Genomic DNA, 224834 nt, shown 5'->3' with positions numbered 1-224834 from the left:
GGGGGGCGATGCGATTGACCGCCGCCATCCCCAGATCGCGGGCCAACCGCACCGGCGACAGATCATTGGAGAACAACCGCACGAAGCCGTCGAAGCCCGCCGCAAGGGCCGCATTGTCGAAGCGGCGCCAGCGGGCGTAGCGTTCCAGCACCAGCTCCGAACCGATGTCCTCGCCGATGCGCACGGCGTCGGTCAGGACCTCGGCCAGGGCGGCGGCGTCCTTCAAGCCCATGTTGAGCCCCTGCCCCGCCACCGGATGCACCCCGTGGGCGGCGTCGCCGAGGATGGCGATGCGCGGCGCGGTCAGCTTCTCGGCCAGTTGCAGCGACAGCGGATAGACGAAGCGGGGGCCGACCACTTCCACGCCATCGAGGAACTCGCCGAAGCGGCGCATCAGGTGGGCGTGGAAGGCCTCGTCCGAGGCGACCTTGAGCGCCTCGGCCCGGCGCGTGCTCTCGGTCCAGACCAGGCTGGCGCGCTGCTCGGTCAGGGGCAGGATGGCGAAGGGGCCGTCGGGCAGGAAGTATTCGTGGGCGACATTGCCGTGGTCGCGGCCCAGCTTGACCGTCGCCACGACGCCGCTCTGACCATAGGTCCAGCCGAAGGTGTCGATGCCCGCCGCCCGGCGCACGGTCGAGCCGCGCCCCTCGGCGCCCACGACCAGAGGCGCCTGGAGGGCGCCGCCGTCCTTCAACATCACGCTTGCCAGCCCCGGCCCGACCTCGACCCCGTCCACGCTGGCGGGCGCCCGCACCTCGATCCCGGCGGCGGTCACGGCCTCGGCCAGAGCGGTGCGGATGCGGCGGTTCTCCAGCATATAGCCGAGGGGCTCGCCGCCGTTGCGGTCGCCGATCTCGTCGGCGTCGAAGCGGATATAGGCCGGCGACGGCGGGCGGCTGGCGGCGCCCGGCCGCTTGCCGTCCGTGACCAGAATCCGGTCCATGCGGCAGGCGTGCGGCCGCAGGCTCTCGCCCAGACCGAGCGCGTCCAGCATGCGGAAGGTGGAATAGGCGATGGCCGTGGAGCGCCCGTCAAAGGTCGGCGCCAGCTGGGCGTCGAAGGGCTGGGGATCGACCAGCACCGGCTTCAACCCGCCCTGCGCCGCCGCGAGCGCAAAGGTCGCCCCCGCCAGTCCCGCGCCCGCGATGATGATGTCGTAGTCCGTCTGAGCCATGCCGCCTGTGTCGCGCCGATGGCCGCCCGCGTCCAGAGGCGAGAGGTCGCGGGCGCCGGATCGTCGCCTGGTAAACAGCCCCTTAACCCTGTCGCGCGACAAGGGAGACCTAGTCTTCTGAGGTTCGCCTTCATGTCCGTCGCCCTCGCGCTCGGCCAACGCGCCTGGTCCACCGCCCGCATCGTGTGGGCGGCCCCTTTCGCCGTGCGGTTCCGCGGCGTCCTGCAAGCCCTGCTGGCCAGCCTGCTGCTGGTCGCCATGATCTCGTGGAACCCGGCCGACCCCAGCCTCAACGCCGCCTCGACGCAAGGGCCGACCAACTGGCTGGGCGGAGCCGGCGCGACCTTCGCCGACCTGATGATGCAGTCCCTGGGGCTGGCGGCCTGGCCCGCCGTCCTGCTGCTGATCGCCTTCGGGCTGGCGGTCGCCATCGGCGAAGCCCTGCAGCACCGGCTGCAGCCCACAGCCTTCAAGATCTTTTGCGCGATCGCCGGCGTCCTGCTGCTGTCCGCCGCCCTGTCGGCCCTGGCCGCGCCCGCCAAATGGCCGCTGGCCGCGGGCCTCGGCGGTCTGTGGGGCGACGGCGTGACCGGCCTGTCGGCGCAGGGCCTCGGCGCCCTGCACATCCCGGCCGGGCGCTGGATCGCCGGGGGCCTGTTCCTGATCCTGGGTCTGTGGAGCCTGGGCTACGCCGTGGGCCTGCGCCTGCGCGACTTCACTGACACGGCCGGCTGGGCCGCCGAACAGCACGCCGCCCATCGCGCGGACCGCCCCGCCAAGGTCAAGACGCCGTCCAGGGCCGGGCTCAAGGGCGACGCGCGGATCGTGGCCGAAGCCGCCGCTCCGGCCCGCAAGCCGCGCCACCGCCTGCCTGAAGCCGAGCCAGATTTCGAACCGGAAGCCATGCCCGCCGCCGGCCCGGCGGCCGACGACAACCCCTATGCAGCCGATCCCTACGCCGACGACGAGCCTGCCGCCTATGCTCCGCCGTGGGAGGACGCCGCCCCCGCCGCGCCGATCGCGCCGCCCTCGGCCCGCGCGCCGAAAGCGGTCGAGCCGCGCGTGGCGGCGGTCAAGGCGCCCAAGCCGCGCGACACCGCCGATCAGCAGACCTTCGACTTCGAGCCCGGCGAAGGCTTCGACCTGCCCTCGCTCGGCATCCTGGCCAAGCCCGGTCAGCGCGGCGGCGCCGTGGACGAGGAGTCGCTGAAACAGAACGCCAAGATGCTGGAGGGCGTGCTGCAAGAGTTCGGCGTGCGCGGCGTGATCGACCAGATCCGCCCCGGCCCCGTCGTCACCCTCTATGAGCTTGTGCCCGCCCCCGGCGTGAAGCACGGTCGCGTCGTGGCCCTGGCCGACGACATCGCCCGCTCCATGTCGGCCCGCGCCTGCCGCATCTCGGTCGTGCAGGGTCGCAACGCCATCGGCATCGAACTGCCCAACGCCAAGCGTGAGACCGTCTTCCTGCGCGACCTGCTGGCCAGCGGCGAATACGACAAGAAGAGCCACCTGCTGCCCCTGGCCCTGGGCGAAACCATCGGCGGCGAACCCTATGTGGCCGACCTGGCGCGCATGCCCCACCTGCTGATCGCGGGCACCACCGGCTCGGGCAAGTCGGTCGGGGTCAACGCCATGATCCTGTCGATCCTGTATCGCCACACGCCGGCCGAGTGCCGCTTCATCATGATCGACCCCAAGATGCTGGAGCTGTCGGTCTATGACGGCATTCCGCACCTGCTGGCGCCGGTCGTGACCGATCCCAAGAAGGCGGTCGTGGCCCTGAAGTGGACCGTGCGCGAGATGGAGGACCGCTATCGCCGCATGTCCAAGCTCGGCGTCCGCAACGTCGCCAGCTACAACGAGCGCGCCCGCGAGGCCCAGGAAAAGGGCGAGCATTTCGAACGCACCGTCCAGACCGGCTTCGACGAGCAGGGCCGCCCGGTCTATGAAAGCGAGAAGATCCGTCCCGAGCCCATGCCCTATCTGGTCGTGGTCATGGACGAGATGGCCGACCTGATGCTGGTCGCCGGCAAGGACGTCGAAGGCGCGGTTCAGCGCCTGGCCCAGATGGCCCGCGCGGCCGGCATCCACCTGATCATGGCCACCCAGCGCCCGTCGGTGGACGTCATCACCGGCACCATCAAGGCCAACTTCCCGACCCGCATCTCCTTCCAGGTCACCTCCAAGATCGACAGCCGCACCATCCTGGGCGAACAGGGCGGCGAGCAGCTGCTGGGTCAGGGAGACATGCTCTACATGGCCGGCGGCGGCCGGATCACCCGCCTGCACGGCCCCTTCGTCGGCGACAACGAGGTCGAGGAGGTGTGCAAGCATCTGCGCCTGCAGGCCGAGCCGGACTACCTGGACCTGATCACCGACGAGCCAGACGGCGACGGCGACAACGCCATGGGCGGCGACGGCGACGGCATGTCGGGCGACGATCTCTATGACCGGGCCGTGGCCGTGGTCACGCGCGACCGCAAGGCCTCGACCTCCTACATCCAGCGCCGTCTGCAGATCGGCTACAACCGCGCCGCCACCCTGATCGAGCGCATGGAGCAAGAAGGCGTCGTCAGCCCCGCCAACCACGCCGGCAAGCGCGACATCCTGGCCGGTCCGCCGCCTATGTAGTTTCGGCTGCGCCGAGGCGGCGGCTTCGCCGCCGGGCGCTATCGCTCGGCTCGCGGAGCCTCGCTGCTTCAGTGCCGAAAGCCGGTCACAAACGGAACCGCGCCCCCTCTGCACCCGTTGGAACGCCTCACGTCCTCAAGCAGCGAGCCGCCGCGCGGCGAGCGTTAGGACCCCAAAAACAATGAACACCGCTTCATCGGACCGCCGAAATATGGTCAGGCTGGCGTCATGGGGTCGCCGTCTGCCTGCGGCTTGATGACCATCCGAACATCGTCCCGAACGGGAGAAGAAAAGACATGACCCTTTCACGCCGCGCTTTCGGCTTCAGCGCCGCCGCCTTGGCGATCATCGCCGCCGCGCCCGCCTTGGCCCAGTCCAACCTGTCCGCCGAGGACCAGGCCACCCTCCGTCAGGCCCAGGCCTATCTGACCGGCCTGACAGCGGCGCAGGGCAACTTCGTCGAGACCGGCCCCGGCGGCCAGCAACGCTCCGGCAGGTTCTGGCTGCAGCGCCCCGGCAAGATGCGTTTCGAATACACCGAGCCGGCGGGCCTGCTGGTGGTGGCCGACGGCAGCAACGTCAAACGCTATGATCCGCGTCTGAACGTCTTCCGCCAGGTGCCGCTGCGGGCCACCCCGCTGTCGACCTTCCTGGCCCGCGAGGTCCGCCTGGATCAGGGCGTGCGCGTCGATCGCGTCACCCGCATGGCGTCCGGCGCTTTCGCCATCACCGCCCGCGACGCGTCCAAGCCCAACGAGGGCTCGGTCATCCTGGCCTTCGCCGGCTCGCCGCTGCGCCTGCAGGAATGGACCATCACCGACGCACAAGGGTCGCGCACCCGCATCCAGCTGACCTCGCTGCAGCCCGCCTCGGGTCTGGCCGCCAGCCTCTTCCAGTTGCGCGATCCGACGCGTCGTCCCAGCCGCAATTAGAGCGAGGCGTCGCAATAGCGGCACAACCTTGACTCATTTTGTTGATTTGACTTTTTTCGCTCGTGTGACATTCTGAGCACAGAACGGCGGCGGCCGTTCTGTCCGCCATGGAATCATCCCCTCCCGGCGGCGAGAGAGACGAACTGAACAGCGCCCGGACCCGTTCCGGGCGCTTTTTTCACGTCGCGACCATGCTAAGGCCGGAGCATGACCCTTCGCATCGTCACCTGGAACATCAACTCGGTCCGCCTGCGCGTCGATCAGATCGCCCGCTTTGTCGCCGAATACGCACCCGACGTCCTGTGCCTGCAGGAGATCAAATGCACCGAGGACCAGTTCCCTCGAGAAGCCTTTGAGCAGATGGGCCTGCCCTATCTGAAGATCCGCGGCCAAAAGGGCTGGCACGGCGTGGCCATAGCCAGCAAGCTGCCCATTCTCGACGGAGAAGGCCCTGCCCTCGACGTCTGCCGCGAGGGCCACGGCCGCTGCGTCTCGGGCCTGATCAACGGGGTCGAGGTGCAGAACTTCTACATCCCCGCCGGCGGCGACATTCCCGACCGCCAGCTGAACCCGAAGTTCGATCACAAGATGGACTTCTATGAGCGCCTGACCGCCGAGATGAAGACCCGCGACCAGCAGCGGCCGCTGGTCCTGGCCGGCGACTTCAACATCGCGCCGGGCGACAACGACGTCTTCAATCACAAGTTCATGTTGAAGGTGGTCAGCCACACGCCGGGCGAGATCGAGACCCTGCGCCGGCTTCAGGATGCCGGGGGCTTTGCGGACGTGGTCCGCGACCAGATCCCGGACCCGGTCAAGCTGGCCAGCTGGTGGAGCTATCGCGCCAAGGACTTCCGGGTCTCGAACCGGGGCCTGCGGCTGGACCACCTATGGACCTCGCCCGGCCTGACGCCCGCCGTGGTCAAGGGCAGCGCCCGTATCCTCGACACGGTGCGCGAATGGGAACGGCCCAGCGACCACGCGCCCGTGGTGATGGACCTAGACGTCTAGAAACTTCAGATGAGCAGAAGACAGGCGGTCGGGGGAGCGACCGCCTGTCCTTAGAGCCTGGCGCGAAGATCTGAGTTCAGATGCGATCGCATCTGAACCGATTTCGCTATGCGTCTCAGGCGGCGCCGAGCAGCTTGGCGCCGGCCAGAACGCCCAGCAGGATCAGGGTGACGCTGCCGGTGAAGACGACGACGGCTTCGAACGAGGTGTCGGCGCGGGGATGCACGAGTTTCATGTCTGGGTCCTTTCGGCGGGGAGATCCGAATGCGCCAAACATGGTCCATCGCAGCGCTATGGACAAACCACGGTTAGGCTAGGTCGGGTGAGTTTCAATCACTCGACGGGATCGGCGTGGGCCTCAGCCTCGATCCAGTTGAGGAAGCGCCGCAGCTTGGGCTCGTCGGCGCGTTCCGGCAGGACCACGGCCCAGTAGGCCAGGTTGTTGGTCAGGGCGTGATCGACCGGCTGGATCAACCGCCCTTCCTTCAGGTCGTCGGCAGCCAGCGGCGCGGACGTCAGCGCCACGCCGCGGCCCGACAGGGCGGCCTCCAGAGCCAGATGGCTGTGGCTGAAGACCGGGCCGCGCAGGTTCTGAGCGCGCGGATCGACGACGCCCGCGCTCTCGAACCAGGCCTTCCAGCCCATGCGGTCAGCGAAGGGCAGGTCATGCCAGGATTCGTGGATCAGGACGGCGTCCAGCAAATCCGCCGGCGTGCGCATCGACCGCGCCGCCGCCAGCGACGGGGCGCAGACCGGGATCAGGCGCTCGCTCATCAACCGACGCGCCGTCTGGCCGGGATAGGGTCCCTCGCCGTAACGCAGGGCCACGTCGGCCTCGCCGTTCGACAGGTCGGCGATGCGGTCCTCGGCGAAGACGATCAGGTCGAGGTCGGGATTGTCCTCGCTGAAGCGATGCAGGCGCGGCGACAGCCACTTGCCCGCCAGCGACGGCAGGGCCGAGATGCGCAGCTGCCGGCTGCGGCCGGGCCGCACGGCCTCCAGCGCGCTTTCCAGCCGCTCGAAGGCGTCGGCCACGCCTTGCGCCAGACGGCGGCCGTCGGCGGTCAGGACCACCGAGCGGTTGAAGCGATCAAACAGACGCAGGCCCAGCCGCATCTCCAGCGCCTTGATGTGGCGGCTGACGGCGCCGGGGGTGACGCCCAGCTCCTCGGCGGCCTCGCGGAAGCTGCCTAGGCGGGCGGCGGCGTCGAACGCCCGAAGCGCCACCAGGGGCGGGGTCGGACGCCGCTCGCTCATCGTCCGGTCAAGGCTGCAAGCGGTAGCCGCCCGCGTCGGTCAGCAGCAGGCGCGCCTGACCGGGCTCGGGTTCGATCTTCTGGCGCAGGCGATAGATGTGGGTTTCCAGGGTGTGGGTGGTGACCCCGGCGTTGTAGCCCCAGACCTCGGTCAGCAGCTCCTCGCGCGACACGGGCTTGGCCCCGGCGCGATAGAGGTACTTGAGGATGTTGGTCTCTTTTTCCGTCAGCCGGACCTTCTTGCCCTTGTCGTCCAGCATCATCTTCGACGCGGGACGGAACTCGTAGGGGCCGATCTGGAAGACCGCGTCCTCGGACTGCTCGTGACTGCGCAGATGGGCGCGGATGCGGGCCAGCAGGACCGCAAAGCGGAAGGGCTTGGTGACGTAGTCGTTGGCCCCCGAGTCGAGGCCGAGGATGGCGTCGGAATCCGACGACTGGGCCGTCAGCATGATGACCGGGGTCGAGACCCCCGCCTTGCGGATCAGTCGGCAGGCCTCGCGGCCGTCCATGTCGGGCAGGTCGACGTCCAGCAGGATCAGGTCGGCGCGAACCTCGCGCGCCTGACGCACCCCGTCGGTGGCGGTGGAGGCCTGGACGGGACGAAACTCCTCGTGCAGGGCCAACTGCTCGGCCAAGGCCTCGCGCAGGTCGTCGTCGTCGTCGATGATGAGGATCGTCTTGGGGGTCGCCATGACTAGAGAATGGCGAGGCTTGAGGGGTTCGCCAAGGGTGCTCCGCTATTTCATCGCTTTAAGAGGGCTTTAGAGGCGTATTTCGTTCCCCGAACAGGGCCGAACCGACCCGAACATGGGTCGCGCCGCAGCCAATGGCGGCTTCATAATCGCCGCTCATGCCCATCGACAGCACCGACAGGCCGCTGCGAGCGGCGATTTCGGCCAGAAGTTTGAAGTGCGGCCCAGGCTCCTCGTTCGCCGGGGGGATGCACATCAAGCCCTCGACGCTGAGGCCGTGCACGTCGCGCGCAGCGGCGATGAGAGCGTCGGCGTCGGCGGGCAGGACCCCGGCCTTCTGCGGCTCGGCGCCGGTGTTGACCTGGACCAGGACGCGGGGGCGGCGGCCCGTCTTCTGCATCGCCGCGGCCAGAGCGGCCGCCAGCTTCTCGCGGTCCAGGGTCTCGATGACATCGAATAGTTCGACCGCCTCGACCGCCTTGTTGGTCTGTAGCGGGCCGATCAGGCGCAGTTCCAGATCGGGCAAGGCGGCGCGCCGGTCGGCCCAGTGGCCTTGCGCCTCCTGCACCCGGTTCTCGCCGAAGACACGCTGACCGGACGCCAGGGCTGCCTCCAGCGCCGCGTCGCCTTGCGTCTTGGACACGGCGGTCAGGATTACAGAGGCCGGGTCGCGACCCGCCTCAACACAGGCCCGGTCGATACGCTCACGCACGGCGGCGAAGCGATCATGGATGGACGGAACGGCGGAAGCGGGATTAGAGGCGGTCATGACCCTGTCCGAGGACGCGCGCACGCTGTGGCAGACGGCGACGGCTCTAGCCCGTGCGGCGACGGCTGTCAGCCCGCCGAAACACCCCCTGCCCCCGCTGCTCTTCTTCACCGACCCGGCGCGCACGCCCCGACCGTGGGAGACGGCGGCCCGCCTGCCCGCCGGCGCCGGCGTGGTCTTCCGTCATTTCGGCGCCCCTGATGCCTTCGAAACAGGCCTGTGGCTGCGAACGGCGACCAGGGATGCGGGGGTGCGCCTGCTGGTCGGGCTGGACGCCGACCTGGCCGAGCGGATCGAAGCGGACGGCGTGCATCTGCCGGAACGGGCGCTGTCCGCGGCCTACGCCCTGTCGGGTCGGCGACCCGACTGGCTGCTGACCGGGGCGGCGCATTCGCTTGAAACGGTGAAGGGCGCGCGCGATCTGGACGCCCTTGTGCTGTCGCCGGTCTTCCCGGCGGGCGGCGCCTCGGCGGTCAAGACCGCCCTTGGGATCGAAGGTTTCAAGACCATGGCGGCGCTCGCCCCCTGCCCCGTCTATGCTCTGGGCGGAATCAGCCCGGCCAACGCCGAGACCCTGATCGGATCAGGCGCGTGCGGAATCGCCGGCGTGGACGCCATGCAGGCGGCCTTCCTCGCCTGAAAGCCTAATCAGTCGATCAGAATTTGAAGATGGTTTCCAGACGCACGCGCGGCGCGGCGCGTCGGTCGGCGGCGCTTTCAGGGGCGCGAGCCGGGTCGACCTCGGGTGAAGCCAGGTTGGCGGCGGCGCCGACGCGCAGACGGGGGCTGAGGCGGTAATAGGCCCCCGCCTCGACGTCGCCCCAGTCGGTTTCGCGGCCGACAGGCTGGTTCAGATTGAAGTTCAGGCCCCAGCGGCCGCTGTCGTTCCAGCGCAGGCCGCGGCGTTGCGGCGCGGGCGTCGAATGCGAAGCCTGGGCGGCTTCGGTCAGGGAGACGGCGGGGGCGCGGCGGGCCTGGGCCGAGGCGTCATGAGCCGTCCCGGCGATAGCCAGGATGCTTACAGTCGCAGCGATGATCGCGACGAAACGCATCTTCCAACCCTTGAGCCCGGCATCCAAACGCCGACGCTTGTTTCTACTTGGCGATTAGACACCGTCGTCACGCCCGGTCAACGCAACCTAGTCATCCACAGGCCCTTCCGCTGCATTTTCACGCGACTCTGACGAGTCCTGTGGCGCTGACACCACGCCATTTGTTCAGCTTCGGCGTTGCGAACAGCGGTTCGCCTTGTCACGGCCCCTTTTCGCCGTGTTATAGAGCGTGACTGCGGCGCAGACGTGCGCGGATCGATGGGCGCAAGCGCTCAGGGGTCGGCTCCACGCTTCGACCTCGAACCTTTACGGAGACCTCGGAATGGCATTTGTTCGCGGCGCTGCGGTCGCCCTTATCGCGTCGGGACTGCTGCTGGGCGGCTGCTCCAGCCTGCCCTTCGTCGGCAGCAAGGATAAGGCCCCCAAGGCCGACGCCCAACTGGGCATCGGCGTGAACGCCTATCTGTGGCGCGCGACGCTGGACACCCTGGCCTTCATGCCCCTGACCAGCGCCGATCCGTGGGGCGGCGTGGTCAACTATGACTGGTACGTCAATCCGCAAGCGCCGAACGAGCGCTTCAAGGCCACCGTCTTCATCCTGGATCGCCGCCTGCGCGCCGACGCCCTGAACGTCTCGGTGACCAAGGAAGTCAAGGACGCCGCGGGCGCCTGGACCGCCGCCCCGGTCGCGGCCCAGACCGAAACCGATCTGGAAAACGCCATCCTGACGCGCGCGCGCCAACTTAATCTCGCCAACGCGGCTCGCTAAGAGCCGCCTCTCCGCTTTTGCTTCCCAACGCAGATCCTCAGGGCCGCCTCAAGCTTCGCGCCTGAGGCGATACCTCAGGATACGCCGTGGCCACTCGTTACGAGTCCAAGACCGCCGAACCCCGCCAGCAAGCCCGCTGGGCGGCCGCTGACGCCTTTTCCGTGTCCAACGAAGACACCGGTCGACCCAAATACTATGTGCTTGAGATGTTCCCCTATCCGTCGGGCAACATCCATATGGGCCACGCCCGCAACTATGTGATGGGCGACGTGGTGGCGCGTCACAAGCGCGCCCAGGGCTTCGATGTCCTGCATCCGATGGGCTGGGACGCCTTCGGGATGCCGGCCGAGAACGCCGCCATGGAGCGCGGCGTCCATCCCGGCGACTGGACCTGGTCCAACATCGCGACCATGCGCGACCAGCTGAAGCTGCTGGGCCTGTCGTTGGATTGGAGCCGCGAGTTCGCCACCTGCGACCCGGCCTACTACGGCAAGCAGCAAGGCTGGTTCCTGGAGCTGTACAAGCGCGGTCTGGTCCATCGCAAGGACGGCGTGGTCAACTGGGATCCGGTCGACAACACCGTCCTGGCCAATGAACAGGTCATCGACGGGCGTGGCTGGCGCTCGGGCGCCCTGGTCGAGAAGCGCAAGCTGAACCAGTGGTTCCTGCGCATTACTCAGTATGCGGATGATCTCATCGACGGTCTGGCGACGCTGGAAGGCCGCTGGCCTGACAAGGTCCGCCTGATGCAGGAAAACTGGATCGGCCGATCCAAAGGTCTGCAGATGAAGTGGACCTTCGCGCCCGGTGCGGCCCCGGCCGGCCATGATGCGGTCGAGGTCTATACGACCCGTCCCGACACCCTGTTCGGCGCCAGCTTCGTCGGCCTGGCCCCCGACCATCCGATCTCGAAGCAACTGGCCGAGGCGAATCCAGAGATCGCCGCCTTCGTCGCTGAGTGCCGCAAGGGCGGCGCTTCGCAAGCCGAGATCGAGCAGGCCGAAAAGATCGGCTGGGACACGGGCCTGAAGGTCGTCCATCCCTTCACCGGCGCCGAGATCCCGGTCTGGATCGCGAACTTCATCCTGTCGGAATACGGCACGGGCGCCGTCTTCGCCTGCCCGGCCCACGACCAGCGCGACCTCGACTTCGCCCGAAAATACGACCTGCCGGTGATCCCGGTCGTCCGGCCCGAGGGCGCAGGCGATGACTTCGCCGTGGGCGACGAGGCCTATACCGGCCCCGGCTCAATCTTCCATTCGGACTTCCTGAACGGTCTGGGCATCGAGGCCGCCAAGGCCGAGGCCATCGCCCGCATCGAGGCGGCGGCCACCGGCGAGGCCAAGACCATCTATCGCCTGCGAGACTGGGGCGTCAGCCGCCAGCGCTACTGGGGCTGCCCCATCCCCATTATCCACTGCGAGGCCTGCGGTCCCGTGGCGGTGCCGGCCGAGCAACTGCCGGTCGAGCTGCCCAAGGACGTCAGCTTCGACGTGCCCGGCAACCCGCTGGATCGCCACCCAACGTGGAAACACGTCAACTGCCCCAGCTGCGGCGGCGAAGCCCGTCGCGAAACCGACACGCTCGACACCTTCGTCGATTCCAGTTGGTACTTCGCCCGCTTCGCCGACCCCAAGGCGGACACCCCGATCAACAAGGCCGCCGCGTCCAAGTGGTTGCCGGTCGACCAGTACATCGGCGGCGTCGAACACGCGGTCCTGCACCTGCTCTACGCCCGCTTCATCACCCGCGCCCTGTCAGACGCTGGCCTGATGGACGTGAAGGAGCCCTTCGCTGGCCTGTTCACCCAGGGCATGGTGGTCCACGAGACCTATTACGAAGGCCATGAAGCCAGCGGCAAACCCCGCTGGGTCGAGCCCTCGGACGTGCGCATCGAGACCGTGGACGGCCAGCGCGTCGCCACCCGCCTGTCCAACGGCGCGGCGCTGACGATCGGCGACATCGAGAAGATGTCCAAGTCGAAGAAGAACGTGGTGGCGCCCCAGGACATCATCGCCGCCTATGGGGTCGACGCCGGCCGCCTGTTCATCCTGTCGGACAGCCCGCCCGAGCGCGACATCCAGTGGTCGACCGGCGGCGTCGAAGGCGCCGCCCGCTTCGTCCAGCGTGTCTGGGCGGAGTTCGACGGCTTCGACGCCGCAGCGCCCGCCAACGCCGATGTCGACGCCAGCCTGATCCGCGAGACGCACAAGGCCATCAAGGCCGTGTCGGAGGGCGTCGAACACTTCCGCTTCAACTCGGCCGTGGCCAAGCTCTACGCCTTCCTGGCGACCATCCGTCAGCACGAAAAGGCCGGCGCTGAGGCCAAGAAGGCCGCACTCAGCACCCTGGCCCGCCTGATCGCCCCCTTCACGCCTCACCTGGCCGAGGAAGCCTGGGCACGCCTGGGTGAAGACGGCATGGTTCTGGACGCGCCCTGGCCCGTCTTCGACGCCGCCCTGGCCGCTGACGATGAGGTCACACTGCCCATCCAGATCGGCGGCAAGCGTCGCGGCGAGGTCGTCCTGCCGCGTGGATCGGACAATGCGACGGTCGAGGCCGCCGCTCTCGCCAATCCGACGGTTCAGGCCTACCTTGCCACCAACAACCTCAGCGTCCGCAAGGTGATCGTGGTGCCCGACCGTATCGTCAATCTGGTGGCCGGCTGATGCGCCGCGCCCTCGCCCTGATCGCCTTGGCCGGCGCGACCCTGCTGGCCGGCTGCGGCTTCACGCCCCTGTACGGCGAGACGGGCGTGGGCGCAGGGCTCTCGCGCATCGCCGTCACCACACCGGACAACCGCCTGGGCTACCGGCTGCGCGAGCAGCTGGAAGACGCCTTCGGCCGTGACGGCTCAGTCCAGCCCCTCTACCGCCTGACGACCGAGGTGACCCAGGAACGGCGCCCCTTGGGCAGGCGCATCGACGACACGGCCAGCCGCTATGAACTGACGGTCAAGGCCGACTGGATTCTGTCTCCGGTCAGCGGCGGCGAGCCGATCAAGGGCTCGCAGACCACCACCACCACCTACGCCGCCGCCGACCAGCCCTATGCCGCCATCGCCGCCCAGCAGGACGGCGAGGACCGAGCCGCCGCCGATCTGGCGCGCCTGATCCGGCTGGACATGATGCGCGCCCTGGCGGGCCAGTGAGGCCCATTCTGAGGGGGATGTCCGCGTGATCCTGGCCAAGCGGCCCGAGGTCGACCGCTTCCTCAAGGCGCCGGATGCGAACATCCGCGCCGCCGTCATCCACGGCAAGGATCGCTCGGGCGTGTCCGAGCGCGCCCTGACCCTATGCAAAGCGATCACGCCCGACCTGAACGACCCCTTCAACGTCACCTTCCTGACCGAGGCCGACATCGACGGCGACGCGGTCAGGCTGGAGGAGGCGCTAACGGCCCTGTCCATGATCGGCGGGCGGCGGCTGGTGCGCATCCGCCTGTCAGACGGCAAGGCCAGCGTTGACAAGGCCATCGCCGCCGCTCTGACCGTCCACGCCGAGGGCGGCTACAACCCGGACGCCATGCTGGTCATCGAGGCCGGGGCGCTCGGTCGTGAATCCGCCCTGAGGAAGGCCGCCGAGAAGGCCGCCGGGGCCGTCGGCATCGCCTGCTACGAGGACGAGGTCGGCGACGTGGCCCGGATGACGCGCGAAGCCCTGGGCGCTGACAAGGTGGGCCTGACCGCCGACGCCCTGGAGCGCTTCGTCGGCCGCCTGCCGCGCGAACGCGGCCTGATGCGTCAGGAGATCGAGCGGCTGGTGCTCTACATCGGCCCCGGCTCCGGCCGGACCATCGACACCCCCGAACTGGAAGAGCATCTGGGGGTCGAGCCCGACGCCTCCCTGTCCGACGCCGTGCTGCAGGCCTTCGGCGGGCGCCCCGCCCCGGCCCAGTCCGGTCTGCGTCGCGCCCTGGCCGAGGGCGAAAGCGCCGTCATGGCCGTGCGCATGGCGGCCATCCATCTGGGCAAGCTGCGCCGCATCAACGTGCTTCAGGCCTCGGGCGCGGGCCCCAAGGAGGCCGCCAAGGCCGCCGGGGTGTTCTGGAAGCAGGAGGCCGAGATCCTGCGTCAGGCCCGCGCCTGGAGGCTGGAACTGCTCGATGAGGTGCAGGACAGCGTCAACACCGCCGACGTCGCCACCAAGACCACGGGCCTGCCCGAGGCCCTGATCGCCGAACGTCTGCTGCTGGAAATCGCCGCCCGCGCACGGCGCATCGGGCTTTAAAGCCCGAGCCTATCGCGCTTCGCGCTATTTGAGGCCCGAGGAATCAGCCCCGCTTCGACATCCGGCGATAGGCGGGCTTGTTCGCCGCCGCCGCCTGCCTCTGCATCGCCCGCTCGGCCCCGCGTGCGCCGCCCTTTTCGCCGGCCGGTCCGGCTTGCGAGCCCGCCTTCTTGGCCGCGAGGGCGCGTTTAAGGGCTTCGGTCGCGCTGGTCTTGTCAGTCTGGTCAGTCATGGCCGCACCTTAGCACGGCCTGACCGGAAAGGCCCGTCAGCCCCGCATCAGGCGACGGCACAGGTCATCGAGCTGTTCCAGGGTGCCGTATTTGATGGTCAGCTCGCCCTTGCCGCCCTTGTCGGTCAGCAGGACCTTGAGGCCCAGGGCGTCGGCCAGATCCTGCTCCAGGGCGGCGACGTCGGCGGCGCCCTCGCCGCTCAGGACCGGCTTGGCCTTGGAGGGTCGGGGTCCGTCAGCGGCGCGACGCGCCAGCGCCTCGGTCTGACGCACGTTCAGGCCCTTGGACAGGACCTGTTCGGCCAGGGCCTCGGGATTGGGGGCGGTGATCAGGGCGCGCGCGTGACCGGCCGAGAGCCGGTTCTCCATGACGTGATTCAGCACGCTGTCGGGCAGTTGCAGCAGGCGCAGGGTGTTGGCGACGTGGCTGCGGCTCTTGCCGACCACGCCGGCCAGGGCGTCCTGGGTGCGGCCGAAGCGCGAGATCAGCGAGCCATAGGCCATGGCCTCTTCGACCGGGTTCAGGTCGGCGCGCTGGACGTTCTCGATGATGGCCACCTCCATCACCTCGACATCGTCCATCGGGCGCTCGATGATCGGCACGTTGCGCAGACGGGCGGCCTGGGCAGCGCGCCAGCGGCGCTCGCCGGCGATGATCTGCCACATGCCGTCCTGGCCCGGCTGGGCGCGCACCAGGATGGGCTGCAGCACCCCCTTGTCGCGGATCGAGGCGGTCAGCTCCTCCAGGTTCTCGGCGCTGAACTGTTTGCGCGGCTGATCGGGATTGGGCTTCAGGCTCTCGATCGGCACGGAGCGGACGCCCGTCGGCTGAGGCCCGCCGTCCACCGGCGCGCTCTCGGCGACGTTTTCTCCCAGAAGGGCCGACAGGCCGCGACCCAGACCACGTTGACGTTCGGACAAGATGCTGATTCCGTTCTACTTAATCGGGAAAGCCGCCGATCAGGCGGCGAGCGCCTGACGACGCTGGCGTTCACGCGCCACAAGCTCGCGCGCCAGCTTCAGATAGGCCTGGCTGCCGGTGCATTTCAGATCATAGATCAGCACCGGCTTGCCGAAGGACGGCGCCTCGGACACCCGCACATTACGGGGAATGACGCTGTCATAGACCTTGTCGCCGAAGTGGGCGCGCACGTCGGCCGCCACCTGGCCCGACAGGGCGTTGCGGCGGTCGTACATGGTCAGAACCAGACCCTGGATCTCCAGCGCCGGATTGAGGCTCTGCTTGACCATGTCGATGGTCCGCATCAGCTGGGTCAGGCCTTCCAGGGCGAAGAACTCGCACTGCAGCGGCACCAGCACCGCGTCGGCGGCGGCCATGGCGTTCAGCGTCAGCAGGTTCAGAGACGGCGGGCAGTCGATCAGAACATAGTCATACCGGGAATGCCCCTCCCCTCCCTGCGCCGCCAGGGCGTCACGCAGACGATAGGAGCGTCGATCCGATTGGCTCAGCTCGATCTCGACGCCCGACATGTCGGCGTCGGCGGGCACGATGAAAAGGCCGGGCACGGCGGTCTCGACCGCCGACTGGTCGATCGGACGACCGTCGACGATAACGTCATAGATCGTCGCTCGGCGTGTTTCACGTGGAACACCCAGCCCCGTGGAGGCGTTGCCCTGCGGGTCCATGTCGACGATCAGCACCTTTTCGCCGATGGCGGCCAGGGCGGTGCCCAGGTTGATGGCGGTCGTGGTCTTGCCCACCCCGCCCTTCTGGTTGGAGACGGCCAGGACTCGGGTCTGTTTCTCGCGATCAGCGGACACGGCGAAGGCTCCGGACAGAAACAATGCGGCCGCGCGGGTCGCTGCGCGAGACGGAGAGGTCGCTCTTAAACTGCCAGACCTTGGCCGCCTCTTTCAACTCAGCTTCGGCCTTCTCCCCCTTCAGGAACAGACCTTGTGCACCGTGCTGGAAGTAAGGCTGTGCATAAGCCAGCAGTTTCTCCATCGGCGCCACGGCGCGGGCGGTGACGATCTCGACCTCGACGTCCTGCTCCTCGGCCCGGCCGTTGAGGACGGTCGCGGGCAGATCAAGCGCATCGACCACCTGCTGCAGGAACCGGCAGCGCTTGCCCAGGCTGTCGATCAGCCAGACATGAGCCTCCGGCCGGTCCTTCAGCATGATGGCCAGAACCACGCCGGGGAAGCCGGCGCCGGCGCCCAGATCGGCCCAGGTCAGGGCCTCGGGCGCCAGGGCCAGCAACTGGGCGCTGTCCCAGGCATGGCGGTTCCAGAAGTCGGGAATGCTATCCGGCCCGACCAGGTTCATCACCTCATTGGCCTCGGTCAGCATGGCGAGGAAGGCGGTCAGATCGGCGATCTGGGTTTCACTGGCGCCGGTGTGGGCGCGGAAGGCGGCGACGGGATCCAGGCTCACGCGACAATGGTCTCGACTTCTGCGGCGAGCGACGTCGCCTTCTTCACATGGGCCAGCAGCGCCGTCAGGGCGCCCGGCGTCATGCCCTCGATGCGACCCGCCTGCCCCAGGGTGCGGGGCTGGACCAGGACCAGCTTCTCACGGACCTCGTTCGACAGGCCGCCGATGGCGGCGTAGTCGAGGCCTTCGGGCAGGGACAGGCCCTCCTCCCGACGCAGGGCCTCGGCCTCCGACGCCTGACGGTCCAGATAGCCGGCATAGACGGCGTCGATCTCGACCTGCTCGCGCACGGCGGTCGACCAGTCGGCGATCTCGGGCCGCACGGCGACGAACTGATCCAGGCTCACATTGGGGAAGGAGAGCAGGTCGCGTATCGAGCGGCGCTGGCCGTCGGCGTTGACGCTGATGCCCAGGGCGCCGGCCTCCTTGGGGGTGAACTGGGTTTCACGTGAAACACGGTTCGCCCGGTCCAACTGCGCGGCCTTATCCAGCCATACTTTCGCGCGCTCGGACCCGACGACGCCGGCGGCGACGCCCAGATCCGTCAGGCGAACATCGGCGTTGTCGGCGCGCAGGGTCAGGCGGTACTCGGCCCGGCTGGTGAACATGCGATAGGGCTCGGTGACGCCGCGCGTCACCAGGTCGTCGATCATGACGCCGATATAGGCCTGGTCGCGACCGAGGATGATCGGATCCGAACCAGCGGCGGCGCGGGCGGCGTTGAGCCCGGCGATCAGGCCTTGCGCCCCAGCCTCCTCATAACCGGTCGTGCCGTTGATCTGTCCCGCCAGATAGAGGCCGGGCCGCTTCTTGACCTCCAGCGCCGGGGTCAGTTCGCGCGGGTCGACATAGTCGTATTCGATGGCGTAGCCGAAGCGGAAGACCTCGACGGCTTCCAGACCGGGCATCGTCTTCAGGAATGCAAGTTGCGTCGCGTCAGACACCGAGGTCGAAATGCCGTTGGGATAGACGGTCGGGTCGTCCAGACCTTCGGGTTCCAGGAAGACCTGATGGCTGGTCTTGTCCGCGAAGCGGACCACCTTGTCCTCGATCGAGGGGCAGTAACGCGGGCCGCGACCCGACAGCTTGCCGCCATAGACGGCGCTTTCACCCAGGTTCTCGGCGATGATGCGGTGGGTGTCTTCGGTCGTATGGGTGATGCCGCAGGCGATCTGCGGCACTTCGATCTTGTCGGTCAGGAAGCTGAACGGCACGGGCTCGTCGTCTGCCGCCTGCATCTCAAGACGATCCCAGGCGATGGTGCGGCCGTCCAGACGCGCGGGCGTGCCGGTCTTCAGACGGCCCATCATCAGACCCGAGCCATAAAGGTCGGCGGCCAGACCGACCGACGGCGCCTCCCCGAAGCGACCTGCCGCGATGCGCTCCTCGCCGCGATGGATGACCCCGTTGAGGAAGGTGCCGGTCGTCAGGACCACGGCCCCGGCGCGGAGTTCCGCCCCCTCGCCCGTCGTGACACCGACCACGCGGTCGCCGTTCAGGATCAGGGCCTCGGCGGTTCCGGCCATCAGGGTCAGGTTCGGCGTCTGGGCCAGTTCGGCCTGCATGGCTTCTCGGTAGAGACGACGGTCGATCTGGCTACGTGGACCGCGCACAGCGGCGCCCTTGGAGCGGTTCAGCAGGCGAAACTGGATGCCGGAGACATCGGCCAGACGGCCCATGACGCCGTCTAGGGCGTCGATCTCGCGCACCAGATGGCCCTTGCCCAGGCCGCCGATGGCCGGGTTGCAGCTCATCTCGCCGACGGTTTCCAGCTTCTGGGTCAGCAGCAGGGTGCGAGCGCCGGCGCGCGCCGAGGCGGCGGCGGCCTCGCAGCCCGCATGGCCGCCGCCGATGACGATGACGTCGAAAGTGTTTGAGGGGGAGGAACTCATGGCCGAGGACATAGTCTATCCCGACCGAAATCGCCACTGGAACGACACCGGTGTTTCACGTGAAACACCGAAGTTCTGTGGCTACTTGCCGATGCAGAAGGTCGAGAAGACCTCGCCCAGGATATCCTCGACGCCGATGGCGCCGGTGACCCGGGCCAGAGCGTCAGCCGCGCGGCGCAGATCGTCGCCCGCCATCTCCGGCGCCAGATCGAGCGCGCGGCGCCCCCCCTCGACCGCGGCCAGGGCCTCGACCAAACGACGCCGATGGCGCTCGCGCGTCACCGCCGGGAAGTCAGCGCCCGACAGGTCGCGGGCCAGACGAGCGGCGATCCAGTCGTGCAGTTCAGCCAGCCCCTGCCCGCTGGCTGTGCTGAGGCTCAGGGCCTCCATTCCCTCAGCCGCCACGACGGCGCCGAGGTCGGCTTTGTTGAGGATCTGCAGGTCGTCGGCTAGCGCAAAGGCTGATGCAGGATCTTCTCCCTGCCCCACGCCCGGCGCGCGGACCCAGAGGCGCAGGTCCGCGCCTTCCGCCCGCTGGCGCGCGCGGCGGATGCCCTCCGCCTCGACCAGGTCGTCGCTGTCGCGCAAACCGGCGGTGTCAGACAGGGTCACGGCATATCCGCCGATCATCAGTTCGGCGTCCAGAACGTCGCGGGTGGTGCCGGCGATGGGGGTGACGATGGCCGCCTCGCGCGCCGTCAGGGCGTTGAACAGCGACGACTTGCCGGCGTTGGTCTCGCCGATCAGGACGATGCGATAGCCCTCGCGCACCCGCCGCCCGCGGTCGGAATCGGCCAGGGCGGCGCGCAAATCGGCAGCCAGCTGGTCCAGAACCGGACCGGCGGTGCGGGCCAGGTTGTCGGGCACTTCCTCATCGGGGAAGTCGATCTCGGCCTCGACCAGGGACAGGGCCTTCAGCAGGTCCCGGCGGAAACCGGCGTAGGCGGCGCTGAGGGCTCCGTCCAGTTGGCCCAGGGCCTGGGACTTTTGCGCGCTCGTTTCGGCGTCGATCAGGTCGGCCACGGCCTCGGCCTGGGCCAGGTCCATGCGGCCGTTCTGAAAGGCGCGACGGGTGAACTCGCCTGGCTCGGCAGGGCGGACATCCAACGCGATCAGAGCGCGGCAGGCGGCTTCGACCACGGCGCGGCCGCCATGCAGATGCAGCTCCGCCGAGTCCTCACCAGTGTAGGAATTGGGTCCGGGGAAGCGCAGGACCAGGGCCTGATCCACCATCTCGCCGTCGTGGTGAAGGGTGCGAAGCGAGGCTAGACGCGGGGTCAGCCCCCCTGCTCCCAGCGCGGTCAGAGCGCCGTCCACGCCCGGGCCGGACAGACGCAGGATGGCGATGGCCGCCCGCCCCGGCGGGGTAGCCAGGGCGAAGATGGTGTCGGTGTTGGAACTCAAGTCGTCAGCCCTTGGGCGCGCCCGTGACGGCGGCTTCCATCAGGCGGCGGAACTGGTCCTGGGCCTGAACCCCAAAAGACGTCCAGGTCTTCATCAGCTCATCGGGCTGTATGGCCGCCATGTTGGCGTCCATTCGCTTCTGCATCTCGGCGACCAGATGGTCGTTGAGGACGGTCACGTCAGGCAGGCCCAGGAAGGCGCGGGCCTCGGCCGGGGTGCAGTCGATCTCGATGTTCAGCTTCATAGCGCCCTCGCCTGTTTCACGTGAAACATGCCCTCTAGAAGCCGCCCGCCGCGCGGGCGGCGCCAGGGCCGGAATTATGTATTCATGGACTGGAAGAAGTCGCCGTTGTTCTTGGACTGGCGCAGCTTGTCGAGCAGGAACTCGATCGCGTCCTGCGGGCCCATCGGGTTGAGGATGCGGCGCAGGACATAGGTCTTGGCCAGTTGATCCTTCGGCGTGATGAGATCTTCCTTGCGGGTGCCGGACTTGAGCACGTCGATGGCCGGGAAGATGCGCTTGTCGGCGACCTTGCGGTCCAGGACGATTTCCGAGTTACCCGTGCCCTTGAACTCTTCGAAGATGACCTCGTCCATGCGGCTGCCGGTGTCGATCAGCGCCGTGGCGATGATGGTCAGTGACCCGCCCTGCTCCACATTGCGCGCGGCGCCGAAGAAGCGCTTGGGCCGCTGCAGGGCGTTGGCGTCGACGCCGCCGGTCAGGACCTTGCCCGACGACGGAACGGTGGCGTTGTAGGCGCGGCCTAGGCGGGTGATGGAGTCCAGCAGGATGACGACATCCTTCTTGTGCTCGACCAGACGCTTGGCCTTTTCGATGACCATTTCGGCCACAGCGACGTGGCGGGTGGCCGGCTCGTCGAAGGTGGAGGCGACGACCTCGCCCTTCACCGTGCGCTGCATGTCGGTGACTTCTTCGGGGCGTTCGTCGATCAGCAGGACGATGAGGAAGACCTCCGGGTGGTTTTTCTCGATCGACTTGGCGATGTTCTGCAGCATGACCGTCTTACCCACGCGCGGCGGGGCGACGATCAGGCAGCGCTGGCCCTTGCCGAGCGGGGCGACGATGTCGATGACCCGACCCGAGCGGTCCTTCAGCGTCGGGTCCTGGATTTCCATGTGCAGACGCTCTTCGGGATAGAGCGGCGTCAGGTTGTCGAACAGGACCTTGGTCTTGACCATCTCCGGATCTTCGAAGTTGATCGTGTCGACCTTGAGCAGTGCGAAGTAGCGCTCGCCCTCTCGCGGACCGCGCACGGCGCCGTGCACCGTATCGCCCGAGCGCAGGCCGAAGCGGCGGATCTGCGACGGCGAGACATAGACGTCGTCCGGACCCGGCAGATAGTTGGCGTCAGGGCTGCGCAGGAAGCCGAAGCCGTCCGGCAGGATCTCCAGCACGCCCGAGGCGATGATCTCGACCTCTTCGTCGGCCAGGGTCTTCAGGATGGCGAACAGCAGGTCCTGCTTGCGCAGATTGCCCGCGTTCTCGATGTCCAGGCCCTCGGCGAAGGCGACCAGATCTTCTGGCGTCTTTTCGTTCAGTTCCTGCAGGGTGATGCGGCCGTTGGGGACGATCGGCTCGCCGTCCTCGTCCTCGTCGTCGGCCGTGGTGTCGACGCCGGCGTCGTCGTTGACGATTTCCGCGACCGCTTCGATCTCGACTTCCGATTCCGGCGCGGCCTCGACCGCAGCGCGCGAGCCGCCCAGGGTCAGCGTCTTGCGCGGACGTTCCGTAACAGTTTCAACAACTTCCGTGGACTGATCGTTGTTTTCGGGCGTATCGGTCATGGCGTGCTCGCTCACGCACTCGGACGCGAAGGACGTCGAGGGCGGTTCGTCTGTCGATGTCGCGGCCTTGCGGCCAGAGGGAGGGCGACGGGCTCCCGCAGGATCAAACCGGCAGGCGTCGCAAGAAGAGAGGGACCGCCCTGCGGATCGCAATGGGATCACGCCGAACGGTTCACCATGAGCGGAACCACGAAACCCGTGGCGTCGTCAAGCAAGGCGGTATCAGAAGGTCCATTCCAGGGTGACCGACAGCACCATGACAATGGCCAAAAGGAAGGGAATCTCGTTGGTCATGCGCCAGAAACGACCCGAATATTTCGACGTCCCGGCAGCGATCTTCTTGCGCTGTCCGGCGAGGAAGCCGTGCCAGGCGGCCAGCAGGAAGACGCCGGTCAGCTTGGTCAGCATCCAGGGCTGATGCGCGAAGGACCAGTCAGCGCCGTCGCCGCTGCGCAGCCACAGCAGCCAGCCGCCGAAGATGAAGGCCAGGATCATGGCCGGGTTGATGATGATGCGCAGCAGACGCGTCTGCCACAGGCGCAGCAGGGCCTGCATCTCGCCGCGCAGCGGCTCGGGCTTGGCGTTCTGCTCGGCGTCATAGGCGAACAGGCGCGGCAGGAAGAGCATGCCAGCCATCCAGGCGATCACCGCCAGGATGTGAAGCCCGCGGGCCAGATTGTAATAGTCCATGAGGCTCCCCCTCGGCCGATCAAGCCGCCTTTGAACAACCGCTGGGACAGGCTTTCAAGTGGGCGCATGGTCCACCCCTGGAGGCGCCCTGCGGCGCCACGCCCGCGGTTTGAAGCGCCGCCTCCACCGCCTGGGCCAGAGCCGCGATGAAGGCGGGTTCCACGCCCACGGCCGGCGCCCGCAGATAGGGGGCGCAACCGACCTGTTCGGCCAATTCGGCGTATTCGTGATCCAGCTCGACCAGGGTCTCAATGTGTTCGGAGACGAAGGCGATAGGCACGACCACGGCGCCGACCCCGTCCCGTCCCGCCTGTTCGATGGCCTCGGGCGTCGACGGCCCCAGCCATTTCAACGGCCCGACCCGGCTTTGATAGCAGATGGCCCAGTCGCTCAGACCCATGCGGGCGACGACAGCCGCCACGGTGGCCTCGATCTGGGCCTGATAGGGATCGCCGGCGGCGACCAGCTTTTCCGGAATGCCGTGGGCCGAAAACAGCACGCGCACCGGTCGGCCCTCGGCCTTGTCCATCGTCTCGCGGATCAGGCGGACCTGGGCATCGATCAAGCCCTCGGCGTCGGGATAGCAGCAGACGGCGTGGACCTCGCCCGACCCCTTGTAGGCCTCGCGCCAGGCCTTCAGCGACGAGGCCGTCGTGGTGGTCGAAAACTGCGGATAGAGGGGCAACAGGACCACATGATCGGGCTGGAACTCAGCCACCGCCTTCGCCGTATCCTCGGTCAGAGGATGCCAGTAGCGCATGGCGATGAAGACCTCGGTCTCATCTCCCGGCGCCGCGTCGGCCAAGGCTTCGGACAGAGCCGCCGCCTGTTCCAGCGTCTCGGGCAGCAAGGGCGAGCCCCCGCCCATGCGCGCATAGTTGGCCTGGGCCGACTTCTCGCGGCGCGAGGAGATCAGCCGGGCCAAAGGCGTGCGAACGATTCCCGGCAAACCGATGATGGCCGGGTCATTGAACAGGTTGAACAGGAAGGGTTTAACCGCGTCAGGCCCGTCCGGGCCACCGAGATTGGTCAGCACGACGGCCACGCGCCGGTTCGGACGACGGGTCTCGGCAGTCATGTTCACTGGGCTCCGATCCGACGCAGGACCTGCTCGACGTGGGCGATCGGCACGTCCGGCAGGATGCCGTGACCCAGGTTGAAGATCCACGGCCCCTGGCCCCAGGCCTCGAGCAGTTGATCGACGCGGCGGTCCAGCGCCTCGCCGCCGGCGCGCAGCAACAGGGGATCGAGCGCGCCCTGGATGGGCTTGATGGCCTGCACCCGCTTGCCGACGTCCAGAGGACAGGCGGTGTCCAGCGCTACGGCCTGAACATCGCACTGGGTCGCATAACGCTCCGCAAGCGCCGCAGAGCCCCTTGGGAAGCCGATGAGCGGCACGGTGACCCCGAGGGCCCGGGCACGCGCCACAAGCGCCTGGTGAGGCTTCAGGACCAGGGTTTCGAACAGATCGTCCGGCAGGCCCTCGGCCCAGCTCTCGAAGATCTTCAGCACCTGGGCGCCGGCGTCCTGCTGCATCTTCAGATAATGGGCGGTGGACTCGACCAGGACGTCCAGCAGGGCCGCGACCTTTTCCGGTTCGGCATAGGCGTAGGTGCGAGCCGCGGCGCGCTCGCCCTTCATGATGGTGCGGGCTTCGCCGTCCAGCATATAGGTGGCCACGGTCCAGGGCGCGCCGGCGAAACCGATCAGGGCCTTGGACGGGTCCAGTTCAGCGCGCACCAGGCTGAGGGTCTGGCCCACCGACTTCAGGACCTCCCCCGCTCCGGAGGCCAGCTCCCGCATCGACTCCACCGACGGCAGGGCGCCGAGGCGCGGACCTTCGCCGGCTTCAAACCAGACCTTCTGTCCCAGCGCGCCCGGGATCAGCAGGATGTCGGCGAAAACGATGGCCGCATCAAAGCCGAAGCGACGCATTGGCTGAAGCGTCGCTTCCGCCGCCATTTCGGGGTTGTGGCAGAAGGCGATGAAGTCCGGCGCCTTGGCCCGCAGCTCGCGGTACTCGGGCAGGTAGCGCCCCGCCTGACGCATGAACCACACGGGCGGACGGGACGTAGTCTGGCCCTGGAGAGCCTGGATCAGAAGAGGAGTGCTCATGGTCTGGGCTTTAGGATGCACACCCCCAAGCCTCAATCCCTATTCAAGAATAAGAATTTGAAAGAATTGGAGGATGGAAGCAGGGCGCTGGACAGCGGGGATAGAATTCGGAACTCCCTTCGATCGACAGGTTTCTCCCCGTTTTCGAGAGAACGAATCCCGGGTCCTCGCCCATGGTGTGTTGATTATGGGGATAACCGGTTCTGAGTCCGCTGTGACAGGAGTCCGATCTGGGCGCCGTTGTGGGAAAGGCGCCGGGCGCCAAATTTGGATAAGGCGCCTTATCCCCTGGTGAGGATAATAATTCGGCGCCTGTATGAACGACTCCAGGCGCCGTTCGGCCATCGGCGCCCGCGATCCCCGCTCGCGACCCGCGTCTGAGCTTGCTAGAGGATTCGGCGCCCAATCGGCGCCCAGTCGGCGCCCAGGCGATATCGAACGGCGCCCCGGCTTTTGCACAGGCTTGGGGGAAAGAGTCCGGCGATACCCGGGCGCGAAGGATGAGGAGACGATCAGAGCCATGAGCCCCGCCCGCCCGTCGCGTCTGGCCACCTATTTCCATGTCCATCTGGTCTCGGACTCGACCGGCGAGACCCTGAACGCCATGGCCAAGGCCGTGATCGCTCGTTTCGACGGCGTCATTCCCATCGAGCATATCTACGCCCTCGTCCGCTCGCCCAAGCAGATGGAGCGGGTGCTGGAGGAAGTCGCCGGGGCGCCCGGCGTGGTGCTTCACACCTTGGTGGACCGGGAGCTTCGAGAACAGCTGGAAGAAGGCTGTCGCCGTTTGAAGACGCCGCAAATCGGGGCGCTGGACCCTCTGGTCGGGGCGCTGTCCGGCTATTTAGGGACCAATATCTCGACCCGCGTTGGGGCCCAGCATGCTCTGGACCATGGCTATTTCAATCGCATCGGCGCCCTGGACTTCGCCATCGCCCACGACGACGGCCAGGGCACGCTGGAACAACTGGAGCACGCTGACGTGGTTTTGTGCGGCGTCAGCCGGACGTCCAAGACCCCAACCTGCATCTATCTGGCCAATCGCGGCATTCGCGCCGCCAACGTGCCCCTGGTGCCGGGTCAGGAAGACGGCGAGCGGTTGACCCGGCTGAAGCACCCGCTGGTCGTCGGTCTGACCGTCTCGCCTGATCGTCTGGTGCAGATCCGCCGTAACCGGCTGGAGGGGCTGAACGCCGCGCGCGCCTCCGACTATGTCGATCACGACGCGGTGCGCGACGAGACGGTCAAGGCGCGTCGCGCCTTCGAACGGCGCGGTTGGCCGACCATCGATGTGACCCGCCGCTCGGTCGAGGAGACCGCGGCCGCCATCATCAACCTGCTGAGCGAGCGGCGCAGCCGTCGCCAGGACACCCCTGGAGCCCCCTCGTGATGACGACCGACGGCGAACGCCTGATTCTGGCCTCCAAGAGCGCGGCGCGCCGCGCGGTTCTGACCGATGCGGGCGTGCCCTTCACGGTTCACGTCGCCGACGTGGACGAGGACGCGCTGAAGACGCCTGGCGTCGATCCGGTCGCCCTGGCGGTTGAGCTGGCCCGGGCCAAGGCCCTGGCCGTGTCGCGCCACGACGCCGACGCCTGGGTCCTGGGCGCCGACCAGACCCTGGCCTTCGACGGCGGTCTGGTCTCCAAGGCCCCGACGTTGGCGGCGGTGCGCGAACGCCTGACCGCCATGCGTGGCCACACCCATCAACTGCATTCCGGCGCAGCTCTCGCCCGCAATGGTCAAATAGTGTGGTCCGGCGTGGACACGGTCGAGATGAAGATGCGCGACTTTTCCAACGCCTTCCTCGACGCCTATCTGGCGGCGGAGGGCGAAGCCCTGTTGGCCTGCGTCGGCTCCTACAGGCTGGAAGGAATAGGGTCGCAGTTGTTCGAGGCGGTGGAGGGCGACTATTTCACCGTCCTGGGCCTGCCGCTGTGGCCGGTTCTGGCCGAACTGCGCCGCGCCGGCGTGATCCTGTCGTGAGCTTGTCCCCTTCCCTCGGCAAGAACCGCATCACCGGCGCCGCCGTTCTGGCGGGCATCGCCGGTCAGCCGGTGGCGCATTCGCTCAGTCCGGTGATCCACAATGCCTGGCTGGAAGCCGACGATATCGACGGCGCCTATATGCCGTTCGCGCCGAAAGACGCGGCCGGGTTCGCCATCCTGGTCGCCGCCGGGCGCGCGGGTCTGGTTCAGGGTCTGAACGTCACCGCTCCCTTCAAGGAACAGGCCTTCGCATTGGCCGATGAGGCGAGCGCCGCGGCGCAGGCGACCGGGTCGGCCAATATTCTGGTCTTTCAGGACGGCCGCGTGCTGGCGGACAGTTCCGACGGCGTCGGCGTTCTCTACGCCCTGTCTGAACAGGCTCCGGCGCTCAATTTGAAGGGCGCCGTCGTGGTCATGCTGGGCGCTGGCGGAGCTGCACGCGCGAGTGCAGGCGCCCTGATCGAGGCGGGGGCTAGCATCCGCATCCTCAACCGCTCGCGCGACCGGGCCGAGGCCTTGGCCGCCGATCTGGGACCAGCCGTCAGCGTCGCTGGCGAAATCGCCCTGGCCGAGGCCGATCTGGTCATCAACGCCCTGAGCGTGCGGCCTGACATCGATCTGTCGGTGCTGAAGCCGACCGCCGTCGTCATGGACATGACTTACAAGCCCGTCGTCACCCCCTTTCTGGCCGCGGCGCGGGCGCGGGGTCTGACCACGGTGGACGGCCTGGCCATGCTGATCGGTCAGGCGGCGCCTTTGTTCATGGCCCTGTTCCGTCGCCCGCCGCCGTCTTTGGATCTGCGCACCCTGCTGCTGGCTCATCTGGGAGAAGCCGCGTGATTATCCTGGGCCTGACGGGCTCGATCGGCATGGGCAAGTCGACGACATCGCGGATGTTCGCCGACGAAGGCGCACTGGTTTGGGACGCCGACGCCGCCGTGCATCGCCTCTATGCGCGTGGCGGGGCGGCGGTCGAACCCCTGGGTCAGGCCTTCCCCGGCGTGGTCGTCGACGGCGCCGTCGACCGCACGCGTCTCGCCGAGGCCTTGGGCCGCGACGAAGGCGCCTTCAAGCGTCTGGAAGCCATCGTCCATCCTCTGGTAGCGCAGGATCGGGCGCAGGATCTGGCGGCGGCCCGGGCCGAGGGCGTGCGGCTGGCCGTGCTCGACATCCCCCTGCTGTTCGAAACCGGCGGGGATGCCTTCGTCGACGCCGTGGTCGTGGTCGCCGCCGATCCCGCGGTCCAGGCCGCGCGTGTCCTGGCCCGGCCCGGCATGACCCGCGACCGCTTCGAGGCCATTTTGGCCCGACAACTGCCCGACGCTGAGAAACGCCGCCGCGCCGATTTTCTGATCGATACGGGCCGAGGGCTGGACGCCGCGCGCGATCAGGTGCGCCAGGTCGTCGAGACGGTTCTATCGCCGGGCTGGACCAAGCCCGTCCGCATTGAGCCATGACGCCGCCAGACCTGCCGACGGCCTGGGGCGTCGTTGTGACGACGCCTCTCGCCGAGGGCATTGGCGGCCAGGTCTGGCGGGCGCGTCGTTTGGACGGCGACGCGGTCGTGATCAAACGCGTCAGCGCCCTGGCGGCGTCGGAGGCCGCCCATGCTACGGCCTATCTCGGTTGGCGCGAGGGCCTGGGCGCCGTGCGATTGCTGGCCGTCGATGGCGTCTGGCAGATGCTGGAGGACGCGGGCGAACGAACCCTGACCCAGGTGCTGGATCAGGAAGGGGACGCCGCCGCGACCCTGATCGCCGCCGAGGTGCTGCGCCGCCTGCACGCCCCTTCGACCCGTCGCGCCGGGGGCCTGCAAACCATGACGGATCGGTTCGCCGCCCTGACCACGGCGGTCGAACGCGAAGGCGGTCTCTTCGCCATGGCCGGCGCCTGTTTACGGCCCTGGCGGGCGGGCCGGTTCAGCCGCTGCACGGCGACCTGCACCACGACAACATCCTGTTCGGGCGACGCGGCTGGCTGGCCATCGATCCGCACGGCCTCATCGGCGACCCAGCCTATGACGCGGCCAATCTGCTCTACAATCCGCTGGAGCGTCAGGACCTGCGCACGGACCCAGCCCGCGCGCACCGTCTGGCCGAGGTTCTGGCGCCGGCGGTGCAGCGGCCCGTCGCGGCCGTGCTCGGCTACGGCTTCTGTCACGCCTGTCTGTCGGCGGCCTGGCATCTGGAGGACGGCGACGTCGCCGAGGCGGAGCGCAGCCTGGCCGCAGCGCAAGCCATTCAGGCGGCCCTGAACGCCGCCTCGGACGCGGCTTGAGCCTTTCGCAAAGGATCGAAGACCGGCATTAAGGGGCATGGCCCGCGAAATCGTTCTCGACACCGAAACCACAGGCTTCGATCCCAAGACGGGCGACCGTCTGATCGAGGTCGGCTGCATCGAGATTTATGACCTTCTGCCCACGGGTCGGACCTTTCACCGACTGGTCAATCCCGAGCGCCTGATCCCGCCGGACGCGATCCGTGTGCACGGCATCACTGACGACCACGTCAAGGACGCGCCCAAGTTCCACGAGATCGCAGCCGACCTGCTGGAGTTCATCGGCGACGCGCCCCTGATCGCGCACAACGCCAACTTCGACCGCAACTTCATCGACTTCGAGTATAGCCGCATCGGCCAGAAGCCGCCGCCGCAGGAGCGGTGGATCGACACCCTTCAGCTGGCGCAGAAGCGGTTTCCGGGCATGCCCAACTCGCTGGACGCCCTGTGCAAGCGCTTCAAGATCTCGCTGGTCGATCGCACCCTGCACGGGGCCCTGATCGACTCCCGCCTGCTGGCCGAGGTCTACCTCGAACTTCGCGGCGGCAAGGAAAGGGCCCTGGACCTGACCTCGGCCCGCAGCCCCCAGGCCGTGGCGGCGGCCGCCTCGGTCAGCCACGGGGCGCGGCCCAATCCCCTGCCCTTCCGCTCGACCGAGACGGAGCAGGCGGCGCATCTGGCCTTCCTGAAATCCACGCTGAAGGACCACAGCCTGTGGGCCGGTTACGGCGTGACGGTCGAGGTCGATGCCAAGGACGAAGCGGCGGCCTAAACCGCCGGGTCCATCAGGATGTAGGTCCCGGGCTTGTCCTGATAGGCGTCGATCTGCGGCACCAGGCGGCGGAAATGCTCGCTGGCGCAATGGGCGTCCAGCGCCGCCTGATCGGGCCATTCCTCGATAAAGACGAAGTGGCCGGGCTGGCGCTGATCCGTGAACAGATCATAGGCGACGCATAGCGGCTCGGCGCGCGTCATCCGCACCAGTTCGCGGTAGAGCGGCATGACCGTCTCGACATGCTCGGGCTTGATGAAGTCCTCGGCGATGACCTTCAGCACCACAGTCTCCCTGCATAGAAAAGGGGACGCCCCCAAGGACGCCCCCCAATCTTCCGCTCAAGCAGCGAGGCGCCGCGCGCCTCGCGTTAGCGGTCTTTCTTATGAATTATGCCTGGCCGGTTTCGGCCGGGCCGCTGGCGATCTGCTGCTGGCGGGCGACGTAGATGGCGGCGAAGTCGATCGGGTCGACCATGAAGGGCGGGTAGAAACCGCCGTCCGAGGTGGCCTGGGCGATGATCTGGCGCGCGAAGGGGAAGAGGTAGCGCGGGCACTCGATCAGCAGCAGGGGCTCGATGTCCTGGGGCGAGACGCCGCTCAGGGCGAACAGGCCGCCGTAGACGAGTTCCACGTGAAACACTGCGTTCTTGTCGTCGCCGGTCGCCTTGACCGACAGCTTCAGGTCGACTTCGAACAGGCCGTCGGGACGACCGGCGGCGTTCATTTCCACGCCCATGTCGATGGCGGGCTTGCCTTCGATGCGCAGGCTTTCCGGCGCGCGCGGGTTCTCGAAGGACAGGTCGCGGACGTACTGCGCCATGATGCGGAAGCCGGGACCGGCGGGTTGGCCCTGCGTCGGCTCGGTCTGGCCGTTGGCGGCGGTGTCGGCGGGGGCGGTGGCGTCGGTCATGAAGTATAAGCCGTCAGTCTGAAATCGAGGGACGCCGGACCGCTCCGGGCCCGGGATGAAGGGTCCGCGACTACCACGGCGAGGCTATTGGCCGCAACGGCGAGACCGGCGTTCTGAGCCCCCCTCGCCTTGCGCCCGGCGGGAACGCCCCCTAATCCTCACAGCAACAGATGCGCGCCCGTCGATCCCCCTTTGGGCGCGCGCCAATCAGGTGAAGCCCGTGCCCATCCAATTCCAGATCGTCATGTTCGCCATCGTCGCCGCGGTGCTGCTGTTCATGCTCTACAACGTCCTGGGCAAGAAGGTCGGGCGCCAGCCGCAGGAAGACGCCCGTCTGCCGCAGACCGCCCCCTTGGGCGGCCCGGCGCCGACCGCGGCTGCGCCGGGGCTGGACGCGGCCACCGCCGCCGCTGTCGCCGGGCTGAAGGCGCGCGATCCCGGCTTCGATCCGGCCCGTTTCCTCGAGGGCGCGCGTCAGGCCTATGAGACCATCGTGCGGGGCTACGCCTCCGGCGACCGCGAGGCCCTGCGCCCCTTGCTGACGCCGTCGGTCATGACCTCGTTCGAGGCCGGCATCGCCGCCCGAGAGGCGCGCGGCGAACGCGAACAGGCCGAGTTCCTGCACACGCCCCGCGCCGACCTGGAACTGGCCACGGTCCGCGACGACCGCGCCGTCGCCAAGGTCCGCTTCCTGGCCGAGATGCGCAGCACCGTCACCCCCGCCGAGGGCGAGGCGACGACCGACGAGCGCCGCACCGCCGAGCTGTGGACCTTCGAGCGCGCCCTCGGCGCCGCCGATCCCAACTGGGCCCTAGCCCGCGTCGAGCCGGCCAGCGCCTGATGCGCGCCGTCGCCGTGGCGCCCGTCTCGCAAATGGGGCGGTCGGGCGTGACGAAACTCGGCGTCCTGTCGCTTCTGCTGTTCGCGGCGGCCTGCGCCTCGACCCCGCCGGTCGTGCCGCCGCCGGGACCCGGCCCGGGACCGATCACGCCGCCGGTCCCGGTCGAGGGGCTGAGCCTGACCGCCCTGCCCGGCTGGGCCGAGGAAGATCATCTGGCCGCCTTCAACGCCTATGTCGCCGGCTGCGTCCGCGCCCGGGGCGGGGCAGCCGAGGCCGTCTGCGCCCGCGCCCGCGACCTGGCCGCGCGCCGGGCCAGCCCCAGCGACGCCCGCGCCTTCCTAGAGACGAATTTCGTCGCGACCGAAGCCCGCACCGACGACGGCCGCGCCGGTCTGCTGACGGCCTATTTTGCGCCCGAGTACGCCGCCCGCCGCACGCCGGACGCCGAGTTCGACGCCCCGGTCCTCAGCCGCCCGTCCAACCTGTCCGAGGTCGGCGACCGCGCCGCCATCGAGGCGGGCTCGGCCCAGTCCTCGGCCCTGGCCTGGATGCGGGCCGAGGACCTCTTCTTCCTGCAGATTCAGGGCTCGGGAACCCTGACCTTCCCGGACGGCGCCCGCCTGCGCGCCGCCTACGCCGCCGACAACGGCAAGCCCTTCGTCGGCATCGCCCGGCCGATGGCCGAGCGCGGCCTGCTGCCCCAGAACGGAACCTCGGGCGACGCCATTCGCGGCTGGCTGTCGGCCCATCGCGGGGCCGAGGCGCGCGCGGTCATGGCCCTGAACCCGCGCTATATCTTCTTCGGGGTCAGCCCCGACGACGGCAATGAGGCCACCGGCGCCGCCGGCGTCCCCCTGCCCGCCCGCCGCTCGGTGGCCGTGGACCCCTCGCGCTGGACCTATGGCGAGGCCGTGTGGATCGAGGCCGACGGCGGCAATCTGATCGGCGCCCGCGCCAGCTATCGCGGCCTGGTCATGGCCCTGGACACCGGCTCGGCCATCCGCGGCCCCGTCCGCGCCGACCTCTACATCGGCCGCGGCGACGCGGCGGGGGCCGAAGCCGGCGCGGTGCGCCATCCGCTCAGGATGTGGCGACTGACGCCGAAGGGGTAAGGCGGGGAGGTCGGAGCCTGTCTTTGACCCATAGCGAACCTAATGGCCGCGCCTTTTTAGTGCGGCTGATCCATACCGTCGCAGAAGCTCGAAAACGATCAAACCTGCGCCGCTGGCGCTCATGTGAAGAGCTAGGAAATGCCAAGCGACTCGTTCGCACCCCTCAGGCGGACAAGAGCTCAAGACGATTAATGGCGCGGCAATGAGCATCACTGTGCAGATGAGCATGCCGGTGCAACCAAGCCCTTCAAAGTAGCGAAGTCGTTGGGTCTGCTTTTCGTCAGAGCTCATCGCGTGACTTTGCAAATGGAATGGCCGCTACGCACTAGTCCGCTTCCCACCCTTTGTTGACTGCCCCTACCGCCGCTTCAGACTGCCCAGGACCCCGCGCAGCAGTTCGCGGGTGATGGTCGAGCCGGCCGTGCGCAGGACGGACTTGGTCAGGGCCTCCATCGGGGTCTGGCGGCTGGAGGTCCGGGCCCGCGGAGCGGCGCGTTCGCGCGCCGGTGCGGGGGCCGATCGGGCGGCCTTCTCCGCGGCCTTGGCCTGGGCCGAGGCGGCGGCGGTTTCGGCCTCGATGCGGTCGGCCTGGGCGCGGCGGGCCTTCAGAACCTCTTCGGCGGACTCGCGGTTGACCGCCGTGTCATAGGTCCCGCGCACCGGGCTGGCGGCCATGACGGCGGCGCGTTCGGCCTCGGTCGCCGGGCCCAGGCGCGAATCCGGCGGGCGGATCTTGGTCTGGGCCACCACGGTCGGCGCCCCCTTATCGTCCAGGGTCGAGACCAGGGCCTCGCCCACACCCAGGGCCTGGATGGCCTCTGCCGTGTCGAAAGCGGGGTTGGTGCGGAAGCTCTGGGCCGCGGCGCGCAGGCCCTTCTGTTCGGCGGGGGTATAGGCGCGAAGCGCGTGCTGCACCCGGTTGCCTAGCTGGGCCAGGACGGTGTCGGGAATATCGGCCGGGTTCTGGGTGACGAAATAGACCCCGACCCCCTTGGAGCGGATCAGGCGCACCACCTGCTCGACCTTTTCCAGCAGGCCCTTGGGCGCGTCGTTGAACAACAGGTGAGCCTCGTCGAAGAAGAAGACCAGGCGCGGCTTCTCCGGGTCGCCGATCTCGGGCAGCTGTTCGAACAGCTCCGACAGCAGCCACAGGAGGAAGGCCGCATACAGGCGCGGGCTGTTCATCAGCCGGGTGGAGTCCAGCACATTGACCTGGCCTCGCCCGTCCAGCGAGGTGCGCATCATGTCCTCCAGCCGCAGGGCCGGCTCGCCGAAAAAGGCGTCGCCGCCCTGTTGCTCCAGTTGCAGCAGGGCGCGCTGGATGGCGGCGATGGAGGTGGGCGAGACATTGCCGACCTCGCGGCCGATGGTCTGGGCGTTCTCGCCGACATAGGCCAGCAGGGCGCGCAGGTCCTCGAGGTCCAGCAGCAGCAGGCCCTCCTTGTCGGCGACGTGGAAGGCGACCGTCAGGACTCCTTCCTGCACGTCGTTCAGCTCCAGCATCCGGGCCAGCAGCACCGGGCCGACATCGGACACGGTGGCGCGGATCGGATGGCCCTTGACGCCGTACAGGTCCCAGAAGACGACCGGCGCCGCCTTGCCGGTCAGGCTCAGCCCCATCTTTTCGGCGCGCTCAGCGAACTTCTGGATGTCGCCCGGCTGGCTGATGCCCGACAGGTCGCCCTTCACGTCGGCGCAGAAGACCGGGACGCCGGCGTTGGAAAAGCCCTGGGCCATGATCTGCAGGGTCACCGTCTTGCCGGTGCCGGTGGCGCCGGCCACTACGCCGTGGCGGTTGGCGCGCTTGAACAGCAGGTTTTCAGCGGCGCCTTCGAAGGACTGGCCGAGGAAGAGGGCGGCGGGGCTGTCGGTCATGCGGGTCTCCTGCGTCTGGGCGCATGGTTATCCGACCGCGTCGGGCCTGCAAGGCGGAACCGTGCGGCTTTACAGCGATTGACGCTCTCCCCGACGCCGCAGACAGTCCCGCTCATGAAACTGCCCATTACGGTTCCGACCTCCTCGGTCGCGCGCAACGCTCTGGTCCTGATCGCCGTCGTGGCGGGCGGGGCGGCGCTCTACTGGCTGAGGGACATCCTGACCCCCTTGGCCATGGCCATCTTCCTGCTGATCATGATCGACGGGGTGAAGCGGGCCATCGAACATCGCACCCCCGTGCCCTCGCGCTTCGCCGGGGCGGCGGCCTTGATCGTCGTGGTGCTGGGCTTCCTGTTGTCGATCTGGATCATCGTCGACGGAGCGGCGGGCTTCTTCACCGACGCCTCGGGGGTGTCGGCCAGCATCGGCCCGCGTCTGGACCACATTATCGCCGACGTCAGCGGCCTGGTCGGGGTCAAGGATCCGCCGACCCTGCAGGACCTGTTGGCCGGGATCGATATGCGCGGCTGGCTGACCAGCGCCGCCTTCCAGGCCCAGGGCGTGGCCTCGGGCGCCTTCTTCGTCATGGTCTATCTGGGCTTCCTGCTGGCCTCGCAGGCGGGCTTCCGCAAGAAGATCGTCGCCATGTTCCCCGACCGGGGCGCCCGTAACGAGGCGCTGGAGGTGTTCAACCGGGTGCGCGGCGGGGTCGAGGGCTATCTGTGGGTCCAGGCCGTCACCGGCGCCATGATCTGTTTCGTGGCCTGGATTCTGATGCGGGCCGTGGGGCTTCAGAACGCCGAGTTCTGGACCTTCGTCATCTTCATCGTCGGCTTTATTCCAGTGCTGGGCGGCGCGATCGCGGGCTGCGCCCCGCCGCTGTTCGCCCTGGTCCAGTTCGAGAGCTATTGGCCAGCCCTGATCCTGCTGGTGGGGCTGCAGACCCTGCTTTTCATTGTCGGCAACATGATCCAGCCGCGGATGCAGGGCGACAACCAGAACATCGACCCGGTGGTGGTCCTGCTGGCCCTGGCCCTGTGGGGCAAGATGTGGGGCGTGCCGGGCATGTTCCTGTCGACGCCGCTGGCGGTCATGGCCATGGCCATCCTGGCTGAGTTCAAGGGCTCGCGCTGGATGGCGGTCCTGCTGTCCGGCGACGGCGAGCCCTATGCGCCGCGCAAGGCCGAGGCGCGCAAGGAGGGCGAGGATGGTTGGTTCAAGCGCCTGTGGGGGCGCGGCAAGGCGCCGCATGAAAAAGATCGGAATGAAGGCTGATCCTGCCCTTGATCCGCCATATCTGCCGACTATCTCTCCAATCAGACGACGCGGCCTCCCCTCCCCCTCCGGCCGCGAAGTCCAGAGGACCGGCGCTCCCTCCCCCTCCTGCGCCGGACCCGAGCAGGCCGTCGAGCGTTTACGTTCGACGGCCTTGTTCGTTTTAGGGCCCTATGTTCAGCCGCGCTGCCCGGATCAGGGCGGAATTGGGGCTGTTGTTGTCGTCAATGTGGCCTTGTTGAGGAGGAAACACTCCGCAGTGGGCCTCTCGCGCAACATGGTGCGCTGCACACAGGAATTCAGGGTCTTAGTCGCCTTTGGCGGCCTAGCCAGTTTCGCCAGCCGCGCTAAGGTGACGCGGTCAAAACCCCTGCGGCCGCTGGCCGTGCTGTCCGAGACCTCACCATGTCCGCCGCTTCGCGCACTGTTTCCGCCACGCCAGCCACACTGGAGGCGCTGGAGGCGGCTTACGCGCGCATTGTCGACGGCCCGCCGGGCGCTGCCGAAAAGTCCTTCCTTGCTCAGGCCTTCGACGACTACGCCGCCGACGAGACGCCGGAACTGGGCGGCGACGATCTGGCCGCCTTGCTGGCCTCGGTCTGGCGCTCGGCCAAGACGCGTCAGGCCGGCGAACCGGCCCGTGTCACCGTCGGATCCCTGATCGGCGCCGACGGCGCCCCGACCGGCTATGACAGCGTCCTGATCCTGCAGGACGACGCCCCCTTCCTGGTCGACAGCGTGCTGGGCGAACTGGCCGACGCCGGCGTCACCGTCCGCGCCCTCTTCCACCCCATCGCCGAGATCGAGGCCGGTCGTCGCGACTCGCTGATCATCGTCGTCGTCGACCCCCTGCCCCAGGAACGTCGCGATGTCCTGGGCGAAGGCCTGGCCCAGGCCATGGCCGACGTGCGCGCCGCCGTGGGGGACCACGCCGCCATGGTCCAGTCGATGCGCGACGCGGTCGAACAACTGGAGGCCGCGCCGCCCGCCGCTGTCGACCCCGCCGTTCTGGAAGAAAACATCGCCTTCCTGCGCTGGGCCAAGAGCGACCATTTTGTCTTCCTGGGCGCTCGTGACTACGCCTATCCGCGCAACGCTGACGGCGGCTACGCCCCCGAGGCCCCGCTGGAGGTTTCCGACCAAGGCCTCGGTGTTCTCGGCGACCCCGAGCGCCGCGTGCTGCGCCGCGCATCGGAACCCGCCGTCCTGACCGCCGCCATGCAGCGTCAGCTGGACCTCAGCGATCCCGTGACGGTGGCCAAGGCCAACATCCGCTCGCGCGTCCATCGCCGGGCCTACATGGATTATGTCGGCGTCAAGCGTTACGGCGCGGACGGTAAGGCCTCGGGCGAGACCCGTTTCGTCGGCCTGTTCACCGCTGAAGCCTATGACAAGATGGCCAAGGAAGTGCCGCTGATCCGGCGCAAGGTGGCCAATGCCCTGGAGCGCGCCGGCAAGGCCCCGGGCAGCCACAACTACAAGCGCCTGAAGAACATCCTCGAGAACTACCCGCGCGACGAACTCTTCCAGATCAGCGAGGACGAGCTGCTGGAGACGGCGCTGGGCATCCTGCACCTCTACGACCGCCCGCGCATCCGCCTGTTCTCGCGTCAGGATCCGTTCGATCGCTTCGTCTCCGTGCTCTGCTTCATCCCGCGCGAACGCTTTGACGCCGGCCTGCGCCAGCGCATCGGCGGCATCCTGGCCAGGGCCTGGGGCGGTCGGGTCTCGGCCTGGTATCCGCAACTGACGGACCAGCCGCTGACGCGCGTCCACTACATTATCGGCGTCGAGCCGGGCGCTCACCTGAACCCCGATCTCAAGGCTCTCGAGGCCGAGGTTGCCGAGGCCGGACGCAGCTGGATCGACCGCTTTGAAACCGCCCTGCGCGCCGCCGACGTGGACGAAGTCGCCGTCGGTCCGACCAGCGCCAAATGGGCCGAGAGCTTTGGCGTCTCCTACCGCGACCGCTATGACGCCGCCGAGGCCGTGGCCGATCTGGAGCAGTTCGACCGCCTGAACGACGGCTCGGCCGGCGACGGCGTCCACGCCGAGCCGGTGGCCGTCCGCGCCTTCCGCACGGCGGACGAGACCTCGCTGCAGTTCCGCTTCAAGCTCTATCGCCGCGGCTCGGCAGTGCCGCTGTCGGACGTCCTGCCGATCCTGGCCGACATGGGCCTGAAGACGCTGGAAGAGTCGGACCACGTGGTTCGTCCCGTCGGCGACGCCCCCATCTTCGTCCACGACTTCCTGCTGGAAGATCCGCGCGGCGAGGCCCTGACCTTCGCCGACATCAAGGCCCCGTTCGAGGCCGCCTTCTCGGCGGTCTGGACCGGCCGCACCGAAAGCGACGGTTTCAACCGTCTGGTGCTGGAGCTGGGCGTCGACTGGCGCGAGGCGGCCCTGATCCGCACCCTGGCCCGCTATCGGCAGCAGACCGGTCTCGACCCGTCGCAGCCGGTGCAGGAAGCCGCCCTGCGCGAATACCCTGACGTGGCGCGCGCCATCCTGTCGCTGTTCAAGGCCAAGTTCGACCCGTCCCATGGCGGCAGCGTCGTCGAGCGCGAAGGCTTGGTCGCCGAGCTGAACGACAAGATCATCGCCCTGCTGCAGGACGTGAAGAGCCTGGATCACGACCGGGTGCTGCGTCGCCTCACCCTGCTGATCGGCGCCATCAAGCGCACCAACTTCTATCAGCTCGACGCCGAAGGCCGGTCCAAGTCCTACATCTCGATCAAGATCGCCGCGACTGAGCTGGAAGACCTGCCTCTGCCCAAGCCCTTCCGCGAGATCTTCGTCTGGGCCCCGCACATCGAGGGCGTTCACCTGCGCTTCGGCCCGGTCGCGCGCGGCGGTCTGCGCTGGTCGGACCGTCGCGACGACTTCCGCACCGAAGTCCTGGGTCTGGTGAAGGCCCAGCAGGTCAAGAATTCGGTCATCGTGCCGGTCGGCTCCAAGGGCGGCTTCTATCCGAAGCAATTGCCGGTGGGCGGCGATCGTGACGCCCTGCAGGCCGAAGCCATCCGCGCCTACAAGACCTTCCTGTCCGGCCTGCTGGACATCACCGACAACATCGTCGGCGAAGGCGCCCCGGTGCGGCCGGCCAATGTCGTGGCCTGGGAAGGCGACGATCCCTATCTGGTCGTGGCCGCTGACAAGGGCACGGCGACCTTCTCGGACATCGCCAACGGCGTGAGCCAGTCCTACGGCTTCTGGCTGGACGACGCCTTCGCCTCGGGCGGTTCCGCCGGTTACGACCACAAGGAGATGGGCATTACGGCGCGCGGCGCGTGGGAAGCCGTCAAGCGCCACTTCCGCGAGATGGGCAAGGACATCCAGTCCGAGCCCTTCACCGTGGTCGGCGTGGGCGACATGTCCGGCGACGTCTTCGGCAACGGCATGCTGCTGTCCAAGGCGACCCAGGTCGTGGCCGCCTTCGATCACCGCGACATCTTCATCGACCCGACCCCGGATCCGGCCCGGTCGTGGGAAGAGCGCAAGCGCCTGTTCGAAACCCCGCGCACCAGCTGGCAGGACTATGACAAGAGCCTGATCTCGGAAGGCGGCGGCGTCTTTTCGCGCTCGGCCAAGACCATCGCCCTGACCCCGCAGATCAAGGCCCTGCTGGACATCGAGGCCGACACCGTCGACCCGACCACCCTGATGCAGGCCATCCTCAAGGCCCGCGCCGAGCTGCTCTACTTCGGCGGCATCGGCACCTACATCAAGGGCGCGGGCGAAACCAACGCCCAGGCCGGCGACAAGGCCAACGACGCCATCCGCATCAACGGCGGCGAAGTTCGGGCGCTGGTCCTCGGCGAGGGCGCCAACCTGGGCATGACCCAGTTGGGCCGCATCGAGGCGGGCCGTGCGGGCGCGCGTCTGAACACCGACGCCATCGACAACTCGGCGGGCGTGGATTCGTCCGACCATGAGGTGAACATCAAGATCCTCACGGGCGGCGCCATCGCCTCGGGCCACCTCAAGGCCGAGGACCGCAACGCCCTGCTGAAGTCGATGACCGACGAGGTCGCGGACAAGGTGCTGGCCCACAACTACGACCAGACCCTGGCCCTGACCCTGCAACAGGCCGAAGGCGCCGAGGCCCTGGACGCCCAGCAGGCCTTCATGCAGCACCTGACGGCCATCGGTAAGCTGAACCGCGCGGTGGAATACCTGCCCGACGACGCCCGCATGGCCGAGATGAAGCTGCAGGGCGCGGCTCTGACCCGTCCGGAACTGGCGGTGCTGACGGCCTATTCCAAGCTGGAGCTGTTCGACGAGATCGTCGGCTCCTCGGCGCCAGACGACGCCTTCTTCGAGCGCCTGCTGGTCCACTACTTCCCGGCCCCGCTGGCGAAGTTCGAAGAGGACATGAAGGGCCACCGCCTGCGCCGCGACATCATCGCCACGGTGCTGTCGAACGAGATCGTCAACATGGCGGGCGCGACCTTCCCCGACCGTCTGCGCGCGGCGGCGGAATGCGACACGGCGGCCATGGTCACGGCCTTCGAGACGGCCCGTCAGGTCTTCCGTCTGGACCAGGCCTGGAAGGCGGTGTCGGCGCTGGACCTGAAGATCCCGGCCGAGGCCCAGACGGCCCTCTATCGCGAGATCGCCCTGGTCCTGCGTCGTCAGACCTACTGGCTGGCGCGTCGCGCGGCCCGCACCGAGACGACGGTCGGCGGCATGATCGCAGCCTATCAGCCGGCCGCCGATGCCCTGCGCGCCGCCGGGCCGCAGGTGCTGTCGCGCTTCGAACAGCGTCAGTACGAGGCCCGCGTCGCGACCTTCGTCGGCCTGGGCGCGCCGGAAGACCTGGCCCGCGACATCGCCCTGCTGCAGCCCATGGTGGCCACGGCCGACATCGGCGATCTGGCCGCGGAACTGGGCTGGAGCGCGCCGGCCATGGCCCGCCTCTATCACCAGGTCGGCGCCGCCTTCGACTTCGACCGCCTGCGCGTGGCGGCCGGCTCGATCCCGTCGGGCGACCACTTCGACCGTCTGGCCGTGCGTCGCCTGATCCAGGACCTGATGGCCGAGCAGCAACAACTGACCCGCGCCGTGGCCCAGGCTTCGGCCGAGGCGGCGGGCGCCGGCGAAGCTGTCGCCGAACAGGCCGTCGACGCCTGGATCGGGGCCCGCATCGGTCAGGTCGAATCCCTGCGCGCTGCGGTGGACGAGATCGAAACCTCGGGCGCTGGCTGGACCTTCGCCAAGCTGACCATCGCCAACGGGGCCATTCGCGAGGTCTTGGGAAGCTAGGAGCTTCCCAAGAGCGCCACGCTCGTGACGCGGTCGCTCGCTCTCTTTAGGGCGCTATCGCTCGCCGCGCGGCGGCTCGCTTCTTGAGCGCAGTCGCGTGACATCTACCTAAAGAGGCCCGCTCGTTTCGTCGTTCGCGACGAGACGGGCGGGCCTTGGCGTTTGCGGCGGCATGGCGTTAGGTGGTCGCCGCTGTTCAGAGATCCGCAAGGCCGGAAAGACCCATGCCCAGGAAGTTCCTTGTCGTCGTCGACGACAGCCCCGAGTTCGGCGCCGCCCTGGGCTACGCTGCGCGTCGAGCCAAATCGACCGGGGGACGCGTGGTCCTGTTGCGCGCCCTGCCCGGCGGCTCCGACGAGCACTGGTCCGGCGTCCGCGACGAAATCCGCCGCCAGCAGCGCGAGGAGGCCGAGGCGCTGCTGACCCGCATCGGCGAGGAGGCCGCCGCCAAGTCCGGCTCCGCCCCTGTCTTCATTATTGAGGAGGGCGACCCCCAGGGCGCCATCCGCAAGACCGTGGGCGCAGACCCCGACATCAAGATCCTGGTGCTGGCGGCCGGTTCCGGCTCGCGCGGTCCGGGGCCCCTGGTCTCGGCGGTGTTGAAGCAGGGCGGCGCCTTCACCGGGCGCAAGCTGCCCGTGACCATCGTCCCCGGCGAACTGACCGAGGCAGACATCGAGGACCTGGCGTAATCCTCAGGGTCGCTATCGCAAGCCGCGCGGCGGCTTCCTGTTTCTATAGGTCGCTACGCTTGGCTCGCGGAGCCTCGCTGCTGGAGCGAGGATTGCACTTCATGGGCTGGATGCGACATCTGGGGTCTTGAAGACGGCGCTGTGGGGGCGCATCTCCCGGCCATGTTCATCCAGACCGAACCCACGCCGAACCCCAATGTCCTGAAATTCCTGCCGGGCCGCGACGTGGCGCCGGAAGGCGTGTTGGAATATCGCACCATCGACGAGGCCGTGGCCTCGCCCTTGGCCGAGGCTCTGTTCCAGCTTGAGGGCGTCGAGGGCGTCTTCTTCGGCGCCGACTATGTCTCGGTGACGCGCGGTCTTCAGGCTCCGGACTGGAGCGCGCTGAAGGCGCCCATTCTGTCGGTCATCATGGATCACTTCGTCTCAGGCGCGCCGCTGACGCGCGGCGTCGAGGCCTCAAACGAAGACGCCGGCGAGGACACTGAGATCGTCGCCGAGATCAAGGGCCTGCTGGACAGCCGCATCCGCCCGGCCGTGGCCCAGGACGGCGGCGATATCCTGTTCGATCATTTCGACGAAGAGACCGGCGTCCTGCGCCTGCGCATGCGCGGCGCCTGCTCAGGCTGCCCCTCCTCGTCGGCCACCCTGAAGGCGGGCGTGGAACAGATGATGCGCCACTACATCCCCGAGGTGACCAGCGTCGAGCAGGTCATTTAAGCTAAGGGCGCTATCGCTCGTCGCGCGGCGGCTCGCTACTTGAGCGCAGGTGAGGCGCGCGCGAAGCGCCAGGCCGCGTCGGGTCGGGAGGTCCCGGAGGGCCGACGACCGCGGCCCACAAGAAAGCCGCGTCGGGTCGAGAAGGCGGAGCCTTCTGACCGCGGCTCCACAAAGATGTTGTTTCACATGAAACACTATCGTCCGAACGGGCCGTGGGGCATGATCGCCGCATGGCTCGTTTCACATCCGATGATGACGCCGGCGCCGAGGGCCGCGCTCTCGGTGAGGCCCTGTCCGCCCTGCGCCGTGAGCGAGGGCTGAGCCAGGCCGAGGCCGGCACGAGGATCGGCATGACCAGCCAGGGCTGGGGTCTGTACGAAGCCGGCAAGCGCCCGGGCCTGTTTCGCCCCGACGTCCAGCGCCGCCTGACCGGCGCCCTGGACGCCACGCCCGAGGATCTGGCGCTTCTGGTCGGCGCCGCCCCCGCCCCCCAGCAGCCGCGGTCGCCTTCAGTCGGCCTCGAGGCGCGCGGTCGCGCCTTTGAGGCGGCGACGACGCGCGAACGGCGGCGGCTTCAGCTGTCCACCGACGACCTGGCGCCCTGGGCGGCGGCGGGCACGGTGCTGGAATATGTGCCGGGGCGTTGGCCGCGTCGCGATCAGGGCTGCGTCATCGAGATGGCGGACGGCTCGCTGCGGGCGCGGCTCTATGTGCGCTCGGACGAGGCCGAACTGGTGGTGCGCGGCGCCGGCGCTCTGTTGACGATCGAGCGGATCCCGCGCGCCCAGGCTCGCGCGGTCGGCGCGGTCGTCGCCCGGCTGGACGATTGATGAAACGAAACAGTTGTGTTTCATTGGATCCTGTGAAACTCTCCCTCCATCATCAGGGAGACGACGCCCATGAACCGCCGCACTCAGGATATCGACGCCGTCGTGGGCGGACGGATGGCGGCGCGCCGATCCGCGCTCGGTCTGTCGCAGACGGCGCTGGCCGTCCAGCTGGGCGTCAGCTTTCAGCAGGTTCAGAAATACGAAAAGGGCGCCAACCGGGTCTCGGCCTCGCGCCTGCATCAGGTGGCGACGGCCCTGGGCTGTTCCGTGGCCGACTTCTTTCCGGCGCGGCCAGACGCGGTCGACCCGGTCGCGGGTTTGCGGGACCTGACGGCGACGGCGGACGGCCGCGCCCTGGCCGAGGCCTTTCCGCGCATCGCCGACCCGGCGGTGCGTCAGGCGGTGACGCGAGTGGTCGAGGCGCTGGCCTCGGCCTGACGGCGGCGATAGGAAGGCCGCGATGAGAGTTCTGATCGTGGATACGGCGCTGGGCGCCTGTTCGGCCGCAGTGGTCGAGGACGGGCGCCTGCTGGGCCTGCGCACCGAACTGATGACCAAGGGCCATCAGGAGCGGCTGGCCGGCATGACCCGCGACGCTGTAGCGGATGCGGGTGGCGGCTTCGGCGCGCTGGACCGGATCGGCGTCACTGTGGGGCCGGGCTCCTTCACCGGCCTGCGCGTCGGTATGGCTTTTGCCCAGGGTCTGGGCGCGGCGCTGGATCGTCCGGTCGTCGGCGTCTCGACGCTGGACGCCCTCGTCGCCTCGGTCGAGGCCGGGGGGCTGGTCGCCGCCGTCATCGACGCCCGCCGGGGCCAGGTCTATGCGCGCCTGTTCCGCGACGGCGTCGCCCTGGGCGTGGCCGAGGCCCTGCCGCTGGACGTCGCCCTTGAACGCATTCTCGAGGCGGCGGCGGGGGCCGCACCGACCCTGGTCGGATCGGGCGTCCAGATCCTGAGAGAGACCTTCCCTGATCGGCTCGGAGATGCCGTGCTGGAGCCGCTGGCGGCGCCGACGCCTGAGGCCCTGGCCGGGCTGACCGCCGCCGCCGATCCGGCGAACGCCCTGCCCCGTCCCCTCTATCTGCGCGCGCCCGACGCCACCCCGCCTAGCCGCCTGCCGGGCCAGCCGCGCCCGCCCGCCGCATCGTGACCGACACCCTCGCCGCCCTCCACGCCGAGGCCTTCGAGACCCCGTGGGACGCCGCCAGCCTGTCGGCTCTGCTGGCCTCGCCAGGGGTCTTCGCGGTGGCGGAAGATGACGGCTTCATCCTGATCCGCGTCGTGGCTGACGAGGCCGAGATCCTGACCCTGGCCGTGCGGACGTCCGCCCGGCGCGGCGGGCTGGGCCGACGCCTGGTCGAGGCCGCCGTGGTCCGAGCGGCGGCGCTGGGGGCCGAGCGCATGTTCCTGGAAGTGGCCGAGGACAATGCCGCCGCCCGCGCCCTCTACGCCCGCACAGGGTTCACCGAGGCGGGGCGTCGTCGCGGATATTATGCGCGTCCGGATGGATGCCGCGAGGACGCTCTGGTGCTGGCGCTGAACTTTTCTCGATAGCTTCCATAAGGCGACGGCTCAGCCTATCTTCCGGCGCATGGAACGGATCGAGAAACTTTGCGCCGACCGCGGCATGCGTATGACTGAGCAGCGGCGCGTGATCGCCCGCGTGCTGTCGCAGGCCGAGGATCACCCTGACGTCGAGGAGCTGTATCGCCGCGCCTCCGCCATCGATCCGCATATCTCGATCGCCACCGTCTATCGCACCGTGCGCCTGTTCGAAGAGGCGGGCGTGGTCGAGAAGCACGACTTCGGCGACGGTCGCAGCCGCTACGAAGAAGCCGGCGACGACCACCACGATCACCTGATCGACACCAAGACCGGCGAGGTCATCGAGTTCTTCGACGCCGAGATCGAGCGCCTGAAGACCGAGATCGCCAAGCGCCTGGGTTTCGAACTGGTCGGCCACAAGCTGGAGCTTTACGGCCACTCGATCGAGGGCGTCGAGCCGGGCGAGCGCGAAGGCCTGATCTACAAGCGTCACGCCGCGCGCGTGGAGCCCACGGACAGCTGAGCCTGCGTCCGCTCGCCTTGCCGTCGTCGGCTTCGGCGATCATAAGCCGGGCATGACCGATACGCTCGAAAAGCCCGTAGAGACGGCGGACGGCGTGGCCCAGATGGCTGCGCCCAAACGCCTTTTCATCAAGACCTACGGCTGTCAGATGAATGTCTATGACAGCGAGCGCATGGCCGACGTCCTGCGCCCGCTGGGCTATGCCACGACGGACGCGCCGGAAGGCGCCGATTTCGTCATCCTCAACACCTGCCACATCCGCGAACGGGCCGCCGAGAAGGTCTATTCCGAGCTCGGCAAGCTGAAGCAGATGCGTGAGCGCAAGGTGGCGCGTGGCGACGGCGGCATGACCATCGCCGTGGCCGGCTGCGTTGCCCAGGCCGAGGGCGAGGAGATCATGAAGCGCCAGCCGGCGGTCGATCTGGTGGTCGGACCCCAGGCCTACCACCAGCTTCCGGAACTGCTGACCCGCACGGCGCGGGCGCGCGGCGAGCGCATCGGCGCCGACTTCGCCCCGCATGAGAAGTTCGACGCCCTGCCCGCTGCACGCGGCGGCGACGGTCCGACCGCCTTCCTGACGGTGCAGGAGGGTTGCGACAAGTTCTGCACCTTCTGCGTCGTCCCCTATACGCGCGGCGCCGAGTGGTCGCGTCCGGTCGCGGCGGTGCTGGCCGAGGCCCGCGCCCTGGCCGATCGGGGCGTGCGCGAGGTCACCCTGCTGGGCCAGAACGTCAACGCCTATGACGGCGAGGGACCGGACGGAAAGCCGTATACCCTGGCGCGTCTGGCCTATGCCCTGGCCGAGATCCCGGGTCTGGATCGCATCCGCTACACCACCAGCCACGCCAACGACATGAGCGACGACCTGATCGCCGCCCACGCCGATCTGGACGCCCTGATGCCCTATCTCCATCTGCCGGTTCAGGCCGGGTCTGACCGGGTATTGCGGCTGATGAACCGCAAGCACGGGCGTCAGAAGTACATCGACCTGATCGCCCGCATCCGCGCGGCGCGGCCCGACATGGCCATCGCCGGCGACTTCATCGTCGGCTTCCCCGGGGAGACGGATCGCGACTTCGAGGACACCCTCGATCTGGTGCGTCAGGTGAATTATGCGGGCGCCTTCAGCTTCGTCTATTCGCCGCGACCTGGCACGCCCGCCGCCACCATGCCGGGCCAGATCGAGGAGAAGGTCGGACTGGAACGTCTGCAGCGTCTGCAGGCCCTTTTGTTCGAACAGCAGACCGCCTTCAACGCCGCCCAGGCGGGCAAGACCCTGAACGTCCTGTTCGAGAAGAAGGGCCGCTACGCCGGTCAGGCCATCGGCCGTTCGCCCTATCTGCAGTCGGTTCACGTCGAGGGCGCCGATCACCTGCTGGGTCAGATCGTGCAGGTCGAGATCCTCAGCGGCGCCCAGAACAGCCTGAACGGGCGTTTGGCCGATCCACGCACTATCTAACTCGACACGCCGCCGCCGAGGCGGATTACTGGCACTGTGTCCCTCAAGCAGTCTCGCCCCGCGGGCGAGACGATAGGGACCCTAAAAAGGATACCTATGGCGCGAGAGTCCGAATTCCTGTCCCTGAGCGATCAGGCGTTGCGAGCCGTGATCGGTCCCAACAGCCGTCACGTCGCCTTGATCGAGGACGCCTTCAAGGTGCTGGTCGAGGCGCCCGGCGGCGGCGTCTCCATCAACGGCTCGGCGCGGGATCGGGCCCAGGCCAAGCGGGTCGTTGTCGTTCTGGCGACGCGGGCGGATACGGGCGCCGAGATCACCGAGGCCGACGTGCGCATGGCCCTGGGCGCTGCCGTGTCGCAGCCACGGCCGGACCACGGCCGGGTCGTGCCGGACGCCGTAGCCCTGCCCGTCGGTCGGCGCGGCGCCATCGCCCCCAAGACGGCGGCCCAGGCCCGGTATCTGGACCTGCTCAGCCGTTGCGAACTGACCTTCGGCGTCGGGCCGGCGGGCACGGGCAAGACCTTCCTGGCGGCGGCCTATGGGGCCTCCCTGCTGCGGCGCGGACAGGTGGACCGACTGGTCATCACCCGTCCGGCGGTCGAGGCGGGCGAGAAGCTGGGCTTTCTGCCGGGCGATCTGAACGAGAAGGTCGATCCCTATCTGGCCCCGATCTGGGAGGCCCTGAACGACATTCTCGGCGTCGAGGACGTGCGTCGCCGCCGCGAGAAGGGCGAGATCGAAGCCGCCCCCATCGCCTTCATGCGCGGTCGCACCCTGAGCCACGCCTTCATCATCGTCGACGAGGCGCAGAACACCTCGCGGCTGCAGATGAAGATGGTCCTGACCCGTCTGGGCGAGGGCGCGCGCATGGTGGTCACCGGCGACCCGTCGCAGATCGACCTTTTGAACCCACGTGATTCCGGGCTCAGCCACGCCCTGCGTATCCTGAAAGACGTGAAGGGCGTGGGGGTTCAGGCCTTCAAGGCCGAGGACGTGGTGCGCCACGCCATGGTCGAGCGCATCGTGCGCGCCTATGACGCTGATTCCGCGCGCAACCGCCCCCTGCCCGACCTCGAGGACGAAGACTGATGATCGAGATCGAAGTCGAGGACGCGGCCTGGATGGCTGCGCTGCCGGACGCGGAAGACCTGGTCCTGCGCGCGGCGACGGCGACGCTGGGGACAGTCGAGGGCGATGTGGTCCTGCTGCTGACCGACGACGCGGGGGTTCAGGATCTGAACCAGCGTTTTCGCGACAAGGACCGGCCGACCAACGTCCTGTCCTTCCCCGCCGCCGAGAGCGCCTTCCCGCACCTGGGCGACGTGGTGCTGGGCTACGCCTATTGCGCCGCGGAGGCGCAGACCCAGGGCAAGAGCCTGTCGGACCATCTGAGCCATCTGGTCGTCCACGGCGTGCTGCACCTGCTGGGGCGCGACCATGAGGACGACGCCGAGGCCGAGGAGATGGAGGCCGAGGAGCGCGAGATCCTGGCGTCGCTCGGCGTCGCCGATCCCTACCAAGCCGAACATGAGGCGACTGCATGAACCAGCGTGTGTCGGCCCTTTGGGGAGGCGTGCTGACGAACCGCTGGGGCCGCATCGCCCTGGCCCTGCTGGCGGGCGCGGGCGCCGCTCTGGCCCATCCGCCGTTCGGGATCCTGCCGGGCCTGCTCGGCTACCCCCTGCTGATGTTGCTGGCTGAGCGCTCGCGCACGGTGAAGGGCGGTTTCTGGGTCGGTTGGCTGGCCGGTTTCGCCTACTTCTTTATCGGCTGCTGGTGGGTGGCCGAGGCCTTTCTGGTCAACAAGGACCAGGCCTGGATGGCGCCCTTCGCCGCCAGCCTGCTGCCCATGGGGCTGGGGCTGTTCTTCGGCGCGGCCACGGCTCTCTATCGTCGCTTTTCATCGCAGGATGCCCGGCGCGTCCTGCTGTTCGCGTCCCTGTTCGCCCTGCTGGAATGGCTGCGCGGCCATGTCCTGACGGGCTTTCCGTGGAACCCGACCGGCGCCGCCTGGCAGGCGGGATCGGCCATGTCGCAGTTCGCCTCCGTGGCGGGGGTCTATGGTCTCGGGCTGGTGACGCTGGCGGCGGTTTCGGCGCTGGGGCTGCTGGTTGACACGGGACCGCGTCGTTCGCGCCTGATCGCGGCCGGTCTGGGCGTCGCGGTTCTAGCAGGCCTGTTCGCCTTCGGCGCCCTGCGCCTGTCGTCGGCCGAGCGCGTCGACGGACCGACCCTGGTGCGTCTGGTCCAGGCCGACATTCCGCAGGAATCCAAATGGAGCCCTGAGGCCTATCAGGCCATCGTCGACCGTTATGTGGCGCTGACAGCCCAGCCGGGCGCGGCGATTCCTGACGTGGTGGTCTGGCCCGAGGGCGCCCTGCCCGCCACCGCCAACGACGTCTTCAACTCGCCCGACGCCCAGGCCATCGCCGGCGCCCTGCAGACAGGCCAGACCCTGCTGATGGGCATCAGCCGTGGCGAGGCCGACCCGCGCGCCGAGGGCGGCGCGCGCTACTACAACAGCCTGTTCGCCTTGAACGACGAGGGCGTCGCGGGGCTGCGGATCGGCGCCATCTACGACAAGCACCGTCTGGTGCCGTTCGGCGAATACCTGCCGATGGGGCGTCTGATGAGTCGGATCGGCGTGCGCAGCCTGGTCCATGTTCCGTCCGACTTCAGCGCCGGCCCCAAGCCCGCGCCGATCAGCCTGGTCAATGCGCCCAGCGTGCAGCCGCTGATCTGCTACGAAAGCCTTTATCCGGGCTTCACTCCGGCCAATGCTGCGGGCCGTCCGGCCTGGATCGTCAACGTCTCCAACGACGCCTGGTTCGGCGCCACCTCCGGCCCGCGCCAGCACCTGAACCTGGCCAGCTATCGCGCCATCGAGACGGGCCTGCCCATTGCTCGGGCCACTCCGACCGGGGTCTCGGCCATGATCGATCCCTGGGGCCGGGTGATCGACGGTAAGCGGCTGGACCCGGGCCACGCCGGCGTCATCGACGTGCGCCTGCCCGAACCGGCGCCGCCGACCCCTTACGGGCGCTGGGGCGACGGCCTGTTCGGCCTGTTGCTGGTCTCGATGCTGGCGGGCGGCCTGTCGTGGGGAAGGCGCAAGAAGCGAGCATGACTGCTAGAGAAGACGATGATCCACTGAGCACACGTCATATCGACGTTCCGCTGGGCGCCCGCCTGCGCTCTATTCGTGAGAACCATGGCCTGACCCAGGCCGAGATGGCGCGTAGGCTAGGGATCTCTACGAACCAATGGGGGCGTCATGAAAGCGGGGCGAATCGTCTGCCCGCCGCACGGCTTTGGCAGTTTTGCGAGGCCATGAAGATCGAGGTTGAGGCGATGTTCCGGGACCAGCCCTTTGCGCCGGCCAAGCCTGCTTCAGCCTTTGTTCCCCTCCCCGAACCGCAACGTCCCTACAGCGCTCACGATCCCTCTCAACGGCACGATCCTGCCGATCCGGCGCCGCTCGAAAGCTCGGGCGTTCTGGTGCAGAGGATCGGCGCCGTAGCACGGCAATTGCCGGAAGCGCGCCAACGCACCGCCCTCGCCGTGCTTCGCGCCTTGAAGCTTGAGGATGAGAACTGAGGAACTGTTGCCGGGACCCGAGCACGCCCGTTACGCGAATTGTCGTGACACCGCTGGCTATCCGTCGCATTTCGAGACAATTGAGTAATCGAGTTCGGCGTATTTTTTGACGAGAACGCATGATGGTCAGAGGCTCTGCAGAGGACGGTCCTCATCCGGTCGATCGTCATGTGGGACGGCGGGTTTGCGAGAAGCGGATCGCCCTGGGCTATAATCAGAGCGATCTGGGCCGGGCGCTCGGCCTGACCTTCCAGCAGATCCAGAAGTACGAGAAGGGCGCCAACCGCATCTCGGCCTCCAAGCTCTGGGACATCGCCCGCTTCTTCAAGGTGGATATCGGCTATTTCTTCGAAGGGCTGACGACGCCTCAACCGGGCATGGCCGAAGGCGAGGGCGAAGCCTTTGTCCATGACTTCCCCACGACGCGGCAGAGCATCGAGATCGGCCGGCTGGCCCCGCAGTTGTCGGTGCGTCAGCAGAAGCTGATCCTGGACATGATGCGCGAGATGGCCGGTCACGAGAGCCCCGCCGACAAGGGCTGAAGATCGGGTCAGACCGGAATTGAAAAAGGCGCGGAACGCTCCGCGCCTTTTTGCTGTCTGGTGGCGCCTGCGGATCAGCTCGCCAGGGCGGATTCCGAGGCGACGATGCGGCTGGCGGCGTGAACCACGGCGCCGATACGCAGGGCGGCCTGGACCTGCACGTTCGGCACGCCGTGCTTGCGCAGTTCGCCCTCGTGGGCGTCGAGGCAGGCGCCGCAGCCGTTGATGGCCGAGACGGCGGTCGACCACAGCTCGAAGTCCAGCTTCTCGACGCCCGGATTGGCGATGACGTTCATGCGCAGCTTGGCCGGCAGGGTCGTGTACTCGTTGTTCTTCATCAGGTGCAGCGAGCGATAGTAGATGTTGTTCATGCCCATGATGGCGGCGGCGGCCTTGGCGGCGTTCATCGCTTCGGGGGTCAGGACGGCGGCGGCGGCAGCCTCGATGGCCTTGACGGCCGGGGCGACGCCGATGGCGTGGGCGGAGGCCAGGAAGCAGCCCCACTTCTGCTGGTCGTTCAGCACGGTCTCGTTGGCGAGCGACGACAGGTTCAGCGAGATGTCCTTGCCATAGGCCGGGATGAGGTCGCGCAGGGCGTCGATGGACATGGGGACTTCCTTCTGCTCAACGGCGCCGCTTGCGCCGGATACAATATAGGGGTTGCCGACGCGCCCTGTCAGGGCTGGGCGTCGGGCATGAAAAAGGCGGCGACAGTCGCCCGCCGCCGCCTCTTCGAGAGGGGCGGCCCGAACCATACGAACGCGGTCCGGGCCTTCCTTGGCCAGTACTTAGGCGGCCAGGGTCTCGCCGCCGACCGGGCGGTTGCAGGCGCACAGCTCGTCGGTCTGCAGGGCGTCGACGACGCGCAGGGTATCTTCCGGCGAACGGCCGACGTTCAGGTTGGTGACGTAGACGTGCTGGACGACGTTGTGCGGGTCCACGACGAAGGTGGCGCGCAGGGCGACGCCGTTTTCTTCGTCCAGGATGCCCAGCTCACGGGCGAACTTGCCGCCGCAGTCGGCGAACTGCCAGATCGGCAGCTTGTCGAGGTCGGCGTGGTCACGGCGCCAGGCCAGCTTGGTGAACTCGTTGTCGGTCGAACCGCCGAGCACGACGGTGTCGCGGTCTTCGAAATCCTTGCCCAGCTTGGCGAAGGCGGCGATTTCCGTCGGGCAGACGAAGGTGAAGTCCTTCGGGTAGAAGAAGATGACCTTCCACTTGCCCTCGAAGCTGTCCTGCGTGACGGTTTCGAAGGCCGAAACGCCGTTTTCTTCATGGCTATTGAAGCCCGGCTTCACGCCAGTGATCTTGAATTCAGGCAGTTTTTGACCGACGCCCAGCATAGTGGAGCTCCATTCTGACAATGTAAGACTTCCGGCGCCGCAGGGAGGTGCATCGCCGATGGACCTCAGATGGGACGTGGGGCGACGGAAGTCAAATCGATGATTTCACAAAGACGAATAGATTTTTGTTATGGATGGGCGGCTGCAGGCTAGGCTCGGTTGTCGAGCCTAGCCATAAGTTTTCTTGCTGGTGATCCCAAAGTTAATCGATTTTCCTTCGGTGCGGAACCGGGCGTAGGCTCGAGCATAATCTGCCGAACAGGAGGAAAGTCATGGACGGACAAGCAGGCGGCCCCACCCCTCTCCACGATCCGAACAAGGAGCCGGGCGCGCTGCGTTCGCTTCTGGGACGCACCAACCGCGACTGGTGGCCCAATCAGCTGTCGATGGACATCCTGCATCAGCAGGGCAAGACGGGCGACCCGATGGGCGACGACTTCGACTACGCCGCGGCCTTCCAGTCCCTGGACCTGGCGGCGGTGAAGCGCGACCTGACCGCCCTGATGACCGACAGTCAGCCCTGGTGGCCGGCGGACTACGGCCACTACGGCCCCTTCTTCATCCGCATGGCCTGGCACTCGGCCGGCACATATCGCACCGGCGACGGGCGTGGCGGCGCCGGCGCGGGGCAGCAGCGTTTCGCCCCGCTCAACTCCTGGCCGGACAACGGCAACCTGGACAAGGCGCGCCGCCTGCTGTGGCCGATCAAGCAGAAGTACGGCGCCAAGCTGTCCTGGGCCGACCTGATGATCCTGGCCGGCAATGTCGCCATTGAAAGCATGGGTGGGCCGATCTTCGGCTTCGGCGGCGGTCGCGCCGACGTCTGGGAACCCGAGAAGGACGTCTACTGGGGCACGGAGGAAAGCTGGGTCAACGAAGAGGGGAACCAGACCCGCATCCAGCCTGACAAGGGCATGGTGCTGGAAGACCCGCTGGCCGCCATCCAGATGGGCCTGATCTATGTGAACCCGGAAGGCCCCGGCGGCGTCCCCGAAGCCCTGGCCTCGGCCCGCGACATCCGCGAGACCTTCGCCCGCATGGGCATGAACGACGAGGAGACGGCCGCCCTGACCGCCGGGGGACACACCTTCGGCAAGGCCCATGGCGCCGGCGACGCCTCCAAGGTGGGCGTCGCTCCGGAAGGCGCGGACATCGCCCAGCAGGGTCTCGGCTGGATCTCGGGCCACGAGAGCGGCATCGGCGACCACACCATCACCTCGGGCATCGAAGGGGCCTGGACGCCCACGCCGATCACCTGGGACATGACCTATTTCGACATGCTGCTGGACCACGACTATGAGCTGGTCCGCAGTCCGGCGGGCGCCAAGCAGTGGCAGCCGGTGGGCAATCCGCCGGAGACCCTGGCCCCCGCCGCCCACACCCCGGGCAAGCGCGTGCCGACGATGATGACCACCGCCGACATGGCCTTCAAGGTCGACCCGATCTATCGCCCGATCATGGAGCGGTTCCGCGCCGATCCGGCCTATTTCGGCGACCAGTTCGCTCGGGCCTGGTTCAAGCTGACCCACCGCGACATGGGGCCCAAGGCCCGCTACCTGGGCCCGGACGTTCCGGCCGAGGACCTGATCTGGCAGGACCCGATCCCGGCGCACACGGGGCCGCAATTGTCGGACGCCGACGTCAGCGCTCTGAAGGACGGCATCAAGGCCTCGGGTCTGTCGGTCGCTGATCTGGCCGCGACGGCCTGGGCCGCGGCCGTCACCTATCGCGGCTCGGACTATCGCGGCGGCGCCAACGGCGGACGCCTGCGCCTGGCCCCGCAGAAGGACTGGGACGTCAACGAACCCGCCAGGCTGGCCCGGATCCTCAAGGTCTATGAGGACATCAAGGCGGCGTCCGGCCTGAACGTCTCCATGGCCGACCTGATCGTCCTGGGCGGCGTGGTTGGCGTCGAGCAGGCGGCCCGGGCCGGCGGTCACGATGTGGCCGTTCCCTTCACGCCGGGCCGCACCGACGCCTCGCAGGAGCAGACCGACGTCGACGGCTTCAAGGTGCTGGAGCCCCGCGCCGACGGCTTCCGCAACTATCTGCAGGTCCGTTTCAACGTCCCGACCGAGGAACTGCTGATCGACCGGGCCCAGCTGCTGGACCTGACCGCGCCGGAAATGACGGTGCTGGTCGGCGGTCTGCGGGTGATGGGCGCCAACCACGGCGGCTCGACCCACGGCGTCCTGACCAACCGGCCGGGCGTGTTGTCGAACGACTTCTTCGTCAATCTGCTGGACATGAAGACCGGCTGGAAACAGGTCAACGACAGCGCCGACGAGGTCTTCACCGGCAATGACCGCGCAACCGGCGAGGAGCTGTGGACCGCCACCCGCACCGATCTGGTGTTCGGCTCCAACGCCCAGCTGCGCGCCCTGTCCGAGGTCTACGCCTCGGCCGATGCGGGCGCGAAGTTTGTTCGGGACTTCGTCGCGGCCTGGACCAAGGTCATGAACGCCGACCGGTTCGATCTGAACTAGCGCGAGAAGCGCCGCGGGCCGGTTGGCTCGCGGCGCCTTTCCTCATCAATGGTTTCGATTGTCTTTGAAAACACCATAGGGCGCGCCTATGTGGGGCGAATGCTCCCCACCCTGCGACAGCTCCACTATCTCAAGCTCCTGGCCGAGCACGCCTCCTTCAGCCGTGCGGCCGAGGCCGCCCATGTCAGCCAGCCGGCTTTGTCGGCGGGGGTTCAGGAACTGGAGAAGATCCTGGGCGCGCCGGTGGTGGAGCGCACGCGCGGCGCGGTCCAGCTGACCGCCGTCGGCGCCGAGGCGGTCAAGCGCGCCGAGGACGTCCTGGCCCGCACCGAGGATCTGGTCGAGGCGGCCAGGAATGCGGGCAAGCCCCTGTCGGGTCGGTTCCGCCTGGGGATCATTCCTACCGTCGCCCCCTTTCTGCTGCCGCGCGCCCTGCCCGGTCTGCGCGACCGCTTTCCGGCCCTGCGCCTCTTCATCCGCGAGGACCTGACCCCGCGCCTGATCGCCGGGCTGAAGGCAGGCCAGCTGGACGCCGCCGTCATCGCCCTGCCCTATGAGGCGCCGGGCATCGATCACGCCCGCATCGGCGACGACGAGATTCTGGCCGCCGCCCCGGTCGGCCATCCGCTGGCGGGCGCCGGCCCCATCCCCGAGGGGATGCTCAAGGCCGACGACCTGATCCTGCTGGAGGACGGCCACTGCCTGCGCGATCAGGCCCTGGCCGCCGTCAACATCGAGGCTCCGCGCGGCGAGGACGTCTTCGCCGCCACCTCCCTGCACACCTTGGTGCAGATGGTGTCCTCAGGGCTCGGCGTCAGCTTCCTGCCGCAGATGGCGGTGCAGGCGGGTCTGGCCGACAACCCCGGCGTCGTTGTCCGCCCCATCTCCGCCGACGCCCCCCGCCGCGAGATCGTCGTCGCCTGGCGCGCCGGCTCCAGCCGCGCCGCCGAGGCCCGCCTGCTGGCCGAGGCGCTCAAGCTGGACTGAAGTGGCGAGGCGCCGGGGCCTTCTAGCGCCGCTCTCATTGGCCAGGCTGGTCAGCGCCCCCTACGACGGAGGTCGAAGGCCGAACCGGCCCCCTTCCCTTGCGACCCTGATCCTTATGTGGGAAAGGCCACCCGCGGTTTTGGCGGGCCGACGGGCCAGTCATGTCGCGACTGGACCAAGGAAGGCCGCTCATGCTCGAAACCTATCGTCTTCACGTCGCCGAACGCGCGGCCCTGGGCATTCCGCCGCTGCCGCTGTCGGCCGAGCAGACCGCCGACCTGATCGAGCTGATCAAGGCGCCGCCCGCCGGCGTCGCCGAGCAGGAGCTGCTGGACCTGCTGACCCATCGCGTGCCGCCCGGCGTGGACGACGCGGCCAAGGTCAAGGCCTCCTTCCTGTCCGCCGTGGCCCATGGCGACTTCGCCGTGCCGTCGCTGTCGCGCGAACGCGCCACCGAGCTGCTGGGCACCATGGTGGGCGGCTATAACGTCAAGCCGCTGATCGACCTGCTGAACGACGCGGTGGTCGGCGCCGTCGCCGCCGAGGGTCTGAAGAAGACCCTGCTGATGTTCGACTTCTTCCACGACGTCGCCGAACTGGCCAAGGGCGGCAACGCCAACGCCCAGGCCGTGCTGAAGTCCTGGGCCGAGGCCGAGTGGTTCACCTCGCGCGACAAGGTCGCCGACAAGATCACCGTCACCGTCTTCAAGGTGACCGGCGAGACCAACACCGACGACCTGTCGCCGGCGCCCGACGCCTGGTCGCGCCCCGACATTCCGCTGCACTACCTGGCCATGCTGAAGAACGCGCGTCCGGGCATCACGCCGGAACAGGACGGCGTGCGCGGCCCGATGCAGTTCATCGAGGACCTGAAGGCCAAGGGCCATCTGGTCGCCTATGTCGGCGACGTGGTCGGTACCGGTTCGTCGCGCAAGTCGGCGACCAACAGCGTCATCTGGGCCACCGGCCAGGACATCCCCTTCGTGCCGAACAAGCGCTTCGGCGGCGTGACCCTGGGCGGCAAGATCGCCCCGATCTTCTTCAACACCCAGGAAGACAGCGGCGCCCTGCCGATCGAGGTCGACGTGACCGGCCTGAACATGGGCGACGTCATCGACATCTATCCCTATGAGGGCAAGATCGAGAAGGACGGCCAGAAGATCGCCGACTTCGAGCTGAAGTCGCAGGTCCTGTTGGACGAGGTTCAGGCCGGCGGCCGCATCAACCTGATCATCGGCCGCTCGCTGACCGCCCGCGCCCGCGAGGCCCTGAGCCTGCCCGCCTCGACCGAGTTCCGCCTGCCGGTCACCCCCGAGGACAGCGGCAAGGGCTTCACCGTGGCCCAGAAGATGGTCGGCCGCGCCTGCGGTCTGCCGGAGGGCCAGGGCATCCGTCCCGGCACCTATTGCGAACCGCGCATGACCACGGTCGGCTCGCAGGACACGACCGGGCCGATGACGCGCGATGAGCTCAAGGACCTGGCCTGCCTCGGCTTCTCGGCCGACATGGTGATGCAGTCCTTCTGCCACACCGCCGCCTATCCCAAGCCGGTCGACGTCAAGACGCACCGCGAACTGCCGCAGTTCATCTCCAATCGCGGCGGCGTGGCCCTGCGTCCCGGCGACGGCGTGATCCACTCCTGGCTGAACCGCCTGCTGCTGCCGGACACCGTCGGCACCGGCGGCGACAGCCACACCCGCTTCCCCATCGGCATCTCCTTCCCGGCCGGTTCGGGCCTGGTGGCCTTCGGCGCCGCCACCGGCGTCATGCCGCTGGACATGCCGGAGTCGATCCTGGTCCGCTTCAAGGGCGAAATGCAGCCCGGCATCACCCTGCGCGACCTGGTCCACGCCATCCCCTACTACGCCATCCAGCAGGGCCTGCTGACGGTGGCCAAGGCGGGCAAGGTCAATGAGTTCTCGGGTCGAATCCTTGAAATCGAGGGCCTGCCGGACCTGAAGGTGGAGCAGGCGTTCGAACTGACCGACGCCTCGGCCGAGCGTTCGGCGGCGGGTTGCACCGTCAAGCTGAACAAGGAGCCCATCGTCGAGTACATGACCTCGAACATCGTGCTCATGAAGAACATGATCGCCGATGGTTACGCCGACGCCCGCACCCTGCAGCGCCGCATCGACGCCATGGAGGCCTGGCTGGCCGCGCCCAACCTGCTGGAAGCCGACGCCGACGCCGAATACGCCCACGTCATCGAGATCGACCTGGCGGACGTCAAGGAGCCCATCCTGTGCGCCCCCAACGACCCCGACGACGCGCGACTGCTGTCGGCGGTGCAGGAGACCCCGATCGACGAGGTCTTCATCGGCTCCTGCATGACCAATATCGGCCACTTCCGCGCCGCCTCGCTGCTGTTGAAGGGCAAGAAGGACATCCCGACCCGTCTGTGGGTGGCCCCGCCGACCAAGATGGATGCCTCCGAGCTGACCAAGGAGGGGCATTACTCGACCCTCGGCGGCGCCGGCGCCCGCATGGAGATGCCGGGCTGCTCGCTGTGCATGGGCAACCAGGCCCAGGTGAAGGAAGGCGCGACCGTGGTCTCGACCTCGACCCGCAACTTCCCCAACCGTCTGGGCAAGGGCTCGAACGTCTATCTGGCCTCGGCCGAGCTGGCCGCCGTCGCCTCCAAGATGGGCCGCATCCCCACCGTGGCTGAATACATGGCCGAGATGGGCGTCATCGACGCCGACCGCGACGAGGTCTATCGCTATATGAACTTCGACCAGATCCCCGAATACGCGGATCGCGTGGCCGCCGAGTAAGGCGGACGGCAGTCTGAAATGAGAAGGGCCGGCGGAGCGATCCGCCGGCCCTTCTTCATGCCATCTGTCGGGAAGGGCGCGCTGGAGCGATCAGTTCGCGACAGTCTCTGCGTATTTGATCGAGCAGCCGTAGGGCTGGGCGAAGGCGGTCTGGACGGGGCGGCCAGCCTTGGCCTCAGCCAGGGCGACACGGACGAAGTTGTGGGCGCCTTCAAGGTCCTCGACCTTGTTGGTCGGCCTGTCGTCGATACCGCCGACGTAAACAAGACGGCCCTCGGGATCGATGATGCGCATGTCGGGCGTGGTCTTGGCGTCATAGCGCTTGCCCACCTCGCCGGTAGGATCGAGCAGCAGATGGGTGAAGGCCGCCTTGTGTTTTTCTTTCCAGGCGCGCGCGTCTTCGCCTTCCACGAAGCCTTGAGTTCCCGGCGCCGAGGAGATGATGGTCAGCCAGACCACGCCGTCGGCGGTCGCGTCGCGCTGCAGGGCCTGCATGGCGCCGCTGTAGTGCTTCTTCACGAAGGGGCAGCCCTCGTTGGTCCACTCCAGCACCACTGTCTTACCCTTGAAGTCGGCCAGCGACCGTTGGACGCCCTTGGCGTCGACCAGGGTGAAGGCGGGCGCGAGGTCGCCCGGACCGACGACGGCGGCCGTTTCGGTCGCGACGGGGGCGGACTTGTCGGGCGCCGCGGCGGGCTGTTGCTGGCAGGCGGCGAGCAGGAGAAGCGAGGCGGAAGCGACGGTCAGCATACGGATCATCGGATGGTCTCCTTCAGTGAAACTCAGGGGGCGGCCTTTTCCAGAGCGTCGACGACCAGGCCCTCGGTCAGAAGTTGCGGCAGGATACGCGGTTCAGCCTGACCCGGCGTGTAGAGCAGGTAGAGCGGCACGCCTGAGCGGCCATGGCGCTGCAATTCGGCGGTGATGGCGTCGTCACGGCGGGTCCAGTCGCCGACCATATAGACGGCGTTCGCCGCCTGCAGCGCGTCGGCGGTGCGGGGCGAGGACAGGGCCGCGCCTTCGTTAATCTTGCAGGTGACGCACCAGTCGGCGGTGAAGTTGACCAAAACCGGTCGGCCCTCGGCCAGAGCGGCCTGCACGGCCTGCTCCGACCAGGGCTGCGACTGAAGATGGTTTGAGGATGAGGCGGCGGCGTCGCCCGAAGCCGGCGCAGCGCGGGCGGCCAGGACGCCGAGGCCGAGCGCCGCGATCAGGGACAGGACGGCGGCGATGGCGGCGATGCGGCCCTTGCCGGGGGCGGCTTGCGAACGGCCATAGAGCCACAGGGCCAGGCCCAGCATCAGACCCGCGCCAAACAGCAGGGCGAGCGCGTCAGAAGTCTGGCGGCCATAGACCCAGGCCAGCCACAGGGCGGCGCCGTACATGGGGAAGGCCAGCAGGTTCCTGAGCGTCTCCATCCATGGCCCCGGCTTGGGCAGGCGCGACAGCAGGCGCGGGCTAAGGCTGATCAGGACATAGGGCAGGGCCAGACCGAGGCCGAGCATGAGGAAGACCGCCAGCGCCATAGGCCAGGGCATCAGCAGGGCGGCGCCGAGGGCGAAGGCCATGAAGGGGGCGGTGCAGGGGGCGGCCACAACTACGGCCAGAACCCCGGTGAAGAAGGCCCCCGCCGCGCCCGGCAGGCGCGCCAGCGGCCCGTGGCCGGCGCCCTGCAGCCCCGCGCCAACATGGAAGACGCCCGACAGGTTCAGAGCCACGGCCAGCATCAGCAGGGACAGCGCCGCGACCACGCCGGGCGACTGCAACTGGAAGCCCCAGCCCAGGGCCTGGCCGCCCGCGCGCAGGGCCAGAAGCGCCCCGGCCAGCACGAGGAAGGTCGCCAGCACGCCGGCGAGGAAGGCCAGACCGTCGCGGCGGGCCTCGGCCGGTTCATGCGCCGAGCGGCTGAGCGCCGCCGCCTTCATCGCCAGAATGGGGAAGACGCAGGGCATGAGGTTGAGGATCAGCCCGCCCAGCAGGGCGAACAGAGCGGCCTGAAGGAAGGCGGCGGTCGTCGTGGCGGGGACGGACTTTTGCGTCGCCTCGCCGTCGCCGATGACGCCCTCGCCCGAGGCGCCGGGCAGAGTCGCGCCCTGATCCGCCGAAATCTCCCAGGCGCCGAGGTCGGTCGACAGGATCCCGGCCAGCGGCGGTTTCAGGCCGTTGGTGGTCAGGCCGCGTCCGGGAGTGAGGCTCAGGGTCAGGCCCTGCGGGCCGCGCTGGCCGGTCTGGGCGGCGGCGTGGTCGATGACCCCGCCCTCGAAGGGGAAGAAGTAGGCCCATTTCGGCGCGGCGCCCGCCAGCGGGCCGCCGACGGCGGTCAGAGTCAGTTGACCGTCAGCGAAGACGGCGCGGGCCTCGATCCCGGTGGGGCGAGGAGCGGAGGCGAGCACGGCCTGAATCGCCTGGCCGTAGCGCGGGTCCAGCGGGGCGGCGCCGTCGCGTACCGGCAGGTTGAGGGCCAGGTCGAGGTCCTCGGGCACGCACATCTCGTCGCTGCAGACGTAGAAGTGGGCGGTGACGCGCAAGGCCAGGGTCTGGCCGGCTTGCGCCGAGGCCGGGACCTGAAGCGGCACGGGCAGGAAGACCACGTCCGAATAGCCGTAGTTCATCAGGCTCTGCAGCCGCTGGCGCTCGGGCAGGGGCCACAGGATGTCGCCGGGGACGACGCCGTCGGGCAGGCTCCAGTTGAGCGTCGTCGGGCCGCCGGAATCGCCCTGGTTGCGCCAGTAGGTGTGCCAGCCGGGCTTGATCTTCTGACGCACGGCGACGACGGCGGTCGAACCGGGCGTGGCCCAGGCGCTCATGGGGACCAGTTCGGCCTCGATCCGTTCCGTGCGCTGCGGCCCGGCGGCGACCGGGGCGGCGCCCGCCTTCAGGGCGCGATCCAGCGCCGCCTGATCCGGGGCGGCGACCGCCGAGGCGGCGAAGGTCAGCCAGACGAGAAGGGCGGCGAGAAGACGCAAAGGGAAAGACACCGGGCGATGGAGAACAGGCGCCGACCTTAACCGCCCTACTGCCCGACAGCCACCGCCCCGCGTCGTCGCAGGCAGGGCGCGCTGACGCAGCCCCGTGGGAAGCCTTGCCCCGGGAAGGCCTAGCGCCGGGGCTGGGCCTCGATCACCACCTCGGTGCGGCGGCGTAGGGGGTCGTTGACGCCGTTGACCACGGCGCCCTCGGCGCCGGCGGCTGCGACCTCGAAGGCGGGGGCGGGCAGGCCGACCCCGGCCAAAGCCTCGGCCACCGAGCGGGCGCGGCGCTCGGACAGGGACTGGTTCGAGGCGGCTGTGCCGGTCCGGGCGTCGGCCAGACCCAGGACCTGAACCCTGGTGATATCACAGCCCTGCAGCTGGGTGGCGGTCAGTCCGATGGCCTCGCGCGCGGCGGTCGTCAGGCGGGCCTGGTCCTGATCGAAATAGACCTCGAACCGCTTGGCCCCGCAAGCGGCAGGGTCGCTGACCAGCTCGCTGCGCGTCTTGTAGGCGCCGGGCGTGGAGCAGCCGGCCAGCAGCATCAGGCTCAGCCCGGCGACAACGATAGGAAGGATTGGTTTCATCATTCAGCCCTCGACCAGCGCCCAGCCCCGGGCGCGCATTTCAAGACAGCAAAAGGGGCGGCCCGCACCAACGGACCGCCCCTTGAGCCTGACCCGAAAATCCTTCGGGCGCCAGCGCCTTAGTAACGGCGCTGACCATTCTCCCAGTAGCACTCGGTCTGGCGGTTATCGTAGCAGTAGTAATAGCGGCCCTGATTGTCGCGATAGCGCTGCTGGTTGTTGCGGTCCTGGTTGGAGCCGCGGATGGCGCCGGCGGCGCCGCCGGCAAGGGCGCCGATGGCCGCGCCGGTGGCTGCATTGCCGCCGCCGACATTGTTGCCGATGATGGCGCCGGCGACCGCGCCGATGCCTGCGCCGATGGCGCCCTGGCGCACGGCCTGGTCGTTGCCGCCGCCGTAATACGGGTCACTGGCGCAGGCGGTGACCAGAAGGCCGGCGCCGGCGATGGCGATGATCGCCTTGTTCATGGATCTGTCCTTCATCCCGAGGGGGCTCCCCTGAAGCCTGAAGAACGCCGCGCAAAGGCGGCGGTTCCGAGGCTGGACGACAAGCTTCACATTATTTTGTTCACGGGGCGCTGGTCTGGGAACATCGGCGGACGCTGCACGTTCGCCGCTTCATGATCGATACCGCTACGCCTGCCGCCGCCGAACGTCGGCCGCTGACACCCCATGCGGCGCTGAACCGGGTGACCGTTCTGGTCAATCCGTTGTCGGGCAGCGTGGGGCCGGGCGCCGTCGCCGAGGTCGAGACCCTGCTGGCGGACTATGACTGCGCCGCCACGGTGACGGCGCTGGAAGGCGGACGGATCGTCGAACAGATCGACGCCGCCCTGGCCGAGGCCCCCGACGCCCTGTTCGTCCTGGCCGGAGACGGCACTGCCCGCTCGGTCGCCGCGCGCGCGGGCGCCAAGGGGCCGCTCGTCGCCCCCCTGCCCGGCGGCACCATGAACATGTTGCCCAAGGCCCTGTATGGCACGGCGGACTGGAAGCTGGCCCTGCGCCGCGCCCTGGAGGAAGGCGCGCCTCAGCCGGTCGCCGGCGGGGTGGTCGAGGGGGAGGCCTTCTATTGCGCCGCCATCCTCGGCTCGCCCGCCCTGTGGGCGCCGGCGCGCGAAGCCATCCGCACCGGCAAAGTGAAACAGGCCTGGGCCCATGCGCGTCGGGCGCTGAAGCGGGCCTTCACCGGCCGTATCCGCTACAGTCTCGACGGCGCCCGCAAGCGCCCGGCCGAGGCTCTGGTCCTGATCAGCCCGATGATCTCGCGGGTCATGGACGCGCCCGTGGGCCTGGAGGCGGCGGCGATGAATCCGGCCGACGCGGCCCAGGCCTTTCGTCTGGCGGCGCGGGCCCTGTTCGACGACTGGCGTCATGATCCCAATGTGACGACCCGGCCAGCACGCTGGGTCACGGTCTCGGCCCGGTCGAAGATCCCGGCGGTGATCGACGGTGAGCCCATGCTGCTGGGCCGCGACGCCAGCATCGGCTTCCTGCCGCGCGCCTTCATGGCCCTGGCCCCGCTGCCGCCGGCAGGGGAAGACAGCGTCTGATGGGGCGGGTGCTCCAGTTCTCGGACGTGCATTTCGGGTGCGAACATGTCCACGCTGTCGCCGCCGCGCTCGACTACGCCCACGCCACGCCGCACGATCTGGTGTTGATCACCGGCGACATCACCCAGCAGGGCTTTCCGGCGGAGTTCGCGGCGGCGGGCGAGTGGATCCGGGCCATGCCCCAGCCGGTCTTCGTCACCGTGGGCAATCACGACGTGCCCTACTGGGACGTGATGGCGCGGTTGTTCTGGCCCTGGCGGGCCTTCGAGCGGGCCACCGGCCACCCCGCGCATGATCATGAGTTCAAGCGCCCTGACCTGATGGTGCGCGGCGTCACCACGGCGCGCGGCTGGCAGGCCCGGCCCAACTGGTCCAAGGGGGTAATCGACCTGAAGCAGACGCGGCGCGCGGCCGAGGCCCTGCGCCACGCGCCGATCGGGGCGCTGCGCATCCTGGCCTGCCACCATCCACTGATCGAGATGATCGGCGCGCCCATGACCGGCGAGGTCAAGCGCGGTGATCGGGCGGCCCTGATCTTTGCCGAGGCCGGGGTGGACCTGATCGCGACCGGCCACGTCCATGTGCCGTTTGCGCTAGGGATCGACCTGTCGGACCGCTGCTCCTACGCCATCGGCTGCGGGACCCTGTCGCACCGTGAGCGGGGGGCGCCGCCCAGCTTCAACCGTATTGAATGGGACGCGAAGGAGATCGTCGTTACGGCGGTGGTCTGGACCGGCCATCGGTTCGAGGATCATCAGACCTGGCGTCTGCCGCGTCGTCAGGACACGCGTCGGGTCGAGACCGCGCCCGATCCCGAGACGCCCGGCGAGATGGAAGCCGCCGTCACTTGAAGGCGGATACGAAAAGGCCCCGACGGAGCGACGGGGCCTTTTGTTTTTCACGTGAAACGCGACGTCAGACTCGCGGACCGCGTCCGCGCATGCCGCCCACCACCAGCGAGACCACGAACAGGATCACGGCGATGATGGCGATGAATTTGGCGATCTCGAACGACATGCCCGAGATGCCGCCGAAGCCGAGCACGGCTGCGACCAGGGCGATGATGAAGAAGATGATGGCCCAACGAAGCATGGACGGTCCTCCCATTGTTGATAGGGGCGGAACCATCGGCGCGTCTCGCCGACGGCCCCGCCTGATTATTCAACGTCCCGGAGGCTTGGCCGTTCCGCCTTCTATCGGCGGCGCGGCCGGCTCTTTTCCGTAAAGGCCGCCGCCACCATGGTGGCCAGGGCCGGATTGCGCAGGAAGATGAAACCGCCGGCCAGGGCCGCCGCCACGCCCAGAAGCGGGCGTTCCTGGAACAGGTGGAAGGCGCGCAAGCCCAGGCTTTCCGGCTCCTGCTCCTCTTCCTCGTCCTCGCCGTGCGCGCGGCGCACGAAGACCAGGGCGACGATCAGGGCGATGACCGCAAAGATGGCCGAGGTGATGGCCGCCGCCGCCAGAGGCACGACGACCAACGCCAGCAGATAATAGACCGTGGCCCCCAGGGCGACCATGGCCACGAAGCCCGCGCCGGCGGCGACGAAGGTCGCCACCGCGCGATTGATCAGCCCCCGCCCAAACATCAGCGGCGGCGACCGGCGATGAGCAGGCCCAGGACGAAGCCGACGCCGAGGGCGATGGCGGTCGACTGCACCGGGCGTTCCTGAACGCGTTCAACGACATAGCGTTGGGCTTCTTCGAAGCGCTCGGCGGCGTCGTCATAGTACTCGCGGCCGCGCACGCGGGCGTCGTCGTAGTAGCCGCGGGCCTTTTCGCGCAGCTCGTCGCCCTGCTCGCGCAGGCGGGCCTCTGCGGCGGCGGCCTTTTCCTTCAGGCGCTGCGTTTCCTCGCGCGCGCCGGTCTTCAGATCCTCCTTGAGGGTCTTCAGGTCGTTCTTGATGTCTTCCCGAGCCTTGGTCGTGGCCATGATGCGCGCTCCGCTTCTGTGTAAGCTTGACGATTAAATAGAGAACCCCCGCCCCGAACGCCACACCGACGACCAAGGTTCCTGCCAAGCCGCAAGCCAAGGCGTGGCGCAATCGCCTTATGGCGTCGCTCAAGAGGTCGTCCTAGAACAACGTCATGACCCAATGGCTGTTCCCGCCCGCCCCCATGCCCTCGCTTCCGATCGTTGGCGATGATCGACGTTTCCCGGTACGGCGCATCCTGTGCGTGGGTCAGAACTACGCCGCCCACGCCCGTGAAATGGGGGCGGACCCGTCGAAGCCCGCCCCCTTCTTCTTCGCCAAGCCCGCTGACGCCCTGGTCGTGGACGGCGCCGATCCGGCCTATCCCTCGGCGACCGCCAACCTGCATCACGAGGTCGAGCTGGTTCTCGCCGTCGGCGAGTCCGGGACCATCGCGGGCTGGGCCGTCGGCGTCGATCTGACGCGGCGCGATCTGCAATCGGAAGCGAAGGCCAAGGGGCGGCCGTGGGAGGCGGGCAAGGCCTTTGACCAGTCGGCCCCCTGCGGCGCCCTGACGCTGGGCGCCCTGCCCGACCCGGATGCGGCGATCGAACTGAAGGTCAACGGCGAGACGCGTCAGTCAGGCCGCCTGTCGGACATGATCTGGGACCCGGCCGGGATTCTGGCCAAGGCCAACGAGCTGTGGGCCCTGCAGCCCGGCGACCTGATCTTCACCGGCACGCCCGAGGGCGTCGGGTCTCTGGCGCCCGGCGACCGGGTCGAGGCGCGCATCGACGGCCTGGCCTCGCTCAGTTTCACGGTGAAACCATGATCCTGCACGGCTATTGGCGCTCGGGCACCAGCTATCGCACCCGTATCGCCCTCAACCTCAAGGGGCTGGCCTACGACACGGCGCCGGTCGATCTGCGCACAGGGGCGCAGAAGTCGGACGCCTATCTGGCGCTGAACCCCCAGGGCCTGGTCCCGGCGCTGGAGACCGATGACGGTCAGGTCCTGACGCAGAGCCCGGCCATTCTGGAATGGCTGGAGGAGACGCATCTGACCCCCGCCCTGCTGCCGTCGAACGCCGCCGACCGCGCGGTGGTGCGGGCCATGGCGGCCCTGATCGGCTGCGACATCCATCCGCTGAACAATCTGCGGGTGCTGAAGGCGGTGCGCGACCTGGGCGCCGATCAGGCGAGGGTCGACGCCTGGGCCGGGCGCTGGATCCTCGACGGCTTCGCCGCACTGGAGGCCCTGGTGACGCGTCACGGCGAGAGCTGGTGCTTCGGCGGCGCCCCGACATTGGCCGACTGCTACCTGATTCCGCAGATCTATTCGGCGCGGCGCTTCAACGTTGATCTGACGCCGTTTCCGCGTCTGCTGGAGATCGAGATGCGGGCCGAAGTCCATCCGGCCTTCATCGCGGCGCATCCGGACAATCAGCCGGACGCGGATTAAGCCTGTTCGTTCACCAACGGCATTGATTTCGGTCAATCTCCCTTAAGCTTTGGCGCTGAATATCGGCGTCGTGAGATTCGCCCTTCCGCCCTCTCCGGCCGACCGGCTCGCCATCGCGGTGGTGACAGAGCCCGAACGGTCCCGCCCGCTGCCACCCGGCCAGCGGGAGGACGCCATGCGCCATCTGCTGCAGACGGCGGGAGACGCGGGCGTCGGTCTGGTGGCGACCCGGCCCGAAGGCGACGTCGAGCGCCTGCTGGGTCAGGCCTGGCCCTTCCCCTCGCCCTTCCGCGTCACCGTGCGCACCGTGCCCCTGGCCGACGGTCTGGACCGGGTCGAGGCCCGCGCCCGTCGCTCGCTGGAACGCATGGGCCTGCCGCGCGGCGACGCCGTCCTGGTGCAGAACGCCGCCGATCTGGCCGGGGCCGAGGGCCGCGCCCTGTGGGCTCGCCTGCAGGCGCTGAAGGAGCGCGGCATCTTCCGCAAGATCGGCTTCGTCGCCACCGTCGAGGACGGCCCGGCCCTGCTGGCCCGCCGCTTCCAGCCCGACGTGGTGCAGCTTGCCTGCAATATTCTGGACCAGCGCGCCGCGCGCGGCGGGATCATCGAGACGCTGGCCGCCCAGGGCGTCGAGGTGCATCTGGCCTCGGTCTTCGCCCAGGGCCTGCTGTTCGCCAACCGCGACAGCCTGCCGCCGGAACTGGCGGCGCACGGCATGGCCCTGTCGCGCACGCGTCGGCGTCTGGCCGAGGCGCGGGTCGACCCGATGCAGGCGGCCCTGGCCTATGCCCTCAACCTGCCCGGTGTCGCCTCGGTCATCGCCAGCGTGGCCTCGGCGGCGGAACTGCGCGCCATCGTCGCCGCCTCCCATGCGGCCAAGCCGGACATCGACTGGGACGCCCTGGCCCTGGACGAGGCCCCCGCCGCCGTCGCCTCACGCCTGCGTCTGCACGTCAGCAACGCCGCCTGATCCACAGGTCCGGCGGTTTTCATCGCCGCCCTGTGCATGATGCGCGCCGATCCTGCTTGAGGCCAAGGATGCGATCCGTCACCCTGACGGACAATGAACGCGCCCATCGCCCACCCCCCGCAAGCTGATCTGAAGCCCGACGCCGGCACGACCCCGGTCATGGCGCAATTCCTGGCGGCCAAGGCCGATCAGCCGGACGCCATCCTCTTCTTCCGCATGGGCGACTTCTACGAGCTGTTCTTCGACGACGCGGTCAAGGCGGCGGCGGCGCTGGGCATCACCCTGACCAAGCGCGGCAAGCATCAGGGCGAGGACATTCCCATGGCCGGGGTGCCGGTCCATGCGTTGGACGGCTATCTGGCGCGGCTGATCCGCATGGGCTTCAAGGTCGCCATCTGCGAGCAGTTGGAAGCCCCCGCCGAGGCCAAGAAACGCGGCCACAAGGCGGTGGTGCATCGCGGCGTGGTGCGGGTGGTGACGCCGGGCACCCTGACCGAAGACAGCCTGCTGGACGCGCGCGGGGCCAACCGTCTGGCCGCCGTGGCGGTGCGCAAGGGCCGCGCCGCCGTGGCCGTGGTTGAGCTTTCGGCCGGGGCGGTGGACTCGGTGGCCTGCGACCTCAGCGATCTCGGCGCGGCGCTGGCGGCGTTCCGCCCGTCCGAAGTCCTGGTCCCCGACCGTCTGTTTTCGGACGAGACCCTGAAGGGGGCGTTGGACGGCTCCGGGGGCGTGGTTCAGGCCATGCCGCAGGCTCTGGCCGAGCCGGTCGGCGCCCGCGACCGGGTGCAGCGGCTCTATGGCGTTTCGGCCCTGGACGGGTTTGGCGCCTTTGAGGAGGCCGAGGTCTCGGCGCTCGGCCTGATCGCCGCCTATCTGGAAACCACCCAGGCCGGCAAGATTCCGGCCTTGGCTCCGCCGCGTCGTTCCGGGGAGAGCGGGTTTCTGGCCATTGATCCGGCGACGCGCCTCAGCCTCGAGATCGACCGCACCCAGAGGGGCGAGCGCGACGGCTCCCTGCTGCACTGCATCGACCGCAGCGTCACCTCGGGCGGGGCGCGGGCTCTGGCGGAACGCATTTCGCGGCCTCTGCGTGATCCGGGGGCGATCAACGCCGGTCTGGACGCGGTGGAGTGGCTGCTGGAGCGACGCGACCTGCGCCGCGATCTGCGCGACGGGCTTCGTTCCTCGGCCGACGTGGCGCGAGCCACCTCGCGTCTGGCGCTGGGACGCGGCGGGCCGCGTGATCTGGCGGCCATCCGCTCGGGCCTGAAGACGGCGCAGGCTCTGGCCGGGCTGTTCGCCGCCTCGACCCACGATCCTCTGGCGGGACCGCCCGCGCGGGTCCTGACCTGTCTCGACCGGCTGACTCTGGACGGGGAGCTGTCGCACCTGCTGGCCGATCTGGGCGACGGCCTGATTGAAGAGCCGCCGCATCTGGCGCGCGACGGCGGCTTCGTGAACCCCGGCCACCGGCCCGAACTGGACGCCGCCCGCACCCTGCGCGACGACAGCCGCCGCGTGGTCGCCGATCTGGAGGCCCGGGCCGTGGCCGAGAGCGGCGTGGCCTTCAAGGTGCGTCACAACGCCGTGCTGGGCTATTTCCTCGAGGCCTCGGCCAAGGCGGCGGAAAACCTGCTGCGGGCCGGACCCGACAGCCCCTTCATCCACCGTCAGACCCTGGCCAATCAGGTCCGCTTCACCACGGTCGAACTGTCGGAACTGGACGCCAGGATCAGTCAGGCCGGGCACCGCGCCTTGGCCATGGAAGGAGAGGCCTTCGAGGGTTGGCGGCGCGAGGTCGCGCGGCTGGCCGGGCCGTTGCAAGGCGTGGCCGAGGCCCTGGCCGAACTGGACGCCCATGCGGCGCTGGCGGAGTGGGCCGAAGAGGTCGGCGCCATCCGCCCCGTCGTCGACGACAGCCTCTGCTTCGACGTCGAGGCTGGGCGCCACCCGGTGGTCGAGGCGGCGGTGACGGCGCAGGGCGACCCCTATACCCCGAACAATTGCCGCCTGGCCGGCGACGGCGCCGGGGCCTCGCGCCTGTCGATCGTGACGGGCCCGAACATGGCCGGCAAGTCGACCTTCCTGCGCCAGAACGCGCTTCTGGTGGTGCTGGCCCAGGCCGGGGCCTTTGTGCCCGCGCGCGCCATGCGGCTGGGCGTGGTGGACCGGCTGTTCAGTCGCGTCGGGGCCGGGGACGATCTGGCGCGCGGCCGCTCCACCTTCATGATGGAGATGGTCGAGACCGCCGCCATCCTGACCCAGGCCACGCCGCACAGCTTTGTCGTTCTGGACGAGATCGGGCGCGGCACGGCCACCTACGACGGTCTGGCCATCGCCTGGGCCACGGCCGAGGCCCTGCACGAGACCAATCGCGCGCGGACGCTGTTCGCCACCCACTATCACGAGCTGGCGCAGCTGGAGGAGCGGCTGGACCACGTCTGCAACCTGTCGATGAAGGCGCGCGAGTGGAACGGCGATCTGGTCTTCCTGCACGAGGCGGCGCCGGGCGCAGCGGATCGCTCCTATGGCGTGCAGGTGGCCAAGCTGGCCGGGGTGCCGACGGCGGTGGTCGCCCGCGCCCGCGAGGTGCTGGAACGGCTGGAGAGCGAGAAGGCGGCGACGGCGCGTCTGGACGATCTGCCCCTGTTCGCCGCCGTGGCCGAGCCGCCGCCCGCTCCAATGAACTCGGCGCTGGACGACGCCATGGCCGGCATCGATCCGGATGAACTGACCCCGCGCGAGGCGCTGGAGGCCCTCTATCGGCTGAAGGGGCTGTCGCGCTCGTGACCCCTCCAGCGGCTCTGGATCCGCGTCTGGTTCAGGCGGCCTCGGCCCCCGACGCCCGCGCCGCCGTCACCGAGGTTCTGCGCGAAAGCTTCGCCATCGAGCGCGCCCGCGTCGCCCGACGGCTGGAGGGCGGGATCGACGGGGCCGAGGCGGCGCGCCTCTACGCCGCCGCCGCTGATGCGATGCTGACCAGTCTGTGGCGGGTGGCGACCGAGGTGCTGCATCCGGCTTCGGAGGACCGGTTGAGCCTACTGGCGGTCGGCGGCTATGGCCGGGGCGTCCTGGCGCCCTTTTCCGATCTCGACCTGCTGTTCCTGCGGCCCGGTCAGGGCGTCAATGCGCGCACGACGGCGGTGATCGAGTTCGTCCACTACGTCCTGTGGGATCTGGGGTTGAAGGTCGGCTCGGCCTCGCGATCGGTTGGCGAGACCCTGGATCTGGCGCGCGGCGACATGACGGTGCGCACCACCCTGCTGGAAGCGCGGGTTCTGGCGGGCGACGCGGGTCTGGGCGAAGGCCTGTTGAAGCGGTTTCGCGCCGACGTGGCCAAGGCCGATCCCCGCCCGTTCATCGCCGCCAAGATGGAGGAACGCGACGTCCGCCTGCAAAAAACAGGCGCGGTGCGCTATCGCGTCGAGCCCAACATCAAGGACGGCAAGGGTGGTTTGCGCGACCTGAACACCCTGTTCTGGATCGCCCGCTCGCTGGCGCCCGACAGCGAGCGGGGGCAAGCGGCGCTGGAGGGCCTGCTGAGCGCGCGCGAGCTGCGCAGCTTCCGCGAGGCCATCGGCTTCCTGTGGAGCGTCCGCATCCATCTGCATCTGGCGGCGGGCCGGGCCGAGGAAAAGCTGACCTTCGACTATCAGCCTGAGATCGCGCGGCGCATGGGCTGGCGCGGGCGCGGCGACGAGCTGGCGGTCGAGCGCTTCATGCGCCGCTATTTCCAGGTGGCGCGCGAGGTCGGGGCCCTGACCCGCGCCGTATCGGCCCAGCTGGAGGCGCGCCAGCAGAAGAAGGCGCAAGGCCTGGCGCGCGGCTTGTCGCGGCTGATCCCAAGGCGGCGGGCGAAGTTGGCCTTCGACGGGCTGGCCGTCGAGGGCGGGCGGCTGACGGTGACCGGCGGCTCGGTCTTCGCCCATGACCCGGTGCGGCTGCTTCTGCTGTTCGTGGAGGCGGACCGGCTGGATCTGGACCTGCATCCCGACGCCTTCGCCGCCGTGATCCGCGCCCTGTCGCTGGTGACCCCGGCGTTGCGGCGCGACCCGCGTGCTGCCGAGGCCTTCCTGACCCTGCTGGCGCATGGCCAGCGGCCCTACCGCGTCCTGTCGATCATGAACGAGACGGGGCTGTTGGGTCGCTTTCTGCCCGAATGGGGGCGGATTGTCGGACAGACCCAGTTCAACATGTACCACGCCTACACGGTGGACGAGCACACGCTTCAGGCCGTGGGCATCATCAACGACATCGCGCGCGGCAAGCTGGAGGCGGATCATCCGGCCTCGACCGCCATCATCCACCGCATCGCCGACATCGAGGCCCTGATGCTGGCCATGCTGCTGCACGACGTGGGCAAGGGCGGCGACCGGGGTCAGTTGGAGGACGGGGCCATCGCCGCGCGCCGGGCCTGCGAGCGGCTGGGCGTCGATCCGCGCCGCATCGAGCTGGTGGTCTGGCTGGTGCGCCATCACCTGCTGATGAGCGACTACGCCCAGAAGCGCGACGTGTCCGACCCCTCGACCGTGCGGGCCTTCGCCGAGGCCGTGGGCGATCCGGAGCGCCTGCGGATGCTGATGGTCCTGACCGTGGCCGACATCCGCGCCGTGGGGCCGGGGGTTTGGAACGGCTGGAAGGGGCAGCTGATGCGCGCCCTGTTCGAGGCGACCGAGGCCCTGTTCCGCGGCGACGCCGTGACGCGCGAGGACCCGCTGGTCGATCACCCGGCCCTGGTCGAACGGGCGCGGCGCGATGGGGCGGCGGTCGAAGCCTTGCCTGCCGAGGGGCCGCTGGAAGCCACCGCCCGCGTGGCCGTGGCGACATGGGACCGGCCGGGCCTGTTCGCCGATCTGGCCGCCACCCTGTCGATGGCGGGCGCCGACGTGGTGGGCGCGCGTCTGGCCACCGCCGAGGATGGCACGGCGCTGGACGTGTTCGAGATTCAGGACGGGGCGGGCGAGGCCTATGGCCAGCGCGAGCCGCGTCGCCTGGCCATCCTGGTCAAGGCGCTGGAACGGGCGGCGCAGAAGGGCGCGCGCGCCTCGGCGGTCGAGACGCCCCGGGTGAGCGCGCGCCGCGCCGTGTTCGAGGTCCGGCCGGTGGTGCGCATCGACATGGAGGCCGGGACCAGCGCCGTGGTGGTCGAGGTCTCGGGCGCCGACCGGCCGGGCCTGCTGGCCGATCTGGCGCGGACCATCTCGGCCCACGGCTATTCGACCCGCTCGGCCCATATCGCCAGTTTCGGCGAGCGGGCGGTGGACGGCTTCTACATCACCGACGCGGACGGGGCGAAGCCGACCGACGCGGCGCGGCTTGAGGGGCTGAAAGCCGGGCTGCTGGAGGTTCTGGATCGTGCGCCACAGGGCCCGGCGGGGCGCCGCATCGTTCCGGTGCGGGCCAGCGTGCGCGACGTCTCCGATCTGGAAGGCGAGATCGGACGCAAGCCCGTATCCAGCGGGCCACGGGCGCGCTAAGGCGTTTGTCGGGCGAGCATAGAGATCAGCCGTGAACGACAAGACCGATCCCATCGAACCGGCAGCCCCGGTTCCGGCTGCGAACGCGACGGTGGAGCCGATCGTTCAGCCGCCCGCCGCCTCGACAACGTTGGACGGCGACGCGCCCAAAACGGGGGGCGTCATGCGCTCCTCGGCCATCTTCAGCGCCATGACCCTGCTCAGTCGTCTGGCCGGGTTCGCGCGCGACGTGGTGATTTCGGCGGCGTTGGGGGCCTCGGCGGGACCCGCGGCGGACGCCTACAACACTGCCCTGAACTTCCCCAACCTGTTCCGCCGCATCTTCGCCGAAGGGGCCTTCGCCGCCGCCTTCGTACCCGCCTACGCCAAGACGCTGAAGACCGAGGGCGAGGCCACAGCCGATCAGGTCGCCACCGACGCCCTGGCCGCCGTCGCCGCCGTGACCGTGGTCCTGACCGTCGTGGCCCAGTTGACGATGCCCTGGCTGATGACGGTCATCAACATCGGCTTCCTGGACGATCCGGCGCGCTTCAAGCTGGCGGTGATCCTGACCCAGATCACCATGCCCTACCTGCCCTGCATGGCCATCGCCTCTTTGCTGAGCGGGGTGCTGAACGCGCGCGGGCGCTTCATCGTCTCGGGCGCCTATCCCATCTTGCTGAACCTGATCATGCTGGCCGCCGTCATCCCGGCCCAGGGCGACCAGATCGGCGCCGCCTACGCCGCCTCCTGGGGCGTGGCCGTCGCGGGCGTGGCCCAGGCGGGCCTGTGCTGGTGGGCGGCGAGGAAGGCCGGAGCCAACATCCGCCTGACCATGCCCAGGCTGACCCCGGCGGTGAAGGCCATCATCATCACCGCCATTCCCGCCGCCATCGGCAATTCGGCGACCCAGATCAACGTCTTCATCTCGGGCAACCTGTCCAGCTTCGTCGCCGGCGGGCGGACCTGGCTGGCGACGGCGGACCGTCTGTATCAACTGCCGCTCGGCCTGGTCGGGGTGGCCATCGGCATCGCCCTCTTGCCGCGTCTGTCGGCGGCGGTGGCGTCCAAGGATCACGGCCAGCAGCAGGCCTCGATGGACGAGGCCCTGGCCCTGTCCATGGCCCTGACCCTGCCGGCGGCGGCGGCCCTGCTGGCCATGCCCTATTTCCTGATCGACGCCCTGTTCACGCGCGGCGCCTTCCTGCAGGTCGACGCCGTCAACACGGCCCAGGCCCTGTTCCAGTTCGGCTGGGGCGTGCCGGCCTTCGTCCTGATCCGCATCCTGGCGCCAGCCTTCTTCGCGCGCGGCGACACGCGGCGTCCCATGGTCTTCGCCCTGGTCTCGGTGGGGGTAAACGCGGCCCTGGCCATCGGCCTGTTCAACCTGGGCATGGGCATAGCCGGGATCGCCGCAGCGGTCAGCGCGGCGGCCTGGACCAACGCCCTGCTGTTGGGCGTCACCCTGTGGCGGCGCGGCCATTATCGGCCCAGCCCGGCGGCGGCCTCGCGGCTGGCGCGCATCGGTCTGGCCAGCATCGGCCTGGGCGTCGTCGTCGGCCTCGCCTCCTGGGCGCGGCCGATGCTGCAGGCGCCGATCGAGGCCCTGCTGGGCGCGATCGGCTCGGACCACGGCGCCAAGGAGCTGACCCTGCTGGCCGTCGTGGCGGCGGGTGGTCTGACCTATGTGGCCCTGGCCTTCGCTACGCGCGCGATCACCGTCGCCGAGATCAAGGGATTGATCCGCAAGGGGCGGTAGTCGGCGGCGGCGGCCGTCAACGCGGTTGCGACGACCGCATTCCCGCCCCCGGCCAAGAGGGCCGAGCCACGAGGCGTGATCCCTCGCGGACGATGAGGTTTTCTTCGACCCCGGCGGTCGTCAGAAGCTCCAGCGCGCGTTCAGTCTGGCCTTCTCCGCCGGCCTCGGTCGCGACAACCGTGACGCGGAGCCGTTGCCCGTTCAGGGGCGGGGCGAAGCGCCCTTCGGCGCGTCCCTTGTGCAAGGCGAGGTCCAGGCGTCCGGGCGCGAGGTCTGGGCCAGGGTGGACGGACTTGAGCGTCACGACCGCGCTTGAAAGAGACGAACTCGAGGTCAAGGCGTGGACTTCAGCCTCGGCAGGCCCCTGAAACACCTCCAGCGTCAGAACAGGCGGGACGCCTTCCTGCCAGACCGAGGCTCGTTTGTGGAGCGCAAGGCAAAGCCGCTCGTTCGGCTGCGACGGCCAACTGAACGAGGTATCCGTGCCGTAGGCCAGAAGCGGAGCCGAGCGCGCCCGTCTTGATTGCGACGCGACAGGCACTGTGTGCGGCCAATAGGCGGCGCCGAGCGCGCCGCTTGTCGCAGGTCGATTGTTGATGTCCTGCATCAAGCCCCAATCGCAAGGTCCGTCGCTGTAGGCGACCGATAGCTGGACCAGATTGGGTTTCTCCGGCGCCGGCGGCCGCGTCGCGCAACTCGCCAAGAAGGCTGTCGCGAGGATCAGTGCGGCATAGGCGTGAGCATGTTTCATGGATCGACGCTATGTGAGTTCGTCCCGTCCGGTCAACGGACGCGTCGGCGGCCCTCTCGCCTTGCCCTTCGCGCTGCGAGCCGGTAAGCGCGAGGGCATGGCTCATTCGGGACACATCTTCGTCGCCCGGCGATGGCGCGGCTGACTGTTCACCGCACGACCCCGCACGCCTGCGCGTGCGCCGAATCCAGCCTCTTCGAGTCCCGAGAACCCTTCCATGACTGATCAGACCCCGGCCCCCTACACCGGTCCGCGCCGCATCCTGTCCGGCATCCAGGCCTCCGGCGCCCTGCACTTGGGCAACTATCTGGGGGCGCTGAAACGCTTCACCGAACTGCAGGACACGGGCGCGCCCCTGTTCGTCTTCGTCGCCGACATGCACGCCATCACCGTCTGGCAGGAGCCCGAGAAGCTGACGGCCCAGACGCGCGAGATCGCGGCGGCCTATCTGGCGGCAGGTCTGGATCCGGCCAAGGCGACCATCTTCCCGCAGTCGGCGGTGCCGGCCCACGCCGAACTGGCCTGGATCTTCAACTGCGTCGCCCGCCTTGGCTGGTTGGACCGGATGACCCAGTTCAAGGAGAAGTCGGGCAAGCACAAGGAACGCTCCAGCGTCGGCCTCTACACCTATCCGGTGCTGCAGGCGGCGGACATCCTGCTCTACAAGGCGACCGAGGTGCCGGTCGGCGAGGACCAGAAGCAGCATCTGGAACTGACCCGCGACATCGCCGCCAGGTTCAACAACGACTTCGGCGTGCCCGGCTTCTTCCCGCAGCCGGAGCCCCTGATCCAGGGACCGGGCACGCGGGTCATGAGCCTGCGCGACGGTTCGGCCAAGATGAGCAAGTCCGATCCGTCGGATCTGTCGCGCATCAACCTGACCGACGACGCTGACACCATCGCCGCCAAGATCAGGAAGGCCAAGTCGGACATGGATGTCCTGCCCGACACCGTCGAGGGTCTGGACGGTCGGCCCGAGGCCAAGAACCTGGTGGCCATCTACGCCGCCCTGTCGGACACCACGCGCGAGGCCGTTCTGGCCGAGTTCGGCGGTCAGGGCTTCGGGTCGTTCAAGCCCAAGCTGGCCGAACTGGCGGTGACGTCGATGGCCCCGGTCACGGCCGAGATGCGCCGCCTGATGGCCGACCCGGCTGAGATCGACCGCGCCCTGGCCGTCGGCGCCGAGCGCGCCCGCGAAACGGCTCAGCCGGTGGTGGACGAGGTCAAGAAGATCGTCGGCTTCTGGCAGGGCTGATCGGCCGTTTTCGGACGTGACGGCCGCGCGGCGGGTTTCGCGGCGGGGTCTGCACGCCTAGATCATCGCTCATGACCCATCTTCTTGATCGCGCCGTCTTCAACGCCCTGACGACGCGCCTGTCCCGCTTCGCGACGCCCGATTCCGGGGCGCTGGCCGCGCGTCTCGATCCCGAGGTCGGCGTCTTTCTGGCGGCGGCGGACGACAGCGCGGCCAGCCGCGAGGCGCTCGGCGTCCTGGCGCGACGCTACCCCGGCGCGGGACTGGTCGAACGCGAGGACGGACCGATGGCCGGGGTGCTGCCCGAGGGCGTGCCGGTCGCCGCCCAGGTCGCCTTGGTGCAGATGACGGCCACGACCCTGACGCCGGTCGGGACGAGCGCGCCGCTGGACGACGCGATTGAGGTGCTGGGCGAGGCGGACGCCCCCGCCATGCTGGCCCTGGCCACATTGACGAAACCCGGCCCCTTTCGCTCCCGGACCCGCGAGCTGGGCCCCTTCGTCGGGATCAAGCGGGACGGTCAACTGGTGGCCATGGCGGGGCGGCGGCTGCGCGTCGACGGCTTTACGGAGCTGAGCGGGGTCTGCACCCATCCCGATCATCGCGGCATGGGCTACGCCGCCGCCCTGTCGCGCGTGGTGGTCGGCGAGATCCTAGCGACCGGGGAGACAGCCTTCCTGCACGCCTTCGCCGATCATGAGACAACGATCGCCTTCTATCGCGGGCTAGGATTTCAGACGCGGGCGCGCATGACCTATACTTCGCTGGGCGAGGTCTGAAGGAGGCGAGCATGAGCGGTCACGGCGCAGTGGTGGAATGGACGCGGGGCGATCAGGCCTTCGTCGACAAGCGATACAGCCGCGCCCATGTCTGGCGCTTTGACGGCGGGGCGGTGGTGCCCGGCTCCTCGGCGCCCTCGGGCGTGCCGGTGCCGATGTCGGACCCGGCAGGCGTGGATCCGGAGGAGGCCATGATCGCCTCCCTGTCCAGCTGTCACATGCTGTGGTTCCTGGCCTTCGCCGCCAACGCCGGTCTGATGGTCGATCGCTATCTGGACGACGCCTCGGGCGAGCTGGACAAGAATGCAGCGGGCAAGTCCTATCTGGCGCGCGTGGCCCTGAACCCGGTGACCAGCTTCACTGGCCGCCAGCCCGATCAGACCGAACTGGACGCCCTGCATCACGCCGCGCACGAGCACTGCGACATGGCCCATTCGGTGCGGTCCGAGATCACGGTCACGGCCCGTATCGGCTGAGGCTCAAGCCTCGGGCGCCACATCCTTGAGGAAGGCCGTGAAGCGGCGCAGGGCCTCCAGCGTCAGCTCGGGGTGATGACGCATGGGGCCGTTGCTGGTCGGTTCGTCGAAGGCGTGGGTGCCGTCGGCGACCCAGCTTTCCACCTCGGAGCCGCAGTCGCGGATCATGGCGTTGACCCGCTCGGCGTTCGACACCGTGGTCAGGTGGTCGCGTTTGGCCGTCATGGCCAGGACGCGCGGACAGTGTCGCCACGGCTTCATCCGGTTGAAGGCCCAGGCGCCGATATAGGGATAGGCCAGCCACACCGCCTTGACCCCCGACAGGTCGCAGTCGCCGGGATCGGCCACGCCGAGGCGGCCGGCTTGCGGGTCCTCGCTCATCATCTCCATGATCGACCAGCCGCCGTGGCTCCAGCCCGCCAGCGACAGCAGGGTCGGATCCACGTCGGGGCGGCGTGAGACGCCCTGGATCGTGGCCAGCAGATCGCCCGCCCGCTCATAGCCGCGGAACACCAGTCCGGTGCAGACCGTGGTCAGGGTGAAGGCGCGGTTCCAGCCCCTCGGCCCGTAGGAATCGACGATGAAGGCGCGCCAGCCCGCCGCCTTGGCCGCCTCGGCGTAGCGCGGCAGGTGATCGCGCAGGCCGCCGCAGCCGTGGAACAGCAGCACCGCCGGACGCGGCCGGTCGTCGTCGGGGCCCACCACAGTCGTGTGCGGTTCCAGCATGGCCCAGCGGGCGTCGAGCGTATCCATAGGGGGCAGCATAACGTGCGAACGGCAAAGAAAAAGCGCCGCGATCTCTCGACCGCGACGCTTCTACTTTTCTTCCACGCCAGACCGGCGCGCGTGTCTGCGCTCAAGCAGCGAGCCGCCGCGCGGCTCGCGTTAGCGCTCTAAATGCCTAGTGCCGGAAGACGCGCACGCCCGTGAAGGCCATGGCGATGCCGCGTTCGTCGGCGGCGGCGATGACCTCCTCGTCGCGGATCGAGCCGCCCGGCTGGATCACCGCCGTGGCCCCGGCGGCGACGGCTTCCAGCAGGCCGTCGGCGAAGGGGAAGAAGGCTTCGGAGGCGCAGGCCGAACCCTCGGCCAGCGAATGGGCCAGACCCTTGGCCTCGCCCGCTTCCTTGGCGCGGATGGCGGCGATGCGGGCGCTGTCGCGACGGTTCATCTGGCCGGCGCCGATGCCCGCCGTCTGGCCGTCCTTGGCGTAGACGATGGCGTTGGACTTGACGTGCTTGGCCACGGTGAAGGCGAACAGCATGTCCTGGATCTCGGTCGGCGTCGGCTGGCGGCGCGTGACGATCTTCAGGTCGGACGGCTTGATCAGCGAGCGGTCGCGCGACTGGACCAGGAAGCCGCCGGCCACCGAGCGGAAGACCTCGCCGGCGCCGTGCGGGTCGGGCAGGCCGTCGGTGATCAGCAGGCGCAGGTTCTTCTTGGCGGCGAAGACGGCCTTGGCCTCGTCGTCGGCGCCCGGCGCGATGACCACCTCGGTGAAAATGCCGGTGATGGCGCGAGCGTCCTCGCCGTTCAGCGGGCGGTTGACGGCGATGACGCCGCCGAAGGCCGACACCGCGTCGCACTCCAGCGCGCGGGCGTAGGCTTCCGACAGGGTGGCGCCGACGGCCACGCCGCAGGGGTTGGCGTGCTTGACGATGACGCAGGCCGGGGCCTCGAACTCGGCGACCAGTTCATAGGCGGCGTCGGCGTCGGCGATGTTGTTGTAGCCCAACTCCTTGCCCTGGACCTGTTCGGCATAGGCCACGCCGGGACGCTTCTCGCCGGTGCGGTAGAAGGCGCCGGTCTGGTGCGGGTTCTCGCCATAGCGCAGGGTCTGCGCCAGCGAACCGGCGATCGACTTGCGGGCCGGGGCGGCGTCGTTCAGCTGAGCAGCGAACCACGACGACACGGCGGCGTCATAGGCGGCGGTGCGGGCGAAGGCCCGGGCGGCCAGTTGCTTGCGCAGGTTGAGCGAGGTCGCGCCGTCGGCCTTCAGGGCCTCGACGATCAGGCCGATGCTGATCGAGTCGACGGCGACGGCGACGTGGCCGTGGTTCTTGGAGCCCGAGCGGATCATGGCCGGGCCGCCGATGTCGATGTTCTCGATGGCCGCTTCAAAGCCGCCGCCGTCCTCGACCGTCTTCTCGAACGGATAGAGGTCGATCCAGACGATATCGATGGCGCCGATGCCGTGCTCGGTCATGGCGGCGGCGTGGGTCGGGGCGTTGCGCACGCCCAGCAGGCCGCCGTGCACCACGGGATGCAGGGTCTTGACCCGGCCGTCCATCATTTCCGGGAAGCCGGTCAGATCGGCCACGTCCTTGACCGGCAGGCCATAGCCCGCGATCGCCGCCTTGGTGCCGCCGGTCGAGACCAGCTCGACGCCGAGGCCGGCCAGGGTGCGCGCGGCGTCTTCCAGCCCCGCCTTGTCCGACAGGGAGATCAGGGCGCGGACAGGCTTGATCGCGTCCGGGGCGGGCGGAAAGTCGGGAGCGGCGGGCATGGGCGGCGTCCGTTAACAGCTGGGGCGGGGAGATGGCGGGCGCTCTAGCACCCAAGGCCGCCAGCGTCATCCCTTGCCGTGAATCCCGCGCCCGGCCTCAAGGCCGCCTTAGCCCTCGATCCGCTCAAGCTTCGCGGCGAAGAAGCCGTCGACGCCACCGCGTTCGGCCCATTGCGAGGGCAGGATGCGCAGCCACCCTTCGGGGGTCAGTGCCTCGTCGGGGGCGCCGACCTCGCTCGGGACGGCGGGCACGGTGCGGAAGGCCGGGTTGCGGCGCAGGAAGGCGATGATCTGGGTCTCGCCCTCCTCGCGTTCCAGCGAGCAGACGCAATAGACCAGACGCCCGCCGGGCTTCACCTTCTCGGCGGCCACGTCCAGCAGGCGGTGCTGCACGTCGGCCAGCTTGGCGACCTCGGCGGGGCGGGTGGCGCGCAGGACTTCGGGGTTGCGGCGATAGGTGCCGGTGGCGGTGCAGGGGGCGTCCAGCAGCACGGCCTCAAAGGTGCGGTCGTCCTCCCAGTCCTCGACCGGGACGGCGACGACCTCGACCGGCAGGCCGGTGCGGTCGAAGTTCTGACGCAGACGCTTCAGGCGCGCGGGCGAGCGGTCCACGGCCACGACCTCGGCGCCGGCGGCGGCCAGTTGCAGGGTCTTGCCGCCGGGGGCGGCGCACATGTCCAGAACGGTCTCGTCAGCCTTGACGTTCAGCAGGCGGGCGGGGACGGCGGCGGCGGCGTCCTGCACCCACCAGTCGCCGGCCTCGAACCCGGGCCAGCTCGCCACATCGCCGCGCTTGCCGGTGCGGACCGTGCCGCCGGGCAGAACCTCGCCCTCGACGTCCTGGGCCAGAACATCCAGATCGACGGAGGGCTTGGCGCTAAGGTCGGTGGCCGGTTCCTCGCGGGTGGCCAAAGCGAGCCCAATCAGATTGGCCTCGCCATAGGTGGCCTTCCAGCGCGCGGCCAGCCAGTCGGGCAGGTTGGATTCAGCGGTCGTCAGGCCCGGACCGTCTCGATCGACGCCGCGCAGGACGGCGTTGACCAGGTTCTTGTAGGGACGGGTCTTGGCGTCGCGCTCGGCCAGTTTCACCGCGGTCGAGACGGCGGCGAAGGCGGGCGTGCCCAGCACCAGGGTCTGGGCCAGGGCGACGCGCAGGATGGTGCGCACCGGGGCTGGCGGGGCCTTCTGCAGGCGACGATCCAGAATCTGGTCGATCTCGCCCAGACGGCGCAGGGCGGCCATGGCCACGGCGCGGGCGAAGGCGCGGTCGGGTCCGGCCAGATCCTTGGCCGGCGACTGGCTGAGGGCCTCGTCCAGGCCGGTGCGTTTCTCCAGCGCGGCGTTCAGCAGGATGCCGGCGACCAGGCGGGCCTCGACGCCGATGTCGGCGTGAGGGTCCTCGGCCACGACCTCGGGCCGGGCCTCGCGACGCGGGCGCGCCTTTTCAGCCATGCGACGACCGCGCGCGGCCGAGCTTTTGCCCTTGGGCGTACCACCACTCATACGGAAACCTGCGTGCCCAGTTCGACCACGCGGCCGGGAGGGATATGGAAGAAGTCGGTCGGATTGGCCGCGTTGCGCATCAGGAAGATGAACAGCTTGTCCTGCCACAGGGGCATGCCCTGACGCGCCGAGGGCACCACCGAGCGACGGCCGAGGAAGAAGCTGGTCGACATGATGTCGAACTTCAGCCCCTGCTTGCGGCACAGGCCCAGCGCGCGCGGCACGTTCGGCGTCTCCATGAAGCCATAGGTGATGGTCAGACGCTTGAAGTCGTCGCTGATCGGCTCCATCGATACCCGCTGGCTGTCGGCCACGCGCGGCCGGTCGGCGGTGTGGACCGTCAGGATGACGTTCTTCTCGTGCAGCACCTTGTTGTGCTTCAGGTTGTGCATCAGGGCGACGGGCGCCACCTCGGGGTCCGAGGTCAGGAAGATGGCCGTGCCAGGCGCGCGGTGCGGCGGCCGCGCCTTCAGCATCTCGATCAGGTCATGCAGGGGCAGGCTGTCCTTGCGGGTCTTCTCGGTCAGGATCTGCGTGCCGCGCACCCAGGTCCACATGATCAGCACCAGACCGCCGCCCAGCACCAGCGGCATCCAGGCGCCGTCCGGGATCTTGAGCAGGTTGGAGGTCAGGAAGACGCCGTCGATGATCCCGAACGGGATCAGGGTGCCCAGCACCGCCCACATCGGCCATTTCCACTTCTTGGTCACCACCGACCAGGACATCAGGGTGTTGACCAGCATCGTGCCGGTCACGGCCACGCCATAGGCCGCCGTCAGGTTGTGCGACGACTGGAAGGTCAGCAGCAGGAAGAGCACGCCGATCATCAGCAGGCTGTTGACCGCCGGGACATAGATCTGGCCGGCCAGGGTCTCGGAGGTGTTGCGGATGTCGATGCGCGGCAGAAGGCCCAGCTGGACCGCCTGTTGCGTCACCGAGAAGGCGCCGGTGATGACCGCCTGACTGGCGATGACCGTGGCCGCCGTGGCCAGGATCAGCATGGGCCAGTAGATCATCTGCGGCACCATGTTCCAGAACGGGTTGTCCGCCGCGCCGGGGTTGTCCAGCAGGAAGGCGCCCTGGCCCAGATAGTTGAGCGTCAGGCAGGGCAGGACCACGAACAGCCAGCCCTGACGGATCGGCGCCTTTCCGAAGTGGCCCATGTCCGCATAGAGGGCCTCGGCCCCCGTCACGGCCAGGAAGACGCTGCCTAGGATGACGAAGCCGAGGAAGCCGTCCTTGAGCAGCAGTTGGATGCCATAGGTCGGCGAGAGGGCGCGCAGGATCGAGATGTCGTCGAAGATATGGGTCAGGCCCAGGACGCCCAGGCTGAGGAACCAGACGGCGGTGATCGGGCCGAAGAACTTGGCCAGGCCGGCGGTGCCGCGCGACTGGACCAGGAAGAGGGCGATCAGAATGCCCGCCGAGATCGGCAGGATGAAGGGGTCCAGCTCGCCGTTCAGGCCGGGCGCGTCCTTCAGCCCCTCGACCGCAGACAGCACGGAAATGGCCGGCGTGATGACGCCGTCGCTGTAGAAGAGGGCCGCGCCGCAGACGCCGAGGATGAACAGCCAGGCGCTGCGTCGGCCGACCGCATGCTGGGCCAGGGCCATCAGCGACAGGGTGCCGCCCTCGCCCTTGTTGTCGGCCCGCATCAGGAACATGACGTATTTGAACGTCACCACCACCATCAGGGCCCAGAAGGCCAGCGACACCACGCCGATGATGGCCAACTCGCCGCCGACCCCCTTCTGAGCGTGGCCGATGGCCTCGCGCAGGGCGTAGATCGGGCTGGTGCCGATGTCGCCGAAGACCACGCCGATGGCGCCCAGGATCAGGGCGCGATGCGTCGCCTTGCCGTGCCCCTGGGGAGACGGAGTCTGGGCGTTCAGTTGTTCGGAAGCTTTAGCGGTCGACGTCTCGGCGTCGCCGCGGGGCGTGTCCCCGGCCATGCAAATCCTCCGGGTCACGCGGACGGCGCGCCCATCAAGAGCGGCGGGCCTTTAGACCCTTTCCGTCAGCGGTTCAATCGGGCCTCGGTTCCGCCCGTCGCGCCGCCGACAGAATGCGCCGGTCGGCCTTGGCCTGGACCAGAACTACGACGTTGTCTTCAGACGAGGAATCGCCGGGCAGCGCGAAGAGGACGGGGCGGCCGGTCCAGTCGCCCAGACGACGCACCTCGCGCACCACATTGACGTGCCGCACCTGCTGGCCGCGGTTGTCGCCCTGCCGAACCTCGACGGTCTGAAGGCCCGGCTGATAGACGACGGCCAGGATTTCGGCCCCGCCGCGCGGCGGACGGCCCGAGCCGACCCCGACCCGGTCGCCGGTCTCGCGGAACTCGATCTCGGGCGGGTGCAGACGGGCGGCCGCTTCAGCGTCGATAGCGGCCTGAAGTTCTGGCGGGCGGGCGCCCGACAACTGACGCCGACCGTCGACCACCACCTGGGGCGTCGAGACGTTCCTGAGTTTTAATGCCTGACGATAGGCCTGCTGGCGGGCGGCGAACTCGGGTTTGGCGAAGGTGTCGGACCAGCCGAGATAGTCCCAGTAGCCGACGCCATAGGTCAGGGCGATGACGCCCGGCGCGTTCGCCACCGCCTCCAGAGTCCGATTGGCCTCGGGACAGCCGGAACAGCCCTGAGCGGTGAAGAGCTCGACCACCACCGGCTGGACTGTCGCATCGCGCTCGCGCGGCGGCGAGGCGGCGCTGATCAGCAGGCCGACGCTCGCGAGCGCCGCCGTCATCATCCCGAACCTGATCGAACCCCGTGCCGTCATCTGGCGATCCTAGCCCCTCGATCCGTCCGCGCCGCTCATAAAACCGTGAGCGGCGCGGGGGCCTTCTCTCAGTCCATCAGCTGCTGGCTGAGATAGACGTAATGCCGGGCCCAGCGGCGGGCGTTGGCGACCGGGTCGGCGTCGTTGGAGTGACCGCCGGCCGTGTCCTCGAAATAGAGGTGGTCGTGACCCTGATCGCCCAGGCGCGCCGCGAACTTGCGAGCGTGGCCGGGGTGGACCCGGTCGTCGCGCGTATTGGTGGTGATGTAGACGCGCGGGTATTTCGTCTCGGGCCGCAGCTGCTGATAGGCCGAGTAGCGAGCGATGAAGGCGGCGTCGCCGGGGATGCGCGGGTCGCCGTATTCGCCGATCCACGAGGCGCCCGCAGGCAGGTCCTGATAGCGCAGCATGTCGATCAGCGGGCTTTCGATCACCGCCGCGTTGAACAGCTCCGGGTGCTGGGTGATCGACACCGAGGTCAGGACCCCGCCGTTGGACCGGCCATAGATGCCCAGGTGGCGCGGGCTGGTGATCTTGCGCTGCTCCAGATCGCGGGCCACGGCGGCGAAGTCGTCGAAGGCGCGCTGGCGGTTCTCGCGCAGGGCCGCCTGGTGCCAGCCGGGGCCGAACTCGCCGCCGCCGCGGATGTTGGCCTGAACGAAGACGCCGCCGTTCTCAAGCCACAGCTTGCCCATCTCGGGCTTGTAGGCGGGTGGGAAGCTGGCCTGGAAGCCGCCGTAGCCGAACAGTATGGTCGGACCCGTTCCGTCCATCGCCAGGTCCTTCGGGCGGGTGACGAAGTAGGGAATCTTCGTCCCGTCGGTCGAGGTCGCCTCGAACTGCTCGACGACATGGGTCGAGGCATCGAACTTGGCCGGGGCCGACTTCAGTTCGGTCAGGGCCTGCGCTGCAGGACCAGCCGACAACAGGCTGAGAGTCGGCGGCGTCAGGAACCCCTGGCTCGAAACAAACACCTCGCCTCGCGATTTGGAGCTGTCGCCCAAGCCGACAGCGCTATTCGCCGGCACGGCCAACTCGCCGGACCTGTAGGGCTGTTCACCACGGGGCCTGAGGGTAATCAGGCGACCGCGCACATTGTCGTTCAGCGCCACCACCAGACGATCATCCAGAACGGCGACATCCGCCACGGACTGACGCTCTGTGGGCGTGAACGCCTCCACCTGCAGGTTGCCGAAGACGAGGTGAGGGTTCTCGATCTCCAGCCCAGCAAGCGGCGGCGCGACGAGGGTTCCGGCCTTGAAGGATTTGATGGACCCGTTCCAGTCCTCGTCCAGTCCGAACACCAGAGTTCCGGCGAGCATCCCATGGAGGGTCACGCGGTCCGGAATATGGAGGCGAACCGGACGCCCATCCTTCAGCCACCACGTCTCCGAGCGGAAGGTGTCCAGCGGGCGGCTGAACAGGACGGCCTCGACCGCCCCGGCCTTGTCGCGGAAGACCATGGGCGAGACGCCGTAGCCGCCGTCGGACTGCTGGCCGCGATAGACCTCGGTCGCATGGGCCAGCGGATGGCCGCGCTTCAGGGATTTGACGATGAAGGGATAGCCCGATTCCGTCATCGTGCCGGGGCCGAAATCGGTGGCGATCAGCAGGGTGTCGCGATCCAGCCAGGTCAGGCGGTGCTTGCCCTCGGGAATGACGAAGCCGCCCTCAACGAAGGTCTTGGTGGTCAGGTCGAACTCGCGGACGGTCACGGCGTCCTTGCCGCCGTCCGACAGGTTGATCAGGCAGCGGGTCTCGTCCGGCGCCAGGCAGTCGGCGCCCTTGAACACCCAGTCGCGGCCTTCAGCCTTGGCCAGGGCGTCGATGTCCAGCAGGGTCTCCCACTGGGGCTGGGCGGTGCGATAGCTGTCCAGCGTCGTGCGGCGCCAGACCCCCTTCGGGTTGGCCGCGTCCTGCCAGAAATTGCCTAGACCTTCGCCCAGGAAGCTGACGCCGGGAATGCGGTCGGTGGCCGTCAGGATGGCCTCGGCCTGCTGGCGGAAGGGCTCGTAGCGGCGATCTCCGGTCAGGGCCGACAGGGCCTTTTCGTTCGAAGCGGCGACGAAGGCGCGGGCCTCGGCCCCGTCCACCGCTTCCAGCGCCAGATGATCGTCGGCGGCCTTGACCCCCTCGGGCGACAGATCGCGCGGGAAGTGCGGCGGCGGCGCCGATGCGGCGACGACGGCCGGGTCGATCGGCGCATGGGCCAGAGCCGGACCGGCGGCCAGGATCAGCACGGGCAGGGCGGCCGACAGGAAGAGGTGGCGCATGAAAACAAACTCCGCTTTCGAAATCCTCCCTCGCGTCAGCGGGGGAGGGGGACCGCCGTCAGGCGGTGGAGGGGGCGGAACCAGCCTCGGCGTTCGGGGCTCGCCCCCTCCACCACTTCGTGGTCCCCCTCCCCCGTTCGCCAAGGCTCACAGGGGAGGATCGGATAGCGCCTACTGCTTCGCCGGTTCGTCCATCAGGCGGCGCGTCAGATAGGTGTATTCCAGCGCGATGCGGCGAGCCGTTTCGCGCAGGTTGGCGCCGGCCGCGTGGCCGCCGTCGGTGTTTTCATAGAAGAGGACCGGATAGCCCAGCTCCTCCAGGCGCGCCGCCGCCTTGCGGGCGTGACCGGGGTGGACGCGGTCGTCCTTGGTCGAGGTGTGGATGAAGACCTCGGGATAGGGCTGACCCGCCGCCAGGCGCTGATAGGGCGAATACTGCTCGATCCAGGCGCGTTGTTCGGCGATGTCCGGGTTGCCGTACTCGCCGATCCACGAGGCGCCGGCCAGCAGCTTGTGGAAGCGCAGCATGTCGAACAGGGGCACCTGGATGATCGCCGCGTTGATCAGGTCGGGGCGCTGGGTCAGCATGGCCCCCATGAACAGGCCGCCTTGCGAGCCGCCCATGACGCCGAGGTGCGGCTGGCTGGTGATGTTGCGCGCGATCAGGTCCAGGGCCACGGCCTGGAAATCCTCGTGCGCCCGCTGGCGGTTCTCCTGCTGGGCCGCCTGGTGCCACTTGGGTCCGAACTCGCCGCCGCCGCGCGTATTGGCGATGACATAGACGCCGCCGCGCTCCAGCCACAGCTTGCCGACCGTCGGCGAATAGCCGGGCAGCAGCGAGGACTGGAATCCGCCGTAGCCGTAGAGAAGCGTCGGGTTCGACCCGTCCATGACCATGGCGTCCTTATGGACGACGAAATAGGGGATCATCGTCCCGTCGGCCGAGCGGGCCTCGAACTGGTCCACCCGCATGCCGGCGGCGTCGAACTTGGCCGGCAGGGACTTGGTCAGGGCGACGGCGCCCGTGGCCGCATCGGCCAGATAGAGGCTGGACGGGTTCAGGTAGCCGGCGACGCTGACGAAGATCTTGTCGTCCTGCTCCGAAGCCGAGCCGACGCCGACGGTGACGTTCTGCGGCAGGTCCAGACGGGTGCGCGGCCACTCGCCGGTCGGGTTGGGACGATAAACATAGACCGAGCCGCGCACGTTTTCATAAAGGGCCACGACCAGGGTGTTGCGCGTGGCGCTGATGCCCTCGATCGCCTCGCGCTCGCCGGGACGGATCACCAGCCGGGCCGGGGTTTTCGGGTCGGCCAACCAGGCTTGCAGGTTCCAGGCGATGACGTCGCCGGTCTTGAATGCCTGACCCGAGGGCGCGGTCCAGTCCTGATCCGTCGTCACCACCATCTGGCCGGCGACCAGGGCGTTGATGTTGGACTTGAGCGGCAGCTCCAGCTTCGTCGTCGTGCCGTCGGCGTTCAGGCGCCAGGTTTCGCTCTCATAGAAGTTGACGCCGCGGTTCAGCAGCACCGCCTGCACCACGCCGTCGGCGTCGCGCAGGGTGTAGCCCGAGACCGAGACGTCGGTCTTCTGACCGGCGAAGACCTCGACCGCCTGATCGACGCTCTGGCCGCGCTTCAGCAGGCGCACCGTGCGCGGATAGCCCGAATCCGTCAGCGAACCCTCGCCGAAGTCACGCGAGATCAGCAGGGTGTCCTTGTCGATCCAGCTGGCGTCGCCCTTGGATTCCGGCAGGCTGATGCCGCCGTCCACGAAGGTCTTGGTGACGCTGTCGAACTCGCGGATCGTCACCGCGTCCTTGCCGCCGTTCGACAGGGACAGCAGGCAGTAGCGTTCCTCGGGCGGCAGGCAGGTCGCGCCCTTGTAGACCCAATTGGCGCCCTCGGCGGCCGAGAGGGCGTCGATGTCGAGAATGGTCTCCCAGGTCGGCGTCGCGGTGCGATAGGAGTCCAGCGTCGTGCGGCGCCAGATGCCGCGCACATGCTCGGCGTCCTGCCAGAAGTTGTCGACATGGCCGTCATGGGTGAAGCCGGGCGAGGGGATACGGTCAGCCGACTGCACCAGATCCAGCGCCTGCTGATGCAGGGTCTCATAGCGCGGGTCGCCCTGCAGCACGCCGAGCGAGGTCTGGTTGTGGGCCTTGACCCAGTCCATGGCGCGCTCGCCCTCGACCTCTTCCAGCCAGATATAGGGATCGGTCGCGTCGCTGGTCGCGAAGCCCGGCGTGGACGAAGCAGCGGCGGGGGCGGGCGTGTCGGACGAGTGGGCCATGGCGACGGGAGCGGCTCCGGCGGCGAGAAGAAGGGCGGCGGCGGACGCCAGAGTGCGGATCATGTTTCATTCCCCAACAGAATTCCGGCGGCACCTTGGCGACGACCCGGGCGCGCGGCAAGCGGCGGAAATCTTACAAGCCTGTCATCTTTAGTCGCAGGGGGATCAGGCGCCGTCGTCCGGAATGCACAGGATCTGGCCGCAAGCCTTGCAGTGAACGGCGTCAGGGTCGTGCTTCTGCAGGCCGCAGACCGGACAGGGGAATTTCACCTTGTGTGGCCGGATCAGGGTCTGGGCCAGGCGAATGAACAGGGTGATGCCCACCAGCATGACGACGATGGAGATGACCCGGCCCCAGTTGCCCGGCAAGGTGATGTCGCCGAACCCCGTGGTCGTCAGGGTGGCGACGGTGAAATAGAGGGCGTCGAGATAGCCATTGATATGCTCGGCCTTGCCCCGGAAATAGGCATAAACGAAGCCGGTCACGACAAAGACGAAGGTGATCAGGGCCGCCAGCGCCCGAGTGATCTCTTCGACCCGCGTGTCGTCGAAACGCCGGCCGATGGTGCGCCAGAACAGGTCGCTGTTCAGCAGGCTCCACAGCCGCAGCAGCCGCAGGAAGCCGAGGTTGGCCAGCCAGACCGGGAACAGCAGGGTCGCCAGCACGAACAGGTCGACCCAGACGATCGGCCGTTTCAGCCAGTCGCGGATGTCGGAATAGGCATAGGCGCGCGCCGCCAGGTCCAGGCCCAGGACGGCGGCGATAAGATAGTCCGCGACATAGAAGACCCAGCCCGCCTCCTTGAGGATCGGCGTCGCCAGGAAGAAGGCGATGATGGCCAGATCGATGACGATGACCATCAGGCGGAACTTCACCGCCCTGGGCTGGGTCCCATGATAGAGGTAGCGCAGCCGCGCCCGCAGCCGCAGACCGCGATGTTCCTGAATTTCAGCCTGTTCGCTCGCCATCGCCGCCAGCGATACATGAACCGCGGAAAAATCCTATATGAACCCAGACATGACCCAAGCCGCCCGCCCCTACATCCGCATGAACGGCGCCGGAAACGCCTTCATCGTCGTTCAGGCCTTTGAAGCCCCGTTTCATCCGACCGAGGCCGAAGTGCGCGCCCTGGCCGATCCGGCGGCAGGCCTTGGCGGCTTCGACCAGCTAATCGGGGTCGAGCCCTCCGAGACGGCCGACGCCTTCATGCGCGTGTGGAACGCCGACGGCTCGATGGTCCAGACCTGCGGCAACGCCTTACGCTGCGTCGGCTGGCTGCTGCTGGAAGCGACGGACAAGGAAGAGGTGGTCATCGACACCCTCGGCGGGCCGACGACGGCGCGACGGGCGGGCGATCATCAGGTCACCGTGGACATGGGCGCGCCCCGTCTCGACTGGTCCCAGGTGCCGCTGGCCGAGGAGATGGACACGCGCGGCATCGAGCTGCAGGTCGGGCCGATCGACGCGCCGCTTCTGCATACGCCCGGCGCGGTCTCAATGGGCAATCCCCATGTGGTCTTCTTCACCGACCAGCAGGATGATGCCTTTGTGCGCGGCTCGGGCTCGCTGGTCGAACACCACCCGCTCTTTCCCGAGGGCGTCAACGTCGGCTTCGCCAGGGTCATCGACCGCGACCATATCCGGCTGCGGGTCTGGGAACGCGGTGCGGGCCTGACCCTGGCCTGCGGCACCGGCGCCTGCGCCGCCCTGGTGGCCACGGCCCGGCGCGGCCTGACCGACCGCAAGGCCACCGTCGTGGTCGACGGCGGCGAGCTGACCATCGACTGGGACGAGGTCTCGGGCCACGTCTTCATGACCGGCCCGGTCGAGATCGAACGTACAGGGCTTTTGCCACAAAGCTGAGCAATCGTCGGCTTGACGCTGCGTCAACGGTTGTCCCCACCCGTCCCAGGATCTAGGAACGACGGGCGCCTGCCCTTCCCGAGATCGAAATGCCCGAATTGACCGACAAACAGACCTTCTCCGACGACGACGCTCTGGAGTTCCACAGCGATCCGATCCCGGGCAAGATCTCCATGGCCCCGACCAAGCCGATGGCGACCCAGCGCGATCTGTCCCTGGCCTATTCGCCGGGCGTGGCTGTGCCGGTCCTGGCTATCGCGGCGGATGCCGACAAGGCCTACGACTACACCGCCAAGGGCAACCTGGTCGCCGTCATCTCGAACGGCACCGCCATCCTCGGCCTGGGTCACCTGGGCCACATGGCGTCCAAGCCGGTGATGGAGGGCAAGTCGGTCCTGTTCAAGCGCTTCGCCGACGTCGACAGCTTCGATGTGGAAGTGAAGACCACTGACCCGGACGAGTTCGTCACCGTGGTCAAGAACATCGGCGACACCTGGGGCGGCATCAACCTGGAGGATATCAAGTCCCCGGAATGCTTCGAGATCGAAGCCCAGCTGCAGGACCTGCTGGACATCCCGGTCTTCCATGACGACCAGCACGGCACGGCCATCATCTCGACCGCTGGTCTGATCAACGCCGCCCATATCGTCGGCAAGAAGCTGGAAGACCTGAAGGTCGTCCTGTCGGGCGCCGGCGCCGCGGGCCTGTCGTCCATCGCCCTGATGAAGGCCGCCGGCGTCAAGGCCGAGAACACCGTCATCTGCGACCGTCAGGGCGTCATCTACAAGGGCCGCGACAACGTCTCGCAATGGCAGGCGGCGCACGCCACCGACACGCCTCTGCGCACCCTGGCCGAGGCCATGGTCGGCGCCGACGTGGTGCTGGGCCTGTCCGCCAAGGGCGCCATCTCCAAGGAAATGGTTGCCTCCATGGCGCCCAATCCAATCATCTTCGCCATGGCCAACCCCGACCCGGAAATCACCCCGGAAGACGTCAAGTCGGTGCGTTCGGACGCCATCATCGCCACCGGTCGCTCGGACTATGTGAACCAGGTCAACAACGTCCTGGCCTTCCCCTATCTGTTCCGCGGCGCGCTGGACGTGCGCGCGCGCCAGATCAACCACGAGATGAAGATCGCCTGCGCCCAGGCCCTGGCGGCTCTGGCCCGCGAGGACGTGCCGGACGAGGTCGCCGCCGCCTATCGCGGCCGCAAGCTGAAGTTCGGCCCGGAATACATCATCCCGACCCCGTTCGACCCGCGCCTGATCTGGTACATCCCGCCTTTCATCGCCCAGACGGCGATGGACACCGGCGTGGCCCGCAAGCCGATCGAGGACATGGAGGCCTATCGCATCGCCCTGCGCCAGCGGGTCGATCCGTCCGCCGCCCTGATGCAGAAGATTTCCTCGGCCGTGCGCTCGGGACCCAAGCAGCGCGTGGTCTTCGCCGAGGGCGAGGAGCAGTCGGTCATCCGCGCCGCCTGGGCCTTCAAGCAGGCCGAGCTGGGCACGCCGATCCTGGTCGGCCGCGAGGACCTGATCCGTCAGAACGCTGCCGAGGCCGGCCTGAATTTCGACGACCTGGGTATTGAGGTGATGAACGCCCGCGTGTCGGAGCGGAACGCCGAATACGTCGAGTGGCTGTACAACCGCCTGCAGCGCCGGGGCTATCTGCGCCGCGACGTGCAGCGGATGATCAACCAGGACCGCAACTACTTCGGCGCCGCCATGATCGCGCGCGGCCAGGCCGACTGCATGGTCACCGGCGTGACCCGCAACTTCAACATGGCCCTGAAGGAGGTCCGCCGCGTCCTCGACGTGAAGGACCGCATGATCGGCCTGTCGATCCTGCTGGCCAAGGGCCGCACCCTGTTCGTGGCCGACACCTCGATCCACGAACTGCCCAACGCCGAGGAACTGGCCGAGATCGCCATCAAGGCCGCCGCCACGGTCAAGAAGCTGGGCCGTAAGCCGCGTGTCGCCTTCCTCAGCTACTCGACCTTCGGCGATCCGCCCGGCGACCGCGGCGAGAAGGTGCGCGAGGCCATCCGCATCCTGGACGCCATGGACGTCGACTTCGAGTACGAAGGCGAGATGCCGCCCGAACTGGCCCTGAACCCCGAGGCGCGCGCCAACTATCCCTTCATGCGCCTGACCGGCGACGCCAACGTCCTGGTCATGCCGGCCATCCATTCGGCCGCCATCTCGACCCGCCTGGTGCAGTCCCTGGGCGGCGCCACGGTGATCGGCCCGCTGCTGGTCGGCCTGGAGAAGTCGGTGCAGATCGTGCCCCTGGGCGCCTCGGTCAGCGAGATCATCACCGCCGCCACCTTCGCCGCCTACGCCGAGGGCGCCGAGGTCGAGGACTGATCGCTTTCCATCTCTGGAACGTCGAGAGGCGGCCTTCGGGCCGCCTCTTTGCGTTTGGGCTTCAGGCTGTCCGCTTCAGGCGACGCAGTTCGAACGTCTGGCGCACCCATTCGGCGGCGCAGAAGACGACGGCGATGACGCCCAGCCAGGCGGCGATGACGAACATGGCGGCATAGCCCTGACGCTCGATCAGCTCGCCCAGGGCGCCGCGTCCCAGGGTGCCGATCAGCAGGGCCAGGGAGGTGAAGACGGCGAACTGGACGGCGCCGAACATCTTGTTCGACAGGGCCGACAGATAGGCGACGAAGGCGGCTCCGGCGAAGCCGCCGGCGATGTTCTCACCGGCGATGGCCAGCATCAGCCGCGCCAGAGGCTCGCCAACATGGAACAGGCCGAACAGCTTGTAGAGGCCGCTGACCTGCATGAAGCCGTGGATCACCGGCGCCCCCAGCGCCAGGTCCATCATCAGCAGGTTGGTCGCCGCCGACAGGACTGCGCCCAGCAGCAGGCTGGCCATGCGGCCGATCACCAGCAGCGCCCAGCCGCCCAGGCCGATTCCGAGGATGGTCATGATCACGCCGAAGGTCTTGGAGGCCAGGGCGATCTCGGTCTTGGTGTGGCCCAGCGCTCCGCCAGTGTCGCCCATGTAGAAGGGGAAGGCGAACGGCCCCCAGACCCCGTCGGTGATGCGATAGGTCAGGATCAGACCCAGGACGATCACCGCGCCCCAACCCAGACGCCCCATCAGCTCGACCAGGGGCGCGAGGATGGCGTCATAAAGGGTGTTGACCAGGGCCGGGGCGTCGCGCCCGGCGGGCGTCTGCGCCGTCTTGCCGCCGCGCCAGACGATCAGTCCGGCCAGCAGGGCCGGCAGGATGACGGCGCCGCCGACGATCCAGGGGCCCCAGGTCGCAGTGAACTCGCCTGCGCTCGGCGCCGGGGTGACGCTCAGCGCCGTGACCATGAAGCGGATCAGCATGACGGCGGCCCAGGCCCAGGCGATCAGGGTGACGGCCAGAGCCGTCATGCGCAGGCGCGGCGAACCGATGCGCTCGCGGGCGATGGCCTGCTTGGCCGCCGGCTTGGGCTCGGGCGCGATCAGGGTGCCGAGCAGGCCCAGACCCATCAGGCCCGCGCCAATGACGAAGGTCGAGGACCAGCCGAGATGATCCGCCAGCACCAGAGCCCCCGCGCCGCCGACCAGCGCCGCCGTGCGGAAGCCCAGCTGATAGACGGTCGACAGCAGATCGACCGGAACGCGCTCATCGGCGACCTCGATCCGCCAGGTGTCGATGACGATGTCCTGGGTCGCCGAGGCGAAGGCGCCGAGCGCCGCCGCGCCCGCCAGCAGGGCGATCGCGCCCGTGCCGGGATGCGACAGGGCGATGGTCAGCAGGGCGCCGACCAGCACCACCTGACACAGGATCAGCCACGACCGGCGCCGCCCCATCTTGCCGATGATCGGCGGGGTCAGGCCGACCGAGGGCGACCACAGGAATTTGAAGGCGCCGAACAGACCGACCCAGGACAGGACGCCGATGGTGGCCACTGACACGCCCGCGTCGGACAGCCAGGCGTTCAGGGTGCCGAACAGCATGGCGAAGGGCAGGCCGGCGGAGAAGCCCAGCAGCAGCATGGCCAGGGTGCGCCGCTCGCGGAAGGCCGCCTTCAGCACGCCAAGGCCTTTCGGCGACGGCTGCAGGGCCGCGACCTCGGAAGCGGGCGTCTTCGTGTCGGTCATGCGGCTCTCCGGCGGGACGCCGCCGGAAAACGGGCGGTCGTGGTTACTGAGCGCCGACCTTGGCGCGGTTGCCGACGTTCGTCCAGCGGGTCAGGGCGGCGCGCAGGGCGTCAGCCTCCAGCGGCTTGGTCAGATGGTCGTTCATCCCCGCTTCCAGACAGGCGATGCGGTCCTCGGCGAAGGCGTTGGCGGTCAGGGCTACGATCGGTGTCCGCTCGCCGCGCTCGCGCAGCGCTCGCGCCGCCGCGGGGCCGTCCATGCGCGGCATCCGCATGTCCATGAAGATCAGATCGAAACGGGCTTCCTTCAGCGTGAGCAGGGCCTCGTGCCCGTCGGCCGCGGTCTGGACGACGCAGCCCTCGCGGCGCAGCAGGGTCTTGGCCAGAAGCGCGCCGACCGGATTGTCCTCGACCAGCAGGACCCGCAGGCCCTTGAAGGCCACCGGCGCGACGCGGTCGTCATCCTGAGCGCGCGCTGTGGGAACCGCCAGACCCTTGCGGCGGCCCGCCGCCGCCAGCACCCGCTCGGCCAGGGAGGCGCGACGCAGGGGCTTGATCAGATAGCCGTGGAAACCCGCCGTCCGGTAGCGGTCGATCAGATCGCGCTCGCCGGGTTTCAGCAGGATGATGGCCTCGCCCTGCGCCGGCTTGACCATCAGGGCGCCCTCCTCGGCCATGGCGTGGTCGATCAGGGTCACGCCCGCCTGACGTGCGACCCGCCCGCCCGAGGCTTCGATCTGGGCCGTGGCCGCCTGGCGCACGAAGGGATCGGGCGTGCGCACCGCCACCGCCACACCGTCCAGAAGACGCTCGCGCGTCGCAGCGTCGGCCGCTACGGCGAAGGGGGCCTCGAAGCGGAAGCGGGCGCCGGGTCCGTCGGGCCTATCGCTCACGGCGACCGTGCCGCCCATGGCCTGGGCCAGACGCCGGACCACGGCCAGGCCCAGACCGGCGCCGTCGAAGCGGGCGGCGTCCGAGGCGTCGGCGTGGCCGAACTCATCGAAGATGCGGCCGCGCGCCTCTTCCGGCACGCCGGGGCCGGTGTCGTCGACGACGAAGGCCAGGCGGGGACGCGCGGCGGTACCGCCCGCACGCTCGACCGTCAGGCGGACCCCGCCCCGGTCAGTGAATTTCACGGCGTTGCCCGCCAGATTGAACAGGACCTGACGCAGGCGGCCCTCGTCGGCGATCACATCAGGGGCGTCGGCGGCGACGGACCAGGCGATCTCCAGTCCCTTGTCGTGGGCCTTGGGGCTGAGCAGTTCGGCCACGCCGCGCGTCAGGCCTTCCAGGTCGACCGGCGAGGCGTCGAACTCCAGCGCTCCGGCCTCCAGGCGGGCGAAGTCCAGCAGGTCGTTGACCAGGCCCAGCAGGTGTTCCGCCGACTTCTGGGCGGCTTCGGCATAGGCGCGCTGAGCGCCGTCCAGCCTGGTCCGCGACAACAGTCCCAGCATGCCGATCACCCCGTTCAGGGGCGTGCGCATCTCATGGCTCATCAGCCGCAGGAACTGCTGTTCCGGCCCGTCCGACGGCGCGGCGGGCGTGATTTCGGTCGGTGCGTGCGTTCTGCGTGCCTGTCCCATGGCGACCACCCTAGCGCCCAAGAGTTAAGCGTGGCCGAACGAGGATTTCAGATCTCAAAAGGCGGGCGTCTCGCTGCGGTGCGCGGTCTGGCGGTCGAAATCGCCCTGCGCCCCGACGGTCGTGCGGCGATACATCAGGGCCTCGGCGACGTGACGGCGCAGAACGCCCGTCGAACCGTCCAGATCGGCGATGGTGCGCGCCAGTCTCAGGGTGCGGGTCCAGCCGCGCGCGGTCAGACCGCCCGCCTCGCCCGCCCGCATCAGCAAGGCGCGACCCGCGTCGTCGGGGGCGGCGAAGCGCTCCAGGGTCTCGCCCGAGGCGCGGGCGTTGATGGCCTGATCGCGCGCCTTGTCGGGGTCGTAGCCCGCCGCGCAGATCCGTTCCTCCTGCTGGGCGCGGGCGGTCGCCACACGGGCGGCGGCCTCGGCCGTGCCTTCGGCGGGGGCGGGAAGGGCCATGTCGGCGGCGGTCACGGGCGGGGTTTCCACCGTCAGGTCGATGCGGTCGAACATCGGGCCGGAGATGCGATTCTGATAGTCGCGCTGACAGCGCGGAGCCTTCCCACAGGCGCCGCGTCCGGCCCCGCCCAGACCGCAGCGGCAGGGGTTCATCGCCGCCACCAGCTGGAAGCGCGCCGGATAGCGCACGTGGGCGTTGGCCCGCGCCACGACGATCTCGCCCGTCTCCAGCGGCTGACGCAGGCTGTCCAGCGCCTGGGCCGAATATTCCGGCAGTTCGTCGAGGAAGAGGACGCCGTTGTGGGCCAGCGAGGCCTCGCCCGGCTTGGCCCGCAGGCCACCGCCGGTCAGGGCGGCCATGGAGGCGGAGTGGTGCGGCGCCCGGAAGGGCCGGTCACGGGTCAGGGCGCCGCGATCGATCAAGCCCGCCACTGACCAGACCATGGAGGTCTCCAGCAGTTCCTGCGGCGTCAGCGGCGGCAAGAGGCCCGGCAGGCGCTGGGCCATCATCGACTTGCCGGAACCCGGCGGACCGATGAAGAGCCTCTTATTGACTAGAGACCTCTACTCGTTGCATCCACGCCGTCGAGAACGTCATGACCATCCGCCCCCGCGCCTACTCCTACCTCCGCTTCAGCACCCCCGAGCAAGCCCTCGGGGACAGCAAGAGGCGTCAGCTTGAGGGTGCCCGAGAATGGGCGGCGAGACACGAGCTCGCCCTCGACGAGGAGTTAACCGACGAAGGCGTCAGCGGCTTCCGAGGTGCTAACACGCGCGACGATACCGCGCTCGGGTCGTTCCTTCGGGCTGTCCACCAAGGGGCGGTGCCGCCGGGAAGTTACCTCATCGTCGAAAGCCTCGACCGCCTCTCCCGTGACCGCATCCTAGCGGCGCAGAACACACTCCTGTCCCTGCTGCTGGCAGGGATCATCGTGGTGACCTTGGGAGATGGCAGGGAGTACTCTGAGGCGAGCGTCAACGCGAACCCTACGGACCTCTTGGTCAGCCTCCTCGTCCTGATGCGAGCCAACGAAGAGAGCGAGACTAAGGCCCGTCGCATGCGGGCCGTATGGCAGGCAAAGCGCGCCGAGGCAGTGACGAGCAAGCGCCGCCTAACCGTCCGCGCCCCTGCTTGGCTCGAGGTCGATGGGGACGGGTTCAGGCCGATCCCTGAGAGGGCCGCCGTCGTGGGTCGCATCTTCGCCGAGACCATCGCGGGCCGGGGCCAGCATGCCGTGGCCGAGGGGCTCACACTGGACGGCGTCCCCACATGGGGCGGGAGCCAAGGCTGGCACCGGTCCTATGTCCGCAAGATACTCGACAACCCCGCCGTCATCGGCACGGCGGTCCTGCACGTCACGGAACGCCTCGACGGAGGCGGATCGAAGCGCAGCCCGGTTAGCGAAGTGCGTGACTACTACCCGGCAGTCATCCAGCCCGACGCATGGGCGCGAGTACAGTCGCTCATCGGTGCACGGGACGGCGTGGCCGGTCTCGCTCGTCGAGGCCGTCACTCGGGCTCAGCCGTTCGGCATCTCCTCGCCGGGCTGGCTCGCTGCCCTCACTGCGAGGGAACGATGACCCGCGTCTCGAAGGGACCGGGAGGCGGGCGAACCTATCTGGTCTGCGCCAAGGCCAAGCGGAAGGCTGGCTGCGTGTACCGTGGCGTCCCCGTCGCCGAGGTGGACGCTGCGATCCTCGACCACCGCGTTCAGATTGAACTGGATGCACCGCCTTCAGGCGACGCCGAGGCTCGGCTGCAGGCCGCTCTGGATGACCTCGAGACCGAACTGGGTGCGGTCGTCGAAGAGCGGTCGGAGTTGGACGCGGCCCGCCGCCGCCCCGGCGCCCTCTCTAGGGCACAGCGTGAGAGAACCGCAGAACTGTACGCGCTCCAAACCGCCCTGGAGGAACGCAGAAGAGAAGCCGAAACCGCGCTGGCCGCAGCGGCTTCCCCTGTTCTGTCGGCCCGTCTTACGCGACTGTCCGACGCCTTGGAGGAGGCGGCGAAAGCAGGCCTGCCCCTCGACGATGTGACCACCGCCAACGCCAGCTTGCGGGAAACCTTCACTGCCGTGGTCGTTGACTACGTGGCGGGGGAGCTTCGGCTCCACTGGAGACACGGGGGAGAGTCGGTGTTCCGCTACGGCTCCCCCTTTGATGCCGTCGAGGGCTGGGAGCCCTGACAGGAGGGCGTTGAGCCTCTTAGGCGGTCTCTGCCCGGTGCCGCTGATCCCAGCCTAGGACACACGGTGCCCACACTAGGGCGATAATGACGGCCACGGCGGTGATGCTCCCGTCGCCTATGGGCGCATACTTAAGGGGAACCCCGTACAGGACCCGTGCGCTCGCCAGCGCCATCAGGTACGCGGGAATGTGCGCGAACAAGAAGGCCACGCCAACGATCACCGTCGTCACCGTCACCTTGGTGAAGCCGTGAATCCACGCCTGTCGGGCTTCCCTAAGAAACTGCCTCAAGCTCTTCCTCCTGCCGATGGCCACCTTCCGCCGCCCTGAACGCAATGGCTGCGCTCGTGTCAAGCAGGACGCGGCGTACGGCGTGGAGTGAGCAGAAGTGGACATGGTCGTGAAAGGCGCTGGAAGGCCCATGCAGACTCAATGGCGGGTCCTCGCTGTCCGACTGTAGGAAGGACGTCGAGGGCCGCTCACGGACTCTCCCAGCCGCATTTAGAGGATGCCGACACCTTCGCCTTCGCCCGCTCCGACGCGGACCCCGTGAACATCCGCACCGTCCAGATCGACGGGCAGCCGTGGTTCTTCGGAACCGATGCCCTCCTGGCCCTGAACATCGCCAAGGGTTCGACCACGGACACCTACGTCCGCATCGCGGAAGACCGGAAACGCTATGCGGGTAGAACCGGCCTTGGGCTTCCCGGTGGACGCCCGGTCGTCCTCCTGAACGAGGCGTGACCAATTAAGTGGCGGTCTAGGGGGCCGAGAAGGCCCAACCCCAAGGTTATCCTAAGGTTGCCTAAGGATGGCCGTGGATCGACCCCTGAGTTCTCCCCGCCGAGGAGACACCTCCGCGTCCTAGACGGACTGGAGGTACAGCGCTTCGGGAGGGGAGATCGTCCTCGGCAGACCTTGCCTACCCCATCCCAGTGCAGCTGGACCGACGACATCGTCGTTGCCGTACCCCTCAACCCTCAACCTCGGAGTCCGCCATGTGCGACCCCTTCACCATGGCTGCCGTCGCCCTAACCACCACCGCCGCCAACATCTACGCGGGCAACAAGGCTGCGTCGGCAGCCAGCCGCACCATCGACAGCCAGCTTGCTCAGTCCGAGGCAGAGATCGCCAAGGCTGAGGTCAGCGAGGTCAACGACCGGCTCCGGCTCCAACGGAAGGAGCAGGCCCGTATCAAGGTCGCTGCCGGGGAGGCTGGGCTCCAGTTCGGAGGCAGCATCGAGGCCCTGCTCAAGGACAGCCTGATGCAGACCCAACTCTCTCAGGAGCGCACCCGTATGAACGCCCAGAGCCAGCGGGAGAGTGTCCGCGCCGAGGCGAACGCCATGTACTCCCGCAACCCGAAGACCAACGCCCTCGGCGCAGGCCTGCAGTTGGCGGCGTCGGGCTTGGACGGTTGGAGCCGGGGCCGTTCTATGCGGATTGAGCGCGAGGCCACGGAGCGCCGTGCAGGGCGGGCCGCAGCGGACGGCTAGAGCTATCCGGCTCCGACGACACCGCCCGGCGTCCCGCGTAGTCCTGACCTGCGGCTTTTCGGGTCACACCCCCGAGAGCCCATGTACGTATGCGCCGACGATTGATTACCCCCGGTGGGGGTCGGCGTCGGTCGCATCCCGGCAGGGGCTCGAGGTGTGCGACCTGTGTCGAGGAGCGTCCTAATGGGTGGACGGCGTAGCTGACGGGACGAGCCCAAAGGCCTTCAGGCGCTGCCGGAAAGCACCGACGCTGGCGAGGAGTTCTTGGGTGCTGCGATCACGCCGCGTCGAAGCAGAGCCGCTCGGTGCGAACAGGTGGTCCCGCGACGACTCGAGGAGGTAGGCGTGAGCAGGGTCGAGGGGGCAGGAGGTCGAGGAGTCGGTCATGGTGCCTGGAGTCGATTGTGGTCATGTCCCCGCGAGGGGAGCTTGGCCATAGGCGCCCCGGACTCCGAGGTCCACGGAAATGAACCCGTGCAAACATGGACGCCTTTTGGCCACGCCTGCTGTTCAGTCGGGAAGCGCCACATCCTCGGCGTGGGCGCCCATGCCCCTGCTTTTTTTGTACAGAGACGCCTACCCCATGCCACCAAGCTAGGAGCTTGCATTGGATGATCCATCAAAACAGCTGACCTGTCTCGTCGTGGCGACCGGACCGTTCAGCCTCATAACGCTGGACGAAACGGACTCGCTTAGCGTCTCAATCTCTGATGTGAACCAACACAGCTATGACCGCCTCCGACTTTGCCGCACCACGATGGAGGTCGATCTCGGCCTTGGACCTCTCCCGGGTCTAATCAGCTACACCGCTGCGATTATCCTCCCTCCGCTTCGTGGCGTAACGCCTCAGGTAGCAATCGACGCCGTTAATCGCTTCCTGTTCGAGCTCCTACTCGGGGGCGTCGCCTTCGATGCGGCTGCGCCTGAAGATGTCGGCCAAGGCGTTGCATACAGCACCGGCTACTTCCACGTGACGAGCGGAGGGCCAGGGATCAACTTCACTCGCCTAAGGGCGCTGCAAGCTGGAGACGTCAGCACCTATGACTCGATCTGCTTGGTTCAGCCACAAACCTACACCGCAGCCGACATCAACGGCGCACTGGCCGTTGGCCGACCTCTAGCGCGACAGATACCCGAGCTAAACCCGACCATTCTGCTAGACGGACTCGCTGCCCTTAAAGCCCAACGGTACACAGCCTCGCTCGTGTTCCTATGGACTGCGGCGGAAACCCTTCTCGATCGGCTATGGGATGATCGGATTCGCCCGAACGGGTCATCCGTCGCGCACCGCCCGCAGTTTGTGAGCTCCCGCAGTTGGACTGCCGCGCACAAAGCCGAAGTTCTTTTCCAGACCGGCGCACTAGACGAACGTCTCTACGGGCTCCTCAACGGAGTTCGGAAAGCTCGCAACGACGCTGCCCACAAAGGCACCACCCCGTCGGCAACAACATGCGAAACTGCCGCAACAGTCCTGTTTCATCTGATCAGCCTGATCATACCAACCGAAGCGGGCAGCAGGATTAAACGATTGGCATCGCTGTACCGTCGAGGAAAGCCGGTGCGCCAGATCGCGCAGCCACTGGCTTGGCGCCACTTCCCGTCAGTACCCGGCAGCGAGCAATGGGGAGACGCCGACTTCCCAAGATACCCCGAGCGGGAATGGACCATACTCTCCGACGAGACACAGGCGCAGCTGAAAGCGCGCGAGGTCTCTAGTTCTTGACATGAGCAGGTTGTGGCCGCCCGCCGCCGCGATCTCCAGCGCCCGCTTGGCGCTTTCCTGGCCCTTGACCTCGCGCAGGTCCGGGACCGCGCCGCCGGCCGTCACCGGACCGGGTTCGGGCGCGCGCAAAACCTGCGTCCCCCGGAAATGGTTGATCAGGCCGATCAGGGAGCGGGGGGCCAGAATGGCGGTCTCTCCGGCCCAGGCGGCCTCGGGGCCATTGGCCTCGGGGCAGATGAGGCCCAGTCCCATGGCGCCCGCCGCCATGGCCGCCGGCAGGGTTCCGCCTACGGCCGCGATCTGACCGTCCAGCCCCAGTTCCCCGACCGCCGCCCAACCGTCCAGAGCGTCTGGCGCGATCACACCCATGGAGGCCAGCAGGGCCAGGGCGATGGGCAGGTCGAAATGACTGCCTTCCTTGGGCAGGTCGGCGGGGGCCAGGTTGGCGATGACCTTCTTGGGCGGCAGGGCCAGGCCGATGCCTGCAAAGGCCCCGCGCACTCGCTCGCGGCTCTCGGCCACCGCCTTGTCGGGCAGGCCGACGATGGCGAAGGCCCCGGCAGGGGTCGCCACCTGCTGCACTTCGACGTCGACCCGGCGCGCCTCGACCCCGTCGAAAGCGACCGTCACCACCCGCGCAACCATGGGCTCCCTCCCGCTGACCGGGAGGGAACAAATCACGAACTTGCAACGACTGCAAGAGCGTCGTTATGCGATTAGCCTCAGGCCGCTTCGGCCTTCTTCTTCTCGATCACGTCCCACATCAGAGCCGTCGCATCGACGCCGCTGAACTTGAGCAACTGCTGGGCGCCCGTGGGAGAGGTGACGTTGATCTCGGTCAGGTAGTCGCCGATCACGTCGATGCCGACGAAGATCAGGCCGCGCTCCCTCAGATAGGGGCCGATGGCGGCGCAGATCTCCAGATCGCGGGGGGTCAGCTCGACCGGCGCCGCCGTGCCGCCGACGCGCAGGTTGGAGCGCACCTGATCCTTGGCCGGGATGCGGTTGATGGCGCCGACCGGCTCGCCGTCGATCAGGATGATGCGCTTGTCGCCCTTGGACACGGCGGGGATGAATTTCTGGATCACCAGCGGGTCGCGCGATCCGGCGGCGTGGATCTCGATCAGGGCTTCCAGATTGGGGTCGTCGGCCTTGAGCCGCACCACGCCCGAGCCGGCGGCGCCGTGCAGGGGCTTGAGCACCACGTCGCCGTGACGGCGGTGGAAGTCGACCAGGGCGATCGGGTCCGAGGACACCAGGGTCGGCGGCTGCAGGCCGGGGAAGAGGGTGGCGATCAGCTTCTCGGGGGCCGAGCGCACCTCGGCCGGGTTGTTGACCACCAGGGTCTTCGGATGCACCCGCTCCAGCAGATAGGTGGCGGTCACATAGGCCATGTCGAAGGGGGGGTCCTGACGCATAAGGATGACGTCCACGTCCTCGGCCAGGTCCAGGATCACCTCGGGGCCGAAGTCGGCGTGCTCGCCCTGGACCGTGTTCACCGTCACCGGGCGGGCGCGGCAGAACAGACGGCCTTCGTCCAGCGCCAGGGTGCGGAAGTCGTAGATCCACAGCTTGTGGCCGCGCGCCTGACCCGACAGGGCCATCAGGAAGGTGGTGTCGGACTCGACGTTCACCGCCTCGAGCGGATCCATCTGGATGGCGACTTTCAGCATGGGAGAGGAGTCCTTGTTCGCAGTAGAGGCGCTAACGCTCGCGCCGCGGGCGCTCGCTGCTTGAGCGCCGCTGAGACGCTCAAGCTCCTACTTGATGGCGCCGGGCACGCACCGCAAGGCTTCAGTTCAGGCGCATCCGCACCCGGTCCATGCTGGCGCGGTGGGCGTCGGCGGGGCCGTCGACGGCGCGGGCGCGCGACAGGGCCTGCAGCGCTCCGGTCAGGGCCCCCTGCTTCTCACGCGCGGCGGCGACGTCCAGCCAGGGCCGGTGGTCCTCGGGATCGAGCAGGGCGCGGCGCAGGGCCGAGCGTTCGGCGCCCTCATAGTCCTCGGCCATCAGGGCCCGGGTGAAGAGGACGTTCTGCAGCCGGATCAGGGCCTGGCGGTCGCTGACCGGCGCCATCAGCAGGTCCAGCCGGTCGGCGACGTGCGGTGTCAGGCCAGCCAGCAGGGCGCGGCGCGTCAGTTCGCTGGGCAGGACCAGACGTCCCTGACTGAAGGGGTCCAGCGCCACCGGTCCCTCGGGGGTCTCGACCCGGAGCAGAACGTGCCCCGGGAAGTCCACCGCCGCCGCCTTCAACCCCGCCCGGCGGGCCGCGTCGAGGTAGAAGATCACCAGGGCCGCCGAAAGGCCGCGCCGCCGCTCGGCCACGTCGATGATGTCGGTGTTGCCGGGGTGGTCGTAGTTCAAAAGGTCGCCGTTCAGCCGCAGGTCCGAGGCCATGGTCTCAGCCAGGGCGTCGTCGGGACTTTCATTGGCGGCGCGTTCCTTGACCCGCTGCGCGGCCTGATCGGCCAGCAGGCGAACCGGCTCGGGGTCGCGGAAGGGATAGTCGTGAATGGCGCAGGCGACGGCGCAGTCGAGCAGGGGAAAGCCCTCGTCCCCGGCGGTTCCCGCCTGGGTCAGAATGGTTTCCGCCTCGTCCCGGGTCACCGGATGTCCGCTCCTGTCGTGGTCACCCCGCGAAGATGACGCGGAAATCGTCCAGGTGCCAGCGCCACCATATCAATCCGCAAGTTCAGTCCCTGCAGCGAGGGCCGGCTGCGGGCCACCGCCGCCCCGGCGACAGCCAGTCGACCGTGCTGTTCCGGCCCCAGGGCCAGGATGGCCGCCTCGAGGGTTTGCCGCCGTTTGACCTCGACCACCGCCAGGGTGCGGCCGCGTTTCGCCAGGATGTCGATCTCGCCGCCGCGCCCCCTCAGGCGAAAGGCCAGGATCTGATAGCCCTTGAGCATCAGCCAGAGGGCGGCGATCCATTCGGCGCCGTGGCCCTGCCGGTGCGACCGTCCGCCCAGCGCCTGACGCCAGCCCGACTTGGGCCGACGTGGCGACGGACGGGGCCGCAGGCGGGGCTTCACCCCCGGCCCTGCATTTCCAGCGCCCGCTTGTAGAGCGGCTTGCGCGGCAGGTTCAGCGCCTTGGACACTTCGGCGGCGGCCTCGCCCGGGGGCAGGCGGGTCATGGCCTCGGCCAGGGCCGCGTCGGCGTCGGCGGCGCTGGCGACCTCGGCCTCGCCGGGGCCGACCACCACGACGATCTCGCCCTTGGGCGCGTCGCAGCGCGGGTCGACGGCCAGTTGGGCCAGGTTGCCGCGCACGGCTTCCTCATAGAGCTTGGTCAGTTCGCGGGTGACGGCGGCGGGGCGGTCGCCCAGCACCTCGGCCATGTCGGCCAGGCTGTCCTTCAGGCGCGGGCCGCTCTCGAAGAAGACCAGGGTCTGACGCCCGGTGCGCAGCTCCTCCAGCATGGTTTTGCGCGCCCCCGACTTGGGCGGCAGGAAGCCGGCGAACAGCACCCGGTCGGCGGGCTGCCCCGCCAGGCAGAGGGCGGCCAGCAGGCTGGAGGCGCCGGGGACGGGATGGACCGGCAGGCCCTCGGCGATGGCGGCGCGGGCCACGACATAGCCGGGGTCCGAGACCAGGGGCGTGCCCGCGTCGGAAACCAGGGCCACGACCTCGCCCGCCTTCAGCCGCTCGATGGCGATCTCGGCAGCGCGGGCCGAGGCGTGGTCGTCGCAGCGCTCCAGCTTGGCCCGCAAGCCATAGGCGGTCAGCAGCTTGGCCGTGACGCGGGTGTCCTCGGCCAGGACCAGATCGGCGGCGGCCAGGACGTCCAGCGCCCGCAACGTCATGTCCCGCAGATTGCCGATGGGCGTGGCCACCAGATAGAGGCCGGGCGCGACGGAGCGCGCGGGCGGAGCGGTCGGCGGGAACAGGGAGGCGTCGGACATGGCGCCATCCTAGAGGGCGTCACAGCCTCGTGAAAGGCGCGTCGGGGAACGCGCCGCGTCCACGGCGCGCTTTGAGGCCGAACGCCGCTCTGGTGATCGCTCGCGGGAACCCGACCATGTCCAATTCCGCCTCCATCGTCCTCGTCCACGGCTTCTGGGGCGGCGCGGCCCACTGGGGCAAGGTCATCACCGAACTGGCGGGGCGGGGCTATGGCTCGCTGCACGCTGTCGACATGCCGCTGACCTCGCTGGCCGACGACGCCGAGCGGGTGCGCAAGATGGTGAGCCAGCAAGAAGGCCCCGTTGTTCTGGTGGGCCATTCCTATGGCGGAGCGGTGCTGTCCCAGGCGGGCGACCTGCCCAATGTCGCGGCTCTGGTCTTCATCGCCGCCTTCGCCCCCGACGCTGGCGAAAGCCCCGGCGGCATCACCCAGGAAGACCTGCCGGTCGCCGCCCCCAACCTTGTCCCGGACAGCGACGGCTATCTGTGGATCAAGCGTGACAAGTTCCATGAGAGCTTCTGTCAGGACCTGACGGCGGACGAGGCGCTGGTCATGGCGGTGACGCAGAAGGCGCCGCTGTCGGGGACCTTTGGCGACACGATCACCGCCGCCGCCTGGCGCAAGAAGCCTTGCTGGTATCAGATCTCCAGCCAGGACCACATGATCGCCCCGTCCAATCAGGCGCGGATGGCGTCGCGGATGGAGCCGCGCAAGACCATCACCCTGGACGCCAGCCACGCCTCCCTGGCCTCGCGGCCCAAGGAGGTCAGCGACCTGATCGAAGAGGCCGCAGCCACGGTCTAGGCGTTTAGGTCAGCAAGGCCCGCAGCACGGCGTCCAGCACCGGACGGCCCGTGGCGGTGGCTGCCACCCGGCCCTCGGTCAGCGTCAGGAAGCCGTCAGAGATCAGGTCGGCCAACGGGCCGGTCGTCTCGGACAGGCTCAGAGAGTGCAGCAGCGTCAGAGGCACGCCCTCGACGGTGCGCAGACCTAGCAACACCAGTTCCTCGGCGGCGCCAGGCGCATCCAGCGTCTCGCGCTCGGCCCAGGGCGCGCCGTTCGCGACGCCCGCGACATAGTCGGCGATGCGGCGATGGGCGACGGTAGCCGTCCGCACTCCGTCCAGCGTCAACCGCCCATGGGCGCCGGGGCCGAGGCCCAGATAGTCGCCGCCGCGCCAGACGTGCAGGTTATGGCTCGACCGGGCAGCGAGGTCGCGGGCGTGGTTGGACACCTCATAGGCCTCGAACCCCGCGCCCTCGAGCATGGTCTGCGTGGCCTCATAGAGGGACGCGGCCAGATCCTCGTCCGGCGGGGTCAGGGTTCCGCGCGCAAAGGCCCGGCCAAAGGCCGTCGTCGGCTCAATGGTCAGTTGATAGGGCGAGATGTGCTCGAACCCCAGGTCCAGCGCCGTGGTCAGCTCGGCCGTCCAGTCGGCCACGGATTGCCCCGGCCGGGCGTAGATGAGGTCGATCGACAGGCGTGGGAAGGCCTTGCCCGCCGTCTCGACCGCGCGCCGCGCCTCCGCCGCCGAATGGTCGCGGCCGAGAAAATTCAGCGCGGCGTCGTCGAACGACTGCACCCCCATCGACAGGCGGTTGATCCCGGCGACGGCCAGTTCGGCGTAGCGGCCCGCCTCGGCGTCGGTGGGATTGGCCTCCAGCGTGATCTCTATGTCTCCTGCCGGAGGAAACAGCGCCTTGGCCCGCGCGATCACCGCCGCCACCGCCTCGGGCGGCATCAGCGAGGGGGTGCCGCCGCCGAAGAAGATGGAGGCCAGACGGCGCGGCCCGACCAGGGCGGCTTGCGCGGTCATGTCCGTCAGAATGGCCTGGACCAGCCCGGCTTGCTCCTCGACCCGCCCCCGGTCGCGCACGACGTTGAAGTCGCAATAGGGACAGATGCGGGCGCAGTAGGGCCAATGGACATAGAGCGCCACTTCCTTGGGGGCCCTATCGCCGCCTTCGCGGAAGGCGACTGCTTGAGAGGCTAGAAGGGAGGGCGTGGTCTCAGTCAATCAGCGCGGCCTTGAGCCGGTCGAAGGCGCGGGCGCGGTGGCTGAGGGCGTCCTTCTCAACCGGGTCCATCTCGCCAAAGGTCAGCGCCGAGCCCTCGGGCCGGAAAATGGGGTCGTAGCCGAAGCCCCGGTCGCCGCGCGGCGGGAAGACAAGTTCGCCGTCGATGCGGCCCTCGACCACCACGCAGGGGCCGTCGGGCCAGGCCACCGCAAGCGCCGACGTGAACCAGGCGCGGTGATCGGTCGAGCCGACCTCCTCCAGCCGCTCCTCAACCTTCTTCATGGCCAGGGCGAAGTCCTTGCCCGGGCCAGCCCAGCGCGCCGAGAAGATGCCCGGCGCTCCGTCCAGGGCCGCGACCGACAGGCCGGAGTCGTCGGCCAGCGAGACCTCGCCCGAGGCCTCGGCCGCGTGGCGCGCCTTCAGCATGGCGTTGCCGACGAAGGTGCTCTCGGTCTCGTCCGGTTCGGGCAGGTTGAGGCTGCCGGCCGTGACGATCCTGTAATTTCCATCCAGCAAGGCTTCGATCTCGCGCGCCTTGCCCGGATTGTGGGTCGCGGCCACCAGCCGCATCCCTTTGATCAGCTTGAGATTCATGGGGCCACCTTAGTCCCGTCCTATGCATTGCGGAAGTTTAACATCGTTAAACGATATGTAACGTGCTTTTCGACGGGGTCGCCCCTATCTTCAATCTCAAGAACGGGGGTCGCACCGTTCAAACGAAGCGATAAAGACGCAACGTTCACCCAGCGACACAACAGAAACGCACGAAAATCGTGCAACAACGGAGAGATACGATGCAAGCGATGAAAACCTCGATCTGGATGGACCGCGTCGGCCACGGCTTCTTCAACGCCCTGCTGCTGGCCTCCCTGCCCGCCGCCGCCGTCGCCCTGTTGATCCAGAGCCTGTGATCCAAATCCGGATCACATCGGGGGCTTTGACGATCAGCATGAACACCGCGAAGAATAGCGCCGCGTGAGGGTTCGCCGGACCCCGCGCGGCGATCGCCGCCTGAACACCCGGCCAGAGACCTGACTTCATGCACCTCCCGAAACTGGCTTCCATCGGGATTCGTGCGCCGCGCCTGAAGGGCGGCAACCTGCGCACTCCCAATCTGCGCACCCTGGGGCCTGGCTCTGTTTCCAGCCTGCTGAAGATCGCGCTGGATGTCGCCTATGTCCTGCTGGCCCTGATCACCGGCGTGCTGCTGCTGCTCTGGGTCGCCTCCATCTTCATTCCGCTCGACAACCTCAACGTCACCGTCACCGACGGCGACAACGGTCGCCAGATTCCGCTGACCCGCCCGCTGCTGCTGTTCGGCGTGGGGGCCATGACCGCCTATTTCGGCGGCTTTCTGATGATCCTGCGCGGCCTGAGAAAGATCTTCCGCACCCTGACGCTCGGCGATCCCTTCCAGCCCGACAATGTGCGCCGTCTGCGCCAGATCGGCCTGATCCTGGCGATCGTGACCGGCGGCGTCTGGCTGGCGCAGGGCCTGGTGGCCGCGCGCCTGGCGCCCGGGGTCATGGAGCCGCAAGGCGTCAGCGACCTGCTCACCCCCGTCTTCTCCATCCTCGTCGTCTTCGTCCTGGCGGAGGTCTTCCGCGAAGGCGCGCGCCTGCGCCGCGAATCCGAACTGACGATCTGATCTGGAAACGTTAAGCTGACCCCATGGCTATCCGCGTCCAACTCGATCGCATCCTCGCCGAACGGCGCATGTCGCTGACGGAGCTCGCCGACCGCGTCGGCGTGACCGTCGCCAACCTGTCGATCCTCAAGACCGGCAAGGCGCGTGCGGTGCGCTTCACCACCCTGGACGCCCTGTGCCGCGAGCTGGACTGCCAACCCGGCGACCTGCTGGCGCATGAGCCTGGTCCCGGAGACGTCTTCGACGGCGAGGACTGAGGTGGCCCCCAAAGGCCCCAAAAAAGGCGGTCCGCCCGCTTCTTCTGACGACGACAAGCGCATCTGGGCCCGGGTGACCGGCACGGTGACTCCGCCCACACGCCGCAAGGCCGCCCGCGTCACCCCCGGCGCTGTCCTGCCTGATCCTGAGGCCCTGTCCGCCGCGGCCAGTCCCGCGCGTGGCGTGGCCGGCAAGAAGCGCAACGCCCCCGATCAGACGCCGACGTTCGAGGCCCTGGGGATCGTCGCGCCTGAAAGACCCGCGCCGACCCGCGCCCGGCCCACGCCCGAGGAGCTGGAACCGCGCCGTCAGCGTCGCCTGTCGCGCGAACGCGATCCGATCGAGGCCCGCATCGACCTGCACGGCTTCGGCCGCTTCGAGGCCGAAGACCAGCTGCGCGGTTTCCTGATGGGCTGTCAGGCGCGCGGCCTGCGCTCTGTTCTGGTCATTACCGGCCAGGGACGACGCGGCGGCGGGGTCATTCGCGGCTCGGTGCATGACTGGCTGACCGGACCGCACCTGCGCGGCGTGGTGTCCGGCTTCGCCTCGGCCCACCGCCGGCACGGCGGCGACGGCGCCCTCTACGTCACCCTGAAGCCGCGCTAATTCTCAGCCTTGGGCGTTGCGGATCGCCGCCGCGCCGGCGACCGGGGCGATGACCGCGGCGAACAGGACATAGGCGGCCAGCAGGGCCAGGGCCGACAGCGGATCGCCGCCGCCCGCCGTCCGCGTCAGGGCGCCCGCGCCGAACACCACCGGGGGGATGAAGAGCGGCAAGACCACCACCGCGATCAACAGACCGCCGCGCTTGGCCCCCAGCGCCAGAGCCGCGCCCAGCGCCCCGGTGAAGGCGAAGCCCAGCCCGCCGATGGCCGCCGCCAGGGCCGTCAGCCCGATCAGATGGGCCGGCTGGCCCAGAGCCAGGGCCGCCACCGGCGCCGCCAGGGCCAGAGGCAGACCCGTCGCCAGCCACTGGGCCAGGGCCTTGATCGCCACCGTCGCCTCCAGCGGCACGGGGCCGAGGGCCAGCAGGTCAAGCGCCCCGTCTTCCAGATCGCGCTCGAACAGACGCTCCAGCGACAGCAGGGACGCGAGCGCCAGAGCCATCCAGCTGGCCCCCGAGGCCGCCGGGGCCAGGACGCGCGGATCGCCGCCCGCCGCCAGCGGCAGGATGGCGGTCAGGCACAGCATGAAGCCGCAGGCCAGCAGGGGCCCGCCGCCGCCCCCCCAGGCCAGCGACAGCTCGCGGCCGAACAGGACCCGCACGGCTCTCACGCCAGCCCCCCAAGGTCGAGATTGCGCGCCGGGACGGGTAGGGGGTCATGCACCGCCGCCAGGATCATCCCGCCCGCCGCCAGATGTGCCGACATCAACTCGGCCGCCACCGCGCGCCAGCGCTCGTCCAGCGGGGCCAGGGGTTCGTCCAGCAGCCACAGTGCGCGCGGCGCGGCGATCATGCGGGCCAGCGACAGGCGCCGCTTCTGACCCGCCGACAGCTTCCTCGTCTCCAGATCCAGCAGGGGCGCCAGCGACAGCCGGGTGACGGCGGCCTCGCGCGCGGCCTCATCGCCGCCCAGCCAGGCGGTCTGGAAGTCGAACTCCTGACGCGCCGTCCGCGTCGGCTTCAGCCCTTCGAGGTGGCCCAGCAGGTGGACCCCGTCGCGCCGCGCGGCCTCCGAATCCAACGCCTCACCGTCCGCGCCGCCAAAAGTGATCGCGCCCGAATCCGGGCGGATGAAGCCGGCTACGGCCCGCAACAGACTGGTCTTGCCCGCGCCGTTGGCGCCGGTCAGGGCCACAGCCTCGCCCGCTGAAAGGCGCAACGACAGGCCCCGGAACAGGATGCGCTCGCCGCGTGACAGGCTCAGGGTCTCAATGTCGACCGTCTTCAGCATGGCTCCACCGAGTTGCGAACCATTCTCGATGTCCATGACCGCGTTGTGGATACATGGACGGCTTCCCCGCACAGGACTATATCCGCAAGCGCCGCAGCAGGCTTTCGCCGCGCGCGCCCGGGACCTGTGCGCCCCGGCGTCCAGCGCGCGAAGGCGCAACCGAATTGTCGGGCGGCGTTAGTCAGAGGACCCTCTCCATGCCGTCGATTGACAGCCTCAAGACCCGTCAGGACCTTTCGGTCGGGCGCAAGAAATACGCCTATTACAGCCTTCCGGCCGCCGAGGAAGCCGGTCTGGCCGGGATTTCCCGTCTGCCGCGCTCGATGAAGGTGCTTCTCGAGAACCTGCTGCGCAACGAAGACGGCGTCTCGGTCACCGAGGATGACCTGAAGGCCGTCGCCGCCTGGATCGAGAACAAGGGCGCCGTCGAGCACGAGATCGCCTTCCGTCCGGCCCGCGTCCTGATGCAGGACTTCACCGGCGTGCCCGCCGTGGTCGACCTGGCCGCCATGCGCGACGCCATGGACAAGCTGGGCGCCGACGCCAAGAAGATCAATCCGCTGGTTCCCGTCGACCTGGTCATCGACCACTCGGTCATGGTCGACCACTTCGGCACGGCCAAGGCCTTCGGCGAGAACGTCGAGCGCGAGTACGAGCGCAACATCGAACGCTACAACTTCCTGCGCTGGGGCTCCTCCGCCTTCAACAACTTCCGCGTCGTGCCGCCCGGCACCGGCATCTGCCACCAGGTGAACCTGGAGAACCTGGCCCAGACCGTCTGGACCCTGGACGAAGGCAAGAAGACCGTCGCCTATCCCGACACCGTCGTCGGCACCGACAGCCACACCACCATGATCAACGGCCTGGCCGTCCTGGGCTGGGGCGTCGGCGGCATCGAGGCCGAGGCCGCCATGCTGGGCCAGCCGATTCCGATGCTGATCCCGGAAGTCGTCGGCTTCAAGCTGACCGGCAAGCTGCCGGAAGGGGCCACGGCCACCGACCTGGTGCTGACCGTCACCCAGATGCTGCGCAAGAAGGGCGTGGTCGGCAAGTTCGTGGAATTCTTCGGCGACGCCATCGCCGGGATGACCATCGAGGACCAGGCCACCATCGCCAACATGGCCCCGGAGTACGGCGCCACCTGCGGCTTCTTCCCGGTGTCGCGCGCGACCATCGACTATCTGACGGCCACCGGCCGCGACAAGGCGCGCGTCGCCCTGGTCGAAGCCTACGCCAAGGCCCAAGGCCTGTGGATCGACGAGACCTCGGAAGACCCGGTCTTCACCGACGTTCTGGAGCTGGACATCTCGACGGTCGTGCCGTCGCTGGCCGGTCCCAAGCGTCCGCAGGACCGCGTTGAACTGACCGTCGCCGCCCCCTCGTTCGAAACCGCCCTCGCCGAGGTCTTCGGCCGTCCGACCGACGCCGAGCGCGCCGCCGTCGACGGCGAGAAGTTCACCGTGGGCGACGGCGACGTGGTCATCGCCGCCATCACCTCGTGCACCAACACCTCCAACCCGTCGGTCCTGATCGCCGCCGGTCTGGTGGCGCGCAAGGCCCACGCCCTGGGCCTGAAGGTCAAGCCTTGGGTCAAGACCTCGCTGGCCCCCGGCTCGCAGGTCGTCACCGACTATCTGACCGACGCCGGCCTGCAAAAAGACCTGGACGCCATGGGCTTCAACCTGGTCGGCTACGGCTGCACCACCTGCATCGGCAACTCGGGCCCGCTGGACCCGGCCATCTCGAAGGCGATCAACGACAACGGCCTAGTCGCGACCTCGGTCCTGTCGGGCAACCGCAACTTCGAGGGCCGCGTGAACCCCGACGTCCAGGCCAACTACCTGGCCTCGCCGCCGCTGGTCGTGGCCTACGCCATCGCCGGTTCGATGCGCATCGACATCACCAAGGACCCGATCGGTCAGGACAAGAAGGGCAAGGACGTCTTCCTCAAGGACGTGTGGCCGACCTCGCAGGAGATCGCCGACATCCAGAAGAAGTCGGTCACTCCGGCCATGTTCGCCAAGCGCTACAAGGACGTCTTCAAGGGCGACAAGCACTGGCAGGCCATCAAGGTCACCGGCGGTCAGACCTATGAGTGGGAGGACACCTCCACCTACGTCCAGAACCCGCCCTACTTCGAGGGTCTGTCGATGGAGCCGGCCCCGGTCAGCGACATTGTGGAAGCCCGCATCCTGGGCATCTTCGGCGACAGCATCACCACCGACCACATCAGCCCGGCTGGTTCGATCAAGAAGGCCTCGCCCGCCGGGGTCTATCTGACCAACCACGGCGTCGACGCCCTTGACTTCAACAGCTACGGCGCCCGCCGCGGCAACCATGAAGTCATGATGCGCGGCACCTTCGCCAACATCCGCATCCGCAACAAGATCACGCCGGACATCGAGGGCGGCGTCACCAAGCACTTCCCGTCGGGCGACACCATGTCGATCTATGACGCGGCCATGCGCTACCAGTCGGAAGGCCGCCCCCTGGTCGTCTTCGCCGGCAAGGAATACGGCACCGGCTCGTCGCGCGACTGGGCGGCCAAGGGCACGCGCCTGCTGGGCGTCCGCGCCGTCATCGCCGAAAGCTACGAGCGCATCCACCGCTCGAACCTGGTCGGCATGGGCGTGGTGCCGCTGCAGTTCAAGCAGGACGGCTGGCAGAAGCTGGGCCTGACCGGCGAGGAGATCGTCACCATCCGCGGCCTGACCGACGCCAACATCGGCAAGCTGAAGCCGCGTCAGGACCTCTGGGTCGAGATGTTCCGCCCGTCGGACGGCAAGATGGCCCGCTTCCCGGTCCGCTGCCGCATCGATAACCAGACCGAGCTGGACTACCTGCTGGCCGGCGGCGTCATGCCCTACGTCCTGCGCAACCTGGCCGGCGGCCCGCAGGCCGAAACGCCTGCCGCCGCCGAATAGGGCGCCGTCTGACGTATTGAGACAGAAACCCCCGGCAGGCCGCGCCTGCCGGGGGTTTTCTTTGGCTGGGTCACATTGCCGACGGGCTTGGGTGGTCGGCCAAATAGAAAGTCTCGTCGGACGGCTAAGCCGCCGGGCGAGGCGGCGAAGTGATGACCTCGACGTTGTCGTTCAGCAGATAGGCCAGCTCTTCCAGCGCTGCCTTGCGCTCGGCGGCGTTGGGAGCGGCCTCCACAGCGGCGACCTTTTTCGGCATGTCTTCCGAGATGCCGCGCAGAATGCATTTCAGGTCGTTGTCGGTGCCGCGTTCCTTGAGCACCAGATGGCCCTGCAGGTCGCGGGCTGCCAGATCGGCCGCCTGGCGTTTGAAGCCGGTGAAGGCGGAACCGCTCAGGAAACCCTCGGCGTTGGCCTCGCCGGAGACGATCCAGCCGTCGACGATGGCTTTCAAGGCGCCCGAGCGCGTCACCAGATCGGCGAACAGGGGCTCGTTCGCGACCGAGACGGGGGCGTCGGCGGCGACCGGCGGCAGGGCCGCGGCTTCGGCCACGGACGGATCACTGAGCATCAGCGCAGCGGCGAGCATTAGTCCGCAGGACATGGGGCATCCCTTCACTGGCGGTCGGGCCGAGAATTTCCGCAAGGAAACCCATGTTGACCCGGTCGTTGATTGAACTCTTCTAGGCCTGAGCCGTAAACAGGGGCTTGCAAGCGCCGTACCAGCCCTTTTCGGGACGGTCGGAAGGGGGAGACGCCGATGCCGCACGCCGCCTGGAGTGAACTGGAAGCTGTTGCGCGCCGCGACGCCGACGCTCGCATCGCTGACCAGTTCACTGTCGACGCCGACCGTCTGTCGCAGATGACGGTTGACGCCGCCGGCCTGCATCTGGACCTGTCCAAGCAGAGCTGGACCCGGGCGGGCCTTGACGCCGCTCTGGCCCTGGCCCGCGCCGCCGATGTCGAGGGCCGCCGCGTCGCCCTGTTCGGCGGCGAGGCCATCAATTCCACTGAGGGCCGGGCTGTCCTGCATCCCGCCCTGCGCGCGCCCGAGGGGGCCGATTTTCATGCCCTGGGCGAGGCGGTTTCGGCCGAGGTGGACGCCGTGCGAGGCCAGATGCGTGACTATGCCCACGCCGTCCGGTCCAGCATCGAGACGGGCGCGACCGGACGGCCGTTTGAAACCGTGGTCCATATCGGGATCGGCGGATCGGACCTGGGCCCGCGCCTGATCTGGGACGCCCTGCGCCCGCTGGACCCAGCCATCGCAGTGCGTTTCGTGGGCAATGTCGATCCGCGCGACATGGCGGAAAGCCTGACGGGGCTGAACCCGGAAACCACTCTGGTCGTCGTCGTCTCCAAGACCTTCACCACCCAGGAGACCCTCATCAACGCCGAGGCCGCCCGGGCCTGGCTGGCCGCGTCCCTGCCCGGCGAGGGCATGGACAGGCACTTCATCGGCGTCACCGCCGCGCCGGAAAAGGCCGCTGCCTTCGGCTGCGGGCGCACCTTCGCCTTCCGGGACTGGGTCGGCGGGCGCTATTCCCTGTGGTCGGCGGTCAGCCTCAGCTGCGCTATCGGCTTGGGCTGGGAGGTGTTCCAAGGCTTCCTCGACGGCGCCGCCGCCCTGGACCGGCATTTCCTCGAGGCTCCTATGGAGGGCAACGCCCCGGTGCTGCTGGCCCTGGCCCAGATCTACAACGTCGACGGCCTGCACCGGCCGTCGCGCACCGTCGCGCCCTACGCTCACGCCCTGCGCCGCCTGCCCGCCTTCCTGCAGCAGCTGGAGATGGAGTCGAACGGCAAGCGGGTGCGTCGCGACGGCTCGCCCGTCGGCCGCCAGACCTGCCCCGTCGTCTTCGGCGAGCCCGGCACCAACGGCCAGCACGCCTTCTTCCAGCAGATCCACCAGGGACCGCAGGTGGTCCCGGCCGAGTTCATCATCGTCGGCTCGACGGACGGCCACACCTCGGAAAGCCCCTTGTGGGCCAACGCCCTGGCCCAGGGCCAGGCCCTGATGCAGGGCAAGACCGAGGCTCAGGCCCATGCCGAACTGATCGCCTCCGGCGCGTCGTCCGCCGAGGCGGATGCTCTGGCCCCGCACAAAACCTTCCCCGGCAACCGGCCCTCGACCACCATCGTCATGGACCGCCTGACGCCGCAGGCTCTGGGCGCCCTGATCGCCCTCTATGAGCACAAGACCTTCGTCGAAGGCGCCATCTGGGACATCAACAGCTTCGACCAGTGGGGCGTCGAACTGGGCAAGGTCCTGGCCAAGGCCGTGCTGAAGGATGTGGCGGCGGGCGCGGCCTCGCCCGATCTCGATCCTTCGACAGCGGCCCTGCTGACGCGGCTGCTGAAGTGACCGTCGTCGCCCCCGTTTGGCAGAGGCTGGAGGGTCTGGCCCTGCTGGCTGGCGCGGTGCTGGCCTACGCGCGGTTCGGCGAGGGTTGGCTGCTGTTCGCCGTCCTCTTCCTGGCGCCCGACCTATCTTTCTTCGGCTATCTGGCGGGACCGCGTATCGGGGCCTGGGCCTACAACCTCGCCCACAGCCTGATCGGGCCCCTGCTGCTGGCGACGGCGGGCGGGCTGATCGACAACCGTCTGGCAACCGCCCTCGCCTTTATCTGGCTGGCCCACGTCGGCTTCGACCGCGTCCTCGGCTACGGGCTCAAGTCGCCTGACAGCTTCGGCGTCACCCACCTGGGCCTGATCGGCAAGGCGCGGGCCGTGGCCTAGAGGCAGGCGGGGAACCTTGGCGTCGCTGTCTCCGTTCCACGGCCTCACTCAGGAAGCCCCTCATGTTCAAGCCCTTCTTCATCGCCGCCCTCGTCGGTGCGCTGGCCCTGCCCGCCGCCGCCCAGGACCATACGCGCACCGAGCGGGTGCAGTTCGCGCGCGGCGCCTCGTCGGCGACCCTGCACGGGAACATCCACGGCTATGACACGGTCGACTATGTGCTCGGTGCGCGCGGGGGCCAGACATTGACCGTCCGGCTGCAGCCCACCAACGCCTCGGCCTATTTCAACGTCACAAAACAGGGCGCGAACGAGGCCCTGTTCGTCGGTTCGACCTCCGGCAATCAGTTCACGGGCCGTCTTCCGGCCAATGGCGACTATGTCGTGCGGGTCTACCTGATGCGAAACGCCGCCCGCCGGGACGAGCACGCCAACTACACCCTGACCGTCGGCGTCCGCTGACGCCGGACGCGAAAAAGGCCCGGCGGCGACGCCGGGCCTTCATTCGTTCAGCGCCAGAACCTACCAGCGGCGGTCGTAGCGATAGTCGCGGTCGCGGCGGTTCTGGTGGCTGCGCCACTCGCCGTGGTTCCGCCAGTAGCGGCCGTCGCGGTAGTAGCGGCCGTTGTCGCGGTAATAGCCGTCGCGGCTGTTGATGCCGTGGTCGCGTTCCCAGTGGCCCTGATTCCGGTAGCACCGGCCGCCGCGATAGTAGTTGCAGCCGTCGCGGTCGCTGTCCGAAGACGCTGCGCCCAGAGCCGCGCCCGCCAGGGCGCCGCCAGCGACATAGCGTCCGTCGCCCTGGCCGATGATGGCCCCGGCCACGCCGCCGACGACGGCGCCGAGCACGGCGTCGCGGCCGGTGTTGTCGCGATCACGGTCGCGATAGGACTGGGCGGCGGCGGGGGTGGTCGCCAGCATCGTCAGAGCGATCGCGCCGACGCCGATCTTGGAAATGGTCTTCATGGCGGGCTCCTTTCGAAAGCCGGTTGATCCGTTGTCCCCCTTTTAGGTCGCGCCCTCTGAACGACCCCAAGGGGTCTCGTTCATATTCGGGTCATCTTCACGGCTGGAAATCGGTCTGCCTCGCCCTTGACGGTGCGGGGGCTCCCCCCTAACTCCCGTCGCGTTAGCACTCGGGGAGGGCGGCTGCCAAAGCCGCAGGTTCCGAGGCTTGAACCGACATTCTATTGGGAGATCACAGATGGCGTTTCGTCCTCTCGGCGACCGCGTGCTGGTCAAGCGCGTTGAAGAAGAATCCAAGACCAAGGGCGGGATCATCATCCCCGACACGGCCAAGGAAAAGCCCCAGGAAGGCGAAGTCGTCGCCGTGGGCCCCGGCGTCCGTGACGAAGACGGCAAGCACGTCGCCCTGGAACTGAAGGCCGGCGACCGCATCCTGTTCGGCAAGTGGTCGGGCACGGAAGTGAAGATAGACGGCGAAGACCTGATCATCATGAAGGAATCCGACGTCCTGGGCGTGCTGTCGTAAGACACGCTCCGGTTTCCGGTTTCTGATTTAAAATCATTTAGATAGGAGCTGCCCGATGGCTGCTAAGATCGTAAAATTCAACACCGACGCCCGTGACAAGATGCTGAAGGGCGTCAACGTCCTGGCTGACGCCGTCAAGGTGACCCTGGGTCCGAAGGGCCGCAACGTCGTGATCCAGAAGTCGTTCGGCGCCCCGCGCTCGACCAAGGACGGCGTCTCGGTCGCCAAAGAGATCGAGCTGGAAGACGCCTTCGAGAACATGGGCGCCCAGATGATCCGCGAAGTCGCCTCCAAGGCGAACGACAACGCGGGCGACGGCACCACCACCGCCACCGTTCTGGCTCAGGCCATCGTGCAAGAGGGCCTGAAGGCCGTCGCCGCCGGCATGAATCCGATGGACCTGAAGCGCGGCATTGACCAGGCCGTCGCCGTGGCCCTGGACGAAGTGAAGACCATCTCCAAGCCGGTTTCCAACAACTCGGAAATCGCCCAGGTCGGCACCATCTCGGCCAACGGCGACGCTGAAATCGGCGAGCTGATCGCCCTGGCCATGGCCAAGGTCGGCAACGAAGGCGTCATCACGGTCGAAGAAGCCAAGACGGCTGAAACCACCGTCGACATCGTCGAAGGCATGCAGTTCGACCGCGGCTACCTGTCGCCCTACTTCATCACCAACGCCGACAAGATGGAGGTCGCCCTCGAAGAGCCCCTCATCCTGCTCCACGAGAAGAAGCTGACCTCGCTGCAGCCCATGCTGCCGGTGCTGGAAGCCGTGGTTCAGTCGGGCCGTCCCCTGCTGATCATCGCCGAGGACATCGAAGGCGAAGCCCTGGCCACCCTGGTGGTCAACAAGCTGCGCGGCGGCCTGCGCGTCGCCGCCGTCAAGGCTCCGGGCTTCGGCGACCGCCGCAAGGCCATGCTGGAAGACATCGCCATCCTGACCGGCGGTCAGGTCATCTCGGAAGACCTCGGCATCAAGCTTGAGACCGTCACGCTCGACATGCTCGGCAAGGCCAAGAAGGTCCAGATCACCAAGGACGACACCACCATCGTCGAAGGTTCGGGCGAGAAGGACGGCATCGAAGCCCGCGTCGGCCAGATCAAGCGTCAGATCGAGGACACCACCTCGGACTACGACAAGGAAAAACTGCAAGAGCGTCTGGCCAAGCTGGCTGGCGGCGTCGCCGTCCTGCGCGTCGGCGGTTCGACCGAAGTCGAAGTGAAGGAAAAGAAGGACCGCGTCGACGACGCCCTGAACGCAACCCGCGCCGCTGCCGATGAAGGCATCGTCCCGGGCGGCGGCGTGGCCCTGCTGCAAGCCTCCAAGAAGCTGGTCGACCTGAAGGGCTCCAACGCCGATCAGAACGCCGGCATCGCCATCGTCCGTCGCGCCCTGCAGGCTCCGATCCGTCAGATCTCGGAAAACTCGGGCGTCGAAGGCTCGATCGTGGTCGGCAAGGTCATGGACTCGACCGACGCCTCGTTCGGCTTCAACGCCCAGACCGAAGAGTACGGCGACCTCGTCCAGATGGGCGTGATCGATCCGGCCAAGGTCGTCCGCTCGGCTCTGAAGTCGGCCGCCTCGGTCGCCGGCATCATGATCACGACGGAAGCCGCCATCGCTGACGCGCCCAAGAAGGGCGGCGCCGGCGGCGCCCCCGACATGGGCGGCATGGGCGGCATGGGCGGCATGGACTTCTAAGTCCAAGCCAACCAAGGCTAAGACGACAGAAGGGCGGGATCGAAAGGTCCCGCCCTTTTTCTATGCGCGCTGCTAGCCGCCGATTTCCCCCACCTCGCGCCCCGCCAGCCGCGCGCCTTCAACCACCGCCGGGTCCGACTGCGCGGTGTCCAGAAGCCAGTCGCGGAAGCGGGCGATCTTGGGGGTCAGGCGGCGGGCGGGCGGGTAGCAGACCCAGTAGCCCTCGGCCAGGGCGACGGTCTGGGCGAAGGGGCGCACCAGCAGGCCGCGCTCGATCTCACGCGCGTAGAGAATCGGCGAGCCCAGGGCCACGCCCTGATCGCCCAGAGCCGCCGCCACCTCCATGGCCTGATTGTCAGCGGTCAGGCGCGGCGGCGGGGCCGCGTCGGCCGGCGCGACCGCAGCGGCGGCGAACCAGGCGGCCCATTCGTTCGGCTCGCCGACCAGATGGGCGCGCTTCAGGTCGGCGGGGACCTGCAGGTTCAGCCTGTCGCGCATGGCCGGGGTGCACATGGGGGTGAAGACAGCGGGCATCAGGAAGCGGCTCTCCAGCCCCGGCCACTGGCCCGAGCCGAAGCGCAGGGCCACGTCCAGCCCGTCGGCGCCCAGCATGGACAGGGTCGGGCTGGTGTCCACCCGCACCGCCAGATCGGGGTTCTCCAGTTGGAAGGACCCCAGCCGCGTCGCCAGCCACTGGGTCGCCAGGGTCTGAAGCGTCGTGATGGCCAGCACGCCCTGATCGGCCTCGACCACATCGGCCACGGCCCGCCGCAACAGGGTCATGGCCTCGATCGCCGCCGTGGCCAGCCGCTCGCCCTCCGGCGTCAGCGACACCTGCCGCACGCCGCGCACGAACAGGGGCCTGTCCAGCCGCTGCTCCAGGTCGCGGATGCGCCAGCTGACCGCCGCCTGGCTCATGCCCAGGGCCTCGGCGGCGCGGGTGAAGCTAAGCAAACGCGCGGCGGTCTCGAACACCCTCAGGGCGTCGACGGGAATGCGAGAGAGGACGTCAACCATAAGCAAGCCTTATGCGTGAACTCTATCGTCTCGTTTGTGAACGCCCCGCGTCAACTGCATATTCAGGCTTCACGAAAGGAGGACGACCGATGGACTATATCTACAGCACTCATAAGGAACCCGCGTGGGGCTGGATCGGCGCCCTGCTGGACGCCCGCAAGGCTTCTGCACCCGCCGCGAGCCGGCCTGTCGCCGCGCCCGGGCCGAAGCTGCGCCCGCGTCGCGCCGCCGCCTGATCTTAGACCGTGCCGCCGCGACACGGCGTCGCGGTCAGACTTTCCGCCGCCGGAACGGTTTGCGCCGCTCCGGCGACCTTGGCCATAAGGACCCCTTCATCGTCACCGAGGGGGCTCCGCCGATGCGCCGCACCAATAATTTCCCGACCTTCGCCGCCGCTGCCGCCCTGGCCGCCGTCAGCCTGATCGTCGCCCTGCCTGCCGAGGCCCAATCCCGGAGCGACGCGCGCCGAGGCGCCGCCGCCGTAGCGCCCGCCGCCCTGACGCCGCGTGCCGCGCCTGCCGTGCAGCGCGCCCTGACCTTCGCCGCCACGCCCGGTCAGGCCTCGGGCGCCCTGGTCCTGCCTCTCGGCGCAGAGGCCGATCTGGCCACGCGCGGCGCCGCCCTGACCCCAGCGGCGCGCGAAGCGATCGCCGCTGCCCTGAGCGCCGCCCGCTTCGACTACAAGACGCGCCAGACCCTGAGCCTGTACGGCGTGGGTGGCTGGGACCGGATCCTGATCGTCGGCTTGCCGAACGACGCCAAGGCCGCCGACGTCCAGACTGCCGGCATCGTCGTCGGTCGCGCCCTGATCGCCCAGCCGGGCGCTATGACCGTCCTGACTGCTGGTCTATCCGCCGACAACGCCGCCGAGTTGGCGACTGGCCTCGGCCTCGGCCAGTACCGTTCCGACCTGCACCGCAGCACAGGCCGCGACGCTGCTGCGCCGAGCGCCATCACCCTGGTTGCTGACGACGCCGCAACCGCCCAGGCCGTCTACCGTCGTGGCACCGCCCTGGTCGAGGCCATGGCCTGGACCCGCGACATCTCCAACGAACCCGCCAACGTCATCTACCCCGAGAGCTTCGTCGAGCGCGCCCGCGCCGCCTTCGCCGGCGTGCCCGGCGTCGAGATCGAGGTGCTGGACGTTCCCGCCATGCAGGCGCTCGGCATGGGCTCGCTGCTCGGGGTCGGCCAGGGCTCGCCGCGTCCGCCGCGCCTGCTGGTGGTGCGCTACAAGGGGCAGGGCGCGCCGGACGCCGGCCCCGTCGCCCTGCTGGGCAAGGGCATCACCTTCGATTCCGGCGGCATCTCGATCAAGCCGGGCGCCAACATGGGCAATATGAAGATGGACATGTCCGGCGCCGCCAGCGTCGTCGGCGCCGTCCTGGCCCTGGCCAAGGCGGGCGCGCCGGTCGATGTGGCCGCCGTCGCTGCTCTGGCCGAGAACATGCCCGACGGTAACGCCATCCGCCCCGGCGACGTCCTGACCGCCATGAACGGCAAGACCATCGAGGTCATCTCGACCGACGCCGAGGGCCGTCTGGTTCTGGCCGACGCCGTGGTCTGGGCCGACACGCGCCTGAACCCCGCCGCCATCGTCGACGTGGCCACTCTGACCGGCTCGGTCGGCGGGGCGCTCGGCAATGACTACGCCGGTCTGTTCAGCCGCCACGACGCCCTGGCCGACCAGTTGAAGATCGCGGGCGACGCCACCGGCGAGCGCCTGTGGCGTCTGCCGCTGCACCCCTCCTATGCCGCGGCCACCAGCACCCCGATCGCCGACATCAAGAACTCCGGCGAGGGCGGCGCGGGCGCGGGCACCGGCGCCCACTTCATCGGCTATTTCGCCCGCCCCGAGACGCCTTGGGCTCATCTGGACATCGCCAACATGGCCTACGGCGGCGCCAGCGACGTCAAGCCGGCGGGCTCGGCAGGCTTCAGCGTGCGCCTGCTGGAACGCTTCGTGCGCGACTTCCAGCCGGTGGCGAAGGAGAAGGGGACCGGCGGCTTCTAAACCGCCGCGTCCTTCAATCGATGGCGACGATCTCGACCGACTGGGCCGCCACGCTTGCTTCGTCGCCGACCCGTTTGCCCATCAGGGCGCGGGCCAGGGGCGAGACGTGGCTGACGCTGCCCTGGGCGGGGTCGGCCTCGTCCTCGCCGACGATGCGCCAGGTCTGGGTGCGTCCGTCATCGCGCTCGATGGTCACCGAGCCGCCGAAACGCACCCGCCCGTCCGGCGTCGTCTCCAGCAACTGGGCCGAGGCCCGCCGCGCCGACCAGTAGCGCAGGTCGCGCGTGGCCCGGGCCATGGCGGTGCGGTCGGCCTCGATCGCGCCCTTGACCTGCGCCCCTGAGTAGGCGGCCCGCGCCGCCGCCAGTTCGGCCTCGATCTGGGCCAGCCCTGCGGCTGTCACGTGGTTGGGGTGGGGCGAGATCGGGCGGTCCACCAGGTCGGCGGCCGTGGCTTCCAGATCTTCTTCTCGGGTGAAGGCGACGCTCATGAGGACAGAGCGTATGCCGTTCGCGGACGTTCCGGTCTAGGAAGGCGTGATGACTGACGCGCCTTCCTCCACACTCCCGACTGTCGCCGTGATCGGCGCCGGCCCCGCCGGGCTGATGGCTGCTGAACGGCTGGCCTCGGCAGGCCTGCGCGTCACGGTGCATGAGCGGATGCCCTCGGTCGCGCGCAAGTTCCTGATGGCCGGGCGCGGCGGGTTGAACCTGACCCATTCGGAGCCGCTGGCGCCGTTTCTGAACCGCTATAACGTCCCGGCGCGGGCGCGGGTCGCCGGATGGCTCGACGCCTTCTCGCCCGCTGACCTGACCGCCTGGGCCGAGGGGCTGGGACAGGAGACCTTTGTCGGTTCGTCGGGCCGGGTATTTCCCAAGGCCATGAAGGCCTCGCCCATGCTGCGGGCCTGGCTGGCGCGGTTGGAGGGATTGGGTGTCGAGATCCGCGTCCGCTCGCGCTGGACCGGCTGGAAAGACGGCGCGCTCACGTTCGACACGCCCGAAGGCGAGCGGATCGAGCGCCCCGACGCCGTGCTCCTCGCGCTCGGCGGCGCCAGTTGGGCCCGGCTGGGTTCCGACGCCGCCTGGATTCCGGCGCTGGAAGACGCGGGCGCCTTCGTGGCCCCTTTCCGCCCCGCCAACGTCGGCTTCGACGTCGTCTGGTCGCCCCTGTTCCGCGACCGTTTCGCCGGCTGGCCGCTGAAGGGCGTGGCCTTGACCCACGCCGGACGCACCGTGCGCGGCGAGGCCATGATCGCCGCCTACGGAGTCGAGGGCGGGGCGATCTACGCTTTGTCGTCGGCCCTGCGCGACACCGTCGAGCGCGACGGAACAGCCAAACTCACCATCGATCTGCGCCCCGAGCAGTCGACGGAGACCCTGACCCGACGCCTGTCCAGGCCGCGCGGCAAGGACAGTCTGTCCAACTGGCTGAGGAAGGCCGCCCATCTGGACGCGCTCGCCGTCGCCCTGCTGCGCGAGGCCGGACCCTTGCCGAGCGAGCCCGAGGCGCTGGCGGCGCGCATCAAGGGCGTCACCCTGACCCTGACCGATGTGCAGGGCCTGAGCCGCGCCATCTCCTCGGCGGGGGGCGTGGCGCTGAACGCCGTGGACGACGGCCTGATGCTGACGGCCCGCCCCGGCGTCTTCCTGGCGGGCGAGATGCTGGACTGGGAGGCGCCGACCGGTGGCTATCTGCTGCAGGCTTCCTTTGCCTCGGGCGTCGTGGCCGCGAACGGCGTGATCGACTGGCTCCAGGCGCGTTGACCGACCAAAGGCAGGGGTCGACAGGCGGATCGCGAGGGGGCAGCGTGCTGGTCTTTCCAAGCTGAGATCGAGTGCGCCTGATGTCGATGCCCCGTTCCGCCGCCTTCGGCCTGATCGCCGTTCTGATGACCTCGACCTCGGCCCTGGCCCAGGCGGCGCCGCTCGGTCGTGTCGACCCGGTCCGGCTCAGCGAGGCGACACGGGTTTTGGCCTCGGACGAATTCGAGGGCCGCGCCCCGGTCACGCCGGGCGAGGACAAGACCATCGAATGGCTGACGCAGCAGTTTCAGGCCCGAGGCCTGGAGCCTGGCGGGCCCGACGGCTCCTGGGTTCAGGTGGCCCAGGTCAGCCGCACCAGTCAGGACGGCCCGGCGACGCTCAGCGTCACCGCCAATGGACAGACCACCGCCCTGCATCGGGCGACCGACGTCATCGTCTCCTCGGACCGCCCGGTCAGCCATATCTCGCTCAAGGACGCGCCTCTTGTCTTCGTCGGCTATGGCGTGGACGCGCCGGAACGCGGCTGGGACGACTACAAGGGCGTCGATCTGACCGGCAAGATCATGCTGGTTCTGGTCAACGACCCCGACTTCGGCGCGCCGGAAGGGCACCCCGTGGCGGGTCAGTTCGACGGCCAGGCCATGACCTTCTATGGCCGCTGGACCTACAAGTTCCAGGTTGCGGCGGCGCATGGAGCGGCGGGTGTCCTGGTCATCCACGACACGCCGGGCGCGGGTTATCCCTGGTCAACGCTGCAGAACTCCTCGACCGCGCCCAAGTTCGACATCGTCCGCGCCGATCCGGACAAGGAGCGCGTGGCGGCCCAGGGCTGGATTCAGGGCGCGGTCGCCGAGAAGCTGTTCCAGGACGCCGGGCTCGACTTCGCGGCGCTGAAGGCCCAGGCGCGCACGCCTGACTTCCGCCCCGTGGCGCTGGACGGCGTCACCATGTCCATCGACTTCGGCCAGAAGGCCGACCGGGTGCAGACCCGCAACGTCATGGCCCGCCTGCCCGGCGCGACCCACCCGGACGAGACCGTCATGTTCGGCGCCCACTGGGACGCCTATGGCCGCGCCACGCCGAAAAACGGCGACGACATCTATAACGGCGCCGTCGACAACGCGACCGGCGTGGCCGCGGTGCTGGAGCTGGCTCGCCTGTTCGCCGAGGGCCCGCGCCCCGAACGCTCGACTGTCTTCGTCAGCTGGGCGGCGGAAGAGACGGGTCTGCTGGGGGCCGAATACTACGCCGCCAACCCGGTCTGGCCGCTGGAGACGACGGTGGCCAACATCAACATGGACAGCCTGCTGCCGGGCACCGAGATCGACCCGAACATCGTCGTCATCGGCGCGGGCAAGAACGACCTGGACGACCGGCTGGCCGTCTTCGCTGGACGGGAGGGCCGCCGCCTGATCCCCGACCCCGCGCCCCAGGCCGGGGCCTTCTATCGCTCGGACCACTTCCCGCTGGCGAGGAAGGGGGTGCCCGCCCTGTTCGCCGCCGCGGGCTTCACCGGCCACAACGCCGCCAGCCGCGACTATGTCGCCAATCGTTATCATCAGCCTACGGACGAATGGACGCCGGAGTGGAAGATGGACGCCGCCGCCGCCGATGTTCAGCTGCTGTATGAGGTCGGCTCGGCATTAGCCAATTCGCGCGACTGGCCCGCGTGGAAGCCGGGCGACGAGTTCGAGGCGGCGCGCAACGCCTCGGCCGAGGCGCGCAAGCCGTGACCCCGACCGCCTGACGCGCTAGACCCCGCCTATGACCCAAGCGCCCGATATCCACGGCCTCTGCCCCGCCCGATTCAATGCGGTGAAGGACGCCTTCGCCGCCAACTTCACCGACGCGCCCGAGGGGCTGAACGAACTGGCGGCTCGTTTCAGCGTGACCATCGACGGCGAGGTTGCCGTGGACCTGTGGGCCGGGTCGGCGGATACGGCGGGACGCACGCCCTTTGCCGAGAATACGCTGGTTCCCGTCTTCTCGACCGGCAAGGCGGTCATGGCCCTGATGATCGCGCGCTGCGTCGACAAGGGTCTGCTGTCCTATGAGGACCGGGTCGCCGACCACTGGCCGGCCTTTGGGGCTGCGGGCAAGAACCGGCTGACCGTCGGCCAGCTGATGAGCCACCAGTCGGGCCTGCCGGGCTTCGACGGCGGGGTCGAGCCCGAGATCTGGTTCGACCGCCAGGCGGTGCTGGACAGGCTGGCGGCTCAGGCGCCGCTGTGGGAGCCCGGCACGGCCTCGGGCTATCACCCCATCACCATCGGCTATCTGGCGGGCGAGCTGTTCCGCATCGTCGACGGGCGGACCATGGGCACGGCCCTGCGCGAGGACTTTGCCCGGCCCTTCGACCTGGACCTGTGGATCGGGCTGCCCGAAAGCGAGCACGGGCGGGTGGCGCAGATGCGCAAGCCGACCGCCGCCCCGGACCTCGGCCCCATCGACGCAGTCAAGAAGGCCGCCTTCCTCGACCGGGGCTCAGCGCCGGGCGGGCGCGGCTCGACCGAATGGCGCATGGCGGAGATCCCCTCTGCCAACCTGCACGCCACGGCCAGGGATCTGGCGCGGATGATGTCGGTCATCGCTACCGGCGGCGTCTTGGATAACCTGCCCGTCCTGTCGCAGCAGACGCTGAGTCAGGCGACGCGTGAGCGCATCCACGGCCAGGACAGGGTCCTGCCCTATGTCATGAGCTGGGCGGGGGGCTTCACCCGCAACGAGGGGCTGAATGTCTTTGGGCCGAACCCGCTGGCGGTCGGCCACTGCGGCTGGGGCGGGTCCATGGCCTTCGCCGATCCGGCGGCGAGGGTTTCGGCGGCCTATGTCATGACGCGTCAGTCGCCGCACCTGATCGGCGATCCGCGTGCCCTGCGGCTGGTCGAGGCGCTCTACGCCGCGCTTTAGTCCTTACGCGTCAGGGCCCCAGGCCAGCTGGTCGTGAACGATGCGCCAGCCGTTCTCGGTGCGGCGCAGGACGCGGGTGAACAGGCCGCGATGGGTCTTGCCTTCGCGGCGCATGACGACGCGGCCCGAGACCACAGTGGTGTTGACGTCGAACTGCAGGGTCTCGAACCACTCATAGGTCATCTGACCCAGGCCGCCGGGCTGGGCGGCGCGGGCCTCCAGAGCGGCGCGCACGGCGTCGGGCCCCTTGACCGGGGTGTCGCCGAGGAAGACCAGCAGGGGCTCGTCGTTGACATAGGTGGCCATCACGGCCTCGACATCGCCCGACGACCAGGCCTCGGCGGCGGCGTCCAGGGTGTTGCTGACCGCGTCGAAGGTCTCGGCCGTCGTCGGCACGGCCACCGGCGGGGTCGAGGCGGCGGGCGCTTCGCTCCGGGCCGTGCGGATGACCTCATCCCCTCCCCCTTGCATCCCTATGCTCTGGGCGCAGGCGGACGAACCGGTCGCCAAGGCGACGGTCAAGGCGAGGGCGGCGAGGGAGCGGGCGCGGATCATCGCCCTTTCTAGGCTGGAACCGCGTCGGAGCTCAACGCGAAGGACGCGCTTCCTCGTCCAGCGCCGCCATGCGGTCCTCGGCCGGGTCGTCCAGCAGGCCGGGCTCCGGCGCGACGATGGTCTCGGCGGTGCGGCTGGCGCGGCGCACCTTCACCACCGCTCCCATGGCGAAGACGGCGGCGCCCAGCCAGATGAAGGCGAAGGAGGCGATGCGCAGCGCGCCGAGCGCCTCGCCCTGCATGGCGCCGATGAAGAAGACGATGGTCGGGGCCAGGAACTGCAAAAAGCCCATGCTGGACAGGGGCATGCGCCGCGCCGCCCAGGCGAACAGGGCCAGGGGGATGACCGTGGCCGGACCGGCGAACAGCAGCCAGAAGGTGGCGGCGGGCGAGGCGGTGAAATGCCCCTGCCCCGTCGTCTCGATGAAGATCACCCAGGCCAGGCCGGGGGCGGCCAGCAGCAGGCACTCCATGAAGAGGCCGGTCTGGGCCTCGACCGAGACGCGTTTGCGGATGATGCCATAGGCCGCGAAGCTGAAGGCCAGCAGCAGGGACACCCAGGGGGCGTGGCCCAGGGCCAGGGTCTGCAGCACCACGCCGACGGCGGCCAGACCGATGGCGGCGGCGCCGAAACGGTCGATCCGTTCACGGAACAGCCAGGCCCCGGCGGCCATGTTGAGCAGGGGATTGAGATAATAGCCGAGCGAGGCGTCCAGGGTCCGCCCGTTGTTCACCGCCACGACATAGGTGGTCCAGTTGGTGGCGATCAGCACCGCCGACAGGGCCAGCCAGCCCAGGACCTTGGGCTGGCGGAAGACGGCGACGACCTGGGTCCACTGGCGGGCGATCAGCACCAGCAGAAGCGCCCAGAGCAAGCCCCAGACGGCGCGGTGGCCCATGATCTCCCAGGCGTCGGCGCCCTGATGCGCCATCTGCTGGAAGACCAGGGGGATGAAGCCCCACAGAAGGTAGCAGCCCACCCCCGCCATCAGGGCGGCGCGGGCTTCGGACGAGTTGGCAGAGGGGGACGCGGTCACTGGGCGGACCTTTCGGCCACCGCCGCGCCAAACGCGACGGAGGCTTCAGAGAAACACTAAAGCCCCTCAAGCAGCCCCGCGCTGTGCGCGGGGCGTTAGGGGCCCCTTCTTACACCGTCAGGCTGCGATAGCCGCTCGACGGGCTGATGGTGCCGGTTTCGTCCAGCAGCTGGGCGATCTGGACGGCGTTCAGGGCCGCGCCCTTGCGCAGGTTGTCGGAGACGACCCAGAAGGACAGGCCGTTCTCGACGGTCGGGTCCTTGCGGATGCGGCTGACATAGACGGCGTGCTCGCCGGCGGCGTCGACGGGGGTGATGTAGCCGTCGTGCTCCAGCTTATCGATGACCAGAACGCCGGGGGCTTCGCGCAGGATTTCGCGAGCCTCGTCCGGCTCGATCGGGCGATCGAACTCGACCGTCACGGCCTCCGAGTGACCGACGAAGACCGGCACGCGGACGCAGGTCACGGTCAGCTTGATCGAGGGGTCGATCATCTTGTGGGTCTCGTCCCACATCTTGGCTTCCTCGTCGGTGTAGCCGTCGTCGCGGAAGGAGCCGATGTAGGGGATGACGTTGAAGGCGATCTGCTTGGGGAACTTCTTCGGCGTGGCGTCGCCCAGGCCGTAGATGGCCTTGGTCTGGTTCCACAGCTCGTCCATGCCTTCCTTGCCGGCGCCCGACACGGATTGATAGGTCGAGACCACGACGCGCTTGGCCTTGGCCGCGTCATGCAGGGGCTTCAGCGCCACGACCAGCTGGGCGGTCGAGCAGTTGGGGTTGGCGATGATGTTCTTCTTCTTCGCGTCCTTGACCGCGTCCGGGTTCACTTCCGGCACGATCAGCGGCACGTCCGGGTCCATGCGGAAGGCCGAGGAGTTGTCGATGACGATGGGACCGGCCTTGCCGATCTTTTCCGACCATTCCTTGGACACCTTGCCGCCAGCGCTCATCAGCACCAGGTCGACGGTGGAGAAGTCGAACTGCTCCAGGTCCTCGCACTTCAGCGTCTTGTCGCCAAAGGCCACCTCGACGCCCTTGGATTTTCGAGAGGCGATCGCGTGCATCTGGTCGACGGGGAAGTTCAGTTCCTCGATGATGTTCATCATTTCGCGACCGACATTGCCGGTGGCGCCAACGACGGCGACGCGATAGCCCATGATCAGAATATCCTTAGAAGGGGCGCTGGGGAGAAAAGCGGTTCTGCATTTGGGTCTTTCGCAGGCGCGAAGCAACCGGTTTTCACCAAATTCCTGCGTCAGAAGGCATGAAACCGCTCCGCCTTTCCTGATCGGCCCCTTGGGGCTATGCCGCTGACCATGACTTCTCGTATCCGCAACGCCTACGACATCCGCGTCGAAGAGGGCGTCATCGCCCCCGATCCGAAGCAGCTGGAGCTGCTGGCCTCGCTGGAGCGGCTGGAGGCGGACCTGGCGAAAAAGGGCCTGTTCGGCCGCCCGCCTGAGGTCAGGGGCATCTACATCTGGGGGCCTCCCGGTCGCGGCAAGTCCATGCTGATGGACCTCTTCTATTCAGCCACGCCGGAGCAGAAGAAGGTCCGCGCTCACTTCCACGCCTTCATGGCCCGCATCCACGATCTGGTGAAGCAGTGGCGTGAGGGCGATCCGCGCACGCGCAAGGCGGTGTTCGGGACAGCAAAAGGCGACGACCCCATTCCGCCGATCGCGGCCCTGATCGCCTCCGAAGCCCGGCTGCTCTGCTTCGACGAGCTGCAGGTCACCGACATCGCCGACGCCATGATCCTGGGCCGGTTGTTCGAGGCCCTGTTCGAGAAGCGGGTGGTCCTGGCCGTAACCTCGAACCGCGCGCCGGAAGACCTCTACAAGAACGGCATCAACCGCCAGCTCTTCCTGCCCTTCATCGACATTCTGCGCGAACGTTGCGAGGTGGTGGAGACGGCCGGGGCGCGCGACTTCCGGCTGGACCGCATGGCCGGGGCGCAGGTCTGGTTCTCGCCCCTGAGCGACGCTGCGCGCGAGGGCTTCGAGACCCTGTGGTCGGACCTCAAGGGCGGCGAGCCCGAGGAGCCGGTGGCCCTGCCGGTGCTGGGGCGTCAGGTCCGGGTGCAACGCACCGTCGGCGGCATGGCGCGCGCCAGTTTCAACGAGCTGTGCGGCTCCCCCCTGGGGCCGCAGGACTATCTGGCCATCGCCCGGCGCTTCCACACCCTGTTCCTGTCCGATGTGCCGAGGCTCAGCCCGGCCAACCACCACGAGGCGCGGCGTCTGGTGACGCTGATCGACGCCCTCTACGAGGCCAAGACCCGGCTGGTGGTCCTGGCCGAGGCCGAGCCGGAAAGCCTCTACGCCGAGGGTGTCGGCGCGTTCGAGTTCGAGCGCACGGTGTCGCGCCTCAACGAGATGCGCAGCGCGTCCTGGCTGAAACAGAGGGGCGACGAAGATGAGGCGCCGGAGCCGGTTCACGCCTGACACGCCCCTCTCCACGCGTGAAAAAGGGCCGCACCCGAAGATGCGGCCCTTTCCAATTCAGGCGCCTAAGCGCTCAAGCAACGAGCCGCCGCGCGGCTCGCGCTAGCACACTATCAAGCCAAGGAAGGTTCAATGTCCTTGCAAGCCTGGATCAGGCCGTTCACCGATTCCACCGACTTGGCGAACATGGCCTTTTCGTCGTCGTTGGTGGTGAACTCGACGATCTTCTCGACGCCGTTCGCACCGATGAGGGCCGGGACGCCGACGTAGAGGTCGGACAGTCCGTACTCGCCCGACAGCCAGACGGCGCAGGGCAGGACGCGCTTCTGGTCCAGCAGGTAGGACTTGGCCATCGCAATCGCGCTTTCGGCCGGGGCGTAGAAGGCCGAGCCGGTCTTCAGCAGGGCCACGATCTCGCCGCCGCCCTTGCGGGTGCGCTCGACGATGGCGTCCAGGTCGGCTTGCGACAGGAAGCCGGCGGCGACGGCGTCCGGCAGCGGCAGGCCGCCCACGGTCGAGTGGCGCACCATCGGCACCATGTCGTCGCCGTGACCGCCCAGGGTCCAGGCGTGGATGTCCTGCACCGAGACGCCGGTCTTTTCAGCCAGGAAGTAGGCGAAGCGGGCCGAGTCCAGCACGCCGGCCATGCCGACGACCTTCTCCTTGGGCAGGCCCGAGAACTTCTGCAGGGCCCAGACCATGGCGTCGAGCGGGTTGGTGATGCAGATGACGAAGGCGTTGGGGGCGTGCGCCTTGATGCCCTCGCCGACAGCCTTCATGACCTTCAGGTTGATGCCGATCAGGTCGTCGCGGCTCATGCCCGGCTTGCGCGGCACGCCGGCGGTGACGATGCAGACGTCGGCGCCCGCGATGTCGGCGTAGTCGTTGGCGCCCTTCAGGGCCACGTCCTGACCGAAGACGGCCGAGGCCTCGGCGATGTCGAGGGCTTTGCCTTGCGGCGTGCCTTCGGCGATGTCGAACAGGATGACGTCGCCCAGCGCTTCGCGCGCGGCCACGTGGGCCAGGGTTCCGCCGATCATTCCGGCGCCGATAAGGGCGATCTTCGCGCGAGCCATAGAGGTCTCTCCAGTCGATGTTGCGTGTGCGAAACGGTACTCGATGTCGGGCGGTCTAGACCCGCAGCGGAGCGGGAGCAAGCGTCGGGCGTTGCGCCTTTGGTCGGCCCCTGCGAGGGTCGCCTGGACCCAGAGGGGCATGATGACCACCACGGAAGACGATCGACAGCATGAGGCGCGCGTCCTCACGGAAGCCGAGGCCTGGCGCGAACGCCAGCTGCGCCGCCCCGGCCTGTGGGACATGACCACCCGCGCCACCCAGGACCGGATCAACCGGATCATCCCCGAGCGGGTGCACCAGATCGTGACCTCCGGCGTCGAGCTGACGACGCGGGGCATCATGACCGGGGCCGACTGGACCACGGCCAAGCCCCTGCTGCACGGTAGTCTTCGCAAGCGCGAAGAGCTGATCCAGACCCGCGTTGATTTCTATCGCACCACGGCCAGCGTCGAGGGCGGGGTGGCGGGGGCGGGCGGCTTCCTGTTGGCGGCGGCGGATTTTCCCGCCCTGCTGGCCATCAAGGTCAAGCTGCTGTTCGAGATCGGCGCCCTCTATGGTCATTCCGGCAAGAGCCTGTCTGAGCGGCTGTTTCTGCTGCGCATCTTCCAGCTGGCCTTTTCCAGCGCCCGGCATCGGCCCGAGGCCCTGGCGGCGCTGGAGGCGGCGGGGCGCGGTCTGCACCAGCCCGAACGCATCGAGGACTTCGATTGGCGCAAGTTCCAGCTGGAGTACCGCGACTACATCGACCTGGCCAAGCTGGCCCAGCTGATCCCGATCATCGGGGCGCCGGTCGGGGCCGTGGTCAACTGGCGGCTGACCACGCGGCTGGCGACGACGGCGATGAACGCCTACCGCCTGCGCTGGTTCGAGGACGAGCATCTGACATGACTGATTTCAAAGCTGACGCCGCCTTTGAGGCCGGGTCCGTCTTCGCCGCCGACTGGCCCCTGTGTCAGGTGCGGTTGCAGGACGACGCCCGCTTTGCCTGGCTGATCCTGCTGCCCCGCGTCGACGGCGCGGTCGAACTGGACGACCTGAGCCGCGATCAGCGCGCAGCCCTGATGGAGGAGATGGTGCGGGCCGGCGAGGTAGTGCGCGCCCTGGCTGAGGCGACAGGCCGACGGGTGGACAAGCTGAACACGGCGGCCCTGGGCAACGTCACCCGCCAGTTGCACGTCCATGTCGTAGGTCGCCGCCGCGACGACGGCCTGTGGCCCGATCCCATCTGGGGGCGTCCCGGCGCGGTTCGTCTGTCCGAGGACGATCGCGAGACCTTGTTGCGAGCGATTCGCGAGGCTTGATCAGGAAAACGCGATCCGTGGCGCTTATACGGCCCGGTTCGTTGACACCCGCCCTTTGCGGTCACTAAAGCCTATCGCACTGCAACCGGACCTGTTTTTCCACAGGTTTTTTGAGAATCATTCGCATGTCGAACCTTCCCCAGGGTGCGGGCGACCCGACTGGCCGCTACGTCCGCCATCCCAATGGCCATGTGGCGCCGATGTCGCCTTTCACCGACGTCTGGCGGTGGCACGTGACCATGACGGCCTCCATCCTGTTCCGCGTCACCATCGGCGCGGCCACGGTCGGCGCCGTCCTGCTGCTGGCCTGGGTCGCGGCTGTCGCCGCCGGGCCTGAAGCCTACGCCAAGGTTCTGGCCTGCTCGGCCTCGCCGTTCGGCCTCTTCATCTGGTTCGGCCTGTCGCTGGTGGTCTTCTCCTTCCTGCTGAACGGCGCCCGCCACCTGATCAACGACGCCGGCAAGGGCCTTGATCTGAAGTCCGCCAATCTGATGGCCAACATCGCCGTCTGGGGCCCCCTGGTCCTGACCGTGCTGTTCTGGGTCGTCCTGTTCGCCGCCGGAAAGGTTTCGCTGTGAGCGCCGCCCCCAAGTTCAAGAACAACGTGAAGATCTCCGAGCGCCACGGCGCCGGTGAATGGAAGATCGAGAAGCTGGCGCTGCTGGCCCTGATGCCGCTGGGCCTGTGGGTCCTGTCGTCGGGCTTCACCCTGGCCGGCGCCGGCTATGAAGCGGTCGCCGCCTGGTTCGGCAACGCCCTGAACGCCGGCCTGCTGGGCCTGACGGCGATCGTCTTCTTCCTGTTCGCCAGCCTGGCCTGGAAGGTGATCATCGAGGACTACGTCCCCGCGCCCTCGGCCCGGACGACCCTGATCAACCTGTCGAACCTCGTCTTCCTCGTGCTGGCCGCCGCCAGCATCTTCTTCATCGTGCGTGTGGCGATGGGCTCCGCCCCGCTGCCCGCCGGAGTCTGATCCCGTCATGGCTGCTTACGAGCTTATCGATCACGAATACGACGTCGTCGTCGTCGGCGCGGGCGGTTCCGGCCTGCGCGCGGCGCTGGGCGCCGCCCAGCAGGGCCTGAAGGTCGCCTGCGTCACCAAGGTCTTCCCGACCCGCTCGCACACCGTGGCTGCCCAGGGCGGCATCTCGGCCTCGCTGGGCAATATGGGCGAGGACAGCTGGCAGTGGCACATGTACGACACCGTCAAGGGGTCGGACTGGCTGGGCGACCAGGACGCCATCGAATACCTGGTCCGTAACGCGCCCAAGGCTGTTTACGAGCTGGAACACTGGGGCGTGCCCTTCTCGCGCACCGAAGAAGGCAAGATCTACCAGCGCGCCTTCGGCGGCATGACCCGCAACTTCGGCGAAGGCCCGGTGCAGCGCACCTGCGCCGCCGCCGACCGCACCGGCCACGCCATCCTGCACACCCTGTACGGCCAGTCGGTCCGTCGGGAAGTGAAATTCTTCGTCGAATACTTCGCCCTGGACCTGATCATGCAGGACGGCGCCTGCACCGGCGTCACCGCGCTTCAGCTCGACACCGGCCAGATGCACCAGTTCCGCGCCAAGATGGTGGTTCTGGCGACGGGCGGTTACGGCCGCGCCTACTTCTCGGCCACCTCGGCCCATACCTGCACCGGCGACGGCAACGCCATGGTGCTGCGTGCCGGCCTGCCGCTGCAGGACATGGAGTTCGTGCAGTTCCACCCGACCGGCATCTATGGCGCCGGCTGCCTGATCACCGAGGGCGCCCGCGGTGAAGGCGGCTACCTGACCAACTCGGAAGGCGAGCGCTTCATGGAGCGCTATGCCCCGACCGTGAAGGACCTGGCCCCGCGCGACATGGTTTCGCGCTCGATGACCATCGAGATCCGCGAAGGCCGCGGCGTGGGTCCGAACAAGGACCACATCTTCCTGCACCTGGACCACCTGGATCCCAAGATCCTGCACCAGCGCCTGCCGGGCATCTCGGAATCGGCCAAGATCTTCGCCGGCGTCGACGTGACCAAGGAGCCGATCCCGGTCCTGCCGACCGTCCACTACAACATGGGCGGCATCCCGACGAACTATCACGGCGAGGTGCTGACGCTGCGCGACGGCAACCCCGACAGCGTGGTTCCGGGCCTGATGGCCGTGGGCGAAGCCGCCTGCGTCTCGGTGCACGGCGCCAACCGCCTGGGCTCCAACTCGCTGACCGACCTGGTCGTCTTCGGCCGCGCCGTCGGCCTGCGCTGCGGTGAAGTCGTCGACAAGAACTCGGCCGTGCCCTCGGCGTCCAAGGCCCAGACCGACGAGCACCTGGCTCGCCTCGATCGCTTCCGCAACGCCTCGGGTTCGACCCCGACCGCCAAGCTGCGCCTCGAGATGCAGCGCGCCATGCAGTCGGACGCCGCCGTCTTCCGCACCGGCAAGACCCTGGACGAAGGCGTCCAGAAGTTGCGCTCGATCGACGCCGCCGGTTCGGACATCAAGACCACGGACCGCGGCCTGATCTGGAACACGGATCTGATCGAGACGCTGGAATACGACAACCTGATCGCTCAGGCCCTCGTGACCATCGAAGGCGCGGCCAACCGCACGGAATCGCGCGGCGCTCACGCTCGTGAGGACTTCCCGGATCGCGACGACGTCAACTGGATGAAGCACACCCTGGCCTGGAAACGTCCGGGCGAAGGCGTCCAGATCGACTACCGCCCGGTCCACAAATACACGATGACCGACGACGTCTCGTACATCGAGCCCAAGGCTCGGGTTTACTAAGGGAGAGCAGACAGATGGTTCAACTCACCCTCCCGCGCGGCTCCAAGCCCACGACCGGCAAGGTCCACAAGGCCCCGGCCGGCGCCAAGAACGTCAAGACCTACAAGGTCTATCGCTATGACCCGGAAACGGATTCCGATCCGCGCTGGGACAGCTTCGAGGTCTCGTCCGACGATCACGGCCCCATGCTTCTGGACGCCCTGATCCACATCAAGAACGAGATCGACCCGACCCTGTCCTTCCGTCGCTCGTGCCGTGAAGGCATCTGCGGCTCGTGCTCGATGAACATCGACGGCCGCAACACCTTGGCCTGCACCAAGGGCATGGACGAGTGCTCGTCGCACAACATCACCATCGCCCCCCTGCCCCACCAGCCGGTGGTCAAGGACCTGGTGACGGACCTGAGCCTCTTCTACGCCCAGTACGACTCGATCCAGCCCTACCTCCAGTCGGACGAGCCGGACCCGGAGGCCGAGCGCCTGCAGAGCCCGGCCGACCGCGAGAAGCTGGACGGCCTGTACGAGTGCATCCTGTGCGCCTGCTGCTCGACCTCCTGCCCCAGCTACTGGTGGAACCAGGAAGAATACCTCGGCCCGGCGGCCCTGCTGCAGTCCTACCGCTGGATCTCGGACAGCCGCGATGATGCGACCCAGAAGCGCCTCGACGACCTCGAGGACCCCTTCAAGCTGTATCGCTGCCACACGATCATGAACTGCGCTCAGGTCTGCCCCAAGGGGCTGAACCCGGCCAAGGCGATCGCCGAGACCAAGAAGCTGATGGTCGCGCCGAGCCGCAAGCGCGCGGCGGCCTAAGGCTTCCAGCCTATCCATCCGATCAGCCCCCGGCGCCGTCAGGCTCCGGGGGTTTTTCATGCCCGCGATACGCCGGGGCTTGCCTCCTTCGCAGGCGAGGCTAAGACGCCTGCATGGCCAAGATCACCTACATCGAGCACGACGGGACCGAGCACACGGTTGAGGTCAAGAACGGCCTTTCCGTCATGGAAGGCGCGATCCGCAACAATGTGCCGGGCATCGACGCCGACTGCGGCGGCGCCTGCGCCTGCGCCACCTGCCACGTCTATGTGGACGAGAACTTCGCCGCCGAGACCGGCCGTCCTTCGGCCATGGAGGAGTCGATGCTCGACTTCGCCGAGAACGTCGAACCGAACAGCCGTCTGTCCTGCCAGATCCGCGTCAGCGACGACCTGGACGGCCTGATCGTACGTCTGCCGCAAAGCCAGCACTGAGATGGTCGACGCCCGGCTGCTGGACGCGGTCGGGGCCTTGATCAATGCCCATGCGCGGCCCGGCCACGTCCCGCTGATCGGGATCGCCGGGGCGCAAGGGTCGGGCAAGACCACCCTGGCCCGCGCTGCCGCCGAACAGTTCGGCGCCGCGCACCTGTCGCTGGACGACGTCTATCTGACCAAGGCCGAGCGGGAGGCCAAGGGCAGGGCGGTCCATCCTCTGTTCGCCGTGCGCGGCCCGCCCGGCACGCACGATCTGGCGCTGCTGGAGGCGACGGTGGAGGCCCTGCGCGCCGCCGGTCATGACAGCCGCACGCCGCTGCCCGCCTTCGACAAGCTGACCGACGACCGCAGCCCCAAGGCGCAATGGCCGGTCTTCGCGGGCCGCCCGTCGGCGGTGCTGGTGGATGGCTGGTGTCTGGGCGCGACGGCGCAGGCCCAGGCGGACCTCGCCGCGCCGATCAATGCGCTGGAAGTCGAGCGGGACGGGCAGGGGGTCTGGCGACGCACCGTCAACGAGGCCTTGGCCGGTCCCTATGCCGAGGTCTTCGCCCGCTTCGACGCGAATCTGTTCCTCAAGGCGCCCTCGTTCGACGTCGTGCTGGATTGGCGCTGCCAGCAGGAAGCGGAACTGATAGGCCTGCGCCCCACCGAGCTATCGCTCGAACGCCGCGCCGAACTGGCCGTCTTCATCCAGGTCTTCGAGCCCATCACCCGCCATATGCTGGCGGGCGGCGTTCGCGCCGATCTGACCTTTGCTCTGAACCTCGATCGGACGGTCAGTCCGCCGGCATCCGCCCGTAGTTGACGGCGATGCGACCGATCAGGCCCTTGACGATCAGGTCGACCGGCGTGCCCTCGCGATAATCGCCCTCGGCGACGAAGTTGACCCGATCCTCCGAGATCAGGCGGTGGATCTTGTTGTGGTCGCGCGGGGTGTTGTCGGGGTCATAGACGGCGATGGAGAAGCCGCCCTTGGTGTGCATCATCTTCATGGTCGGCACGTCGGTGTCGCCGTCGCCGAGGAAGATCATCCGGTCGAAGGGGATGGGGCGTTCCTCGTCGGGGATGAAGCGGTTGATTCGCTCGTCTTCCCAGTGGTTGTGCACGCCCTTGTTGATGCGGAACAGGTACTGGGTCTTGGTCGTGTAGTTGACGCCCACAGCGGGCCAGACAGCCACATCGTTCTCGTCATAGGCGTACTTGGACGCGAAGACGTGGGTGAAGGCCTCGGCGATGGGGCAACCCTCGATCATCTCCGTCAGGCCAGCCGAGATGATGTAGTGCTCGATCTCGAGACCGTACTGGGCGCCGAATTCGTTCATCCGGTCGAACCAACTGCCGTCGCGCAGGCCTTCGAACAGGGCTACGTCGCGGCCATGGTCGCGCAGGGCCTGACGCGTCACTGGCGCGCCCTGTTCCCGGGCCGTCTGCAACATCATCTGCATGTACATCAGGATGCCGTCGCCGTCGGCCGCGATGGTCCGGGGACGGACGGTTTCGTTCCAGAACTGGGCCGGCGTCATCCCGATGGAGGGGATGAAGCTGACTTCCTGCATATTGCCCCGCGCCAGGGTGCCGTCGAAATCATAGATGATGGCGGTCTTGAGCAGGGGGCGGGTCGTGTCGGCCATGGGGGCGTCCTAGAGGGCTTGGACAGGCCCTCTAGCACGACATGGGCGAAACATCAGCCCAGCAGCAGTTCAGGGGCCGCCGTCGGCGCCGTGGCCTCGACCGGCAGGTGGAGAATGAAGGCCGCGCCCTTGCCGGGTTCCGACTGTACCTCGGCCCAGCCGCCGTGCAGTTCGACCAGAGCCTTGACCAGAGCCAGGGCCACGCCCGGTCCGCCGCGTTCGCGTCGCACGAAACGGTCGAAGACGTGGGCCTGCAGGTGATAGGGGATGCCCCGGCCGGTGTCCTCGACCCGGATGCGGACCTCGCCGGCGCCGACCTCGGCGGCCAGGGTCACGGCCCCGCCCTCGGACACGGCGCGACAGGCGTTCTCCAGCAGGTGATCGACCGCCTGGGCAATGCGGCGGGCATCGGCGCGGACCGGCTTCAGGCGAGGCGGACAGGTAACCGTCAGGACGGCGCCGCGGCCCTCGACCTTGCCCCGCACCTTCTCGGCGCAGGCCTCCAGCAGGTCGCAGACCCGCATGTCGCCCAGGGTCAGCTCCATCTCCCCGGCGTCGATCTGGGCCATGTCGAGCACGTCGTCGATGGAGCGGGCCAGATGGCTGGCGGCGACGCGGATGGCCCCGGCGTGCTGGCGGCTGCGCTCGGGCAGGTCGCCCATGGCCTCCAGCAATTCGGAATAGCCGACGATGGTGGTCAGCGGGGTGCGCAACTCATAGGAGACGCTGCCGACGAACTCGCGCTTCAGCGCCTGGCTCTCGGCCAGCGCCGCTTCCTTGGCGGCGAGCGCCTGTTCCAGCTGACGGTGGGCGGTGACGTCGGAGAAGGCGACCAGGGTGGCGCCGTCGGGCAGGGGGCGGGTCTGCCAGGACACCACGCGGTCGTCGTCGGTCCGGCCTTCGCCCGAGATCGGCACGCGGCTTTCGGGATCGGGGTCGGCGACGCGCGCCTTCAGCCCCAGCCACAGGGCGGCGTCGTCCAGCACCGGGCGGCACAGGGCGGCCACGGCGTCGAAATCCCCGGCCTCAGCCAGCTTCTCGGCCGATACGCCCCAGAAGCTCTCGAAGGCGTCGTTGTTGAGGCGCAGCCGGCCGTCTGAGCCGAAGACGGCGACGGCGTCGTTCAGCTTGTCCAGCGTTGCGGTCTGGACCTGGATCTGGGCGTTGTAGCGGCTGCGCAGTTGCAGCTCATCGGTGATGTCCGAAAAGATCAGCAGGATGCCGCCCAGTGGGTGGGGCTGACGCACCACGCGCAGGGTGCGGCCGTCGGGCAGGGACCAGGAGTCGTCCGGCGCGGCCTGGGCGGCGCCGTAGAATTCCAGCTCGCTGGCCTTCCAGCCAGCGTAGTCGATGACCTCGGGCAGCTGGCGCTTCTGGCGCAGGCGATCCAGCAGCTCAGCGTGGGTCGGGCGTTCGTCCAGCCAGGCCGGATCGATGTTGAACAACTGCTGGAAGGCGGTGTTGTGGAAGGCCAGCCGCTTGGCCGGGCCGAAGATGGCCACGGCGTCGGCCAGATGGTTCAAGGTCTCGTCATGGGCCTCGACGTGGCGGCGCAGGGTGTCGCGCGTCTCCTCGGCCTCGGTCATGTCGATCGCGAAGGCGATGACGGCGCCGCGTCCGCCCGCAAGCGGCTCGGCCAGGATGCGCCAGGCCCGGCGGCGACCGTCCGACGACACCCAACGGAAGCCGTCCTGACGCGCGTTCAGGCGTGAGGCCTCGGCCACGATCAGGTCGGCGCCGCGATCGAAGCTGAGGCCCTGCTCATGCGCCTCGGCCAGGGTCTCGGCGCGGACTTCCGTCAGCCAGGCCTTGTTGGCCCAGATCAGCTGCCCGGCTCCGTCGACCACCCAGGTCGGGGCGGGCGAGGCCTCGGCCAGGGCGCCCAGGCCGGCGTCGGCGGCGGTTTCGGCCCCGCCCAGTTTCGACAGACGCAGCCAGGCCGAACCGCCCAGGGCGCGGCCTTCGACCGCCCAGGCGCCGTCAGCGGATTCCAGCAGGGTCTCGAACGGCTCGCCGCGCTGGATCAGGCCGTCCATGTGCCCGGTGTGGGTTTCGTTCAGCGCCCGGACGATGGCCTCGGCCGCAGCCGCGCCCTCGCGGCCCGGAGCGAGCACGGCCAGGGCCTCGGGCGCGCCGAACACCGACTGGGCCGTTCCCTCGGGCGTCAGGGCCAGCCGGACGTCGTCGAATACGTTCAGGGCGCCCTCGCAGGCGGCGGCGTGGGTGCGCTCGCCCGACAGCCAGGCCTCGACTTCGACCTCGCGCGCGCCCAGACGCTTGCGCAGCCGCCAGGCCCAGGCGCTGATCGCCAGCGCCAGGCCCGCTGCGCCCGCAGTGGCCACATAGGCGATGTCGGCCTCGGCCATCCTGTCCCCGAAAAATTCATCGAACGAAGGGCCGACCCGCACGAGGGGGCGACCGATTCGCGTTTACCATACCCTGATTGCGCGATTTGCGATGCGGCGAGACGGCCGATTGCGGCGCGCCGCCGCGCGGGCGATATCCGAGCCATGACCCAGACGTGGAACGACCAGTCCGCCCCTTCGCTCGACGACTTCGCCCGGCTGGCCGAAGCCGCCTTCGCCGCCCTGCCCGATCTGTTCCGACAGGCTGCAGGAGAAGTGGTCATCCGCGTCGACGATTTCGCCGACGAGGAGACCTTGGCCGACCTTGAGATCGAGGACCCGTTCGAGCTGACCGGCCTCTATTCCGGGGTCCATATCGGCGAACGCGACGCCATGGGACCGGCGGCCGAGCCGTCGCGCATCTTCCTCTATCGCCGCCCGATCCTGGATGAATGGTGCGAGCGGGGCGACGTGGGCCTGGCTGAAATCATCGCCCACGTCCTGATCCACGAGATCGGCCACCACCTCGGCCTCGGCGACGATCAGATCCACGCCATTGAAGACGACGACTGAAGCGTCGCCTTGAGGTTTGACGCCTGGCTCTAGTGCGGATCGCCCGCGGCGCCGGCGGGGCTCAGCTTCCAGCGGATCTTGGTGTCGGCGTCGGTGCGTGCGGAGCCGCGGACGACGATCTGCAGTGAGCGCCGCGTCAGGCCCTCGTCGACGTGGACGGCCGGTTCGATGGCCACGTCGGGGCCGTCGCTGCGGAACCACCAGCCGCGACCCGAATGGCCGCGCAGAAGGATGGAGCGGCGGTCGCGGGCCAGCGAGGCCTGAACGCCTGGCTCCAGCTGGAAGCGCAGCGCGTAGGGGGCGGCGATGGCGCGGGTGACATCGGGGCGGCCTTCCGGCGGATGCAGGCGTTCCTCGGCGCGCAGTTCGTCGAGGCGCTGATCCAGATAGAGGCGGCGCTGGTGCATCAGGCCGTACTGGGGCATCCAGCCGTCGTGCTCGACCTCCAGCCAGACGGCGCCTTCGCCTTCCTGATGCTGACGGGTGACGTGCAGGGCCGGGCCGATCAGGCGCGGACCCAGCAGCTCGGCTTTCCAGCCGGACAGGGGCTCGCCCAGGGGCTGTTCGCCGAGCGTCAGCGTCGAGGCGCCCGGGGTCAGGCGCAGGGCCTGCCGGTCCAGGGCGCGCGGAGTCCATCCGGCGGAGGTGAACAGGCGGTCGCGGCCGCAGACGACTTCCAGCGCAGCCGGTTGACCGCAGGCGGCGGTCGACCAGGCGCCGCGCGCCGGAGCGTCCACATCCACCATGACGGTCAGCAGGGGGCTGGCGATGCGCACCAGTCCCCCGACGGCGCCGCTGGGCGGCGGAGCAGGAGTCTCGTCGTGGGCGCGCGCGGCGGCGACGCGCTCCGGCGTCGAAGGCCCTCCGCCCTGGAAGGCGGCCAGTCGCCCGTCGGGCAGGGCCAGGACGCGAAGGCTGGTCGTCAGTCGCGAGATGGCGGCGGCCACCGGCTCGGGTGTCGGCTCGGACAGTTGCGCCAGGGCGTCGTCCAGGGTCAGCAGGTCGAGCAGCAGCTCCAGACCCATTTCCGGGGCGCGGGCGGCGTGATGACCGTCAGCGGCGACGGTGATTTCGAGCGCGGCGGGCAGGCGCTTCAGCGCGGCGCGACGGATGCCGGCGCCGGCCTTGCCCGCCAGGGCGCAGCCGGCTACGGCGGCGGCGGTCAGACGTTCGGCCCGGCCCATCAGCCCGCCGGGCGGACGCAGCAACTGACGGGCCTGCCGCGCCAGGATGTCGGTCAGGCGCAGGCGCTCGGCCTCGGTCGCGACCTGGGCTAGACGGCGCCCGGCGCAGGCCAGATGATAGGCGCGGCGCGCCAAAATCTCGGGATCCCAGGAGAAGGGCGACCAGCGGCTGAAGGTGTCGTCCCACGCCAGGGTCAGGGCCAGGGCCTCGCGCACGCCGCGATCGCCGTGGGCCATCATCTCGGGCATCCAGGCGAAGGCGTGCAGCTCGACGGCGAAGGCGCGGCTGGGGGTGGGGCGGTTCCACAGGTCGGCGGGACCCTCGGCGTCGAGGCTCAGCCCGGCCAGGGTGAAGCGGCCCGACAGCAGCGGGCGCGGGGCCTCTTCGCGCAGGGGCCGGAAGTCGCGGGGGCTGACGGCGAAACCGTCTGCGCGGGCGCCCCTGAGCGTCATCGTATAGCCGGGCAGGCCGTAGAGCTCGATCCACAGCTGACGCGCGGCCAGTTGTGCGGCGACGGCGGCCCAGAGCGCGGGGTCGGCCTTGGGGCCTCCGGCGGCGCGCACGGGCGTGCGGACCGGCGCGCCCTTGAGGCCGGGGATGTGGCCCTCGGTCAGGCCGCCTTCCGTTTCGCGCGGGGCGAAGGGGCCGAGGGGGCTCACGCGGCGGCGGCTTTCAGGGCCTGGATGTTGGCGGCGTAGGCGTCCGGTCCGCCCTTGAAGACGAAGGAGCCGGCGACGAGGGCGTCAGCCCCGGCGGAGAGACAGGCCCCGGCGTTGGCGGCGACCACGCCGCCGTCGACCTGCAGGTGGGCCTTGGATCCGGCGCGGTCGAGGATGGCGCGGGCGCGCTCGATCTTCTTGAGCGAGGACTCGATGAATTTCTGACCGCCGAAGCCGGGATTGACCGACATGATCAGCACCAGGTCGACCAGGTCGACGGCCTCTTCCAGAACGCTCAGCGGCGTGGCCGGGTTGAAGACCAGGCCGGCCTTGGCGCCCAGTTGGCGAATTTGGCCCAACGTCCGGTGGACGTGCGGGCCGCTTTCAGGGTGGACGCTCATGATGTCGGCGCCCGCCGAGCGATAGGCCTCCAGCCAGTTGTCGACCGGGGCCACCATCAGGTGCACGTCGAAGGGCAGGGTCGTGTGCGGGCGAAGCGCCTTCACCACGTCCGGGCCGATAGTCAGGTTGGGCACGAAATGGCCGTCCATGACGTCGACGTGGATCCAGTCGGCCCCTGCGGCCTCCAGGGCGCGGACCTCTTCGCCCAGCTTGGCGAAGTCGCTGGCGAGGATCGAGGGGCAGATCAGCGGGGCGCTTGCGGCGGCGGTCTGGGTCATGGTTCTGCGACTTACGGCCATGACGCGCGGGGGGCAAGCCGGGCCGCTGACGCAGGCTAGCGCGGCGCCTCTGCAGCAGGTGTTCATTGGCGCTTCGTGAACGGGGGGCGGTGGTGGTTGGCGAAGGCGCGGCGGTCGCGGACGCAAGGCCGCTGGCGAGGCTCGGCGGGGCGAGGGAGGAAGGGGGCGACTTCTCCGCCACGCCATCAAGGACACCCGCCATGATCCGCTCCCTCGCCGTCGTCGCCGTTCTGGCCTTCGCCGCTCCGGCCTTCGCCCAGACTGACAACCGCCTGACCCTGACCTTTGAAACCGGCGCCGAGACCGGCGCGATCCTGATCGCCCTCTATGATGCCGAGGCCGCCTATGAGGGCGGGCAGCCGGCGCGGGTGGCTCAGGTTGATGTGGCGGCGGGCCAGCGCGAGGCGGTGTTTGACCTGCCCGCCGGCGCCTATGGCTTTAAGGCCTTCCACGACGTCAACGGCAACGGGAAGATGGACACCAACCCCTTCGGGATGCCGACCGAACCCTTCGCCTTCTCCAACAACGCCGTCGGCAACATGGGGCCGGCCAAGTGGGATCGCGCCCGCTTCGAGGTTTCGGGCGCCACGGCCCAGACCATCCGCATCCGCATCCGCTAAGCCGTGCCGTTGGAAGAGACCGCCATGACTCCGACCCGCCGCACCCTGTTCATGGGCGCCGCCGCCCTTGCAGCCGCCCGCGTCCTGACGCCTGACCGGGCCCATGCCGCGCAAGCCATGGCGGCGACCGCCGACTGGTCGCTGGCCACCGCCGACGTCGAGGGCGACGTGGCCCCGCGTGCCCTGCGCCTGGTGCACGGCCGGGCGCCGGCCGGGCTGTCGGGCAGCCTCTATCGCAACGGCCCGGCCAAGTTTCGGCGGCCGGGCGGCTCGTCCCAGCATTGGTTCGACGGCGATGGCCTGATCCGCCGCTGGCGGGTGCAGGACGGTCAGGCCAGCCTGGCCGCGCGCTTCGCCGACACGCCCAAGCGGCGTCAGGAGGCCGAGGTCGGGGCCATGCTGATGCCGGGCTTCGGCACGGTCGCCGACCCGCGCGCCCGGATCGGCTCAGCCGACGACGCCAGCCCGGCCAACACCTCGGTGCACAAGGTCGGCGGCAAGCTGTGGGCGCTGTGGGAGGCGGGCTCGCCCCTGGCTATGGACCCCGAGACCCTGGCGACCGAGGATTTCGTGACCCTGCGCCCCGACCTCAAGAACATGCCCTTCCTGGCCCATCCGCGCGTCGAGCCGGACGGCCGTATCTGGAACCTGGGCCTGAGCGGACGTCAGGCCATGGTCTGGCGGCTGGCGGCGAACGGGGCGCTGGAGGCGGCCGAGCTCATCCCCCTGCCGCGCGCCAGCTACATCCACGACTTCAGCGCCACGGCGAAGCATCTGGTCATCGTGCTGCAGCCCTGGGTGCATACGCGCAACGTCATGCCGGTGTCGGCGGCCTTCGAGTGGACGCCCGAGGCCGGGACCCAGGTGCTGGTGATCGACAAGGCCGACCTGACCCAGCGGCGGATCTACGACCTGCCGCCCTTCGGCTTCTTCCACGTCGGCGACGCCTGGGAGGAGGCGGACGGCACGATCCGCTTCGACCTGTGCGCTCACAAGGACATGGATTTCGCCGCGCGCGGCGCCCACGAGGTGCTGAACGGCGTGCCCCTGGGCCATGATCCCGCTGAGCTGGCCATGGTGGTGCTGGAGGCCGGCGGTCGCGGGCGGCTGGAGCGGACGGGCGTGGTGGGCGAGTTTCCGCGCAGCGACCCGCGCCGTGCCGGGCTGGCGCGCAACTTCAGCCTGCACACGACGGGCGAGCGCGCCGACCGGCCCCTGGCCTCGGCGGTGGGGGTGACCGACTGGCGCTCAGGCCGCACGCGGTTCTTCGACTTCGGCCCCGGCCATGTGACGGACGAGATGGTCTATGTGCCCAAGCCCGGCGGGACGCACGAGGCCGACGCCTGGCTGGTCGGCCCGACCATCAACCTGAAGGCGGGGGTCAGCGAACTGCACGTCCTGGACCTGATGCAGATCGAGGACGGCCCCGTCGCCACCTGGCGCGCCGACGTGGCCCTGCCGGCGGCGTTTCATGGGAACTGGGTGTGAGGGGCTAGTGAGTGGTGATGGGGACCAGCCTGATACCTGAACCCTCTGCCGCATTCTCGTTCGTGACCGTCATGTCGAGCGTCAGTCCTGTTTCGCCAGTGAGCTTGAGAGCTTCAGCGAGCATGGCGCCGACATCGTCGGCCGACATTGCGGTTCTCACGTCCAGGTACCAGGACCATCGGTCCTCTTCTGGCCAGTGTGCGAGTGCAAGCCATGCCTCGCGAACGCGGCGCTCGGCGGCAAGCGGACGAGCCAAAGCGGCTAGAAGCGCCTCGGGTCGCTCCTTGGGCACGCCGAGCATGACTTGCGTGTCTTTCTGGACGGTGATCCTGACGGGCTTGCCAAGGACGGCGCTGAGCTGGTCGGCGGTCCAGTGTACGCCATAGGCGGAGCCGGGGTTCAGGAAGACGCCGCTTTCGGCGACGAGTTCGAGAAGGGTCGCGCCGTTCATCTGGATGAAGCCGGTCCCCGCTCCAAAGGCGTCGACGATCCTCTGTTCGGAGGTGAAGACGGCGGCTACCGGCGCGCCGTCGGGGGCGGCGACGTTCAGGAGCGATACGCGCTCCGAGGTTTTTAGGGTCCGCCATCCACTATCGTCATGCGCCTCGGGCGTCGCTGCCAGAAGGTCCGATTCCAGCAGGACCTTCTGGAACTCGCTGCGCTTGTTGGGGTCCGTACTGGCTGCGATCAGCAGGACTTCAAATTCGTTCAAGGCGACGAAGGGCGGCGTGCTCGTGGGGGGTGTTTCCGGGGGCGCGGTGTTCAGCGTCTGATCCGGCGGGACGGGGCGGTCCGCGGTTTGATCAACTGCGGATTTGCCGAGCAGCCTTCTGAGCCATCTGTTCACTGTATTGGTCGCCCCGGTTCGATTTGATCGAACAAGCATCGGTCAAGCTTGGCGAGAGAGCAATCTTGAGGTTGGTCAGAAGGCAGATGGCCTCCTTCACCACCAGCCCGCCTCCCTCAGCGCCCGCGCGTAGCGGCGGCTGACGGGGGCGATGATGTCGCCGTTCAGGGTCAGGGCGGCGCGGCCGTCGCCGCGGGCGACGGCGGCGACGGCGTCGCGGGCCACCCACCAACTGCGGTGGGTCTGGGCGCCTTCCAGGCCTTCCAGTTCGCTGAGGGCGTCGGCCAGGCGCATCAGGATCAGGTCCGAGCCTCGATCCGTGTGCAGGCGCAGATAGTGGTCCTCGGCCTGAACCGCGATCAGGCGCGCGCCGCGCAGTTTCGCCGGCAGGCGCTTCAGAAAGCGGGCGGGCGCGGCGCCGGGCGCGCTCGCGTGGGTCTCGACCGGGCGCTCGCGGCCGAGGAAGACGTTGAGAACGCACAGCAGGGCCGTGATCAGTGTCACGGGGAAGAGGAAGTAGGGCAGGTGCGCCAGGGGGCGCATGGCCCCCTCGAGCATGGAGCCGGTGACGGCCCAGACCAGCAGGGTCAGGGGGCCGCTGATAATCAGGGTCTCGATCGCAATGGCGGTCCAGGGGCGCGTGTCGACGTCGATGCGGCGCGCCGTCCAGGCCCCGCAAATATGGCCCCAAAGGCTGCCCGCCAGCATCAGTCCGATCCAGTAGGCCAGTCGCGGCCAGAAGGGAGCGGCGCCCGTGCCGAAGGCGCCGGACAGGGTGAGGAAGAGGCCGGCGACGACGGCCACGATCAGGCCGCGCAGAAAGTCGCGCGCCTTGCCGTTAAAAACAGCCTGCATCAGGCGCCCGATTTCGGACCGCAGACGGCGCGGAAGCCGGCAGCGGCGAAGCGCACCATGTAGTCGCAGGCGCTGTCCAGGTCGCCGGACTTGCACAGGCCGCCCGACAGACGGTCCAGACGCCCGGTCTCGCCGAGGGTCAGGGTCAGGGCGCCCGACAGGTTGTGATAGGCCCAGTAGAGGTCGGTTTCCTCGGCCTCGGGCAGGAGGCGCTTGACCAGCTCCAGCAGGCGCCGAATGGCGGGGTCGAAATAGCGGGCCATGGTCTCGCCGCCGAAGGCCGGGTTGGCGTTGGTCTGGGCCACCAGGGCGGCGTAGTGCTTCCAGCCCGGCCCGCCCTTCAGCGACCATTGGAAGGGCGGGCGCAGGAAGGCCTCGAACAGCCCCTCCAGCGTCATGGCCTCGCCAGCGGCCTCGGCGTAGCGGTCGACGGCGGCGACGCGCTCACTGTTCCACACCTCGGCGCGGCGGATGAAGACGGCGTCGAACAACTCCTTCTTGGCTCCGAAGTAGTAGTGGACCAGGGCTGTATCCACGCCGGCCTCGCGCGCCACCTCGCGGATGGTGACGCCGTAGAAGCCGTGCTTTGAAAACAGGTCCTCGGCGGCGTTCAGAATGGCGTCTCGGGTCTCACCGGCGGCGGCGGTCTTGGTCTTCTTGGGGCGACCGCGACGGGCCGGCGCGGGAGCGACAGGCGGCAGGGCCGGGGCGAGGTCGTCGTCGGATTTCATGCGCGCAAGCTAGTCGTGCTTCGGTCCCATGTGCAACGGCGCCACAGGCGAGGCGGATTTTACTGCGGTTCTCAGCGTGGCCGTTTGACAGACCGACGAAAGATCGGCACGTTCCATGAAAATCATTGAACGCTGAATAAAAGCGTCGATTGGGCTGGAAATCAGGGATTGGGATCCAAATGAACAGACTCGTGAAGACCGTCTTGTTGGCGGGCGCCGCCTGGGGGGCGCTTTCGGCCACGGCCGTGGCGCAGGAAGCGGCGACCGAGACGCAGGTCTCCAGTATCGACGACGTCGTCGTCACCGCGCGTCGCCGCGAGGAAACCCTGAAGGACGTGCCGGTTTCGGTCTCGGCCCTGGGAGCCGAGCGTCTTGAGGAGACTGGCGCGACCGACATCACCGCCCTGCAGCAGCAGACCCCGAACGCCACGGTTCAGGTCGCGCGCGGCTCGAACTCGACCCTGATCTCCTTTATTCGCGGCATCGGCCAGCAGGACCCGCTGTGGGGCTTCGAGCCCGGCGTCGGTCTTTATGTCGACGACGTCTATGTGGCTCGTCCGCAGGGCGCGGTTCTGGACATCTTCGACATCCAGCGCATCGAGGTCCTGCGCGGTCCGCAGGGCTCGCTCTACGGTCGCAACACCGTCGGCGGCGCCATCAAGTACGTCACGTCGCGTCTGGACCCGGATTCGCCGGAGCTGACCCTGCGCGGCGCCTACGGCAGCTACAACCAGATCGATCTGCTGGCCCAGGGCTCCATGCCGGTCACGGACAAGCTGCGCATCGGCGGCGCGGTCGCCAGCTATAACCGCGACGGTTACGGCGAGAACCTGAACACGGGCGCGGAGCACTACAACAAGGACGTACTGGCCGGTCGTGTCAGCGTCGAGTTCCAGCCCTACGACAACGCCTTCTTCCGCCTGGCCTATGATCGGGTCGAAGACCGGTCGAATCCCCGTCATGGCCACCGCGAAGTCGCCGGCGTCGGCCCGGGCGCCGGCATCCCCGGCAGCGTCTATGACACCTACGCCGGTCTCGGCGACCGCAACAAGGTGACGACCGAGGGCGTGTCGCTGACCGCTCAGGTCGACCTCAATGATGTCTGGTCGTTCAAGTCGATCACCGCCTATCGCACCGGCGACACAGACACCCTGATCGACTTCGACAACACGCCCGCGCCGACGCTGGACGTGCCCGCAGTTTATGGCGACCACCAGTTCACCCAGGAATTCCAGGCGCTGTTCAGCACCGATCGGATCCAGGGCGTGGCCGGGATCTTCTATCTGGACGGCACCGCCTCGGGGGCCTTCGACACCATCGCCCAGAACTTCGGCATCGTTATCGGCACCGCCGGCTATGTCGAGACGACCAGCGTCGCCCTGTTCACGGATGTGAACCTGGACCTGACGGAGCGTCTGCACCTGGGCCTGGGGGCGCGCTACACGTTGGACGACAAGACCGGCCACGTCTTCCGCGCCAACTACCTGGGCGCTACCCGCAGCCCGCTGCTGGGCGGCGCGGCGCGCAACCCGATCCTGCTGCGCACGGACTACACCCGTTCGAACACCTTCGATCAGTTCACGCCCAAGGCCTCGCTGTCCTATGATTTCTCGGACCGTCTGACCGGCTACGCCTCCTACTCGAAGGGCTTCAAGTCGGGCGGCTTCGATATGCGCGGTGACGCCATCCTGACGCCGAACACGGTCAACGGCTATCAGCCGGAAACGGTCGACTCCTATGAAGTCGGCCTGAAGGGCTCGGCCTTCGACCGTCGCCTGAGCTTCTCGTCGGCGATCTTCTACAACGACTATACGGATCAGCAGGTCACCACCCAGGTTCCGGCCGTTGGCGGCATCGCCAGCTTCGTCGACAATGTGGGTTCGTCGAAATTCTTCGGTGCGGAGTTCGAGGGCTCGGTCGTCCTGTCCGACAGCCTGACGGCCAATGTCGCCATCGGCTACCTCGACTCCAAGTTCGAGGAGTTCCTGCGCTACAATCTGACGACCCAGAAGTACGAGGACATCTCAAGCCAGGTCGTGCTGCAAAACGCCCCGAAATGGACGGGGTACCTGGGTCTGACCTGGCGCGGTGACGTGGCTGGAGGCTCGCTGGCGGTCACACCTTCGGTCAGCTATCGCGACGATTACAGCCAGTTCGAATTCCCGAATCCCGTGCTGGATCAGGACGCCTTCGCCCTGGTCGATCTTTCGGTGGTTTGGACCGACCCGAGCCGCACCTGGACTGTCGGTGTCTATGGCAAGAACCTGACGGACGAGGAGTACCGTGTTGGCGGCTACAACTTCGCCGGCGCCGCCTACAACAACTCGCTGATCGGCTACTACGGCCCGCCGCGCACCGTGACGGCCTCGCTGCAGTACAAGTTCTGATCGGGACGGCTCTTCTGGACGCCTGATCGCATGATCACGGGCGGCGGTTCCGACATGAACCGCCGCCCTTTTTCTTGCGTCGCCGCGCGGCGACGCTACCGTTCGCATTAATCAGACAAGTCCGAGGGGGCACGCCATGACCACGTCCGAGGCCGCAGCGCCGCAGGAGGCCGTCGAGAAGGCCGTCTCGCCCGGGTATCGCTATTATGTGCTGGGGATCCTGATCCTCATCTACATGCTGAACTTCCTGGACCGTCAGATCATCGGCATCCTGGCGGCGCCGCTGAAGGCCGAGTTCGGGTTGTCGGACAGTCAGTTCGGCCTGCTGGGCGGCCTGGCCTTCGCCCTGCTCTATTCGACCCTGGCCATTCCCATCGCCTGGCTGGCCGACCGGGTCAGCCGGGTATGGATCATGACCGCGGCCCTGACCATCTGGTCTGGTTTCACCGCCCTGTGCGGGGTGGCGGGCAGCTTTGGTCAGCTGTTCCTGTGCCGCATGGGCGTGGGTATTGGCGAGGCGGGCGGGGTGGCCCCGGCCTATTCCCTTATCGCCGACTACTTCCCCAAGTCGCAGCGCGCGCGGGCCCTGGCCGCCTACGCCTTCGGCATTCCGCTGGGGATGGCGGCTGGCACCCTGGTCGGCGGCCTGCTGGCGGCGACCTGGGGCTGGCGCACCGCCTTCATCGTCGTGGGCGTCCTGGGCGTGGTGGTCGCGCCGATCCTGCGTCTGACGGTCAAGGATCCCAAGCGCGGCGGCATGGACGCGCCCGCTGCTGAGGCGGCGAAGGTCGCGCCGGTGGTGCACAAGGCCCCGCCGTTCGGCGAGGTCATCAAGACCCTGGCGCCCAAGCCCAGCTTCTGGCTGCTGGCTTTCGGCGCGGCCTCGTCCTCGGTGTGCGGCTATGGCGTCGCCGCCTGGCTGCCCAGCTTCTTCATGCGCAGCTTCGGCCTGACCCTGTCGCAGACCGCCTGGTACTATTCGGCCATCGTCATGGTCGGCGGCGTGGCCGGCATCTGGCTGGGCGGCGTCATGGCCGACCGGCTCGGCAAGAAGTCCAAGGGCGCCTATCCGCTGACGCCCGCCGTGGCCTTCCTGATCTCGGTGCCCTGCTTCATCCTGGCCATGAACTCGGGCGCTCTGGTCGGGGCGATCATGCCCGGCGCGAACCCGAACGGCGCGGCGGCCCTGACCTTGGCCTTCCTGATCTTCCTGATCCCCACCGGCCTGAACCTGACCTGGCTGGGGCCGATCACCGCCGCCGTGCAGCACCTGGCCAGCCCGGCCATGCGGACCACGGCCTCGGCCCTGTTCCTGCTGATCAACAACCTGCTGGGGATCGCCGTCGGCATCTACTATTTCGGCTGGATGTCGGACCTGCTGCGCCCGACCTTTGGCGAGGAGAGCCTGCGCTGGGCCATCTATACGGGCATGGGCTTCTACCTGCTGTCCTCGGCCCTGCTGTTCGGAGCCTCGCGCACGCTGAAGAAGGACTGGGTGGACTGATCCGTCCCGGACGGAGGCTGAACCGAGCTGAGCCGTTTCGCGCATAAGAAAAGCTTGGGAGGAGCATAGGGAGACAGACGGTTGCGTCTGCGAAGGGCCGACGCCTATAAGCGCGACCAAAGTTTCCTCAACCTCCTCCCAACGGCGCGGATCAGACATGAACATTCACGAGTATCAGGCCAAGCAGGTTCTCAAGGCCTTTGGCGCACCGGTCGCCGAAGGCGTCGCCATCACCTCGGCCGATCAGGCCGAAGCCGCCGCCAAGCAACTGCCTGGCCCGCTCTATGTGGTGAAGTCGCAGATCCACGCCGGCGGCCGCGGCAAGGGCAAGTTCAAGGAACTGCCGGCTGACGCCAAGGGCGGCGTGCGCCTGGCCTTCTCGATCGAGGACGTGGTCAAGAACGCCAAGGAAATGCTGGGCAACACCCTGGTGACGGCCCAGACGACCGACGCCGGCAAGCAGGTCAACCGCCTCTACATCGAAGACGGCGCCGACATCTCGCGCGAACTGTATCTGTCGATCCTGGTCGACCGCGCCTACGGCCGCGTCTCCTTCGTCGTCTCGACGGAAGGCGGCATGGACATCGAAACCGTCGCCCACGATACCCCGGAAAAGATCATCACCGTCGTCATCGACCCGACGACCGGCGTGACCGAAGCTGACTGCGCGACCCTGTCGGACGCGCTGAAGCTGGAAGGCGACGCCCGCGAAGACGGCAAGTCGCTGTTCCCGGCCCTCTATAAAGCCTTCGTCGAGAAGGACATGGCCATGCTGGAAGTGAACCCGCTGATCGTCATGGAAAACGGCCACCTGCGCGTTCTGGACGCCAAGGTGTCGTTCGACGGCAACGCCCTGTTCCGTCACCCTGACATCAAGGAACTGCGCGACGTCACCGAGGAAGACGCGAAGGAAATCGAAGCCTCGGAGTGGGACCTGGCCTACGTCGCCCTGGACGGCAACATCGGCTGCATGGTCAACGGCGCCGGTCTGGCCATGGCGACCATGGACATCATCAAGCTGTACGGCAAAGAGCCGGCCAACTTCTGCGACGTCGGCGGCGGCGCCGGCAAGGAGAAGGTCGCGGCGGCCTTCAAGATCATCACCGCTGACCCGAACGTCCAGGGCATCCTGGTCAACATCTTCGGCGGCATCATGAAGTGCGACGTCATCGCCGAAGGCGTGGTCGCGGCCGTGAAGGAAGTGGGCCTGAAGGTGCCGCTGGTGGTGCGTCTGGAAGGCACCAACGTCGACCTGGGCAAGAAGATCCTGAACGAGTCCGGCTTGGCCATCACGGCTGCGGACGACCTCGACGACGCCGCCCAGAAGATCGTCGCGGCGGTCGGCTAAGGCTTAGAGCCTTACTCGCCACCGCCCCGCTGACACACAGAATTCAGAGCACAGACCAATGTCCATTCTCGTCGACAAGAACACCAAGATCATCGTCCAGGGCCTGACCGGCAAGACCGGCGGCTTCCACACAGAACAGGCCCTGGCCTATCACGACACCCAGATGGTCGCCGGCGTGCACCCGACCAAGGGTGGCACCAACTGGACCGGCTCGCACGGCGAAACCCTGCCGATCTACGCCTCGGTCGCCGAAGCCAAGGAGCGCACCGGCGCGGACGCCTCGGTCATCTACGTCCCGCCGGCAGGCGCCGCCGACGCCATCATCGAAGCCATCGAGGCCGAGATCCCCTTCATCACCTGCATCACCGAAGGCATTCCGGTGCTGGACATGGTGCGCGTCAAGGCTCGCCTGGAGAAGTCCAAGTCGCGCCTGCTGGGCCCGAACTGCCCCGGCATCCTGACCCCGGAACAGTGCAAGATCGGCATCATGCCGGGCAGCATCTTCTCCAAGGGCTCGGTCGGCGTCGTCTCGCGCTCGGGCACCCTGACCTATGAAGCCGTGTTCCAGACCACCAACGCGGGCCTCGGCCAGACCACGGCCGTCGGCATCGGCGGCGACCCGGTCAAGGGCACCGAGTTCATCGACGTCCTGGAAATGTTCCTGGCCGACGACGCCACCGAGTCGATCATCATGATCGGTGAAATCGGCGGCGGCGCCGAAGAAGACGCCGCTCAGTTCCTGATCGACGAAGCCAAGAAGGGTCGCAAGAAGCCGATGGCCGGCTTCATCGCCGGCCGTACGGCTCCGGCCGGCCGCACCATGGGCCACGCCGGCGCCATCGTTTCGGGCGGCAAGGGCGACGCGGAATCCAAGATCGCTGCGATGGAGGCTGCGGGCATCCGCGTCTCGCCGTCGCCGGCGCGTCTGGGCCACACGCTTCTGGAAGTGCTGAAGGGCTAAGGCGCTTCAAAATTAAAAGAACGATGTTCCGGGGCTAAATTTCGCGCCCCGCGACCTTTTGAAACGCCTCCGGAATCGTCCGGAGGCGTTTTTTCTTGCCAATTCGACCAATTTCCACCCGGTCCGCCTCCCTTCGGTCATGACCAGTAAGGAAACACGGCCTATATGAGCGGCGCCGCTCACCGCGCAGGCGTGCGCGCGCGGCTGGAATTAGGACGACGAGAGCAAAAATGGCGGACGATGCAGGTCAGCTGAACCAGGTCTTTGCCGAGACCAGTTTCCTCTATGGCGCGAACGCCGCCTTCATTGAGGACCTGCACGAAAAATGGGCTGCGGACCCCGGCTCGGTGCCGGGGGAATGGCGCGCCTTCTTCGACCAGCTGAAGGACAACGCCGACCTGGTGAAGCAGTCGGCCGCCGCCGGCTCGTGGGGCCGTTCGGGCCCTGCCGAACCGACCGAGGACACCGCCGTCTTCGACGGTCGCTGGCCCGCACCCAAGATCGACCCCAAGGCCGCCGGCAAGCCCGGCCCGCGTCCTGCCGCCCCGGCCGCCGACGCCTCGGGCGCGCTGACCGCCGCCGACGTGCGCGCCGCCGCCCATGACTCGATCCGCGCCCTGATGCTGATCCGCAGCTACCGCGTGCGCGGCCACCTGCAGGCCAAGCTGGACCCGCTGGGCATCGAGCAGCCGGTCGAGAACGCCGAGCTGACCCCCGAATTCTACGGCTTCACTGCCGCCGACATGGACCGCCCGATCTTCCTCGACGGCGTCCTGGGCCTGCAGACGGGCTCGATCCGTCAGGTGCTGGAGCTGCTCAAGCGCACCTACTGCGGCAACATCGGCGTGCAGTTCATGCACATCGCCGAGCCCGAAGAGAAATCCTGGCTGCAGCAGCGTTTCGAAGGCCCCGACAAGTTCGAGCAGAACGCCTTCACCAAGGAAGGCAAGCTGGCCATCCTGAACAAGCTGATCGAGGCCGAGGGCTTCGAGCGCTTCCTGCACAAGCGTTTCCCCGGCACCAAGCGCTTCGGCCTGGACGGCGGCGAAGCCATGGTCCCGGCCCTGGAGCAGGTGATCAAGCGCGGCGGCGCCCTGGGCGTGGACGAGATCGTCTTCGGCATGGCGCACCGCGGTCGCCTGAACACGCTCGCCGCCGTCATGGGCAAGCCCTACAAGGCCATCTTCCACGAGTTCCAGGGCGGTTCGACCGTGCCGTCGGACATCGAAGGCTCGGGCGACGTCAAGTATCACATGGGCGCCTCGTCGGACCGTGAGTTCGACGGCAAGAAGGTCCACCTGTCGCTGACGGCCAACCCGTCGCACCTTGAAATCGTCAACCCGGTCGTCCTGGGCAAGTCGCGCGCCAAGCAGGCCTTCGACATCCGCGAGGCCGAGGTCAATCAGGGCAAGCCGGACACCGAATGGGTGCTGGACCGCTCCAAGGTCGTGCCGCTGCTGATCCACGGCGACGCCGCCTTCGCCGGTCAGGGCGTGGTGGCCGAGTGCTTCGCCCTGATGGGGCTGAAGGGCTACCGCACCGGCGGCACCTTGCACTTCGTCATCAACAACCAGATCGGCTTCACCACGGCGCCGCGCAACTCGCGCTCGTCGCCCTATCCGTCGGATGTGGCCCTGATGGTTCAGGCGCCGATCTTCCACGTCAACGGCGATGACCCCGAAGCGGTCGTCTTCGCCGCCAAGGTGGCGACGGAATACCGTCAGAAGTTCCACAAGGACGCGGTGGTGGACATGTTCTGCTATCGCCGCTTCGGCCACAACGAAGGCGACGACCCGACCTTCACCCAGCCCTTGATGTACGCCAAGATCAAGAACCAGCCGTCGACGCGCGAGATCTACTCCAAGCGTCTGGTCGAGCAGGGCGTGGTCACTCAGGCCGAGGTCGACGCCGAACTGGCCCGCTTCGAGGCCTTCCTCGACGCCGAGTTCGAAGCCGGCAAGACCTTCAAGGCCGACAAGGCTGACTGGCTGGACGGCCAGTGGCAGGGCCTGGGCGCCGAGAAGACCGATGACGCGGCCCAGCGCGGCGACACCGCCGTCGCCGCCGACAAGCTCAAGGGCTATGGCCACCGCCTGACCCAGATCCCGAACAGCGTCGACGTGCACAAGACGCTGAAGCGGGTCATCGACGGTCGTCGTGAGGCTGTCGACTCGGGCCAGAACATCGACTGGGCCACCGCCGAAAGCCTGGCCTTCGCCTCGCTGCTGGACGAGGGCTACAACATCCGTCTGTCGGGTCAGGATTCGGTACGCGGCACCTTCTCGCAGCGTCACTCGGGCATTACCGATCAGACGACCGAGCAGCGCTACTTCCCGCTGAACCACCTGCGCGACGGCCAGGCCCACTTCGAAGTCATCGACTCGGCCCTGTCGGAAGAGGCGGTGCTGGGCTTCGAGTACGGCTACTCGCTGGCCGACCCGAACACCCTGACCCTGTGGGAAGGCCAGTTCGGCGACTTCGTGAACGGCGCCCAGGTCGTCATCGACCAGTTCATCAGCTCGGGCGAACGCAAGTGGCTGCGCATGAGCGGCCTGACCATGCTGCTGCCGCACGGCTATGAAGGCCAGGGCCCCGAGCACTCCTCGGCTCGCCTCGAGCGCTTCCTGCAGCAGTGCGCCGAGAACAACATGCAGGTCGCCAACTGCACCACCCCGGCCAACTACTTCCACATCCTGCGTCGCCAGATGCACCGGGATTACCGCAAGCCGTTGATCCTGATGACGCCCAAGTCGCTGCTGCGTCACAAGAAGGCGGTCTCGACCATCGCCGACATGGCGGAGGGCTCGTCCTTCCACCGCGTGCTGCGTGACGACGCCCAACTGCGTCCGGACGTGGCCGGCGTCTCGCTCAAAGCCGACAAGGACATCCGCAAGGTCATCGTCTGCTCGGGCAAGGTCTATTACGACCTGCTGGACGCGCGCGAGAAGGCGGGGATCAACGACATCTACATCCTGCGTCTGGAACAGTTCTATCCGTGGCCGATCAAGTCGATCTCGACCGAACTGGCCCGCTTCCCCAACGCTGACCTGGTCTGGTGTCAGGAAGAGCCCAAGAACATGGGCGGCTGGACCTTCGTCGATCCGTGGATCGAACTGACGCTCGAGAAGATGGATATCAAGGCCAAGCGCGCGCGTTACGTCGGGCGTCCGGCCTCCGCCTCCACGGCGGCCGGCCTGATGAGCCGCCACCTGAAGGAACTCGAGACCTTCCTCGCCGAGGCCATGGCCTGACCGGCCCTGCCTGACCTATAGATACGCCAAGACACAAAAAGACACTGGACCGAACCATGGCCGATATCCTCACCCCCGCCCTCGGTGAATCCGTCAGCGAAGCCTCCATCGCCAAGTGGACCAAGAAGGTCGGCGACGCCGTCCGTAAGGACGAAGTCCTGGTCGAGCTGGAAACCGACAAGGTTTCGCTGGAAGTCGTGGCCCCGGCCGACGGCGTCCTGGCCGCCATCAACGCCGCCGAGGGCGACACCGTGGTTCCCGGCACGGTCCTGGGTTCGGTGAGCGAAGGCGCTTCGGCTTCGGCCGCCGCGCCCGCCGCTGCTGCGGCCCCGGCCGCCGCTCCGGCCGCTTCGGGCGGCGCCTCGGTCGAGATCGCTGTCCCGACCATGGGCGAGAGCGTCGCCGAGGGCTCGATCGGCACCTGGCTGAAGAAGTCGGGCGACACCGTCGCCAAGGACGAGCTGCTGGTCGAGATCGAGACCGACAAGGTCGCGGTGGAAGTCTCGGCCCCGGCCGCCGGCGTCCTGACCATCGCCGCCGACAACGGCTCGACCGTGACCCCCGGTCAGGTCATCGGCTCCATCTCGGCTTCGGGCGCCGCTGCGGCCCCGGCGGCTGCGCCCGCCGCTCCGGCCAACACCGGTTCGGCGCAGGCTCCGGCTTCGGCCCACCTGTCGCCCGCCGTTCAGCGCGTGGTTTCGGAAAACAACCTGAACCCGGCCTCGCTGTCGGCTTCGGGTCCGAAGGGCAACATCACCAAGGCTGACGCCATCGCCGCCATCGGCGCCGCCGCTCCGGCTGCTCCGGTCGCCGCTGCTCCGGCCGCCCCGCGCGCCGACCAGCCGCGCGAAGAGCGGGTGAAGATGACGCGCCTGCGTCAGACCATCGCGCGTCGCCTGAAGGAATCCCAGAACACGGCTGCCCAGCTGACCACCTTCAACGAGGTGGACATGACCAACGTCATGGCCCTGCGCGCCCAGTACAAGGAAGTCTTCGAGAAGCGTCACGGCGTGAAGCTGGGCTTCATGTCCTTCTTCACCAAGGCTGTCGTTCAGGCCCTGCATGAAATCCCGGCCGTTAACGCCGAGATCGACGGCACGGACATCATCTACAAGAACCACTACGACATCGGCGTGGCCGTCGGCACCGACAAGGGTCTGGTGGTTCCGGTCCTGCGCGACGCCGACACCCTGTCGCTGGCGGGCATCGAAAAGGGCATCGGCGCCCTGGGCAAGGCCGCCCGTGACGGCGCCCTGACCATGGACCAGATGCAGGGCGGCACCTTCACCATCACCAACGGCGGCACCTATGGTTCGCTGATGTCGACGCCGATCCTGAACGCGCCGCAGTCGGGCATCCTGGGCATGCACAACATCGTGCAGCGCCCGATGGCCATCAACGGCGAGGTCAAGATCCGCCCGATGATGTACCTGGCCCTCAGCTATGATCACCGCATCGTCGACGGCAAGGAAGCCGTGACCTTCCTGGTTCGCATCAAGGAACTGCTGGAAGATCCGGCCCGCGCCCTGCTGGACCTGTAAGGTCTGCGCGAATCAGAACTGACGACGGCGGGACTCTTACGGGTCCCGCCGTTTTCAATTAGGCGATCCGTGTTAGCCTTGCCTTATGAGCCTGGTTGAAATCGCCCGTTATCAGGATGTCTATGAGGCCGACCTCGCGGCGGCCTTTCTCGCTTCGCACGGGGTCGAGGTTGACGTGACCGAGCGGTTCCAGACGACGGTCGATCCCTTGATGCAACGAGCGCTGGGCCTTCGGCTGATGGGCCGAGCGGATCAGGCGGACGAGGCGCGGGATCTGCTGGCGCGGGTCGGGGCGGGCGAGTTCGCGGCTGACGACGAAGACGACCTGCCGCCGGGCGAGCCGACGACGCGCGCGGTCGGCCGGGGGCTGGCCCTGTTCATGACGGTCACGGGCGGCTTCGCCAGCACCAGTCTGCCGCGTCGGTTTCGGACCGTTCACTGGGTCGGCGTCGCCCTGATTGGCGCGGTTGTCGTGATCAGCCTGATCCTGGCGCTGACAGGCGTCTTCAGTCCGACGTAGCGAGCGTCGCCAGCACCTCGTCCGTGTCCTGCCCCAGCTTCGGCGGCGGGGCGTCGTAGCGGACGGGGGTCTTCGACAGGCGGATCGGCGAGGCCACGGTGCGGATCGGCGTGGCCAGGTCGGGGCGCGACTGTTCGACGGTCAGGCCGCGATGGAGGGCCTGAGGCTCCTCGAACACCTGGTCGATGGTGTTGACCGGGCCGCAGGGCACGCCCGCCGCCTCCAGCGCCGTCATCAGCCCCTTCATGGTGAAACCGGCCGTCAGGGCCGACAGGGCGGGGGACAGGTCGGCGCGGTGCTGGACCCTGAACGCATTGGTGGAAAAGCGCGGGTCGACGCCCATGGGCTCGACGCCCAGCGCTTTCGCCAGCGCCCGGAACTGGCCGTCGTTACCGACGGCGATGACCACCATCCCGTCCGAGCAGGGGAAGGGTTGATAGGGGGCCAGGTTGGGGTGAGCGTTGCCCATCCGCGTCGGCGCGGTCCCTGAGACGAAGTAGTTGGTCGCCTGATTGGCCAGCATGGCCGCCTGGACGTCGAACAGGGCGATGTCGACATGCTGGCCCTCGCCCGTCGCGCGGGCGTGCCAAAGGGCGGCCAGTATGGCGTTGGAGGCGTAGAGGCCGGTGAACAGGTCGACGACCGCCACCCCGACCTTCATCGGCTCGGCGCCGGGCGCGCCGTCGGGCTGGCCGGTGATCGACATCAGCCCGCCCATGGCCTGGATCATGTAGTCGTAGCCGGCCCGGTGGGCGTCCGGCCCGTCCTGACCGAAGCCGGTGATGGAGCAATAGACCAACTTCGGATTGACCGCCGACAGACCGGCGTAGTCGAGGCCGTACTTGGCCAGCCCGCCGGTCTTGAAGTTCTCGACCACCACGTCGCAGGTCGCGGCCAGTCGGCGCACGGCCTCGGCGCCCTCAGGCGTCGCTATGTCCAGCGCGACCGACTTCTTGCCCCGGTTGGCGCAGAAGAAGTAGGCGGCGTCGCCCTTGGATCCGTCGGTGGTGGTGGTGAAGGGCGGCCCCCAGTGACGGGTGTCGTCGCCCTCGCCCGGCCGTTCGATCTTGATGACCTCGGCGCCCAGATCGGCCAAGGTCTGCGTCGCCCACGGCCCGGCCAGGACGCGGCTGAGATCAAGAACGCGAACGCCGGAGAGGGGGCCTTGAAGCTGGGTCATGCGTCCTGACTAAACTGCCGCCGATGCGTCGAGAAGACCTAGAGCCCCACGTCCCAGACGCCGGCGTTCCTCATGCGGCATTCGCGGGCTTCCTCGGCGCGGCCGCCCATGTCGCGGGCCATGCCGCGGATGGCGTCTGACACCGTGCTCTTGTGCACGCCCGGGACGACGGCGTGGGCGAAGGCGCAACTCGCCAGACGGATCAGCTTGAAGCCGAACCGCGATGACGCGGCCATGTGCTCCAGATAGGTCTCGTTGACCTCGCGCGGATGATCGCGGAACAGGCGTGAAAACTGGCTCGACATGACCCTACCTAACGCGGTTCCCCGCGTCCCTCTACCCGGCCCCTCCATTATCGCCTAAACCGACCGACGGAACAGGGGTCGCATCGTCACGTCCCGGTCAGGTGCGCGTGACGGTCAGCAAGAATCCCGCACACTGACTGCTCAGGAAACACGCCATGGCCGACGGCTCGCACGCTTCGCAACAGACCTTCCGCTGGGACGACCCGTTCGATCTGCGGGGCCGTTTGACCGATGACGAGCGGATGATCCAGGACGCGGCGCGGTCCTATGCGCGCGAGGCCCTGCTGCCGCGCGTGGTCGAGGCCTTCCGCGACGAGACCTTTGATCGCGCCATCATGACCGAGATGGGCGAGATGGGCTTCCTCGGCGCCATGCTGCCGGAAGTCTATGGCGGCTCCGAAGCCAGCCACGTCGCCTATGGCCTGATCGCGCGCGAGGTCGAGGCGGTCGACAGCGGCTATCGCTCGGCCATGAGCGTCCAGTCGTCGCTGGCCATGTACCCGATCTACGCCTTCGGCTCGGAAGAGCAGAAGATGAAGTTCCTGCCGAAGATGGCGGCGGGCGAACTGGTCGGCTGCTTTGGCCTGACCGAGGCCGACGGCGGTTCGGACCCCGCCTCGATGAAGACCAAGGCGGTCAAGGTCGAGGGCGGCTATCGCCTGAATGGCGCCAAATACTGGATCACCAACAGCCCGATCAGCGACCTGGCCATCGTCTGGGCCAAGCTGGACGACAAGATCCGCGGCTTCATCGTCGAGCGCGACTTCGACGGCTTCACCACGGACAAGATCGGCGACAAGCTGTCCCTTCGCGCCTCGATCACCGGCGACATCGGCCTGAACGACGTCTTCGTGCCGGAAGCCAACATCCTGCCGGGCGTGCAGGGGCTGCGCGGGCCCTTCTCCTGCCTGAACAAGGCGCGCTTCGGCATCGCCTGGGGGGCCATGGGCGCCGCCGAGTTCTGCTTCCACGCCAGCCGCGACTATGTCGGCGAGCGGATGCTGTTCGGTCGTCCCCTGTCGTCGCGCCAGCTGGTGCAGAAGAAGCTGGCCGACATGCAGACCGAGATCTTCCTCGGCTTCGAGGGCGCCTATGCGCTCGGCCGCCTGCTGGACACCGGCGCCTGGGTGCCGGAGGCCATCAGCCTGATGAAGCGCAACAACTGCGGCAAGGCCCTGGCCGTGGCGCGCGAGGCCCGCGACATGCACGGCGGCGCCGGCATCACCGGCGAACTGCACGTCATGCGCCACGCCATGAACCTGGAGACGGTGAACACCTACGAAGGCGCGCATGATGTTCACGCCCTGATCCTGGGCCGGGCCATCACGGGCGAAAGCGCCTTCTAGGGGCGGTCGGCGTCGATGGGCGCCGCTTCCTCCTGTTTCCTGCCGCCGCTGACCTCGGGCTGATAAAGGCCCGTGATGGCGCGGACGACGAAGCCCTCGGGCCGGACGCGCGGGCCGAAGCGGCTGCAGGGGTCGGGATCGGCGATGGCGCGGGGTTTGCGATCGGTCGGAGCGAAGGCGTCTGCGACCATGTCGCCAAAGACCTCGGCCAGCTGGTGGGCGTCGCCTACTCGCGATAGTGACGGATCGTCCGTGCCGATCACCGTGGCGTTACGTGCCCAGACAATGGCCGCGACCTGACGGCCGTCGGGGTCCAGCAGCTCGGCTTCGGCGGCCAGACCGCCGGTCGTGCCCGGCGCCCGCAAACCGATGGGGCCGGGAATGAAGTAGCTGGCCACGGCCGAGGCGGCCGAACCCGCCCGACCGGTCGGGCTGATACGCGTCGCCGCCAGACGGACCCTTGCGGCGCCCGGCGTCGGGGCGTCGAGGATGGTGAAACGCTCGCTCAGTTCGTAGCAGACCTGTCGATCCATCTCGCCCAGCACCAGGGTCCAGTCCTCGGCGCTTAGGGCCGGGGCGGCGTCCGGCGTCAATTCGGCGCGTTCGATGTGAACCTGTTCCAGGGCGCGGGCACGGTCCTCGTCTCGACGCTGGCGCACCGAGGCGCGCACGGTGTTCGAGCGGGCCGCCAGCCCTTCATAGGACGACAGATAGCCTGAGTTCGGCGCGGGCGCCGTGGCGCAGGCGGCGGCGGACAGGCCGAGGCCGATCAGCACAGCGGCGGTGCGGCTCGATGTCGTCATGAAATCCCTCCGTCGCCAAGCGCGGCGTTCGGTCCATTACGTTCGCGAACTCCGTTCGGTTCATCGGCCATCGTCACGGCGGGCTGGTCGCGCTAGGCTGTGGACCTGTGAAGGGACCGACCATGACGCGACATACCCTGCTGGCCTCGACCGGCGCCGCCCTTGTCCTGATGCTCAGCGCCGCGCCGACGACGGGGGCGCCTGCCGCCGCATCAGTCCAGACGCCGAGCGTGGCGGGCCTGCCCTATGACGCGCGACGCGGGGTCTTCACCTTCGCCGCCGGTCTCGACGCCTCCCTGCCCGCCGTGGTGCAGGTGACGACCCTGGGCCAGTCGCGCGGGCCGCGCTCGGACGGCGATCCCAAGCCCTCGCAGGGCGGGTCGGGCGTCATCATTGACGCCGCCAACGGCATCATCGTCACCAACAACCACGTCGTCGAGAACGGTCAGAAATTCACCGTCGACCTGATCGACGGCCGCCTGTTCGACGCGACCTTGATCGGGGCGGACAAGGCCACCGACATCGCTGTGCTGAAGATCGAGGCCTCGGGGCTGTCGCAGGTTCAGACGGTGGATTCCGACACCCTGCGCACTGGCGACCTCGCCTTCGCGGTCGGCTATCCCCTGGGCCTGGACCAGACCCTGACCATGGGCGTCATTTCGGGGCTGAACCGCTCGGGCATGGGCGACGCCATCGAGGACTATATCCAGACCGACGCGGCGGTGAACTCGGGCAATTCGGGCGGGCCGCTGCTGGACAGCCGGGGACGTCTGATCGGCATCAACACCTCCATCCTGTCTGGCGGCATGGGCGGCGGCAATGACGGCATCGCCTTCGCCGTGCCGACCCGCATCATGATGTTCGTGGTCGACCAACTTCGCGCCACCGGCGAGGTCAAGCGCGGCCAGATCGGGGTGGCTCTGGGCTCGCTGACGGCCGAGCGCGCGCGCGAGATGGGCCTGAACATCGTGCGCGGGGCCGTGGTCTACGACGCCGCGCCGGGGTCATCCGCCGAGCAGGCGGGCCTGCGTCCCGGCGACGTCATCACCCGCATCCAGAACCGCCCTGTGGCCAACGCCGGATCGGTTCAGGCCACGGTCGGCATCGCTCGGCCCGGCGCCACTCTGCCGGTCGTCTATCTGCGTGATGGGCGTGAGGCGACCGCCAGCCTGACGGTTCAGTCACCGGATCCGGCGGCGGTGCGGGTTGGACGCAGCGCGGCCATGGCGCGCGGCCTGACCTTCCGCAACAGCGGCGACGGCGCGGGCGCCCAGATCACCGTTGTGGAAGCGGGTTCGGCAGCGGCGGCGGCAGGGGCTCAGGCCGGCGATGTCGTGGTGGCGGCGGGGTCGGTCGGCGTGGCCGACATGACGGCCCTGGCGCGGACCCTGGAGGCCGCCGGCGGGCCGGTCGAACTGACGGTGATGCGCGACGGTGAGCGGATGACGATCAGCCTTCCGGGCTGATCGGTCTGTCTTTCGATTCAGCGGGGTCCAGACAGCAAAACGCCCGCGTCGCCAGGAGGGGGAGGGGGGCGGTCGCGGGCGTCTCGCTTGGAGGAAGCATCGGCCCGTCGAAGCCCTTGGCGGAAAAATCCTGGGGGGCTGGGGGGGCTGTTCAGGATCCGGGACTCTTCCGAACTCCGACAGGCCGATAATGCCTTTTTGAACGCCTATCCGGGCGGCCGAAGGGCCGAATGGCGTTATTTTCGTGTCAGAGGCGAGAAAATCGCCGTCGCCTCGTCGGTCTCAGACCTTGGACAGGATCAGGGTGCCGTTGGTGCCGCCGAAGCCGAAGCTGTTGGACATGACGTGCTTCAGTTCGCCGTCATGGCGTTCCCGCAGAATGGGCATGCCCTCGAACTCGGGATCCAGGTTCTCGATGTGGGCGCTTTCGGCGGCGAAGCCGTGCTTCATCATCAGCAGGCAGTAGATGGCTTCCTGCGCGCCCGCCGCGCCGAGCGAGTGGCCGGTCAGCGACTTGGTCGAGGAGATCATCGGCAGGTCGTCGCCGAAGACGTTGCGCACCGCGCCCATTTCCTTGGCGTCGCCGACCGGGGTCGAGGTGCCGTGTGGGTTCAGGTAGTCGATGCGCGGGTTGCCGGCCATCTTCAGCGCCAGCTTCATGCAGCGCTCAGCGCCCTCGCCCGAGGGGGCCACCATGTCGTAGCCGTCCGAGTTGGCGGCGTAGCCGGTGACCTCGGCGTAGATGGTCGCGCCGCGCGCCACGGCGCGTTCGTATTCTTCCAGCACCACGATGCCGGCGCCGCCGGCGATGACGAAGCCGTCGCGGTCCTTGTCATAGGCGCGCGAGGCGACCGAGGGCGTCTCGTTGAAGTTGGAGGACATGGCGCCCATGGCGTCGAACATGTTCGACATGGACCAGTCGATGTCTTCGCAGCCGCCTGCGAAGACCACGTCCTGCTTGCCCCAGGCGATCTGCTCGGCGGCCGCGCCGATGCAGTGGGCCGAGGTCGCGCAGGCTGAGCTGATCGAATAGTTGATGCCCTTCAACTGGAACCAGGTGGCCAGCACGGCCGAGGGGCCCGACGCCATGGCCTTGGGCACGGCGAAGGGGCCGACGCGCTTGGGCGAGCCCTTTTCGACGGTCGTCTGGGCTGCCTGCAGGATGACCTGGGTCGAGGGGCCGCCTTCGCCGACGATCAAGCCGATGCGTTCGTCCTGGATCTCTTCGGCGGTCAAGCCGCTGTCCTTCAGGGCTTCTTCAAAGGCCACATGGGCCCAGGCCGTACCGTTGGCGAGGAAGCGCGCGGCGCGGCGGTCCACCAGCGGCGCCCAGTCCTCGGCGGTCACGCCCAGTGCGGGCGGCGCCCAGACCTGCGAGCGGAAGCCGTACTTGGCGTGGTCGGCGGCGTGCTGGACGCCTGACTTCGCTTCGCGCAGGGAGGCGGTGACCTCGTCCTGGCCGGTGCCGATGGAGGAGACGATGCCCAATCCGGTGACGACGACACGCCGCATGGTGTTTCCTAACATTCAGTCTTCAGGCGCCGCGTTGACCGCGGTCTGCGTTAAATGGGGTCAGGCGTCCGTGGACGCCACCGTGGCCGCGCCGCCGAACAGGCCGACGCGCATGTCGGCGCAGGTGTAGATGACCTCGCCGTCGGCTTCGAGCACGCCGTCGGCGATGCCCATGACCAGCTTGCGGTTGATGACGCGCTTCAGGTGGACCTTGTAGACCACCTTCTTGACGTCCGGGGTCACCTGGCCGGTGAACTTGACCTCGCCGACGCCGAGCGCACGACCCTTGCCGGGGCCGCCGATCCAGCCGAGGTAGAAGCCGACCAGCTGCCACATGGCGTCCAGGCCCAGGCAGCCCGGCATGACCGGATCGCCGATGAAGTGGCACTGGAAGAACCAGAGGTCCGGATTGATGTCGAGTTCAGCCTCGACATAGCCCTTGCCATAGTCGCCGCCGTCGGCGGTGATGGTCTTGATGCGATCGAACATCAGCATCGGCGGGGCGGGCAGCTGGGCGTTGCCCGGACCGAACAGCTCGCCGCGGCCCGAGGCCAGCAGGCCTTCGTGATCGAACGACGACGGATATTGGGACTGGCTCAAGGGTGACGCTCCGGAAGTGTTGCGGGCGGGTTACACGACCCGGCGCGCCCGCTCAACTGTTGTGAAGTCTAGCTGCGTCCAGCGCCGGCGGGCCGGGTGGCGTTGCATAGGGCGCGTTCCTGGGTTCCGAACACCGCCCGTTCGGGCACCCATCCGCGAATTTTGCGCGCGCGCACCCGGCACCAGCCCTCTTCACATTCGTCCAGCGAGACGATGGAGCGGGGCGACAGGCGGGCCCGTACCGACGAGGTCGATGCCCGGCCGGAATGGATCATGATCTCGTCGGCCGAGCGGTTGAAGACACTGCGTCGGCCCGAGGCCACGGTGCGGTGGATCCAGGCGACCGAACCGTCCGGGTCGCAGATCTTGCGCCATTCCTTGGTCTCGGCGATCACTTGCACGGGCAGACCGGCGGCGCGGTATTCCCAGAGGATCTCATAGTCGAGGCCCGGCCCCTGTCGGGCGCGCACCTGGGAGGACTTCAACGTGACCCAGCGCGGCACTTCCAGACCCGTCGGGGTAGGCCGCCCGTCAGGCATGCGGGCGCCGGCGCCCGCGATGACGCCCAGTCCGAGGACGGCGGTGATGACGGCGATACGCCGGAAACTTTTGAACCTGCCCACAGCTTTGCTAGACACCGGATCGACCCGTCCCGCACGGACGCTTCCGCCCGTCGAAACCCAGGCTCCCTATGTCCGCTCGCAAGCTTAAGGTCGTATTAACCAGACGCCTGCCGGATGCGGTGGAGACGCGTCTGCGCGAACTTTTCGACGCTGAGCTGAACCTGACCGATCGGGCCATGTCGCGCGACGACCTGGCCGCCGCCCTGCAGCGGGCCGAGGTTCTGATCCCGACCATCACCGATCATCTGGACGTCGATCTCATCCAGGGGGCGGGCGAGCAGTTGAAGATGATCGCCAACTTCGGCGCGGGCGTGGACCATATCGACATCGACGCCGCTGTGGGGCGCGGAATCATCGTCACCAACACTCCCGGCGTCCTGACCGAGGACACCGCCGACCTGACCATGAGCCTGATCATGGCCGTCAGCCGCCGCATCGTCGAAGGCGCCAATGTCGTCGCGGCGGGCCAGTTCCAGGGCTGGAGTCCGACCTGGATGTGCGGCCGCAAGCTGTGGGGCAAGCGTCTGGGCATCGTCGGCATGGGCCGCATCGGCCAGGCCCTGGCGCGCCGGGCCAAGGCCTTCGGCATGCAGGTCCACTATCACAACCGCAAACCCGTCTCGGACATGATCGCCGAGGAGCTGGGCGCGACCTGGTGGGACGATCTGGATCAGATGCTGGCGCGGATGGACGTTATCTCGCTGAACTGTCCGGCCACGAAAGACACCCATCACATCCTGTCGGCCGAGCGCATCGCCCGATTTCAACCTCACGCCATCCTGGTCAACACCGCGCGCGGCGAATTGATCGATGAGGCGGCGCTGGTGGAGGCGCTGGACCGCCGCGCCCTTTTCGGCGTCGGTCTGGACGTGTTCGAGCACGAACCGGCGGTGCATCCCGGCCTGATGGGCCGCGCCAACGTCGTGCTGCTGCCCCACCTCGGCTCGGCCACCATCGAGGCGCGTCAGGACATGGGCGACCGCGTCATCGCCAACATCATGACCTATCAGAACGGCCACCGTCCGCCGGACCGCGTCATTCCGGCGATGCTGTGAACGCTGTTACGTCAGCGTCTTGACCTGCTGCCCCCGCCGCACCAGTAAAGGCGAGATTCCGGGGGGATGAATGCAGGTTTCAGATTTTTCACAGCAAGCGGCGCCGTCGCGGCGAGGTTTGCTGCTGGCCAGCGGTGCCGGTGCGGTGCTGGCCCTTTCGGGCGCCCGCCTGGCGAGCGCGGCCCCGTCAGGCGCCTACGCCGCCGCTGATTTCTTCGCCGGGCAGAGGACACGGGCGGCGGTTCTGTCGCCGACAGGCGCTCGCATTGCAATCATGGAACAGCTCGGAACCCGCGATGAACCGCGCGGCGTGATCGACCTGCTGGATGCCGCCGATCCTGAAGGGCCGCGCCGACGCATCGAACTGGGCGAGTTGGCCGTCGAGGCGCTGGAGTGGGCCAATGATCGGCGGCTTCTGGCGCGGGTCGTCATCAAACAGGTGGTCCCGGGCCGCAAGCCGCCGGGATCCAACATGGTCGGACCCAGCCGGACAGTGACGTCGCGCCGCATTGTTTCCCTGGATCACGAAACGGGCGACCCCGTCGTCCTGTTCGAGGGCGAGCGCCAGCGACTACGCTACTCGCTGGATCTGGGCCGCGTCATCGACATCCTGCCCGACGACCCCGACCACGTCCTGATGACCGCCTGGGAAAGGGACGGCGTGATGGGTCTGCACAGGATGAACATCAACGACGGCAAGGCCGAACGGTTGGAGCGGGGTAACATCGCGACTATCGGCTGGCAGACCCACAACGGCGTCGCCGTCTTGCGTCGCGACATCAATGCACGCGGGACCGTGGAAACGATCCACGCCCGCGCGCCGGGTGAAACGGAATGGCGTTTCGTCCGCCGCAATCGCATTGTCGACGCGCCCGATTTCTCATGGGTCGGCGGGGGTGGTGCTCCGAACGCCGTTCTCGTGTCGGCCCGCGCCGAGGGCGAGGATGTCGAAACCATTCGCGAGATGAATCTTCACACCCTGGCTTTGGGCGCGCCGATACAGCCGAGGGCGGACCGCGACGTGCTGTACGGCTTGACGGATGCGCGCAAACGCTACGTCGGGGCCGCCTACTATGGCGACAGACTCGAGTACGACTTCGCCGAAGAAGGACTGGCGGCGCACCACCGCGCCATGAACCGGTTCTTCGAGGACGACTGCGACGTCCACCTCAGCCAGATCAGCGACGACCGCAACCGGTTCATCGCCTATGTGGAGGGGCCCCGCGAGCCGGGCGCCTGGTATCTGTATGACAAGGCCGCCCGCAGCATGACCAACCTCGGGTCGCGGTACGCCCTGGATTTCGAGCGGTTGGGCGGCTGTGAACTGTTGTCGGTGCGCACGCGCGACGGGGCCTTGATCGAGGCCTATCTGACCGCGCCGCCCGGCGCTGCGCCGGGCCCGTTGGTGGTGATGCCGCACGGCGGCCCCGAGGCCCGCGACCAGCGCGGTTTCGATCGTCAGGTCCAGGTCTTGGCCGCGCAAGGCTGGTGGGTGTTGCAGCCCAATTTCCGGGGGTCGGGCGGCTATGGCCTCGCCTTCGCCCAGCAGGGCTGGCGTCGTTGGGGCGAGCGGATGCAGGAGGACGTCGAGGACGCGGTCGCACAGGTCGTGCGTGACAAGGGGCTGGACGGCGGCCGCGTGGCCATCATGGGGACCAGCTACGGCGGCTATGCGGCTCTGATGGGCGCCGTGCGACGGCCCGACCTGTACAAGGCCGCGATCTCAATCTGCGGGGTGACGGACCTTTCGGACATGCTGGCCTGGGAAAGGCGAGACGATGACACCCCGACCAAGGAGGTCTACGGCTTCTGGAAGAAGCGGATCGGCGACCCGGACACGGATGGGGCCATGCTGGAGGCGGCTTCGCCCCGCCGTCGCGCCGCCGACATCGTCTGCCCCGTCTTGCTGGTGCACGGCGTGGACGACGGGATCGTGCCCGTGATCCAGTCGCGCATCATGAACAGCGCCTTGCGCGGCTCGCGCAAGACCGTGGACTATGTCGAGGTGCCCGACGCCGGCCACGCCGACTGGGCAGATGATGTCGAGAAGGAGTTGATGGAGCGCTACGTGGCCCTGCTCCGCACCGCCTTCGCCTGACCGCAGACCTGGCAGGTCGGGTCGGCGGCCACCTTCGCGACCCGGCTGGTCCCCGCCAGGCCGTCATAGAGCATCAGGCGACCGGTCAGGGGGGCGCCCGCGCCGGTGATCAGCTTGATCACCTCCAGCGCGGCCATGGCGCCGATGACCCCGGCCAGGGCGCCGACCACGCCGACGCGGGCGCAGGTCTCGGCGTCGGGCGGGGTCTCGGGCACCAGGCATTGATAACAGGGCCGGCCGGTGAAAACCCCGACCTGACCGTTCCAGCGGCCCAGCGCGCCGGACACCAGAGGCGTTCCCGTCGTCACGCAGGCGGCGTTGACGGCGAAGCGCGTCTCGAAGTCGTCCGTGCCGTCCAGCACGACATCAAAGCCTTCGATGATGTCGGGGGCGTTGGCGGTTGTCAGCCGCTCGACCAAGGGCTCGACGGCGACATTGGGGTTGAGGGCGGTCAGATGCTCAGACGCCGCCTCGACCTTGGGGCGCTCGGCATTGGCGGTGGTGAAGATGATCTGCCGCTGCAGGTTGGACAGGGCGACTGCGTCGTGGTCGATCAGGCCCAGGGTCCCGACCCCGGCGGCGGCCAGATAGAGGGCCGCGGGCGCACCGACCCCGCCCATCCCGACGATCAGCACCCGCGCGCGCTTCAGCGCCTGCTGGCCGGGGCCGCCGATCTCGGACAGCACCAGCTGCCGCGCGTAGCGGTCGACTTCCTCGTCGGAAAAACGAACGGGGGCGGGGGCGGAAGACTGGGTCACGCCCCTGTCTAGCGCAGTCGCGGCGCCCCGTCAGGCCGGAATGGGCAGGGCCTCGGTCGCTGTAGTCAGCAGAACCTCGGCGCGATCAGGGCTCAACTGATCCAGCCCGGCCTGGTTCAGCACGCGTGCGGCGGCAGGCGTCATCTGGGCCAGGGTCATCGGTCGCCCGGGAAAGAGACGGACGGGAACGTCCTGATCCGACAGCAACCGAAGGTTCTGATGGCGGGGATCGGCGCGTAGACGGTCCATCAGTCGATCCACGTCGGCGCGACGTCCCTCGATGGCCTGAATGAAGCGGCCGCCGTGACGCATCAGCACCCCGGTCAGGCTGTCGCGGCGATTGTTGCGGTCCGAGGCGCCGAGGATTTCGGCGAGAACCAGCAGGCTGGTCGCAGCCTCGCCGACGGCGTCGCTGACATAGATGGCGCGGTGCAGAGGCAAGAACGGGTACTCGAACGCTAGGCTGGGCGACGGGGGGAGGGCTCCCCTGTCATGGCAGGGTTAACAAAACGGAAGTCCCTGCGGCGGCGCGACGTCTTGCGAGGGCGCGCATTCCTCGCCATCTGATCGCCCATGACCCAGACCTCAAGCTTCCCTGACTGGCACGGCACCACCATTCTGGCGGTGCGCAAGAACGGCCGCACCGTCATCGCCGGCGACGGCCAGGTCTCGATGGGGCCGACCATCGTCAAGGGCGCCGCGCGCAAGGTCCGCACCCTGGCTGGCGGCAAGGTGCTGGCGGGCTTCGCCGGGGCCACGGCCGACGCCCTGACCCTGATCGAGCGACTGGAAGCCAAGCTGGAGCAGTATCCCGACCAACTGGCGCGCGCCTGCGTCGAACTGGCCAAGGACTGGCGCACCGACCGCTATCTGCGTCGGCTGGAGGCCATGCTTCTGGTCGCTGACAAGGACACCATCCTGACGGTGACGGGCGTCGGCGATGTGCTGGAACCGGAATACGGCGTGGCCGCCGTCGGCTCGGGCGGCAACTATGCGCTCGCCGCCGCCCGCGCCCTGATCGACGAAAACAGCGAACTCGACGCCGAGCAGATCGCCCGGAAGGCTATGAAGATCGCCGCCGACATCTGCGTTTATACCAACGGCAACCTGACCATCGAAAGCCTGTGAAGGCGCTCAAGTAGTGAGCCGCCGCGCGGCGAACGATAGCGCCGCACACAGGCTCTTCTGGAAGAAGATATGACCGACCTTTCCCCCCGCGAAATCGTCTCCGAGCTGGATCGCTTCATCGTCGGCCAGGACGACGCCAAGCGCGCCGTGGCCGTGGCCCTGCGCAACCGCTGGCGGCGCAAGCGCGTGCCCGAGGATCTGCGCGACGAGGTCACGCCCAAGAACATCCTGATGATCGGCCCGACGGGCGTCGGCAAGACGGAGATCGCCCGGCGCCTGGCCCGGCTGGCCGGCTCGCCCTTCCTCAAGGTCGAGGCCACCAAGTTCACCGAGGTCGGCTATGTCGGCCGCGACGTCGACCAGATCATGCGCGACCTGGTTGAAAGCGCCCTGGTCATGGTGCGCGAAAAGCGCAGGGCCGGGGTCAAGGCCCGCGCCGAGGGGCAGGCCGAGGAACGGATTCTGGACGCCCTGGTCGGGCCGGGCTCGCAACCGGCCACGCGCGACGCCTTCCGCAAGAAGCTGCGCGCCGGAGAGCTGGACGACAAGGAGATCGAGATCGCCCTGGCCGACACGGCCTCGCCGCTGCAGGGCCTGGACATGCCGGGCGGCGGCGGCAATGTCGGCCTGCTAAATCTGTCCGATCTGCTGGGCAAGATGGGCGGCGGGCGCACCAAAACGGTCAAGCTGACCGTCGCGGAGGCCTTGGCGCCGCTGACCACCGAGGAAAGCGACAAGCTGCTGGATCAGGAAAGCCTGACCAAGGAAGCCCTGCTGCTGGCCGAGAACGAGGGCATCGTCTTCCTCGATGAGATCGACAAGGTGGCCGCGCGTCAGGGCGCGTCCGGGGCCGATGTTTCACGTGAAGGCGTGCAGCGCGACCTGCTGCCGCTGATCGAGGGCACGACGGTGTCGACCAAGTACGGGCCGGTGAAGACCGACCATGTCCTGTTCATCGCCTCGGGCGCCTTCCACGTCGCCAAGCCCTCGGACCTGCTGCCCGAACTGCAGGGTCGCCTGCCGATCCGGGTCGAACTGAAGGCCCTGACCCGCGACGACTTCAAGCGCATCCTCACCGAGCCTGAGGCCAATCTGATCCGTCAGAACCAGGCCCTGCTGGAAACCGAAGGCGTGACCCTGGTCTTCACCGACGATGCGGTCGAGGCCATGGCCGACGCCGCCGTGGCCGCCAACAACACGGTCGAGAACATCGGCGCCCGCCGGCTTCAGACCGTGCTGGAACGGGTGTTGGAAGAGACCAGCTTCAAGGCCTCGGACCTGTCGGGCCAGACCCTGACCTTCGACGGCGACAAGGTCCGCGAGAAGGTCGGCGATCTGGCGAAGAACATCGACCTGAGCCGGTTCATCCTGTGATTGGACGGCGGTGCGGGGTCAGCCCCGCATCGCCTCCACCGCCTCCGTCAGACGTTCCAGATCGGCGGGGCTCGACAGCCGGTGGTCGCCGCCCTCGATCAGGTCCAGACGCAGATCGCCGCCGCTCAACCGCTCAGCCAGTTCGACCTGATGGCGCCACGGCACGACGTCGTCGGCGCGGCCCTGCAGCACGTGAACCGGCGCTGTGATCTGGATGACTCCGCCCAGCAGCAGCCAGTCGCGCGCCTCCTCGAACATGCGCCGGGTCAGGACATATGACCCCAGGCCCTCTTCGGTGATGACCGTCTCTCCCTCGCGCAGGATGGCCTGACGCTCGTGGTCGGCCAGGCCTGGCCACATCAGCTTTTCGGTGAAGTCCTGCGCCGGGTTGACCAGGACCAGCCCCTTGATCCGCTCGGGGCGCGCCAGCGTCGCCAGCAGGGCGACCCAGCCGCCCATCGACGAACCGACCGGGATGACAGGGCCTTCAAGGCTGTCGATCAGGGCGATCGCGTCCTCGCGCCAGCGGCCGATGGTGGCCTGTCTCCAGTCGCCGGAAGACTGACCGTGGGCGAAGTGATCATAGCGCACATAGTTCCAGCCGCGCTCGCGCGCCGCCGCCTCCAGCGCCAGGGCCTTGGTTCCCTCCATGTCCGAGCGGAACCCGCCGACCCAGACCACGGTGGGGCCGGCGCCCTGCACCGCCTTGAAGGCCAGGGTCTCGCCGTCCGGGCGATGAAGGGTCTGGATGTCGGACATGGAAGCTCCTCGGACTGTCTTTCCGCGCGGAATGGCTTTAGCAGAGACCGGGTTTCTTCACAGGCCGCGAGAGCCCCGCTTGTCCGCACCCAAAGCCCTTTTCGTCTCCTCGAACCGGATCGGCGACTGCGTCATCTCCTCGGGCGTCATCCGCGAGATCGCGCGTCAATTGCCGGGGGTGCAGATCACCGTGGCCTGCGGCCGTCCGCCCGCCCCCTTCTTCCGCTCGGCGCCCAATGTCGAACGGGTAATCATCCTCGACAAGAAGAAGGCCGCCGGACACTGGGTCGATCTGTGGAAACAGGTGCGCGGCACGAAGTGGGATCTGGTCGTGGACATTCGCGGCTCGGCCCTGGCCTGGCTGATCCCCGCCAGGCGGCGCATCGTCTATAATCGTCGCTGGGAGACCGGGCTGCGCAAGGTCGAGATGGTGTCGCGCCTGATGGGTTCGGCCACGCCGCTGGACCCCGAGATCTTCCTGGACGATCAGGCGCGCGCCGAGGCCGCCGCCGTCATCGACCCGCAACTGGCCGCCGGGGCGGGCGCGGGGCCGATCATTGCCCTGGCCCCCATCGCCCACCAGCCGGGCAAGTCCTGGCCCGCCGACCGCTGGGGCCAGCTGGTCGAGAAGCTGAAGGCCGAGCCGCGCTTCGACGGCTGGCGCTTCATGCCCGTCGGCGGACCCGGCGACCGGCCGCCCGCGACGCCGGCGCTGGAGGCCGCAGGCGACCGCGGCATCGATTGCGTGGGCAAGGGCGACATCCTGTGCTCCGCCGCCGCCATCGACCGCGCGACCCTGTTCGTGGGCAACGACAGCGGGCTGATGCACGTCTCGGCGGCGCTGGGCCGGCCGACGCTGGGCCTGTTCGGCCCGACCGAGTGGTGGCTCTACGGGCCATGGGGGCCGAAGACCCGCACTGTCGCCTCGAATGAGACGCGGGGGCAGTTCGCGCCGATCGAAGACCTGACGGTCGATCACGTCTTCGAGGGGGTACTGGCCTTGCATGAGGCCTACATCGGCGGCGCAAACCCCGACCAGCCTTGAATTACGGGGCTTCTATCGTCATATTCCCGCCGCCGGGAACGCGCCGCTCTGTCGCGCGCTGATCCCTGCGAGATTAATCGCCTGTCTTCTGACCACATAAGGAAACGACGCCCATTCGCCGTCCCATGCAAGCGCCGCCCGTCAAGGACGGGCCGCCTATCAACCAGGAAATCCGCGCCACGCGCGTGCTGCTGATCGACCAGAACGGCGAAAAACAGGGCGTCATGCCGCTGTCGTCGGCCCTGGAGGCGGCCGAGGAAGCCGGTCTGGATCTGGTCCAGATCGTCGGCAACGCCGAGACGCCGGTCTGCAAGATCCTGGACTACGGCAAGCATCGTTTCCAGGAGCAGAAGAAGAAGGCCGAGGCGCGCAAGCGTCAGAAGGTCGTCGAGCTCAAGGAAATCAAGCTCCGCCCGAACATCGACAGCCATGACTACGAGGTCAAGGCCAAGTCGATGCACCGCTTCTTCGAGGACGGCGACAAGGTCAAGGTGACCCTGCGCTTCCGCGGTCGCGAAATGGCGCACCCGGAACTGGGCATGAAACTGCTCAACAAAGTCCAGGCCGACTTCGACGAAGTCGCCAAGGTTGAATACGCCCCGCGTATGGAAGGCCGCCAGATGATCATGATCCTGGCCCCGCGCTGATCACGACACATCCTGACTAGCTAAAGCCCCGTCCGAAAGGTCGGGGCTTTTTTCTTGTCTCAACTGGCGCATGAGGCACAGGTCGGATACCAGCGATACTCAAACGTGGCGGTTTGGGGCGCACAGAATGATTGGTTCACGGATGGCGACGATCACGTTTGTGGTCGCCATGGTCGCAGGCATGTTTACGGGGGCGGTCAGGGCGGAAACGCCTCCACTGGCGGCCTATGGCGCCTCTCCGGCCATCGACCACATGACGTTGTCGCCCAGCGGAGAGCTGATTGCGCGGATCGAAGTCGTCAATGATGCCCGGGCGCTTGTCGTCACCCGGATCGCTACGCGCCAACACCTTTTCGCGGCTTCGGTCGGTGAGGCCAAGGTGCGCGACCTCAGCTGGATCGGCGAGGGGCGGGTCCTGATCGTCACGTCCGAGACGCAAAGCATTCACGACCTTGGCGTCTCCCGGACGGAATTGTTCTACGGCATGATCCTCGATCTGGAGACGAAAAGCCTCGTCCATGTTCTCAGGCAGACGCCGGACGTGCTGGCGACGCTCTATGGCGGCGCCTCCGTGCGCAAGACAGCGCAAGGTCATGCGGTCTTCACGCGCGGCGTCAACGTCATCAACGGCCAGATCAACCTGCACAGGATCAATCTGGAGACCGGTCGGGGCCGGTCGGTCGAGTCCATGGATCGGGACACGGATGACTATGTGCTGGATGGCGAAGGGGAGGTGATCGCCTTTTCCCGCTATCTCGAGCGCAGCGGGCGGTGGTCCCTGCATCTGCCGTCCGGGCGAGGTTTTCGCGAAACCTGGACGGTGGACGCCCTTGTCGATACGCCCAGGATCATCGGCATGGGCCGAACTCCGCGCACGATCATCGTCAGTGCGGATCGGCCAGACCTGATCTCCGGCGACGTCGATTCAGACACCGGCATTCTGCTGTTCGAAGTCAATGTAGACACAGGCGAATGGACCCGCCTGCCGTTCGGGCACCACCCCGACTTCCTGGTTCGCCACCCGGAAAGCCAACTGCTGATCGGGGGAGGACGTACGGAGGAAGACGGTGTCCGCTATGAATTCAGCGACCCCACGGCGGCGCGGCGGTGGAGCTCTGTCGAGCGCGCCTTCCCGGGCAAGAGGCCGAGCCTTGTGTCATGGAGCGACAGCCTCAAGCAGATCCTTGTCTTTATCGACAGCGGAGAATCCGGCCTCTATCGCCTTGTCGACTTCGACGCCGGCGTCGCCGATGTGGTGGGCGTCGCCTATCCGAAGATACCGACCGAGCAGGTCGGCGTCGTGCGCCCGATCCGCTATGCGGCGGCGGACGGGCTTGAGATTGACGGCTACCTGACCTTGCCGCCAGGCGTGGTGACGCCCTTGAAACTGCCTCTGGTGGTTCTGGCTCACGGCGGACCGGCGTCGCGGGACGTCGCCGGGTTCGACTGGTGGGCTCAGGCGCTGGCCTCGCGCGGCTACGCGGTGCTGCAAGCCAATTTCCGGGGATCGACCGGATACGGCCGGGCCTTCCTTGAGGCCGGCTATGGCGAATGGGGGCGCAAGATGCAGACGGATCTGTCGGACGGCATCCGTTGGCTGGCCGCCGAAGGCGCCATCGACGCTGACCGGGTTTGCATTGTCGGCGCCAGCTACGGCGGCTATGCGGCCATGGCTGGGCTGACGCTCGACAGACAGGTCTATCGCTGCGGGGTCTCCGTCAACGGGGTCTCCGACCTGCGCCGAATGGTCGATCGGGAGGCATGGCGACAGGGCGAGCGGAACAATCAGACCGTTCGCTATTGGAACCGTTTCATGGGCGCGGCGCGGTTCAACGACCGGGCGCTGGACGCGCTGTCCCCGACCTTGCTGGCGGACAAGGCGGACAGCCCCCTGTTGTTGATCCACGGCGAGGACGACACCGTCGTTCCCATTGAGCAGAGCCGTCTCATGGCTGCGGCCCTGAGGCGCGCCGGCAAGCCGGTCGAGATGGTCGAACTGCCTGGCGAGGATCACTGGTTGTCGCGTACCGACACGCGCCAGGCCATGCTTCGTGAAACAGTGCGCTTCCTGGAAGCCAACAATCCGGTCGACCCGAAGCGGACGGAGCCGTGACTCCGCTTGCCTCGCGACGGGGTTCGGCGTACAAGCCGCGCCTTCGCGTACCGAACAGCCGGGCTAACAGGCATGCCTGGGCCGTTCGTTTCAGCTCCGCACTCCGGGCTCATGTGGCTCGAAGAGCGGTAGCCCACTAAAATAGAGAGAGTGAAAATGCCGAAACTGAAGACGAAGTCTGGCGCCAAGAAGCGCTTCAAATTCACGGCCACGGGCAAGGTGAAAGCTGGCGTCGCCGGCAAGCGTCACCGTCTGATCAGCCACAACTCGAAGTACATCCGCCAAAACCGCGGCACTTCGGTCATGGCCGACGCCGACGCCAAGAAGATCAAGTCCTACATGCCGTACGCCTGATCGGCGCGCTGCATACCTGATCATCCTGTCACACTGAATTTGAACTTAAGCCTCTGAAGCAGTGAGCCGCCGCGCGGCGAACGTTAGAGGCTTCCCGAAGGGAAAAACAAAATGGCACGCGTCAAACGGGGCGTTACGTCCCACGCCAAGCACAAGAAGGTTCTGAAGCAGGCCAAGGGCTTCTACGGCCGCCGCAAGAATACGATCCGTACGGCCAAGGCCGCTGTCGACCGCGCCGGCCAGTACGCCTACCGCGACCGTCGCAACAAGAAGCGTTCGTTCCGCGCCCTGTGGATCCAGCGCATCAACGCAGCCGCCCGTCTGGAAGGCTTCACCTACTCGCAGTTCATCCACGGCCTGGACAAGGCCGGCATCGTGCTGGACCGTAAGGTCCTGTCGACGATCGCCGCCGACGAAGCGAGCTTCAAGGCCATCGCCGAGAAGGTCCGCGCCGCTCTGGCCGCCTAAGTCTCGCGACTGCGCTCGAGCAGTTCAGCCCCGCGGGCTGAGCGCTAGCGCAAAAAGACAAAAACGCCCGTCCCGGTTCCGGGGCGGGCGTTTTTCATGGCCAAGCCTGACTTTTCGGCGGATCGGGCGTTGGGGTCGACAGCCGGGTCGAATGGCGATCCGGTGGTTGAGGAGGCTTCGCCCATGTCCGTCGCTCGCGTCACCGAGATCACCGCGTCATCCACCGTCAGCTTCGACGACGCCGTCGCCCAGGGCATCGCCCGCGCCGACAAGACCCTGCGTCATGTCGAGGGCGCCTGGATCCAGGATCAGAAGATCGTGGTCCGCGACGGCCAGATCGCCGAGTACCGGGTCAACATGAAGGTCACTTTCGTCCTCGCGGACTAAGCCTGATCGACGCTGAAGGCTTTGCGTGACGGCCATGTCGGGCTAGACGCTGCGGACCATGACCGATCTCGCCCAGCTAGAACTCGACCTGATCAACGCCATCGGGGCGGCGCCAAGCGTCGCTGCGATTGAAGAGGTGCGCGTCGCCGCCCTTGGCAAGACAGGGACCGTCTCGGCCCTGTTGAAGGGGATGGGCGCGCTCAGCCCCGACGAACGCCGCGAGCAGGGGCCGATGATCAACGGCCTGCGTGACCGCGTTAGCGCCGCCATCGCCGCCAAGAAGGCCGAGCTTGAGGCCGCCGAACTGGACGCCCGCCTGCTGGCCGAGCGGGTCGACCTGACTCTGCCCAGCCGTCCGCGCCGCAAGGGCGGGGTGCACCCGACCATGCAGGTCATGGACGAGATGATCGCCCTGTTCGCCGAGATGGGCTTCGCCGTGGCCGAGGGGCCGGACATCGAGGACGACTTCCACAACTTCACCGCTCTGAACTTCCCGCCCAAGCACCCGGCGCGGGAAATGCACGACACCTTCTTCCTCAAGCCCGACCCGGAAACGGGCGAGCGCAAGGTGCTGCGCACCCACACCAGCCCGGTGCAGGTGCGGACCATGATGAGCCAGAAGCCGCCGATCCGCATCATCGCGCCGGGCCGCACCTTCCGTAAGGATTCCGACGCCACCCACACGCCGATGTTCCACCAGATCGAAGGTCTGGTGATCGACCGCGACATCCACATGGGGCATCTGAAGACGACGCTGGAGACCTTCATCGCCCGCTTCTTCGAGCTGGACGACGTCAACGCCCGCTTCCGTCCGCATCACTTCCCCTTCACCGAGCCCTCGGCCGAAATGGACATCCGCTGCGACCGCTCGGGCGGCAAGCTGACCCTGAACGAAGGCGAAGACTGGCTGGAGATCCTGGGCTGCGGCATGGTTCACCCGAACGTGCTGCGCAACTGCGGCATCGACCCCGATGAGTATCAGGGCTTCGCCTTCGGCATGGGCGTCGACCGCCTGGCCATGCTGAAATACGGCGTCTCCGATCTGCGCCCCATGTTCGAGGCCGACACGCGCTGGCTGGCGCACTACGGCTTCTCCGCCTTCGCCGCGCCGAACCCGGCGTCGGGCCTCAGCTAAATTTCGAGAGTTTTGACATGACCGACCAGACCCCGATGTCCGCTGACGAAAAGTTCGGCCGCGAACTGGTGGCCCGCACGACCTTCGAAAAGGAGGCCGTCTGGCTGCCCTCGCTGGCCGTACACCACATGAACGCCGGGCAGACCATCATCGATGGCAAGACGTTCACCGAGTGCCTGATTGAAGGCCCCGCCGTCATCGGCGTCATGGGCGGCACCTTCTTCGACAGCTGCAATCTGGGTGTGGCGGAAAACCCGCGGACTCTCCTGTTGAAGCCGCTCGACAGTACGGTGGCTGGGGCCATCGGCATGACCAATTGCCGTTTCGTGCGATGCCGCTTCGTCCAAGTGGGCTTCACCGGCACCGACGACCTGCTGCAACAACTTGAAGACGACATGCTCCGGGCGCGCGCCGCCAATGGCGCGGCCTGATCGAAGAGCCTGACATGAGCGATACCTCGACCTCCGATCCAATTACCTTGACGCCCCTCGGCCCTGGTCCCGAGTACCGGAATCTTCACGTCTGGCTGCCGCAACTCTTCCTGGAGACGACACGCGCCGGATCCCTGATCATTGAGAACCGGACCTTTACCCGCTGCATCATTGAAGGCCCTGCCGTGCTGTTGCCTCTGGACGGTTGCGACTTTGATGGCTGCAACCTTGGCGATACGGGAGGAGACCCCCAGACGCTCGTGCTCAGACCGCGCAGCCCGCAGAGCGTCACAGGTCCCATACCCTTGAGGAATTGTCGGTTTATCAACTGCGATTTTGTTGGCGTCGGGTTCACCGGAACCGAGCGTTTCCAGGACGACATGATCGCCGCGCTCGACGGGACCGCCCAATGAAGTTCACGCTTTCCTGGCTCAAGGATCACCTCGAGACCGAGGCTGACGTCCACCAGATCGCCGAGGCCATGACCATGGCCGGGCTGGAGGTTGAGGACGTCCACGACCCCGTCGCCGTCCTGGCGCCCTTCACCGTGGCCAAGATCATCTCGACGGCCCGTCACCCTGACGCCGACCGCCTGCAGGTCTGCCAGGTCGAGACCGTCGACGGCCTGAAGGAGATCGTCTGCGGCGCGCCGAACGCGCGCCCGGGCCTGACCACCATCTACGCCCCCATCGGCGCCTATGTGCCCGGCCTGGGCGTGACCCTGGTCGAAAAGCCGGTGCGCGGCGTGGTTTCGCACGGCATGCTGTGCTCGGCCTCGGAGCTTGAACTGGCCGACGAGAGCGACGGCATTCAGGAGCTGCCGCCGGAAATCCCTGTCGGGGCTCCGGTCGCTGGCCTGTTCGGCGCCGAGCCGGTCATCGACTTCGAGGTCACGCCGAACCGCCCCGACTGGCTGGGCGTCGCCGGCATCGCCCGCGACCTGGCCGCGGCCAGCGCTGGCAAGCTGAAGCATTTCGACATCGCCGTGGTGCGCGGCGCCTTCCCCTCGCCGATCTCGGTGCGGCTGGACGCCCCCGGGATGTGCCCGGTCTTCGCCGGCCGCGTCATCCGCGGCGTGAAGAACGGTCCGTCGCCGGCCTGGCTGCAGAAACGCCTGACCGCCATCGGCCTGCGCCCGATCAACCGTCTGGTCGATGTCACCAACCTGATCGCCTATGACCGCGCCCGCCCGCTGCATGTCTATGACATGGCCAAGCTGTCGGGGAGCGAGATCGTCGTCCGTGGCGGCCTGACCTCGGCCGAAACGGGCGAGCACGAGCATCTGATCGCGCTGGACGGCAAGACCTACACGGCTTCGCCCGCCGACTGCGTCATCGCCGACGCTGCGGGCGAACGCCCCATTGGTTTGGGCGGCGTCATGGGCGGCGAAAGCACCGGCTGCGACGAGGCCACCACCGACGTCTTCCTGGAAAGCGCCTGGTTCGAGCCCATCGTCATCGCCCAGACGGGCCGCACCCTGGGCATCCATTCCGACGCCCAGTACCGCTTCGCGCGCGGCGTCGATCCCGTTTCGGTCACGCCGGGTCTGGAGCTGGCCACGCGCCTGATTCTCGACCTGTGCGGCGGCGAGCCGTCCGAGATCGTCTTCGTCGGCGAGCCGCCCGCCAGCCCGGCGCCTTTCGCCTTCGACCCGGCCTATGTGAAGCGCCTGACCGGCATGGAGTTGTCCGACGACCGGATCGGCACCATCCTGGGTCAGCTCGGCTTCCTGGTCACCGCCGGCGGCGCCGATCAGGCCGAACCCTGGACCGTGACCCCGCCGTCGTGGCGTCGCGACGTCGAAGGCCGCGCCGATCTGGTCGAGGAAGTCGCGCGCATCGAGGGCTTCCGCTCTCTGCCCAACACGCCCCTGCCCGAAGTCGCCCGCCATGCGCGCGGCGTCCTCAGCCCGCGTCAGGCGCGCGTCCGCGTCGCTCGTCGCGCCCTGGCCAGCCTGGGCTACGCCGAGGCCGTGACCTGGTCCTTCACCAAGCAGTCCACCGCCGTCCTGTTCGGCGGCGGCGATGAGCGCCTGGTGCTGGAGAACCCCATTGCGGCCGACCTCGACTGCATGCGGCCGTCGATCCTGCCCAACCTGATCCAGGCGGCGGCGCGCAACGCCGCGCGTGGCCATGCCGACGCGGCCCTGTTCGAGGTCGGTCCGGTCTATCTGAACGATCAGCCGAACGGACAGCGCACGGCCATCGCGGGCCTGGTCGCGCCCCACCCCGACCGTCACTGGGGCGGGACGGGCGAGGACGCCCTGTTCGACCTCAAGGCCGACCTGTTCGCCCTGCTGGAAGAGATCGGCGCGCCGGTCGCCTCGCTGCAGCTGGCGCAGGGCTCTAACCAGAGCTGGTGGCATCCGGGTCGTTCGGCTCGCCTGCAACTGGGGCCCAAGAACGTCATCGTCGAGTTCGGCGAACTGCACCCGCGCGTGCTCAAGGCCCTGGACGCCGACGGCCCCATGCTGGCCTTCGAGATCATCCTCGACGCCGTGCCGGAGCCGCGTGGAAAAGGCGGCAAGGCCCGGGGCGCGGCGGACCTGCCGAACCTGATGCCGCTGTCGCGCGACTTCGCCTTCCTGATGGATGAGGCCAAGTCGGTGGGCGACCTGATCCGCGCCGTCATCGGCGCCGACAAGGCCCTGATCGCCGAGGTCCGCGTCTTCGACGTCTATCGCGGCCAGGGCGTGCCGGAAGGGCAGAAGTCGGTCGCGATCGAGGTCGAGATCCAGCCGCGCGCCGCCACCCTGACCGAGGCCGAGATCGAAGCCCTGACCGCCAAGGTCGTCGCCGCCGCCGCCAAGGCCGGCGCGGTCCTGCGGAGCTGACGCCGATGGCCGAGAAGAAGCCTTGGGCCGAGACCGCCTTCGAGCGCAACCTGTTCCGCGCTCGCTGGTTGATGGCCCCCTTCTACCTGGGGCTGGTCGCGGCTCTGGTCATGCTGCTGGCCGTCTTCGTTCGCGAGCTGATCTACTATGTGCCGCAGGCCTTCATCATCGGCGAGGGCCATATGGGGTCCGACGGCGCCATTCTGGCCATCCTTAGCCTGGTGGACCTGTCGTTGGCGGGCAATTTGCTGCTGATCGTCCTCTATTCCGGCTACGAGAATTTCGTGTCCAAGCTGGATCTGGACGAGAACCATGTGGACCGCCCGCCGTGGATGGGCTCGGTCGACTTTTCGGGCCTGAAGATGAAGCTGATCGCCTCCATCGTGGCGATCTCGGCCATCTATCTGCTCAAGAGCTTCATGAACATCGGCAAGCCGGGCTATCCGCTGGATCAGGCGGGGCTGATGTGGGCGGTGATCATCCACCTGACTTTCGTGGTCTCGGGCGTGCTGCTCGCGGTCATGGATTGGGTCGCGGCCAAGACCGACAAACACTAGGGCTCCGCCCTAGTGTTTTCTTTTTAGGGGCCTATCGCGCTTCGCGCTACTTGAGGCCCGTGATGTTGGGGCCTTCTGGGTCGTTCGGGTGGCTGCTGACAAAGGCTTGATCGGCTTGGACGGCGTCGAATACGGTCAAGCAAGGTTCGGTTAACCTTAAAGCCCCAAGGCTGCCGCAAAAGACACGAACGGTAGGCCAAGCCCGCGACGACGGGCGGACCGTCCTCTGTCAGGAGCCTCGACCATGCATCGCCGCCAACTGATCCGTTCCAGCCTCGGTCTCGCCGCCGCCGGCGCCCTGCCCATGGGCCTTGGCGCCTGCGCCACGCGCCAGCCGGTCGACCCCAACTACCCGATTGCTTCCGACCAGACGGCCCAAGCCTACACCTTTGAGGAACTGGTCGCTGCCGGCTCGCGCGAAATGGGCATCGCCGCCGAAGCCATGGGCTCGGCCATCGAGCGCATCTTCGCCGAACAGGGCGACCGCCCGACGGCCTATATCGCCGGCGAGGAAGCCGCCGGGGCTGCCGCCGTGGGCGTGCGCTATGGGCGCGGCGCCCTGCACATGAAGGACCTGTCGGCCTCGCAGGAAGTCTTCTGGCAGGGCATCTCGATCGGTTGGGACGTGGGCGGCAACGCCAGTCGGGTCTTCACCCTGGTCTACGGTCTCTATCACCCTGACATGCTCTATCGCCGCTACCCTGGCGTCGAGGGCTCGGCCTATCTGGTCGCCGGTCTGGGCGTGAATTATCAGCGTGCCGACGGCATTGTTCTGGCCCCGATCCGCACCGGAGTCGGCCTGCGCCTGGGCGCCAATGTCGGCACCATGAGCTACAGCCGTCAGCGGAACATTCTTCCATTCTAGGGAATAAGGGGCGCTACCGCTCGCGACGCGGTCGCTCGGTGCTTGAGCGCCTTCAGAGGCCAGTTGGCGGCGAGGCTGCCGCGAGGCTGCTCTCAAGCCCTTCGCGCCAGGTCGGATATTTCGGCCGCCAGCCCAGTTCGGCCTTGGCGCGGGCGTTCGAGAGGCGCTTGGAGTCGTTGTAGAAGCGCCGCATGGCGTCCGAGACCGACGGATCGTCCAGCGATACCTCGGGCGGCAGGGGCAGGCCGAGACGTTTCGCTGCGCCCGCCATCACCAGGTCGGCCGGGGCCGGTTCATCGTCGGCCAGGGTGTAGGCGCGGCCCGGATGCGGGCGGGCCATCGAAGCGAAGAAGCCGGCCACGGCGTCCTCGACATGAATGCGGTTGAACACCTGACCGGGCTTCTTCACCAGCCGCGCGGTCCCGTCGCGCAGACGATCCAGCGGCGAACGGTCGGGTCCATAGATGGCGGGAAGGCGGAAGATCTGCACCGTCAGCCCCATGCCGCGCCCGGCGTCCAGCCAGTCCTGCTCGGCCCGCACCCGCCGCGCCCCCTCCAGACTGGCGGCGTTCAGTTCATCGTCCTCGAAGGCCCAGCCGCCCGCCCGGTCGCCATAGACGGCGGTCGAGGAGACGTAGCCGATCCAGTCGGGATAGGCGTGCGAGGCCGTCAGAGCTGGGACCAGGGCCTTCAGGCCGGGGCAGCCGGCGGCGTCCGGCGCGGCGGTGATCAGGATGGCCGAGGCCTCGGCCACGGCGGTCTGCAGGGCCTCGGCGTCGGCGGGATCGACGGCGACGACGCCGGCGTCTGTCAGTTCGGCGCGCCGCGTCGCATCGCGCGAGGTGGCCAGGGCGCGGCCGCCCCTGCGGATCGCCTCGCGCGCCGCCTCAAGCCCCAGATAGCCGCCGCCGAAGACCAGCAGGGACGGGGCGGCGGGGGCAGGCTGGGTCATGGCGGTCCGGTCAGGCGGTTTTGGCGACGACGGGCGGAGCGTCCGCGCCTTGGGAATGCAGCGCTTGGGCGCGCTTGCCGTTCCAACTGGAGACGCAAGGGATCTTGGCGCGATCGGCCCGGTCAGCGTAGCGGCGGGCGATGTCGGTCACATCGGCCATCAGCCCTTCGGCCAGGGTGATGGGCTTCAGGCCGAGGTCGCGGAACTGGTCGTTGGCGACGACCAGTTCGTTCTCATCGGCCTCCTGACGGGGATTCGGGACGTTGTGGATCTCGGCGCCGGTCATGTCGGCCACCATCTGCGCCAGATCGCGGACGCGGCGGCTCTCGGTCATCTGGTTGAGGATCTTGACCCGGTCGCCCGATTTCGGCGGGTTCTTCAGCGCCAGCTCGACGCAGCGCACCGTGTCCTGGATGTGGATGAAGGCCCGCGTCTGACCGCCCGAGCCGTGCACCGTCAGCGGATAGCCGACCGCCGCCTGCATCAGGAAGCGGTTCAACACCGTGCCGTAGTCGCCGTCATAGTCGAAGCGGTTGATCAGGCGTTCGTCCTGACGGGTCTCCTCGGTCTGGGCGCCCCAGACGATGCCTTGGTGCAGGTCGGTGATCCGCAGGCCGTCGTTGCGCGTGTAGAACTGGAAGAGCAGGGCGTCCTGCGTCTTGGTCATGTGATAGATGCTGCCCGGATTGGGCGGGAACAGGATCTCCTGCTCGGTCGGGCCGAGGTCGGTGTCCACCGTGACCTTCAGATAGCCCTCGGGGATGCGCAGGCCGGCGGTGGTGTAGCCATAGACCCCCATGGTTCCCAGGTGGGCCAGGTGGACGTCCCGGCCGCTCTCGACGATGGCGGCGAGCAGGTGGTGGGTGGCGTTGATGTTGTTGTCGACGGTGTAGAGCTTGTGCCGCGCCGACTTCATCGAATAGGGGGCGGCGCGCTGCTCGGCGAAGTGGACGACGCTGTCGGGCGCCCAGTCCTTGATCAGGGCGACCAGGCGGTCGAATTCCTGGCCCACGGTCAGGTTGACGAAGTCGATGGTGCGGCCGCTGACTTCGCGCCATGCCGCGATGCGCTCGCCCATGGTGCGGATGGGGGTCAGGGACTGGACCTCCAGCTCATTGTCGATGTTGCGGCGGCTGAGGTTGTCGACGATCAGCACCTCCCAGCCCCGCGCCGACAGGTGCAGGGCCGTGGGCCAGCCGCAGAAGCCGTCGCCGCCGAGAATGATCACCCGCATTGGTCGAACCCTGTGTCGTCTATCACTCCCTCTTGCCTAGCCGATGGAGCGGGCGGGCGAAAGCGGCGGCGAGGCGGGGCGCCATGCGACAATGGGGCGCCCGCTCCGTCCGGCTCGGAGCAAGCGCCCTTGTCTATAGGATAACGGCTCGAGGCTAACGGCGTGGTCTCAGCGCCGCCAGGGTCACCGTGCGGCTTGCGGCGTATTTGTCCGTGCGGTGTGCGGAGACCTGAGACCAGCCGTCCGCCACGGCGTCCTTGATGCACCAGTGGCGGACTAGATAGTGGTCCATCGGCAGATTGGCTGTGTCGCAAGTACGTCGGGCCGCCGCCTTGAGACGGTGGTCCAGAGTCCGTGAATCCGTCGGCTGGTTCAGATCGAGGTCAGCATAGGAAACCATGATGACTTCCGCGCCTTCTACGGGCTGCGTGGCTTGTGCTTGTGTTTGGGCGCCGGTTGGCGTGGCGATGGCGAGCAGTAGGGCTACGCCGATGATCGTCGTTTGCATCTTGCGATCTCCTGATCGCCCTTCCGCTGAGCTTGTCCTTCCTCAAAGACCAGCGACCGACTGATGTCTGACAACACGCCGTTGCGGTCGTTTGTTCTCGATGAAATGGCTTGTTCCGTCACCACAATCAGCCAAGCCTCTATGGAGCCTCGGTCGACCTATGGTCGTGGTCGCGCTCTCAGGGCGGCGATCACGATGGTTTGGCCCTCGGCGGACTGCATCGCGCGGTTGGCGGCGACCTGATCCCAGCCGTGCGCCATGGCGTCGCGGACACACCAGTGGCGGGCTCTTTGCGCCGTCGAGACCAGATTGGTGTCGCCGCACACGCGTTGCGCCGCCGATCTGAGACGGTTGTTCAGCAGCCTTGATCCAGCCGGTTGGTCGAGATCGAGATCGGCATAGGTGACGGCGACGATGTCGGTGTCCGACGGCGGGCGCGTCGCCTGCGCCAGAACGCTGACGGGAAGGGTGATCGCGAGCAGTAGGGCGGCGCCTGTGACCAAGGTCTTCATGATGTCTCTCCTGATCGCTTGCATCACCGCGCGCCCAGCGCGCGTGAAGTGAGCGGCGACCTAATGGAGATTGATGTTAGTTGAATGTTCCGGCTATCGTCGCGACAAAAATGAAGAATTCATGCATATTCATTACACAAAATTGTTCAAGTTCATTCTGATTTTTTTACGAAACAATTTGTCATGATAAGAAGTGACGGATTTACGTCTCAGTAATCGTGTAATTTTGTGTGTTTTGTCTCACCTGTGCTGGCTTGAGGTGATTTCCGGCGCCGGGTGAAGCTTTCGCCGGAGTGACGCGTTCACAGGTCATGACGGCGCGCGGCGAACTGAGCACCTATCAGGCCAAGCGGAATTTCGGCGTCACGCCGGAGCCGAAGGGTCGCAAGGCCAAGGCCCGTCAGACCGGCTTGCGCTATCTGATCCAGCGTCACGCCGCGAGCCGTCTGCACTACGACTTTCGCATCGAGCACGATGGGGTGCTGAAGTCCTGGGCCGTCACGAAAGCCCCCTCGCGCGACCCCCACGTCAAGCGGCTGGCGGTCGAGGTCGAGGACCATCCGCTCGACTACGGCGGCTTCGAGGGGACCATTCCGGCGGGAAACTATGGCGCAGGCACGGTGCAGTTGTGGGACGTCGGCGAGTGGATGCCCCAGGATAAGGATCTGGACGCGGCCTTCAGAAAGGGCGTGGTCAAACTGACCCTCGACGGCGAACGGCTGAAGGGCGGCTGGGCCCTGATCCGGCTGAAGTCGGATCGCGGCAAACCCTCGAAGAGAACCAACTGGTTGCTGGCCAAGGAGAAGGACGCCTACGCCGTCGACGGCGAAGGCGACGCCCTGGCCGAGATTGACGCCTCTGTGGTCAGCGGACGCAGCATGGCCGCGATCGCTGAGGGGGAGGCCGAATGGACGTCGTCCAAACCTGCCGCCCGCAAGGCGCCGCCCCCGCCGCTGCAGACTGTGCCTAAGGCGCTTTCCAAACCCCACGCCTTCGTGCCGATCCAGCAGTGCCAAGTCGCCGAGCGCCCGCCCTCGATGTCGGGCTGGGTCCACGAGATCAAGTTCGACGGCTATCGAATTCAGGTCGCGACCGGCGGCGGTCGAGCGACCTTGCGCACCCGCAAGGGTCTGGACTGGACCGAGCGCTTTCCCGAACTGGCCGCGGACGCCGCCCATTGGCCCGACGCGGTGGTCGATGGGGAGTTGTGCGCTTTGGACAAGGACGCCCTGCCGGACTTCTCGGCCCTGCAGACCGCCATCTCTGACAACGAGATCAGGGGACTGGTCTATTTCGTCTTTGACCTGCTGTTCGACGGGGCGGAGGACCTGCGCGCCCTGCCGTTGTCGCACCGCAAGGCGCGGCTTCAGGCCTGGTGCGACCGGGTCGCCAAGGGGCGCGCCGCGCGTCTGCGCTACGCTGATCACTTCGCCGCCAAGGGCGCGGCGGTTCTGGAAAGCGCCTGTCGCATGGGACTGGAGGGCGTCATCTCCAAGAAGCTCGACTCTCCCTATCGCGCCGGACGATCCGCCGCCTGGGTCAAGTCCAAGTGCCGAGGCCGCGACGAGGTGGTGATCGGCGGTTGGTCGTCCGAAGGCGGAACCCGTTTCCGCTCCCTGCTGGTTGGGGTCCAGGCGAAGGACGGGCTGCGCTACCTTGGCCGGGTCGGCACGGGCTATTCGGCAGCCCTGACCCGGACCCTTCTGCCGGCGCTGAAGGCCGCCGCCATCGACCGCTCGCCCTTCATCGCCGAGCCCGAGGCGGACGACCAACTGCACTGGGTGGCGCCTGTTCTGGTCGCCGAGATCGAACACGCTGGCTATTCTGATGCGGGCATCCTGCGCCAGGCCGCCTTCAAGGGTCTGCGCGAGGACAAGGCGCCCGCCGACGTGACCGCCCCGCCGCAGCCGGCCTCGCCCGTGGCCAAGGCCGGAAAGCTGGTCGTCGCGGGTGTGAGCATCTCTCATCCCGACAAGATCCTGTGGCCCGCGAGGGGCGACCACGCCGCCGTCAGCAAGGCCGACCTGATCCGCTACTACGAGGCCGTGGCGGAACGCCTTCTGCCCCACATCCTCGACCGCCCCGTCTCCATCATCCGCGCGCCGGACGGCATCGAGGGGCAGCGTTTCTTCCAGCGCCACATCATGGCGGGCCGCCATCCGGGCTTGCGGGCGGTCGATGTGGGCGAAGGTCGTCCCTATGTCGCGGTCGCCGACCTCAGCGGCCTGATCGCTATCGGCCAGTCGGGGGGGCTGGAGCTGCATCCATGGGGTTGCAAGCCGGGCGACCCCGAGGCCCCGGATCAGATCACCTTCGACCTCGACCCCGACGAGGGCCTCGACTTCGACGAGGTGGTCGCCGCCGCCATGTTGCTCAAACCTCGGATCGAGGCGCTGGGCCTGACTCCCTTCGTCAAGACCACCGGCGGCAAGGGGCTGCACGTCGTGGTTCCCATCAAGGCTGACGCCCGAAGCCGCATCGACTGGGATCAGGCCAAGGCCTTCGCCAAGGGGGTGTCGGAGGCGATGAAGGCCGACCATCCCGAGCGCTTCACCACCACCCTGGCCAAGAAGGCGCGAGGCGGGAGGATCTTCCTCGACTATCTGCGCAACGGCCGTGCCGCCACCGCCGTCGCCCCATGGTCGCCGCGCGCCCGGCCCGGCGCCGGGATCGCCCGCCCCCTGTCCTGGGACCAGGTGCAACCGGGTCTGGACCCCAGGGCCTTTAACTTGCTGACCGCCGATGACCTGCTGCGGACGCCCGATCCGTGGGCGGAGTTTCGCGCCTCGACGGCGTCGCTCAAACCGGCGATCCGCAAGCTGGGCTAGGCCCTCAGACGCTCGACCAGAAAATCGACGAAGACCCGCACCCGCGCCGGGGTGTTGGCGCCGCCGACGAAGACGGCGTGGGTGTTCTCCACGTCGCCGGGATTGAAATCCTCCAGCAGGGGAACCAGCCGCCTGGCGGCGATGGCGTCGGCCACGCTGAAGGCCCCGACCCGGGTGATCCCCACCCCGTCGGCCGCCAGCTGGCCCAAGGTTTCGCCGTTGTTGGCCTCGATGCCGCCCTGCACCGTCAGGCGGAATTCCTGCCCATCGCGCACGAAGGGCCAGACCGGCTCGGCCCGGCGAAAGTTGAAATTCAGGCAGTTGTGAGCGTGCAGGTCTTCAGGAACCACGGGCGTTCCCCGGCGCGCCAGATAGTCGGGCGAAGCGACGATGACGCGCCGCGTCTGACTGATCTTGCGCGCCGTCAGACCGCTGTCGTCCAGCGGGCCCGAGCGCACGCCCACGTCCGCCTGTCCTGCGGCGATGTCGACCACCGCATCGGTCAGATTGATGTCGACCAGAATGTGCGGATAGCGCGCGGTGAAGTCGCCCAGCAGGGGCACGACGTGCAGCCGCCCGTGCGACTGGGACACGCTGACCCTCAGCCGCCCGCGCGGCGCGCCCTGGTCGGCGATGGCCTGCTCGGCGTCGTCCAGATCGGTCAGGATGCGTCGCGCCGCCTGCAGATAGGCCTCGCCTTCCGCCGTCAGAGTCAGGCTGCGCGTGGTGCGGATCACCAGCCGCACGCCCAGCCGCGCCTCGGTCCGCGCCACAGTGCGGCTGACCGCCGAGGGCGTCAGGTTCAGTTCCCGCGCCGCGCCCGAGAAGCTGCCCGTACGCGCCGCCGCCTCGAACACCGCCAGTTCGCCCGCGCGATTGACCGTGATTCCGGCCATTCGTGTCTCCAGCGCAAAGATGTTTGACCTGATCCAGCCCTACTCCCTGCGCTTCGCCTGCGCCACCTGTTCGCTCGAAACAAGACAGGCCTTCTCTCCCATGAAGCTCAACCCTCCTCTTCTGGCGCTCGCGGTCGGCGCCTTCGGCATCGGCGTGACCGAGTTCGCCCCCATGGGCATGTTGCCCGTCATCGCTGGCGATCTCGGCGTCTCCATCCCGGCGGCGGGCCTGCTGGTCAGCGCCTATGCCTTCGGCGTCCTGATCGGGGCGCCGCTGATGACCCTGACCACCGGCCGCGTGCCCCGCCGCACCCTGCTGATCGGCCTGATGGGCATCTTCACCCTGGGCAACCTGCTGTCGGCCATCGCGCCTGAATACTGGAGCCTGATGGCGGCGCGGGTCGTGACCTCGTTCAACCACGGGGCCTTCTTCGGCGTCGGCTCCATCGTCGCGGCCAGCGTGGTGGCGCCGAACAGGCGGGCGGGCGCGGTGGCGGCCATGTTCATGGGTCTGACCATCGCCAACATCACCGGCGTGCCCCTGGCCGCCTGGGCCGGCGAGACCCTGGGCTGGCGCGCCTCCTTGTGGGGCATTGCGGGCCTCGGCGCCCTGGCCATGATCGCCCTGCGTCTGACCCTGCCGCTCGGTCCGGTCGAGGCGGCGAGCGACGACGGCGCGATGAAGGCCGAACTGGCGGTGTTGAAACGCGGTCCGGTCCTGGCCGCCCTGGCCCTGACCGTCATCGGCTCCAGCGCCATGTTCACTGTCTTCACCTACATCGCCCCGATCCTGAAGGAACAGACCCTGGCCTCCAGCGCCTTCGTCACCGCCATGCTGGTCGTCTATGGCGTCGGCCTGACGGTCGGCAACTGGCTGGGCGGGCGCTTCGCCGACCGTTCGGTGGACCGCACCCTGATCGTCACGCTCGGCGCGCTCGCCGCCCTGCTGGTCCTGTTCGCCGTCGTCATGCCGTGGCAGGCGCCCGCCGCCGTGGTCATCTTCCTCTGGGGCGTGGCCAGCTTCGCCCTGGTGCCCCCGCTGCAGATGCGGGTGATGACCGCCGCCGCCGACGCGCCCAATCTGGCCTCGGCCATGAATATCGGCGCTTTCAACCTGGGCAACGCCATCGGGGCGGCCCTGGGGGGAGCGGTGATCGGCCTCAACCTCGGCTATCCGGCCGTGGCGTTGGCCGGAGCGGCCATGGCGGGCTCGGGTCTGATCCTGGTCCTGTTGCTCGTCCGGCGCGAGACCCGCATGACGGCGGCCGCAGCCTCCGCCGGCTGCTAGAAAAGTCGGCCCCTTCTTCGCCCGAAGGAGGGGCCGTTTCGCCGCTTTGGTGCTAGGCTTGGTCTTTGCGGATCAAGGACATTCCCATGGCGGGCCTCAAGGACAAGCGCGGCTTCATCGACAAGGACCGGCTGGACCTGTCCGAGCGTCAGGCCGTCGAATACTGGATGAAGCGCTGGGGCGTGACCAAGGACCAGATCACCGCCGCCCACCGCAAGGTCGGCCGCATGACCAAGGACATCGCCGCCGAACTGGGCAAGAAGCGCTGACCACGGTCATGCGCCAGGCACTTCTGATCATCGACGTTCAGCCCAGCTTCAATCCGCCCGGCTGGCTGGTCGCCGGGATCAAGCGCCTGATCGGGACCATGCCCTCGGTCGCCACGGTCGAGCGCCACAACGAGGCCGCCACCCCCTTCGCGCGCCAGCTCGGATGGACCCCCGCCCCCGATGACGACAGTCTCGTCGAGGCCGACGTGGTTCACGTGAAACATGGCTACGCCCCGACGCGAGAGACCGTCGCCCACCTGAAGGCGCTGAACCCGGAGCGGGTGCTGGTCTGCGGCATCCAGACCGACACCTGCGTCCTGGCCGCCGGTTTCGCCCTGTTCGACGCGGGGCTGACGCCGACCCTGATCGCTGACCTCACCGTCGGCTCGTCGCTGGATCGCTCCGGCGAGCTGGGTGCGCGGCTGTGGCGGCACCATTTCAAGCATGTGATCAGCAGCCGGGACCTTTAGGGGCCGCGTGCGTCAGGCCGGTTGGGCCAGCCTGACGTCGGGTTCGGCGGTCTCGGCGGCCAGGACGGTCCTGGGGGCGATGCGGACGAAGCGCGGCGCGAACTGGGACCAGTCGGCCAGGATGCGGCGGGCCAGAGGCGAGGCGGTGGCGCTGGCGTGGGCCTCGATCAGGGCCTTGAGCCGGGCTTCGGCCTCGGCGTCGATGCGGCCGACCCAGGCCATGTCGCCGTTCAGGGCCTGGGCCGCGCGACCGTCGGCGTCGAGCACGAACAGCTCGCCGCCGCTCATGCCCGCCGCCAGGTTCCAGCCGACCGATCCCAGAACGACCACACGACCGCCGGTCATGTATTCGCAGCCGTGCGCGCCCAGGCCCTCGACCACGGCCTCGGCGCCCGAGTTGCGGACGGCGAAGCGTTCGCCCGCCGCGCCCGCCACGAACAGACGGCCGGAGGTGGCACCATAGAGGGTGGTGTTGCCGCAGACCTGCTGGTCGGCACGCCACTCATAGGGACGGACGTGGATGTCGGCGCCCGACAGACCCTTGCCGACGTAGTCGTTGACCTCGCCGGTGACGTCGAGGATCAGGCCGCGTGCGCCAAAGGCGCCGAAGCTCTGACCGGCGATGCCTTCCAGCTTCAGCTTCAGACGGCCCTGCGGACCCTGTGGGCCGAACTTGCGGACGATGGCCGAGGAAACCCCTGCGCCCGCCGTGCGCTGGGTGTTGTTCAGCGGATAGGACAGCTCCAGCGTCTGGCCGCGTTCGAGGAAGGCGCCCGCATCTTTCAGCACCTGGGCGTCCAGACTCTCGGGCACAGGCTTGCGCACCTTGTCGGCCCAGCGGCCGGGCCGGTCGACGTCCACCTTCATCAACAGGGGGTTGAGGTCCAGGTCGTCCAGATGCGAGCCGCCGCGCCGCGTCTGCCGCAGCAGGTCGGTGCGGCCGACAATCTCGTCGATGGTGCGGGCGCCGATGGAGGCCAGGATTTCGCGGACCTCTTCGGCGATGAAGGTGAAGAGGTTGACCACCTTCTCGGGCGTGCCGGTGAACTTGGCGCGCAGGCGCTCGTCCTGTGAGCAGACGCCGACCGGGCAGGTGTTGGAGTGACACTGACGCACCATCAGACAGCCCATGGCGATCAGGCCCGAGGTGCCGATGCCGTATTCCTCGGCCCCCAGCAGGGCGGCCAGAACCACGTCGCGGCCGGTGCGGATGCCGCCGTCGGCGCGCAAGGACACCGATGAGCGCAGGTGGTTCAGGCTGAGGACCTGATGGGCTTCAGCCAGACCGATCTCCCACGGCATGCCCGCGTGCTTGACCGAGGTCTGCGGCGAGGCGCCCGTGCCGCCGTTGTGGCCGGCGATCAGGATGGCGTCGGCCTTGGCCTTGGCCACGCCCGAGGCAATGGCGCCGATGCCGGTGGCCGAGACCAGTTTGACCGTGACCTTGGCGTCGGGATTGATCGCCTTCAGGTCGTAGATCAGTTGGGCCAGATCCTCGATCGAATAGATGTCGTGGTGCGGCGGCGGGCTGATCAGGGTCGTGCCCGGAACGGCGTGACGCATCCGGCCGATGAATTCGGTGACCTTGAAGCCGGGCAGCTGGCCGCCCTCGCCGGGCTTGGCGCCCTGGGCCACCTTGATCTCGATCTCGCGGCACTGGTTCAGGTATTCGGCGGTGACGCCGAAGCGGCCCGAGGCCACCTGCTTGACCGCCGAGTTGGCGTTGTCGCCGTTCGGACGCGGCACATAGCGGGCCGGGTCCTCGCCGCCCTCGCCGGAGACGGCGCGCGCGCCCATCCGGTTCATGGCGATGTTCAGGGTCTCATGGGCTTCGGGGCTGAGGGCGCCCAGCGACATGGCCTGGGACAGGAAGCGGCGGCGGATGTCCGAGACGCTTTCGACCTCGTGCAATTGGACCGGGGCCAGACCGTCCTTGAAGTCCAGCAGGTCGCGCAGGGCCAGATCCGGTTGCTCGCGAACGGCGGCGGAGTATTGCTTGAAACGCTTGTAGTCGCCGCGGTTCACCGCGTCCTGCAACAGGTGGATGGTCTTCGCGTCATGGGCGTGGGCCTCGCCGCCCGCACGGATGCGGAAGAAGCCGCCCATCGACGGCGAGGGCACGGCCGCGCCGAAGGCCACGGCATGACGCTTGAGCGCCGCCTGCTCCAGACCGGCCAGACCGATGCCGGAGATGCGCGACGGGGCGCCGGGGAAGAACTCGGCGGCCAGTGCCCGCGACAGGCCCAGGACCTCGAACTCGCAGCCGCCGCGATAGGCGGAGATGATGCTGATGCCCTTGCGCGCCAGCACCTTGAGCAGACCGGCCTCGATGCCATGCTTGTAGTTGAGGCAGGCGTCATGGAGCGTCAGGCCCGGATAGGCGCCGCGATCCAGACGCTCCTGGAACAGCTCCTGCGCCAGCCAGGGGTTGACGGCGGTGGCGCCGACCCCGACCAGAACGGCGAAGGCGTGCGGGTCCAGGGTCTCGGCCGAACGCACGACCAGCGAGCAATAGGTGCGCAGGCCCGCCGCGATCAGGCGGCCGTGGGTCCCGGCCGTGGCCAGGATCATCGGCGCGGCCAGACGCTCGGCCGAGGCGTGCTCGTCGGTCAGGACGATCAGGGTGGCGCCGTCGCGCGCGGCGGTCTCGGCCTCGTCGCGGATGCGGTCCAGCGCCTGACGCAGGCCGGCGCCGGAGCGGTCGCCCTCAGCGGGGAGCGGGTAGGTGCAGTCGATCACCGTGGTTGAGCCGTCGGCGACGACGCCCAGCAGGCGCTGGTACATGCCGGTGGTCAGGACCGGGCTGTCCAGCACGAAGACCTCGGTCTGGGCCTCGTCCTGGGCCAGGATATTGCCCAGGTTCTTGAAGCGGGTCTTCAGGCTCATGGCCCCGGCTTCGCGCAGGGGGTCGATGGGCGGGTTGGTGACCTGGCTGAAGTTCTGGCGGAAGTAATGCGCCAGTGGACGCGGCAGGCTGGACAGGACGGCGGGCGGGGCGTCGTCGCCCATGGAACCCACGGCTTCCTTGCCGTCGCGGACCAGGGCGTCCAGCAACAGGTCCAGATCCTCGCGGCTGAAGCCGGCGGCGATCTGACGGCGGATCAGGGCCTCGCCGACAGCGGCGCGCGGTTCCGGTCCGGGGCCGATGATGGGCTCCAGATCGACCATGTTATCCAGCCAGTCCGAATAGGGCTGGGCGGCGGCCAGGGCGTCGACGGCCTCATGCTCGTCGTAGAGACGACCGTGTTTCAGATCGACGGCGATCAGCTTGCCGGGGCCGATGTGCAGGCGGCGCTTGACCCGGCCCTCGGGCAGGGGAACCAGACCGGCCTCGGAGCCGGCCAGCAGCAGGCCGTCCACGGTCTCGACGGCGCGCAAGGGGCGCAGGCCGTTGCGGTCCTTGCCCGCCACGACCCAGCGGCCATCGACGGCGCACAGGGCGGCGGGGCCGTCCCACGGCTCCATCACGGCGTTGCAATAGGCGTAGAGGGCGCGGTGCTCGGGCTTCATCACCACGTCGTCGGAGGACCAGGCCTCGGGCACCAGCAGGGCCTTGGCCAGGGGGGCGGGACGCCCGGCGCGGACCAGAACCTCGAAGACATTGTCCAGGGCCGCCGAGTCCGAGCCGCCCGGCTGGACCACCGGCTTGACCTCATGGTCGCGGTCGCCGAAGGCCGAGGCCGCCATGCGGATCTCGTGGGCGCGCATCCAGTTCAGGTTGCCCTGAAGCGTGTTGATCTCGCCGTTGTGGGCCAGCATGCGGAAGGGCTGGGCCAGCTTCCACTCGGGGAAGGTATTGGTCGAGTAGCGCTGGTGGAAGACGGCGTAGCCGGCGACGACGCTGGGGTCGTTCAGGTCGTGATACAGCTGACCCAGCAGCTCGGCGCGGACCATGCCCTTGTAGACGATCGAGCGGGCTGACAGCGAACACAGGTAGAAGCCGTTCAGGCCCGACGCCTGCACCGCCTTCTCGATGCGGCGACGGCACAGGAAGAGCTCCCGCTCCAGTTCCTCGATCTCCATGCCTTCCGGCGCGGCCAGCATGATCTGCTCGATCTCGGGCCGGGTGGCGTCGGCGCGGACGCCCACGACCGACAGGTCCATCGGCGTCTGACGCCAGCCATAGATGTAGAAGCCCGAGCGGATGGCCTCGGCCTCGACGATGGCGCGGGCGTGGTCCTGGGCGCCCAGGTCGGTGCGCGGCAGGAAGACCTGACCCACGGCGATGGGGCCGGGGCGCAGGGTCTGGCCGACGGCGCGGACCTGGGTCGCGAAGAAGGCCTGGGGTAGTTCGATCATGATGCCGGCGCCGTCGCCGGACAGGCCGTCGGCGTCGACCGCGCCGCGGTGGGCCACGGCCTTCAGCGACTTGATGGCCATCTCGACGATTTCACGCCGGGGCTTGCCGTCGATGGCGCAGACCAGACCCACGCCGCAGGCGTCGCGCTCCGACGACGGGTCATAGGCGCCGCCCTCGATCAGGCGGGCGCGGTTCTCTTCATATCGGGTCAGCCAGTGGGATTGCGATGCGTCGGTCATGCCGCGGCTTCCTCGGTGCGCGCGCGCAGATAGCGGTCGATTTCAGCCGCAGCGTCCTGGCCGTCGCGCACGGCCCAGACGACGAGAGAGGCGCCGCGCACGGCGTCCCCGGCGGCGAACACGCCGGGCAGGGTGGTGGCGAAACCGCCACGCGTCACCTGCAGGGTGTTCCATCTGGTCAGGCCGAGGTTGGCGTCCAGCTGTTCGCCAAAGGCCTCGGGCTCAAAGCCGAGGGCCTCGATCACCAGATCGGCGGGCAGGTCGAAGTCCGAGCCGGCGACGGGGGCGATGTCGCGACGGCCGCCGGGGGCGGCTTCCGTCAGGGCCATGCGCTGGGCGCGGACGGCGGTGACAGCCTCGCCCCTGGACATCAGGGCCTTGGGCGCGCCCAGCCATTCGAATCGAACGCCTTCTTCCTCGGCGTTCTGCACTTCGCGCGCCGAGCCCGGCATGTTGTCGCGGTCGCGGCGATACAGGCAGACGACGCTGTTCGCGCCCTGGCGGATGGCGGTGCGGACGCAGTCCATGGCCGTGTCGCCGCCGCCGACGACGACGACGTCGCGACCGGCGGCGTGGGGGGCAGAGGCGTCGGCGGCGTCGCCGCAGTCGATGCGGTTCTGGGCGATCAGGAAGTCGAGGGCAGCGACGGTGTCGTCGGGACCGCGCCCCGGCACGGCCAGGGTGCGGGCCTGATAGACGCCCATGGCCAGCAGGACGGCGTCATGGCGCGACCGCAGCGCGTCCATCGTGATGTCGACGCCGACATTGGTGTTCAGCACGAACTCGACCCCGCCCTCGATCAGGCGGTCGATGCGGCGCTGGACGATGCGTTTCTCCAGCTTGAAGCCGGGGATGCCGTAGGTCAGCAGGCCGCCCGCGCGGTCGTGGCGGTCATAGACGGTGACGGCGTAGCCTTCGCTGCGCAGGCGGTCTGCGGCGGCCAGACCGGCGGGACCCGAGCCGACGATGGCGACGCTCTGGCCGCGTTCGGCCAGGGGGCGGATGGGCTCGACCCAGCCGTTGTCGAAGGCGGTGTCGGCGATCCAGGCCTCGACCGAGCCGATGGTGACGCCGTCCCAGCCGGACTGCTGCAGGGAGCAGGCGCCCTCGCACAGGCGGTCCTGCGGACAGATGCGGCCGCAGATCTCCGGCATGGTCGAGGTCGAGGCGGCGACGCGCCAGGCCTCGCGCAGGTCGCCGTCGGCCGACAGGGCCAGCCAGTCGGGGATGCTGTTCTGCAGCGGGCAGGCGTTCTGGCAGAAGGGCACGCCGCAGTCTGTGCAACGCGACGCCTGAACCGTCCCGCTGGCGGCGGTCGGTTTGAGCGTGATCTCCGTGAAGGCGCGTACGCGCAGATCAGCGGGCTGTTTCTCCAGCCGACGCTGCTCAATCAGAAAACCACCAGGGTTGGAACGGCCACCTTTTTGCATCTGCTCATTAAGCGAAACATGGGGTGGGTGCGCAAATATTTTCCTAAGTGAAGCTGAAATTTTATATGCATAGGCATTAATGGGTCTTAGTGTCTAATTTTGAGGAATTTATCACCGGATTGCAGTGTGCGACGCAGCATGTTTTCGCAGGTGCGGACGCAATGAGGGCGGCCCCTGCGGGCATCGCCTTGGGAAAATATTGGTTTCAGACAGCATTGCGTCATCCCGGGGAGGGCTGTGGCGCTCAGCGGGATTCAGGGTCGGGTCTGACCCTGACCGCGCACGACATACTTGTAGGTGGTCAGCTGTTCAGCGCCGACGGGGCCGCGGGCGTGCAGTTTCGAGGTCGAGATGCCGATCTCGCCGCCGAAGCCGAACTCGCCGCCGTCGGCGAACTGGGTCGAGGCGTTGATCAGGACGATGGCGCTGTCGACGCCGTTGGCGAAGCGTTCGGCGGCCCCGGCGTCGGTGGTGATGATGGCCTCGGTGTGGCCCGAGCCGTAAGTCCGGATGTGATCCACGGCGCCCTGAACTCCATCGACGACCCGTACCGCCAGGACGGGGGCCAGGTATTCGGTGGTCCAGTCGGCCTCGACCGCCTCGGCCGCTTCGGGGACTAGGGCGCAAGTCTCGGCGTCGCCGCGCAGTTCGCAGCCCGCCTTGATCAGGTCAGCGGCGACGGCGGGCAGCAGGCGTTCGGCGGCGGCGCGATCCACCAGCAGGGTCTCGGTGGCGCCGCAGACCGAGACGCGGCGCATCTTGGCGTTGACGGCGACGCGGCGGGCGACATCGAGGTCGGCGGCGGCGTCCAGATAGGTGTGGCACAGGCCCTCGAGGTGACCGAGCACGGGGGCTTTCGCTTCGGCCTGAACACGGGCGACCAGGCTCTTGCCGCCGCGCGGGATGATCAGGTCGATGGCGCCCTCAAGTCCCGACAGGATGGCGCCGACCGCTTCGCGATCGGGGACGGGAACCAACTGGACGGCGTCGGCGGGCAGACCCGCTTCGGCCACGGCGCGGGCGACCACGGCGGCGATGGCGCGCGAGGATTCCAGGCAGTCCGAACCACAGCGCAGGATGGCGGCGTTGCCCGAGCGGATGCACAGGGCGGCGGCGTCGGCGGTGACGTTGGGGCGGCTCTCGTAGATGACGCCCAGGACGCCGATGGGGGTGCGGACGCGGGCGATGTCCAGACCATTGGCGGGGGTCCAGCGCGCCATCTCGGCGCCGACGGGATCGGGCTGGGCGGCAATGGTCTCGACGGCGACGGCCATGCCCTCGACGCGGGCGGGGGTCAGGGCCAGACGGTCGATCAGGGCTTCGGACAGGCCCGAGGCGCGGGCGTTTTCGATGTCGCGGGCGTTGGCGGCGAGAATCTCGGCCTCGGCGGCGCGCAGGCCCTGGGCGAGACGGATGAGGGCGTCGGTGCGGGCGTCCGGCGTGGTGGCGCGAAGGGCGTCGGCGGCGGCGCGGGCGCGACGGCCCATGTCCAGCATCAGGGCAAGAACAGGGATGGGCGTATCGGTCATCGGGCCTCCAGCACCAGGTCGTCGCGGTGGATCACGACCGAGGGGCCGCGGTAGCCGATCAGGCTTTCGATCTCATCGGAATGGCGGCCTCGGATCAGGGCGATCTCGTCAGCGGGATAGGCGGCCAGGCCGACGCCGACGACGGCGCCGGACGGGTCGAGCAGACGCAGGCTGTCGCCCTTTTCGAAGTCGCCGCTGACCGCGAGGATGCCCGAGGGCAGCAGGCTCTTGCCCGACCTCAGCGCGCGCACGGCGCCTTCGTCCAGCGTCAAGGAACCGCCCGGCGCCATGCTGCCGGCGATCCACTGCTTCCAGGCGGCGAGCGGCGTGGCCGGGGCGGTGATCAGGGTGGCGCGTGCGCCCTCAGCCACAGTCTTGAGCGGATGAAGCGTCAGGCCCGAGGCGATGACGGTGGCGCAGCCGGCGGAGCGGGCGATCTGGGCAGCGGCCAGCTTGGTGGCCATGCCGCCGGTGCCGACCCCGGCGTCTGCGTTGGCGCCGCTGGCCATGCCGAGGATGTCGGGGCCGAGGCTTTCGACCAGGGCCAGGTGGCGGGCCTCGGGATCGCGGCGCGGGTCGGCGGTGTAGAGGCCGTCCACGTCGGACAGCAGGATCAGCAGATCGCCGCGCGCCAGCTGGGCCGCGCGGGCGGCCAGCCGGTCGTTGTCGCCGTAGCGGATTTCCTCGGTGGCGACGGTGTCGTTCTCGTTGACCACGGGGACGACGCCGTGGGCCAGCAGGGCCTCGACCGTGGTGCGGGCGTTGAGCCAGCGGCGGCGCCGTTCGGTGTCGTCACGGGTCAGCAGGACCTGGGCGGTGATCAGGCCGTGCGGGGCCAGAGCCTCTTCCCAGGCGTGCATCAGCAGGGTCTGGCCGACGGCGGCGGCGGCCTGCTTGTCCTGCAGCCGACCGGGCGAGGTCTTCAGCCGTCCGCGTCCCAGAGCCACGGCGCCGGAGGAGACGACGATGACCTCGCGGCCCTCTTGGCGCAGGTGGGCGATGTCCTGGGCCAAGGAAGCCAGCCAGTCACGGGCCACGGCGCGGGTGGCGGCGTCGACCAGCAGGGAGGAGCCGATCTTGACCACCACGCGGCGGGCATGAGCCAGCGCCGTCGCGGGCGAAGCCTCGGCGGCAGTCTCGGCGGCAGGGGAGGGCGCGGAATGGGTCACCCATCCTCCCTAGAGCATCAATCGGGCCATGGTCACGCCTGAAGGCGTGAAAATCATGCGCGGGTGGCCAAAAGAAAACGCCCGGCGGGGTTGAACCTGCCGGGCGTCTGTATTTTCAGCGAGATCCGGGGATCAGGCTTCCGGGTTGGGCGCCTGATCCCAGCCGCCAGCCAGGGCCTTGAACAGGGCGATCTGGTAGGTGGTGACCTGGGCTTCCGAAGCGGCGAGGGCGGCGTCGGCCCCGGCCAGGGTCCGTTCCGAATCCAGCACCGTCAGGAAGCTGTCGGCGCCGGCGTCGAAACGCAGGCGCGACAGGCGGGCCGCCGTGGCTGCCTGGTCCCGCGCGGTGCGCAGGGCCGTGCGGCGGTCCAGTTCGTTGGCATAGGCGCTGAGGGCCGTCTCGGTTTCCTGCAGGGCCACAAGAACCGTCTGGTCGAAGGTCGCCAGGGCCGCGTCGGTCTGGGCGCCGGCCTGCTTGATGCGGGCGCGTGCCACGGCGATGTTGGGGAAGTTCCAGCTGATCAGCGGACCGACGCTGAAGCGGGAGTTGGCGTCGTCGCCCAGACCCGAGGAGTCCAGCGAGGTCGAGCCCAGCGAGCCCCCCAGGCTGATCGACGGATAGAGGCTGGCGGTGGCCACGTTCACGCGAGCCGCGGCGGCCGCCAGACGGGCTTCGGCCTGTCGCACGTCGGGGCGACGGGCCAGCAGGGCCGCGCCGTCGCCGACCGGGATCGGCTGCGACAGTTGCGGCGGCGACTGGCAACCACGCGCCGCTTCGCTGGCCTCGGCCGGGGTGCGCCCGGTCAGGGTGGCGAGGCGATAGAGGGCGCCGTCGCGCTGGGCCCGCAGCGGCGGCAGGCTGGCGCGGGTGGACTCCAGCGCCGCGCGCGCGCGGGCCACGTCCAGACCATTGCCTGAACCGCCGTCCAGCAGACGCTGGGTGAGGTCGACGGTCTTAGACTGCAGGTCGATGGTCCGTTCCGCCACCGCGATCTGGGCGTTGGCCGAGCAGGTGTCGGCATAGGCCCGGGCCGTTTCGGCGGCGACGGTGATCCGCACCACTTCCAGCGCCTCGGCGGCGGCGGCAGCGTCGGCGCGGGCGGCGCGGACGGTCGACTCGACGCGGCTGAACAGGTCGACCTCGTAGGAGACGTCCAGACCGACGCTGTAGGTGTCGACTTCCGGCAGCTTGGCCCCGCCCGAAGCGGGCGAGGTCACGGTGGAGGCCTGGCTGCGGTTGAAGGCGGCGTTGGCGTTGGTCGAAGGCAGACGACCGGCGCGGGCCTCGGACAGAGAGGCCCGGACGGCGCGCAGGTTGGCTGCGGCCGCCTCCAGTTCGTTGTTCTCGGTCAGGGCTTGCTGGATCAGACCGTCCAGCGTGGCGTTGTTGTAGAGCCGCCACCAGTCGGCGCGGGCCGCCTCGGTCGAAACCGAGGCGGATTGCGCGCCGATGAAGGCGCCTTGGCCCTGCACCGGAAGCGTGGGCTCCGGCGCCTTGGGTCCGACCGCGCAGGCGGCGAGCAGAAGCGCGGCGCCGGAAGCGGTCAGCAGGGAAAGGGCTTTACGGTTCATCAGGCGTCTCCCAGGCGCGGGTTGGCCGTGGTGGGGGCGGCCGGCGCGGGGTCGGTGGGGTCGTACGGATCATGCGGCGGGGCGCCGTAGGTGGTCGGCAGCTCGCGCGGCTTCTGCGGCGAGCTGGGCAGCTTGCCTGCGAGCCAACGCATCATGACGTAGAAGACCGGGGTGAAGATCAGACCGAAGAAGGTCACGCCCAGCATGCCGGAGAAGACCGCCGTGCCCAGCGACTGGCGCATTTCGGCGCCGGGGCCGGTCGCCAGCATCAGCGGCATGACGCCGAAGATGAAGGCGAAGGACGTCATCAGGATCGGACGCAGGCGCACCTTGGCGGCATAAACAGCCGCTTCGAAGCGATCCATGCCCTCTTCCTCTTCCGCCTGCTTGGCGAACTCGACGATCAGGATGGCGTTCTTGGCCGCAAGCGCGATCAGAACCACCAGGCCGATCTGGACGAGGATGTTGTTGTCCAGACCGCGGATGTTCACCCCGATCATGGCCGCGAGCAGACACATGGGGACGATCAGCACCACCGCGAGCGGCAGGGTGAAGGCCTCATATTGAGCCGCCAGCACCAGGAAGACGAAGACCACGGCCATGACGAAGATCATGGAGGCGCCGCCCGAGGCCTGTTTCTCCTGCAGGGCCAGTTCGGTCCATTCGTAGCTGAAGCCTTGCGGCAGGGCCTGAGCCGCCAGCTTCTCCATCGTCTCCAGAGCCTGACCGGACGAGACGCCCGGCGCGGCCTGACCCTGCAGCTCGGAAGCCGGGAACAGGTTGAAGCGGACGACGCGGGCCGGACCGGAGTCCTCGCGCAGGTTGGCGACGGCGCCGATCGGCACCATGGCGCCGGAGGCCGAGCGGGTTTTCAGGTTGGCGATGTCGGCGATGTCATCCCGCGACGAGGGCTCAGCCTGGGCGGTGACGCGGAAGGTGCGGCCCAGCAGGTTGAAGTCGTTGATGTAGGACGAGCCGAGATAGACGCCGAGGGTGTCGAACACGGCCGAGGGCTGGACGCCCATCATCAGGGCCTTGTTGCGGTCGACGTCGGCGGCGATGCGCGGCGAGCCGGTGTTGTAGGTCGAGAAGACCTGCTGCACTTCATCCGGGATCTGGGCCGCGCCGCCCATCATGGCGAAGGTGGCGCCTTCCAGCGCGCGGTAGCCCGCGCCGGAACGGTCCTGGATCATCATCTTGAAGCCGTTGCCGTTACCCAGGCCTTGGACGGCCGGCGGGGCGATGACGAAGATGTTGGCGTCCTCGATGCCAGCGGTGGCGCCGGTGATGGCGCCGGCCAGAGCCGTGGCGGCCTGTTCCTTGGTGCGGTTCTCGAAGGCGTCCAGGCGGATGAAGAGAGTCGCCGCGTTGGAGCCGAACGAGAAGCTGGAGCCGTCCAGACCGGCGAAGGCCACGGTGCCGTCTACACCTTCGGTTTTCTGGATGATTTCGTCAGCGCGCTTCATCACGGCTTCGGTGCGGTCCAGCGAGGCGCCGGCGGGCAGTTGCACGACGCCGATCAGGAAGCCCTGATCCTGTTCCGGAATGAAGCCCGAAGGGGTGTCCACCAGACGCCAGCCGGTGAGAGCCAGCAGGCCTGCATAGACGATGGCGACGATCATCAGCGAACGGACCAGGCGGGCGGTCAGACGGCCGTACTTGTCCGACAGCCAGTCGAAGCCCTGGTTGAACTTGGCGCCGGCCCAGCCGAGGTAGTGAAGGATCGTGCCCCACAGGCCCGGCTTGCGTTCATGGTGTTCCTGGTGCGGCTTGAGCAGCAGGGCGGCCAGAGCGGGCGACAGGGTCAGGGAGACGATCAGCGAGATCAGCGTCGCCGAGGCGATGGTGACCGCGAACTGGCGATAGAAGATGCCGGGGATGCCGGGAACGAAGGCGGTTGGCACGAACACCGCCGTCAGCACCAGGCCGATGGCGATCAGGGCGCCCGAGACCTCCTGCATTGAACGATAGGCGGCCTCCTTGGGCGTCAGCCCCTGTCTCAGGTAGCGCTCGACGTTCTCGACCACGATGATGGCGTCGTCGACGACGATGCCGACGGCCAGAACCAGGGCGAACAGCGACAGGGAGTTGATCGAATAGCCCAGGGCCAGTTGCACCGCGAAGGTGCCGACCAGGGCGACCGGGATGGCGATGATCGGGATGATGGCCGCGCGCCAGGTCTGCAGGAAGATCAGGACGACGAGGGCCACCAGGACGACGGCTTCAAACACGGTGTGCTGAACCGCCTCGACCGAGGCGGCGACGAATTCCGTCGGGTTGTAGGGGATGGAGGCGGCCATGCCGGAGGGCAGCTCGGCCTTGACGGCCTCGACCTCGGCCAGGACGCGGTTGGCGGTGGCCAGGGCGTTGGCGCCCGGTTGCTGGACGACGGCGATGCCGACGCCGCGCTGACCGTCGAAGAAGCCGCGGATGCCGTAATCCTGGGCGCCCAGTTCGACACGAGCGACGTCACGGACACGGGTCACGCGGCCTTCGGCGTCGGTCTTGATGACCACGTCGGCGAACTGATCGGGATCGGACAGACGACCCTGCACCTGAACCGGCAGCTGGAAGGCGGCGGCGTTGGTGGCGAAGGGCGGCTGGCCGATGGCGCCGGCTGCAGCCTGGACGTTCTGGGCGCGCAGGGCGGCGACGATGTCAGGGCCTGTCAGACCGCGCTCGGCCGCCTTGGCCGGGTCGATCCAGATGCGCATCGAATAGTTGCCGCCGCCGAAGATCATGACCTGGCCCACGCCGTCGATGCGCAGCAGGCGGTCCCGCAGCGTCGAGTTGGCGTAGTTGCCGACGTAGTCATTATCCAGGCTGCCGTCGGGCGAGGTCAGGCCGACGATCATCAGGAAGCCGCTTTCGGCCTTGTTGACCGTCACGCCGATCTGGCGAACCTGCTCGGGCAGCTTGGGCTCGGCCAGGGCGACGCGGTTCTGCACCAGCACCTGCGCGGAATCGAGATCCGTGCCGGGCTGGAAGGTCACCGTGATCGACACCGCTCCGTCCGAGGTGGAGGAGGAGGTCAGGTACAGCATCTTCTCGACGCCGTTGACCTCTTGTTCGATGGGGGCCGCCACGGTCTCGGCCAGGGTCTCGGCCGAGGCGCCCGGGTAGGCCGCGTTGATGGTGATCGTCGGGGGCGCGATCTCCGGGTACTGCGACAGGGGCAGCATCGGATAGGCGAACAGGCCGATCAGGGTGATGAACACCGATATCACGCCCGCGAAGATCGGGCGGTCGATGAAGAAGCGGGAGATATTCATCTATCTTAGCCCGCGTTGGCGAAGGAGGCGCTGGAGGCCGGCGCCGCCTGGGTGACGGGGGCGACGTCACCCTTCGATGCGACGGGGGCGATGGTCCCGTTCTTCGGCTGGACCTTCATGCCCGGCATCTGGATGCGCTGACCGCCAGCGATGATGACGCGGTCGGTCGGCTTCAGGCCCGAACGGATGACGCGCAGACCGTCGACCAGCGGGCCGGTCTGGACGGCGCGAGCGGCCGTCGAACCGTCGGCGTTGACGACCATGACGACGCGGCGGGCGGCGTCGGTGGCGATGGCCGAATCCGGCACGAGCAGGGCCTGATAGGAACCGCCGCCGGCCAGTTGCGCCTGACCGAACATGCCCGGCTTCAGGAAGCCGTCGGCGTTGGGGACCACGGCGCGCAGGCGGATGGTGCCCGAGGCGCTGTCGATCGAGTTGTCGGTGAAGTCCAGGGCGCCGACGCGGTCGTAGCTGGTCTCATCCTGCAGGCGGATGCGGATCGGGGCCGGGCCGCCGGTGCGGGCTTCGCGCTGGTACTTCAGCGCCAGGGCTTCGGAGCCGTCGAAGACGAAGTAGATCGGCGAAGACGAAACGATGGTGGTCAGGACGTCGCCGGCCGAGGAGCCGCCGCCGACCAGGTTGCCGGGGTCAACGCGACGGTCGGAGGCGCGGCCTGCGATCGGGGCGGTGACGCGGGTGAACTCGACGTCCAGCTGACGGGCGCGGATGGCGGCGTTGGCGGCCGAGACGGCGGCCTGGGCCTGGGCCACGGCGCCGCGCTTGGCGTCGACCTCGGCTTGCGACACGGCCTGCGAGGCCAGCAGGCCTTCGGCGCGGGCGAACTCGGTGCGGGCCAGGGTCAGCTGGGCCTGGGCCTGCGACAGCTGGGCCTGAGCGGACGCGAGCGCGGCCTGGGCCGGGCGCGGGTCGAGAGTGAACAGCAGCTGGCCCTGACGGACAAAGTCGCCGTCCTTGAAGTGAACCGATTGGATATAGCCGCCGACACGCGCGCGCACGTCGACCGAGCGCGGCGCTTCAAAGCGGCCGGTGACTTCGTCCCAGTCAACGACCTGACGCACCAGGGGCGTGGCGACCGTGACGGGGGGAGCCTGGGGTGCGGGGGCTTCGCCTCCCTTGGAACAGCCATAGAGGGCGGCTGACATCAAGACGGACGCAACCGCGATCTTAACCGTGCGCATCGGCGCATTCTCCTGTTGGGAGGGATTTCAAACACAACAAGACCAGCGCTCTCGGGGGAGGAAGCGGCCAGTCAACGTCGGGTGACTTAATGATGAGCGCGGTTCCGCTTGTCAACGCCTGATGACAAAGCCATATAGGCGATAAGGTTTATTGGAGTGCGACCAATTGGTCCTGTGTGACGCCCCCCGACCGCGTAACGCGAACGCAACCCGCCAGGCTATTCTGGAAGCGGCGCGCGAGCGGTTTTGTTCCGACAGCTATGATGATGTCGGCATGCGCGATGTCGCCCGCGACGTCGGCGTGGATGCGGCCCTGATCAGTCGTTACTTCGGGTCCAAGGAAGATCTGTTCGTCGCCGTTCTGGACAGCTGCAAGAACGGCCGCGACCTGATGGACGGCCCGCGTGAGGACTTCGGCGAGCGGCTGGCGCGCGAGATCGTCTATGGCGAGGTCATGCCCTGTCAGGACGAGGGGGCGGGCGCCAAGATGCGCGGCCTGCTGATCCTGCTGCGTTCGGTCGGTTCGGCCAAGGCGATGGACGTCATGCAGCGCACGTCCAACAATCGTTTCTTCGATCCTCTGGCCGCCTGGATCGGCGGCCCGGACGCCCCGGTCCGGGCGCGTCTGGCGGCGGGCCTGATCATGGGCATGGCGATCGGACGTGAGCTGTCGGACGGCTACTCGTCGCTGGACGAGACACAGAAGGCCGAGCTGGCGCGGCGCATGGCCGTGGCGCTGCAGGGCCTGATCGACAACTGAATGCAAAAGGGCGGACCGCGAGGTCCGCCCTTTCTCTCGGTAGGGACTGAGGCTCAGGCCCAGTGCATCGGCACGTGGCGAGCGGCGGCCCAGTGGATGGCGCGGATGGCGTCGACGATGGCGCGGGTGGCCTCGACCGTGCCCAGGGCCCCGCCCAGATCGGCGGTGACGGCGCCCGAGGCCAGGACGGCGGCGACCGCGGCCTCGATGGAATCCGCCTCGTCTTCCAGATCGAAGCTGTGGCGCAGCATCATGGCCGCCGACAGCACCATGCCGACCGGGTTGGCCAGGTCCTGCCCGGCGATGTCCGGCGCCGAGCCGTGGATCGGCTCGAACAGGCCGGGGCCGTCAGCGCCCAGCGAGGCCGAGGGCAGCAGGCCGATGGAGCCGCCCAGCACCGAGATCTCGTCCGACAGGATGTCGCCGAACATGTTCTCGGTCAGGATGACGTCGTACTCGCGCGGCTTGCGGATCAGGTGCATGGCCATGGAGTCGACCAGGGCGTGCTCCAGGGTGATCTGCGGATATTCCTCGGCGTGGATGCGGGTCACGACCTCGCGCCACAGGCGGCTGGTCTCCATGACATTGGCCTTGTCGACCGAGGTGACCTTGCCGCGACGCTGGCCGGCGGCCTGGAAGGCGGCGCGGGCGACGCGTTCGATCTCCTCGACCGTGTAGACGCACAGGTCCGAGGCGCTGGTCTCGGTGCGGGTGCGCTCGCCGAAATAGACGCCGCTGGTCAGTTCGCGGAAGACGATCAGATCGACGCCCTCGACGATCTCCTTCTTCAACGGCGAGCGGTGGGCCAGGACGGGCGAGACCTGCAGCGGGCGCAGGTTGGCGTACAGGCCCATGACCTTGCGGATGGCCAGCAGGCCCTGTTCGGGCCGGACCGGAGCGCCGTCCCACTTGGGTCCGCCGACCGCGCCCAGCAGGACGGCGTCGGAAGCCAGACAGGCGGCTTTCGTGTCTTCCGGCAAGGCCTCGCCCGTGGCGTCGATGGCGGCGCCGCCGATCAGATGCTCGGTGAAGTCGAAGCGGTGACCGTAGATGTCGCCGATGCAGGTCAGGACCCGCTGGGCCGCCAGAGCGACTTCCGGGCCGACGCCGTCACCGGGCAGGACCACGATGTTGAAGGTGCGGGGGGCGGGATGAGTTTCATGGGCGGGCATCAGGCGGTCTCCGGCTGATAGGCGTCTTGACGCAGGCGTTCGAAAGTCTGGATGTAGGGCAGTCTGGATTGCAGCCAGCCGAGGGTGTCGACGCCGTCGAGCAGACACTGGCGGGCGAAGGCCTCGACCTTGAAGGGGACGGCCGGGGCGTTGCCGCGCCGGATCTCGTTCGTCTCCAGATCGACGGTCACCGGCTGCTCCGGGTGGGCGGCCAGATCGTCCCAGACGGCCTGATCGACGACGATGGGCAGCAGGCCGTTCTTCAGGGCGTTGGAGGTGAAGATGTCGGCGATCTCGGTCGAAATCACCGCCCGGAAGCCATAGTCCAGCAGGGCCCAGGGCGCGTGCTCGCGCGACGAGCCGCAGGCGAAGTTGGGGCCGGCCAGCAGGATACGGTGCTCGCTTGGGTCGATGCGGTTCAGCACGGACTCGGGCTTGGGCGAGCCGTCAGCTTCATAGCGCCAGTCATAGAAGGCCTGGGCGCCCAGACCTTCACGCGTCGTGGTGGTCAGGAAGCGGGCCGGGATGATCTGGTCGGTGTCGATATTGGCCTGGCTCAAGGTCAGGGTCTTCGACGTCAGGGTTTTGAAGGCCTCAGACATGGGCGCTCTCCAAGAAGACGCGCGGGTCGGTCAGGACGCCGGCGACGGCGCTGGCCGCGGCGGTGGCGGGGCTGGCCAGGATGGTGCGGGCGCCCTTGCCCTGACGGCCTTCGAAATTGCGGTTGGAGGTCGAGACCGCCAACTGGCCTTCGCCGACCACGTCGCCGTTCATGGCGATGCACATGGAGCAGCCGGGGATGCGCCATTCGGCCCCCGCTTCGGTGAAGACCTGATCCAGACCTTCGGCCTCGGCGTCGCGGCGCACGGCCTCGGAGCCGGGGACGACCAGCATTCGCACGCCCGGCTGGACCTTGCGGCCGCGCAGGACGTCGGCGGCGGCGCGCAGGTCGGGCAGGCGGCCGTTGGTGCAGCTGCCGATGAAGACCACGTCGACCTTGTGGCCGGTCGTCGCCTCGCCCGCGGTGAAGCCCATGTAGGCGATGGCCTTGCGGTCCGAGTCCGAGCGCGGCTGCGGCACGGGCGCGCCGACGGGGGCGCCCGCGTCGGGGGTGGTGCCCCAGGTGGCCATGGGACGGATGGCGGCGCCGTCCAGCACGACCTCCTTGTCGAAGGTCGCGCCGGGGTCGGAGGCCAGGCTCAGCCAGTCGGCCGCAGCGGCCTCATAGTCGGCGGGGACGTGACGACGCCCGCGCAGCCAGTCGATGGTGACGCGGTCGGGGGCGATCATGCCCGCCCGCGCGCCCGCCTCGATGGACATGTTGCACAGTGTCATGCGCCCTTCCATGTCCAGCGACCGTACGGCCTCGCCCGCATATTCGATGACGTAGCCGGTGCCGCCGCCGAAACCGATGGCGGCGATGACGGCCAGAGCCACGTCCTTGCCCGAGACACCGGGACGCAGGCGTCCGTCGACCGTCACGCGCATGGCCTTGGCGCGGCGCTGCAACAGGCACTGGGTGGCCAGGACGTGGCCGACCTCGGAGGTTCCGATGCCGAAGGCCAGGGCCCCGAAGGCGCCGTGGGTGGCGGTATGGCTGTCGCCGCAGACCACGGTCATGCCCGGCTGGGTCAGGCCCAGCTCAGGGCCCATGACGTGGACCACGCCGCGCTGGTCCGAACCCCAGCCGGCCAGCGCGATGCCGTGGCGGGCGCAGTTGGCCTCCAGGGTCTCGACCTGCTTGCGGGCCTGATCGGTGACATAGGGGCGCCGGCCGTCCGGCCCGGCGGGCAGGGTGGGGGTGGAGTGGTCCAGGGTGGCGAAGGTGCGGTCGGGGCGGCGGACCTTCAGTCCGCGCGCCTCCAGTTCAGCAAAGGCCTGAGGCGTGGTGACCTCGTGGACCAGATGCAGGTCCACATACATGACGCCCGGCGTCTCGCCCGTTTCCGGCACGACGACGTGCCGGTCCCAGACCTTTTCGTACAGGGTTTTCGGGCCGGGTTTAGGCGGGCTCATGCACGCGTTCCTTGGGCGAGGCAGCGGTCTCGTGGATGGGCTCCAGCCAGCCGAAGCGGTCAGGGGTCGTGCCGTCGAACAGGCCGCGGAAGGCCTTGTTGACCGCCTTGGTGATGGGGCCGGGGCCGGCGGCGCGGGTCGTGATGCCGTCGATGGAGCGCACCGGAGTGATCTCGGCGGCGGTGCCCGTCATGAAGACCTCGTCGGCGACGTAGAGGGCCTCGCGCGGCAGGATCTGTTCGCGCGCCTCATAGCCCAGGCCGCGCGCCAGCTTCATGACGCTGTCGCGGGTGATGCCCTGCAGGATGGAGGCGGCGGCGGGCGGGGTCATCAGCACCCCGTCCTTGACCACAAACAGGTTCTCGCCGGCGCCTTCCGACAGACGGCCGTCGACGCCCAGGGCGATGCCTTCGCCGAAGCCGCCGACGCGGGCTTCACGGCCGATCAGATAGCCGGACAGATAGTTGCCGCCGGCCTTGGCGCCCGCCGGGATGGTGTTGGGGGCGACGCGGTTCCAGCTGGAGACGCAGGCGTCGACGCCCTTCTCCAGGGCTTCCTCACCCAGATAGGCGCCCCAGGGGAAGGCCGAGATCATGACGTCGGTGCGGATGTTCTCAGGGCTGGGGGTCACGCCCATGCCGCACTCGCCCAGGAAGGCCAGGGGCCGCAGATAGGCCGAACGCAGCCCCTCGGACTTGACCACGTCCTTGCAGGCCTGAACCAGCTCGTCCTCGGTGAAGGGCAGGGGGAAGTGATAGATGCGCGCGCTGTCGAACAGGCGGCGGATATGGTCGGTCAGGCGGAAGCCGCACGGGCCGTTCGGGGTGTCATAGACGCGGATGCCTTCGAACACCGAGGTGCCGTAGTGCAGGGCGTGGCTCATGACGTGGATCCTGGCGTCGGCCCAGGGCGTCAGGTCGCCGTTGATCCAGATATTCTTAGCCAGCGGTTGCATAGGTCTTGTCCATTTGTGCGGAGCCCGCCCCGGCTGTCACAGCCGCGATGATGGCGGTCAGCTCCGCGTCATTGATTTCGCCGATCTGGTCGGCGCGTTGTTTGAAGCCGGCGAAGACGTCGGCCAGGCGCTGGCCTTCCAGCACATGGCCCAGGGCCTCGGCCCGCTTGCCGACCGCATGGCGGCCGGAATGCTTGCCCAGCACGAAGTAGCTGCCCTCGAAACCGACGTCCTCGGGACGCATGATCTCGTAGGTGCGGGCGTCGGCCATCATGCCGTGCTGGTGGATCCCGGCCTCGTGGGCGAAGGCGTTCAGGCCGACGATGGCCTTGTTGCGGGCGATGACCGTCTCGGTCACGTCGCGCAGGGTCTGTGAGGCCCGCACCAGGTGGCGGCTCTCGGCCGATACGCTGACGCCATAGCGGTCCGCGCGGGTGCGCAGGGCCATGATGATCTCCTCGATGGAGGCGTTGCCCGCCCGTTCGCCGATGCCGTTGATCGCGCCCTCGATCTGACGCGCCCCGCCCTCGACGGCGGCCAGGGAGTTGGCCACGGCCAGGCCCAGGTCGTTGTGGGCGTGGGACGAGAAGATGATGTCGGCGTGGCGCGGGCGAATGATCCCGTCCAGCCAGGCGAAGCGCTGGCGCGCCTCTTCCGGCGTGGCGTAGCCGACAGTGTCGGGCACGTTCAGCGTCTGGGCGCCCGCGTCGGCGGCGGCCATCAGGGCCTCGGCCAGGAATTCCGGCTCGGTGCGGAAGGCGTCCTCGGCCGAGAACTCGACGTCGTCGAACATGGAGGCGGCGTATTCCACCGTGCGCGAGATGGTGGCCAGCACCTCGTTGGTGCTCATGCGCAGCTTGGCCGAGCGGTGGATCGGGCTGGTGGCCAGGAAGACGTGGCAGCGGCGATGCGATTTCGGCGCCGGGGCCAGGGCTCGGAACGAGGCGTCGATGTCCTTCTCGTTGGCGCGGTTCAGCGAGGCGAAGATCGGTCCCTCGATCTCGCCGCAGACACGTCGGATGCACTCCTCGTCGCCCGGCGAGGCGGCGGCGAAGCCGGCCTCGATCACGTCCACGCCCAGGTCGCGCAGGACATGGGCCATCTTCAGCTTGGCCTCGGCCGACATGGAGAAGCCGGGCGCCTGTTCGCCGTCGCGCAGGGTGGTGTCGAAGATGATGACGCGGTTGGGATCCGACGCCGTAATTTCGGCGGTTCTGGATACTCGTTCTACTCGGGACATTTTACGCGGCCTCGGACTGGAAGGACTGGGCGGCGATGCGGGACACGCCGAACAGGCGGTCGATCTGGCAACCCAGGTTGTCGATGGAGCGCGCGGCGTCGCGGCCGCGCACGGTCAGGGCGATGCGGCGCGAGGCGCCGTCGATGTCGGCCATGCTCATGCCGTCGATGTGGAAGCCGCGGCGTTCCACCAGGCCGATGAGACGCTGAAGCGAGCCGTCGGCCCGGTCGATCTGGATGTGAATGGTGTCGCTCATGCTCATGCGCCTTCCATCATTTCAGCGTTGCTCTTGCCCGGTGGAACCAGAGGCCAGACGTTCTCTTTGGGGTTGATGACCACGTGGACCAGGCAGGGGCCGTCGGCGGCCAGCAGGCGGGCGATGCCGGTCTCGACCTGATCGCGTTGGTCGATGCGGAAGGCCTCGATGCCGAAGGCCTCGGCCACCTTCACGAAGTCCGGGTTGTCCGACAGATCGACCTCGGAATAGTTCTCCTCGAAGAACAGCTCCTGCCACTGGCGCACCAGGCCCAGGGACGAGTTGTCCAGCAGGACGATCTTCAGGGCGACGCCGTAGCGTTTCAGGGTCGCCAGTTCCTGGATGTTCATCATGAAGCCGCCGTCGCCGGCGATGGTGACGACCGTGGCCGACGGGTCGGCCAGCTTGGCGCCCAGACCGGCGGGCAGGCCGAAGCCCATGGCGCCCAGGCCGCCCGAGGTGATGTGGGCTTCCGGCCTGGAGAAGCGGCAGTGCTGGGCGGCCCACATCTGATGCTGGCCGACATCGCAGGCGGCGACGAAGCGGTCGCCGGCGGCTTCGGACAACTGCTTCAGCAGGGCGGGCGCATAGACGCCTTCGCCCGGCGCGTCATAGCGGGCGGCGTGATGTATCGACGCGGTGGCGCAGCGGATGACCCAAGGGTCGATGGCCAGAGGGGCGACCGCCAGACGGGCGGTCAGGGCCTCGACGCCGGGCTTCAACTCGCCGGCGACCGCGACGTGGGTCTCGCGCAGCTTGCCGATCTCGGAGGCGTCGATGTCGAAATGGACGACGCGGGCGTGGGGGGCGAACTCGGCCAGCTTGCCGGTGGCGCGGTCGTCGAAACGGGCCCCCAGGACGATCAGCAGGTCGGATGACTGGACCGCCTCGTTGGCGGCGCGCGTGCCGTGCATACCCAGCATGCCCAGATAGCCGGGCGCGTCGGTCGGGATGGTGCCCAGGGCGTTCAGGGTCGAGACCGTGGGGATGCCGGTGGTCTCGGCGAAGGCGCGGACGGCCTCGGTCGCGCGGCCGATCTTCACCCCGCCGCCGATGTAGATCAGCGGGCGCTCGGAAGCGCGGATGAAGCGTTCGGCCTCGGCGACGGCATCGTGGTCGACCTCGGCCGTCTCGTTGGGGATGTTGAAGCCGAACGGCGCGACGGTCTCGGCGAACTGGACGTCCTTGGGCAGGTCGACCAGAACCGGACCGGGACGACCCGAGGCGGCGATGTGGAAGGCCTGTTCGACGGCGGCCGGGATCTCCGACGCGTCGCGCACCAGTATGGAGTGTTTCACGATCGGCAGGGTGACGCCCAGGATGTCGATCTCCTGGAAGGCGTCGGTGCCCATGACGCCCTGAGGGACGTTGCCGGTGATGCAGACCATCGGCACCGAATCCATCATGGCGTTGGCGATGCCGGTGATCAGATTGGTGGCGCCGGGGCCGGAGGTGGCCATGCAGACGCCGACCTTGCCCGAGGCGCGGGCATAGGCGTCGGCGGCGAAGGCCGCGCCCTGTTCGTGACGGACCAGGATATGCTTCAGCCCCGTGCCGGTCAGGGCGTCGTAGATCGGCATGATGGCGCCGCCGGGATAGCCGAAGACCACCTCCACGCCCATCCGCTCCAGGCTGGAGACGAGCAGGCGCGCGCCGGTGGCCGTGTCGTTCACGGTCGCCGGGACGGGGGCGGTTTTCAGGGCGGGCGCGGCGGCGCTCATCGGGTCAGTCTCTCTTTATATATATGCGGGTCAGGCGGCTTCAGGCTTGGCCGCCTGCAGCCAGGCCATGCGCTCGCGCAGGCGGGCGCCCGTCTGTTCGATGTGGGATTGGCGATCGGCGTCCAGCCAGGCCTGGTACTGCGGCTTGCCGGCCTCGTTCTCGGCGATCCAGTTGCGCGCGAAGGTGCCGTCCTGAATCTCGGTCAGGACCTCCTTCATGCGGGCGCGGGTCTCGTCGGTGATGACGCGCGGGCCCGAGGCGACGGCGCCCCACTTGGCCGTTTCCGAGATGAAGTGGTGCATCTTGGAGATGCCGCCCTCGTAGAACAGGTCCACGATCAGCTTCAGCTCATGCAGGCATTCGAAATAGGCGATCTCGGGCTGGTAGCCGGCCTCGACCAGGGTGTTGAAGCCTGAGATGACCAGTTCCTTGGCGCCGCCGCACAGGACGGCCTGCTCGCCGAACAGGTCGGTTTCGGTCTCTTCGCGGAACGAGGTCTCCAGCAGGCCGCCGGTCGCGCCACCGATGCCCTTGGCGTAACCCATGGCGCGGTCGCGCGCCTTGCCGGTCGCGTCCTTCTCGATCGCGAACAGCGAGGGGACGCCGCGACCGCGGGCGAATTCGCGACGGACCAGATCGCCCGGACCCTTGGGGGCGACCAGGATGACGTCCATGTCGTCGCGCGGGGTGATGCGGTCGTAGATGATCGAGAAGCCGTGGGCGAACAGCAGGGCGGCGCCCGGCTTGGCGTTCGGCTCGATGATGTCGCGATAGACCTCGTTCTGGATCATGTCCGGGGTCAGGATGGCGATGATGTCGGCGCCGCGAACGGCCTCGGCCGGTTCGGCGGTGGGGACGCCGTCGGCGGTCGCGTGCTTCCAGCCCGTGCCGCCCTGGCGAACGCCGACGATGACGTCGTGCCCCGAGTCCTTCAGGTTCTGGGCGTGGGCACGACCCTGCGAGCCATAGCCGATGACGGCGATGCGCTGGCCGGCGATGGCGCCCGGCTTGATGTCGTCGTTGGTGTAGATGGTGATGGCCATGGTTCAGGCGTCCTCAGAGATCGGGGCGTTGGAATAGGTTTCGGCCGTTTGGGCCGGCGGCGGATTGGGGATGGTCACGGCCCCTTGCGAGGCGGAGGCGACGGCGGCGCGGTATTTCGCGAAAACGCCTTGCGCCGGACGGACCCGGTTGGGGGCGAAGTCCGCCCGGCGCGCCTCCAGATCGACGAGCACGTCGATCCGGCGGTTGGTGACGTCGATGACGATCGGATCGCCATCGCGAATGAGAGCAATCGGGCCGCCGACCGCCGCTTCGGGCGAGACGTGGCCGGCGACGAAGCCGTAGCTGGCGCCCGAGAAGCGGCCGTCGGTCAGCAGGGCGACGTTCTCCACCTTGCGGCCCTTCAGGGCGGCGGTGACCTGCAGCATCTCGCGCATGCCGGGACCGCCCTTGGGCCCCTCGTAGCGGATGATGATGACGTCGCCTTCGCCGACCGATCCGTCCTGAACGGCGTGGAAGGCGTCTTCCTCGCAGTCGAACACGGCGGCGGGGCCTTCGAAGCGGTCGACCTTGTGGCCGGTCAGCTTGATGACCGCGCCCTCGGGGGCGACGTCGCCATAGATGACGGCGTAGGAGCCGCGCGCCATGACCGGGGCGCCCATGCTGGTCACGACCTGCTGGCCCGGGGTCTCTTCGGCCTCGGCGGCTTCAGCGAACAGGCTGCGGCCGGTGACGGTCGGGATGTTGACGATCTTGCCGGCCTCGGCCAGCCGCTGGGCGACCAGACGCGTGCCACCGGCCGCGAACAGGTGCGAGGCCAGGAAGCGGCCGCCGGGCTTCAGGTCGCAGATGACCGGGGCCTCGACGCAGGCCTGGTGGCAGTCCTCGATGCCGAAGTCGACGCCGGCCTCGGCGGCGATGGCGGTCAGGTGCATGACGGCGTTGGTCGAGCCGCCCGAGGCCGAGACGGCGACAGCGGCGTTCTTCAGGCTGGCCTTGGTGATGTACTTGCGGGCGGTGTCGCCGGCGAAGACGCGCTCGACGATCAGGCGACCGCAACGCTCGCCCTCGGCGCTCTTGCCGGGATCGACGGCGGGGACGTCGTTGGCGCCCATGGGGCTGACGCCCATGATCGACAGGGCCATGGCCATGGTGTTGGCGGTGAACTGACCGCCGCAGGCGCCGGCGCCGGGGCAGACCGCGCTCTCGACCGCCTTCAGGCCCTCGTCGGACAGGGCGCCGGCGCCGTGGGCCCCGATGGCCTCGAACACTTCCTGGACCGAGACCTCCTTCTCGCCGATCCGGCCGGGCAGGATGGTGCCGCCGTAATAGACCAGGCCGGGGATATCCATCCGCGCCAGGGCCATGGCCGCCGCCGGGATGGTCTTGTCGCAGCCGACGATGCAGACGACGCCGTCCAGCTGGTGGCCTTCGACCGCCAGTTCGATGGAGTCGGCGACGACCTCGCGGCTGATCAGCGAGGCCTTCATCCCCGCCGTGCCCATGGAGATGCCGTCTGTGACGACGATGGTGTTGAAGTCGACCGGATAGCCGCCCGCCGCGATGATGCCGGCGCGCACGTCCTTGGCCAGACGGTCCAGGTGCATGTTGCACGGCGTGACCGTCGACCAGGTGTTGACGATGGCGATCATCGGCTTGTCGAAGTCGGCGTCCTGCATCCCCGCCGCCCGCAGATAGGAGCGCGCGGCGGCGCGGTTCGGACCCTGGGTGACGGCGGAACTGCGCGCATTGGGTCGTTTTTTGCTGTCTGGCGAGTTCGTCATCGTATTTTTGGAAACTTCTGCCTGTTGGGTCTGCGCTGGGCACATGAAAAACCCCGCTGCCGGGAGGGAGCGGGGTGAAGCGGGCGATTTTGACTGGGTTAGGTCAGGTCGCAGGCATCCACACCGCTCGGCTAAGCGGAATAAGAATTACCGAGAGAAGGAGTACGCCCAGCGACAGCACGCGCAGATCCGCCGCCGCTTTCGCGGGGCTCAGGATCGCAGCAATGGCGGCGCGGTGGGACAAGGGAGAACCTTTCAACTGGGCGCTCTTATGCCGCTCTCGATGCTGCGATGCAACCCGGAGGAATCAAAATGTGGAATAAAAGTGCGTTAGGGCGCTGCAAGAGCGCATCAGCGCGCGGTTGTTCCTCTTTGGCGGGATTGCTGTGCAAATTTTCACCCGCGCAACGTTAGGGTTGTCGCGGGCCTGTGTTTGGCGGTGCGTGGCTTTGGGGTTTGGTCGGGTGTTTGCGGGCGGGTGTGCTGGGCTGGGCCGGGCGTTCTCCTGGCCTGGCCGTGCGGTTCCGATGTGGTCCTTTACGCACGCTAATCTTTGTAGCGAGGCTTCCGCAGCGGGCTTCGCGGTTCTGGGACTCTGGTTCGCTGAGATAGTTCGCATTTCTGTCATTCGAGGGTTGTGGAGTCGGAGGCGGGTCCGTATAGACGCCGCTCGCTCGGAGACGGGCTGGCCCACGGGGCTTCGGAGACTGGTTTTCCGGGGGTTTGGCGGGGGAAGGAGTTGAAAAACTTCTTGCTTCTGCCGGGTGGTTCGGTTAGTCTCCGCGCTTCGATCAAATCGCTGATTTGCCGGTGCGGGAAGTTTCTTCGCTTCTCCAGTTGGTCTTCTGCGGCTTCGGAAGCTTCGGCTTTCGGAACTTCAGAAAGTTCAGAGAGTTGGTTGACTTGGAGATCGGCTTTCCTTAGATAGCCGCCTCCGCCGGGGCCTTCGGGTTTCGGGAGTGTTCGAAAAGTTCTTTAAAAAGAACTGCTTG

The 224834-nt window shown here is 68.3% G+C and carries 200 protein-coding genes and 3 pseudogenes (1 of these 203 running past the window's edge); 108 read left to right on the top strand and 95 right to left on the bottom strand.

The features are described from left to right. Nucleotides 1-1174, bottom strand: partial view of a UbiH/UbiF/VisC/COQ6 family ubiquinone biosynthesis hydroxylase gene (locus ACIQTU_RS01015; RefSeq protein WP_400541014.1) — the 5' portion only. The gene continues 77 nt to the left of window position 1, outside the view; the window shows 1174 of its 1251 coding nt (coding positions 1-1174); the start codon lies at nucleotides 1172-1174; its stop codon lies off the left edge, out of view. Nucleotides 1175-1306: 132 nt separating this feature from the next. Here ACIQTU_RS01015 and ACIQTU_RS01010 point away from each other — a divergent pair, with 132 nt between their 5' ends. The 3 genes from ACIQTU_RS01010 (at nucleotide 1307) to xth (ending at nucleotide 5748) form a co-directional block, all read left to right on the top strand. Beyond that, complete coding sequence (locus tag ACIQTU_RS01010) at nucleotides 1307-3805, top strand: DNA translocase FtsK 4TM domain-containing protein (RefSeq protein ID WP_400541011.1); 2499 nt, start codon at nucleotides 1307-1309, stop codon at nucleotides 3803-3805. Nucleotides 3806-4101: 296 nt separating this feature from the next. Then, complete coding sequence (locus ACIQTU_RS01005; RefSeq protein WP_400541008.1) at nucleotides 4102-4737, top strand: outer membrane lipoprotein carrier protein LolA; 636 nt, start codon at nucleotides 4102-4104, stop codon at nucleotides 4735-4737. Between the two features lie 207 nt (nucleotides 4738-4944). Beyond that, complete coding sequence (gene xth, locus ACIQTU_RS01000; RefSeq protein ID WP_400541005.1) at nucleotides 4945-5748, top strand: exodeoxyribonuclease III; 804 nt, start codon at nucleotides 4945-4947, stop codon at nucleotides 5746-5748. A gap of 333 nt (nucleotides 5749-6081) precedes the next feature. Here the strand turns inward: xth and gcvA are convergent, their stop codons facing one another. The 3 genes from gcvA to ACIQTU_RS00985 are packed head-to-tail and all read right to left on the bottom strand — an operon-like array spanning nucleotide 6082 to nucleotide 8468. After that, complete coding sequence (gene gcvA, locus ACIQTU_RS00995) at nucleotides 6082-7005, bottom strand: transcriptional regulator GcvA (RefSeq protein WP_400541002.1); 924 nt, start codon at nucleotides 7003-7005, stop codon at nucleotides 6082-6084. A gap of 7 nt (nucleotides 7006-7012) precedes the next feature. Next, entirely contained in the window at nucleotides 7013-7699 is a 687-nt protein-coding gene (locus ACIQTU_RS00990; RefSeq protein ID WP_114818220.1) for a response regulator transcription factor, read from the bottom strand. Nucleotides 7700-7757: 58 nt separating this feature from the next. Next, nucleotides 7758-8468: a YggS family pyridoxal phosphate-dependent enzyme gene (locus ACIQTU_RS00985; RefSeq protein ID WP_400540998.1), complete on the bottom strand. Its 711-nt coding sequence runs from the start codon at nucleotides 8466-8468 to the stop codon at nucleotides 7758-7760. On the opposite strand from ACIQTU_RS00985, the gene ACIQTU_RS00980 reads away from it, so the two are divergent. Further along, complete coding sequence (locus ACIQTU_RS00980) at nucleotides 8467-9108, top strand: thiamine phosphate synthase (RefSeq protein WP_400540995.1); 642 nt, start codon at nucleotides 8467-8469, stop codon at nucleotides 9106-9108. The two genes, ACIQTU_RS00985 and ACIQTU_RS00980, sit on opposite strands and share 2 nt — an antisense overlap. A gap of 16 nt (nucleotides 9109-9124) precedes the next feature. Here the strand turns inward: ACIQTU_RS00980 and ACIQTU_RS00975 are convergent, their stop codons facing one another. Continuing rightward, entirely contained in the window at nucleotides 9125-9520 is a 396-nt protein-coding gene (locus ACIQTU_RS00975; RefSeq protein ID WP_400540992.1) for an NtrZ family periplasmic regulatory protein, read from the bottom strand. Nucleotides 9521-9842: 322 nt separating this feature from the next. On the opposite strand from ACIQTU_RS00975, the gene ACIQTU_RS00970 reads away from it, so the two are divergent. From ACIQTU_RS00970 to holA, 4 genes are all read left to right on the top strand, one after another. After that, nucleotides 9843-10289: a DUF3576 domain-containing protein gene (locus ACIQTU_RS00970; RefSeq protein WP_400540989.1), complete on the top strand. Its 447-nt coding sequence runs from the start codon at nucleotides 9843-9845 to the stop codon at nucleotides 10287-10289. Between the two features lie 86 nt (nucleotides 10290-10375). Beyond that, nucleotides 10376-12958: a leucine--tRNA ligase gene (gene leuS / locus ACIQTU_RS00965; protein WP_400540986.1), complete on the top strand. Its 2583-nt coding sequence runs from the start codon at nucleotides 10376-10378 to the stop codon at nucleotides 12956-12958. Continuing rightward, on the top strand, nucleotides 12958-13440 hold the full coding sequence (gene lptE / locus ACIQTU_RS00960; protein ID WP_400540983.1) for an LPS assembly lipoprotein LptE: 483 nt from the start codon (nucleotides 12958-12960) through the stop codon (nucleotides 13438-13440). Before leuS ends, lptE begins: the two co-directional genes overlap by 1 nt. Nucleotides 13441-13465: 25 nt before the next feature. After that, nucleotides 13466-14518, top strand: coding sequence for a DNA polymerase III subunit delta (gene holA / locus ACIQTU_RS00955; RefSeq protein WP_400540980.1), 1053 nt, complete (start codon nucleotides 13466-13468; stop codon nucleotides 14516-14518). 43 nt (nucleotides 14519-14561) lie between these two features. On the opposite strand, the gene ACIQTU_RS00950 is transcribed toward holA, so the two are convergent. The 11 genes from ACIQTU_RS00950 to hemE all read right to left on the bottom strand — a co-directional run bounded on the left by ACIQTU_RS00950 (nucleotide 14562) and on the right by hemE (nucleotide 25052). Then, nucleotides 14562-14750, bottom strand: coding sequence for a hypothetical protein (locus ACIQTU_RS00950; protein ID WP_400540977.1), 189 nt, complete (start codon nucleotides 14748-14750; stop codon nucleotides 14562-14564). A gap of 36 nt (nucleotides 14751-14786) precedes the next feature. Further along, nucleotides 14787-15671 (bottom strand): ParB/RepB/Spo0J family partition protein, encoded by an 885-nt coding sequence (locus tag ACIQTU_RS00945; protein WP_400540974.1) that lies wholly within the window; start codon nucleotides 15669-15671, stop codon nucleotides 14787-14789. Between the two features lie 39 nt (nucleotides 15672-15710). After that, nucleotides 15711-16532, bottom strand: coding sequence for a ParA family protein (locus ACIQTU_RS00940; protein WP_400540971.1), 822 nt, complete (start codon nucleotides 16530-16532; stop codon nucleotides 15711-15713). Further along, nucleotides 16522-17145, bottom strand: coding sequence for a 16S rRNA (guanine(527)-N(7))-methyltransferase RsmG (rsmG, locus tag ACIQTU_RS00935; RefSeq protein WP_400540968.1), 624 nt, complete (start codon nucleotides 17143-17145; stop codon nucleotides 16522-16524). Before rsmG ends, ACIQTU_RS00940 begins: the two co-directional genes overlap by 11 nt. After that, nucleotides 17142-19037: a tRNA uridine-5-carboxymethylaminomethyl(34) synthesis enzyme MnmG gene (gene mnmG / locus ACIQTU_RS00930; RefSeq protein WP_400540965.1), complete on the bottom strand. Its 1896-nt coding sequence runs from the start codon at nucleotides 19035-19037 to the stop codon at nucleotides 17142-17144. Before mnmG ends, rsmG begins: the two co-directional genes overlap by 4 nt. Before the next feature lie 81 nt (nucleotides 19038-19118). Further along, a complete protein-coding gene (mnmE, locus tag ACIQTU_RS00925) occupies nucleotides 19119-20441 on the bottom strand; it encodes a tRNA uridine-5-carboxymethylaminomethyl(34) synthesis GTPase MnmE (protein WP_400540962.1) in 1323 nt (440 codons plus the stop codon). Nucleotides 20442-20445: 4 nt separating this feature from the next. Continuing rightward, nucleotides 20446-20685: a DUF6489 family protein gene (locus tag ACIQTU_RS00920; RefSeq protein WP_400540959.1), complete on the bottom strand. Its 240-nt coding sequence runs from the start codon at nucleotides 20683-20685 to the stop codon at nucleotides 20446-20448. A 74-nt stretch (nucleotides 20686-20759) separates the two neighbouring features. Then, a complete protein-coding gene (gene rho / locus ACIQTU_RS00915; RefSeq protein ID WP_400540956.1) occupies nucleotides 20760-22247 on the bottom strand; it encodes a transcription termination factor Rho in 1488 nt (495 codons plus the stop codon). A 222-nt stretch (nucleotides 22248-22469) separates the two neighbouring features. Continuing rightward, nucleotides 22470-22937, bottom strand: coding sequence for a CopD family protein (locus ACIQTU_RS00910; RefSeq protein ID WP_400540953.1), 468 nt, complete (start codon nucleotides 22935-22937; stop codon nucleotides 22470-22472). Nucleotides 22938-22956: 19 nt separating this feature from the next. Next, complete coding sequence (gene hemH / locus ACIQTU_RS00905; RefSeq protein ID WP_400540950.1) at nucleotides 22957-24015, bottom strand: ferrochelatase; 1059 nt, start codon at nucleotides 24013-24015, stop codon at nucleotides 22957-22959. A 2-nt stretch (nucleotides 24016-24017) separates the two neighbouring features. Next, nucleotides 24018-25052: a uroporphyrinogen decarboxylase gene (gene hemE, locus ACIQTU_RS00900; RefSeq protein ID WP_400540947.1), complete on the bottom strand. Its 1035-nt coding sequence runs from the start codon at nucleotides 25050-25052 to the stop codon at nucleotides 24018-24020. Nucleotides 25053-25572: 520 nt separating this feature from the next. On the opposite strand from hemE, the gene ACIQTU_RS00895 reads away from it, so the two are divergent. The 7 genes and pseudogenes from ACIQTU_RS00895 (at nucleotide 25573) to dnaQ (ending at nucleotide 30089) form a co-directional block, all read left to right on the top strand. Continuing rightward, entirely contained in the window at nucleotides 25573-26442 is an 870-nt protein-coding gene (locus ACIQTU_RS00895) for a pyruvate, water dikinase regulatory protein (protein ID WP_400540944.1), read from the top strand. After that, nucleotides 26442-27038: a Maf family protein gene (locus ACIQTU_RS00890; RefSeq protein WP_400543708.1), complete on the top strand. Its 597-nt coding sequence runs from the start codon at nucleotides 26442-26444 to the stop codon at nucleotides 27036-27038. The genes ACIQTU_RS00895 and ACIQTU_RS00890 overlap by 1 nt, the downstream gene beginning before the upstream one ends. 2 nt (nucleotides 27039-27040) lie before the next feature. Further along, a complete protein-coding gene (locus ACIQTU_RS00885; protein ID WP_400543705.1) occupies nucleotides 27041-27880 on the top strand; it encodes an NAD(P)-binding domain-containing protein in 840 nt (279 codons plus the stop codon). Beyond that, a complete protein-coding gene (coaE, locus tag ACIQTU_RS00880) occupies nucleotides 27877-28497 on the top strand; it encodes a dephospho-CoA kinase (RefSeq protein ID WP_400540941.1) in 621 nt (206 codons plus the stop codon). The genes ACIQTU_RS00885 and coaE overlap by 4 nt, the downstream gene beginning before the upstream one ends. Further along, nucleotides 28494-28889 (top strand): annotated as a pseudogene (locus tag ACIQTU_RS00875) (aminoglycoside phosphotransferase family protein); the annotation flags it as partial. The gene coaE and the pseudogene ACIQTU_RS00875, both read left to right, overlap by 4 nt. A gap of 41 nt (nucleotides 28890-28930) precedes the next feature. Beyond that, nucleotides 28931-29317: an aminoglycoside phosphotransferase family protein gene (locus tag ACIQTU_RS00870; protein ID WP_400543702.1), complete on the top strand. Its 387-nt coding sequence runs from the start codon at nucleotides 28931-28933 to the stop codon at nucleotides 29315-29317. 37 nt (nucleotides 29318-29354) lie between these two features. Beyond that, nucleotides 29355-30089: a DNA polymerase III subunit epsilon gene (gene dnaQ / locus ACIQTU_RS00865; protein ID WP_400540938.1), complete on the top strand. Its 735-nt coding sequence runs from the start codon at nucleotides 29355-29357 to the stop codon at nucleotides 30087-30089. On the opposite strand, the gene ACIQTU_RS00860 is transcribed toward dnaQ, so the two are convergent. Next, nucleotides 30086-30373 carry a putative quinol monooxygenase gene (locus tag ACIQTU_RS00860; RefSeq protein ID WP_400540935.1) on the bottom strand — a complete coding sequence of 96 codons (288 nt, stop codon included), beginning with the start codon at nucleotides 30371-30373 and terminating at the stop codon, nucleotides 30086-30088. The genes dnaQ and ACIQTU_RS00860 overlap by 4 nt on opposite strands. 106 nt (nucleotides 30374-30479) lie before the next feature. Further along, nucleotides 30480-31001 carry a protein-export chaperone SecB gene (gene secB / locus ACIQTU_RS00855; RefSeq protein ID WP_400540932.1) on the bottom strand — a complete coding sequence of 174 codons (522 nt, stop codon included), beginning with the start codon at nucleotides 30999-31001 and terminating at the stop codon, nucleotides 30480-30482. 226 nt (nucleotides 31002-31227) lie between these two features. Here secB and timA point away from each other — a divergent pair, with 226 nt between their 5' ends. Further along, nucleotides 31228-31842, top strand: a complete 615-nt coding sequence (gene timA / locus ACIQTU_RS00850; RefSeq protein WP_400543699.1) for a TIM44-related membrane protein TimA — start codon at nucleotides 31228-31230, stop codon at nucleotides 31840-31842. Further along, on the top strand, nucleotides 31842-32954 hold the full coding sequence (locus ACIQTU_RS00845; RefSeq protein ID WP_400540929.1) for an MltA domain-containing protein: 1113 nt from the start codon (nucleotides 31842-31844) through the stop codon (nucleotides 32952-32954). The genes timA and ACIQTU_RS00845 overlap by 1 nt, the downstream gene beginning before the upstream one ends. Nucleotides 32955-33311: 357 nt before the next feature. Here the strand turns inward: ACIQTU_RS00845 and ACIQTU_RS00840 are convergent, their stop codons facing one another. Then, nucleotides 33312-34829: a helicase HerA-like domain-containing protein gene (locus ACIQTU_RS00840; RefSeq protein ID WP_400540926.1), complete on the bottom strand. Its 1518-nt coding sequence runs from the start codon at nucleotides 34827-34829 to the stop codon at nucleotides 33312-33314. 114 nt (nucleotides 34830-34943) lie between these two features. On the opposite strand from ACIQTU_RS00840, the gene ACIQTU_RS00835 reads away from it, so the two are divergent. The 15 genes from ACIQTU_RS00835 to ACIQTU_RS00765 all read left to right on the top strand — a co-directional run bounded on the left by ACIQTU_RS00835 (nucleotide 34944) and on the right by ACIQTU_RS00765 (nucleotide 51277). Further along, nucleotides 34944-36104 (top strand): AI-2E family transporter, encoded by a 1161-nt coding sequence (locus ACIQTU_RS00835; protein ID WP_400540923.1) that lies wholly within the window; start codon nucleotides 34944-34946, stop codon nucleotides 36102-36104. A gap of 405 nt (nucleotides 36105-36509) precedes the next feature. Beyond that, nucleotides 36510-41369: an NAD-glutamate dehydrogenase gene (locus ACIQTU_RS00830; RefSeq protein ID WP_400540920.1), complete on the top strand. Its 4860-nt coding sequence runs from the start codon at nucleotides 36510-36512 to the stop codon at nucleotides 41367-41369. A 224-nt stretch (nucleotides 41370-41593) separates the two neighbouring features. Beyond that, nucleotides 41594-42061: a universal stress protein gene (locus ACIQTU_RS00825; RefSeq protein WP_400540917.1), complete on the top strand. Its 468-nt coding sequence runs from the start codon at nucleotides 41594-41596 to the stop codon at nucleotides 42059-42061. A 162-nt stretch (nucleotides 42062-42223) separates the two neighbouring features. Continuing rightward, the gene (locus ACIQTU_RS00820) at nucleotides 42224-42781 is read left to right on the top strand and encodes a NifU family protein (RefSeq protein ID WP_400543696.1); all 558 of its coding nucleotides are present in this window, start codon (nucleotides 42224-42226) and stop codon (nucleotides 42779-42781) included. A 230-nt stretch (nucleotides 42782-43011) separates the two neighbouring features. Further along, nucleotides 43012-43611 (top strand): helix-turn-helix transcriptional regulator, encoded by a 600-nt coding sequence (locus tag ACIQTU_RS00815; protein ID WP_400540914.1) that lies wholly within the window; start codon nucleotides 43012-43014, stop codon nucleotides 43609-43611. A gap of 69 nt (nucleotides 43612-43680) precedes the next feature. After that, nucleotides 43681-44049, top strand: a complete 369-nt coding sequence (locus tag ACIQTU_RS00810; protein ID WP_400540911.1) for a helix-turn-helix domain-containing protein — start codon at nucleotides 43681-43683, stop codon at nucleotides 44047-44049. Between the two features lie 22 nt (nucleotides 44050-44071). Then, nucleotides 44072-44761 carry a tRNA (adenosine(37)-N6)-threonylcarbamoyltransferase complex dimerization subunit type 1 TsaB gene (gene tsaB / locus ACIQTU_RS00805; protein WP_400540908.1) on the top strand — a complete coding sequence of 230 codons (690 nt, stop codon included), beginning with the start codon at nucleotides 44072-44074 and terminating at the stop codon, nucleotides 44759-44761. Beyond that, nucleotides 44758-45165 (top strand): ribosomal protein S18-alanine N-acetyltransferase, encoded by a 408-nt coding sequence (rimI, locus tag ACIQTU_RS00800; protein ID WP_400540905.1) that lies wholly within the window; start codon nucleotides 44758-44760, stop codon nucleotides 45163-45165. Before tsaB ends, rimI begins: the two co-directional genes overlap by 4 nt. Before the next feature lie 37 nt (nucleotides 45166-45202). Beyond that, on the top strand, nucleotides 45203-45679 hold the full coding sequence (locus ACIQTU_RS00795; RefSeq protein WP_400540902.1) for a Fur family transcriptional regulator: 477 nt from the start codon (nucleotides 45203-45205) through the stop codon (nucleotides 45677-45679). A 103-nt stretch (nucleotides 45680-45782) separates the two neighbouring features. Continuing rightward, nucleotides 45783-47138 (top strand): tRNA (N6-isopentenyl adenosine(37)-C2)-methylthiotransferase MiaB, encoded by a 1356-nt coding sequence (gene miaB / locus ACIQTU_RS00790; RefSeq protein WP_400543693.1) that lies wholly within the window; start codon nucleotides 45783-45785, stop codon nucleotides 47136-47138. A gap of 96 nt (nucleotides 47139-47234) precedes the next feature. Continuing rightward, nucleotides 47235-48227 carry a PhoH family protein gene (locus ACIQTU_RS00785; protein ID WP_400540899.1) on the top strand — a complete coding sequence of 331 codons (993 nt, stop codon included), beginning with the start codon at nucleotides 47235-47237 and terminating at the stop codon, nucleotides 48225-48227. Further along, on the top strand, nucleotides 48227-48682 hold the full coding sequence (gene ybeY / locus ACIQTU_RS00780; RefSeq protein WP_400540896.1) for an rRNA maturation RNase YbeY: 456 nt from the start codon (nucleotides 48227-48229) through the stop codon (nucleotides 48680-48682). The genes ACIQTU_RS00785 and ybeY overlap by 1 nt, the downstream gene beginning before the upstream one ends. Next, the gene (lnt, locus tag ACIQTU_RS00775; RefSeq protein ID WP_400540893.1) at nucleotides 48679-50265 is read left to right on the top strand and encodes an apolipoprotein N-acyltransferase; all 1587 of its coding nucleotides are present in this window, start codon (nucleotides 48679-48681) and stop codon (nucleotides 50263-50265) included. Before ybeY ends, lnt begins: the two co-directional genes overlap by 4 nt. Continuing rightward, nucleotides 50262-50735 (top strand): helix-turn-helix domain-containing protein, encoded by a 474-nt coding sequence (locus ACIQTU_RS00770; protein WP_400540890.1) that lies wholly within the window; start codon nucleotides 50262-50264, stop codon nucleotides 50733-50735. The genes lnt and ACIQTU_RS00770 overlap by 4 nt, the downstream gene beginning before the upstream one ends. Nucleotides 50736-50857: 122 nt before the next feature. Continuing rightward, on the top strand, nucleotides 50858-51277 hold the full coding sequence (locus ACIQTU_RS00765; protein ID WP_400543690.1) for a helix-turn-helix domain-containing protein: 420 nt from the start codon (nucleotides 50858-50860) through the stop codon (nucleotides 51275-51277). Between the two features lie 74 nt (nucleotides 51278-51351). Here ACIQTU_RS00765 and ACIQTU_RS00760 read toward each other — a convergent pair whose 3' ends face one another. Together ACIQTU_RS00760 and ACIQTU_RS00755 are read right to left on the bottom strand one after the other, a co-directional pair. Further along, complete coding sequence (locus tag ACIQTU_RS00760) at nucleotides 51352-51885, bottom strand: carboxymuconolactone decarboxylase family protein (RefSeq protein WP_400540887.1); 534 nt, start codon at nucleotides 51883-51885, stop codon at nucleotides 51352-51354. A gap of 180 nt (nucleotides 51886-52065) precedes the next feature. Beyond that, the gene (locus ACIQTU_RS00755) at nucleotides 52066-52620 is read right to left on the bottom strand and encodes a peroxiredoxin (RefSeq protein ID WP_400540884.1); all 555 of its coding nucleotides are present in this window, start codon (nucleotides 52618-52620) and stop codon (nucleotides 52066-52068) included. Nucleotides 52621-52892: 272 nt separating this feature from the next. Between ACIQTU_RS00755 and katG the strand changes: the two genes are divergently transcribed. The 3 genes from katG (at nucleotide 52893) to acnB (ending at nucleotide 58867) form a co-directional block, all read left to right on the top strand. After that, on the top strand, nucleotides 52893-55106 hold the full coding sequence (gene katG, locus ACIQTU_RS00750; protein ID WP_400540881.1) for a catalase/peroxidase HPI: 2214 nt from the start codon (nucleotides 52893-52895) through the stop codon (nucleotides 55104-55106). A 99-nt stretch (nucleotides 55107-55205) separates the two neighbouring features. Then, nucleotides 55206-56093, top strand: a complete 888-nt coding sequence (locus tag ACIQTU_RS00745; protein ID WP_400540878.1) for a hydrogen peroxide-inducible genes activator — start codon at nucleotides 55206-55208, stop codon at nucleotides 56091-56093. A gap of 191 nt (nucleotides 56094-56284) precedes the next feature. Further along, nucleotides 56285-58867 carry a bifunctional aconitate hydratase 2/2-methylisocitrate dehydratase gene (gene acnB / locus ACIQTU_RS00740; RefSeq protein ID WP_400540875.1) on the top strand — a complete coding sequence of 861 codons (2583 nt, stop codon included), beginning with the start codon at nucleotides 56285-56287 and terminating at the stop codon, nucleotides 58865-58867. 90 nt (nucleotides 58868-58957) lie between these two features. On the opposite strand, the gene ACIQTU_RS00735 is transcribed toward acnB, so the two are convergent. From ACIQTU_RS00735 to ACIQTU_RS00720, 4 genes are all read right to left on the bottom strand, one after another. Continuing rightward, nucleotides 58958-59626 (bottom strand): thioredoxin family protein, encoded by a 669-nt coding sequence (locus tag ACIQTU_RS00735; protein WP_400540872.1) that lies wholly within the window; start codon nucleotides 59624-59626, stop codon nucleotides 58958-58960. A 23-nt stretch (nucleotides 59627-59649) separates the two neighbouring features. Beyond that, nucleotides 59650-61833 carry a protein-disulfide reductase DsbD family protein gene (locus tag ACIQTU_RS00730; protein WP_400540869.1) on the bottom strand — a complete coding sequence of 728 codons (2184 nt, stop codon included), beginning with the start codon at nucleotides 61831-61833 and terminating at the stop codon, nucleotides 59650-59652. 131 nt (nucleotides 61834-61964) lie between these two features. Continuing rightward, a complete protein-coding gene (locus ACIQTU_RS00725; RefSeq protein WP_400540866.1) occupies nucleotides 61965-62426 on the bottom strand; it encodes an OmpA family protein in 462 nt (153 codons plus the stop codon). 116 nt (nucleotides 62427-62542) lie between these two features. Then, nucleotides 62543-62890 (bottom strand): YMGG-like glycine zipper-containing protein, encoded by a 348-nt coding sequence (locus ACIQTU_RS00720; RefSeq protein ID WP_400540863.1) that lies wholly within the window; start codon nucleotides 62888-62890, stop codon nucleotides 62543-62545. Nucleotides 62891-63042: 152 nt separating this feature from the next. Between ACIQTU_RS00720 and ACIQTU_RS00715 the strand changes: the two genes are divergently transcribed. Together ACIQTU_RS00715 and ACIQTU_RS00710 are read left to right on the top strand one after the other, a co-directional pair. After that, a complete protein-coding gene (locus ACIQTU_RS00715; RefSeq protein WP_400540860.1) occupies nucleotides 63043-63972 on the top strand; it encodes a diacylglycerol/lipid kinase family protein in 930 nt (309 codons plus the stop codon). Then, a complete protein-coding gene (locus tag ACIQTU_RS00710; RefSeq protein ID WP_400540857.1) occupies nucleotides 63972-64823 on the top strand; it encodes a metallophosphoesterase family protein in 852 nt (283 codons plus the stop codon). Before ACIQTU_RS00715 ends, ACIQTU_RS00710 begins: the two co-directional genes overlap by 1 nt. A gap of 64 nt (nucleotides 64824-64887) precedes the next feature. Here ACIQTU_RS00710 and ACIQTU_RS00705 read toward each other — a convergent pair whose 3' ends face one another. The 3 genes from ACIQTU_RS00705 to ACIQTU_RS00695 form a co-directional block, all read right to left on the bottom strand. Next, complete coding sequence (locus tag ACIQTU_RS00705) at nucleotides 64888-65064, bottom strand: DUF1328 domain-containing protein (RefSeq protein ID WP_400540854.1); 177 nt, start codon at nucleotides 65062-65064, stop codon at nucleotides 64888-64890. A gap of 101 nt (nucleotides 65065-65165) precedes the next feature. Beyond that, nucleotides 65166-65528: a hypothetical protein gene (locus ACIQTU_RS00700; RefSeq protein WP_400540851.1), complete on the bottom strand. Its 363-nt coding sequence runs from the start codon at nucleotides 65526-65528 to the stop codon at nucleotides 65166-65168. 29 nt (nucleotides 65529-65557) lie between these two features. After that, a complete protein-coding gene (locus ACIQTU_RS00695; protein WP_400540848.1) occupies nucleotides 65558-65902 on the bottom strand; it encodes a YqjD family protein in 345 nt (114 codons plus the stop codon). A gap of 155 nt (nucleotides 65903-66057) precedes the next feature. Here ACIQTU_RS00695 and ACIQTU_RS00690 point away from each other — a divergent pair, with 155 nt between their 5' ends. The 6 genes from ACIQTU_RS00690 to murJ all read left to right on the top strand — a co-directional run bounded on the left by ACIQTU_RS00690 (nucleotide 66058) and on the right by murJ (nucleotide 75528). Beyond that, nucleotides 66058-66714: a fumarylacetoacetate hydrolase family protein gene (locus ACIQTU_RS00690; RefSeq protein WP_400540845.1), complete on the top strand. Its 657-nt coding sequence runs from the start codon at nucleotides 66058-66060 to the stop codon at nucleotides 66712-66714. After that, complete coding sequence (gene maiA, locus ACIQTU_RS00685) at nucleotides 66711-67343, top strand: maleylacetoacetate isomerase (RefSeq protein ID WP_400540842.1); 633 nt, start codon at nucleotides 66711-66713, stop codon at nucleotides 67341-67343. The genes ACIQTU_RS00690 and maiA overlap by 4 nt, the downstream gene beginning before the upstream one ends. A gap of 70 nt (nucleotides 67344-67413) precedes the next feature. Further along, nucleotides 67414-68313 (top strand): aldo/keto reductase, encoded by a 900-nt coding sequence (locus ACIQTU_RS00680; RefSeq protein WP_400540839.1) that lies wholly within the window; start codon nucleotides 67414-67416, stop codon nucleotides 68311-68313. A gap of 93 nt (nucleotides 68314-68406) precedes the next feature. Beyond that, entirely contained in the window at nucleotides 68407-71103 is a 2697-nt protein-coding gene (mutS, locus tag ACIQTU_RS00675; protein WP_400540836.1) for a DNA mismatch repair protein MutS, read from the top strand. Further along, nucleotides 71100-73790, top strand: coding sequence for a [protein-PII] uridylyltransferase (gene glnD, locus ACIQTU_RS00670; protein ID WP_400540833.1), 2691 nt, complete (start codon nucleotides 71100-71102; stop codon nucleotides 73788-73790). The genes mutS and glnD overlap by 4 nt, the downstream gene beginning before the upstream one ends. Nucleotides 73791-73821: 31 nt before the next feature. Further along, nucleotides 73822-75528, top strand: a complete 1707-nt coding sequence (gene murJ / locus ACIQTU_RS00665; protein WP_400540830.1) for a murein biosynthesis integral membrane protein MurJ — start codon at nucleotides 73822-73824, stop codon at nucleotides 75526-75528. A 16-nt stretch (nucleotides 75529-75544) separates the two neighbouring features. On the opposite strand, the gene ACIQTU_RS00660 is transcribed toward murJ, so the two are convergent. Then, nucleotides 75545-76279 (bottom strand): hypothetical protein, encoded by a 735-nt coding sequence (locus ACIQTU_RS00660; RefSeq protein WP_400540827.1) that lies wholly within the window; start codon nucleotides 76277-76279, stop codon nucleotides 75545-75547. A 217-nt stretch (nucleotides 76280-76496) separates the two neighbouring features. Between ACIQTU_RS00660 and trpS the strand changes: the two genes are divergently transcribed. The 3 genes from trpS (at nucleotide 76497) to ACIQTU_RS00645 (ending at nucleotide 78789) form a co-directional block, all read left to right on the top strand. Further along, nucleotides 76497-77534 carry a tryptophan--tRNA ligase gene (trpS, locus tag ACIQTU_RS00655; protein ID WP_400540824.1) on the top strand — a complete coding sequence of 346 codons (1038 nt, stop codon included), beginning with the start codon at nucleotides 76497-76499 and terminating at the stop codon, nucleotides 77532-77534. A gap of 71 nt (nucleotides 77535-77605) precedes the next feature. After that, entirely contained in the window at nucleotides 77606-78313 is a 708-nt protein-coding gene (locus ACIQTU_RS00650; RefSeq protein WP_400540821.1) for a GNAT family N-acetyltransferase, read from the top strand. An 11-nt stretch (nucleotides 78314-78324) separates the two neighbouring features. Continuing rightward, nucleotides 78325-78789: an OsmC family protein gene (locus ACIQTU_RS00645; RefSeq protein WP_400540818.1), complete on the top strand. Its 465-nt coding sequence runs from the start codon at nucleotides 78325-78327 to the stop codon at nucleotides 78787-78789. Nucleotides 78790-78792: 3 nt separating this feature from the next. Here the strand turns inward: ACIQTU_RS00645 and ACIQTU_RS00640 are convergent, their stop codons facing one another. From ACIQTU_RS00640 to ACIQTU_RS00605, 8 genes are all read right to left on the bottom strand, one after another. Continuing rightward, on the bottom strand, nucleotides 78793-79542 hold the full coding sequence (locus ACIQTU_RS00640) for a dienelactone hydrolase family protein (RefSeq protein ID WP_400540815.1): 750 nt from the start codon (nucleotides 79540-79542) through the stop codon (nucleotides 78793-78795). A 148-nt stretch (nucleotides 79543-79690) separates the two neighbouring features. Next, nucleotides 79691-81295 carry a bifunctional phosphoribosylaminoimidazolecarboxamide formyltransferase/IMP cyclohydrolase gene (purH, locus tag ACIQTU_RS00635; RefSeq protein WP_400540812.1) on the bottom strand — a complete coding sequence of 535 codons (1605 nt, stop codon included), beginning with the start codon at nucleotides 81293-81295 and terminating at the stop codon, nucleotides 79691-79693. A gap of 108 nt (nucleotides 81296-81403) precedes the next feature. After that, entirely contained in the window at nucleotides 81404-82747 is a 1344-nt protein-coding gene (locus tag ACIQTU_RS00630; RefSeq protein ID WP_400540809.1) for an RsmB/NOP family class I SAM-dependent RNA methyltransferase, read from the bottom strand. A 47-nt stretch (nucleotides 82748-82794) separates the two neighbouring features. Further along, nucleotides 82795-84750 carry a potassium transporter Kup gene (locus tag ACIQTU_RS00625; protein WP_400540806.1) on the bottom strand — a complete coding sequence of 652 codons (1956 nt, stop codon included), beginning with the start codon at nucleotides 84748-84750 and terminating at the stop codon, nucleotides 82795-82797. Nucleotides 84751-84823: 73 nt separating this feature from the next. Then, on the bottom strand, nucleotides 84824-85579 hold the full coding sequence (locus ACIQTU_RS00620) for a DUF1223 domain-containing protein (protein ID WP_400540803.1): 756 nt from the start codon (nucleotides 85577-85579) through the stop codon (nucleotides 84824-84826). A 68-nt stretch (nucleotides 85580-85647) separates the two neighbouring features. Continuing rightward, nucleotides 85648-87852, bottom strand: a complete 2205-nt coding sequence (locus tag ACIQTU_RS00615) for a prolyl oligopeptidase family protein (protein WP_400540800.1) — start codon at nucleotides 87850-87852, stop codon at nucleotides 85648-85650. A gap of 171 nt (nucleotides 87853-88023) precedes the next feature. After that, nucleotides 88024-90207 carry a prolyl oligopeptidase family protein gene (locus tag ACIQTU_RS00610; protein ID WP_400540797.1) on the bottom strand — a complete coding sequence of 728 codons (2184 nt, stop codon included), beginning with the start codon at nucleotides 90205-90207 and terminating at the stop codon, nucleotides 88024-88026. A gap of 102 nt (nucleotides 90208-90309) precedes the next feature. Next, the gene (locus tag ACIQTU_RS00605; RefSeq protein ID WP_400540794.1) at nucleotides 90310-91113 is read right to left on the bottom strand and encodes a potassium channel family protein; all 804 of its coding nucleotides are present in this window, start codon (nucleotides 91111-91113) and stop codon (nucleotides 90310-90312) included. A gap of 49 nt (nucleotides 91114-91162) precedes the next feature. On the opposite strand from ACIQTU_RS00605, the gene dapF reads away from it, so the two are divergent. Both dapF and ACIQTU_RS00595 read left to right on the top strand, forming a co-directional pair. Further along, nucleotides 91163-92008, top strand: coding sequence for a diaminopimelate epimerase (dapF, locus tag ACIQTU_RS00600; protein WP_400540791.1), 846 nt, complete (start codon nucleotides 91163-91165; stop codon nucleotides 92006-92008). Nucleotides 92009-92097: 89 nt separating this feature from the next. Further along, a complete protein-coding gene (locus ACIQTU_RS00595) occupies nucleotides 92098-94377 on the top strand; it encodes an NADP-dependent malic enzyme (protein WP_400540788.1) in 2280 nt (759 codons plus the stop codon). A 61-nt stretch (nucleotides 94378-94438) separates the two neighbouring features. On the opposite strand, the gene ACIQTU_RS00590 is transcribed toward ACIQTU_RS00595, so the two are convergent. The 3 genes and pseudogenes from ACIQTU_RS00590 to ACIQTU_RS00580 all read right to left on the bottom strand — a co-directional run. Beyond that, on the bottom strand, nucleotides 94439-96118 hold the full coding sequence (locus ACIQTU_RS00590) for an AmpG family muropeptide MFS transporter (RefSeq protein WP_400540785.1): 1680 nt from the start codon (nucleotides 96116-96118) through the stop codon (nucleotides 94439-94441). Between the two features lie 43 nt (nucleotides 96119-96161). After that, the gene (locus ACIQTU_RS00585; protein ID WP_400540782.1) at nucleotides 96162-97700 is read right to left on the bottom strand and encodes a response regulator; all 1539 of its coding nucleotides are present in this window, start codon (nucleotides 97698-97700) and stop codon (nucleotides 96162-96164) included. 54 nt (nucleotides 97701-97754) lie between these two features. Beyond that, nucleotides 97755-98702: pseudogene (locus ACIQTU_RS00580) on the bottom strand (ATP-binding protein); the annotation flags it as partial. Between the two features lie 53 nt (nucleotides 98703-98755). On the opposite strand from ACIQTU_RS00580, the gene ACIQTU_RS00575 reads away from it, so the two are divergent. Next, complete coding sequence (locus ACIQTU_RS00575; RefSeq protein WP_400540779.1) at nucleotides 98756-100345, top strand: recombinase family protein; 1590 nt, start codon at nucleotides 98756-98758, stop codon at nucleotides 100343-100345. Between the two features lie 19 nt (nucleotides 100346-100364). Here ACIQTU_RS00575 and ACIQTU_RS00570 read toward each other — a convergent pair whose 3' ends face one another. Beyond that, nucleotides 100365-100661 carry a hypothetical protein gene (locus tag ACIQTU_RS00570; protein WP_400540776.1) on the bottom strand — a complete coding sequence of 99 codons (297 nt, stop codon included), beginning with the start codon at nucleotides 100659-100661 and terminating at the stop codon, nucleotides 100365-100367. 234 nt (nucleotides 100662-100895) lie between these two features. Here ACIQTU_RS00570 and ACIQTU_RS00565 point away from each other — a divergent pair, with 234 nt between their 5' ends. Both ACIQTU_RS00565 and ACIQTU_RS00560 read left to right on the top strand, forming a co-directional pair. Continuing rightward, a complete protein-coding gene (locus tag ACIQTU_RS00565; RefSeq protein ID WP_400540773.1) occupies nucleotides 100896-101090 on the top strand; it encodes a hypothetical protein in 195 nt (64 codons plus the stop codon). Between the two features lie 254 nt (nucleotides 101091-101344). Beyond that, nucleotides 101345-101842, top strand: a complete 498-nt coding sequence (locus ACIQTU_RS00560) for a hypothetical protein (RefSeq protein ID WP_400540770.1) — start codon at nucleotides 101345-101347, stop codon at nucleotides 101840-101842. 1726 nt (nucleotides 101843-103568) lie between these two features. On the opposite strand, the pseudogene ACIQTU_RS00555 reads toward ACIQTU_RS00560, so the two are convergent. The 5 genes and pseudogenes from ACIQTU_RS00555 to rsmI all read right to left on the bottom strand — a co-directional run. Next, nucleotides 103569-104210, bottom strand: a pseudogene (locus tag ACIQTU_RS00555) (magnesium chelatase domain-containing protein); the annotation flags it as partial. A 77-nt stretch (nucleotides 104211-104287) separates the two neighbouring features. Then, nucleotides 104288-105238 (bottom strand): glutathione synthase, encoded by a 951-nt coding sequence (gene gshB, locus ACIQTU_RS00550; protein ID WP_400540767.1) that lies wholly within the window; start codon nucleotides 105236-105238, stop codon nucleotides 104288-104290. 121 nt (nucleotides 105239-105359) lie between these two features. Next, nucleotides 105360-106172 carry a SirB1 family protein gene (locus ACIQTU_RS00545; RefSeq protein ID WP_400540764.1) on the bottom strand — a complete coding sequence of 271 codons (813 nt, stop codon included), beginning with the start codon at nucleotides 106170-106172 and terminating at the stop codon, nucleotides 105360-105362. Next, nucleotides 106169-106597, bottom strand: coding sequence for a YraN family protein (locus ACIQTU_RS00540; RefSeq protein ID WP_400540761.1), 429 nt, complete (start codon nucleotides 106595-106597; stop codon nucleotides 106169-106171). Before ACIQTU_RS00540 ends, ACIQTU_RS00545 begins: the two co-directional genes overlap by 4 nt. Continuing rightward, the gene (rsmI, locus tag ACIQTU_RS00535; RefSeq protein WP_400540758.1) at nucleotides 106594-107469 is read right to left on the bottom strand and encodes a 16S rRNA (cytidine(1402)-2'-O)-methyltransferase; all 876 of its coding nucleotides are present in this window, start codon (nucleotides 107467-107469) and stop codon (nucleotides 106594-106596) included. The genes ACIQTU_RS00540 and rsmI overlap by 4 nt, the downstream gene beginning before the upstream one ends. A gap of 116 nt (nucleotides 107470-107585) precedes the next feature. On the opposite strand from rsmI, the gene ACIQTU_RS00530 reads away from it, so the two are divergent. Continuing rightward, complete coding sequence (locus ACIQTU_RS00530) at nucleotides 107586-108275, top strand: alpha/beta hydrolase (protein ID WP_400540755.1); 690 nt, start codon at nucleotides 107586-107588, stop codon at nucleotides 108273-108275. Between the two features lie 4 nt (nucleotides 108276-108279). Here the strand turns inward: ACIQTU_RS00530 and hemW are convergent, their stop codons facing one another. Both hemW and rdgB read right to left on the bottom strand, forming a co-directional pair. Beyond that, complete coding sequence (hemW, locus tag ACIQTU_RS00525) at nucleotides 108280-109410, bottom strand: radical SAM family heme chaperone HemW (RefSeq protein ID WP_400543687.1); 1131 nt, start codon at nucleotides 109408-109410, stop codon at nucleotides 108280-108282. 70 nt (nucleotides 109411-109480) lie between these two features. Further along, nucleotides 109481-110083, bottom strand: coding sequence for an RdgB/HAM1 family non-canonical purine NTP pyrophosphatase (gene rdgB / locus ACIQTU_RS00520; protein ID WP_400540752.1), 603 nt, complete (start codon nucleotides 110081-110083; stop codon nucleotides 109481-109483). 445 nt (nucleotides 110084-110528) lie between these two features. Here rdgB and ACIQTU_RS00515 point away from each other — a divergent pair, with 445 nt between their 5' ends. The 3 genes from ACIQTU_RS00515 to ACIQTU_RS00505 are packed head-to-tail and all read left to right on the top strand — an operon-like array spanning nucleotide 110529 to nucleotide 112001. Beyond that, nucleotides 110529-111137: a DUF2975 domain-containing protein gene (locus ACIQTU_RS00515; RefSeq protein WP_400540749.1), complete on the top strand. Its 609-nt coding sequence runs from the start codon at nucleotides 110529-110531 to the stop codon at nucleotides 111135-111137. A 23-nt stretch (nucleotides 111138-111160) separates the two neighbouring features. Then, nucleotides 111161-111394: a helix-turn-helix domain-containing protein gene (locus ACIQTU_RS00510; RefSeq protein WP_400540746.1), complete on the top strand. Its 234-nt coding sequence runs from the start codon at nucleotides 111161-111163 to the stop codon at nucleotides 111392-111394. Between the two features lies 1 nt (nucleotide 111395). Beyond that, the gene (locus ACIQTU_RS00505; protein WP_400540743.1) at nucleotides 111396-112001 is read left to right on the top strand and encodes a Smr/MutS family protein; all 606 of its coding nucleotides are present in this window, start codon (nucleotides 111396-111398) and stop codon (nucleotides 111999-112001) included. 3 nt (nucleotides 112002-112004) lie between these two features. Here ACIQTU_RS00505 and ccmB read toward each other — a convergent pair whose 3' ends face one another. Together ccmB and ccmA are read right to left on the bottom strand one after the other, a co-directional pair. Further along, entirely contained in the window at nucleotides 112005-112670 is a 666-nt protein-coding gene (ccmB, locus tag ACIQTU_RS00500) for a heme exporter protein CcmB (protein WP_400540740.1), read from the bottom strand. Beyond that, nucleotides 112667-113290 carry a heme ABC exporter ATP-binding protein CcmA gene (gene ccmA, locus ACIQTU_RS00495; RefSeq protein WP_400543684.1) on the bottom strand — a complete coding sequence of 208 codons (624 nt, stop codon included), beginning with the start codon at nucleotides 113288-113290 and terminating at the stop codon, nucleotides 112667-112669. Before ccmA ends, ccmB begins: the two co-directional genes overlap by 4 nt. A gap of 197 nt (nucleotides 113291-113487) precedes the next feature. Between ccmA and acnA the strand changes: the two genes are divergently transcribed. Beyond that, nucleotides 113488-116214, top strand: coding sequence for an aconitate hydratase AcnA (gene acnA / locus ACIQTU_RS00490; RefSeq protein ID WP_400540737.1), 2727 nt, complete (start codon nucleotides 113488-113490; stop codon nucleotides 116212-116214). 124 nt (nucleotides 116215-116338) lie between these two features. On the opposite strand, the gene ACIQTU_RS00485 is transcribed toward acnA, so the two are convergent. Then, a complete protein-coding gene (locus tag ACIQTU_RS00485) occupies nucleotides 116339-116764 on the bottom strand; it encodes a hypothetical protein (RefSeq protein ID WP_400540734.1) in 426 nt (141 codons plus the stop codon). 207 nt (nucleotides 116765-116971) lie between these two features. Between ACIQTU_RS00485 and pgi the strand changes: the two genes are divergently transcribed. The 3 genes from pgi to ACIQTU_RS00470 all read left to right on the top strand — a co-directional run bounded on the left by pgi (nucleotide 116972) and on the right by ACIQTU_RS00470 (nucleotide 119411). Continuing rightward, nucleotides 116972-118576, top strand: a complete 1605-nt coding sequence (pgi, locus tag ACIQTU_RS00480; RefSeq protein WP_400540731.1) for a glucose-6-phosphate isomerase — start codon at nucleotides 116972-116974, stop codon at nucleotides 118574-118576. Next, nucleotides 118573-118950 (top strand): DUF4260 domain-containing protein, encoded by a 378-nt coding sequence (locus ACIQTU_RS00475; RefSeq protein ID WP_400540728.1) that lies wholly within the window; start codon nucleotides 118573-118575, stop codon nucleotides 118948-118950. Before pgi ends, ACIQTU_RS00475 begins: the two co-directional genes overlap by 4 nt. 62 nt (nucleotides 118951-119012) lie before the next feature. After that, on the top strand, nucleotides 119013-119411 hold the full coding sequence (locus ACIQTU_RS00470; RefSeq protein ID WP_400540725.1) for a hypothetical protein: 399 nt from the start codon (nucleotides 119013-119015) through the stop codon (nucleotides 119409-119411). Between the two features lie 60 nt (nucleotides 119412-119471). Here the strand turns inward: ACIQTU_RS00470 and ACIQTU_RS00465 are convergent, their stop codons facing one another. Continuing rightward, on the bottom strand, nucleotides 119472-119915 hold the full coding sequence (locus tag ACIQTU_RS00465) for a hypothetical protein (protein ID WP_400540722.1): 444 nt from the start codon (nucleotides 119913-119915) through the stop codon (nucleotides 119472-119474). 238 nt (nucleotides 119916-120153) lie between these two features. Between ACIQTU_RS00465 and groES the strand changes: the two genes are divergently transcribed. Both groES and groL read left to right on the top strand, forming a co-directional pair. Continuing rightward, nucleotides 120154-120441 carry a co-chaperone GroES gene (gene groES, locus ACIQTU_RS00460; protein ID WP_003167913.1) on the top strand — a complete coding sequence of 96 codons (288 nt, stop codon included), beginning with the start codon at nucleotides 120154-120156 and terminating at the stop codon, nucleotides 120439-120441. A gap of 55 nt (nucleotides 120442-120496) precedes the next feature. Beyond that, complete coding sequence (groL, locus tag ACIQTU_RS00455) at nucleotides 120497-122143, top strand: chaperonin GroEL (RefSeq protein WP_400540718.1); 1647 nt, start codon at nucleotides 120497-120499, stop codon at nucleotides 122141-122143. Nucleotides 122144-122215: 72 nt separating this feature from the next. Here the strand turns inward: groL and ACIQTU_RS00450 are convergent, their stop codons facing one another. Beyond that, nucleotides 122216-123160, bottom strand: coding sequence for a LysR substrate-binding domain-containing protein (locus ACIQTU_RS00450; RefSeq protein ID WP_400540715.1), 945 nt, complete (start codon nucleotides 123158-123160; stop codon nucleotides 122216-122218). An 89-nt stretch (nucleotides 123161-123249) separates the two neighbouring features. Here ACIQTU_RS00450 and ACIQTU_RS00445 point away from each other — a divergent pair, with 89 nt between their 5' ends. Then, a complete protein-coding gene (locus tag ACIQTU_RS00445; RefSeq protein ID WP_400540712.1) occupies nucleotides 123250-123396 on the top strand; it encodes a hypothetical protein in 147 nt (48 codons plus the stop codon). 122 nt (nucleotides 123397-123518) lie between these two features. Continuing rightward, nucleotides 123519-125174 (top strand): leucyl aminopeptidase, encoded by a 1656-nt coding sequence (locus ACIQTU_RS00440; protein WP_400540709.1) that lies wholly within the window; start codon nucleotides 123519-123521, stop codon nucleotides 125172-125174. Between the two features lie 13 nt (nucleotides 125175-125187). Here the strand turns inward: ACIQTU_RS00440 and greA are convergent, their stop codons facing one another. Next, nucleotides 125188-125664 (bottom strand): transcription elongation factor GreA, encoded by a 477-nt coding sequence (gene greA / locus ACIQTU_RS00435; protein ID WP_400540706.1) that lies wholly within the window; start codon nucleotides 125662-125664, stop codon nucleotides 125188-125190. 49 nt (nucleotides 125665-125713) lie between these two features. On the opposite strand from greA, the gene ACIQTU_RS00430 reads away from it, so the two are divergent. The 3 genes from ACIQTU_RS00430 to ACIQTU_RS00420 all read left to right on the top strand — a co-directional run bounded on the left by ACIQTU_RS00430 (nucleotide 125714) and on the right by ACIQTU_RS00420 (nucleotide 129850). After that, nucleotides 125714-126940 (top strand): TIGR03862 family flavoprotein, encoded by a 1227-nt coding sequence (locus ACIQTU_RS00430; RefSeq protein ID WP_400540703.1) that lies wholly within the window; start codon nucleotides 125714-125716, stop codon nucleotides 126938-126940. A gap of 80 nt (nucleotides 126941-127020) precedes the next feature. Further along, nucleotides 127021-128673 carry a M28 family peptidase gene (locus ACIQTU_RS00425; RefSeq protein ID WP_400540700.1) on the top strand — a complete coding sequence of 551 codons (1653 nt, stop codon included), beginning with the start codon at nucleotides 127021-127023 and terminating at the stop codon, nucleotides 128671-128673. A gap of 31 nt (nucleotides 128674-128704) precedes the next feature. Next, entirely contained in the window at nucleotides 128705-129850 is a 1146-nt protein-coding gene (locus ACIQTU_RS00420; protein ID WP_400540697.1) for a serine hydrolase domain-containing protein, read from the top strand. A 3-nt stretch (nucleotides 129851-129853) separates the two neighbouring features. Here the strand turns inward: ACIQTU_RS00420 and ACIQTU_RS00415 are convergent, their stop codons facing one another. The 3 genes from ACIQTU_RS00415 to ACIQTU_RS00405 form a co-directional block, all read right to left on the bottom strand. After that, nucleotides 129854-130405: a YybH family protein gene (locus tag ACIQTU_RS00415; RefSeq protein ID WP_400540694.1), complete on the bottom strand. Its 552-nt coding sequence runs from the start codon at nucleotides 130403-130405 to the stop codon at nucleotides 129854-129856. Between the two features lie 31 nt (nucleotides 130406-130436). After that, the gene (gene rarD / locus ACIQTU_RS00410; protein ID WP_400540691.1) at nucleotides 130437-131441 is read right to left on the bottom strand and encodes an EamA family transporter RarD; all 1005 of its coding nucleotides are present in this window, start codon (nucleotides 131439-131441) and stop codon (nucleotides 130437-130439) included. Between the two features lie 109 nt (nucleotides 131442-131550). Then, nucleotides 131551-132597 (bottom strand): aspartate-semialdehyde dehydrogenase, encoded by a 1047-nt coding sequence (locus ACIQTU_RS00405; RefSeq protein WP_400540688.1) that lies wholly within the window; start codon nucleotides 132595-132597, stop codon nucleotides 131551-131553. Between the two features lie 159 nt (nucleotides 132598-132756). Between ACIQTU_RS00405 and zapE the strand changes: the two genes are divergently transcribed. Then, complete coding sequence (zapE, locus tag ACIQTU_RS00400) at nucleotides 132757-133887, top strand: cell division protein ZapE (protein ID WP_400540685.1); 1131 nt, start codon at nucleotides 132757-132759, stop codon at nucleotides 133885-133887. A 113-nt stretch (nucleotides 133888-134000) separates the two neighbouring features. Here zapE and mdh read toward each other — a convergent pair whose 3' ends face one another. Beyond that, complete coding sequence (gene mdh, locus ACIQTU_RS00395) at nucleotides 134001-134963, bottom strand: malate dehydrogenase (RefSeq protein WP_400540682.1); 963 nt, start codon at nucleotides 134961-134963, stop codon at nucleotides 134001-134003. A gap of 139 nt (nucleotides 134964-135102) precedes the next feature. On the opposite strand from mdh, the gene ACIQTU_RS00390 reads away from it, so the two are divergent. The 8 genes from ACIQTU_RS00390 to ACIQTU_RS00355 all read left to right on the top strand — a co-directional run bounded on the left by ACIQTU_RS00390 (nucleotide 135103) and on the right by ACIQTU_RS00355 (nucleotide 141084). Continuing rightward, nucleotides 135103-135852 (top strand): EcsC family protein, encoded by a 750-nt coding sequence (locus ACIQTU_RS00390; protein WP_400540679.1) that lies wholly within the window; start codon nucleotides 135103-135105, stop codon nucleotides 135850-135852. Then, nucleotides 135849-136265 carry an HIT domain-containing protein gene (locus tag ACIQTU_RS00385; protein WP_400540676.1) on the top strand — a complete coding sequence of 139 codons (417 nt, stop codon included), beginning with the start codon at nucleotides 135849-135851 and terminating at the stop codon, nucleotides 136263-136265. The genes ACIQTU_RS00390 and ACIQTU_RS00385 overlap by 4 nt, the downstream gene beginning before the upstream one ends. 200 nt (nucleotides 136266-136465) lie before the next feature. Next, nucleotides 136466-136843, top strand: a complete 378-nt coding sequence (sdhC, locus tag ACIQTU_RS00380) for a succinate dehydrogenase, cytochrome b556 subunit (protein WP_292085674.1) — start codon at nucleotides 136466-136468, stop codon at nucleotides 136841-136843. Next, nucleotides 136840-137238, top strand: a complete 399-nt coding sequence (locus ACIQTU_RS00375; protein ID WP_400540673.1) for a succinate dehydrogenase, hydrophobic membrane anchor protein — start codon at nucleotides 136840-136842, stop codon at nucleotides 137236-137238. Before sdhC ends, ACIQTU_RS00375 begins: the two co-directional genes overlap by 4 nt. A 7-nt stretch (nucleotides 137239-137245) precedes the next feature. Then, nucleotides 137246-139030 (top strand): succinate dehydrogenase flavoprotein subunit, encoded by a 1785-nt coding sequence (gene sdhA, locus ACIQTU_RS00370; RefSeq protein ID WP_400540670.1) that lies wholly within the window; start codon nucleotides 137246-137248, stop codon nucleotides 139028-139030. A gap of 14 nt (nucleotides 139031-139044) precedes the next feature. Further along, entirely contained in the window at nucleotides 139045-139842 is a 798-nt protein-coding gene (locus ACIQTU_RS00365; protein ID WP_300197566.1) for a succinate dehydrogenase iron-sulfur subunit, read from the top strand. Nucleotides 139843-139955: 113 nt separating this feature from the next. Beyond that, nucleotides 139956-140276, top strand: coding sequence for a 2Fe-2S iron-sulfur cluster-binding protein (locus ACIQTU_RS00360; protein WP_297933198.1), 321 nt, complete (start codon nucleotides 139956-139958; stop codon nucleotides 140274-140276). Between the two features lies 1 nt (nucleotide 140277). After that, a complete protein-coding gene (locus tag ACIQTU_RS00355) occupies nucleotides 140278-141084 on the top strand; it encodes a kinase (RefSeq protein WP_400540666.1) in 807 nt (268 codons plus the stop codon). Here ACIQTU_RS00355 and ACIQTU_RS00350 read toward each other — a convergent pair. Together ACIQTU_RS00350 and ACIQTU_RS00345 are read right to left on the bottom strand one after the other, a co-directional pair. Next, on the bottom strand, nucleotides 141056-141910 hold the full coding sequence (locus ACIQTU_RS00350; RefSeq protein WP_400540663.1) for an HAD family hydrolase: 855 nt from the start codon (nucleotides 141908-141910) through the stop codon (nucleotides 141056-141058). The genes ACIQTU_RS00355 and ACIQTU_RS00350 overlap by 29 nt on opposite strands. Before the next feature lie 53 nt (nucleotides 141911-141963). Then, nucleotides 141964-144276 (bottom strand): ATP-binding protein, encoded by a 2313-nt coding sequence (locus ACIQTU_RS00345; protein WP_400540660.1) that lies wholly within the window; start codon nucleotides 144274-144276, stop codon nucleotides 141964-141966. Between the two features lie 144 nt (nucleotides 144277-144420). Here ACIQTU_RS00345 and ACIQTU_RS00340 point away from each other — a divergent pair, with 144 nt between their 5' ends. Next, nucleotides 144421-144828: a metallopeptidase family protein gene (locus ACIQTU_RS00340; protein ID WP_400540657.1), complete on the top strand. Its 408-nt coding sequence runs from the start codon at nucleotides 144421-144423 to the stop codon at nucleotides 144826-144828. A gap of 29 nt (nucleotides 144829-144857) precedes the next feature. Here the strand turns inward: ACIQTU_RS00340 and ACIQTU_RS00335 are convergent, their stop codons facing one another. Both ACIQTU_RS00335 and rpe read right to left on the bottom strand, forming a co-directional pair. Continuing rightward, nucleotides 144858-146672: a heparinase II/III family protein gene (locus ACIQTU_RS00335; RefSeq protein WP_400540654.1), complete on the bottom strand. Its 1815-nt coding sequence runs from the start codon at nucleotides 146670-146672 to the stop codon at nucleotides 144858-144860. Further along, complete coding sequence (rpe, locus tag ACIQTU_RS00330; protein WP_400540651.1) at nucleotides 146669-147352, bottom strand: ribulose-phosphate 3-epimerase; 684 nt, start codon at nucleotides 147350-147352, stop codon at nucleotides 146669-146671. The genes ACIQTU_RS00335 and rpe overlap by 4 nt, the downstream gene beginning before the upstream one ends. 221 nt (nucleotides 147353-147573) lie before the next feature. Between rpe and ACIQTU_RS00325 the strand changes: the two genes are divergently transcribed. Both ACIQTU_RS00325 and ACIQTU_RS00320 read left to right on the top strand, forming a co-directional pair. Further along, complete coding sequence (locus ACIQTU_RS00325) at nucleotides 147574-147993, top strand: DUF2141 domain-containing protein (protein ID WP_400540648.1); 420 nt, start codon at nucleotides 147574-147576, stop codon at nucleotides 147991-147993. Nucleotides 147994-148017: 24 nt separating this feature from the next. Beyond that, nucleotides 148018-149481: a carotenoid oxygenase family protein gene (locus ACIQTU_RS00320; RefSeq protein WP_400540645.1), complete on the top strand. Its 1464-nt coding sequence runs from the start codon at nucleotides 148018-148020 to the stop codon at nucleotides 149479-149481. Between the two features lie 4 nt (nucleotides 149482-149485). On the opposite strand, the gene ACIQTU_RS00315 is transcribed toward ACIQTU_RS00320, so the two are convergent. The 3 genes from ACIQTU_RS00315 to ACIQTU_RS00305 all read right to left on the bottom strand — a co-directional run bounded on the left by ACIQTU_RS00315 (nucleotide 149486) and on the right by ACIQTU_RS00305 (nucleotide 151914). Beyond that, nucleotides 149486-150328 carry an enhanced serine sensitivity protein SseB C-terminal domain-containing protein gene (locus ACIQTU_RS00315; RefSeq protein WP_400540642.1) on the bottom strand — a complete coding sequence of 281 codons (843 nt, stop codon included), beginning with the start codon at nucleotides 150326-150328 and terminating at the stop codon, nucleotides 149486-149488. A 96-nt stretch (nucleotides 150329-150424) separates the two neighbouring features. Further along, nucleotides 150425-151183, bottom strand: coding sequence for a LytTR family DNA-binding domain-containing protein (locus tag ACIQTU_RS00310; RefSeq protein WP_400540639.1), 759 nt, complete (start codon nucleotides 151181-151183; stop codon nucleotides 150425-150427). Continuing rightward, nucleotides 151183-151914, bottom strand: coding sequence for a TetR/AcrR family transcriptional regulator (locus tag ACIQTU_RS00305; RefSeq protein WP_400540636.1), 732 nt, complete (start codon nucleotides 151912-151914; stop codon nucleotides 151183-151185). Before ACIQTU_RS00305 ends, ACIQTU_RS00310 begins: the two co-directional genes overlap by 1 nt. 179 nt (nucleotides 151915-152093) lie before the next feature. Here ACIQTU_RS00305 and ACIQTU_RS00300 point away from each other — a divergent pair, with 179 nt between their 5' ends. The 7 genes from ACIQTU_RS00300 (at nucleotide 152094) to ACIQTU_RS00270 (ending at nucleotide 163426) form a co-directional block, all read left to right on the top strand. Further along, nucleotides 152094-154301 carry a TonB-dependent receptor gene (locus ACIQTU_RS00300; protein ID WP_400540633.1) on the top strand — a complete coding sequence of 736 codons (2208 nt, stop codon included), beginning with the start codon at nucleotides 152094-152096 and terminating at the stop codon, nucleotides 154299-154301. Between the two features lie 136 nt (nucleotides 154302-154437). Next, nucleotides 154438-155805, top strand: a complete 1368-nt coding sequence (locus ACIQTU_RS00295; protein WP_400540630.1) for a spinster family MFS transporter — start codon at nucleotides 154438-154440, stop codon at nucleotides 155803-155805. 157 nt (nucleotides 155806-155962) lie between these two features. After that, the gene (gene sucC, locus ACIQTU_RS00290; RefSeq protein ID WP_400540627.1) at nucleotides 155963-157153 is read left to right on the top strand and encodes an ADP-forming succinate--CoA ligase subunit beta; all 1191 of its coding nucleotides are present in this window, start codon (nucleotides 155963-155965) and stop codon (nucleotides 157151-157153) included. 58 nt (nucleotides 157154-157211) lie between these two features. Continuing rightward, on the top strand, nucleotides 157212-158114 hold the full coding sequence (sucD, locus tag ACIQTU_RS00285; protein WP_400540624.1) for a succinate--CoA ligase subunit alpha: 903 nt from the start codon (nucleotides 157212-157214) through the stop codon (nucleotides 158112-158114). Between the two features lie 230 nt (nucleotides 158115-158344). Continuing rightward, nucleotides 158345-161365, top strand: a complete 3021-nt coding sequence (locus ACIQTU_RS00280; protein WP_400540621.1) for a 2-oxoglutarate dehydrogenase E1 component — start codon at nucleotides 158345-158347, stop codon at nucleotides 161363-161365. Nucleotides 161366-161421: 56 nt separating this feature from the next. Next, nucleotides 161422-162906, top strand: a complete 1485-nt coding sequence (gene odhB, locus ACIQTU_RS00275) for a 2-oxoglutarate dehydrogenase complex dihydrolipoyllysine-residue succinyltransferase (RefSeq protein WP_400540618.1) — start codon at nucleotides 161422-161424, stop codon at nucleotides 162904-162906. A gap of 85 nt (nucleotides 162907-162991) precedes the next feature. Then, complete coding sequence (locus tag ACIQTU_RS00270; protein ID WP_400540615.1) at nucleotides 162992-163426, top strand: hypothetical protein; 435 nt, start codon at nucleotides 162992-162994, stop codon at nucleotides 163424-163426. Here the strand turns inward: ACIQTU_RS00270 and ACIQTU_RS00265 are convergent. Continuing rightward, complete coding sequence (locus ACIQTU_RS00265) at nucleotides 163413-164606, bottom strand: CaiB/BaiF CoA transferase family protein (RefSeq protein WP_400540612.1); 1194 nt, start codon at nucleotides 164604-164606, stop codon at nucleotides 163413-163415. The genes ACIQTU_RS00270 and ACIQTU_RS00265 overlap by 14 nt on opposite strands. 38 nt (nucleotides 164607-164644) lie before the next feature. After that, a complete protein-coding gene (locus ACIQTU_RS00260; protein WP_400540609.1) occupies nucleotides 164645-164911 on the bottom strand; it encodes a DUF6356 family protein in 267 nt (88 codons plus the stop codon). 155 nt (nucleotides 164912-165066) lie between these two features. Here ACIQTU_RS00260 and ACIQTU_RS00255 point away from each other — a divergent pair, with 155 nt between their 5' ends. Next, nucleotides 165067-166257, top strand: coding sequence for an acyl-CoA dehydrogenase (locus ACIQTU_RS00255; RefSeq protein ID WP_400540606.1), 1191 nt, complete (start codon nucleotides 165067-165069; stop codon nucleotides 166255-166257). Here the strand turns inward: ACIQTU_RS00255 and ACIQTU_RS00250 are convergent. Beyond that, nucleotides 166254-167060 carry a DUF3313 domain-containing protein gene (locus ACIQTU_RS00250; protein WP_400540603.1) on the bottom strand — a complete coding sequence of 269 codons (807 nt, stop codon included), beginning with the start codon at nucleotides 167058-167060 and terminating at the stop codon, nucleotides 166254-166256. The genes ACIQTU_RS00255 and ACIQTU_RS00250 overlap by 4 nt on opposite strands. A gap of 122 nt (nucleotides 167061-167182) precedes the next feature. Here ACIQTU_RS00250 and ACIQTU_RS00245 point away from each other — a divergent pair, with 122 nt between their 5' ends. Next, nucleotides 167183-168526 carry a S1C family serine protease gene (locus ACIQTU_RS00245; RefSeq protein ID WP_400540600.1) on the top strand — a complete coding sequence of 448 codons (1344 nt, stop codon included), beginning with the start codon at nucleotides 167183-167185 and terminating at the stop codon, nucleotides 168524-168526. Nucleotides 168527-168808: 282 nt separating this feature from the next. Here the strand turns inward: ACIQTU_RS00245 and fabB are convergent, their stop codons facing one another. From fabB to ACIQTU_RS00230, 3 genes are all read right to left on the bottom strand, one after another. Next, nucleotides 168809-170038 (bottom strand): beta-ketoacyl-ACP synthase I, encoded by a 1230-nt coding sequence (fabB, locus tag ACIQTU_RS00240; protein WP_400540597.1) that lies wholly within the window; start codon nucleotides 170036-170038, stop codon nucleotides 168809-168811. 60 nt (nucleotides 170039-170098) lie between these two features. Then, a complete protein-coding gene (fabA, locus tag ACIQTU_RS00235) occupies nucleotides 170099-170638 on the bottom strand; it encodes a 3-hydroxyacyl-[acyl-carrier-protein] dehydratase FabA (protein ID WP_207824497.1) in 540 nt (179 codons plus the stop codon). Between the two features lie 68 nt (nucleotides 170639-170706). Next, nucleotides 170707-171261 carry an SH3 domain-containing protein gene (locus ACIQTU_RS00230; RefSeq protein WP_400540594.1) on the bottom strand — a complete coding sequence of 185 codons (555 nt, stop codon included), beginning with the start codon at nucleotides 171259-171261 and terminating at the stop codon, nucleotides 170707-170709. A gap of 68 nt (nucleotides 171262-171329) precedes the next feature. On the opposite strand from ACIQTU_RS00230, the gene ACIQTU_RS00225 reads away from it, so the two are divergent. Together ACIQTU_RS00225 and ACIQTU_RS00220 are read left to right on the top strand one after the other, a co-directional pair. Next, a complete protein-coding gene (locus ACIQTU_RS00225) occupies nucleotides 171330-172316 on the top strand; it encodes a 2-hydroxyacid dehydrogenase (RefSeq protein WP_400540591.1) in 987 nt (328 codons plus the stop codon). Between the two features lie 70 nt (nucleotides 172317-172386). Beyond that, entirely contained in the window at nucleotides 172387-174414 is a 2028-nt protein-coding gene (locus tag ACIQTU_RS00220; protein ID WP_400540588.1) for an alpha/beta hydrolase family protein, read from the top strand. Here ACIQTU_RS00220 and ACIQTU_RS00215 read toward each other — a convergent pair. After that, complete coding sequence (locus tag ACIQTU_RS00215) at nucleotides 174381-175172, bottom strand: HesA/MoeB/ThiF family protein (RefSeq protein WP_400540585.1); 792 nt, start codon at nucleotides 175170-175172, stop codon at nucleotides 174381-174383. The genes ACIQTU_RS00220 and ACIQTU_RS00215 overlap by 34 nt on opposite strands. Before the next feature lie 30 nt (nucleotides 175173-175202). Beyond that, complete coding sequence (locus tag ACIQTU_RS00210; RefSeq protein ID WP_400540582.1) at nucleotides 175203-175613, bottom strand: BLUF domain-containing protein; 411 nt, start codon at nucleotides 175611-175613, stop codon at nucleotides 175203-175205. 132 nt (nucleotides 175614-175745) lie between these two features. Here ACIQTU_RS00210 and hslV point away from each other — a divergent pair, with 132 nt between their 5' ends. Beyond that, nucleotides 175746-176300, top strand: a complete 555-nt coding sequence (gene hslV / locus ACIQTU_RS00205) for an ATP-dependent protease subunit HslV (RefSeq protein WP_105562781.1) — start codon at nucleotides 175746-175748, stop codon at nucleotides 176298-176300. Between the two features lie 69 nt (nucleotides 176301-176369). Next, nucleotides 176370-177674: an ATP-dependent protease ATPase subunit HslU gene (gene hslU / locus ACIQTU_RS00200; protein WP_400540579.1), complete on the top strand. Its 1305-nt coding sequence runs from the start codon at nucleotides 176370-176372 to the stop codon at nucleotides 177672-177674. Between the two features lie 18 nt (nucleotides 177675-177692). On the opposite strand, the gene ACIQTU_RS00195 is transcribed toward hslU, so the two are convergent. Then, entirely contained in the window at nucleotides 177693-178433 is a 741-nt protein-coding gene (locus ACIQTU_RS00195; RefSeq protein WP_400540576.1) for an alpha/beta fold hydrolase, read from the bottom strand. Between the two features lie 79 nt (nucleotides 178434-178512). Between ACIQTU_RS00195 and ACIQTU_RS00190 the strand changes: the two genes are divergently transcribed. The 12 genes from ACIQTU_RS00190 (at nucleotide 178513) to ACIQTU_RS00135 (ending at nucleotide 189268) form a co-directional block, all read left to right on the top strand. Continuing rightward, nucleotides 178513-179478, top strand: coding sequence for a glycosyltransferase family 9 protein (locus tag ACIQTU_RS00190; protein ID WP_400540573.1), 966 nt, complete (start codon nucleotides 178513-178515; stop codon nucleotides 179476-179478). Between the two features lie 125 nt (nucleotides 179479-179603). Then, nucleotides 179604-180125 (top strand): translation initiation factor IF-3, encoded by a 522-nt coding sequence (gene infC, locus ACIQTU_RS00185; protein WP_400540570.1) that lies wholly within the window; start codon nucleotides 179604-179606, stop codon nucleotides 180123-180125. Nucleotides 180126-180267: 142 nt separating this feature from the next. Beyond that, on the top strand, nucleotides 180268-182238 hold the full coding sequence (locus tag ACIQTU_RS00180; RefSeq protein ID WP_400540567.1) for an alpha/beta fold hydrolase: 1971 nt from the start codon (nucleotides 180268-180270) through the stop codon (nucleotides 182236-182238). Between the two features lie 156 nt (nucleotides 182239-182394). Continuing rightward, complete coding sequence (gene rpmI, locus ACIQTU_RS00175; RefSeq protein ID WP_003166435.1) at nucleotides 182395-182592, top strand: 50S ribosomal protein L35; 198 nt, start codon at nucleotides 182395-182397, stop codon at nucleotides 182590-182592. Between the two features lie 111 nt (nucleotides 182593-182703). Beyond that, nucleotides 182704-183060 carry a 50S ribosomal protein L20 gene (gene rplT, locus ACIQTU_RS00170; RefSeq protein ID WP_105562776.1) on the top strand — a complete coding sequence of 119 codons (357 nt, stop codon included), beginning with the start codon at nucleotides 182704-182706 and terminating at the stop codon, nucleotides 183058-183060. A gap of 183 nt (nucleotides 183061-183243) precedes the next feature. Further along, nucleotides 183244-183447: a dodecin family protein gene (locus ACIQTU_RS00165; RefSeq protein ID WP_400540558.1), complete on the top strand. Its 204-nt coding sequence runs from the start codon at nucleotides 183244-183246 to the stop codon at nucleotides 183445-183447. Between the two features lie 58 nt (nucleotides 183448-183505). Further along, complete coding sequence (pheS, locus tag ACIQTU_RS00160) at nucleotides 183506-184582, top strand: phenylalanine--tRNA ligase subunit alpha (RefSeq protein WP_400540555.1); 1077 nt, start codon at nucleotides 183506-183508, stop codon at nucleotides 184580-184582. A gap of 17 nt (nucleotides 184583-184599) precedes the next feature. Then, nucleotides 184600-185013 carry a hypothetical protein gene (locus tag ACIQTU_RS00155; RefSeq protein ID WP_400540552.1) on the top strand — a complete coding sequence of 138 codons (414 nt, stop codon included), beginning with the start codon at nucleotides 184600-184602 and terminating at the stop codon, nucleotides 185011-185013. Nucleotides 185014-185027: 14 nt separating this feature from the next. Beyond that, entirely contained in the window at nucleotides 185028-185426 is a 399-nt protein-coding gene (locus ACIQTU_RS00150; RefSeq protein WP_400540549.1) for a hypothetical protein, read from the top strand. Beyond that, nucleotides 185423-187846 (top strand): phenylalanine--tRNA ligase subunit beta, encoded by a 2424-nt coding sequence (pheT, locus tag ACIQTU_RS00145; protein WP_400540546.1) that lies wholly within the window; start codon nucleotides 185423-185425, stop codon nucleotides 187844-187846. The genes ACIQTU_RS00150 and pheT overlap by 4 nt, the downstream gene beginning before the upstream one ends. A gap of 5 nt (nucleotides 187847-187851) precedes the next feature. After that, the gene (locus tag ACIQTU_RS00140; RefSeq protein ID WP_400540543.1) at nucleotides 187852-188403 is read left to right on the top strand and encodes a TIGR00645 family protein; all 552 of its coding nucleotides are present in this window, start codon (nucleotides 187852-187854) and stop codon (nucleotides 188401-188403) included. A gap of 244 nt (nucleotides 188404-188647) precedes the next feature. Continuing rightward, on the top strand, nucleotides 188648-189268 hold the full coding sequence (locus ACIQTU_RS00135) for an EipA family protein (protein WP_400540540.1): 621 nt from the start codon (nucleotides 188648-188650) through the stop codon (nucleotides 189266-189268). A 52-nt stretch (nucleotides 189269-189320) separates the two neighbouring features. Here the strand turns inward: ACIQTU_RS00135 and ACIQTU_RS00130 are convergent, their stop codons facing one another. The 4 genes from ACIQTU_RS00130 to ACIQTU_RS00115 all read right to left on the bottom strand — a co-directional run bounded on the left by ACIQTU_RS00130 (nucleotide 189321) and on the right by ACIQTU_RS00115 (nucleotide 192474). Further along, entirely contained in the window at nucleotides 189321-190220 is a 900-nt protein-coding gene (locus ACIQTU_RS00130) for an NAD-dependent epimerase/dehydratase family protein (RefSeq protein ID WP_400540537.1), read from the bottom strand. 10 nt (nucleotides 190221-190230) lie between these two features. After that, nucleotides 190231-191454 (bottom strand): NAD-dependent epimerase/dehydratase family protein, encoded by a 1224-nt coding sequence (locus ACIQTU_RS00125; RefSeq protein WP_400540534.1) that lies wholly within the window; start codon nucleotides 191452-191454, stop codon nucleotides 190231-190233. A 154-nt stretch (nucleotides 191455-191608) separates the two neighbouring features. After that, nucleotides 191609-191962, bottom strand: a complete 354-nt coding sequence (locus tag ACIQTU_RS00120; RefSeq protein ID WP_400540531.1) for a UrcA family protein — start codon at nucleotides 191960-191962, stop codon at nucleotides 191609-191611. A gap of 158 nt (nucleotides 191963-192120) precedes the next feature. Next, complete coding sequence (locus ACIQTU_RS00115) at nucleotides 192121-192474, bottom strand: UrcA family protein (RefSeq protein WP_400540528.1); 354 nt, start codon at nucleotides 192472-192474, stop codon at nucleotides 192121-192123. A 293-nt stretch (nucleotides 192475-192767) separates the two neighbouring features. Here ACIQTU_RS00115 and ligD point away from each other — a divergent pair, with 293 nt between their 5' ends. After that, nucleotides 192768-195302: a DNA ligase D gene (ligD, locus tag ACIQTU_RS00110; protein WP_400540526.1), complete on the top strand. Its 2535-nt coding sequence runs from the start codon at nucleotides 192768-192770 to the stop codon at nucleotides 195300-195302. Here ligD and ACIQTU_RS00105 read toward each other — a convergent pair. Next, nucleotides 195299-196198: a LysR substrate-binding domain-containing protein gene (locus ACIQTU_RS00105; RefSeq protein ID WP_400540523.1), complete on the bottom strand. Its 900-nt coding sequence runs from the start codon at nucleotides 196196-196198 to the stop codon at nucleotides 195299-195301. The genes ligD and ACIQTU_RS00105 overlap by 4 nt on opposite strands. Nucleotides 196199-196217: 19 nt before the next feature. Here ACIQTU_RS00105 and ACIQTU_RS00100 point away from each other — a divergent pair, with 19 nt between their 5' ends. The 3 genes from ACIQTU_RS00100 to ACIQTU_RS00090 all read left to right on the top strand — a co-directional run bounded on the left by ACIQTU_RS00100 (nucleotide 196218) and on the right by ACIQTU_RS00090 (nucleotide 198225). After that, a complete protein-coding gene (locus ACIQTU_RS00100; RefSeq protein WP_400540520.1) occupies nucleotides 196218-197486 on the top strand; it encodes an MFS transporter in 1269 nt (422 codons plus the stop codon). Nucleotides 197487-197572: 86 nt separating this feature from the next. Continuing rightward, a complete protein-coding gene (locus tag ACIQTU_RS00095; protein ID WP_087120133.1) occupies nucleotides 197573-197755 on the top strand; it encodes a DUF3606 domain-containing protein in 183 nt (60 codons plus the stop codon). A gap of 8 nt (nucleotides 197756-197763) precedes the next feature. Continuing rightward, complete coding sequence (locus ACIQTU_RS00090) at nucleotides 197764-198225, top strand: cysteine hydrolase family protein (RefSeq protein WP_400540517.1); 462 nt, start codon at nucleotides 197764-197766, stop codon at nucleotides 198223-198225. 12 nt (nucleotides 198226-198237) lie between these two features. Here the strand turns inward: ACIQTU_RS00090 and gltB are convergent, their stop codons facing one another. The 7 genes from gltB to ACIQTU_RS00055 all read right to left on the bottom strand — a co-directional run bounded on the left by gltB (nucleotide 198238) and on the right by ACIQTU_RS00055 (nucleotide 212935). Beyond that, nucleotides 198238-202764 (bottom strand): glutamate synthase large subunit, encoded by a 4527-nt coding sequence (gltB, locus tag ACIQTU_RS00085; protein ID WP_400540514.1) that lies wholly within the window; start codon nucleotides 202762-202764, stop codon nucleotides 198238-198240. Next, on the bottom strand, nucleotides 202761-204194 hold the full coding sequence (locus ACIQTU_RS00080) for an NAD(P)-dependent oxidoreductase (protein WP_400540511.1): 1434 nt from the start codon (nucleotides 204192-204194) through the stop codon (nucleotides 202761-202763). Before ACIQTU_RS00080 ends, gltB begins: the two co-directional genes overlap by 4 nt. Before the next feature lie 254 nt (nucleotides 204195-204448). Next, the gene (locus ACIQTU_RS00075; protein ID WP_400540508.1) at nucleotides 204449-205723 is read right to left on the bottom strand and encodes a glutamate-5-semialdehyde dehydrogenase; all 1275 of its coding nucleotides are present in this window, start codon (nucleotides 205721-205723) and stop codon (nucleotides 204449-204451) included. Next, nucleotides 205720-206892 carry a glutamate 5-kinase gene (proB, locus tag ACIQTU_RS00070; protein WP_400540505.1) on the bottom strand — a complete coding sequence of 391 codons (1173 nt, stop codon included), beginning with the start codon at nucleotides 206890-206892 and terminating at the stop codon, nucleotides 205720-205722. The genes ACIQTU_RS00075 and proB overlap by 4 nt, the downstream gene beginning before the upstream one ends. Before the next feature lie 132 nt (nucleotides 206893-207024). Next, nucleotides 207025-208464, bottom strand: coding sequence for an efflux transporter outer membrane subunit (locus ACIQTU_RS00065; RefSeq protein ID WP_400540502.1), 1440 nt, complete (start codon nucleotides 208462-208464; stop codon nucleotides 207025-207027). Further along, complete coding sequence (locus tag ACIQTU_RS00060) at nucleotides 208464-211736, bottom strand: efflux RND transporter permease subunit (protein ID WP_400540499.1); 3273 nt, start codon at nucleotides 211734-211736, stop codon at nucleotides 208464-208466. Before ACIQTU_RS00060 ends, ACIQTU_RS00065 begins: the two co-directional genes overlap by 1 nt. A gap of 5 nt (nucleotides 211737-211741) precedes the next feature. Then, nucleotides 211742-212935 carry an efflux RND transporter periplasmic adaptor subunit gene (locus ACIQTU_RS00055; RefSeq protein WP_400540496.1) on the bottom strand — a complete coding sequence of 398 codons (1194 nt, stop codon included), beginning with the start codon at nucleotides 212933-212935 and terminating at the stop codon, nucleotides 211742-211744. A 151-nt stretch (nucleotides 212936-213086) separates the two neighbouring features. On the opposite strand from ACIQTU_RS00055, the gene ACIQTU_RS00050 reads away from it, so the two are divergent. Further along, nucleotides 213087-213695: a TetR/AcrR family transcriptional regulator gene (locus ACIQTU_RS00050; protein WP_400540493.1), complete on the top strand. Its 609-nt coding sequence runs from the start codon at nucleotides 213087-213089 to the stop codon at nucleotides 213693-213695. Nucleotides 213696-213748: 53 nt separating this feature from the next. Here ACIQTU_RS00050 and leuB read toward each other — a convergent pair whose 3' ends face one another. The 9 genes from leuB to ACIQTU_RS00005 are packed head-to-tail and all read right to left on the bottom strand — an operon-like array spanning nucleotide 213749 to nucleotide 223842. Continuing rightward, nucleotides 213749-214867 carry a 3-isopropylmalate dehydrogenase gene (gene leuB, locus ACIQTU_RS00045; protein WP_400540490.1) on the bottom strand — a complete coding sequence of 373 codons (1119 nt, stop codon included), beginning with the start codon at nucleotides 214865-214867 and terminating at the stop codon, nucleotides 213749-213751. Beyond that, nucleotides 214867-215469, bottom strand: a complete 603-nt coding sequence (leuD, locus tag ACIQTU_RS00040; protein WP_400540487.1) for a 3-isopropylmalate dehydratase small subunit — start codon at nucleotides 215467-215469, stop codon at nucleotides 214867-214869. The genes leuB and leuD overlap by 1 nt, the downstream gene beginning before the upstream one ends. Next, complete coding sequence (gene leuC / locus ACIQTU_RS00035) at nucleotides 215462-216883, bottom strand: 3-isopropylmalate dehydratase large subunit (RefSeq protein WP_400540484.1); 1422 nt, start codon at nucleotides 216881-216883, stop codon at nucleotides 215462-215464. The genes leuD and leuC overlap by 8 nt, the downstream gene beginning before the upstream one ends. Beyond that, nucleotides 216870-217838 (bottom strand): branched-chain amino acid transaminase, encoded by a 969-nt coding sequence (locus ACIQTU_RS00030; RefSeq protein WP_400540481.1) that lies wholly within the window; start codon nucleotides 217836-217838, stop codon nucleotides 216870-216872. Before ACIQTU_RS00030 ends, leuC begins: the two co-directional genes overlap by 14 nt. After that, nucleotides 217822-219078, bottom strand: a complete 1257-nt coding sequence (locus ACIQTU_RS00025) for a 2-isopropylmalate synthase (protein WP_400540479.1) — start codon at nucleotides 219076-219078, stop codon at nucleotides 217822-217824. The genes ACIQTU_RS00030 and ACIQTU_RS00025 overlap by 17 nt, the downstream gene beginning before the upstream one ends. A 1-nt stretch (nucleotide 219079) precedes the next feature. Continuing rightward, entirely contained in the window at nucleotides 219080-219334 is a 255-nt protein-coding gene (locus ACIQTU_RS00020; protein ID WP_400540476.1) for an ACT domain-containing protein, read from the bottom strand. A gap of 2 nt (nucleotides 219335-219336) precedes the next feature. Beyond that, entirely contained in the window at nucleotides 219337-221055 is a 1719-nt protein-coding gene (gene ilvG, locus ACIQTU_RS00015; protein WP_400540473.1) for an acetolactate synthase 2 catalytic subunit, read from the bottom strand. Between the two features lie 30 nt (nucleotides 221056-221085). Then, the gene (gene ilvC, locus ACIQTU_RS00010) at nucleotides 221086-222099 is read right to left on the bottom strand and encodes a ketol-acid reductoisomerase (RefSeq protein ID WP_400540470.1); all 1014 of its coding nucleotides are present in this window, start codon (nucleotides 222097-222099) and stop codon (nucleotides 221086-221088) included. A 3-nt stretch (nucleotides 222100-222102) separates the two neighbouring features. Then, nucleotides 222103-223842, bottom strand: coding sequence for a dihydroxy-acid dehydratase (locus ACIQTU_RS00005; RefSeq protein WP_400540467.1), 1740 nt, complete (start codon nucleotides 223840-223842; stop codon nucleotides 222103-222105). Nucleotides 223843-224834 lie beyond the last annotated feature (992 nt).

Source organism: Brevundimonas sp. NPDC090276 (assembly GCF_044772165.1).
Classification (GTDB): domain Bacteria; phylum Pseudomonadota; class Alphaproteobacteria; order Caulobacterales; family Caulobacteraceae; genus Brevundimonas.
The sequence above is the reverse complement of the archived record's forward strand: the minus strand, read 5'-3'. Positions and strand labels throughout refer to the sequence as shown.

Bases quoted from the DNA above. Each gene is read 5' to 3' on its own strand.
- ACIQTU_RS00980 (WP_400540995.1), top strand. From the start codon at position 8,467: ATGACCCTGTCCGAGGACGCGCGCACGCTGTGGCAGACGGCGACGGCT.
- ACIQTU_RS00255 (WP_400540606.1), top strand. From the start codon at position 165,067: ATGGCCGACGGCTCGCACGCTTCGCAACAGACCTTCCGCTGGGACGAC.
- ACIQTU_RS00990 (WP_114818220.1), bottom strand. From the start codon at position 7,699: ATGGCGACCCCCAAGACGATCCTCATCATCGACGACGACGACGACCTG.
- ACIQTU_RS00715 (WP_400540860.1), top strand. From the start codon at position 63,043: ATGATCGATACCGCTACGCCTGCCGCCGCCGAACGTCGGCCGCTGACA.
- ACIQTU_RS00695 (WP_400540848.1), bottom strand. From the start codon at position 65,902: ATGGCCACGACCAAGGCTCGGGAAGACATCAAGAACGACCTGAAGACC.
- odhB (WP_400540618.1), top strand. From the start codon at position 161,422: ATGGCCGATATCCTCACCCCCGCCCTCGGTGAATCCGTCAGCGAAGCC.
- ACIQTU_RS00660 (WP_400540827.1), bottom strand. From the start codon at position 76,279: ATGAAACATGCTCACGCCTATGCCGCACTGATCCTCGCGACAGCCTTC.
- ACIQTU_RS00825 (WP_400540917.1), top strand. From the start codon at position 41,594: ATGCCCAGGAAGTTCCTTGTCGTCGTCGACGACAGCCCCGAGTTCGGC.
- mutS (WP_400540836.1), top strand. From the start codon at position 68,407: ATGAACGCGCCCATCGCCCACCCCCCGCAAGCTGATCTGAAGCCCGAC.
- rsmI (WP_400540758.1), bottom strand. From the start codon at position 107,469: ATGTCCGACGCCTCCCTGTTCCCGCCGACCGCTCCGCCCGCGCGCTCC.
- purH (WP_400540812.1), bottom strand. From the start codon at position 81,295: ATGCCCGCCGCTCCCGACTTTCCGCCCGCCCCGGACGCGATCAAGCCT.
- gshB (WP_400540767.1), bottom strand. From the start codon at position 105,238: ATGCTGAAAGTCGCCATCCAGATGGATCCGCTCGAGGCGGTGAACGTC.
- ACIQTU_RS00075 (WP_400540508.1), bottom strand. From the start codon at position 205,723: ATGACCGATACGCCCATCCCTGTTCTTGCCCTGATGCTGGACATGGGC.
- rpe (WP_400540651.1), bottom strand. From the start codon at position 147,352: ATGACCCAGACCGCCGCCGCAAGCGCCCCGCTGATCTGCCCCTCGATC.
- ACIQTU_RS00305 (WP_400540636.1), bottom strand. From the start codon at position 151,914: ATGAAATCCGACGACGACCTCGCCCCGGCCCTGCCGCCTGTCGCTCCC.
- ACIQTU_RS00705 (WP_400540854.1), bottom strand. From the start codon at position 65,064: ATGCTTCGTTGGGCCATCATCTTCTTCATCATCGCCCTGGTCGCAGCC.
- ACIQTU_RS00440 (WP_400540709.1), top strand. From the start codon at position 123,519: ATGCGCCGCACCAATAATTTCCCGACCTTCGCCGCCGCTGCCGCCCTG.
- ACIQTU_RS00795 (WP_400540902.1), top strand. From the start codon at position 45,203: ATGGAACGGATCGAGAAACTTTGCGCCGACCGCGGCATGCGTATGACT.
- ACIQTU_RS00155 (WP_400540552.1), top strand. From the start codon at position 184,600: ATGACCGACCAGACCCCGATGTCCGCTGACGAAAAGTTCGGCCGCGAA.
- ACIQTU_RS00650 (WP_400540821.1), top strand. From the start codon at position 77,606: ATGACCCATCTTCTTGATCGCGCCGTCTTCAACGCCCTGACGACGCGC.
- ACIQTU_RS00985 (WP_400540998.1), bottom strand. From the start codon at position 8,468: ATGACCGCCTCTAATCCCGCTTCCGCCGTTCCGTCCATCCATGATCGC.
- ACIQTU_RS00845 (WP_400540929.1), top strand. From the start codon at position 31,842: ATGCGCGCCGTCGCCGTGGCGCCCGTCTCGCAAATGGGGCGGTCGGGC.
- gcvA (WP_400541002.1), bottom strand. From the start codon at position 7,005: ATGAGCGAGCGGCGTCCGACCCCGCCCCTGGTGGCGCTTCGGGCGTTC.
- ACIQTU_RS01010 (WP_400541011.1), top strand. From the start codon at position 1,307: ATGTCCGTCGCCCTCGCGCTCGGCCAACGCGCCTGGTCCACCGCCCGC.
- rdgB (WP_400540752.1), bottom strand. From the start codon at position 110,083: ATGAATCTCAAGCTGATCAAAGGGATGCGGCTGGTGGCCGCGACCCAC.
- pheS (WP_400540555.1), top strand. From the start codon at position 183,506: ATGACCGATCTCGCCCAGCTAGAACTCGACCTGATCAACGCCATCGGG.
- ACIQTU_RS00135 (WP_400540540.1), top strand. From the start codon at position 188,648: ATGCATCGCCGCCAACTGATCCGTTCCAGCCTCGGTCTCGCCGCCGCC.
- ACIQTU_RS00350 (WP_400540663.1), bottom strand. From the start codon at position 141,910: ATGGCCGACACGACCCGCCCCCTGCTCAAGACCGCCATCATCTATGAT.
- ACIQTU_RS00445 (WP_400540712.1), top strand. From the start codon at position 123,250: ATGGACTATATCTACAGCACTCATAAGGAACCCGCGTGGGGCTGGATC.
- ACIQTU_RS01005 (WP_400541008.1), top strand. From the start codon at position 4,102: ATGACCCTTTCACGCCGCGCTTTCGGCTTCAGCGCCGCCGCCTTGGCG.
- ACIQTU_RS00180 (WP_400540567.1), top strand. From the start codon at position 180,268: ATGGCGACGATCACGTTTGTGGTCGCCATGGTCGCAGGCATGTTTACG.
- sucD (WP_400540624.1), top strand. From the start codon at position 157,212: ATGTCCATTCTCGTCGACAAGAACACCAAGATCATCGTCCAGGGCCTG.
- mnmG (WP_400540965.1), bottom strand. From the start codon at position 19,037: ATGAGTTCCTCCCCCTCAAACACTTTCGACGTCATCGTCATCGGCGGC.
- ACIQTU_RS00385 (WP_400540676.1), top strand. From the start codon at position 135,849: ATGACTGATTTCAAAGCTGACGCCGCCTTTGAGGCCGGGTCCGTCTTC.
- ACIQTU_RS00005 (WP_400540467.1), bottom strand. From the start codon at position 223,842: ATGACGAACTCGCCAGACAGCAAAAAACGACCCAATGCGCGCAGTTCC.
- ACIQTU_RS00295 (WP_400540630.1), top strand. From the start codon at position 154,438: ATGACCACGTCCGAGGCCGCAGCGCCGCAGGAGGCCGTCGAGAAGGCC.
- ACIQTU_RS00735 (WP_400540872.1), bottom strand. From the start codon at position 59,626: ATGATCCGTATGCTGACCGTCGCTTCCGCCTCGCTTCTCCTGCTCGCC.
- ACIQTU_RS00590 (WP_400540785.1), bottom strand. From the start codon at position 96,118: ATGACCGACACGAAGACGCCCGCTTCCGAGGTCGCGGCCCTGCAGCCG.
- ACIQTU_RS00610 (WP_400540797.1), bottom strand. From the start codon at position 90,207: ATGATCCGCACTCTGGCGTCCGCCGCCGCCCTTCTTCTCGCCGCCGGA.
- ACIQTU_RS00025 (WP_400540479.1), bottom strand. From the start codon at position 219,078: ATGTCCCGAGTAGAACGAGTATCCAGAACCGCCGAAATTACGGCGTCG.
- ACIQTU_RS00065 (WP_400540502.1), bottom strand. From the start codon at position 208,464: ATGAACCGTAAAGCCCTTTCCCTGCTGACCGCTTCCGGCGCCGCGCTT.
- ACIQTU_RS00760 (WP_400540887.1), bottom strand. From the start codon at position 51,885: ATGTCCATCGACGCCCTGCGCGACCTCATCCCGGCCTATGGCAAGGAC.
- ACIQTU_RS00250 (WP_400540603.1), bottom strand. From the start codon at position 167,060: ATGACGACATCGAGCCGCACCGCCGCTGTGCTGATCGGCCTCGGCCTG.
- ACIQTU_RS00320 (WP_400540645.1), top strand. From the start codon at position 148,018: ATGACTCCGACCCGCCGCACCCTGTTCATGGGCGCCGCCGCCCTTGCA.
- ACIQTU_RS00225 (WP_400540591.1), top strand. From the start codon at position 171,330: ATGTCCGCTCGCAAGCTTAAGGTCGTATTAACCAGACGCCTGCCGGAT.
- maiA (WP_400540842.1), top strand. From the start codon at position 66,711: ATGATCCTGCACGGCTATTGGCGCTCGGGCACCAGCTATCGCACCCGT.
- ACIQTU_RS00575 (WP_400540779.1), top strand. From the start codon at position 98,756: ATGACCATCCGCCCCCGCGCCTACTCCTACCTCCGCTTCAGCACCCCC.
- lptE (WP_400540983.1), top strand. From the start codon at position 12,958: ATGCGCCGCGCCCTCGCCCTGATCGCCTTGGCCGGCGCGACCCTGCTG.
- xth (WP_400541005.1), top strand. From the start codon at position 4,945: ATGACCCTTCGCATCGTCACCTGGAACATCAACTCGGTCCGCCTGCGC.
- ACIQTU_RS00645 (WP_400540818.1), top strand. From the start codon at position 78,325: ATGAGCGGTCACGGCGCAGTGGTGGAATGGACGCGGGGCGATCAGGCC.
- rpmI (WP_003166435.1), top strand. From the start codon at position 182,395: ATGCCGAAACTGAAGACGAAGTCTGGCGCCAAGAAGCGCTTCAAATTC.
- zapE (WP_400540685.1), top strand. From the start codon at position 132,757: ATGACTTCTCGTATCCGCAACGCCTACGACATCCGCGTCGAAGAGGGC.
- ACIQTU_RS00690 (WP_400540845.1), top strand. From the start codon at position 66,058: ATGACCCAATGGCTGTTCCCGCCCGCCCCCATGCCCTCGCTTCCGATC.
- ACIQTU_RS00620 (WP_400540803.1), bottom strand. From the start codon at position 85,579: ATGACGGCACGGGGTTCGATCAGGTTCGGGATGATGACGGCGGCGCTC.
- ACIQTU_RS00245 (WP_400540600.1), top strand. From the start codon at position 167,183: ATGACGCGACATACCCTGCTGGCCTCGACCGGCGCCGCCCTTGTCCTG.
- ACIQTU_RS00720 (WP_400540863.1), bottom strand. From the start codon at position 62,890: ATGAACAAGGCGATCATCGCCATCGCCGGCGCCGGCCTTCTGGTCACC.
- leuB (WP_400540490.1), bottom strand. From the start codon at position 214,867: ATGCCCGCCCATGAAACTCATCCCGCCCCCCGCACCTTCAACATCGTG.
- ACIQTU_RS00310 (WP_400540639.1), bottom strand. From the start codon at position 151,183: ATGCAGGCTGTTTTTAACGGCAAGGCGCGCGACTTTCTGCGCGGCCTG.
- sucC (WP_400540627.1), top strand. From the start codon at position 155,963: ATGAACATTCACGAGTATCAGGCCAAGCAGGTTCTCAAGGCCTTTGGC.
- ACIQTU_RS00725 (WP_400540866.1), bottom strand. From the start codon at position 62,426: ATGATGAAACCAATCCTTCCTATCGTTGTCGCCGGGCTGAGCCTGATG.
- ACIQTU_RS00415 (WP_400540694.1), bottom strand. From the start codon at position 130,405: ATGATCCGCGCCCGCTCCCTCGCCGCCCTCGCCTTGACCGTCGCCTTG.
- ACIQTU_RS00470 (WP_400540725.1), top strand. From the start codon at position 119,013: ATGTTCAAGCCCTTCTTCATCGCCGCCCTCGTCGGTGCGCTGGCCCTG.
- ACIQTU_RS00265 (WP_400540612.1), bottom strand. From the start codon at position 164,606: ATGACCCAGCTTCAAGGCCCCCTCTCCGGCGTTCGCGTTCTTGATCTC.
- hslU (WP_400540579.1), top strand. From the start codon at position 176,370: ATGACCGACCTTTCCCCCCGCGAAATCGTCTCCGAGCTGGATCGCTTC.
- ACIQTU_RS00425 (WP_400540700.1), top strand. From the start codon at position 127,021: ATGTCGATGCCCCGTTCCGCCGCCTTCGGCCTGATCGCCGTTCTGATG.
- ACIQTU_RS00125 (WP_400540534.1), bottom strand. From the start codon at position 191,454: ATGCGGGTGATCATTCTCGGCGGCGACGGCTTCTGCGGCTGGCCCACG.
- ACIQTU_RS00060 (WP_400540499.1), bottom strand. From the start codon at position 211,736: ATGAATATCTCCCGCTTCTTCATCGACCGCCCGATCTTCGCGGGCGTG.
- groL (WP_400540718.1), top strand. From the start codon at position 120,497: ATGGCTGCTAAGATCGTAAAATTCAACACCGACGCCCGTGACAAGATG.
- hemE (WP_400540947.1), bottom strand. From the start codon at position 25,052: ATGAGCACTCCTCTTCTGATCCAGGCTCTCCAGGGCCAGACTACGTCC.
- leuD (WP_400540487.1), bottom strand. From the start codon at position 215,469: ATGTCTGAGGCCTTCAAAACCCTGACGTCGAAGACCCTGACCTTGAGC.
- trpS (WP_400540824.1), top strand. From the start codon at position 76,497: ATGACTGATCAGACCCCGGCCCCCTACACCGGTCCGCGCCGCATCCTG.
- ACIQTU_RS00140 (WP_400540543.1), top strand. From the start codon at position 187,852: ATGGCCGAGAAGAAGCCTTGGGCCGAGACCGCCTTCGAGCGCAACCTG.
- lnt (WP_400540893.1), top strand. From the start codon at position 48,679: ATGAACCAGCGTGTGTCGGCCCTTTGGGGAGGCGTGCTGACGAACCGC.
- ACIQTU_RS00195 (WP_400540576.1), bottom strand. From the start codon at position 178,433: ATGTCCGACATCCAGACCCTTCATCGCCCGGACGGCGAGACCCTGGCC.
- dapF (WP_400540791.1), top strand. From the start codon at position 91,163: ATGACCCAAGCCGCCCGCCCCTACATCCGCATGAACGGCGCCGGAAAC.
- ybeY (WP_400540896.1), top strand. From the start codon at position 48,227: ATGATCGAGATCGAAGTCGAGGACGCGGCCTGGATGGCTGCGCTGCCG.
- tsaB (WP_400540908.1), top strand. From the start codon at position 44,072: ATGAGAGTTCTGATCGTGGATACGGCGCTGGGCGCCTGTTCGGCCGCA.
- ACIQTU_RS00120 (WP_400540531.1), bottom strand. From the start codon at position 191,962: ATGCAAACGACGATCATCGGCGTAGCCCTACTGCTCGCCATCGCCACG.
- ACIQTU_RS00830 (WP_400540920.1), top strand. From the start codon at position 36,510: ATGTCCGCCGCTTCGCGCACTGTTTCCGCCACGCCAGCCACACTGGAG.
- groES (WP_003167913.1), top strand. From the start codon at position 120,154: ATGGCGTTTCGTCCTCTCGGCGACCGCGTGCTGGTCAAGCGCGTTGAA.
- pheT (WP_400540546.1), top strand. From the start codon at position 185,423: ATGAAGTTCACGCTTTCCTGGCTCAAGGATCACCTCGAGACCGAGGCT.
- rho (WP_400540956.1), bottom strand. From the start codon at position 22,247: ATGACCGATACGCCCGAAAACAACGATCAGTCCACGGAAGTTGTTGAA.
- ACIQTU_RS00220 (WP_400540588.1), top strand. From the start codon at position 172,387: ATGCAGGTTTCAGATTTTTCACAGCAAGCGGCGCCGTCGCGGCGAGGT.
- ACIQTU_RS00510 (WP_400540746.1), top strand. From the start codon at position 111,161: ATGGCTATCCGCGTCCAACTCGATCGCATCCTCGCCGAACGGCGCATG.
- secB (WP_400540932.1), bottom strand. From the start codon at position 31,001: ATGACCGACGCCACCGCCCCCGCCGACACCGCCGCCAACGGCCAGACC.
- ilvC (WP_400540470.1), bottom strand. From the start codon at position 222,099: ATGGCCATCACCATCTACACCAACGACGACATCAAGCCGGGCGCCATC.
- sdhC (WP_292085674.1), top strand. From the start codon at position 136,466: ATGTCGCCTTTCACCGACGTCTGGCGGTGGCACGTGACCATGACGGCC.
- ACIQTU_RS00745 (WP_400540878.1), top strand. From the start codon at position 55,206: ATGCTCCCCACCCTGCGACAGCTCCACTATCTCAAGCTCCTGGCCGAG.
- ACIQTU_RS00100 (WP_400540520.1), top strand. From the start codon at position 196,218: ATGTTTGACCTGATCCAGCCCTACTCCCTGCGCTTCGCCTGCGCCACC.
- ACIQTU_RS00895 (WP_400540944.1), top strand. From the start codon at position 25,573: ATGAGCCCCGCCCGCCCGTCGCGTCTGGCCACCTATTTCCATGTCCAT.
- ACIQTU_RS00815 (WP_400540914.1), top strand. From the start codon at position 43,012: ATGGCTCGTTTCACATCCGATGATGACGCCGGCGCCGAGGGCCGCGCT.
- leuC (WP_400540484.1), bottom strand. From the start codon at position 216,883: ATGAGCCCGCCTAAACCCGGCCCGAAAACCCTGTACGAAAAGGTCTGG.
- ACIQTU_RS00020 (WP_400540476.1), bottom strand. From the start codon at position 219,334: ATGAGCGACACCATTCACATCCAGATCGACCGGGCCGACGGCTCGCTT.
- ACIQTU_RS00615 (WP_400540800.1), bottom strand. From the start codon at position 87,852: ATGCGCCACCTCTTCCTGTCGGCCGCCCTGCCCGTGCTGATCCTGGCC.
- ACIQTU_RS00270 (WP_400540615.1), top strand. From the start codon at position 162,992: ATGAGCCTGGTTGAAATCGCCCGTTATCAGGATGTCTATGAGGCCGAC.
- ACIQTU_RS00975 (WP_400540992.1), bottom strand. From the start codon at position 9,520: ATGCGTTTCGTCGCGATCATCGCTGCGACTGTAAGCATCCTGGCTATC.
- ACIQTU_RS00920 (WP_400540959.1), bottom strand. From the start codon at position 20,685: ATGAAGCTGAACATCGAGATCGACTGCACCCCGGCCGAGGCCCGCGCC.
- ACIQTU_RS00785 (WP_400540899.1), top strand. From the start codon at position 47,235: ATGGCGCGAGAGTCCGAATTCCTGTCCCTGAGCGATCAGGCGTTGCGA.
- ACIQTU_RS00530 (WP_400540755.1), top strand. From the start codon at position 107,586: ATGTCCAATTCCGCCTCCATCGTCCTCGTCCACGGCTTCTGGGGCGGC.
- ACIQTU_RS00360 (WP_297933198.1), top strand. From the start codon at position 139,956: ATGGCCAAGATCACCTACATCGAGCACGACGGGACCGAGCACACGGTT.
- ACIQTU_RS00090 (WP_400540517.1), top strand. From the start codon at position 197,764: ATGCGCCAGGCACTTCTGATCATCGACGTTCAGCCCAGCTTCAATCCG.
- sdhA (WP_400540670.1), top strand. From the start codon at position 137,246: ATGGCTGCTTACGAGCTTATCGATCACGAATACGACGTCGTCGTCGTC.
- mdh (WP_400540682.1), bottom strand. From the start codon at position 134,963: ATGGCTCGCGCGAAGATCGCCCTTATCGGCGCCGGAATGATCGGCGGA.
- ACIQTU_RS00340 (WP_400540657.1), top strand. From the start codon at position 144,421: ATGACCCAGACGTGGAACGACCAGTCCGCCCCTTCGCTCGACGACTTC.
- ACIQTU_RS00595 (WP_400540788.1), top strand. From the start codon at position 92,098: ATGCCCGAATTGACCGACAAACAGACCTTCTCCGACGACGACGCTCTG.
- ACIQTU_RS00950 (WP_400540977.1), bottom strand. From the start codon at position 14,750: ATGACTGACCAGACTGACAAGACCAGCGCGACCGAAGCCCTTAAACGC.
- infC (WP_400540570.1), top strand. From the start codon at position 179,604: ATGCAAGCGCCGCCCGTCAAGGACGGGCCGCCTATCAACCAGGAAATC.
- fabB (WP_400540597.1), bottom strand. From the start codon at position 170,038: ATGCGGCGTGTCGTCGTCACCGGATTGGGCATCGTCTCCTCCATCGGC.
- ACIQTU_RS00105 (WP_400540523.1), bottom strand. From the start codon at position 196,198: ATGGCCGGAATCACGGTCAATCGCGCGGGCGAACTGGCGGTGTTCGAG.
- ACIQTU_RS00150 (WP_400540549.1), top strand. From the start codon at position 185,028: ATGAGCGATACCTCGACCTCCGATCCAATTACCTTGACGCCCCTCGGC.
- ACIQTU_RS00390 (WP_400540679.1), top strand. From the start codon at position 135,103: ATGATGACCACCACGGAAGACGATCGACAGCATGAGGCGCGCGTCCTC.
- ACIQTU_RS00765 (WP_400543690.1), top strand. From the start codon at position 50,858: ATGGTCAGAGGCTCTGCAGAGGACGGTCCTCATCCGGTCGATCGTCAT.
- ACIQTU_RS00260 (WP_400540609.1), bottom strand. From the start codon at position 164,911: ATGTCGAGCCAGTTTTCACGCCTGTTCCGCGATCATCCGCGCGAGGTC.
- gltB (WP_400540514.1), bottom strand. From the start codon at position 202,764: ATGACCGACGCATCGCAATCCCACTGGCTGACCCGATATGAAGAGAAC.
- ACIQTU_RS00165 (WP_400540558.1), top strand. From the start codon at position 183,244: ATGTCCGTCGCTCGCGTCACCGAGATCACCGCGTCATCCACCGTCAGC.
- ACIQTU_RS00345 (WP_400540660.1), bottom strand. From the start codon at position 144,276: ATGGCCGAGGCCGACATCGCCTATGTGGCCACTGCGGGCGCAGCGGGC.
- ACIQTU_RS00430 (WP_400540703.1), top strand. From the start codon at position 125,714: ATGACTGACGCGCCTTCCTCCACACTCCCGACTGTCGCCGTGATCGGC.
- ACIQTU_RS00030 (WP_400540481.1), bottom strand. From the start codon at position 217,838: ATGCAACCGCTGGCTAAGAATATCTGGATCAACGGCGACCTGACGCCC.
- ACIQTU_RS00640 (WP_400540815.1), bottom strand. From the start codon at position 79,542: ATGGATACGCTCGACGCCCGCTGGGCCATGCTGGAACCGCACACGACT.
- rplT (WP_105562776.1), top strand. From the start codon at position 182,704: ATGGCACGCGTCAAACGGGGCGTTACGTCCCACGCCAAGCACAAGAAG.
- ACIQTU_RS00630 (WP_400540809.1), bottom strand. From the start codon at position 82,747: ATGGCTGAAAAGGCGCGCCCGCGTCGCGAGGCCCGGCCCGAGGTCGTG.
- ccmA (WP_400543684.1), bottom strand. From the start codon at position 113,290: ATGCTGAAGACGGTCGACATTGAGACCCTGAGCCTGTCACGCGGCGAG.
- ACIQTU_RS00810 (WP_400540911.1), top strand. From the start codon at position 43,681: ATGAACCGCCGCACTCAGGATATCGACGCCGTCGTGGGCGGACGGATG.
- ACIQTU_RS00585 (WP_400540782.1), bottom strand. From the start codon at position 97,700: ATGGGACAGGCACGCAGAACGCACGCACCGACCGAAATCACGCCCGCC.
- ACIQTU_RS00835 (WP_400540923.1), top strand. From the start codon at position 34,944: ATGAAACTGCCCATTACGGTTCCGACCTCCTCGGTCGCGCGCAACGCT.
- ACIQTU_RS00300 (WP_400540633.1), top strand. From the start codon at position 152,094: ATGAACAGACTCGTGAAGACCGTCTTGTTGGCGGGCGCCGCCTGGGGG.
- ACIQTU_RS00325 (WP_400540648.1), top strand. From the start codon at position 147,574: ATGATCCGCTCCCTCGCCGTCGTCGCCGTTCTGGCCTTCGCCGCTCCG.
- ACIQTU_RS00450 (WP_400540715.1), bottom strand. From the start codon at position 123,160: ATGGTTGACGTCCTCTCTCGCATTCCCGTCGACGCCCTGAGGGTGTTC.
- hslV (WP_105562781.1), top strand. From the start codon at position 175,746: ATGACCCAGACCTCAAGCTTCCCTGACTGGCACGGCACCACCATTCTG.
- ACIQTU_RS00130 (WP_400540537.1), bottom strand. From the start codon at position 190,220: ATGACCCAGCCTGCCCCCGCCGCCCCGTCCCTGCTGGTCTTCGGCGGC.
- ACIQTU_RS00355 (WP_400540666.1), top strand. From the start codon at position 140,278: ATGGTCGACGCCCGGCTGCTGGACGCGGTCGGGGCCTTGATCAATGCC.
- pgi (WP_400540731.1), top strand. From the start codon at position 116,972: ATGCCGCACGCCGCCTGGAGTGAACTGGAAGCTGTTGCGCGCCGCGAC.
- ACIQTU_RS00770 (WP_400540890.1), top strand. From the start codon at position 50,262: ATGACTGCTAGAGAAGACGATGATCCACTGAGCACACGTCATATCGAC.
- ACIQTU_RS00420 (WP_400540697.1), top strand. From the start codon at position 128,705: ATGACCCAAGCGCCCGATATCCACGGCCTCTGCCCCGCCCGATTCAAT.
- ACIQTU_RS00605 (WP_400540794.1), bottom strand. From the start codon at position 91,113: ATGGCGAGCGAACAGGCTGAAATTCAGGAACATCGCGGTCTGCGGCTG.
- ACIQTU_RS00910 (WP_400540953.1), bottom strand. From the start codon at position 22,937: ATGGACTATTACAATCTGGCCCGCGGGCTTCACATCCTGGCGGTGATC.
- acnA (WP_400540737.1), top strand. From the start codon at position 113,488: ATGCCGTCGATTGACAGCCTCAAGACCCGTCAGGACCTTTCGGTCGGG.
- katG (WP_400540881.1), top strand. From the start codon at position 52,893: ATGGACGGACAAGCAGGCGGCCCCACCCCTCTCCACGATCCGAACAAG.
- ACIQTU_RS00560 (WP_400540770.1), top strand. From the start codon at position 101,345: ATGTGCGACCCCTTCACCATGGCTGCCGTCGCCCTAACCACCACCGCC.
- acnB (WP_400540875.1), top strand. From the start codon at position 56,285: ATGCTCGAAACCTATCGTCTTCACGTCGCCGAACGCGCGGCCCTGGGC.
- ACIQTU_RS00755 (WP_400540884.1), bottom strand. From the start codon at position 52,620: ATGCTGGGCGTCGGTCAAAAACTGCCTGAATTCAAGATCACTGGCGTG.
- ACIQTU_RS00095 (WP_087120133.1), top strand. From the start codon at position 197,573: ATGGCGGGCCTCAAGGACAAGCGCGGCTTCATCGACAAGGACCGGCTG.
- hemH (WP_400540950.1), bottom strand. From the start codon at position 24,015: ATGACTGCCGAGACCCGTCGTCCGAACCGGCGCGTGGCCGTCGTGCTG.
- ACIQTU_RS00055 (WP_400540496.1), bottom strand. From the start codon at position 212,935: ATGCGCACGGTTAAGATCGCGGTTGCGTCCGTCTTGATGTCAGCCGCC.
- ACIQTU_RS00625 (WP_400540806.1), bottom strand. From the start codon at position 84,750: ATGGCCGGGGACACGCCCCGCGGCGACGCCGAGACGTCGACCGCTAAA.
- ACIQTU_RS00890 (WP_400543708.1), top strand. From the start codon at position 26,442: ATGACGACCGACGGCGAACGCCTGATTCTGGCCTCCAAGAGCGCGGCG.
- ACIQTU_RS00820 (WP_400543696.1), top strand. From the start codon at position 42,224: ATGTTCATCCAGACCGAACCCACGCCGAACCCCAATGTCCTGAAATTC.
- ACIQTU_RS00365 (WP_300197566.1), top strand. From the start codon at position 139,045: ATGGTTCAACTCACCCTCCCGCGCGGCTCCAAGCCCACGACCGGCAAG.
- ilvG (WP_400540473.1), bottom strand. From the start codon at position 221,055: ATGAGCGCCGCCGCGCCCGCCCTGAAAACCGCCCCCGTCCCGGCGACC.
- ACIQTU_RS00405 (WP_400540688.1), bottom strand. From the start codon at position 132,597: ATGGGCTATCGCGTCGCCGTCGTTGGCGCCACCGGCAATGTCGGTCGC.
- ACIQTU_RS00115 (WP_400540528.1), bottom strand. From the start codon at position 192,474: ATGAAGACCTTGGTCACAGGCGCCGCCCTACTGCTCGCGATCACCCTT.
- ACIQTU_RS00970 (WP_400540989.1), top strand. From the start codon at position 9,843: ATGGCATTTGTTCGCGGCGCTGCGGTCGCCCTTATCGCGTCGGGACTG.
- ACIQTU_RS00515 (WP_400540749.1), top strand. From the start codon at position 110,529: ATGCACCTCCCGAAACTGGCTTCCATCGGGATTCGTGCGCCGCGCCTG.
- ACIQTU_RS00080 (WP_400540511.1), bottom strand. From the start codon at position 204,194: ATGCAAAAAGGTGGCCGTTCCAACCCTGGTGGTTTTCTGATTGAGCAG.
- greA (WP_400540706.1), bottom strand. From the start codon at position 125,664: ATGAGCGTCGCCTTCACCCGAGAAGAAGATCTGGAAGCCACGGCCGCC.
- ACIQTU_RS00710 (WP_400540857.1), top strand. From the start codon at position 63,972: ATGGGGCGGGTGCTCCAGTTCTCGGACGTGCATTTCGGGTGCGAACAT.
- dnaQ (WP_400540938.1), top strand. From the start codon at position 29,355: ATGGCCCGCGAAATCGTTCTCGACACCGAAACCACAGGCTTCGATCCC.
- miaB (WP_400543693.1), top strand. From the start codon at position 45,783: ATGGCTGCGCCCAAACGCCTTTTCATCAAGACCTACGGCTGTCAGATG.
- ACIQTU_RS00840 (WP_400540926.1), bottom strand. From the start codon at position 34,829: ATGACCGACAGCCCCGCCGCCCTCTTCCTCGGCCAGTCCTTCGAAGGC.
- ACIQTU_RS00465 (WP_400540722.1), bottom strand. From the start codon at position 119,915: ATGAAGACCATTTCCAAGATCGGCGTCGGCGCGATCGCTCTGACGATG.
- ACIQTU_RS00280 (WP_400540621.1), top strand. From the start codon at position 158,345: ATGGCGGACGATGCAGGTCAGCTGAACCAGGTCTTTGCCGAGACCAGT.